This is a genomic window from Gardnerella sp. DNF00109 (assembly GCF_049262845.1).
Lineage (GTDB): Bacteria > Actinomycetota > Actinomycetes > Actinomycetales > Bifidobacteriaceae > Bifidobacterium > Bifidobacterium vaginale.
Genome location: NZ_CP058406.1, coordinates 57,672 through 288,357 on the forward strand (window position 1 = coordinate 57,672; position 230,686 = coordinate 288,357).

Consider the following 230,686-nt stretch of genomic DNA (forward strand, 5'->3'; position numbering starts at 1 on the left):
AATGGTGTTTGTAAGCCACGATTTGGCTCTTGTTGCTAAGGTTGCACACTCGATTACCGTAATGTACGCAGGCCAGGTTGTTGAGCAAGGCTCCACTAAGGAAATCCTCACTGATCCGCATCATGAGTACACGCGTGGCTTGCTTGGCTCCGTAACTTCCATTGAGGCTGGTGCTCCAAGATTGCATCAGGTTCCAGGAACTGTTCCAAGCCCATCCGACTTCCCTAAGGGAGATCGATTCGCACCACGTTCTTCTCATCCAGATCAAGGACTTGACGTGCGCCCAGTAATGAAGCGCATTCCAGGAACGTGGCACTTCTACGCTGCGCCTCCAGAGCCAGAATCGGATGTGCCTTCCGCAATTTTGACCAACTCCGATAAAGGAGATGTGCGATGAACATGAATGTTAACGAAACAAACAAAACTCAAAGCGAAAATGGCGATGTTCCAATCATCGAGTTGCGCGACGCCGAAGTGGTGTTCACTACTCGAGCAGGATCTGGCTTATTCCACAAGAACAAGATTACAGCCGTAAACAAGGTGAATCTTAAGCTTATGCCAGGCAAGACGATTGGTATTGTTGGCGAATCTGGTTGCGGAAAGTCTACTACTGCAAACATTATGTGCGGTCTTCAGCAAGTAACAAGCGGCAAGGTTTTGTTCAAAGGTCAAGACGTTACGCATAGAACTGCAAAAGAGCGCATGGATATTGGACGTGTGGTTTCCGTTGTGTTCCAGGATCCAGCAATGGCTTTGAATGCGCGCATGAGTGTGATTGACCAGTTGATTGACCCGCTTGTTGTGCACAAGATTGGAAGCAAAGCTGAGCGCGATGCTAGAGCCAAGGAGCTAATCCGAATGGTTGGTTTGCCTCACTCTGTTCTTGGCGCTTTGCCAGGTCAGCTTTCTGGCGGCCAGCGTCAGCGCGTGGCAATCGCTCGTGCGCTTTCGCTTAACCCAGATGCAATAATCGCAGATGAGCCAACTTCCGCTTTGGATGTTTCTGTGCGTGCTCAGATTTTGAATCTTCTTTCCGACTTAAAGAAGAAGCTGAATCTTTCCATGGTGTTTATTAGCCACGATATTCAAACAATTAGATACATATCCGACGAGGTTGTTGTTATGAATCATGGAACGATTGTTGAGCGTGGCGAAACTCACCAGGTGATTAACAATCCGCAAGATGAGTACACAAAGATTTTGATGGGCGCGGCGCCTTCGCTGTTGCACCCAACGGAAGAAGAGTGCAAGTAGTGCAAGCAGTGCGAGCAAGCGCTAGTCGTTAGTCGCTAGCTTGAATGCGAGGGCGGTCTGTTAAGACCTTGCAGTAAATCCATGCAGGCCGCCCATTAATTCCAAAATCTAAAGTCATAAATCAATAAGTCATAAATAATAAAAAATACGAAAGAAGTTTAATCATGGCAGAAAAATTCCACGGCGTTATCCCACCAGTAGTTACGCCATTAACGGCAGACGGCGAAGTAGACGTTGTTAGCTTTGAGCGTTCGCTTAACCGAATGATTGAAGCAGGCGTAGACGGCCTGTTTACGCTTGGATCTTCTGGCGAAGTTGCGTTTAGCACAGATAAGCGCCGTCGTGAAATCATTGAAACCGTAATGCGCATTGTTGACGGCCGCGTGCCAGTGTTGGTTGGGTGCATCGATACGGAAACAAACCGTGTTATTGAGCATGCAAAGGAAGCTAAGGAGCTTGGAGCGGCTGCAATCGTTGCAACAGCGCCATTCTACGCACTCGGCGGCATGGCAGAAGTTGAGCGCCACTTCCGTCTTATTCACGAAGCTGTTCCAGATTTGCCACTGTTCGCTTACGATATTCCAGTTTGCGTACACACAAAGCTACCAGGCGCTTTGCTTGTAAAGCTTGGTAAAGATGGCGTACTTGCAGGCGTTAAGGATTCTTCCAACGATGACGTGTCGTTCAGGTTCCTTGTAGACGACAACAATAAGGCTGGCCACCCATTGACTTTGCTTACGGGTCAAGAGGTTGTTGTTGACGGCGCATACATGGCTGGCGCAGACGGTTCTGTTCCAGGACTTGCAAACGTTGAGGCCACTGGATACGTGCGCATGTGGAAGGCTGCTCAGGCTGGCGATTGGGCAACGGTTAAGAAGGAGCAGGATTGGCTTGCTGCTTTGATGCGAATCGTTACTGTTCCTAGCGGAGTGGCAGGCTTCGGCGCTGGCGTTGGAGCATTTAAGACCGCAATGGCGTTGCTTGGCGTGTTTGACACAAATCAGATGCCAGACCCAGTTTGCCCACTTAAGGGAGAAAATGTTGAAGCCGTGGCTCGCGTTCTTAAGGAAGTTGGCTTGACTTTGGCAAAGACCCCAGAAGAAGTAAGCGATTCTACTAAGTGAGTATTTTTATCAGATAATTTAAGCAAATAATTTAAGCAAATAATTTAAACAAAATCGTTTATTCATGGTGCATAGTAAATAAATGGTATTGCGGCGTACGCTTAAACGTATGCCGCAATGCTAATATTTGCTTGGAGTATTTGCAGAATCAAAAATCACCAAAGCTTTAAAGGAGAAGCTAAAGATGGCTGAAGTTATTATTGTAAAAGATCAGGATGAGGCAGGCGAGCTATACGCCGAATCTGTTGTAGATTTGATTAGTCGCAAGCCAGATGCAGTACTAGGGTTGGCAACAGGATCAAGCCCATTAAAAGCCTACGAGCATCTTGCAAAGCTTGTAAAAGACAAGAATGTTGACGTGAGCCGCGTACGTGGATTTGCGCTTGACGAATACATTGGATTGCCATTAGAGCACGAACAATCTTACCACAGCACAATCCGCAGAACTGTAACAGATCTAATAGGCCTAAACCCAGATTTAGTTCATGTTCCAGGAGATGTTCTTAATGGAGCGCCATTAAGCGAAGGTGATAAGATTGCGCACGCTGGAGCAGACTACGACGCTGCTATTGCTGCCGCTGGCGGAATCGACGTGCAAATCTTGGGAATCGGCTCCGACGGTCACGTTGGATTCAACGAGCCAGGATCTTCTCTTGCATCTGGTACTCGCGTTAAAACACTAACCGAGCAGACTCGCGTAGACAACCGCAGATTCTTTGACGGTGATATTAACCAAGTTCCAACTCACTGCATAACACAAGGAATTGGAACGATTTTGCGCGCTCGTCATCTCGTGCTTCTTGCGTTTGGTGAAAATAAGGCAGATGCGGTAGCTGCAACAGTAGAAGGTGGAGTAAGCTCGCTATGCCCGGCTTCTGCGCTTCAAATGCATCCTCATGCAACAGTGATTATAGATGAGGCTGCTGCAAGCAAACTTAAGCTTGCTGACTACTATCGTTGGGTGTATGCAAATAAGCCATCTTGGCAGGGGATCTGATACACAAGTCTGAAATTTAAGATAATAAATTTAAGATAATAAGATATCAAATAAGCACAAGCATAGGTGAATGAAATGTCAAAAGATGTGTATTTAGATGCCGTAAAGAAGATTGATGATTCACTAAAATCAAACGAAGAGCGCAATTTTGTAGTGCGCAACGTGAACGTTGTAGACGCTCGAGGAATTGTACCCAATTCGTGGATTTTGGTTAGTGACGGCGTAATTCTAGAGACTGGCATTTTAGACGAAGACCTTGCTTTAGCTATTAGCACTCGCGGCTTAAGCGCATCTGATTTAAGTGTTGTGGATGGGTGTGGCTGTTTTGCTACGCCAGGGTATATTGATCTGCACGCTCATGGAGCCTGGGAGCATTCGTTTGACGATGGTGCCGAAGGTATTGCTATAGCGCGCGCGTATCACATGCTTCATGGAACAACTAGGCAAGTTCTTAGCTTGATTACAAACCCTCTTGACGTAATGCAAGAGAATTTGCGTACTGTTAAGCGTGTTATGCAAACGCGTCCAGATGTGCTTGGGTCGCATTTAGAGGGTCCGTTCTTGGCGTTGTCTAGAAAAGGCGCGCACGACCCTAATTGCCTAGTGGACCCGACTCCAGAGCGCGTTGAGGCGTTGCTTGAGGCGGCAGATGGAACTTTGCGCCAAATTACTTTGGCTCCAGAGCGCGAGCATGGCATGGAAGCGGTTAAGCGTTTTGTAGAAGCTGGCGTGATCCCAGCAGTGGGGCATTGTGATGCAGATTATAAAACCGCGCGCGCGGCTTTTAATGCTGGCTCTACGCTTATGACTCACATGTTTAACGCCATGAACGGCATTCATCACCGTAAGCCAGGTCCAATCCCTGCAGCCTTGGAGGATTCACGCGTAACTATTGAGCTTATTAACGATGGTTTCCACGTTGAAAATCCAGTTTTGAGAATGGCTTTTGATGCTGCTCCTAATCGCATTGCGTTTGTAACAGATGCTATGGCGGCAACAGGTTGTGCGGATGGCGCTTATAAGCTTGGCGCTCTAGACGTTACGGTTACGGGCGGCCATGCAAGGCTTGTTTCTAATGGTGCTATTGCGGGATCTACCCTGATCTTGGAAGTGGCAGTTGAGCGCGCTGTTAAGGAACTTGGCATTGGTTTGCCGGCAGCTATTGCGGCTGCAACTCTTATTCCTGCCCGCGCACTTGGAGTAGATAAGCCGAATGCTATAACTAGCGCTCCTTTGGGCTTAGTTGAAAAGGGGTACGCAGCCGATTTGCTTTTGCTTAATCCAGGAACTTTGGCAGTTGAGCACATTTGGTGCGACGGTCATAAAATTTCGTAACGTAAATCGTATCGTTGCGATTAATCGTGATGCTGTAGTACTCAGGCATCACCATTGAAGATGAAAGAACCGCTCCCTAAACTAGAGCGGTTCTTTCATCTTATGCACACCAAGCTAGGTAGAGATTCGAGATTTTTCGCAGCGAATGAAGCGAACCTCAGCATCTTTGATGGTGATTCGCTGAAGTAGCAAGAAAAATCGAGAATCTCAGCGATTAAGCAATACGCAATTGTTCAAGAATGTAAGAGGGCTGGGTGATTCTTGGTCGAACAGTATAAGAGCGGCAGCCGATACCAAATAATCCAAATGATCAACCACTACAAATAAACTTCAACCCAAAAAACGAAATCAAAGCCAAATCGGAACAACCGCAACTCTAGACTACACGTAATAGGCAGAGCGTTGTGAGACAAGAAACACCCAGCCCTCGCGCAACGCTAAATAGGAAAATCGCGCAACACCAAGCTAAGTCACAGCGCTCATGCAAGTCGATTCGTAAGAAAATTATGCGATTTAGTGCTTATGCAGTCTATTAAGCAAAATCGACTGAATTGGCTCGTAATGGTCGTTTACCGCCTGTCTATATCCATCTGCGTCTCCCGCAATAGCCGTTTTTAGCATAAGCTCGTGCGCTCTAGCGGTTTTTTCAAGCTCGTCCGAAACTTCCAACCCCAATTGTGGCAAAACCGCCATATGCACAAGCCACAAGCATCGCACGAATTGCTCTGCAATCGTATTGTTTACCGCGCGCAAAATACCAGTGTGGAAAGCAATGTCTTGTTCCAAGAACGTTTTTCCAGCATGTGCTTCTTTGGTCATTATTTCAGAAAGCGCCTCCAATTCTGGCTGCTGTGTTCCTTTAAGTGACTCAACCACCTTATCCGCGCATCCAAGGTCTAGGAATTTTCGCATTTCTACAACATCGCTTAAATCTTCAAAATTCTTATTTATTGAGATTAAGGAGCGAAAAGCGAGTGTTTCCACCATTGGGTCAAGCGATAATGAGCCAACAAACATGCCTTTCCCTTGCTTAACTTCCACAATATTAAGCGCTTCCAGCTTGCGAATCGCCTCGCGCACAGATGACCTTGATGCACCAATCAAGTTGCAAAGCATTGGTTCTGTTGGCAGCATATCTTTTGGCTGCAAGCGTTCTCTTAAGATAAGCGACCTGATTGCATCCATTGTTTCATCGCAGCGTTTTCTGGCTGTGATTGGAGCGGAGTTTGAGTTTGAGCTTGCCTGTAAGAAAGATAAACGATCTAGTGTTGTCATCTCGTCGTCTTCATGGCTGCTAAATGTCTCTTCCATGTTGGCTCCTTTCAGTTCGCGTAAGGCTTCCTTCTTCTAAATCTTTCATTTTTTCACTTGTGTTTATTTTATTTTTTATACAATCTAAGTCTGTATTGTTTAAACTTTTTGCATTGCTTTTAAAATCTATTTGTAAATTATCCTGCTTCCAAAGATTGGAATCTATTGCCGTTATATAAATTCCAGTAGTCTCTCTTTCCCACAGTAGTTGCAAAGTTCGTTTATTGCTAGAGCTAAGGCATTGATAAACGTGGTGGAATGGGTTTATGCACACGTTTTTTGCCCATGTTTTTCCGCCGTCGTAGCTAAATCTCACAACTCCGCGACCGCGATAAGGCATCATTTGGCTTGCGTTTGCAAACGCTATACAGTCTGCGTTTTCTGCATTTTCGCTGTTAAAACAGGTTGCGCTCGGCTGGCTGAATATCTCTGGCAAACTTGTGTCAAAAATTAGCTCGCTCCAAGTTTCTCCGCAATCATGACTAATGGCTTTGCCTACACATCCCGAGCGATTTTGATTTCGGAAGAAAGCCAGAATATCGCCATTTTTGCGTTCAACAAACACAGTTTCGGAGCTTGTGGCATCGTCGTCTTGCATTGTTATAGGATCTACGATTTTTCCGTTGATTAATCGCCCTTCGTTAATCATTTTGCCTCGGCTCCATGTTTTGCCGTCGTCGTCCGAAATAAGCGCTCCCGAAGAATAGTGCGATTTGCTTTGGCCGCTGCAATAGAATGGCACAAGTATTCTGCCGTAATGTTTCTCGCTTTGTCTAATAACTATTCCGTTCCCTGGGCATACTCCAGCGAAGCTCATCCATGGCTCCTTAACCATGTGGTCGATTAAGCGTGGCGCGCTCCATGTTTTTCCGTCATCGTCCGAGTAGATTTGAGCTATATAACACGTTTTTTCGGCAAATAATGGCTGACTTTCGCTTGCAATTTCTTGCGATTTCCATATGTTCCACGTGGAACTGTCGCAAGTTTGATTACTGTGCGAGTTATTGCGTAAGTCATTGTGCGAATCGCAATTTTTTATACTTCCGTCTGGGAAAACTAGCCACTTTGTTGCGCATTCTTTTTCGCTAGAATCGCATGGCAATTTTACGGCTGCGCTTCCGTCCATTTCCGCCGCGTAGTTGCCGCCTAAGCGGTCTATAAGCTTGATTCTTCCGCACGCGTCTACGCCTACAGCAGTTTTGCAATTTGTTAGCCCAATTCCGCTAGGATTAAGGTCTATTAATACGTTAATTCTTTCGCTTTTTCCCGCTGGATCTAAAATGGGGCAGGAGTCGATTGCGCTCGCGCCCAGTTTTCCAAGGTTTTTGCCAGGCATGTTGATTACGGTTTGCAAAGGCTTCCACGTTTTTCCGCCATCTGTGGATCTGCGAATCACAAAGTTTATGTGGTTTGGAGCGTCGTTTGAAACGCTTGTTCGCTGGTCTGCTCCTGCGATTAGCGTTCCCATGCGCGTTTTTACAAGAGACGGTATTCTGTAGCTGCGAGAGCCCGCATATCCCGTATCGAATAATGCGGTTGTTACAAGCGGCTTTACTCTTGATATTCTTTGGATTTGTCCTTCGGTTAGTGCGCTAAAGTAGATTCCGCCTGTTCTAGCTTCGCCCATTAGTCGCACTCCGCGCAAGTCTTCGCCAATGCTTACGGCGTTTAATTCTGGTATGTTTGCAAACCAGAATTGTCCTATGTTGTGCGACTGGCTGTATCCGTCTACGTAAATGTCAATTGCTCCGCGATTTGCGCGAATAATCAAGTCGTGCCATTCGCCGTCGTCAACGCTTGCGGCTGTTTCGATTACGCTTTTTACGCACGTTTCGCTGTCGATTAGCGTGATTTTTATGCCTTCTGGTCCTGCGTACACGCTTATTTTTTCGCTAGATTCTAGATTAGTGTTTGCTCCAACAGTTCCAGCAGCAAAAAGCACTCCATGTTGGCCAGGGCCTCGCAATCTAAATTGAATGTGCAAAGTTCCGCTTGACTTGCAAGATACGCGTTTTATGTCTCTTGCGCAAATCGTAGGTCCTGCAAACCATATGTCTGGCTGTGCTTGAGTGGACGAATTTGCGATTTCTTCTGGATTTGGCAAGTGGTTTGAGTAGTAAAAGTCGTAGATTTGCGAAGATTCTGCCTGCGCTGCACACACTTCGGCCGCTTTTTCGCTCACTCTTTGCGGCCCAAGATTCGTTGCGCTCGCAAAGCATTGGTATCCGTCTAAATAGAATCGGCTTCCAAAACTTCCGTACGTTATTGCAAAATCGTGTTCGCGCCCGTCGCATGCGCCTGGCGCATCTTCCATTTGTAGTGCAATTTCTTTCGCACCGTTTGCGTCGGCGCTATCTTCTAAAAGATTTTGTGCACTAAGCAGGGGAGCGTCTTCTTTAATACTTATTTTTATTATTGGAGTTGTGTGCTCTTGTTGTGCAGAAGCTTCCGACTTTTGCGCGGGCTTAATATCTAATAAATCACAATCCGAATTTGCTACAAATTTAAACCTTATTATTCCTTCGTTCTGATTTATTTCCTCGTTTTTATCTTTGCGATTGATTCCCGATTCGTTTTCGCTATATTTTTTGATTTCACTAGATGGTGTAATTTTTATTGTGGCATGGTTGAATCGCGTGTGCTCCGAACCTTTGATATCCGCGATATCTTCAATAAGGCTCGTCGTCTTCGTTGAACGACGTTCCATTTTAGTCCTCCATGACCAGAAAAATTAAAACCACTATGTTTTAACACGTCTGACGTCTTACGACATCTACTTATTTAGTCTATCACATATTTTTAAGCAAACGCGCAACTGTTGTAAGATGATGTCGCAAAATAAAAAAGAACGTTGAAAAATCAACGTTCTTAAAGAGTGCGAACGGCGGGACTTGAACCCGCACGAGTATACACTCACTGCCACCTGAAGACAGCGCGTCTACCATTCCGCCACGTTCGCATACAGACCACAAAGCTACCATATTTGCAGCCGTTTAGCAAATATTGACACTTGTGTGTTTATGCAAAACTCGTCAACTTTTCCGCTTTTTGTTGCTCTAATTGCTGTTTTGAGCTACAAAGTGCGTAATCATGTAGTGCGTTTGTATCAAAAAACGTCGAAATTCAGTACAATCGCACTACATGATTACGCAAAGCAAGGTAGAGATTCGAGATTTTTCGCAGCGTATGAAGCGTTTCGTTCGCGCGGTCTAAGCGCGCGAACGTCTTCGCCGCGCAGAAGCAATGCTTCTGCTCTAAGCGGCTCAGCGAATCGAAGTGCATTCGCGCGCTACGCTTTAAGCGCTCATGCAAGTCGATTCGCAGTCCTCCGATGGTGATTCGCTGAAGCAGCAAGAAAAATCGAGAATCTCGGTGATTAAGCTATACGCAATTGCTCAAGCATGTAAGAGGGCTGGGTGATTCTTGGTCGAACAGTATAAGAGCGGCAGCCGATACCAAATAATCCAATGATCAACCACTACAAATAAACTTCAACCAAAAAACAAAATCAAAGCCAAAACGGAACAACCGCAACTCTAGACTACACGTAATAGGCGGAGCGTTGTGAGACAAGAATTACCCAGCCCTTGTGCAACGTTAAGTAGGAAATTGCACAACAACAAGCAAGGATCGCGCAACGTCAGACAAATTATCCGCGCGAGCCATTTTCGTAGTAGTGCGCAAGCGATTCATCGCGGAACTCTTCAAAATATCCGCCGTCAATCGACGCGCGAATGTCGTCTAGAAGCTTAACAAAGAATCGCTCGTTGTGAATCGTAGCAAGCGTGTATCCGTTCATCTCTTTAGCGCGCAGTAAATGGCTAACATACATGCGCGAATAATGCGTGCAAGTGTAGCAATCGCATCCAGCTTCAAGCGGTCCCTGATCGTGCTTAAATTCGGCGCGCTTTACGTTGTATCGTCCGTGGCGAGTAAAAATCGCGCCGTTTCGGCCGCATCGCGCAGGCGCCACGCAATCAAACGTATCTCCGCCGTTTTCTACGCAAGCAAAAATGTCGTCAACTGCAGCAATTCCAAGCACGTGGCGAGGGCGATTTTCTGGCATAGCATCGCAGATCCAAGCGCAAGTGTCTCCAATAATGCGCTTTTCAATTGCTCCACCAATTCCGACGCCATCAAAGTCGAGCGAAGCAATCTGCTCTGCCGCATGTCTACGCAAATCCTCGTAATTCGCTCCTTGAACAACGCCATACAACGCCTGATACGGCTTTCCTAATCGCGCCTCGGTTAATCGCTTGTGTTCGGCAACACAACGCTTAGCCCAGCGGAAAGTGCGCTCAACGGACTCTTCTTGATATCGACGAGTATTCATCAAAGTTGTAAGCTCATCGAAAGCAAACATAATATCTGCGCCAAGCTTGTGTTGAATACCCATTGAGATTTCTGCGCTAAATCGGTGAATTGAGCCGTTTAGAGGGGACTTAAACGTTACGCCATCCTCGTCAACGAATGCCATACGCTCTTTACCTTCTGCAATAACATCGTCGGACTTCATGCCTGTAACGTCCATTGCAAGAGTTTTCTTAAAACCAGCGCCAAGCGAAAGCACTTGGAATCCGCCAGAATCCGTAAAAGTTGGGCCATCCCAGTTCATAAACTTTGCAAGACCGCCAGCTTCGTCTAAAATGTCTTCGCCAGGGCGCTCATATAAGTGGAATGCGTTAGAAAGCATGCATTGGCCGCCCAAGTCTTTTATTGACTCTGGCAGCACGGCCTTCATTGCGGCTTGAGTTGCAACAGGCACAAAAGCAGGCGTGTGAATATCTCCGTGAGGCGTGCGAATCACGCCAGTTCGCCCGTATCTTGCGCCGTCACGCCCCTTGCCGTCCGCCGTATTTTCCAAACGCGTTTTTGTTGTAAACGAGAATTCGCTGCGATCTCCAGGCTTACCAGGCTCTGCTCCGCGTGGGTGTTCAATAAGATTAGTCATACCTTTTACTCTATTAGAAGGCATGACGATATGCGCATAAGTTGTGGCATTGTACGCGGAAAAGTCGTCAGCAACCGTTCGTTAAATTTTACGTGTTTATGTATTTTCTATAAAAACCGCTAGCTAATTTTACGGTATTCATACGGTAACTATATGGTATTTATACGGCATTATATGGCTAAATATTCAGGTAATTTTAAGAGCAAAACGTTTAACTCATATTGTAAGAAAATTAAATCTTAGATTTTAACTTACGCTTTATTTGCGTGTAGAAAGATTAAAGCGCGTAAAAATCTCATATTAACTTGTATGAATGCGTGTAATCAGATTAGAGTATGTTGTGTTAAAAGATTTAAGGAGGATTAATGGCTGACGATATTTATGATTCTAAGGCCTATGATTCTAGTGAAGTGCAATCTGAGCAGTCTTCACAAGGACAGTCGCAGACGGAGAATGCTAAGCAGACTGGTCAGGGTGAACCTCAGATTTATCGTCCTGCTCCGGAATATGGTGCATATGGTCCTGTTAATACTGGCGACGGAAGTGATGAAAATAATTCTGCAAACTCTTCGGTTGCTGGCGACTCTTCTGCTAATGATGGTGAAGAATCGTCAAGAAACACAGTTAACGGAGATTATGCGCGTTCGGATGACAATTTGGATAATCCATTCTTGCCTTATGGTGATCCCTATAGCGGCAATATTAAAAATTCTAGATTTGGGAATCCTTATGATTTGAGTGATGATGCTGCTGATGGCGATGCTGGCGATAATCAGGATGATGCAGTTCATGGCGAAGTACAGGTCGTAAATCAGGGTTCAAATCAGAATCCAAATCAGGGTCCACATGTAGTGTACAAAAAGCGTGGCGCTAGAAAAGAGTCCAGAGAAAACTCAAATATAACAGTGGCGATTGTATCGTCAATTATTTCTGCAGTGGTATGCGTTGTTGTAATGTCATTCGCTATTACTCAAGGACTAATTTCTATTCCAGGTTCGGGAACGCTTGCAGATGTAGGCACACAATCATCTTCAAAAGGAACAGCAGTAGTAAAAGGTGGTCAATCTCCAGATTGGCGTTCGGTTGCTAAAAACGTTTCTGGCGGCGTTGTGTCTATTCAGGCGCGCAATGACAAGAATATGAGCAAAGGCTCTGGGGCAATAATCGACAAGCAAGGTCATGTTGTTACAAACAATCACGTTATTGCTGGAATGCAACAGTTGCAAGTAACGCTATCTAATGGCCAGATTTACAAGGCAAAGCTTGTTGGAACCGATAAAACTACCGATTTGGCTGTGCTTAAAGTAGACGGTTTACCAAGTAACGTAAAGCCAGTTGAGTTTGCTGATTCTGATGCTCTTGCTGTTGGAGAACCTGTGATGGCAATTGGAAATCCTCTTGGTTACGACGATACTGCTACAACAGGCATTGTTTCCGCGCTTAATCGCCCAGTTTCCGTTATGGATGATCAGAGTCGTTCGGAAATCGTAACAAATGCTGTGCAAATTGACGCTGCAATCAATCCTGGTAATTCTGGCGGACCAACTTTTGATGCTGCTGGAAAAGTAATCGGTATTAATTCTTCTATTGCCGCAACTTCTGCTAGAGGTGGCACAGCAGGGTCTATTGGAATTGGATTTGCTATTCCGTCTAATCTTGTTAAGCGCGTAGTAAACGAGATTATTAAGAATGGTTCTGTAAAACACGTTGCTCTTGGAATTATGGTTAAAAGCGTGAACGTAACGCAAAATAACATTACGCGCGGCGGCGCTCAAGTGGCGTCTGTAACTCCTGGCGCTCCTGCAGCAAAAGGCGGAATGCGTGCTGGAGATACAATCGTGGCGTTTAATGGAAAGCCTGTGACAAGCAATTATTCGCTTTTGGGATTTGTGCGCGCTACCGCTTTGGGAGATAAGGCAACAATAACAGTTGTTCGTGGTAACGGAACTGTCAATCTAACAGTCAAGTTTAACCAAGAAGAAGCTGCTGTTAATGGCGCAACTCGTCAAGACCCTCGATCCTTGAGGAAGCGCGGAAGTAAAAAGCCTGATTCTTCCGATAAGAAGAGCCAGAACAACAATGGAGGCGATTCTTCAGATGGAGATGATGATCCTTTGGATCAACTCCCTCGAGGCGGAGACGACGATTCTGACGATGGTGGCATTTTTGACCCATTCGGTTTCTGGTAAACTGATAGCATGACTTACAAAGATTTTGGCCAACTTGCATCGGAGCGGTTTTCTGCACGCGACTTTTTAAACAAGCCGATTGAGCAAAACGTTTTAGAGTCAATATTGCACACCGCTTCTCTTGCGCCAAGCTGGAGCAACACAAGAGCTTATGCGCTTGCGATTGCACAAGGTGGCAAAAAAGATCGCATTGTGAAAGCTTATTTAGATAAGTGCAATGCAATGCTTAAAGCCAAAGATAAGAGTTTGAGCGAATCTGAGCGCGCTCAGTTTGCTCAAGAGTCAGCGCCTAATGGCGACGTTCCTGTTGCAAAGCCGTACCCCGACGATTTAAAGCAGCGAAGCGCTAAACTCGGTCTAGCGTTATATTCGCATTTAGGAATCGAAAGGCACGATTTTGCAGCCAGGAACGCCCATACGCGCAGAAATTTCGAAGCTTTTGGAGCACCCGTTATTGGCTTTGTTTTAGCTAGACGCGATTTTATGCCATTTGCTGCAATGGATGCAGGTCTTATGCTACAAACGCTGTTTCTTGCTGCTAAAGATTTAGGCGTTGACTCTTGTCCGCTTGGAGTTTTGGCGACCTGGCGAGATCCGCTAGACGCGGAGTTTGATGTTCCAGAAAACATGGAGCTTTTAACTGGATTTGCGCTTGGGTATGCTAGCGATTCGCACACAAACGAGTTTAGAGCCGAGCATCCAAAGATTGAGCTGCTTTAGCGATTGCGAAACAATCGTTTTTGCCTATTTTATGTGTGCTTTGCGCTCGTAAATAGTGGCAGTGCTTTCCCAAACAAGAGCCTTCCAAGACGTTTTAACGTTGGAAACAGCGTGCGCATTGTAATGCGAAATGTTGTAGTTTAAAGCCAAGAAGTAGTACCACGGCTGGCTGGATTCGCTAACAAAAAATTCTGGCTCGCCCTTTGCAGCGCAATCCGTCAACTCTTGTGCTTGCTGGCTTGCAGTAGGGCTTTCATTCGTTATAAAAGTCTTGTTTTTGTAAGCGCAATCTATAAGATTTTTAGAAAAATAAGGGTTTGCGCCTATTAAAAGCCACGAATATTGGTGAGTGTCGTTTTCTTCGTGAGAAATAACTTTTCCACTTTCGTCAACCTGCTCGTCGTTATGAAGCCAAGATGCTACAAAACGCTTATTTTGCAAGTGATTACTAGATATGTATTGTGCTACAGCTCTAGAAGGCGAATAGTCAAACAGAATGTCGTTTACGCAAGCAAACGCGTTCCAAATTAGGCTTGGTGCAAGGATTATTGATATTAGTAGGTTGATTTTAAAAGCTTTGTTTTTTATAAATCTGAATTTAGTAGGGGCGACTTTAACAAAAATCGCAGGAATATCTTTTGTACTAAGCGGCTCTTTGATGTGACTAATCCAAAGCACACTAAGCAAAAACACAAATATTAGACCTGCGTGGTGAAGTGTAAAATAGCGAACGGCTACGATTGTAAGGACAAGATAAGGGATTACAAGAGCTGTAAGGAGTTTTCTGCGCTTGGCGATTCTAATGGCAAACGCCCAAATCGCAAGGCTAAACAGTGTGCATATTGTAATCGGCAAAAAGTCAAAAGGCATTCTTCGCATTGAAATATCGCCATAAAAGCTTGTAAACATGCTTTCGGAAGGCATTACGAATATAAAAGCGAAGCATTTTGCAATTGTTGAATTGCCATCAATCGTTGCGCGAGTGGCGAATGCGTTTTTTGCTGGCCATGCAAGAGCAAGGTTTGCAATGCCAAAAATGGCGATTAATCCCCAAGATATAAGTCGCGCCCAATTTGATGCGATTGTTGCTTTAATCGCGTGAAGAATGGAGCTAAAATTAAGAGTTTTGCTAATATTCTTGCTAAAAACTCGCCAAATCCAAGCAATTGTAAAGCCTGCAGCAAATGCAATCCCGTACACGCTAAGCAAGCACATAAACATAAGACTAATCGCAAGTTTCCAAGCGCTAGAAGTCTTAGAATCCGCACTATTCCAGTAATGTGCCGCTACTAGCAAGCTTAAGCAAAGCAAAGCGTATGGTCGCGATGTAACACCGTACTGGAAGCAAGCAAAATAAGTAAACGGAATAAGAAAAGTTGCAAGGCTGCTTGCGTGTTTAAAAGGCGACTTAAAAATAAGCCACGCACCCAGTAGGCTTGCGCAAACCAGTTGAATACCCTTAATTCCAAACTCGTATGGAACGCTATTTTTAGCTGCAATCGCAAGTAAAAGATTCCAAAAAGGAGGGTGACCCTCGTAATGGGGTCTAACGCTAATAATGTCTGCAAGCGACGAGTCGCGCGCAATCAGCCAGCTTTGAGCCTCGTCAAACCAAGGTTCGTGGAAACACATTACGATTGCAATAATCGCAATGTATAAAACAAAAGCTAATAATAAAGCCAATGTGCGCGCGTTATGTGAATCTTGTAAATTGCGTGGCTTAAAAATCCGCATGAGTGTTAATTCTTAATTCGCAATGCTAATTACTAATTTTGACTCAAGGCGGCAAGCCTGCGAGCGTTAGCAACAGCATACAAGCTGATTCCAGCTGCAACGGATGCGTTAAGCGATTCGACAGCGCTAGAAATTGGGATTCCAGCAATAGCATCGCAAGCTTCACGCGTTAGGCGACTCATGCCCTTGCCCTCGCTTCCAAGAACTACGACAAGCGGATCGGTTTCAAAACCAGTTTCGCCAACAAGCTTGTCGCCGCCACCGTCAAGACCAATCGCATACCATCCGCGCTCGCGCAAACCTTGAATCGCCTTGTTTAAATTCACAACTCTAGCAACAGGCAAATGTGCTGCTGCGCCTGCAGAAACCTTCCAAGCGGCAGCTGTAACAGATGCGCTTCTGCGCTCAGGCAAGATTACGCCATTTGCGCCAAAAGCGGCTGCGGATCGAATAACAGCACCAAGATTTTGTGGATCGGTAACTCCATCTAGTGCTATAAACAATGGGCGTGCGTTAATGCGAGCGGCTGCAGAATCCGCCGCCTCCATAGCGCGAGACTTCTTTTCTGCGCGGTCAACAAGCTCTTGCAGCGAATAATATTGATAAGGCTGCACTTTTAATATAATGCCTTGATGATTGGTGCTGTGAGCAATGCGATCCATTTCCAAGCGATCCGCTTCCAAAAGTCGCAAGCCTTGCATGCCAGCAAGCTTAACGATTTCGCGCGTGCGATCGTCATGCTCAATGCGATTTGCAACATAAAGCTGCGTGCTAGGAACGCCTACGCGCAAAGCTTCAAGAGCTGCATTTCGCCCAATTACCAACTCGTCGCTATCTGTGCCCAACTTATCTACTCTGCGTCTAGCTGCCAAACGCGGATCTGCAAACGTGCGCTTAATCGCAGCTTTTTTGGCGAAATAAGCTTTATGATACACGCGGTCTTCTGCTTTAGGAGTAGGTCCCTTGCCGCGCAATGCATTACGATGTTTTCCACCCGACCCCTTGGTCGGTCCTTTTTTCATAGCCATATTCTTATTTTCACATGCCCCCGAGGCATTGACGATGCTTTGGTGCTGCATTAGCGAGGCATTAGTATTTGGCGCTTTATGTGGCATAATAGAACGGTACTTAATTATTGTTATTGCAATAATCCACAACCGCGCAATAATCAAGATTTTGAGTCAACTTTGCGTAAAAATTTTGATTATTGACTACTCCGCGGCGCTCCCAAGGGGGGAAATATGGTTGATCAAAGCGATCAATCCAAAGATCCGTCATTGCAAGACGTGCAAAATGTTGCAAATTCGCTTAATGTAAACGTTTCTACTGGTTTAAGTAGTGATGAGGCGGCTAAAAGGCTCGCGCAATTTGGCTCGAACGTTTTAGCTAGCGCTCCTAAAACACCAGCGTGGAAGAGGTTCCTCGAACAGTTTAAAGATCCGCTTGTTTACTTGCTTATAGCGGCTACTATTATTTCCGCAATCGCATGGTTTGTTGAGCGCGCACAACATGGTGGTGAAAGTGGCGGCGAAGTTTTGCCGTTTGACTCAATAGTTATAATCGTGATTCTTATAGCAAACGCAGTTTTGGGCTATATTCAAGAGTCGCGCGCGCAAGAAGCGGTTGAGGCGTTGGCAAAAATGAGCGCTCCGCAAACGTCCGTTCTTAGAGATGGGCGAGTTATGCGCATAGATACGGCGGATGTTGTGCCTGGAGATATTTTGGTTCTTGGCGAAGGTGATGCCGTTTCTGCGGATGCAAGGCTTATTGCAGCCGCTTCTTTGCGCGTTGCGGAAGCAAGCCTTACGGGAGAATCTGTTGCTGTTAGCAAGCGCCCAGAAACTCTAGCTTCGCCAAAATCTTTGGCAGACCGCACAAATATGGTGTTTAATGGCACTGCCGTAACGCAGGGCACTGGTCGCGCAATAGTCACGTCTACTGGCATGAAAACTCAGGTTGGAAAAATCGCAGATATGCTTTCTAGTGCGCAAGAAGAAGCTACTCCTCTCGAGAAGGAGATGGTTCGCGTATCTAAGGTTCTTGGAATCGCAGTGTGTATTATTGCAGCCGTTGTGCTTGCGTCTATGTGGGCGCTTGAAGGATTCCGCACTATTGAAGATGTTATAGATTCTTTGCTTCTTTCGGTATCTCTTGCTGTTGCTGCTGTTCCAGAAGGCTTAGCGGCGATTTTGACAGTAGTTCTTGCGCTTGGCGTGCAGCGCATGGTAAAGCATCATGCTGTTGTAAAAAAGCTTTCGTCTGTAGAAACGCTTGGCTCCGCATCTGTTATTTGCTCCGACAAAACGGGTACTTTAACTCGAAACGAGATGACTGTTGAGCGTGTTATAACGCCTAGTGGCCAGGTGCAGCTTACAGGTAGCGGATATAAGCCAGAGGGACGAATGGTTTTGCTTGATTCTTTAGATGCTGATTTGGCGGTTCCTCCAGCTCTAGCAACAGAGGTGATTGGCGCGCTCGGATCAGGGTATTTAGCAAACGATGGAGATTTGCACCATAATGAATCATCTGGCGCATGGCAGCCAGTTGGCGATCCTACCGAGGTTTCGCTTATTGTTGCAGCGCGCAAAACCAAGGCGGACAAGCGTTACGCGCATCTTAGTCGCGTTGCGGAAGTGCCGTTTACTTCTGAGCGCAAACGCATGTCTGTTGTTGTTAAAGACGATTCGGATTCTGGAAATCTTATTGTTTGCGCTAAAGGCGCTCCAGATGTTTTGCTTTCTTATTGCACGCGAATCGCAGTTGCTGGCGCTGTTCGTCATCTTACAGACGGAGATCGCGAAGAGATTCTTGCAAACGTGGAAAAGCTCTCTGGCGAAGCGTATCGCACTCTTGCAATGGCGTATAGGCCGCTTGGCGTAGATAGTTTAGCTAAAGTTGACGGCATGGTTTCTAACGCTGCCGGCCAAATCGCAGACGTTGCTGAACAAAGTGATGTTTTGGAGTCTGATTTGATTTGGAACGGCATGGTCGCGATTATTGATCCTCCTAGAATCGAAGTTCGAGATAGCGTTGCTCAAGCGCATCGTGCTGGAATCAGAACTGTTATGATTACTGGCGATCATCCACTTACTGCCGCTCGAATCGCTCGTGACCTTGGCATTATTGGAAAAGATGAGCATGCGCTTACAGGCGATGAGCTTGACGAGTTGCTTTCTAGGGATGACGACAACATTGCTTTCGACGATGCGATTAGCAAAGTGAGCGTGTACGCGCGCGTTGCTCCAGAACACAAGCTTGCTATTGTTTCCTCGCTACAAAGGCAAGGCAATATTGTTGCTATGACTGGCGACGGCGTAAACGATGCTCCTGCCGTAAAGTCGGCAGATATTGGCGTTGCAATGGGCATTACGGGTACGGAAGTCACTAAAGAATCTGCCAAGATGATTTTGGCAGACGATAACTTCTCTACAATCGTTGCAGCAGTGCGCGAAGGTCGCGGAATTTTCGACAATATTCGTAAATTCTTGAGATATTTGCTTAGTTCCAATGTTGGCGAAGTGTTCACTGTTTTTGGTGGCGTAGTGTTTGCTGGCGCTTTGGGAATTACGCAGCCAAACTCTGTTGGCGTGACTTTACCTCTTCTTGCAACGCAGCTTTTGTGGATTAATTTGCTTACGGACGCTGCTCCTGCGCTCGCAATGGGTGTTGATCCGCAAACGGATGATGTTATGAATAGGCGTCCGCGAAGGCTTACGGATAGCGTTATTGATAAGCCAATGTGGGGAGACATTGTGTTTATTGGTGTGATTATGGCAGCTATAACGCTGATTGGCATGGACATGCATTTGGCTGGCGGATTGTTTACAGACCGCTCCACAACTGTTTTAACTCATGCTTCTCAAATGACTCACGCGCGCACAATGGGCTTCACTATTCTTGTGTTTGCTCAAATGCTTAATGCTCTTGCATCTCGCTCGCATTTGCAAAGCGTGTTTGTTGGCTTGTTCGCAAATCGTTGGCTTTGGGGTGCAATCGCAGTTTCCGTAGTGTTGCAGCTTGCTGTAATTTATATACCATTCCTTAATGGCCCGTTTGGCACAGTTCCGCTCGACTTTATGGAGTGGGTGGAGTGCCTTGGGCTTTCAATGGTTGTGCTTATTGCTTCGGAGCTAAGAAAGTGCGTTTTGCGCTTTATGGCTCACAAGAAGTCTGCAGCTGCTGTTGCGATTTCTGCCTAATATTTTCGACCGCGGCACGCGCTACACTTGGCATATTAGTGTATTTAAGTGTTTGTTTTATGAAGTTTTATCGCAAGGAGATTTGACGTTATGCTGTTGTCTGATCGCGACATCCTCAAAGCTCATGACGAGGGTCATATTGATTTGACCCCATGGACCCCAGAAATGGTACAGCCTGCGTCGATTGATGTGCGGCTCGACCGATTCTTCCGATTGTTTAATAATCACGCTTACACCTACGTGGATCCTGCAGAAAATCAGGGGGAGTTGACTGAGCAGTTTGCGGTTGCCCCTGATGAACCTTGGATTTTGCATCCTGGCGAGTTTGCTCTTGGTTCCACTTGGGAGTATGTGAAGTTGGATTCTACGATTGCGGCGCGCTTAGAAGGTAAAAGCTCTCTTGGTCGTCTTGGAATTTTAACTCATTCTACGGCTGGCTTTATTGATCCAGGTTTTGAAGGTCATATCACCTTGGAGCTTTCAAATGTTAGTACTTTGCCGGTTAAATTGTGGCCAGGTATGAAGATTGGTCAAATGTGCTTCTTCAAGCTGAGTTCTCCTTGCGAAAATCCTTACGGATCTTCTGTTAACGGATCTCACTATCAAGGTCAGCGTGGTCCAACACCGTCTAGGTCTTATGAGAACTTCTATCGCGCAAATTTGGAAGATTAGTCTTGATTAAGATTTGATTAGTCTTGATTTTTAAGAAAAATCAGGGGAAAAGTAGTAAACTTTCAGGAACTTATCAGCTAACGTACTAGCAGCACTAAGGATTATGTGTTTTCATAATATTAGTGAAAAACTTAAAAAGTAATTCACGAAAGCTTATTCATATTTTTTCCTTTAATTTAAACCCCGACTTAAACGGTCGGGGTTAAATTTTTATGTAGCGTTTAGGCGTTTAGCGCAGTGTTCGGATTACAAGGGTTATAAATGCCAAAGCTGTGCCGTATGCTGTAGATATGACTAATCATAACGGTGTGATCTCAGATGAGTTCGACAACGGCGAGTTTGACAATAACGACAATAATGGCGATTTTGGCAGTGAGGATTCTGCTGCAAGCGCTTCAAATGGTCTACATGCTGGTCGCGAATCTAGTGTTGTTCCAGGCAGATTCGGCGAAGATTTACATGTAAACGCTGCTAAGTATTCTCGCGGAGAAGCGTCGGCTTACGCTACAAGACCTCTTCTTTTGCTTCTGCACGGGTGGGGTTCCAATGAGGATGATTTGCTTGATTTGCTGCGAGTTGTTGCCCCCTATAATGATGCGATTTCTTTGCGTGCTCCGCTTCGATTAGATCAAGGCGCTTACAGCTGGTTCCATGATGCTGTTCCTCAGGGAGATGACTTAGATCGAGATATGTATGCTGCAGCTGCTGCAATTGACGAGTGGGTTGCAGCGAACGTTCCCGAAGATCGCGCTGTTGTGCCATTTGGTTTTTCGCAGGGTGCGGCGCTTGCTGTTCATATTCTCAGGCTTAACCCTGAACGTTATCGTGCAGCCGTTGCGCTTTCTGGCTTTGTAGCTCCTAATATTGCCAAGGATATTTCTCTTAATGATGATGTTCTTGCAGATCTTAATACGCCTGTTTTCTTTGGTTATGGTTTGGATGATGCTGTTATTCCTCCTTACGAGTTTTCGGCGGCTGCAGCCTGGCTTGAGGAACATACGTGGTTGGAAGAGAAGCGTTACCGCGGACTTGACCATGCCGTTCATATGGAAGAACTTGGCGATATTCGCTCTTGGTTTGCTTTGCACAATATTTCTTCGGGGTTAATGTGACTTTGTGCGCGCGCGAATATGTTCCGCTAATGCAAGAGGCATTGCGACTTGCGCAAGTTGCTTCCGATTGTGGAGAGGTTCCAGTTGGCGCTGTTGTTGTAGATGGTTCTGGTGTGATTATTGGCCGCGGCTCTAATCTTCGTGAGCGAGACTCTGACCCTCTTTCTCACGCAGAAGTTCTTGCGATTAAGCAAGCAGCAGAGGGTAAAAAGTCTTGGAATCTTAGTGATTGCACGCTTGTTGTTACTTTAGAACCTTGTCCTATGTGCGCTGGTGCGATTTTACAAACACATATAAAGCGTGTTGTTTTTGGCGCATGGGATTCAAAACTTGGCGCATGTGGATCTGTTTGGGATATTCTGCGAGATCCTCATGTTGGCTCGCATCCGCAAGTTTTTGGTTCTGTTTGTGAATCGGAGTGTGTTCAGATTCTAAGCGATTTTTTTAAGAATTGCAGGTAGGTTTGATTTACTCAAGTCTTTTCTAGCTTTGTTTAGCCTTGTTCAATATAGTCTAGTTTTGTCTTCTTTTATTGTGTCTTATTTAATCTTATCTACTCGTATTTTTAAATTATTTTATTTTACTAATAATTATTTTAATAATATAAATTTCTTAATATTTTTATCTTGCAATTGCGCTTTTTAAATGTTATAGTTGCGGTAACGTTACCGCACAAGGTTTGCTACGGAAGCGAGAAGAGTGTGAAAACGTTATCTCATAGGTGACTTTGGTCAGCGCTGATGAAGCTACTTAGTGAGATTGAGGTTAGTAAAAACATCATATGCATAGATGCATAGTGTGATTCTCTCAAAAGAGAGGAGTATATGAAAAAACGTAATTTAGAATATAGAATACAAGAGAAAATCAGAGCATATAAATTGCAATGTAAATAATCTTAAATGCTGTACTTGTATAGTTTTGTATAGTGTTACCGATGGGAGGTGCTATGACGTATATTACGATTCGCGATGTTGCACAACATGCTGGAATATCAGTGTCAACTGTGTCTCGTGCATTAAACAACACGGGTCGTATATCGGCAAACACCAAGGCAAAAGTTGAGCGTGCGGTTGCTCAATTAGGTTATATCCCAGATTCGCGCGCGCAAGCAATGCGATCGTTACGCACAAAAACAGTAGGACTGCTTGTGCCAGACATTCGTAACGCATATTTTGCCGAACTCGCTTACACTGTTCAAGACTCATTGTTTGAGGCAGGCTATTGTGCATTTATAGGAACATCATCTGAAAGTGCATCTCGTCAAGATTCATTTATAACCAGTATTCTTTCGCAACGTATTGATGGGGCGATTATAGTTCCTCAAGGTGAAGTTACTGAAGCTATGAGAAAGCTGATTGAGCAGCGACTCCCTATGCTGTTTATGGATCGCCACGTAGAACCGCAAGCTGGCGGCTTAGAACACGTACCAGTAGTTGATTCAGACCCAACAAAGGGCATTCGTGATGCGCTGTTAGATGTTCTGCAACATGGTTTTCACTCAGTTGGCTATATTTCTGGCCCAATTATTGCTTCGCCCTCGTTGCAAGAACGTGAGCAAGCATTTAGAACCGTGGCTTCAGAGATATTTGGCGAAGAGCATGTATTCGTAGAATCAACAGGATTTGACCAGTCGTCGTGTGCAAGCGTAATGCATCGCATGATTAATGTTGGAGTGAAAGCTCTTATTATTGGCTATTCGCCAGATGCGTTGCGAGTAATGCAAGTGATGGCTCAAGAAGGATTAGTAATAGGCAAAGATATATCATTGATTTCTTTCGATGATGTAGAAGTGTTTCGCCTAGCAACTCCACGTATTTCTGTGATTTCACAGCAAGTTCAACGTATTGGCCACATAAGTGCTGCACTGTTTTTAGATATGCTTGAGAATAATGGTGACGTTAAATCGCAGCGTGTAGAAACTGTGTATATCCCTCGCGAATCGCTAGGGCGAGCATAGATTCGTAAAAAGCTGCAAAATATCGTCATTCTTTAATGGTTTATCTATCAGTATTTCAACTGATTATTGCACTGTAACTTTGTTGTACGTGTATTAATTGTTTGAGTGAACATTGTTCGTACTCTGTACTTTGCACATTGTACTTAATGTTTTATTCGCAATTCGCAAGTCAATATAAACGTAACTAAACAAACAATAACTTGACGTAATCAATGGTAATTTCGCGAGCGCATTGATGCTATAGCGAAGGAAGAGGCTAAACATGACGGAGCTGTCATTAGTAGGAGTATCGAAAATATTCGGTAATTCTACTGTAGTTGACAATGTGTCAGTAAAAGTAAAGCCAGGTGAAGTTCATGTTCTACTTGGTGAAAATGGTGCTGGCAAGTCAACTGTTATTAAAATGATGAGTGGCATTTATCAGCCAGATAAAGGTCATATTGAGATTAACGGTAAAACGGTGCGTATTCCTAATGTAGATGCTGCGCGCAAATTAGGTATTGCTGTAATACACCAAGAGTTAAATTTAGTGCCTGAACTTTCCATTATGGAAAATCTGTTTCTTGGCATGCTACCGACCAAAGCTGGTTTTGTTGATCGCGCAACTATGCGATCTAAAGCAAAAGAGGCATTGCAAGTTATTGGCTTAGAAGAAGATGTAGATAAGCCAATGGGAGAGCTTGGAGTGGCTCGTCAGCAAATGGTAGAAATTGCTAAAGCGCTTATGCAACATGCATCTATTCTTATTCTTGACGAACCAACGGCAGCACTTACAAAGCGTGAGTGTGAACAATTATTCAGCATTATTGCAGATCTGAAATCTAAAAATGTTGGAATGGTATTTATTTCTCACCATTTGGACGAGATTGCGCGAGTTGGAGATGTAGTAACCGTACTTCGAGATGGAAAATACGTTGACACTGTTAGTGCAGATGTTCCAGAAAAAGAACTTGTAAGGTTAATGGTTGGACGCGATATAACTAATCAGTTCCCGCATGGGAATAGGCATCAAGGCAAGGAACTGCTAAAAGTAGAAGGATTAACGCGAAAAGGTGCTATTGAGGATGTGTCTTTTAGCGTTCATGCTGGAGAAGTCGTTGGACTTGCAGGCTTGGTTGGTGCTGGTAGGACTGAGGTTCTTCGTGCAATATTTGGAGCGGATACTTACGATTCGGGATCTGTTTCAGTAGACGGAAAAGCGATTCCTAAAGCAAATATTGCTGGCAGCATTGCTGCAGGTCTTGGATTAGTGCCAGAAGATCGTCGCGTGCAAGGTCTTATTTTGGAGGCATCTGTTGCAGATAATCTTGGAATCTCTACGTTAATTCCTACATCTCATGCTGGTTTTGCAGATTTGAAAGGTCAGCGTGCGCATGAAGAAGAAACTGCAGAGAAATTGCGTATTCGCATGGCAAATATTGATCAGCTTGCTGGTTCGCTTTCTGGTGGAAATCAACAGAAAATCGTATTTGGCAAGTGGTCTATGGCAAACGTAAAAGTGCTGCTTTTGGATGAGCCTACTCGTGGCGTTGATGTTGGCGCTCGCGTTGAAATCTATGAGCTTATTAACAATATCGTTGAAAACGGTGGAGCAGTACTTATGGCTTCGTCAGATTTACCTGAAGTTCTAGGAATGTCTGATCGTATTCTCGTAATGTCAAACGGCAAGATCAGTGGAGAACTTGCTGCTAGCGAGGCTACGCAGGAAAAGGTTATGGAACTTGCTGTAACGCATCTTAGTGAATCAGATAAATAGGAATAAATAGCAATAAATAACGATAAACAACAATAAACAACATGGCGTGAAGTCATATTGAAAAATTAAAAATTGAAAGATTACTTGTAAAACGTAAAACTTGCGTTCTGCAGTTTGTAAAGCGCAAATAGGTGCTGTGAACTGTTGGAAACTCGTTAAAGGAGTATTTGTTATGGGTGCTACAAAGAGCGAAAAATCTCACCGTTTAGGGTATGGTGCAGACGACAAAGGCTTTTTGCCAACGTTAAAAAAGTTTGCATCTCGTAATGGTGCACTTATTGGTTTGATTATTTTGTGTGCAGCGCTTTCTTGTGCTACGCCTGCATTTTTAACAAGTGTAAATATTCTCAACGTTGGAATTCAAGCAGCTACGGTAGCAATTTTGGCATTTGGTCAAACTTTCGTAATCGTTTCAGCTGGAATTGATTTGTCGGTTGGTGCAGTTGCTGCAATTTCTAGCATGCTTGTTGCTTACACCGGCGCTTCTATGGGCTTGCCTCCAATATTGACTATTATTATTGGCATTGCTACAGGCGCAGTTTTTGGCTTAATTTCTGGCGTTGCTAATGCTTTTCTTAAGCTGCCGTCGTTTATTGCCACGTTGGCAATGATGTCTGTGGCTCGTGGACTTACGCTGGTTGTTTCGGATGGTCGTCCTATTTCCACTTCGGGCATGGTGAATTTCTTCGGAGCAACAATATGCGGAATCCCTATGCCAATAGTGATGATGATTATTATGGGCGTTATTTCCGCAATAATCTTGAACTTCACCACTACAGGTCGTTCAATGTATGCTGTTGGCGGAAATATGGAAGCATCTCGTCTTTCTGGCATAAACATTCATAAAACTCAAATTATGGTGTTTATTCTTTCTGGCGTTTTTGCTGCTGTAGCTGGTTTAGTGATTGCAGGGCGTTTGCATTCTGCTCAGCCTCAAGCAGCTACCGGTTACGAGATGGATGCTATAGCGTCTGTGGTTATTGGTGGCGCATCGCTTTCTGGAGGCAAAGGTAAGATTTCAGGCACATTCGTAGGCGCAATACTTTTGGCTGTTATTCGTAATGGCTTGAACATTTTGAACGTTTCTTCCTTCTGGCAGCAAGTTGTTATTGGCTTGGTGATTGCGTTTGCTGTAAGCCTCGATACTTTGCGACGCAAGGAAGATACTCACTGAAATAAAGCATATTAAGCATATTAATAGACATATTAATAATCCGTAGAAACTTGATCTCCTTGCTTAGAAGGGGGGTGTTTATAAAGGTATTGACTTAATGGTGGCAAGCATCAATGCCTAAATGCAGCAAAATATAATAAGAAATCTAACAAAAATCTAATAAAAATAATTTAAATTATAACTGAAAACAATTTAACAATATGGTAAATAAATGGCAAAAACATCAGCCTTATTTATGCAAATAATGTTTTAAATATTGTGATTTGCGATTAATAAGGCAATAGTCAAAGGAGATATGATGAATTATCTAGTTATGCGCCGTGGTATGAAGCTCGCTTGTGCTGTTGCAGCAGCATCGGCTCTTGTTTTCAGCATGAGTGCGTGTGGAAATGCAAGCTCTAGCGACAAGGTTGCGCTGTTAGTGTCTACGCTAAATAATCCATTCTTTGTGGATTTGCGTGATGGTGCGCAAGCGGAAGCCAAGAAGCTGGGAGTTGATTTACAGGTTTCAGATGCTCAGAACGATTCTTCTAAGCAGCAAGATCAGGCTCAAAACGCGCAATCTCAAGGTGCTAAAGCAGTAATTATAAATCCTGTGGATTCCGATGCTGCTGGCCCAGCCGTTGCGCCACTTCTTAGTTCTGGTATGCCTGTGATTTCTGTGGATCGTTCCGTAACTGGCGAAAAAGTTACTTCTCACATTGCCTCCGATAACGTTGCAGGAGGTGCTCAAGCTGCCGATGCGCTCGCTAAGAGCATGGGAGAAAAGGGCGAAGTTCTAATTTTGCAAGGCATCCCAGGTGCTGCTTCTACGCGAGATCGTGGCAAAGGTTTTAAGGATCGCATTAAGAAGTATCCAAATATTAAGGTTGTTGCGGAGCAGACTGCTAACTTTGATCGTGCTGAGGCGTTGAACGTTGCAACCAACTTGTTGCAATCTCATCCGAACGCAGCTGGCATTTACGCCGAGAATGACGAGATGGCATTAGGTGCAATCCAATCATTAGGTGCTAAAGCTGGTAAAGACGTTAAAGTAGTTGGCTTCGATGGTACTGCCGATGGCATGAAGGCTATTAAGGCTGGAACAATGGCTGGCACTATTGCTCAGCAACCAAAGGAGCTTGGGCGTTCTGCCGTTGCTGCAGCTGTAAAGGCTATTAAGAAGCAAACTGTTCCAAAGACTGAGCCAATTACTGTGAAAACAGTTACATCAAAGAATGTAGCTGATTTCGAGTAATAGTAAATCAAGTAGTACAAAAAAGTAGTAAACCAAATAGTGTGAAAAGTGTACAAAAAGTAGTACAACGTTTATATGGCGTTGAAATCGTTGACTTGTATGCTAAGCGTAACAATTAATACGATTTTATTGCATATGCAACGTGTATGTTGTCATCGTTTTCAACGCCGCACTATTTGTTGTTTTTAATATCACATTATTTTTGATGCATTATTTGTAAATATATAAAAGTAAATATTTAAAATAAAGTAAATACAAATAAGTAGATATTTAGTCTTACATCAATCATTACAGCAAGCATTTAAGCTTGATGAGCATTTGCTATTATGCGATTATCACTGTTGATAGTCACTAACGCAAAGTAAAAATTTAATATCATAAGGAGAAAAAATGTTAACTCATGGCATCTTGAACTCGCAATTAGCGGCTGCTCTTGCAAAGCTTAGGCATAAGGATCAATTTGTTATTTCTGATTGCGGATTACCGGTTCCTCAAGGCGTAGAAGTAATAGATTTAGCTTTAGTGTTTGGGATTCCGCGATTTAGCGATGTGCTGGATGCAATCAAAGCTGATTTGGTACTTGAATCAGGCATAATGGCTAAAGAAGCATGCAATAAAAAGCCAGAAGAGTGGGTAAAAGAATCCTTAGGCGTGCCGCTAACATACGTTCCACACGATGGCGATGAAGGTTTTAAAGCTTTAGTTTCACAAGCAAAATTTGTGATTCGTACAGGCGAAACTACGCCATATTCCAACGTTTTATTGCGCTGTGGCGTTCCTTTCTAAATTTCTAAATTGTGGTGTTCTTTTATAAATTTTTAATATTAAAGATTAGTTGCTGATTTAGGAGAAAAATGCATTGTTATAGTAAGCTTGATTCGTTAAGTGGATTAGAAAATATTGCGTCGCTCCGCTTAAACGATTTAAAAGTTACGCAAGAGAATATGCAAGAATCACATAAAGCGGATTCAAACTCTATTGCAATAGTCGGCTCTATGAATGCGGATTACACTATTGTGGCAGATCGTCTTCCTAACCCAGGAGAAACCATTAATGGAAACGAGATTCGCGTGTTGCCAGGTGGAAAATCTGGTAATCAAGCTGTATCGGCTGCAAAACTCGGTGCACACGTTAAAATGTTTGGTGCAGTTGGCAATGATTCCAATGCTGATTTTCTCCTAAATTCTTTGCAATCTTCCGGAGTTGATACAACTTGTGTTCGTCGCGTAGAAAATAAAAAGAGTGGCGCAACTGTGATTACTGTAGATGCGCATAGTGGGGAAAATACTATTGTGTATGCTCCAGGATCTAATTCTTTAGTAGATTGTGAGTATATTCAATCGCCGTTAGTAAAATCCGCTCTTACTAGCGCAAAAGTTCTTGGTCTTTGTTTAGAAAGTCCTTTAGAAACTGTAACTATGTGCGCACAACTAGCGCATGAAAATGGCGTAAAAGTGCTTCTTAACGATTCGCCATTTTTAAACAAGTTGCCTAAAGATTTGATTGATTCTGCGGATATTTTGCTTGTTAACGAGCATGAGATGGCGCAACTTTTGAATATTGAAGAGCCAGATGATGGAGATTGGTATTCTTTTGATTGGAATCGTGTAGCTCACGCTATGCATGATTTTGGCTTTGATGAAGCTGTAGTTACTCTTGGCTCTAAAGGCTCTGTAGTGTTGGATTATTCAAAAGAGGATTGCGTATGCATGATTTCCCCTCAGAGCGTTAAAGCTGTTGATACAACTGGCTGCGGTGATGCTTTTATGGGCACAATATTAGCTTGTTTGTCTGTAGATATGCGTTTAGACGAAGCTGCCGCGTTAGCGTCTTATGTTTCTGCGTATGCAGCTACTGGTTTTGGCGCTCAAGCTTCTTATGGCACAGTTGAACAAATTCGTCAATTTTTTAATGTTTAAGTGACTGAGTTGTAGGTGATTGCGATATACGCATATTTGTGAGCATTATTAGTTGGTAATTGCATTTTAAATAATACAAAATTTTGACATTCTCAAAAAACTGTGTAATATGCTATAAAAACCAAAAAGCAGTTGGCTGATTTTAGTCACTACAATCAGCTTTACTGCTTTTTACTATATTCATAGTCGCTTCGACGAATTTCCATGTATGTACGAATTTCGCCTAAGCACATTTTTACCTAAAAGGAGGTGTCACTATGAGTGGCATGAAATATGCAATGATCGGTTCTGGAGCTATGGGGTATCGCTATGGCGTTTTGTTGCAGGAAACGGCTGGCATTCATGTTGATTTCATTGATGCCTGGGATGAAAATGTGAATAAAGTTCGCGAGCAAGGCGGCGTAATGGTGAGCCGAGATCATGAAAATCGTCATCTTGTGCCAATCAATATGTATACCCCTGAGGATTATGACGGCGATCCAGATGTGTGGATTGTGTTTATGAAGCAGATGCAACTTGCTCAAATGTTGGAGCGATGCAAGCATTTGTTTAAGGATCATCAGGTTGTGTTCGCGGCAATGAATGGTTGGGGTCATTTTGAGAAGCTTCAGCAATATTTCTCGGATGATCGTATTTATGGCGGCACTGCAATGATTGCAACCGTGCTGAATGGCCCGGGCGACGTTGATTTTATTGGTAAAGTCGGCGTTGGTACGATGAATATGTGCGCGTTGAACGAGCAGGTGAGTGATGTTGAGCTTGCTATGCGAGATGATTTTAAAGCTGCTGGCTTGAATCCTACTATTACGGAAGATTTCAAGGGTACTTGCATGGCGAAGGTAGTTTTTAATTCCGTAGTTAACACTTTGTGCACAATGTATCAGATTCAGATGGGTCAGTTTATTTCGTACCAAGGGGCTATGGATATGGCTCGCCAACTTATTGACGAGGCATACGATGTGTGCGATCGTGCAGGAATTCGTATGGTTAATACGCGTCAGCAGGAGTTGGAGGCTATTGATTACGTGAGCCGAGTGGCAAATCCTTTGCACTATCCTTCTATGTATCAAGATATGAGTCGTGGACGAAAAACAGAGGTTGATTATATCAACGGTTATATTGCGAAGCTTGGTCGCGAAAATGATTATGTATGCCGCACTCACGAGTTCTTAACGCACGGAGTGCATTTGGCGGAGCTTGCATTCAAATTGCATAATCAGCAGTGATTTGGAGAGCATTCTACAATTCGTACAATGAATGAGAAGGAGACACGGCTCGTGGTTTTTACTACGGGCCGCTTTTTATTATCCGCGCGTAACATCTAATATGCTGATAAAATTTAGAGTCTAAAATCATAAATACTATTAAATAAATAAAATTATTTGTAATAAATAAAACTGTAATAAAAATACTTATTGACGTAAATTAATGGGGAATGTATGACTACTTTTGACAGAGCGAATTTGCCAGAATCCGTGCGCACAAACGGTGCTACGCCAAACCCTTGGTGGGCGAATGCAGTTGTGTATCAGATTTATCCGCGAAGCTTCCAAGATACTAACGGCGACGGAATCGGTGATTTGAAGGGCATTACTTCGCGTCTTGATTATTTGGCTGATTTAGGTGTTGACGTGCTTTGGCTTAGCCCTGTTTACAAGTCTCCGCAAGACGATAACGGCTACGATATTTCCGATTATCAAGATATTGATCCGCTTTTTGGCACTCTAGAAGATATGGATGAGCTTTTGGCACAAGCGCATAAACGCGGTCTTAAAGTTGTGATGGATTTGGTAGTAAATCACACTTCCGACGAGCATGCTTGGTTCCAGGCTTCAAGAGATGCTTCTAGCGATTACGCAGACTGGTATTGGTGGAGGCCAGCGCGCAAAGGTTGCGTTCCTGGGGCTCCGGGTGCTGAGCCAAATAAGTGGGGTTCGTATTTCGGCGGTTCCGCGTGGACTTACGATCCAAAGCGCGGCGAATATTACTTCCACCAGTATTCGCCAAAGCAGCCAGATTTGAATTGGGAAAATCCTGCGGTTCGCGCTGCCGTGTACAAGATGATGAATTGGTGGATGGATCGCGGAATTGACGGCTTCCGCATGGATGTGATTACGCAAATTTCTAAGCGCGTAGATAGCGAAGGGCGTTTACCTGGAGAATACGGTTCGCAGATTGAAGATGCGCCAGCAGGCGATGACGGCTACTCTTCTCCGTATTTCTTCTGCTCCGACGGCCCTCGTTTAGACGAGTTTTTGCGCGAGATGCGCGAAGCGGTTTTCAAGGGTCGCGAAGGTTTCTTAACCGTTGGCGAGGCTCCTGGAATTTCCGCGCATCGAAACACTTATATTACAAATCCTGCTAATGGTGAGCTAGACATGCTCTTCTTGTTCGATCAAGTTAATGTTGATTGCGCAAATGGCACTAAGTGGAATCCTATTCCTCTTAAGTTGACGGCATTAAAGCGCGCAATGGCAGATCAGCAGCAGGCAGTTAGCGAGGCTGGTTGGGCGAGCCTGTTCTTTAATAATCACGATCAGCCGCGTGCGCTTTCTCGCTGGGGTAGTGAGGCTAGCGATGAGATGCGCGTGCTTTCCGCTAAGTCTATTGCAATGCTCTTGCACATGCACCGCGGCACTCCGTACGTGTATCAGGGTGAAGAAATTGGCATGACAAACGCGCACTTTACGAGTCTCGAGCAGTATCGCGATTTGGAAGCGTTAAATATGTTTAAGCAGCGCGTAGAAGAAGCGCATATTCAGTCGGCTGAGTCGATGATGGATGCGCTCGCAAAGCGCGGTCGCGATAATTCTCGAACGCCTATGCAATGGAATGCGTCTCAATATGCGGGATTCATGCCTTTTAATGTTCCGTCGCAAAATAATGCACAGCCGTGGATTAGCGTGAATCCTAATTATGTAGATATTAACGCTGCTGAGCAAATGGAAGATTCGGATTCTGTTTATTCGTTCTACAAGCGTTTGATTGAGTTGCGTCATTTGCAGCCTGCTGTTTCGGCTGGTTCTTGGAATTTGATTGATGCGGATGATGAGTGTGTTTACGCGTTTATTAGGAAGGTTGAGCAGACTTGTGAGAATGCTAAGGCGAATGAGGCAGGTCTTGAGAATGGTGTGCGTTCTTCAAGCGCGGTTGCTGGCGATTCTTCCTCTGTTTCGATAAAGAAGCTGCTCGTAATGGTAAATATGACGGATTCGTCTGTGGCAATACCTGCTCAAAGTGCCGAATTGTTGCGTAATGTCGTCTCTAATGGCGTATCGTATGATGATGTGATGATTTCTACCTACAGAGCGGATCATGCTCTTAAATCACTTAAAAATGGCACGCTTGCGCCTTGGGAGGGAATCGCTGTTAGCTTGCAATAATTATTTTGAAATAGTCACTTTGTAATATTCACTTTGCAATAGTTTCGTCTACTAACTTTGGCAGAGCTTTCGCAATATCTTCGCGTATTATGCGCTCTGCCAAATAATCGTATTGCGTAGCGCCCAGGTTCATTATTGTAATCGGCACTCCTGCGCGAGCGGCTAGCGGCACAAGGCTTGCAGCTGGAAACACTTCTAGCGTGGAGCCAATAACCCACAACTCGCTTGCGTGCATAATCGCCTGCGCGCTGCGTTCCATTGCGCCTTCGGGAAGTGCTTCTGCAAAATATACAACGTCTGTTTTTATAAGACCGTTGCAAGGCATGTTTCCGCGGTATGGCAGCGCGCGCCTGCAATGTGGGTCTGGGTGTGCGTCTAAGTTGCGCATAATGTCGGCTGTATTGTAGCTAGCGTGGCAGCTCATGCAATGCGATGTTCCAATGCTTCCGTGCAAGTTCACTACAATATCTGGGCTGTTTCCAGCTTTTTCGTGAAGCGCATCAAAGTTTTGAGTGGCGATTAAGTCCAGCATCCCAGCTTTCTCAAGTTTTACTAGCGATTTGTGTGCTGTTCCTGGCTGAGCGTTCCAAACTGGCGACTCTTTTTGCCAGCGCCAAGAGTAAATGCGTTCCTCTTCACTGCTTAAAAACGCGTCTATATCGTAAACACTCATTTGCTCTGGGTGTTTAGTCCAAACTCCATCTGGACCTCGAAAGTCTGGAATGCCAGCGCTTGTAGATATTCCGGCGCCTGTTAGAGCCACAATGTGATTGTGTGAGTTGTTCTTGCTGTTTTTCTCGCTATTTCTCATATACCTATATATAGCACGCGAACGCATAGCACGTACACATGTTGTATGCATATATTTTGTTTACGTTGTTTGCGTTGTGTATTTTGATTATTTTGCTCGATTGCTTTGCGCGACACTCCCGGGTTTTGTGTTTTTTATGGTTTTTTGTTTGTTTTTTTGTTTGTTTTTTGGGTTGTTTTTGGTTTTGTGTTGGTGGTTGTGGTGGTTTGTTGTGGTTTTTTGCGTGTTTTCGACACGCCGATGTTTTGGCTTGTTTTCAATGGTTTTGTGGTGTTTGTTTGGTGTTGGTTTGCGTTTTGGTGGGGTTTGGTGTAAGTTTATCTCTTGCTGCTCAGCGCGGCTGGTTCTCCTCGGTTGAGGTTGATGAGCCGGCTGGTGTGGTGGTGGTTTGAGAACTCAAGAGCGTGTCTGTACTACTTATTTAGTTAATTATTGCCAGTTCATTGTCAGCCTCACGGATTGTGGGGTGCCTGAGAGATGGTTAAATGATGGTGAGGTTTTTTGTTGGGATGTTCTTTCCTTAAAGAATGTCTCGTCTTTTTCTTTTATATTGGAGCCTTTTGTTGGCTCTTCATTGAAGTTTTTCGTGGAGGGTTCGATTCTGGCTCAGGATGAACGCTGGCGGCGTGCTTAACACATGCAAGTCGAACGGGATCTGACCAGCTTGCTGGTTGGTGAGAGTGGCGAACGGGTGAGTAATGCGTGACCAACCTGCCCCATGCTCCAGAATAGCTCTTGGAAACGGGTGGTAATGCTGGATGCTCCAACTTGACGCATGTCTTGTTGGGAAAGTGTTTAGTGGCATGGGATGGGGTCGCGTCCTATCAGCTTGTAGGCGGGGTAATGGCCCACCTAGGCTTCGACGGGTAGCCGGCCTGAGAGGGCGGACGGCCACATTGGGACTGAGATACGGCCCAGACTCCTACGGGAGGCAGCAGTGGGGAATATTGCGCAATGGGGGGAACCCTGACGCAGCGACGCCGCGTGCGGGATGAAGGCCTTCGGGTTGTAAACCGCTTTTGATTGGGAGCAAGCCTTTTGGGTGAGTGTACCTTTCGAATAAGCGCCGGCTAACTACGTGCCAGCAGCCGCGGTAATACGTAGGGCGCAAGCGTTATCCGGAATTATTGGGCGTAAAGAGCTTGTAGGCGGTTCGTCGCGTCTGGTGTGAAAGCCCATCGCTTAACGGTGGGTTTGCGCCGGGTACGGGCGGGCTAGAGTGCAGTAGGGGAGACTGGAATTCTCGGTGTAACGGTGGAATGTGTAGATATCGGGAAGAACACCAATGGCGAAGGCAGGTCTCTGGGCTGTTACTGACGCTGAGAAGCGAAAGCGTGGGGAGCGAACAGGATTAGATACCCTGGTAGTCCACGCCGTAAACGGTGGACGCTGGATGTGGGGCCCATTCCACGGGTTCTGTGTCGGAGCTAACGCGTTAAGCGTCCCGCCTGGGGAGTACGGCCGCAAGGCTAAAACTCAAAGAAATTGACGGGGGCCCGCACAAGCGGCGGAGCATGCGGATTAATTCGATGCAACGCGAAGAACCTTACCTGGGCTTGACATGTGCCTGACGACTGCAGAGATGTGGTTTCCTTTCGGGGCAGGTTCACAGGTGGTGCATGGTCGTCGTCAGCTCGTGTCGTGAGATGTTGGGTTAAGTCCCGCAACGAGCGCAACCCTCGCCCTGTGTTGCCAGCGGGTTATGCCGGGAACTCACGGGGGACCGCCGGGGTTAACTCGGAGGAAGGTGGGGATGACGTCAGATCATCATGCCCCTTACGTCCAGGGCTTCACGCATGCTACAATGGCCAGTACAACGGGTTGCTTCATGGTGACATGGTGCTAATCCCTTAAAACTGGTCTCAGTTCGGATCGTAGTCTGCAACTCGACTACGTGAAGGCGGAGTCGCTAGTAATCGCGAATCAGCAACGTCGCGGTGAATGCGTTCCCGGGCCTTGTACACACCGCCCGTCAAGTCATGAAAGTGGGCAGCACCCGAAGCCGGTGGCCTAACCCTTTTGGGATGGAGCCGTCTAAGGTGAGGCTCGTGATTGGGACTAAGTCGTAACAAGGTAGCCGTACCGGAAGGTGCGGCTGGATCACCTCCTTTCTACGGAGTTTTTGTGCACGCTCGGTTGAGTGTGGTTACTGGTGTGGAAAACAATAGTTAATGTTTTTAGATGAGTTTGTTGGGCATGCTTTTGGGTTCCCGGATTGCCACCCCCCCTTGTTTTGGGGTTGCGGTCCTGGCCCTTGGATTACAGGTTGAGGCTTTTTGGTTTTTGGCTTGTGTTCTTGGTGTTTGGTGGTTTGAGAACTGGATAGTGGACGCGAGTAAGAATAGTGAGACTGTTTTTTGGTTTTGCTTGTTTTTACTTTTATCAATTTCAACCGGCTCCATTTTGGTGGAGTCGCTTGATCGTTTTGTGATCGTTTAGTGTGATGATTTATTGTCTAGAGAGTTAAGCGATAGGCTTTTTACTGGTGTATCACTGGTAAGGGCGTATGGTGGATGCCTTGGTAGACAGGACCGATGAAGGACGTGACGGGCTGCGATATGCCTCGGGGAGCTGCCGAGTGGGCTTTGATCCGAGGATTTCCGAATGGGGAGACCCGGCCACTGTTATGGGTGGTCACCACAGTTTTTGTGGGGGGTACGCAGGGAAGTGAAACATCTCAGTACCTGCAGGAAAGGATACTCCGTGAGTAGTGGCGAGCGAAAGCGGATCAGGCTAAACCGAGTACGTGTGATAATCGTCAGGTGTTGCGTATTCGGGGTCGTGGGATTGACTGTTCAGCCTCTGACGGGGTTGAGAAGAGTGATAAAATGTCGTGTTATGTGAATGGGATTGAATTCCCAGCCGTAGAGGGTGATGGCCCCGTAGCAGGTTGCGCGATGTCTTTTTATGTTTATTCCCAAGTAGCGCGGGCCTCGTGGAATCCCGCGTGAATCTGCCCAGACCGTTGGGTAAGCCTAAGTATTCCTGTCTGACCGATAGTGTACTAGTACCGTGAGGGAAAGGTGAAAAGCACCCCGGGAGGGGAGTGAAATAGTTCCTGAAACCGTGCGCTTACAATCCGTCGGAGCCTTCTTTGTGGGGTGACGGCGTGCCTATCGAAAAATGAGTCTGCGAGTCAGTGGTATGTGGCGAGGCTAACCCGGGTGGGGGAGCCGTAGCGAAAGCGAGTTTTAAAAGGCGTTTTAGTCGCATGTCCTGGACCCGAAGCGGGATGATCTAGCCCTGAGCAGGTTGAAGCGCGGGTAAGACCGTGTGGAGGACCGAACCCACCTAGGTTGAAAACTGGGGGGATGACTTGGGGTTAGGGGTGAAAGGCCAATCAAATTCCGTGATAGCTGGTTCTCTCCGAAATGCATTTAGGTGCAGCGTCATGTTATTGCTTGCAGGGGGTAGAGCTACTGGATGCTTGCGGGCCCATACCGGGTACTAATAGCAGCCAAACTCCGAATACCTGTTAGGTTTATCATGGCAGTGAGTCGGCGGGGGATAAGCTCCGTCGTCAAAAGGGAAACAGCCCTGATCGTCGTCTAAGGTCCCGAAGCGCGTGCTAAGTGGGAAAGGATGTGGAGTCGCATAGACAGCCAGGAGGTTGGCTCAGAAGCAGCCATCCTTGAAAGAGTGCGTAACAGCTCACTGGTCTAGTGGTTCCGCGCCGACAATGTAGCGGGGCTTAAGCACGCCACCGAAGACGCGACTGCATGATTTAGTTCATGTGGGGTAGGAGAGCGTCCTGTATGGGGTGAAGCGGCAGTGTGAACTTGTCGTGGACTATACGGGAGTGAGAATGCAGACATGAGTAGCGAGAGACAGGTGTGAATCCTGTCCGCTGAATGACTAAGGGTTCCGGGGCCACGTTCGTCGTCCCCGGGTGAGTCGAGTCCTAAGGCGAGGCCGACAGGCGTAGTCGAATGGATGAACGGGTTGATATTCCCGTACCGGTGTTACACCGTTCGAACTGAATCTGAGAGTACTAACCTTCGTTATTCTGGTTGATTATCTTTCGGGGTTTTCTTCTGGTTTAGTGTTGGGAGCGTATCGGTAGTAGGTTAGCGTGGGAGTGACGCGGGTAGGTAGCCGGCTGCGGAGGTGGTTTTCCGTGGCTAAGCGTGTGGGCTGTCCTCTAGGTAAATCCGGGGGATGTTAAGCTGAGGCGTGATGGGTAGGCTGTAAGGCTGATTCCGGTGATCCTGCTTGCCGAGAAAAGCTTCAACGTGAGGTGTGATTCCGCTCGTACCCTAAACCGACACTGGTGGTCTGGTAGAGTATACCAAAGCGATCGGGCGAATCCTGGCCAAGGAACTCGGCAAATCACTCCCGTGCCTTCGGCATAAGGGAGACCCCTGATGGTGATGTTTTTTACAAGCGGAGCTGTTGGGGGTGGCACAAGCTAGGGGGTAGCGACTGTTTACCAAAAACACAGGAGCGTGCGAAGGCGTAAGCCGCTGTATACGCTCTGACGCCTGCCCGGTGCCGGAAGGTTAAGAGGATCCGTTAGCTTCGGTGAAGCGGTGAATTTAAGCCCCGGTAAACGGCGGTGGTAACTATAACCATCCTAAGGTAGCGAAATTCCTTGTCGGGTAAGTTCCGACCTGCACGAATGGCGTAACGACTTCCCCACTGTCTCGGCCAGGAGCCCGGCGAAATTGCAGTACGAGTAAAGATGCTCGTTAAGCGCAGAAGGACGAAAAGACCCCGGGACCTTTACTATACCTTGGTATTGTCGTTAGGTGTGGATCGTGTAGCATAGGCGGGAGGCTGTGAAGCGTGGGCGCTAGCTTGCGTGGAGTCGATCAGTGAAATACCGCTCTTTCCATATCTGGCGTCTAACCTCGACACGTTATCCGTGTTAGGGACAGTGCCTGGCGGGTAGTTTAACTGGGGCGGTTGCCTCCTAAAGAGTAACGGAGGCGCTCAATGGTCCGCTCAGCCCGGTTGGCAATCGGGTGTTGAGTGTAATCGCACAAGCGGGCTTGACTGTGAGACTGACGGGTCGAGCAGGGACGAAAGTCGGAGATAGTGATCCGGTGCCGGCGTACGGACGTGGCATCGCTCAACGGATAAAAGGTACCCCGGGGATAACAGGCTGATCATTCCCAAGAGTCCATATCGACGGGATGGTTTGGCACCTCGATGTCGGCTCGTCGCATCCTGGGGCTGGAGCAGGTCCCAAGGGTTCGGCTGTTCGCCGATTAAAGCGGCACGCGAGCTGGGTTCAGAACGTCGTGAGACAGTTTGGTCTCTATCCTCTGCGCTCGTTGGAATGTTGAGGAGACCTGCCCATAGTACGAGAGGACCTGGGTGGACGAACCTCTGGTATGCCGGTCGTCACGCCAGTGGCGCTGCCGGTTAGCTACGTTTGGAAGGGATAACCGCTGAAAGCATCTAAGCGGGAAGCCTGCTCCAAGATTAGCATTCCTTGCACTTTGTGTGTGAGCCCCCATGTAGAACACGTGGTTGATAGGCTGGATGTGGAAGCCCTGTAAGGGGTGGAGCTGACCAGTACTAATGGGCGATTGTGATACTACTTGTATTGCTTATCGTTTAATTCTCTTAACTTTGAGGAGTGTTAGACGGTCATTTTATGGTTAAGTTGTTGATTTTGATGATTGTTTTTCTGTTGCTCGCGTTCATGTCCGGTTCCCAAACCGCCAATTTGCCGCTCGTTTAAAGCGAGTGTATAATCTAGTTTTGCGGTGGTCATGGCTCAGGTGAGACGCCCGGTCCCATTCCGAACCCGGAAGCTAAGGCCTGACACGGTGAGGGTACTGCACTCGATAGGGTGTGGGAGACTAGCACGCTGCCGCATTATTCTTTGATAAGCGGGGAACTTGATTGTTCCCCGCTTTTTTATTATTTAAAACAGGTCGTCGCGCAAAGTCGGAAAGCTTGCCATAAGAACGCTGTTAGCGCGAATAACGTCATAACGAACATATATAGTCAAACATAGGTTCGGGGTGCGCATAAGCGCTGAGATTATACCCGTTGAACCTGATCTAGTTAGTACTAGCGAAGGGAAAATCATGACTACTGTGTCGTGTTCTAAAAATAATGAATTCTCAACTAATGCTCGTTGCAAGCAATTCATGCAAGATGTGCGAGAATGCATTGAAACTTTACGCGCAAAAAATCCGTTAACACATTGCGTAACGAATAATGTTGTTCAAGAAATAACAGCAAACGTTCTGCTGGCTGCTGGAGCATCGCCAGCAATGGTCGTAGATGCAGAAGAAGCTGAAGTATTTGCTCAAATCGCATCTGGTGTATTAGTAAACATTGGAACGTACAGGCCAGTAGACAAAGAATCTATGGATGCTGCGATTCGCGGAGCTGTAAAAGCACACACTCCATGGGTTCTTGACCCAGTTGCAGTTGGCGGTTTAGCTCCACGCACGCAATACGCGCGCGAAATTGTTAAAAGTCATCCTGCTGTAATTCGTGCCAACGCTTCCGAAATCTTAGGCTTAGCTGGAGAAGAAAGCGGCGGTAAAGGCGTAGACGCTGGAGATTCCGTTGATTCGGCAGTTGCAGCAGCTAAGAAGCTAGTTAAACGCTACGGCTCGGTAGTGGCTATTTCTGGCGAAAAAGACGCTATTTATGGTCATGGATGCTCGGCACGAGTTTCTGGCGGCCACGAAATAATGACGAAAGTAGTCGGCACGGGCTGCTCTCTTGGCGCGTTGGTGGCAGCATACGTTGGAGCAAATCGAAATCGACCTTTTGCAGCAACAGTTGCCGCGCACGTACACGCTGCTGCAGCAGGAACTTGGGCAGCGCAACGCTCAACATTGCCAGGGTCATTTAGAAAATTATGGATGGATGCGCTTATGGATTTGAGCGCAGACGAGATGCTGAAATTAGCGAATATTGAATTTGAACTCGATCCTGTTGATTGGTCTTTATACTTTATAACAGACCCAAAGATGAGTGATCGAGCCGAAGAAGATATTGCAGTTGATTGCGTTAAAGGCGGAGCAAGCGTAGTCCAATTGCGCGATAAGTACGCAAATAGCGAAACTTTTAACAATAAAGCTCAAAGCCTGCGAGACAAAATGCTTGCTAATGGTTGCGGAGACGTGCCGATTTTTGTTGACGATCGTATAGATTGCGCTAAAAGCTTAGGGTTCAACTTGCATGTTGGTCAAACAGACACGCCTTATATTGAAGCGCGTAAGTCTATTCCTGCAGAGTGGATGGTTGGACTTTCTATAGAAAAGTTAGAACAGTTAGATTACGTTTATAACGAATGTGCTAAAGAAAATGTGGCATTGCCTGATGTTATTGGAATAGGCCCAATTTGGCCTACTGCCACTAAGCCAGACGCTGCTCCTGCTTTAGGAGTTGAAGGAGTAGAAAAGATTGCTAAACGCGCTAAAGAACTCGGCATTAGCACTCTAGGAATCGGCGGAGTTAATGAAAATACCGTGTTTCCTATTAAAAGCACTTCAATAGATGGTTTATGCGTAGTATCTGCTCTAATGCTTGCGCAAAATCCTTGCGAAGAAGCACACAAATTACGCGATGCCATTACAAAGGAATAAAAATAATGAATAATCAATTTTCGCAAACTCAAGCACCTTTGCAATCAATTTCTAAATTATATGATTCAAGTCTAAGGCCATCTTCCCTACCTTCTTTAGAAGAGCCAATTATTCCGCGAGTGCTAAGCATTGCTGGAACTGATCCAACAGGCGGAGCTGGAATTCAAGCTGATTTAAAATCAATCACAGCATCTCATGGATTTGCAATGTGTGTAACAACTAATTTGGTTGCTCAAAACACTTGCGGTGTGCGCGAAGTTTATACTCCTCCAACCGACTTTTTGCAAGCGCAACTAGAAGCAGTATTTGATGACGTAACTATTGATGCTGTAAAAATCGGCATGCTTGGAGACAAATCATATATTAGCCTAGTTCAAGATTGGCTTAAGAATCATCCTGTTCCTGTTGTTGTGTTAGACCCAGTGATGGTAGCAACTTCGGGAGATAGGTTGCTTGAAAAGTCTGCAGAAGATGCAATGCGTGAGTTTGCACCTCTTGCGGATGTGATTACGCCAAACATACCTGAACTCGCAGTATTATGCGATAAACAGCCTGCATCTAATTTTGAAGAAGCTTATGCTCAAGCAAGCGAGTGGTGTGCAAAAAACAATACTATTGTTATTGTTAAAGGCGGCCACTTAACAAGCGAAGATGCTGGTAATACTGTTGTGTTCCCAGATGGCCACAGAGTGCACGTTCCTTGCCCTAGGGTTGATACAACAACAACGCATGGCACAGGCTGCTCGCTATCTTCCTCGCTTGCTACGCGCATAGGATTAGCGTTGCGAGAAGGCAAGAAGCTAAGCGATTACAGTACAGTAGCGGATGCTCTAGCATGGTCGTCAAGATGGCTTAACGAAGCTATTGCTTGCGGTAAAGATTTGCATGTTGGCAAAGGTCATGGGCCTGTGAACCATGCTGCTCGTAATTATCGTTTGGAATTAGATTCTTCGTCAACTCCTTGGGAACATATGCAAACTAGTGGCTTAGACGGATTAACTGCGCAAAGCGTAGTCGTAAAAGCTCATAGCAAGGCTAGAAAGCCAAATGTGGAGCCTTGTGGCCCTTGGACTCAAGCTTTATGGGATGCTAGTGCAGATGTCGATAACAACATTATGAAAATGCCATTTATTAAGGCTTTAGGTAATGGAACGCTTGACTCCGACTTGTTTGCTTTCTACATAAGTCAAGATTCTGAATACTTGAAGCGTTACTCGCGCGCGCTAGCTGCTGTTGGAGCTAAAACGCCAGATAATGAAGCTAGAGTGCATTGGGCTACGGGCGCAGCTATGTGCATAGAAGCGGAATCGCAGTTGCACAGAGATTGGCTTGGAAGCAGAAATATAAGCATTGATGCGTCTTGCTCGCCAGTAACGTTAGCTTACGTAAATCACTTACTTGCTTCTACAATGGCAGAAGATTACGTGATTGGAGCTGCATCCATATTGCCATGCTATTGGCTTTATGAAGAAGTGGGACAAATTTTAGTCAAAAATAATACTCCTGAAAACCCATATCATGATTGGATTTCAATGTATTCTTCTAATGATTTTGAGTCAGGAGTAAGAATGGCAGTTAAATTTGTTGAGAGAGCTTTTGAAGAAGCTGGCCCACAGGCTCGAATTCTTGCTGCTCAAGCATATATGACTTCATGCATTTACGAGTATGAGTTCTTTAATCAAGCTCATAGAGCATTGAGGTAGATGGTTTGATAGCTTGATAGCGCTGATGCATTGACTTCGTCTTTATTAACAAAATCTAGAAGATTTGAAGATGAGTAAAAGCGTCAGCGCATTTTTATAATACGCATGTCTCTTATTTATTGTTGATTTTCTGAGCAGCGCAGATGCACAAGTGACTTGCTTAAGACCTTGCTTAAGACTTAAATCGTGAGTAGTAAAAGTTACCTAAATTCGCTAGTCAATTTTCCTATCTGCATATTTTCCCATTTTCATATCTCCCTATCTTCCTATCTTGCAAAACTCAAAGTACTTTGGAAAATATCAAATAGAATTGCATTCAATGACGGTTATGCATTTGCGATGATTTTGTATGCAATGCCTATTTACTGAATTGATAAATAGGCATATACTTATATGTGTGAAGCGAAAAGAGTTGGAGAAAAAACTCAATCAGCTTGCAAGAAGTACTAATAGACAAATAACTTGGTCTGAGGGTGGTAATCATAGCAAAGTTTGCATTGGCGAATTGGCTACTACTGTTCCGAGGCATAATGAAATAAATGAGCTTACTGCTAGAAGCATTATTAGATATTTTGAAAGGAACCTGCAGGCATGATAGGAGCAATGAGTGTTACTGAGCATGATAATGCAACAAATTGTTTGCAAAAGGTGACTGCTATAGCTCGCAGATGCGATGACTGGTGGGCTATAGAAGTGCCAGAAATACCAGGATTATTTACTCAAGTACGTAGGCTTGATAAGGTTGCAGCAATGGTAAAAGATGCTGCTGCAACTTTAAATGTTAAAGTCAATTGCGTGGAAGTAACTCCGAAACTTAGTGAGCAAGATGAGCTTATGCTTCAGCGCATGTTAGATGCAAAATCTGCAGCTATAAAAACTCAAGAAGAAGCGTCTATACTTATGCGTGAAACAGTTCGTATACTAAGGAATCAGGGATTGACGGTTCGTGATGTTGCAGAGCTTACGGGGGTTACTCCGCAGCGAATAAGCTCGCTTAAATCTTAGTGATTTAATGCAATGCGGTTGGGGCTATGCACAAGCAAGTTGCTCAGTAGTGTATAAACTCTATGCAAAACAAATCAATAGCGGATAAATAAGTAAAGGTCAAGTCGTAGGATGTGTGGCTACAACTTGACCTTTGAAAATTGCGATATGTTTTTAAGTTAAAATCGCAGTCTAATGCTTTTATTTATTCTTGGCAATTCCAAGAGCTTTTGAACTTTCATCCTTGTCAAGGCCTATAAATAAAAGCACGATTATGCCAATAATCAGCGGAACATAACCGTATCCAGATCCGTGGATTATGCCGAATATTTCCATAAGTCCATTTGCTATTACGGCTAGTGAAGATACTATAAAATATAGTTGAGCGCACCACGGTTTTTTAATGAGAAACATGGTTGCAAGACCAAATAATCCAGCGATAATTTGAGGCACTCCCCATAGATAATCATTACGCATTACAATCAGCGCAATTCCGCTAGCAAGAAATACACCATTGGCTATTGTCCAAAATACGGATGGAATTTGTGCTTTTGTATCTTCTAAATTACTCATATTCTTCTCCTTCTAATACAAGAAAATAATTGTGTATATCAAACCTTTACAACTTATAAATTAATGGCGTGCTAAAAGGTAAACAATATCTTGTCTAGGAAAACCTTTACAAATAATTACTATCTAAAACTGCTTAAGATTCATTAATCTTTTAAACTGAATCAGTAAGCCATACTATCTATACAGTTATGTTCATTTTTGAAAGGAATAACTGCATTACATTCCCAATACTTACCAAAGGCTCGAAAATAGAGTGAACCGCCTAAATGCTTTATGGTATCGCGATGAAGCAAAAGTCCTTTTTGAGATACTGAGCGAATTGCATCTTTACTTTTCCCGCCCAAAAATCGAACATTGAACTGTTTTATAACAATTTGTTTTTCGCGTATCGAAATTCTGATGTAATAAACTAAAGAAGCATATTTTCGCATGTTCAAATATAGTTCTTCGATTAATTCAATAACTTCACAGATGATTTCATTGCTAATGTCTTCAGGAATATCGTTACTAGATATGTTGCATATTGATCTTCCTTTTAATCCACAAGATGTATTGATTGAGTCGTTCATTTGTAGTGTATCTTCAATGTGCTGAATGAACTCGCTTCGAGCATCTTGCTTAGCAGTATTTCCACGTAGAATGTCGATAATATTATGTCCTTCTTCAAAAGCCTGATCTGCCAAATCATTTATTGCCTCAATAGCACTTCGCTGTTTTTTAGAAATAGACTTGTCAAGTAATGCTATTTTACTTTGTAGTGCAATATCTGCAATCTTATTAGTTAATCTATCGTGCATTCGCACAGCCAGATGAAGATTATTAATTGTTTGCTTATCTTTTTCATAAAGAACCATTTTTTGGTGAGAAATGCGCAAAATAATACCAGTGCAAACGCAAAATATATTTATTAAAAGGTAAGCAATAAGATACTTGAAAGACAAAGTTGATAGGTATCGGTATGCAACGTAGTGTAATGCATCTATTACTAAGAATAAAGGTAGTGTAAATTGAATCGGATATAAATACGAAATAAAAACAAATGATATGATGAGCCCGAAAGTTACTGGTGGAAGATTCAGACTAGGAATAACAAGAATGCTGAGATGTACAAAAATATAGCACATGCTCATAAAATGCGGGAGCAAGCAAAGAAACAGATTTATAGCAGCAAGAATCATGTAAACTATGACAAGTTGTATTGTGCTATTGTCGCTATTTGAGTAAATATATGCATCCATTGCGCTCGACAAACATCCCAATAGTAAAAATGTTTTATTGTCAATAAGCTTTTCTCGTAAACGACGCATTAAGAAAATAATCATTGTGTATCATTTCCTAAATATTCATCATGCAGCCATGTAGTAATAAGTTGTGAACGATTTGTCACATTCAATTTTTTGAACACGCGACGAAGGATAGTTTCCACAGTACAAGTTTCAACAAATAAACGTTTGGCGATTTGCGCATTAGTCATGCCTTTACTGCACAACTTTATAATTTCAGTCTCATGATTCGTTAAAGCAAGGCGTCCATTTTTTGGCTTATTTTGCAAACGCTGAAATGCTGTCGTCGTGTCGTCAAAATGAAGATCTCCTATTATTTGTGGCTTGAACGTGCCATTGGCAATACTGCTAAGCATGGCGCAAATAGTTTCTGGGTGGTTCTTTCCAACAATGCCTTGCGCGCCTGCTGTTGATGCTTTTAAAGCATAATCGTTTATAGGGAATGAAGTTATAGCAATTATTATTGGGAGTGAGTATCTTCTTCGCAATTCGTATAATATTTTAATTCCCGAAACCCCAGACATATACATGTCAATTAGCAGCACGTCTGGGCATTGATTTTGACAAAATTGAATTGCTTGATCGGCGTACGCGGATAACCAGCAAATACTGCAGGACGGAACAACCTGTTCAATATATGTTTTTAGGCCGTGTAGACAAAAACAATCATCATCAACAATGCCAACAGTAATATGCTTTGCTATCATATTGCTCCTTCAGAAAAGCATTATTTAAGTAATAATAGTACTTGAATTTGTATGATGAATATCTTGTCTAGGAAAACCTTTACAAAGGTAATCTTATAAAGGTAGGCACTGAGAGCTTACGGGGGTTACTCCGCAGCGAATAAGTTCGCTTAAAGTTTAGTGATTCAATCACAATGTGGTTGAGGTTATAAGCAAATAAATTGTTCAGTAACATATAAACTCTATGCAAAACAAATCATTCTCTGGTATTACGCAAGCTCCAAAAATCATAAATAAAATCATCATTTAGTGTGATGCAAACTCTTTACGGCGATTATAGGCTATTAAGCAAAAGCTGAAATCCTCAATAAAGTGTCAATCATAAAAGCATTAATTGTAGCATTATCAAGCACTTTATTTATTTTGGATCAGTTTGAGAGGCTTGTTTCGACGCATACTATGTGTCTACGAGTTTGGCGAGTAAGGAGATTTGTGTTATGAGTAAGTTTACGAAAGTACTCTTGCTTTCTGCTATGCCAGTGTGTTTGCTTACTGCATGCTCTGGTAGCGCAGTTGATAATAGTCAACAGCAAGCACAACATGATTCAGTTCCACTTGTTTCAGTCAAAAAACAGCCTTTAACACAAATTGTGTCGGGTAAAGCAGCAATAGAACAATCATCTACCTTTGTTATCACTGCTGTAAGTAGAGGGAATTTTTCTCCATCGGTAAAAGCAGGAAGTGCTGTAAAAGCTGGAAGTATTTTAGGCTACAATGCTGGTAACAAAGTTATTGCTCCAGTAAACGCTAAAGTTGTGTCAGTGGCTGAATCATCTGCGGACGTGCCTAAATCTTTCCCGCTATTTACTCTTAAATATGAAGGTTTTTCAATAAGCCTTAACGCAAAAGCTTTACTTCGTTCTGCGGATATTGCAGATGTTAAAGGTCGCTTCCAAGTTGAAGACGGTGTTGGACCAACAAATTGTTTGCAAATAGTACAAAGCGGTGGAACTTCTACCGATGTTGCAGCCTCGGGTAGTAGCAAGAATGATAATGCTGATTCAACTCAAACAGATGAGTCGAGTGCGCAAAGTAAACCCAGTGTATCGTCAAAAGTTTTAACGTGTTTAATAGATAAAAGCACAGAAGTAGAATCAGGTCAAAATGCGACGCTTGTTTTTAATGGCAAGCATAAACAATCGGTTCTAACTCTGCCTGTTAGTGCGGTTGCTGGAAGAGTCCAAAAAGGCTTAGTATCATACAAGAAAGGCGATAATTGGGAGCGTAAAGAAGTTGGTCTTGGAATCAGTGACGGCGCTAATATTGAAATTACGTCTGGTTTGCATGAGGGTGATGTTGTAGCAGGTGTTTCTCCTAATCTCATTCCAGGAGTGCAATGATTATGGAGAACAATACTGTTCCGCTGGTTGAACTACAAGACGTGTCAGCGCGTGTAAAACTAGGCAATGGCGAATGGCTTACCACTGTCAACTCTGCTTCTATGTTACTTAATCAAGGTGAAACATACGCGGTAGTTGGCAGGTCTGGCTCCGGCAAAACAAGTCTTATTTCTATTATTGGATTTTTGAATAAAAATTTTACTGGAAAATACTATTATTTTGGCAAATCAATCCAAAAGTGTAGTGATGCTACAGTATCGCATATGCGCGCTCGAAATATTGGTTTTGTTTTTCAAAACTATTCGCTTATTAAGCATTTAAGCATTAGAGAAAATGTTGAGTTGCCGCTTTTATACGCAGGACTACAACAAAGCAAGCAGAAAAGAAGAAAAACTATAGAAGAAGCATTATGTGATGTTGGATTGCAAGATAAACTAAACGAATACCCTGGAAGGCTATCAGGCGGTGAACAGCAGAGAGTCGCGATAGCGCGTGCTCTCGTCACTAATCCCGAATTACTTATTTGCGATGAGCCAACTGGTGCGCTCGATAGTAGTACGGGAGAAAAAGTGCTTCAAGTGTTGCATGATCGTGTTCAAGAATCTGGAACAACATTACTATTAGTCACTCATGATATGAAAGTGGCTCGTTCTTGCTCTCACATTTTTACTATGGAAGGCGGTGTTCTTTATGATCATGCTGCTTAAAGATTTGCGCCTGTCTCCTATGAGATCCTTCCTCACAGGTTTTTCAATGTTTATCGGCATCATTGCCGTTATTGCGTCAGTGCTTATCGGCACGGTTGGTAAGGACTATCTTATTGCAACTAACGAACAGCTAAACGGTCGTAGACCAACATACGAGATTACTTTTTCAGCACAAAATTTTGACGAATATTCAGTATTTAACAAATTCTTAAATCGCATTGAATCCGCAAACCGTAACGCTAACGTTATGCTACAAACAAACACTGGACTACTGTTTAGCGCTTCTATGCCAGCCTCGAAGAGTGTAAAAATAAGCAAAGAATATAAGACTGGCAATCTTCAATATGCTGACGCTGTTTACACTACGGCAGGATACAACAAAGTTTATAACTTACCTATTGTAAGTGGAAGATGGTTTAGTAATAGCGCTAAAAGCAACGCATTAGAAATGGTAGTAAACCAATCTGCTAGCAAAAGATACAAGATTGGTGAAGTAGCATTTATTACTTCTCGCAAAACAACACAAATGAGTCCTATAAGGATTGTTGGAGTTGTGAACGATGGCGTAGACTCAGCAAAAGTATACGTGAATATTCTAGGATTATTACGTTATGCTCCAACTCTTTGGGAATATTCTGGAAAAGAAGCTCAAGGCTCAATCTACTGGTTGAATAAAGAAAATCGTTCTCAAAAATCAATTAAATCTTATGTTTCAGATGCTCTTTACGACTGTTGTGGTGGACAAGTAAACGAAATTAGAAGACATGATAATAGTGATGATTACGAGAATGTTATAACAGTATTGCAATTAAGTTTTGCTATCGTAGCAGCATTATTGCTTTTTGTTTCCGCGCTAGGTTTAATCAATATTGGTTTAGCATCGTTGGAGCAGCGCACACATGAACTGCTTATACGCAGAGCCTTGGGTGCTACTAGATGGTCTATTGCTTCACTCGTGTTAGGAAGTGCGATTATTTTAGCGCTGATAGTTTCGATTGCTGCTGTCGCTGTTTCTTTTGGACTTGTGTCTATAGCATCAAGTTTTTGGGATGCAGCAAGCCCAGTTAGTCCGCCAGTTTACCCATATGAAGCCGCTATTGGAGCTGTTATTGCGGCTTTTATTACAGCGCTTGCTGGAAGTGTGGTGCCGGCAATAAAAGCATCACGTTTACAACCAGCATTAGCATTGCGTTAATTTTCAAAAAATAAGAAAGAAGGAATAATGAATAATCATACTATTGGTAAAGCAACTCTTATTGTTGGTGTGCTTAGTGCGCTTCTTATGTTTAATGCGTGTGGAGGAATAGGCAACAATAATGCGAGTGGTATGGGTGGCGCGCGCTCGCAAAATAGTTCGCCGAGAGAGATTGTTGATTTTGCTCATATAGAGAAGGAATATCAGGAATCTGTGGCAAAGCTTAGTTGGCCTGAAAAATATAAAGCTCCTGCAAACTTGGTTGGAGAAGAAAAAGACGCTCAGTTCCAGAGTGGATATGGTGATACGCAAGCATCTAATTATTATCAGTGTGCTTGGGAACGGCAATGGTTAGACACGTATGCTAGTGATGAACAAGCGGCAAGTAAAGCTTTGCATGAGCTTGAAAAAGTGCCTAGCATGCCGTTTATGGGTCCAGATCGTTGTGATGATGCAACGCGAAACTTTTTCAAAGAGCACATGCGTAAAGCAAAACTAGGAGATCCGTCAGGATTCCAACAGGATGTGCAAACTAATTGTCCTGTGATGTAATTGCATTTGTATAGCTTTATTGTGCTTACGCGCTAAATAGCTTGTTATATGCTTCTTTTTACCCATGTTGATGGTGTCCAATAATCTTTGGTAAGCATTGATGGGTATGTTTGTTTACGAGCTTGAATAATCCATAAGGCTATACCTGTTGAAACAAGTATTACGCCAGCTGCAATCATTATGAATAATGATGAATTTAGATTTCCCCATGCTAGTACGCTTGCATACCCTACGATAATGCCGCATTGCTCCATAATAGAAGTAAAAGTAGTAGTCGCGCCGAGAATGTGTGTCGGTATGCCATCGAGAAGAGCTGTTTGCCCATAGACAATAGTTGCGTCAAAAATAATACCTGCAATGAAAGCAGAGCAAAGAAAAAGAGCAATCCAATTATTAAGTGCGAAAATAAGTAAAGGAATAGAAAGGAATCCAGGTAATAAAATAGAGTATAAAATCTCATAATGCAGCACAATATATTTGCATAATAGCGAACCTACAATCATGCCAATGTTAAATATGCTGACTATTGATCCCCACGTGGATGCCGAATGAAAAAGCGTGAGACAATGGTGTGCTCCCATTAGTCTGAATGCAGCAAGCCATGAGCCTGATTGTAATGCTGATACTACTCCTAAGACTATTAACCATGGTGTAGATTTCATATAGTGTAAAGAAGCTGCAAAACCAGCAGTTTTATTGCTTCCTGTCTTCGTATTGTTTGAGCTATTTTGTGCTTGCTGGTTTAGATTAACTAACAGTAGAGGTAACGCCGCTAATATCATCACAATAGCAATGCTCGTAAAGAAAATGAGCGGATTACATATATCAACAAATATGCCAGTAATCGCTGGTGCAGCAAGCCTGCTGAGATTAATCAACATACGCATGCTTGCTAAAAATTTGGTTTTTTCGCCAGTTGGCGCGCTATATGCCATTAATACTTTTTGATTAGGCGAAGAAAATGCAGTAAAGAATCCGAATATTATGCCGAGTAGTGTAACCGTAATAGCAATAAGATTATGCTGTGCTACTAAAGCGAAACCGTATCCAGTACACAACAAGGCAAAACAAAACGTTAGCGCTATAAACAATCTAGTTGGTGGATATTTATCTGCGATAATGCCGCCAAGCGGTGCTGCTATGCAGGTCATAAGTGCTACGGACACCGCGTTAAGTGCTGCGTGAGATAAGTCGACATGTATTAAAAGATATAGGCTTACGCCAAATCTACAGCTCGTTAAAAGAAAAGCATTAAGCGATAAAACGGCAATAATAAGAGTCGTGCGAATCCGTGCCGCAGCGTTCATTTCCTTCTCTTTTTTCTTTCTTTCATGTTATGAATGTCTTTCATATTCTGAATGATATATGCCTCTTGATATACACCTTTTTCTGGACTGTGAGTGAAATGAGTGTTTTATTGCAGTGTTTTACTCTTAACTACTCTTAACTGTGCTGAGCCCTACTCTCGTATGGCTTTGTTGGGTTTTCTTTGTGTTTATTGTGGTGTTTTACTCCGAAATGCTCCGAAATGTATTTACTTTTGCGCTTTGTTGTTTGTGTCGTGATTCGAATTGCTGCAGTTTGCAAACAAGATATATAACTACTGGCGATGGTAGGAGAGGAAGCTGGAGAGTTTGCTCATTGCGTCGCGAAGCGTTTGCAAGCGCGGCAAGTAGATAACGTGTAATTATTTTAAGGGATTGACGTTTGTTTAACAATGTAGTAAATTGATTTACAAGAGTTTAGCATTGCAGTTCAAAGGAGACTGAAATGGAAAGAATACCTAAAGGTAAAAAGTTCCAATTTAAGGCATTGCTTGATGACAAACAGTGGGTATCTAAAGATAATGTCTTCGGAGTTGGAGGGGAGGAGGTAGAAACAAGCGTGCATTTTTGATTTGGTGTCTGTGTGAACATGACATGTAGATTTATATGAGCCAGTGTTTGCGGCAATTAAAAAACTGTTTGCTTGTTATGTAGTCATACAACAAAGAATAAAAAAATTACTAGTTTGTTTTCTGATGCTTTAGAGAATAGTTCGTCACCCATTTTCTAAATGCAAAATGAGTGCAAGTTAACATATGCAGATAAAAAGAAGGTTACAATGAAGAAACTTACAAAAATATGTGCATTAATCGGTGCTGCTGCAATGATTATTAGCGCAGGTGCGTGTGGTAGTGCAAAATCATCCGACGCTAATGGCTCAACACAGCTTACCATTTGGCATTATTGGGATGGCGCTAATGCCGATACCTTTGATGCAATGGTGAAGGATTTTAATGCTTCGCATAAAAATATTAAGATTAAGACTGCGAGCGTCCCGAACTCTGATTTTATGACGAAGCTTCGTGCATCGGCTTCGTCGAAGAGCTTGCCAGATATTTCTATAAGTGATTTGGTATGGGTGCCACAGATTGCAAAAATGGGCAATTTGACTGATCTTTCTAAGGTTATTAGCTCGAAAACGCTCGATGATGTGACTCCTGCATTGATTGACTATGGTCATATTGACGGCAAACAAGTTTCTGTGCCAGTTACTGCCAATAATCTTGCGTACATGTACAACAAGGACGTTTATAAAGCAGCTGGGTTAGATCCTAACAAACCACCACAAACATGGGATGAGTTGAAGAAAGTTGCAAAGACGATCAAGGAAAAGACAGGCAAGCCAGGGTATGATTTGCTTACTCAAGCAGGAGATAACGGCGAAGGTTTAACTTGGAACTTCCAGGTCAACTTGTGGCAAGCTGGCGGCGAATTCTTGACAAAGGATAATTCTAAGGCTGCATTCAATACGCCAGAAGGCAAGAAGGCTATGAACTTCTGGGTGGATCTTATCAAGAGCGGCGTGAGCCCATATGCTAAGTGGGGCGAATTTGAAAAGGGCAAGGGTGGTTCTGCTCAGGAAGGTAGCTGGATGGTTGGCATCTGGGCGCCAGATCCACCATTTGATTTCGGTGTAGCAAAAGCCCCTCATCCAAAGGATGGCAAGGAAGCAACTAATCTCGGTGGTGAACAAGCAATCGTCTTCCATAATTCTGACGCTCGTGCTAAAGCTGCTGGCGAATTCTTGAACTGGTTCTTGCAGCCAGAACAGGTGATCAAGTGGTCGCAAAAGACTGGCATGCTTCCTGTAACGAAGAGTGTTGCAAAGTCTGATAAGTATTTGGATTGGGTTAAGAAGGAACAGCCTCGTTTAATTCCGTTTGTGGAACAAATGGAGATTGCTCATACACGTCCAAATACGCCATTGTATCCAAAAATTTCCTTTGAATTTGCAAAGGCTGTGGAGAAGGCTTTCGCTGGAGAGCAGAGTGTTGACGAAGCGCTTGCGAATGCTGAAAAGGCAGTTAACGACGTGATTGCCAAAGGCTGATTGCATAAATACTGCGCCGATAGCTGGGTCAAAGGAAATGAAGTTGACTCAGCTATCGGGGTTCTTTGCATCAAGGAGTATGTAATGAAAAAACGTCATTTTCTCAAGTCTGCGCACAGGCACTACCAGAAAGATCAAGTAATATGTGCTGCGGTATTCTTGTTGCCAGCAGTGCTTATTATTGGTGGTTTCGTGCTGTACCCTGTGTTGTCTGCTGTATATATTTCACTAACATCGTGGGATGGATTCTCTCCAGAAAAGAAATTTATTGGCTTGGGAAACTATGTTCGTCTTTTCCAAGATCCTGAGTTTTTCAATAGCTTAATGGTAACGGTTATTTATGCTGCTGGTGTATGTGTATTAAGTGTGCTGACTGGATTGTTGCTCGCGCTTTTGCTTGATGCGCCTATACGAGGTAGGAGTATTTATCGTAGTATTTACTTCCTTCCAGTGGTTACATCTTCTGTGGCTGCAGCCATTGTGTGGAAATATATGCTCGATCCTTCTGGATTCGTGAACAGTGTGTTGATGAAATTCAATATACACGGACCAGATTGGTTACAAAATCGTTGGCTTGCGCTTATTGCATTAATTCTTTTGACCGTGTGGAAAAATATTGGTTTTAACGCTATTTTGTATTTAACTGCGTTACAAGCATTGCCAAAAAGCGTGTATGAAGCAGCTGCATTAGATGGAGCTACTGGGTGGCAAAAATTATGGAAGATTACTTTCCCATTGCTATCTCCAATGACGTTTTTTGTAGTAGTTCAGGCATTAGTAACGAGCTTCCAATCCTTCGACCTTGCATACATGCTCACTGGTGGCGGTCCTCGCGGAGGCACGGAAGTGCTTGGCATGATGATGTATCGTGATGCGTTCAAGCTCGGTGATTTTGGCTATGGAACAGCAATAGCGTTCATTACGCTTGCGCTAGTGCTAGGCGTGACGATGATTCAATGGAAAGTTTCTGGAGCACAAGGAGAAGAATAATGAAGTCATCATTATGGTCGCGTTTGGCGCGTCATGCGATTCTGATTTTAGGTTCAGCAACAGTAATCATTCCATTTTTGTGGATGTTCACTACTTCTTTGCAAATGCGTGCTGAAACATACACGAATACTTCAATTTTTCCTACATCATGGCATTGGGAAAACTATATTCACGCTTGGCAAGCGGCGCCGTTTGCGCAATATTATTGGAATACGCTATTGATGACGGTAGGAATTGTTGTAGGACATTTAATATTTGATGCCTTTGCCGCCTACGCTTTTGCGCGATTAGAATTTCCTTTGAAGAAAACAATATTCATTCTGCTGCTTTCTGCATTGATGATTCCTAATTTTGTGATTGTTATTCCGTCTTATGAGATAGTCGCTAATTTGGGATGGGTTGATACGCTGTATGCTTTGATTGTTCCTAGACTTGCAGATGTGTTTGGCATTATTTTACTTCGCCAATATTTTGCAACAATTCCTCGAGAGCTTGATGAGGCAGCGCGCATTGACGGTTGTGGCAGGTTTGGAATATTCTTCAAAGTAATCGTTCCATTGTCGTCCCCAGCGTTTGCGACGCTTGGTATTTTTAGTTTTCTCTTTGCGTGGAATGATTTCCTTTGGCCGTTATTGGTTACGAATACGGATGAAACTCGTACAATTCAGATTGGTTTAGCATCCTTCGTAGGGCGTTACGGAACCTCTTGGAATTATTTGATGGCAGGAACTTTGACTGCAACAATACCAAGTATTATTGTGTTCCTTTTCTTCCAACGTGCGCTTGTTAGAGGAATTGCCAATACTGGTATGAAAGATTAGAAATTGTAGAAAAATTAAGGATGGGGTTTATTATGTCTATACCACAGTGGTTGCCTGATGCAAGATTTTATCAGATTTTTCCTGATCGTTTCTATCGTTGTGAAGGCTACGGTATGCTAACTGAAGGTCATGTGCCGCTTGATCCATGGGATGCTGAGCCTACGCGTGAGAATTTCTTAGGTGGTAATATTGCTGGAATTACAGAAAAACTTGATTATATTCATGATTTAGGTTGCAATGCGCTCTATTTGAATCCAATTTTTTCTGCTGCAACAAATCATCGTTATGACGCAAACGATTATTTTAAAATCGATCCACTTTTAGGAACTCTTGAAGATTTCCATACATTGGTAGATGAAGCGCATAAGCGGAATATACGTATAGTACTTGATGCAGTTTTAAATCATTGTGGTAAAACTCATTGGATGTTTCAAGATGTTGTTAAAAATGAAGAGAATTCAGAATATGTTAATTATTTTTCAGTGAAAAACTTTCCAGTTAAGTCATTGCCTGTGCCTAATTATAAAACCTGTTCTGGTTGTGAATATCTACCGAAGTGGAATGTGTTTAATCCAAAGGTGCGTGAGCATCATTTTAATGTTGCGAGATATTGGATTGATCAAGGTATCGACGGTTATCGTCTTGATGTTCCATATTTTATTTATCCAGAATTTTGGCAGGATTTTAGGCAAGTTGTTAAATCAAAAAATTCAGAATTATGTTTGATAGCTGAAGAATGGAGAGACCCTGCTCAATGGTTGCAAGGAGACACTACCGATAGCACAATGAATTATACTCTGCGTGATTTAGTTTTAGGTTTTACTGCAACAAAGCGATTCAATGCATACGATTTTGTTAACGGTATTAACCGTCTGCAGGAGCGCATACCGTATGGATATCACCATGGGATGATGAATTTGTTGGGTAGTCACGATACTGAGCGTGTTTTAACTGCGCATCAAAATAATACTGAGGATTGCATAACTGCCTACTGTTGCATGTTTGCCTGCGAAGGTGCTCCGATGATTTATTACGGTGATGAACTTGGTATGGTTGGCGATAATGATCCAGGGTGCCGTTCTGGCATGCAGTGGGATAGTCTTGATACAAATGCTGAAATATTCCGTACAATTGTTCAATTAAATGCATTGCGACGTGATCATATTGCGTTGCGAAGGGGTACGCAAAGTTGTTACGCTGTTGATGGAGATACTGTCATTATTTCGCGAGAGCATAAGGAAGAATCTCTTTTGATGATTATTTCACGTAGTAGTTTATTAGAGTATAATTCATCGAAGCTACCTCAACAATTGCAAAATCATAATTGGCGAATTATAAATGGTGTAACTGTTGGAGATAGTTGGCGCCCTAATAAAGATAATTCTATGATCGTATTGCAGGCTCAACAGTAAAAATAATGTAGAAGTAAGAAGTGTGAAGCATGGGAAAGAAAATTACAATGCAGGATATTGCTGATGCAGCGCGTGTCTCTAAATCTGCTGTCTCCTTTGCGTATAATACTCCTGATCGCTTATCGTCAGAAACTGTAGAACACATATTTTCAGTTGCAAAGGAACTAGGATATGTGCGTAATCCTGTTGCTTATATGCTGCGAACTCAAAAGACAAATAGTTTGGGATTGTTACTACCACAGCAATTAGGGCGAGTGCTAGAAAACCCATACTATTCGGAATTTATTCAGGGTATTGGGCAAATCTGTGAGCGAGAGGGATTGACGCTTCTTTTAGTGCCTCCACTTCGTAATTCTATGTTAAAAGCAATTCCTTATGCTGCCGTTGACGGTTTTATAGTAACTGGTTTAGAAGAAGATCGTGGTGAAGTTGAAGCGCTTATGCAGCAAGGAAAGCCATTTGTGATTGTTGACAGTGAAGTACATAGCCAGGCTCCGAGTATCAATATTGATGAGACGCGCGCTATGAAAGAATTAACTGAGCATCTTATTTCATTAGGTCATCGCAATTTTGTGGTGATTTCTCCAGAATCAGGCAATGATGATGGGTATCTTTCTTGGCATGGAACAATTCGTCGCCGTATTGATGGTGTGGTTTCTGCTTTAGAAGAGAATGGAATAGCTCCACTGGTCGATAAGAAAAATGTTATTGAAGTGCCATGTACTCGTACTGGAGGAGAAGAAGCTTTTGCACAAATAAAACAAAATAATTCTGTATTACCAACTGCATTCATCTGTTTTAGTGATGTTATTGCGTTTGGAGTAATGGACGCTGCTAGACAGTCTGGTTTACAAATTCCACGCGATATTTCTGTTACAGGATTTGATGATATAGATGAGTCTGCATGTAGTAACCCACCGTTGACAACAGTTAAACAGCCTGTCACAACTAAAGGACGTTTAGCTGCTGAATATATAGTAGAGACTTTGAATGCTGGGTATGAACGAGCATCATCCCGTCACGTATGCCTACCTATTACTGTGCTGCTGCGTGAGTCAATTGGCCCAGCAGCATCTATACGAGAATAGGCTGTGTAGTAAATACTTTGATTCCTTCCTCCTATGAAAAATATAGTGCCACGTTAAGTTTTTTTTAGCGTGGCACTATATGCATAATTTCTTGAATAGGGTCAGAATTAATCGTAATTTTTTGTTTATGCAAAAATTATGATTTCTACTGGCGATAGTAGGAGAGGAAGCTGGAGAGTTTGCCCATTGCATCGCGAAGCGTTTGCAAGCGCGGCAAGTAGACTACGCGGAAGTAGCCTGGAGTCTGCCAATTAAAGCCTTTGCCGTGCACAATCAGCAACTTTTGGTCGCGCAGCAAATCAAGCGCAAACTGTTCGTCGTCGTGAATGTTGTAGCGAGCAGAATCGAGTTTTACAAACATGTAGAAAGCAGCATCTGGTCGCTCGACGCTTACGCCATCCATCTCCTGAAGTGCGTTATAGCAATACTCGCGCTGCTCATACACGCGTCCGCCCGGCTCCAAATACTTCTCAACGCTTTGGTATCCGCCTAAAGCAGTCTGAATAATAGATTGCGCAGGAACGTTCGAGCACAAGCGCATATTAGACAGCATGTTAAGCCCCATAATGTAGTCGCGAGCTTTGGATTTATCTCCCGAAAGGCTCATCCAACCAATACGGAAGCCAGCAATCATATGCGACTTAGAAAGTCCGCTAAAAGTTACGCAGAACACGTCTGGAGCAAGAGAAGCAATCGAAACATGTTTTTTGCCGTCCATAACAAGACGATCGTAAATCTCGTCCGCAAAAATAATCAGATTAAACTCGCGCGCAATCTTAACAATCTCTTCCAAAACTTCGCGACTATACAGCACGCCTGTAGGATTATTCGGGTTAATAATCACGATTGCTTTAGTACGAGGTGTGATTTTAGAGCGAATATCGGCAATATCTGGGTACCAATGCGACTTTTCGTCACACATGTAGTGCACAGGAGTGCCGCCAGCCAAGCTCGCGCACGCAGTCCACAACGGGTAGTCTGGGCTTGGTATAAGAATCTCGTCGCCGCAATCAAGCAACGCTTGCATAGAAAGATTAATCAGCTCGGAAACGCCGTTTCCAGTGTAAATATCTTCCATTTGCACGCCTGGAATGCCCTTAAGTTGATCGTATTGCATAATCGCCTTGCGTGCGGAGAAAAGTCCACGACTATCCGAGTAGCCTTCGCAGTCAATAAGCTGCTGTTGCATGTCGTAAATCACTTCGTCTGGAGCGCGGAATCCAAAAGGCGCAGGATTTCCAATGTTGAGCTTTAAAATATGCGTTCCGTTTGCTTCCATGCGGTTTGCTTCTTCTACAACAGGGCCGCGAACGTCGTAGAGCACGTGCTCAAGTTTGGTGGATTTGTTGAAGTTTCTATGTTTGAGTGTTTCGGAAAGCTCATCTTCTGTTAATGGGTGATTTTCCTCGTGCTGCTCGCTGCAGTCTGCTTGCGCCTTTTGCGCGGTTTTTGCGCAAGAATGCCCACCTTTGATTCCGTAGTCGCTAATTTCAAGAATTTGTGCAAGCATATCTCGCACGTCTTTGCGTGGCTCAGTTTTACCGCTTAAATACTGGCTTAACTGGCTTTTGCCAAGCTTATGGCCGCTTTTTGCTGCAAGATCGATTACATCAATCTGCTTATATCCTTTGATTTTCATGGCCTTTTTAAGGTCGTTTGCAAAATTCTGTGCCATAATCCGTCTTTCTTATAGAAGCTTATAAAATCAGCATTCTTAAATTGAACAAACTTACAACAAAGTTCAAAATAGAAGCTATAAATTGAACTTTGAGGCGATTAAAAGACAATTTTACGCATAAAAAAGCATTTTGCAAGCCTAGAATTGAATTTATTTTGAATTTTGACAGAACCGTGCGAACAATTATGAACTTTTTGAATCTATGTTGAACTTTTGAATAAATAGACAATTTTTTAGATTTATTTTAGATTACTTTGAATTACTCAAATTGTTTTACCATTTTCTTATATTTCGCGCGGTTGCCATGTTTCGATAAGCTGGAAAAATATGGCAAATAAGCAAGGGGAGTTATAGCAGTATGCCAATTTTTGAGCTAATTCTGTACATAATGGCAGTTGTGGTTCTGTCATCATTCTTGGAGCGTTTTATACCAAGAGTTTCAGTGCCGCTCGTACAGATAGCTATGGGTATTATTGCTGCAGAATTGCCATTTTTTCCAAACGCATCTTTAGATCCAAATATGTTTATGGTCGTTATAGTTGCGCCACTTATATACTTTGAGTCTAGAGAAATCAATAAGCTAGCTCTGCTGTCTTCCTTCAAATATTCAGCCACGCTAGCTATTGGATTAGTTTTAGCCACAATGATTGTTGTTGGCATTCTATTGCCTGCAATATGGCCGTTTGTGCCAATTACGGCAGCTCTTGTGTTGGGTGCTGCATTAGGTCCAACGGATGCCGTGGCAGTAAGCGCTTTAAGTCACGAAGTGTCGCTTACGCGCAAACAATTTAGCGTTCTTCAAGGCGAATCATTATTTAATGACGCATCTGGAATAGTAGGATTCCAATTTGCAGTGTTGGTAGCATCCTCAGGAGTTTTCGACATTGTTCCAGCATTAAGCAGTTTTACAACAAAATTCTTTGGTGGAATAGCAGTAGGCGCGTTAGTAGGTTTTGCTGCAAACTGGCTTTTTGAAAAAATCAGGTCACTAGGTTGGGAAACTACGAAAACTAGAATATTAATGGAATTATTCCTACCATTTTTGCTATACATGGGTGCAGAAGACCTTGAAACTTCGGGAATGCTTGCGCTAGTTACTGCAGGATTGCTTACAAAATTCGATCGTTCTGGAGTAGGTCCTAATGTTTCGCGAACGAATATAGTGGCAAACAGTGTTTGGAGCGTTCTATCTTTTGGGCTTAATGGTGCTGTTTTTGTACTTTTGGGAATCGCGCTTCCAAAAGTAGTAAGTTCAAGTTGGAATGATCGTGGAATTAACAATCTTATTCTAGTGGCGATTATTTGCGTAACTTTAGTTGCCATTATAGGCGTTCGATTCTTGTGGATGGTTATTATGATTCGCCTTGCAAGGCGATCTAAAGCAAATAGGCAAGATGTAGATTGGCTAAAGTCAGCCATAATAATGACATTAGGTGGAGCAAAAGGAACTTTAACATTAGCGCTGATGTTTACGCTTCCAATTAGCTTCTCGCTTAGAAATGAATTGATTTTTATTGCTGGAGTGGTGATAGTAGTAACGCTTTTGCTAGCTAACTTTATTCTTCCCTTAATATCTCCTAAAGATAACAATCATGAGCTAGAAGCGGTTACGCCAATAATCATAGAAGTTTTGCGGAGAACCGTTGAAGAGCTTACGCTTAACGTTACGCAGGACAGCACTAAAAGTGATGATTATGAAGCGCGAGGCGCTGTGTTATCTGTGATTGATTCCTACACGGAACGAATCAATAGGCTAAAACAAAATGTAAATAAGAGTGATTCAAAAGACTACTTGTTATTACGTGTAGATGCTCTAAATTGGGAAAAGGACTATATAAAACAAAGGCTTAAAGAACTTAAACAAGATAGTATAAATAAATCTCATAATTTAGAGACAGAAGCATGCGAGAGGCTTTTGGATCAGATAATGAATTCTTTAAGACATATTCACACAGGGGAACAATCACAATCTATAATGTGGCATTTGCGTGGACGATTTAGGGCTGCTCAGCGAAGAGTAGTAACAGTTGTAAGACGAACAAGTAATATGATTCGCCGAACGACTCCGCTTCTTAGAGAAGACATGATTTTTGTGCGCGTTCGGCAGATTCATATTGACGTTATACATAGCGTTGTTAAACGCTTGTATCAGGAAATGCATAAGGAAACATATAATACGGAGCATTGTTCAACGCTTTTGCGTGAATATAGGGCTAATGAGGCGCTTCTTAGATCTAGGCCAAATGTTGCTATGAGCGTAAAAATGATTGAGAGAATTGATGATGTTAAGCGTGAAAGCTATGCGATTGAGCTTAGGATTATTCACGAGATGTATGAGGCGGGTGACATTACGCGTGCACAAGAGCGGCAGTTGCGAAACAACGTTTATGTTATGAATGTTGATGCTAATGCAGATGTGTAAGTTTTGTGTTAAATGCAGCTTTGTATTGCGTTTGTATTAACTTTACGGCGTGCTGTGTCGTTCGCGCGGTCTAAGCGCGCGAACGACTTCGCCGCGCAGAAGCAGTGCTTCTGCTTTGAGCGGCTCAGCGAATCGAGGTGATTTCTCGCGCATTATGCAGCTCGAAATCGTCGATTCGCACGCGGTCTAAGCGCGCTATTCCTCGCGGCTATTAGTAGCCGCTCGGCTGATTTGGCACATAAAGTCCACCGGACTTTATGTTTGAGCCAAATCACGCTTTGAAGGAGCTTGAAATGCGTTATGCAATTTCAAGCTCAGTCAAAGCGCAATCGAACTACATAAAGTTGCGAATCAACGCAGTTTGTTGCGGTGATACTATGGGTTACATGTATTTCTTTACTCCGCGCAGATGTGAATCTACCCAAAAAATAATGTATGCCAATAAAGGGCAGGCTCTTATGGCAGCGGATAAAAGCCTTAGAGAGCGCGGAGCAAGATTATGGGTTTATAAATGCGATTATTGCGGAAGTTGGCATTTAACGCATTCAAATCCTGCAATTCGTAAGTATTGCGATATGCGCTCGCGATTTGAAACAACCAAACCTAAGTCTAGAAAACGCGGATATAAGCCGCGTTTTCGTTAAATAATTAATGCTAAATAATTAACACTAAAAATCAGCAAATCAATAAATCAATACTTAAAAGTAAATCCTTGCGCATTAAGCTGCGATTCGCAACTATGGTTTTTGGCGCCAGAATCTACAGCAAGCTTTGCGATTTGTGCGCTGAACGCGTCTACTGGTTTGCTAGCATTTCGCAAATCGTAGTATTTATGCACTCTTTCATCGAATTCTGCAAGTTTTTCAAGCAAAACATCATCGCTGATAGGGTATTCATTTTCAAAGAATTGCATGCTCGAGTCCATGCGCGGCTTTAGCTCTGGGCTTTGGTCTGGCTCGCCAATCGCAAGCCCAAGTACTGGATACGTGTATTTTGGCAACTTCAAAAGTTCAATTAAATCGGGAATGTTGTTCAAAATTGAACCAAGGATTACGTATCCGAGCCCAAGTGATTCTGCAGCTGTTTCCATAGCGTGCAGTGCAAGAATTGCATCGTTCTGCGACTGTGAGAACCTGTATCCTGTTTTAAGCGTAAAATCGTTTCCGTCTGCATCAATGCCATTTTTGCGCGCTATAGCAGCATTTCTGTGCTGATCAATAATAAAAACATACAAAAGTGGCGCTGTGGCTATATAAGTTTGATTTCCAAGTTCGGAAAGCTTTTTCTTAAGGCTTACGCTTGTGATTTTAATCGCGGACCAGTCGTTTAAAAACTGACTACAAGCTGCGCGCTGTGCTGCTGCTTCCAACGTTTTTACAATATTTTCGCTAATCGGCTCGTTTTTAAAAGCGCGTATAGATCTGCGATTTAGAAGTGTCTGAATTGTTTTATTTTCTTCAATCTGTTTATTGTTGTTTTGATCGTTATTTTGTTGCAACTCTGTCATTTTATTTCCTTAAAATTATGCTATTTAAAAATATTTATGCTATTTGGGCTACTTAAAATACTTGTTTTTCTTGTTATTTTCTGCGACTTTGCCTTTTCTTAATTGCAGATAGTACCGCGCGATTTGTGTATCTACCTGCAACTGTTGTTAAGATTGCGCTAAAAATCGCAAGCCCGATGTTCATGAGCAAAGAATCTTCTTGTTTATTTTGCGCGATTTTGTGCATTTTATTGTTTTTTACGTAATGCTTCCATACGATTTCTGCGACTTTACCTACGACCATTGTAACGATTGCAGGGATTGCAGATTTTGCAATCATATCTAACAAAGTGTCAGGATTTTTAAGTCTTTTTTGTCTTAATGCAATAGCTTTATCGTTAACCTTGTTTAAACGCTTAATTGTAAGATTTGAAGCGCTGCGGGTTGCGCTGCGAGACGCATTATGAGTCGCACTATAATCTGCATGCGCGTTGGAAGATTCGGTATAAAATTGACCAGAAGAGTCTTGTCGTGAATCGTGCTGCGAATCATATCGTGAATCATATCGTGAATCATTTTGGGTTAACGTCATATTTTTATGTTAATGGTAGCGAAATACCAATTAGTAATTGACATGTAAAAGTGTTATAAAAGTGTTATAAAAGCGAGCGAACATGGCAGTGGAGCCAGTTTGTATGTAATGGGTTTAGATTTGCGCTAAGGCACCAAGCGCAGATTTTCGACTTGTTGGCGGTGCTTAAGGCGGAGTGGATTTATGCTGAACAGTATTGACGTTGACGTTAATGGTGGTTCATTTAGCGGAGATTCGTATGAGATTCAAGATGTTCCAGCAACTTGTGGCGGAGCTCCAGAGGGAAGACTTGTTCTTTTGCGTCACGGACAAACTGTTTGGAGCGAATCAGGTCAGCATACAGGTAGAACGGATATACCGCTTACTCAAATTGGTTGTTCGCAAGCAGTTTATGCTGGTGAGCGCATTCGACAAGCATTTCCTAAGGGTTTTGATGCAGACTGCCAGTTTGTAAGCCCTCTTGTTCGCGCTCGGCAAACAGCTCAACTAGCAGGTTTTACACATTGCACGCCGCTAGAATACGCAGCTGAATGGGATTATGGGTGTGCAGAAGGGCGAACTAGAAAAGATGTCTCCGCGTTAAGCGGAGTAGAATCATGGGATGTTTGGCGAGATGGTCCTAAGGCTCTTCCAGAGTTTATGTCGGATTCTTGTGAAGAGTCTCTTCCGAGTGGTGAAACGGTGAAAGTAGTACGCTGCAATGGGGAAAGTCTGCAGGATGTTTCTGATAGAACGCAAAAAATAATCGACTCTGTTTTGCCAAAGCTTAAAAGCGGCAAGGATGTGATTATTGTTGCGCACGCGCATGTTCTTAGAATTTTAGCTATGAGATGGTTAGGCGTTGATGCGTCTCAAGCGCGGTTGCTGCGACTAGACACCGCCCACTACAGCGCTCTTGGAACTTATAAGGGAGATCGTGTAATCGTTCGCTGGAATTGTTGATTTGTGATTGTTGCAGATTGTGCGACACGCCATCATATCAACACTGCTATCGTTTGCAATATCTTTGCATTTGAGGCATAATAAAAATTGTCGAAAAGGGCACCTAGGGGTGCGGCGGCTCATAGTAGGGTCGACGGCATAGGAGAAAGGTTCGATGATGAATCGTACAATTAAGTCAACAATTGCACTTGTAGCTTGCTCCGCGATGGCATTCGGTGCGCTCGCTGCATGTGGTTCCAGCTCTTCGGATTCTTCCGATAAGGGTAAGGTTTACTTCCTTAACTTCAAGCCAGAATCTGCTGATCAGTGGAAGGAAGTTGCTAAGGAATATACCAAGAAGACTGGTATTCCTGTAAAGGTCCAGAACGCTGCTTCTGGCACATATGAGCAGTCTCTTAAGAGTGAAATCAGCAAGGGTGATGAAGCCCCTACACTCTTCCAGGTGAATGGTCCTGTTGGATATGCATCTTGGAAGGATTACACTGCAGATCTTAAGGATACGGAGCTTTACAAGCAGCTTCAGAACAAGGATATTGCTCTTAAGGACGGAGATAAGGTTGTTGGTGTTCCATACGCAATGGAAACTTACGGCTTGATTTACAACAAGTCTTTGTTAAAGAAGTACACTGAGCTTAAGGATGCAAAGGTAAAGTCTGCTGAAGAGATTAATTCCTTCGATAAGCTTAAGGCTGTTGCTGACGACATTCAGGCTCGTAAGAGTGAACTTGGTGTTGATGGTGCTTTCACTTCTGCTGGTTTCGATTCCAGCTCTGATTGGCGCTTTAAGACTCACCTTGCAAACATTCCTCTGTACTATGAGTTCAAGGCAGACAAGGTAACTAAGCAGCCAGCAAAGATCAAGGGCACGTTCCTTGACGGATACAAGAAGATCTTTGATCTTTACATTACTGATTCCACCACTCCTGCAACTCAGCTCAGCTCTAAGACTGGTGAGGATGCAAACTCTGAGTTCTCGCTTGGCAAGGCTGTGTTCTATCAGAATGGTACTTGGGCTTGGACCGACCTGCAGAAGGCTGGCATGAAGGCTGAAGACCTTGGCATGCTCCCAATCTACATTGGTGCTAAGGGCGAAGAAAAGCAGGGCTTGGCTACTGGCTCCGAGAACTACTGGTGCATTAACGATAAGACTTCGGATGCAAACAAGAAGGCAACTAAGGACTTCTTGAAGTGGGTTCTTACCTCTGATTATGGCAAGGAAGCTATGTCTAAGAAGATGGGCTTCACCACTCCATTCAAGAGCTTTGCTGATATGAAGTCTGAGAATCCTTTGACTGCTGCTGCTGTTGAAGATGCTCAGTCTGGTAAGACTCCTGTAAGCTGGAACTTCACTATGATGCCATCTGACAACTGGAAGAACGATCTTGGCTCCGCTTTGCTTGAGTATGCTCAGGGCACTGGCAAGTGGGATAAGGTTAAGAGCGCCTTCGTTGACAATTGGGCTAAGGAAGTTGCTCAGACTCACGAAGATCAGGATTAATCTGAATATTGATTATTTGGCTTAAACTTGATTACAAATTAAAGTCATAATTTAAGGACATAATTTAAAACGATAATTTAAGATTGGGCTGTTGATGTAATTGCATTAGCACAGTGCATTAATAGCCTACTAAAAGAGCTTCAAGCCTTATCGGTTTGAAGCTCTTTTGTTTGAATTTAGGCTGAATTTTGTTTGAATCTATTCTGATATTTAAATAGTATTTTAAGATTGTATTTAAGATGGTACTTGAACTAAGCTACGTCAAGTTGAGATGTACTAGAGCGCACAATTAACTGTGCTGGAATCGTAATGTATCGGCGACTTTCATCTAAATAATCTCCATTAATTAAAGATAAAGTCATTTTTGCAGCATCCACTGCCATGCTTACAGGGTCTTGTCTGATAGTTGTAAGTCCTGTTTCTCTAGCGTAGAAGCTGTCGTCAAAACCGATAATTGAAAGATTACCTGGTGTGCTGTATCCGCTTCTAGAAAGCTGGAACATTAAAGGTATTGCTATTCCGTCTTCTTGGCATGCGATTGCGGTAGGCATACTACTGTTGCTTAAAAGCGATGAAACTATTGAACTTATGCGGTCTAAACCTTCTGGAGCTACGATTTCTGTAGGAGTAATATTGTTAATCTTGCATTCGTCAATAAACGAATGATAACGTTGTAAAACGCTGAAATGAAGGGAAACATCGCGATTTGTGCGAATATAAGCTATGTTTTTATGACCTAATCCAATAAGGTGGCGAGCCATAAGCCTCGCGCCCTGATCGTCATCAATATTAATTGTTGCGTCAAAATCGCAATCCATAGGATATAAGCAGTTTATGCCTAAAACTGGTACGCCAGTTGCCTTTAATGAAGCAACTTCCGACTTATTTACGTCAAATGAGCAAACTATTACAGCATCCGCATTTCTTCGAGTTGGTAGCATATCAAAGAATTCTGCGCGCTCTTGGCTGCTTGATATTTGGAAAATTGATAGATCGTAGCCTGCTGGGTGAAGAACCTGATTCAATCCTTGCATTATGGATGCGCTAAACCACAGGCGAATGCTGTCGCTCATTAGTAGTGCGACTCTTAGAGTTCTGCCAGATTTTAAAGCGGCTGCAGAACGAGATATTGAGAAGTTTAGTTTTTCTGCAATAGCCAACACTTTGTCGCGAGTTATTGCGGAAACTAAGTTTGGTCGTGTAAATGAGCGTGAAACAGTAGATACTGATACGTGAGCTTCGTTGGCAACATCTTGAATATTAGCCGGCATGTGAACTCCTTTATTCGCACAACATCAATATCTTCATCAATATTTTTATTAATGTCTTCATTAATATCATTCAATCATCTTCAACGATAGTATATGAGCAGCGCATACATCAATGTTCATTGCGCCTCTTATACACAAACGTTTGCAATAAAAATAATAATAGCAGATTTTGCTGCAAAATCGCCAAAAATAGGGATTTTCTTCACATTTAATTTTGATTTCATCGCGTAACGACATGCAAAAAATGACAACGTTTGACATTGCTGTTGCATGTAGTAATATAAAAGTATTGGTTCGGGCGTCGACGCTCGTACAAGCGTTGTACTCAAGGAGGAGAAAGTGACGAGTCATGATTAATATGAGTGGAAAAGCAATACGCAAATGGTGGGCGTTATTCGCTTTGCCAACGTTTGCTGCTTTTGTAATCGGCTTTTTAGTGCCATTCGTAATGGGTGTGTATCTTAGCTTTACTAAGTTCCATACTGTTACGGATGGAAAGTTTGTGGGTATTCGCAATTATCGCAAGGCTTTGCGTGATCCTCATTTTATTCATTCGTTGATTTTCACAACTGCTTTTACTGTTGTAACAACAGTTGTTATTAACGTTATTGCTTTTGCAATTGCGTATATGCTTACAAAGAAGTTCAAAGGTTCAAACTTATTCCGTACAGTGTTCTTTATGCCAAATCTTATTGGTGGCATTGTTTTGGGCTATGTTTGGCAAGTAGTGCTTAATGGTATTTTAGGCTACTTTGGTCGTGCTATTACGTATTCTGCGACGTACGGATTCTGGGGCATGGTTCTTTTGATATGCTGGCAGCAAATCGGTTATATGATGATTATTTACATTGCTGGTTTGCAGGCGCTTCCAGGAGATGTTATTGAGGCGGCAGCTGTTGATGGCGCAAGCCCAACGCAAACGCTGTTTAAGATTACGATTCCTCTTATGATGCCGTCTATTACAGTGTGCACATTCTTGACTGTTACAAACGGATTCAAGCTGTTCGATCAGAACTTGGCGTTGACTAATGGTGCTCCTTCCAGAAAGTCGGAGATGTTGGCATTGAACATTTTCAACACGTTCTACGGAAGAATCAATGGTGAAGGCGTCGGTCAGGCAAAGGCAGTCATATTCTTCATCATTGTGGCTGTAATTGCTTTGATTCAGAACAGGTTGACAACGTCTAAGGAGGTGGCAGCATGAACGAGAAGACTAAGCATCCTGTGCTTTGGACCACGCTTTTTGCTGTAGTGAGTTTGTTGTGGATTTTCCCAATTGCGTTAGTGTTTATGAACTCCTTTAAGTCAAAGGTGTATATTGCTAGCGAACCATTTTCACTTACTCCAAAGTCGTTTATTGGTTTTGACAACTACGTTCTTGGCATTAATCGCACCAACTTGCTTATGAGCTTCTGGTGGACAATTGTTGTAACAGTTGGCTCCGTAATTTTGATTCTGCTTTGCACTTCTATGTGTGCTTGGTGGATTGTGCGAGTAAACAATTGGGCTGCAAAGTCGCTTTACGTGTTGTTCTTGTTCAACATGATTGTGCCATTCCAGATGGTTATGTTCACTCTTTCCAACATCACTACAAAGCTTGGATTGAACACCCCTTGGGGATTGTGGATTATCTACCTTGGTTTCGGCGCAGGTTTGGCTGTGTTTATTTTCACGGGCGTTGTGAAGGGTATTCCTCAGGAATTGGAAGAGTCCGCAATGATTGATGGTGCTTCAGTGCCTCGCATATTCTTCCAGATTATTGTTCCAATTATGAGACCTGCAATTATATCAGTTTCTATCTTGCAAACAATGTGGATTTGGAATGACTTCCTTCTTCCTTACCTCACTTTGGATTTGAACAAGTATAAGACTGTTTCGATTGCAGTTCAATATTTGAAGGGTGGTTATGGTTCCGTTGAAATGGGTGCCATGATGGGCTGCTTGGTTCTTGCCATTCTTCCAATTATTATCTTCTACCTCATCTGCCAGAAGTATATTATCAAAGGCGTTATGGCTGGTGCGGTAAAAGGCTGAGGTCCTTTCTCCTTCGGACCTCGGTTGCATGATGATGGTGGTTGCAAAACTTTGCTTCCACCATCATTTGTGTTTAAGTGTATTTTTTAGTGTATTGTTATTTTAGATTTGTTTTAGATTGCGTTTAACTATGCGGGAGTGGTTGTAATGATTTCTTTTGGCAGCCCCGATTCAAAGTTTGCTCAAGGAATGGAATCATTTGCAGATGCAGTATGGCTTACCATTTTAATGATTATTACGAGTATTCCGATTATAACGATTGGCGCCTCTATTACAGCTGCTCATGAAACTGCTAGAAGGATTGAACGCGGAGAAGCGCACACAACTTCAATCTATTTTAAGTCTTTTAAAAATAATTTTGTTAAATCTACTATTATTTGGATAATTTTGCTTCCGATTCTTGTGGCAATTGTAGGGTCTTGGATTTTTCTGCAACTTACGCCACTTTTAATAATAAAGTTTGCGATCAGTATTTTATGGGTTTTGGTTGCTCAATGGGTGTTTGCTCTTCAAGCAAGATTTGAAAATTCTGTTGGTAGAACCTTGATTAATTCGTTGATTTTTAGCGTATCTTACATTGCAACTACTTTTATGATGGTTTTGCTTGACTTTGTATTTTTTGCGCTTGTCTATTTATCTTTAAAGTATTTTTTGCAGGGATTGCCATTGTTGATTTTGTTAGGATGGGGGTCTTTGATTATGCTCCACACTCCGCTGCTTGAACGCGTGTTTGCAAAATACGTTAAAACAAGTGGTAAGTGATTTGTGAATTGACATTAGTAACCCGAGAATTAGATGTAACCAAGTAATCGGGTATTCGGATAACTGGGTAATCAGGGGTAACTAGGTATCCGTGTATTCTGCAAAATAATTAATGAGGCGAACACCATCACGGATGCTCGCCTCATTTGGGACATCATTACAAGGTGCTTTAAATGTGCAACTATGCGCAAATCCTAACACCATGTCGGGGAGGGAAACAAGTTACTCTTAACAGATAACCATGCCCTTTCATTATACTCTAAATAGCTTTATTTATAAAGGTTTTCACCCTTTCTTTTTTGTTGTTTTTATTATTGTTTTTATTGTTATTTTGGCTTAAATTCTAATTATTTTTTGCCGTTCATAACAGCTGCCATAGAAAGCACTCTAGGTGACTTAAACACTTCGTCGGTATGAACAACATTGCCATCTTTGTCAGCCAAAGGAATGCGCCAATTTGGATATTCTGTACTGGTTCCAGGCTGATTCTGCGAACGCTTTTCTCCAACTGCGTCAACGAGCGCCACTTGCAAAAGCAAAGATGGGGAAGTGCGCATAATCGCATGCATAGCCTCCACAATCTCTTGCACATGGTCTTCTACATGTTCGGCAGCATCCTTGCTAATCCATCCGCCTTCCAAAAGCATCTTCATCATGGCGTCTCGCTCGGCGCTAGCAGCCTTCTGGAAGCTTTCTACAGAATCGGTAAGCAAATGAAGCTCCTCGCGAAGCTTAACATGCTCAAAAGCAAGGTATCCAGCTGTAGGCGGCATGTCGTGAGTTGTAACAGATGCCAAAGCGTATTCGCGGTATGTAGAAGGGTTTGCAAATATAATCTGCTTTTTACCAGCCTTCTTAGCGGCTTTTTCTGCATCGTCGTTGTGAGTGAACCATTCAACAACAGTTCCAAGAATTCCGTGCGAGGCAAGAACCTTAGAAACATATGCTGGAACAGTGCCCAAATCTTCGCCAATCACCAATCCGCCTGCGCGAGTTGCCTCAATACTAAGAACAGCAAGCATAGCATCCACGTTGTAGTACACGTAAGCACCGTTTTTAGCTCCTTGACCTTGCGGAATCCACCATAAGCGGAAAAGACCGAGCACGTGGTCAATGCGAACCGCGCCAGCATGCAAGAACACGTTGTGAACCATGTCTCGGTATGCAATGTATCCAGTTTCGTCTAGATAATTAGGGTCAAATGGAGGCTGACCCCAATCTTGACCTTGCTGGTTGTAGAAGTCTGGAGGTGCACCAACGCTAACGCCGTTAGCAAATCGTTCTGGGCTCCACCACACATCTGCACCATAACCGTGAACACCAACAGCCATGTCTTGCATAAGACCAATCGCCATTCCAGCGGCTTTAGCTTCGGCATGGGCAGCTGCAACCTGCTCGTCTGCAATCCACTGCAGCCAGCGGTGGAACTCCAACAAGTCGGCGTGCTCGCGCTTAAGCGCGTCAATCTGAGGAGTGCCCTTGCCAGTGGTATCAAACCAAAGGTTATCTCCCCAAGGAGCGCCCCAAACTTCAAAGGCTACGCACCAAGTCGCAAAAGCGTCTAAGTCTTCTCCAGAACGCGCCTTAAAGTCTGCGAAATCCTGCTCGCGTTCTGCGCTTCTAGGCTGCTCAAAAATCATCTTTAATGCTGGTAGTTTTGCACTCCAAGCAGCGTTAATATCCATAGGATTTGGATCGTTGTTTTGCGCTTCAACCGACTCGTGCAGAGCTTCCACTTGTTCTCTCTGGCTATCGCTTAATTGCGCGTATTCTGGAATATCCTGTGGGCGAATATAAGTTACGTTTAAGAATCTGCGCGACTCAGGCAAATAAGGCGAAGGCTCTAGAGGCGCTACTGGTGCGCAAGCGTGAATTGGGTTTATAAGCATGAAGTCGGCTTTGCCAATGCTACCCGCGTCTTTAAGCAGCCTACGCAAGTCGCCATAATCGCCAACTCCCCAAGATTCCTTTGATCGCACGGAGTAGAGCTGAGTCATGTAGCCCCAGCGATGGCGTTCCTGAACGCTTTGTGGAAGAGGGATTCTTGCTGGAGCAGAAATCAGTGTAACCTGAGCATGCAAGGCACATTCGTCATCTACAGTTGCTTTCAGAGTGTGGTAGCCCATTGGCAAATCTTCTGGAAGCTCCAGCAACAAATCGCCATCTTTGCTTGTCTTAAAGTTATTAAGAGGCTTATCAGGCGTATCCTCGTATTCTGTTCCGTCTTCTAAAGTCAGCGTTACATGAATCTTGCTTGGGTCGATTGCACTGCCGCCAGTGTGCACAGGCACTATTGTTTTTGTGCCATTAAAGCATACAACGGTTGGTGGCAGAAGTTCGTTATCTCGCTTTTCTTGCACTAGTTTTAGTGAGTTTGCAATATTTTCCTCTGTATCTGCTTGCCAACCTAGTGCATCTAGCACGCCAACAAGAGCTTCATCGGTAATTTCCGTATAGTCGCCTAGTTGGTCGATGTAGAAAGTTGCAACTCCGCAGGCTTTTGCTAGCTGAATTAGTGGACGATTGAGTCGTTCTGCGCTTTCTTCTACGGGCACAGGCGTGGCAGCCTTTGTTTTGGCGTTGTCTGTTGTGCTCATGATGCTCCTTTGTTAATCAGTGGCACATGTAATCTCGTCGCATCGATGTTTGTTTGCAAACGATGTCGAAGAGTGCGATTTCTCAACACATCACTGGATTGAGGCACGCTCTAGCTAACCATTATATTAAGTATTGATATCGTTTGCAATATTGGCGATTTTAGTGGGATTTAACAAAAACCGCATTAACAAAAACCGCAGAAAGCTAAATGCCAACTGCGGTTTTGTTATTTGTTATTTGCGATTATTTGCGCATGTTCACTACTTGCGACTACTTGCGACGGATGCGCATAAAGTGCCATCCTGCTCCGATTGCTGCGATTCCAGCAGTTATGCTGCCAGCAACAGCTGCGATTAGCGTTGTGTTGTTGCCAGCGGCGTGCTCACCGTTGTTTGCGCCAGATGCCTGAGCGCTCTTATCGCTGCTATTGTCTTCGCTCTTTGAGTCTTCGTTCTTGGAGTCTTCGTTCTTGGAGTCTTCGGATTCCTTCTGATTTTCATCTTTTGCGGAATCTTTAGATGTGTTCTTGGACTCTTCGCTCTTTGTTGTGCTTGCGGAGTTTGCTGTAGGAGCAGCAGGAGCAGCAGATGCAGGAGCTGCAGCAGATGCTGCAGCACGAGGCGTGCGTGCAGGAGTCTCTGCGGTTGCTTGCGACTTATCGGTAGCATTTTCTACGAGCTCTTCTGCAGCTTTTGCTGTATGCGCAGGCTCCGTTTGGTTCGCTGGAACAGCACTGTGCTTAGGGGCAGCCTGTGGTGCAGACTGTGGAGCAGAAGGAGCCGAAGCCTGTGGAGTGCTTGGTGCAGCGTTGTTCTGTGGCGCATTCTGTGGAGTGCTTGGAGCTGGAGCAGGAGCTGGTGTAGAAGGAGCTGGCTTCTGAACCTGTGGATTCAAAGATTCCTCAGCCTGCTGCTTTGCTGCAGTGAGACTCTTTTCCACATTGTTCAACGTTTGTGTTGATTTATCAAGTTCTTTAGATCGATTAGCAACCTCTTTTATCATTAAATCAAAAGCGAATTCGATGGTTTGGGAGCTTGCAGCATACTTTGAAATAAGTGTACGCTTGGTCTCTTCAATTGAAGCTTTTAGCTCTAAGATCTTTGCTTTAGTTGCTTCAACATTAGTTTTCGCTTCATTTAGTTTTTGCTTTGCTGTTTCAGCAAGTTGTTTAGTCGCCTCGACATTAGTTTTAGCTTCGGATATTTCTTTATCGATTCGCTTCAAGTCTTCTTTCAGTTGATTAAGATTCTTTTCGGCGGTATCCTTATCCATTTTAGCGTTTTCAAAATTAGCTTTTTCATCTTGAACTTTTTTCTCTGCTTTTTGTGCTTCTTCTGTTATTGCCAGTAAGTTTTGAGCAGCATTTTCTGCCGCCTCTTTAGCTTTTTCTGCATCTCTGCTAGCGACGTTTAGATCTTTTTCAGCATCTTGTTTAGATTCTTTTAGCTCTTTTATAGTATTCTCAAGCTCAGCTAGTTCGGATTCTTTATCTGAAACTTTTTTAGCTAAAGAATTAGATTCAGACTTCTTCTCATTGGCAGCTTTTCGAGCATCTTTTGCATTATCAGAAATTCTTGTTAAAGAATTTATCTCAGAAGTCAATTCAGAAATTGTATCTAATAGATCTCTTATTTGACTACTTTTATCTGCTTCGGCAAGTTCTTTTTGAGCGGTTTCAGCCTCTTTTCTTAGTTTTTCACTTCTTCGATTAGCTTCTTCAACTATTGGCTTAAGATTTTCAACTTCGTCTCTGGCAGATTCATATTCTGTTTTAGCTTTGTGCAGTTTATCAACATATCCAGGAGTACTATATTTTGAAGTATCTTTTTCTAAAGATGTATATTCTTTAGATGCGCGTTTATATTCAGCGTCTTTTCCTTCATATTCTTTTTGTTTTTGGGCAGCAGTTTTTTCTGCTTCTTCAGCTTGTTTTTTAGTCGAAGCAACTTTTTCTTTTAACTGATTAATTTTGTTTTGATCATTGTCAGCATCAAGAGTTTTTAGATTTTCTTCTGCAGTTTTAATTTGCTTAGTAATGTTCTCAATCTTATTATCGACGCCTTCAGCAGCTGCTTCCTTTTGCTGTGCTTCTTTTTCAATCTTTTCAGCTTCTGCCTTAGCAGATTCAGACTTTTGCTTGGCTTCAGCTAACTCTGCTTCAAGCTTAGATTTAGCCTTTTCTTCATTTGCTAAATCTTCTGTAGTTTCTTCGTTGTCATCTTTTGCGTCCTCAGCAAGTTCATCTTTTGCAGCTTTTTCTTCAGACCTAATTTTGTTCACTTGATCAGCATTTTGTCTAGCCTCGTCAGTCACTTTCTTGGCTTTTTCTGCCTCTTCTACGGCTTTATTCTTCTCTTCAATGCGCTGCTTGGCATTTGCTATATTCTGAGTCTCTGTTTCTATTTTCTTATTGGTCTCAGCAATGCTATTTTCTGCATTATTTTTCTTTTCTACAGCTTCATTAATTTTTCTTGCAGTATCTTCAGCTTCTTGTTTTGCTTCTTCTACAGCTTTATTTGCTTCATCATGCTTATTCTTAGCTTCTATTTGTAACTTCTTTGATTCTTCGACTTTTTGGAGTATTTCTGCATTTGCTGGAGTGTTATTCTTAGGTGTGCCTGAACCTTGAACCGTTCCAGGATTTTCTTTCTCTTGCTTGCCGGCAGCAGCGTCGCCAGTAACAGGCGAGTTAACGGTTTGTGGTTTAAAATCTTCTGGACCATAAGAAACAACATTGCTAACAGCATCAAAACCAGTGTCGGATATGGTCTTAACCTGTGCTGCTGGATGATTGGACGTATCTGTTGTAGTCGCGTCTGCTGCGTTGGCAGCGTTTGCAATGCTTATGCTTCCAATAAGAGCCAAAGAGCTTGCGCCCAAAGAGATAGCGGCTGCAATCTTAGCGTTCATATTTACCTCATTCTTCAAATCATTTAGGTTTGGGTGTGGGGGTATTTGTTTAATTATCAAGTTGTAAGATCAAAGCGCTGGCATACAATCCGTGTCTGTATTGCGTCTCTGTCTTGTTTCTAGACTTTCTACTCTTCTCTACTCTGCATATTTCTCCACTTTGCATATACACAATAGGGGTATAAAGTATAAAAGTTATTCTAACAGAATCACAGGAATAATTCGCTCACTTTGGCAAGTTATAAGGAACAATTAAGGAAATTACAAGGATTCGCCTTGAAATATTAGTATCCGACTCAGTATTCGAAAATATTGGGTTATTCCCCAAAATATTAATATTCAATCATAAGCCAAAAAATAATCCCGACTTTGTTCCCAAATCACAGGAATAAGAGAACAAAATCGGGATAAATTGCGAGCCGAGCGCGCTCAAGAACTCAAGCAATCAAGCGCGCTTGCGACTCAACACAACGAATGTACGCGGCGGCACATGAACCGCACGCTGAGAGCCATTATCATCGCACAGCATAGAAACGCAGCTGCCAGAGTCGTGCCCCGTCCACTTAGCAAAATACTCAGTGGAATCCAACACGCAGCGCCACAGGCTTGCAGATTTAGCAGGCAAATCAATCGTTGCAGACGCATCATTCATAGGGTTCACACACACAATCAAGTCGCTTCCAATCTGCTCCGCAAGAACAGTATTATCAGACGCAGTAAGGTGAGTGCGCTTAGCATCATAAAACTCAGCATTCTTAGCGCGAAGTTTTATAAGCGCACTATACCATTCTACAAGCGGTTGGAATCGCTCAGCTCTAGACCAATCAAGCTGGTTCATAAGAACGCCGCGATTATAAGAATTATCGCAACCATGCTTAGTGCGACCAAACTCCTCGCCTCCAAGCATAAACGGCATACCAGCAGAACACAAAATCAATCCAGCACTGAGAATATTAGCGCTAAAAATGTCTGCAACGCTGTTTGGATCGCTTGCGTCAAAATCGCAGCTAGACGCGTTATCGCGCATAGAAATACACAGCTTATCCCACAAAGTCAAATCGTCGTGAGCAGAAACATACTGCACAATTTGACCAACACTTTTACCAGCACAAGGCATACCACGCCAGCCATTAAACGCGTTTCGCACAGGATCCGCCGTCCAAAACTCATTGCCATTTACATATCCGCGGTCATGATGATCCATAACATTGCCCTTAAGCGTGTCACGAGACTCATCGCTAAACCACCCGATTCTAGAATCAAGGAATCCTCGCCCATCTTTATCTCCCATAGGGCAATCATCAGGTACAGCTGCAGCATCCGCGCCCCACGGCTCGCCATACATAAGAATATCTTTGCCGCCATCAAGCTTATCTAATTCTGCGCGAATCATGTTCAACGTTTCCGCATCCGTTAATCCCATAAGGTCAAATCTAAAACCATCCACATGGTAGCAGCGCGCCCAATGCAAAATAGACTCAATCATAAAACGCCTAAACATTGGGTGATCGGAAGCCATTTCGTTACCGCAGCCAGAACCGTTTGCAAAAGACCCATCAGACTTACGTCTGCAGAAATAGCCTGGGGCGACACTTTCAAACACATTTGACGCAGCCTCAAACATGTGGTTATAAACAACATCCATAACTACGCGCATGCCATTCTTGTGCAAAGCGCCAATCATCGCCTTGCACTCGCGTATTCTTGCCGTACCGTCGTATGGATTGCTAGAGTAAGCACCCTCCGGCACATTGTACGCATGTGGATCGTAGCCCCAATTGTAAAGCGAATCCACGCTATCACCGTTTTTGCGAGCAGACGAAATCGCAACCTCATCCACAGTCGCAAAATCGTAGATTGGCATTAGTTGAACGTGAGTTACGCCAAGTTTTTTAAGATAGTCGATTCCAGTAGGGAAGTTGTTATCTGAATCTAAAGTCGTATGCGAATCTGTAAAAGCAAGATACTGACCACTATGTTCTGGCTTAAATCCGCCATTAGGATTGCTGCTAAAGTCTTCAACATGCGTTTCCCAAACAACCGTCGCATGGCGTACAAACTCTGGCGACTTATCTTTGTGCCAGTCAGCTGGGCTAACGCGTTCCTCACTTACAACCATGCTGCGCTCGCCATTTACGCCACTAGCAACACCCCAAGGGTCACTTGTACGATTCACTTTTCCATCAGCAAAAGTCACCAGAAAATCGTAATAAACGCCATCTAGCCTTTGCAATATTGAAGTTCTCCATGCGCCGTCGCGCAATGGCTTTAAATTACGTGTTTTGAAAGGTTCGCTGTTGTTTCCTGTTTCAAAAAGTCTTAGCGTCACGCATGATGCGGTTGGCGCCCAAACTGTGAATGTTGTTGATTTTTCATTAAGCGAGCATCCAAGCTGACCCGAGTACACTGGCCATTGTGTTGAAGACGTGAACGTCATGTAATATATCCTTCTTTTAATTATTCAGAAGAAAATGAAGGTCGAAACGCTTTAAAACGCTCGACCCCCATTTTCAATTAAACCCCACAATTGATGTAGAGGTTACTATCCCTTAACAGAGCCAGACATCGACTCTTCATAGAATCGCTGCATGACAATAAACAGGATTGCAATCGGAATGGAAACGCACACAGCTCCAGCGGAGAATCGTGCGAACCAGTGATTGATGTATTCTCTCTGCAACATCTGGTACAAGCCCAAAGCCACAGTGTAATTATCTTGAGTACGGGCAATAGTCTTAACCAAAACGAAGTCAAGCCATGGACCCAAGAAGCTAACAATAGCCTGGAACACAATCATAGGCTTGCAGATTGGAAGAATAATTTTCCAGAATACTTGCCAAGTTGTGCATCCATCCAAATAAGCGGCTTCATCCAAAGACTTTGGAATCGTGTCCATATAGCCCTTCATAACGTAGAAGCCCATGCCGCTACCAGCAGAGTAAACGATTATAAGGGAAATAAGAACAACAGAACCATTCGTCAAGCCAAAAGCCTTCAAAATGAAGTAGATAGCAATAACTGCCATGATGCCTGGGAACATACCAAGAATCAAAGCAATGTTCATAAATGTCTTACGACCGCGGAAACGCAAACGAGACATGCAGAACGCTACTACAAGCACGAAGAACAGAGAGATAATGCACACGAAAATAGACACAATCAAGGTGTTTAAGAACATTCGTGGGAAGTCAAGAACTTCTCGCTCAGTAAACAGCTGAATGTAATTATTAAACGTGTACTTAGTTGGGAAGAACGTTGTCTGATATGGTGCAGTGTTCTGGTTAAAGCTTTCCAAGAACACCCAAACGATTGGCGCAAGCCAAATCACAGCCATAACAATCAGGAACAGATGAGCTACAATGTCTCCGAATATGCGGCGTATACGCTGATCGCGCCAGAACGGGACGCTACGTACACTATGCACAGTCTGTTCGCCTTGCATAAGATCCTTCTTATTACTCACCGGAATCCCTCCTCATTCTTGTAGGAGCCAGAGTTGCGGTATGTTATCAAAGCAACAATCGCAAGCACAATGAATGTCATAATGCCGATTACCGCGCCCATGCTGTAGTTATCTTTATCAACCGTAAGCTTGTACAGCCAGGTGATGAGCAAATCAGTCTTACCTGCAGAAGAACCAATTGGTGTTGGCTCGCCGCCAGACAACAGGTAAATAACGTTGAAGTTATTAACGTTTCCAGTGAAGGTGGTGATCAGGTATGGAGTCATAACAAAGAAGATGTATGGCATAGTGACGTTCATGAAACGCTGCCACCAGCTTGCACCGTCAAGCTCTGCGGCTTCGTAAAGTTCAGCTGGAACGTTCTGCAAAATACCAGTGATCTGCATGATGGTGTAAGGAATACCAACCCAAAGGTTGATGAGAATAACCGTAACCCTTGCCCAAGTAGCATCCTGGAAGAACGGTAGTGGAGAATGGATCCAGCCAGAAGATATAAGAAGACGGTTAATAGCGCCATCTCTTTGCAACATGCTGTGCATAACAAGCAAGGACACAAACTGTGGGACAGCAATGGTCAAAGAGAAGCAGATACGCCACAAGCTCTTAAGACGAGTGGTGCGCCTGTTAATAATCATTGCCATAAACATGCCGAAGAAGAAGTTCAAGAATGTAGCGAAGAAAGCCCAAACAAGGGTCCAAATCAAAACATCAAAGAAGATTCCAGCATTAATGGTTCCAGTTGTATTTCCAAGAATCTTAAAGAAGTTGTTTAAACCAACCCAATGGAACAGCAATGTGTGGTCACGATCATAGTTTGTGAATGCCATCGAAATCATGAACACCAATGGCAAAACCGTGAACAAAACAATTCCAGCGGTTGGAAGAGTCATAAAACCAACGTGCGCATGGCGGTCGAGCAAAGACTCAACATCTTTAACAAAAGTAATAGGCTTTTCTCCGCGTGCTGCAAAAGCCTGAGCTTTGTATGCGCTACGCAAAGACAAAGTAGCTAAATAAATTAAAACAACAATTGCTGCAATGCTCATAACGCCATACAGCAAAATTTCAACAGAATTATCTCCAGCCACATAGTGCCAGAAGCCGTTAATCTTTACTCTACCCTGCTTCTTAGTACCAAGAGTACCGAATTTTGGTAGATATTCAGCGCCAGTTGTGGCCAAGAAGGCAAGAACTCCAGCCTCGCATAGAATGAATACGAGACCTTTCACGTACTGTTTGCGAACGAAGTTACCAAAACCGAAGATAATTATCGAAACCCAAGACAGTACGTCTGCGTGCTTTGCAGCCTCCTGTAATGAGTATTGCGAAGGGGCAATGTATTCATCGGCAGCAGGTGCCTTCTTACGCTTCCCTCGCTTGGTGGATGTCGTGCCAGTCATGACATGCCTTTCGTAAAATTGTGGGGCTTTTTACAAGCAAAAGACGCCCCGCCCCGATTTTAAAATCCTTAGGGGAGCGGGGCGTCCTTGCCGTGTGTTCTCTAAATATTATTTTCTTTTAAAAGAATTTAATATTTAGAGAACAGTCGTAAGTCAATACTTACTTCTTGAGAGCTTCCTCGAAGCCCTTCTGGAAGTCTGCAATCTTTGCAGCAGCGTTACCATCATTGACTTCCTTATTTGCCAATGCAGTACCGAAGGTCTTCATTGGATCCCAGAAGGCACCCATTTCTGGAACGGTTGGCTGCAAGACAGAAGTCTTAGCAATGGTGTTCATCTGAGCCACAGCGGCTGGGTTGTCCTTAACGAGATCAGCCAAAGACTTAGCAACTGGGATATCGCCGTGAAGCTTGTACATCTGCTCCTGGGATTCCTTAGAACCGAGGAATGCAGCGAACTTAGCGGCCATCTCTGGAGCCTTGGAGTTAGGGTTGTAAGCAATAGCCTTAGAGCCAGCGAAGGACTTCATCTGATGTTCGCCATCTTCAGACTTGAACTTTGGAAGCTGAGCAGCAGCGTAGTTGTCGCCCAAAGCCTTCTTTACATCGCCAGCATCCCAAGAGCCAGAGAAGTAAGCGTCAACGGTGTGGTTCTTAATGCCAGCTAAGCCAGCGCCATCGCCATCCATTACGAAGTTCTTGTTCTGAATGAACTTTGCAACATACTTGGTGATTTCGGCAGCCTTATCACCAATCTTGATGCCAGCCTTGCCATCGTTGCTCTTCTCGCCGAAGAGGGTCATGTTGCCATCGAGGTAGAAGCCTGGAAGGTACCAAGCGTTGCTGATATCGAAAGCAACCTTGCCCTTTTCGAGCATCTTATCGAGGGACTTAACGTCTTCGTCGGAGAACTTGGACTTATCGTAGTACATGAACCAAGTGTTGCCCATGTATGGAACGCCATAAAGCTTGCCATCCTGAGCGGTTACAGACTGGATGATGGTATCATCGTTGTCTTCCTTAACCTGCTTGGCAGCGTCGTCGCTCAACTCGCCAATTGCATTTGCCTTTACCAAGTCGCCGAGCTGATCGTTAGGGAACAGGTAAACGTCGGCAGCAGCCTTAGCGTCCTGCTTAACGGTCTTAGCAGCATCTGGTGGAGCAACAACAGCGTTCTTAAAAGTAACCTCTGGGTGATCCTTCTTGAAGGCTTTCTCCATAGCCTGAATCCAGCCGCCAGCCTTCTGATCTTCGGAAGAAGACCACACGGTGAGCTTTACTGGGTTTGCCTTGTTGCTGGAGCCAGCGTTGGTGCTAGAACCGCATGCAGCAAATCCAAACATTGTAGCGATTGCGAGGCCTGCGCCCAGCACTTTCTTCATATTCGTCATCCTTGACCTCCTATATCATGCCAGCTTGGCATGTTCTTTGGTGGCATAGTAACAGATTCCATGCGACGCAACATCGCATTTTGCTGCGTTGAGCAGTGTCGCATTTTTATTGAAATCCGTATATAAGCAATGTGTAGTATACACGGATATAAAAGTGTTAGCAAATCATGTCGCAAGTGATTAGAAAAATTGTTTGTAAAGTGACTTTTTAGCTTTAGAAAATCGTATTTTATTCCATAACTCAGTAAATTTAACGGAATTTTATTTTGATTGCGCTCCAACCTGTCTTCGCGCTTGTAGCGTAGCGCGAAGACAATTTGGAGCGCTGAGCTTGCTCAAAGTTGAAAGCACAGTGTGCTTTCAACGCAAGCGAAGACGTTCGCGCGCTTAGACCGCGCGAACGATGTGACGCATTTTGTAGCTCAAAACGGCGCGTCGAGCAACAAAAAGCGGAAAAGTAAGAAAGTGAATAGTAAAATAAAGTCGGACAAGTCAAAAGTTAATATACGCAAAAGTTAATATACGCCAACAAAACGGGGGAAATATGCAAAACGAACATGCACAATGGCTGCGCGACGCCGTGTTCTACGAAATCTATCCACAAAGCTTCTACGATTCAAACGGCGACGGAATCGGCGATATTCCAGGCATAATCGAAAAACTCGACTACGTAAAATCGCTTGGATGCAATGCGATCTGGCTAAATCCTTGCTACGATTCGCCATTTAAAGACGCGGGTTACGATGTGCGCGACTACAAAAAAGTGGCAGCGCGCTACGGCACGAATGAGGATTTGCAACGTCTTTTTAGCGAAGCACACAATCGCGGAATGCACATTTTGCTAGACCTTGTTCCAGGGCACACAAGCGAAGAGCACGAGTGGTTTAAGCAAAGCTCGCGCGCGCAAGAAAACGAGTTTAGCAAGCGATATATATGGACCGACAGCGCGTTTAGCGGCTATTCCATGCCGTTTATTGGCGGCGAAAGCGAGCGAGATGCCACGTATATTCTGAACTTCTTTAAATGCCAGCCAGCGCTAAATTACGGCTTTGCGCATAGGGATCGCGCGTGGCAATCCGCGCCAGATTCTAATGAGGCTGCGCAAACGCGTGCCGCGATGGTTGATGTTATGCGATTCTGGCTTGCGCTCGGTGCGGACGGATTCCGCGTAGACATGGCGGATTCGCTTGTAAAAAACGACGACAACAATGGCGAGGGAAGCCTTGGCAAAGACAACACGATTCGCGCATGGCAAGAGATGCTGGGTGCTGTAAAGGCCGAGTATCCGCAGGCTGCTTTCGTTTCGGAGTGGGGCAGGCCTCGTCAGGCGCTGGCTGCTGGATTCGACATGGACTTCTATTTGAATTGGTGCTGGGATGGGAATCCGAACGGTTACGCGCGCTTGGCTCGCGATGTGGATAATGCGCTAGACAGCAATCCCGAGCACGACCACAGCTACTTTAATGCGCGCGGCGGCGGCAGCATTTGCCCATTTTTAGACGATTATTGCCCACAGTATGAGGCCACTTGCAACGAGGGTTATTTTAGCTTTATAACGTGCAATCATGATACTCCACGCCTGGCTCCGCGATTAAGCGAGCGCGAAAGGCGGATTGCGTTTGGCATGATTCTTACAATGCCAGGTGTGCCGTTTGTGTATTACGGCGACGAAATCGGCATGAAATATCGCGATATTCCTACAAAAGAGGGCGGTTATGCGCGCACGGGCACGCGTACGCCAATGCAGTGGGATGATTCTAAGAATTTTGGATTCTCCACGGCTGCAAAGTCGAAGTTGTACTTGCCTGTTGAGGCGCGCGCGGATGGAAGGACTTGCGCAAACTCGCGTAAGCAGGCCGTGCAAAGTGGCGAGATTCCAACGGTTTTGGGTCAGGAGCAGGATGGCGATTCGCTGCTTAACTGGGTGCGCGCGCTGATTGCTTTGCGTCACGAGTGCGCGGCATTGCACGCGGATGCCACTTGGCGAGTGTTGCACGCTCCTGTGGATGGTCGCAGTTTTGCGTACGAGCGATGTGCGGCTGAGTCGAATGGTGAATGCTCTACAAATCGATGCGTTGTGGTTATGAATCCTGGATTAAACGAGGAGACGATTTCGCTTAGTGCGCTTGCAGGGCTTACAACAGAGGCGATTTTGCAGCCGCGGATTTCGGTTGGAGCGGTTGCTTGCGATTCTTCCGCGCTTAAACTCGGCGCGCAGTCCTTCGCAGCGTTTGCTTTGTAATCCGTTTTATTATTTGGTATTGCGCGCCTTCCTTGCTTGGTATTGCGCGGGCGAATCGAGGTGACTTCTCGCGCATTCTTGCGCGAGGGCTGGGTGTTTCTTGTCTCACAACGCTCCGCCTATTACGTGTAGTCTGTCGTTGCGGTTGTTCCGATTTGGCTTTGATTTTGTTTTTAGGTTGAAGTTTGTTTGTAGGGTGATTCATTGGATTATTGGGTATCGGCTGCCGCTCTTATACTGTTCGACCAAGAATCACCCAGCCCTCTTACGTGCTTGAGCAATTGCGTATAGCTTAAACACTGAGATTCTCGATTTTTCTTGCTCTCTCGTCGAGTCACCATCGTAGGACTGCGAATCGACTTGCATGAGCGCTTAAAGCGTAGCGCGCGAATGCACTTCGATTCGCTGAGCTTGCTCAAAGTTGAAAGCACAGTGTGCTTTCAATGCAAGCGAAGACGTGAGCGCGGCTAATCCGCGCGAGCGATACGCCTCTTTCGCTGCGAAAAATCTCGAATCTCTACCCAGCTTGGCGTAGTATACGTATTTATATACGCACTTAACGCCACGCGTGCGAGCAAGAGGTGAATTATGGACGCGCTAAAACTCAAAATCCGCGCAGACAAGAACATAAAAATGGGGATTACTCTCAAAAAGTTCAAGCTGCTCGGCGCTGTAATGATGATGCTCAGCGCGTTCGGCACAACCGTGATTCCGCACCTTTTTGGCGGCCTTTCCAGCACTAATATGTGGAGCCTCACCGCTGCCGTAGTGTGCGAAGTTGTAAGCTGGTCGGCCCTGCCATGGTATGCGTGGCTGCTCGTTCGCGGATATCAAAACACGCATAACCTCAACCTTTACACGCTTCGTCTGCTTGTGCTGGCTCTTATTTGCGAGGTTCCATACGACTTTACAACCTTTGGCTGCGCTTTCGATATGCGCTCGCAAAATCCAGTGTTTGGGCTTGTTATTGCGCTGTTTGTGCTTTCGGGAATCGACATGGTTCGCGCGCGTTTTAGTGGCGCGCAAAAAGTGGCGTCAATCGCAGTGATTTTGGTTGCAGGAATATTGTGGAATCTTTTCGGAAGAGTCGGCTTTAGGCAGAATATTTTTTGGGGCGGAGCTTTACTTTTAGGATTTGTTCTTATCTTTAGATTCCTAGAAAACCACGAGATTCGCATGGAGCTGATTGCTGGCGCTTTCGGCGCTATGTCGCTTTTGGCGCCTGGCGTTGGCGTGGCTGTGTTGCATTACCGCAGTCCGTATGGCGACGGCCCTAAGCAAACTAAGCAATTCCGCTGGCTTATGTATGCGTGGTATCCGCTTATGCTTGTAATCGCAAGCGTGTTCACGATTCTGCTTTAGGCGCTATCTTAAGCCTTTATCTTTAGCCTTTATATATACGTTGTAATTTTTTATTTAGTCTTGAGAAGAGTGGCGTAATTTTTACGGCTCGGTTGCTGGCGACTTTTCCGCGGCGCGTATCGTTTTGTAAATGCAAACGTTTGCTGTATGATTTTGGAAGATGCAACGCAGCAACATAATTAATGCAGCACAAGCAAAAGCAATGCAGCACAAGCAAAAGCAAAAAGCAAAGAAACAAAGCAAAGAGGCGTAAAATGACTTTGAATCCGCAAGAATCGCAAAATATTCAAGACGCGCAAAATATTCAAGACGCGCACATTTTTTACGATTACGCTAAAAATCCGCTAGCTAAGGCAAAAGAATCGCAGGTTATAAGCGGCAAAAATTGGCGAATTACGTTAATCACGGATTCGCTTGTGCGCCTTGAGTGGAGCGAAAATGGCGGATTTGTAGACGCGCCTACGCAAACAGTTGTAAGGCGAAACTTTGAGGGCAACGCGCAGTTTGCCGCGGAAAAATCGCCAGCAACCGAAGATGAAGCATCGCGCGCTTTTAATCCAAAATCTGTTAATCCAAAATATAGTGTAAAAAACTTGGAAAATGGCTGGATAGAAGTCGAAACCGAAAAACTGCTGATCACGTACAACCAGCAGCCGTTTAGCAAAGAGGGCTTGAGCATTGTTGTGCGCGGAGTGCCAGGCTCGCAATTCAACACGTGGCATTACGGCGACGAGTGCCACGGCAATTTGCTTGGCACAGCGCGAACAGTGGACGAGGCGGATGGAGCCGTAAAGCTTGGAACGGGCGTAATATCTCGCGACGGGTGGGCCGTGTTAGACGATTCGCGCTCGGCAAAAATCTCGTATGCGGCTGCTGTTGATGGAAAAGAAAACCCATACGGGGCATGGGTGGAGCCGCGCGCAAAGGCGGATGGCAGTGTGCCTGGCGAATCCTCTAAAGACTTATACTTCTTTGGCTACGGTCACAACTATATAGGCGCAATTCGCGACTTTTACAAGCTTACGGGCGCGCAGCCGCTTCTTCCGCGATTCGCGCTAAGCAACTGGTGGAGCAGGTACTACAGGTACAGTCAAGACGAATATTTGCAGCTGATGAGCCGATTTAAGCGCGAAGGCATACCGTTCTCCACGGCAGTAATCGACATGGATTGGCACGTAACGGATGTTGACCCAAAGTATGGTTCGGGATGGACGGGCTACACGTGGAACCGCGATCTATTCCCAAATCACCGCGCGTTTTTGCGCAGCCTTGCCAGCGAAGGGCTTTCTGCAACGCTTAATTTGCACCCGAGAGACGGCGTGCGCGCGTTTGAAGAAGACTATGCGCAAGTTGCGCGCGATATGGGGATTGACCCACAAAGCGGCAAGGCAGTTGAGTTTGACCTTACAAATCCGCGCTTTTTGAACGCGTACCTAAACTTGCATCGGCGCATGGAGAGCGAGGGCGTTAGGTTCTGGTGGATTGACTGGCAGCAGGGCGGAGTTACAAAGCAGGCTGGGCTTGATCCGCTTTGGATGCTTAACCACGTGCATTACCAGGATTCGGGGCGCGGCGGCGCGTGGCCGCTAACATTCTCGCGCTACGCGGGGCCTGGTTCGCACCGCTACCCAGTGGGATTCTCGGGAGATAGCGTAACAACGTGGGATTCGCTGGCTTTCCAAACCTACTTTACGGCCACAGCTTCCAACATTGGATACGGTTGGTGGAGTCACGATATTGGCGGTCACATGCTTGGCGTGCGATGCGATGAGTTGGAGGCGCGCTGGTACGCTTTCGGCGCGTTTAGCCCGATTAATCGCCTTCACTCCAGCTGCTCGCCGTTTGCTGGCAAAGAGCCGTGGAACTTCCCTGCCGAGACGCGAAATGCGATGGTTAAAATGCTGCGACTTCGCGCGCAATTGATGCCTTATTTGTATACGATGAATTATCGCGCGGCGGTTTGCGGCAGGCCGATCGTAGAGCCAATGTATTGGCAATCGCCAGAAACACCTGCAGCATACGAGATGCCGAACGAGTACCGTTTTGGCAGCCAGCTTGTTGTTGCGCCAATCGTTAGCAAGGGGTGCGCGCAAGTTGAGCGCGGGTGCACTGCCGTTTGGCTTCCAGAAGGCGATTGGTACGATTTCTTTGATGGAAGGCGCTATGTTTCGCGCGGCGGTGCTGGGCGCAGATTTGAGGTTTGGCGAGGAATCGACCGCGTGCCGGCGTTTGCGCGCGCTGGTGCCATTATTCCAATGCAAGTTTTGCCAAGTGAGGCGTCTTGTGCAAGTAGCGAGCAGGCGGCGGCTGCGGTTAATAGCATTGAAAATCCGCGATCTTTGCGCGTTCTCGCATTCCCGGGGGATTGCGGCGAGTTTGTGATGCGCGAAGATAACGGACGATTTGAAGACGCGTGCGCTGGGAAAACTGCCGATACACGCATGGAGTTGATTTGGCGCGACTCCTGCGATGGTGACAGCAACGCGTCTACACAATTTGTGATCAACTCTGCAAAGGGTTGCGATAATGCTGTTGCTTCGCTGCCTTCTGAGCGCGATTGGAGCGTGGTGTTTAGAGGCGTGGCTCGCCCGGACTTTTCGCGCGTTCGCGTTTTTGTTGGGGAAAATCAGCTTGAATCTAAGGCTGTAGAAGTTTCATATGAAGGCGAAGAGGGCGACTTAAGCCTTACTGTTTCCGTGCGCAACGTGCCTGTTGGCGATTGCGTGCGCATAATTGTTGACGGCGGTTTGCAAATTACGCAAGACCCTAAGGTTGGCGATTGCTACAGACTGCTTCTTAAAGCGCAAGTGCCATACCGCGGCAAGGAGATTGCTTTTGACGCGATTCGCCAAGCTGGTGGCAGTGCGAGTGCTATAAGTGAGCTTTGCGCGCTTGAGTACACTAGTGAGAGCGAGTTTGAGCGCCATCAGCAAAGCGTTGACTTGACTAACGCACATGCTCCGCAGCACCCAGAGGTTGCTAAGTGGGCACAATGGAAGTGCACGTTGCCTGATTCGGTTAAGCGCGCACTTGAGGAGATTTTACTTCGTAGCGCTGAGCTTGCTTAAGGTTGAAAGCACAGTGTGCTTTCAACGCAAGCGAAGACGTGAGCGCAGCTAATCTGCGCGAACGATATTTCCTACTTAACGTTGCTGAGGGCTGGGTGCTTCTACGTTCGCGCGGATTAGCTGCGCTCACGCCTTCGCCGCATGTAAAGTCCACTGGACTTTACATTTAAGCGGCTCAGCGAATCGAGGTGACTTCTCGCGCGCTATGCAGCTCGAAGTCGTCGATTCGCACAACGCTCCGCCTCTTACGTGTTTTCTGGTGTTGCGGTTGTTCCGATTTGGCTTTGATTTTGTTTTTGGGTTGAAGTTTGTTTGTAGTGGTTGATCATTGGATTATTTTGTATCGGCTGCCGCTCTTATACTGTTCGACCAAGAATCACCCAGCCCTCTTACGTACTAAAACAATTGCGTAGCGTTTATCACCGAGATTCTCGATTTTTCTTGCTCTCTCGGCGAGTCACCATCTAGCGACGCTGAGGCTCGCTTCGATAGCTGCGAAAAATCTCGAATCTCTACCGCGCTGCAGAGGGTCTAAAAATGTGATTTGTATCATATACAAATGTTTAGATGAGTGAGCTAAAAATGGCGGTTGACTTGCCAGAACTGCAAGAATTTTTGAAAAAATTATTTCGCAAAAACCCTTGAAATAAAAGGCTTGGGGGGGGGGGGGTATGTATCCCCCAAAGCTATAAACATTTGTTAGTTATCTTCAAAATTTTTTCTAAAATGTTATAATGACTTCTCAAAGGATGGTTACATCATTATAGATGTACGCTATAAGACTTTGTAAAACTATTGTTAAAAACTATAGGGCTTTGAGAGTCACGGTCGGTGCGCAAAGCAATATCAAGTAAATTTAATTAATCTCACGGAAAGAGGAGAACATGACTACAAAATCTGCTAAACACGCCAACAAGACATTTGGTTCTGCAAAAGATGAGTCTGCAAAGGCTGTTGATATGCGCAAAGTGGCTGCTCTTTCGGCTGGAGCTGCTAGCGTAATTGCCGGCGCGGCGATTGCTTTTGGCGCAACTCCTGCAATGGCGGCGGAGACTCCTGCTTCTGCGCCTGTTAATACGAATGATCCTGCAAAAGAACAGAGTGTAATTGCTAATAAGAATAAGACTGAGGGTGAGGATTCTAAGAAGACTGCGACCGAGACTAATAAGAAGGAAGAATCTAAGAAGGAGCAGCCTGAGCAGACTAAACCAACTGAGCAGACTGTAGTAAAAACCGAAGGTAAGGCTGACGCTACTAAGACTGAGTCTGGGTCGAAGGTTGAGAGCGCTACGGCTGTAGATAATAAGGTTACGAATAGCACTTCTGCTACTGATAAGACTAATGCAGACAGTAGCACCACTGAGGAAACTAGCACTCCTGCGGAAAATGTCGTAAAGAAGCGTACAAGGCGTGCGGCGGTTGAGAATAAGCAACCTGAGGCTACTAATTATGCTAAGGATGAAAATCAGAAGCAGGGCGAACCTGTTGTTGGTGCAGATCGCGAAGCTAATCCTGCACCTGCTCCACAAGTTAATAGTGAGATAACACTTTCAAAAGAAACAAAAGACACACTCCCTAACATGTATGCGTGGGGATCTTCTGACAATACGTATATTGAAAAAGGCCAAAACCAATCCGTTACCTTTAAATTTGCTGCACCAACTGACGGAAGTACCATTACCAAAGTAGCTATTTTCCCATCTGATGGTAATACTGTTGATAATGCTAAAAGTAGAAAGTTCCTTGAATATTATTCCGATGCTGCTGCTGTAAACGAGCATCAGCCATATTCAGGTACATACGAATTTAAAGTAGACAATGATGGTACAGCTACGCTTACCATGACCAAGCTTTATAGAAATGGCAATCTTAAGAGTGGAGAAAGCTACTCTGCAAACCGTTGCATTTATGTGTACGGTACAGATAAAAACGGTAAAACAGTAGTGCTGTACAAGACGAATATTGTGCGTGCGGCAACACTTATTCCGCCTAAAACAGCTGGCTCAATTGTGCTGAAATATAACGAAGCGCTTACTGAAAAACAAATTCAAGATAAGCTAAAGGCTGCTTTGGATGCTCCTACCGAAGCCACTGGTAAAAAATCAATTCGCGCACAAATTGATGCTGCAAGTAGATCTAACGGCGTTGGTGGACGCACTGGAGTAAACGGCGCATTTGTTCAGACGCCAGATGACCCTGAGAAAAAGGTGGTTATTACTGACAAGCAGGCGTATGACCCTTCCCAGGTTACTAGAATCAACACGGTTACGTCAAAGAAAGACCAGCCAACAACATATGTTGCTGGCGCTCAAACGCTCAAAACCTACCTGGTCTCCGACCTTGGCTACAAGTCTGAGGCGCTCGCTCTTACTGTTGCGCGCTACGATACGCGTATTGATAAGCCGATTGTGGACGACCTGTCCAAGGTTTCCGATGATGTAAAAACCGAAATTAAACGCAAGCTTGCGCATCTTAATCACGTAAGCCAAGATCAGGTGACCATTAACGACCAGGGTGAAGTCACTATCAACTTTGCTGGCGTGGATGAAAACGACGCTCCTAAGATTGCACTCAGCGACCTTGTGTTGAAGAAGATTGCAGAGAAGGATGTCGTCGTTCCAGCTGGCGAGAAAGCAGTCTTTGTTGCTAACCCACTGGGTTACTCCAATGCCGAACTTGACCGAATTAAAACAGCTATTTTCGAAGCTAACAAAGACAACGAAGAGCTTGGCCTTACCAGCAAAGATCAAATTTCACTCTCGTACCTTACAGGTGACCTTACTGGCGCAGGCGATGCTAATAAAGGTCGTTCAAACGGCTTACAAGAAAATAATATTAGTGTAACCATTAAGACTGATAAAGCACTTGCAGAGTTTACATCAGACATAACCAAAGATAAACTCACGCGTCTCCCAGATATTCGTAAGGATTATAACGTTGAACTGGTAAAGAATAAGCTTGATGGTCGCGATAGCGATGAGGGCTTCTCGTGGAGTGACGATAAACACACTACACTCATCTATCGTTATGACCCAACCAAAGCTCAAGCGTTTACCGCTCCTGAGATTGTGAAACTTATCAAAGCCACGCCTAAGGATCAGAATACAGGTTTGCGTCCGCTTACGGGTGGTGAAGTGCTCGATCACGAAGGTGCGAACGGCAAGCCGACCAAATCTCATATGCATTATTCAATTGATAAAAATGGTGAACCTACTACCGAGCTGACCCTTGGTATGATGAATGGCGCATATTGGATAGGCGATCCACAAGTTGCTAACTCAGATGCGAATATGGGTGATGAAGAGTCGAAGGTGGGTCAGTATACCTGGGATGAAGAGGCTGGTCCTGTAACTGTTGCTGCTAAGCAGAACAAAGTTTTTAAGACACGTCTTTTTGTTGCGCCGTATGCTTTGACATATTATCGCGGTGTATACACAGATCCGTATAAAAAGAATCCAAACAACACGCCTAAGGCAATTAACGTTATCTTTGTGCCGCAGACGAATCATAAGAAGAGTGATTTGAAGAAGTCGGTTGAGGATCACAAGACTGTTGCTGTTGAAGGCAAAGACGTTCCAACGCAGCCAGCATATTACAACGCGTCTGACAAAGTGAAGAAAGACTACGAAGATGCATTGAAGGTTGCTAAGCAAACGCTTGAAAAAGTTGGAACTACACCAGATGATCAGTTAACTGAACAGCTTAAAGCTGAGGTTGATAATGCAACCATTAAGCTGGATAAAGCTCGCAAAGCTCTTGATGGTGCTAAGACCGACAAGGAGAAGCTAAAGTCCTCGATTGAAGAGAACGGCAAGGCTCAAGAAGGTCAAACCGCAGCAACTGGCACGCAAGCAACGAACCAGTTCAAGAACGTGAGCGACCCTGACTTTAAGACAGCTGATGGCAAAGCTGATGACGCTAAGAATAAGGCTGCTAAAGAAGCAAAGAAGGCTTATGATGAAGCACTTCAAGCTGCTGAGTCTGCAAGGGACGACGCTAACGCTACGCAAAAGGCTGTTGATGATGCCAAGGCTAAGCTTGACGCAGCGCGCGAAAAGCTTAACGAATTTACCACTAACAAAGATAAGCTTAACGCCGCTATTGCTGAGCATGGTAAGGTGAAGACTGGCGACGCTGATAAGCAAGGCGACGCAAAACTTAAGACCGCTGACCCAGCTTATCAAAACGCAACTAAAGAAGAGCGTAAAGCCTACGATGATGCTGTAAAGAAGGCAAACGAACTTTCAGCAGATCCAAACGCTTCTCAAAAGGACGTTAACGCAGCTATTGACGCGCTTCAAAAAGCTAAGAAGGATCTTGATGCTAAAGCAACAGATAAGTCAAAGCTTATAACTGCTGAAAAGCTCACCTTTGATAATCCTGATAAGGATGATGCAAACAAGCAAAGCACCTTCTACAAGAATGCGCTTAATAAGCAGACTAACGGTGCAAGCGAGCAAGAAAAACAAGCTGCTAAAACTGCTGTTGAAAACTATGACAATGCGTTAGCTAAGGCACGTGAGGTTCTTAAGAACGATAAGGCAACTCAAAAAGAAGTGGATGCTGCTAAAGATGCATTAACTAAGGCTGAAGATGCACTTCATAAAGATTATGCAACTGACGCTAATGAACTTACGAAAGTTCTTGCAGATAACTTTAGCGGTTACCTGATGCCTGCATACTTTAACGCTTTCGATAAGGCGCAAGCTGGCGATGCTGACGCCAAGAAAGCATTTAAAGATTACAACGATGCTTATCAAAAAGCTAAGGCGCTTAAGGAAGATCTAGAAAAGGCTAAAAATGGTGGAACTGCTCCAGGTCAAAAACAGATTGATGAAGCCAAGAAAGCTCTTGAAGAAGCACGTAAAGTTATCGACAAGTATGCAACTAATACCAGCAGGCTTTCTGCGGCTGTGTTTAATGATATTGCCATACAACACAGCCCAGCGTATGCGAATGTATCCGCAGATGATGCAAGTGCAGAGGCAAAGGCTGCTAAGACTAAGTATGAAAAAGCTGTAAAGAAGCTAAACCAGGCGCTTAATAAACAGATGCCTAAGGATAAAGCAAATGGTAAGGAGATTCCTGATACAAATACTCCTGATAAGGACGGCAACCCTGAAGATAGTACGTACTTGGATAATATTCAGGCACATGCACAAGGCGAGCCTCTGGATAGGGATATTACCTCAATCCTTAAGGAAATGAACGATGCTATTGCAGATTTGAACAAGTTTGCAACCAAGACCGACGATTTGCTTAAGTCTGTTAACGAGCATGACAATACTCAGAAGACGCCTGCGTATAAGAATGCTTCGCATCCTGATTTCAAGAATGATGATGGAACAACTGCTGATAAGACTAAGAATGATGCAGCCCAGAAGGCTGTAGATGAGTATGGCGAAGCTCTTAACGTGGCAAAGGAATTGCTCAAGAATCCTGCTGCAACGCAGAAGCAAGTAAATGACGCTAAGGATAAGCTTGACAAAGCTCGCAAAGAGCTTGAAAAGTACAACACCGACACCACCAAGCTGGAAAAGAGTGTTGGCGAACACGGTAAAGAGAAGCAGGGTGACACAGCTGCTACCGAAGGTACTGTTACATCTGATGCGTATCGCAATGCGTCTGATCCTCACTTCATGAAAGAAGAGGGCGGCAAGCTTGTTCCCGATACGGATAAGAACAACCAGGCAGCCGCAGACAAAAAGGCGTATGATGAAGCTTTGACAAAAGCTCAGGAGCTTTTGAAGAAGCATAATGATAAAGATACGCCGCAAGACGCAAAGCCAACACAAACAGACATCAACAAGGCACTTAAGGCTCTTGACGATGCTCGTACCGAGGTTGAGAAGTATAAGACTGACATCACTGCTTTGAACACAGAAGCTGAGAAGTCTCAGTCTGATGCTGAAGGCTCAGTTGCAACTGGCAAGTTCGAGGACACTCCAGAGTTCAAGAACGCTAAAGCTAAGACAAGCGATGGTAATGAAAATGCAGACATTACTGCTTACAAGACAGCCCTTGCAAATGCTCGTAAGTTAGTAAGTGACGCAAACGATGCAAGCAAGAAGAACAGTGAGCGTCCAACGCAGCAGCAGGTTGACGAGGCGCTTGAGGCTTTGAAGAACGCCAAGAAGCAAATCACCGACAATTACAAGACCAATGCAGCTGCGCTTAAGGCTGCAAAAGACTTTGCAGCTGGCGACTTTAAGAAGACGCCTGAGTATGAGAATGCTGTGGCGATTAAGGATGACACTTCTGCAACCGCGGATCCAACTAAGAAGAACGCGGCTAAGGATGCTGTTGATGCTCTTGATAAGAACACTAACGGCGGCGCTCTGAATAACGCCATCGGTATTCTTCAGGCATTCGACGATGACGGCAAGCCAAAGCAGGGGGGAACAACGGGAGCCAGAATCCCAACTCAGGCGGAGGTCGATGCAGCGCTTAAGACTTTGCAAGAAGCCATGAAGACTGTTACCGATGGCTACAAGACTAACGCCGACAAGCTTAAGAACGAAGTTGGTGATAAGGATCAAGACGGCAAGCCTGTAACTCCTCCGTTTGAAGCGTCTGTGCCATACAAGAACGCGCTTGCGAAGCAAAATTCAGGTGACGCTGACGCAACTACAAAGCTCAATGCCTACAACGAAAAGCTCAAGGCTGCTCAGGAACTCATCAACAAGGTGAATAATCCTGATCTGAACGCAAAGCACGAAGAGCGTCCATCTCAAGATGACGTTGACAAGGCTCTTGAAGCTTTGAAGAAAGCAAAGAAAGACATCGATGATGCCTTTGCAACTAAGGCTACGGATTTGAAGGATGAGTCTGCGAAGTCTACTGCTGACGGTGCAACTGCTGTTGGTGAAAATGACTTTGAGAACACTACCGAGTTCAAAAATGCGGATGCTAAGAAGGGTGATGATGGCAAGTCGGATAATGCTGATGTCACTGCTTATAGGGATTCGTTGAAGAAAGCTAGAACTTTGCTTAAAAAGTTCGGTGATGACGGTAAACCAAAGTCTGGTGAAAAGGATATCCCAACTCAGCAAGAAGTTGACGAGGCTCTTAATAATCTGAAAGAAATTAAGGATAAGATTCTTGCTAACTACAAGACCAATCCGCATGACTTGCAAGAAGAATTCGACAAGTCTAAGGACGGCGACGACGACACCAGAACCGACGTGTTCGAGAACACTCCAGAGTTCAAGAACGCTACTGATAAGGGTGATGACGCTGCTAAGAAGGCACTAGATGCCTACACAGAAAAGCTCAAGGCTGCCAAGAAGCTCCTCGATGCCTTTGACCGCACTACTGGCAAGCCAAAGACCAAGCTTCCAGAAGGCATGGATAAGGCTCCAACTCAGCAGGAACTTGACGCTGCTTTGAAGGATCTTCAGGATGCCAAGAACAAGATCACTAACGGCTACAAGACTAATAAGTCTGATTTGAACACTGAAGCTGGTAAGGATTCTGACTTTACTAAGACACCTGAGTATCAAAATGCTCAAGCTAAGGGTGATGACGCGTCTAAGCAAGCTCTTGAGGACTACAAGAAGGCTCTTGAGGATGCGAATAAGGTTCTTGGTGATAAGGATGCAACTCAGGTTCAGGTTGACGAGGCTTTGAAGAAGCTTCAGGATGCTAAGAAGAAGCTTTCGGACGGCTACAAGACTAATAAGTCTGATTTGCGCCAAGAGGCTGGTAAGGATTCTGACTTCACTAAGTCTCCTGAGTATCAAAATGCTGCAGGAAGCCCAGAGGCAGACGATTACAAGCGTGCATTGGATGAAGCTAATGCAGTTCTTAAGAACCCTAATGCAACTCAGGCTGAGGTTGACGAGGCTTTGAAGAAGCTCCAGGATGCTAAGCAGAAGCTTACTGATTCACACAAGACCGATAAGTCTGATTTGAACACTGAAGCTGGTAAGGATCCTGACTTCCGTAAGTCGATTCCGTTCATTATTGGTAAGGCTGCTGATTTGGCGGAGTATCAGCAGGCGTTGAATGATGCTGATAGTGTGCTTAAGGATCTTAATGCTACTCAGGATCAGGTTGATCAGGCTCTTCGTAGGCTTCGTGATGCTAAGCAAAAGTTGATTGATTCTTATAACAGACTTATTAATAGTGGCAGTGGTGTTGGTGACAATACTGGTGTTGGTGTTAATGATTCGAATACTACTAGTGTTAATAATGTTGTTGATAAGGGTGCTTTGCAGGCTGAGGTTGATCAAGCTCTTGGTGATGTTTCGGCTAATGCTAATGGCGTGGTGGCTGATTCTAACTTGGTGAGTGAGTTTAATGCGGCTTTGAATTATGCTCGTTTAGTGTTAGCGGACGCGAATGCTACTCAGGGGCAGGTTGATTCGGCTTTGGCTCGTTTGCGTGCTGCGCGTGCAGCTTTGCGTGCGGGAATGCTCGCGGCGCGTGATTCTGCTGGAGTGAATCTTAAGCGTGGTGACGTGAGTGGTGTTAATACTGGCGCTAGTTCCTCGGTGTTTGCTGCTTTGGCTGCGGTGTTTGCTGGGCTTGGAGTGGTTGGTGCTGCGTCTAAGCGTAGGAAGCATTCGGCTCGTTAGTTTAATCTGTAGTAGTGTGTGATGCTGCTACGATTGGAGTAATGTGAATTAATGGCTTGGAGATAATCTCTTCAAGCCATTAATTGTTTTCTTCTTTTCCACATTTTGTTTGCTCATGTACAGAAGAAGACGCGGAAGAAGACGCGGAAGAATTCGCAGAAGGAATCTCCGAATAACATAGCAAAGAAAACGACAAATAACATTTTGGAGAATATTGCGAAGAACATACCAGTGAATTTAGTAATTTTTCACAAAAGTGTTAAAATCCATAACTGTGACTTATGCAAAGCAAAATTGCAAATCACCCGTATGGGGACGTTTGCAGGATTGCACTATCGCGAATAATCGCCAGTAGTTGTGATTGCAAAAGCCAAAAAGAGAAAATAGTCTAAAAAATAATCTAAAAACAGTCTAAAAGGTCTGAAATTAACCAAAATAGACGAAACACGGGAGCTTGTTCTATACAGGCTGAGAGGGCGAAAGCCGACCGTAAACCTGATGCGGGTAATGCCGCCGTAGGGAAGGAGTATTATGCGAAATATTCGTATTATTGGTGCAGGTATCATTGGTTTAGCAACAGCATGGAGACTTACGGAAGCTGGCGTAAAAGTTAGCATAATTGATCCAGATCCAGTCTCTGGCGCTTCTCATCATGCTGCCGGCATGTTAGCTCCTACCGCAGAAATGCAATATCAGCAGGATGCTTTGTATCCACTCATGTTTGAGTCTGCAACTATGTATAAGGAATTGGTTGATTCGGTTGCAAAATACACCGATAAGCCAACTGGCTACTTAGAGTGCGGATCTTACGTAATTGGCGGTGACGCTGCAGATAACGAGCACGTAAACGAGTTGCTAAACTTGCAGCACCGTTACGGACGTAGAGCTGAGCATATTTCTGTGAGTAAGCTTCGTGAAATTGAGCCTGCGCTTTCGCCGACGATTGCAGGCGCTGTAAGCGTTCCGGATGATCATCAGATTAATCCTCGTCAGTTTACTGCAGCAATGATTGATGCACTTGAAAAGCGTGGTGTTGTTATTGAGCGTCGCGCAAGCACTCCAGACGATTTGGGTCCAGACACGGTTTTGGCATCTGGTTTGGGTGCTAAGGAAATGCTTCCTCAGCTTAAACTTCGCGCTGTGTGGGGCGACATGATTCGTATGACTATTCCAGAGCCTTTGCGTCCAATTTTGAGCTCTGTGGTTCGTGGATTTGTGCATGACCGCCCAGTGTATTTGGTGCCTCGCGCTAAGGAAACAGGCGAGCTTGTGCTCGGCGCTACTTCTCGTGAAGACGACCGCGATATTCCAAAGGTTGGCGGTGTGCTCGACTTGCTTCGTGATGCTGCAAGCGTACTTCCCGGCATTCAGGAATGCTCGATTACTGAGGTTACCGCTGGTGGTCGCCCAGGAACTCCAGACGATTTACCATTCATTGGTATTGATCCTAAGACGCACACCACAATTTCTACTGGTTACTTCCGTCACGGCATTTTGCTCACAGCTTTGGGTTCTTCTTTGACTACAAAGCTTGTGCTTGAGCAAGAGTTGACTGAGAAGGAAAAGGGCTTCTTGGAAAGCTGCAATCCTGCTCGTTTCTAGTTACTAAAGTTTTTAGTGATGAAAGTTCCTAGTGACACTCGTTTCTAGTGACGCAAGTTTTAATAGACGCTAATAAAGGTTGAATTATGCAAATCGTCGTCAATGGTGAAACCACTCAAGTGAAGGATAACTTGACTATTGCCCAACTTGTTGCACAACTCTACGGATCTGACTCTGGTTTTGGCATTGCGGTCGCCATTGGCGACGATGTGCTTAAGCGCGCCCAATGGGAATCAACCATCATCTGCGATGGGGATAAGATCGAAATTCTCAGCGCGGTTCAGGGCGGATGACCCTCAATAGGCGACTGATCCACAATAGCGGTTGATTTCAAATAATTTGAGTATAGTTTCAAAAAATTTATATAAAAGGCTTAAAATGACAGAAAATATAGAAAATAATGAAGAAAATGTCGATACTTGGCAGCTTTGCGGTAAGACCTTGCACTCAAGGCTTTTGCTTGGCACGGGTGGAATGACAAGCATTGACATTATGGAAAAGTCACTTGTTGCTTCAGGCGCGGAAGTAGCAACTGTTGCTTTGCGTCGTCACGCAAAAACTGGAGTTGATATTTACGGTATGTTGCAGCGCCATAACATTAACGTTTTGCCAAATACTGCTGGTTGCAAAACTGCTCATGATGCTGTTCTTACAGCAAAAATGGCTCGTGAATCACTTGGAACTGATTGGATTAAGCTCGAAGTGATTGCAGACGACGATACTTTGCTCCCAGACACTCGCGAAGTTTTGCTTGCTGCAGAAAAGCTAGTTGAAGAAGGATTTAGCGTGCTCTGCTACACTAATGACGATCCGATTGTGGCTCGTCGCCTTGTGTCGCTTGGTGTGAAGGCTGTTATGCCAGGGGGTGCTCCAATTGGAACTGGACTTGGTATTTTGAATCCTCGAAACATTGAGCTGATTGTTCAAGAAAGCAAAGAATCTGGCGTTCCTGTGATTTTGGATGCTGGCGTTGGCACCGCTTCAGATGTTGTTAAAGCTTTCGAAATCGGTTGCTCGGGCGTGCTTCTTGCAAGCGCTGTAACTCGCTGCCCAGATCCTGTAAAGATGGGTCGTGCAATGGCTGCTGCTGTAACTGCTGGTAAGCTTGCTCACGATGCTGGCCGTATTCCTAAGCGTGAGCATGCGCTCGCGTCTTCGCCTGTTGAAGGTCGCGCTTGGGCTGACGCGGTACTGTAAATTCTGTAAATTTTGTACTGTAATTGATTCAGCATATTCAGTATGACGATTAATAAGATTTATGATAACCTGCAGGAGCTTGAGGCGGAACGCACTTGCCGCCACTTGCTCCTGCCAGGCTTTACGCATGAACATCAGCAGTTACTTCGCGATGCGAAAATCTGCATGGTTGGGGCAGGTGGACTTGGCTCGCCGTGCTTGCTTTCGCTTGCTGCTGCAGGAGTTGGTGAAATCACTATTTGCGACGACGATGTTGTAGAGCTTTCTAATTTGCAAAGGCAGACTTTATACACTGTGGATCAGTGTGGCAAGTCGAAAGCTCAACTTGCAGCTAAGCGCTTGCAGGCATTATCTCCAGGTTTAAAAATCAACCTTGTAAATAGATTTAATGAAGACAACGCAAAACAACTTGTAGAAAATCACGACTTAATAATTGATGGTTGTGATAATTTTGCTACGCGTTTTTTGATTGCGGATGCTGCTTGGAATGCTGGCACGCCAGAAGTTTATGGCTCAGTTCTTTATTATGAAGGTCAAGTAAGCGTTTTTGTGCCAGGAAAAGGACCTACTTTGCGTGACTTGTATGCTTGCCCTCCGCCTAAAGAAAAAGTACCAAAATCGGCTGTATTAGGCGCAACTGCAGCTATTGTTGGCGCAATGATGGCAACTGAAGCAATCAAGATTATAACTGGTATAGGAAAGCCGCTTATTGGGGTTTTGGCTCGATATAACGCCATTGATAACTCGCTTCGACATTTTAGATTTGCGTGAACTTTGCGTAATGCAAAAGTTGAGTGTGGGAGTATTAAGTTTTTGCGAATCGCGTGCGAAAATGCTTGACTTTAATAACTTGAGTGTGTTAGACTCAAGTTTTGTAAAAAGAAAAAGCGGTTAGTCGCAAGGCTGGCTGCCAAGAATTTGAGTACATAGATTAAAAGGTACATAGATAAGATAGCTAGGAGATATTATGGGACGCGCAGTAGGTATTGATTTAGGAACAACGAACTCCTGCATTGCAACGCTTGAAGGCGGCAGCCCAACAGTTATTGTTAACGCAGAAGGTGCGCGTACAACACCATCCGTGGTGGCATTCAGCAAGTCGGGAGAAATCTTGGTTGGCGAAGTCGCTAAGCGTCAGGCAGTTACAAACGTTGATCGCACGATTAGCTCTGTAAAGCGCCATATGGGTACGGATTGGTCTGTTGAGATTGATGGCAAGAAGTGGACTCCGCAAGAGATTTCCGCACAGGTTTTAATGAAGTTGAAGCGCGATGCTGAAGCCTACCTTGGTGAGCCAGTAACCGATGCCGTTATTACATGCCCAGCTTACTTCAACGATGCACAGCGTCAGGCAACTAAGGATGCAGGTAAGATTGCAGGCTTGAACGTGCTGCGTATTATTAACGAACCAACTGCTGCAGCTTTGGCTTACGGCCTCGAAAAAGGCAAGGAAGACGAGCGCATTTTGGTATTCGATTTGGGTGGCGGTACTTTCGATGTGTCGCTTCTTGAGATTGGTAAGGATGACGACGGCTTCTCTACAATCCAGGTGCAGGCAACTAATGGCGATAACCACTTGGGTGGCGATGACTGGGATCAGAAGATTATCGACTGGCTTGTTGGCGAAGTTAAGAACAAGTACGGCGTTGATTTGAGCAAGGATAAGATTGCTTTGCAGCGTTTGAAGGAAGCTGCTGAGCAGGCAAAGAAGGAGCTTAGCTCTTCTACTTCTGCTTCAATTTCTATGCAGTACTTGGCAATGACTCAAGACGGAACTCCAGTGCATTTGGATGAGACTTTGACTCGCGCTCACTTTGAGGAGATGACTTCCGACTTGCTCGGTCGCTGCCGTACGCCATTTAACAACGTGCTTTCCGATGCTGGCATCTCCGTAAGCCAGATTGATCACGTGGTGCTTGTTGGTGGTTCAACTCGTATGCCAGCCGTCAAGGAGCTTGTAAAGGAGCTTACGGGCGGTAAGGAAGCGAATCAGTCCGTGAACCCAGATGAGGTTGTGGCTGTTGGTGCAGCCGTGCAATCGGGCGTTATTAAGGGAGACCGAAAAGACGTTCTGCTTATTGATGTAACTCCACTTTCCTTGGGCATTGAAACCAAGGGTGGAATTATGACGAAGCTTATTGAGCGTAATACCGCAATCCCAACTAAGCGATCTGAAGTGTTCTCTACTGCAGAAGACAATCAGCCATCCGTGTTGATTCAGGTTTACCAAGGTGAACGTGAGTTTGCTCGCGATAACAAGCCTCTTGGCACCTTTGAGTTGACTGGTATTGCTCCAGCCCCTCGTGGCGTTCCTCAGATTGAAGTTACTTTCGATATTGATGCTAACGGCATTGTGCACGTTTCCGCTAAGGATAAGGGCACTGGCAAGGAACAGTCCATGACGATTACGGGCGGTTCTGGCTTGCCAAAGGACGAGATTGACCGCATGGTTAAGGAAGCTGAAGCTCACGAAGCTGAAGATAAGAAGCGCAAGGAAGAAGCTGATACTCGCAACCAGGCAGAATCCTTCGCTTACCAGACTGAAAAGCTAGTAAACGATAATAAGGATAAGCTTTCTGACGAAATCTCCAAGGAAGTTACCGAAAAGGTTAATGCTTTGAAGGAAGCTTTGAAGGGCGATGATATTGAGAAGATTAAGTCTGCTCAGAGCGAGCTTATGACTTCTGCTCAAAAGATTGGTCAGCAGCTTTACGCTCAGCAGGGTGCGGCTGGTGCACAGGCTGGCGCTGCTGGTGCTGCATCTGATGCAAATGCTGGCGCTGGATCTTCTGCAAAGGATGACGACGTGGTTGACGCCGAAGTGGTGGACGACGACAAGGACGATAAGGACAACAAGTAATGTCCGAGTTTAACGCCAACGACTACTTGAGCGGATTGGAAGATGTGCCTTCGGATGCTGGCGATTTGGAAGAATCGTCAAATCCAGCTGATTCTGCTAGTGCAGCCTCGTCTAGTGAGCATGTGGATGCATCACAAAACGAAGCACAAGACGCAGCTGCTCATGAGGCAAAGCATGCGGCGACGCAAGATACGTCAACACAAGATGTGGATGCTAATGCAAGTGCCGATGCGGAAAAGTCGCCAGCAACCGACGATAAAGCCAACGCTAGTAAGTCTCAAGAAAATAATGATTCTTCAGACACGCAAAGCAACGAAGAAGAAGATTCTTTAACACCGCTTGGCAAAGCCAAAAAAGAGGCGGCGGAGTATTTGGAAGCGTTGCAACGCGAGCGAGCAGAGTTCATAAACTTCCGCAACCGTGCTTCTAAAGAGCAAGATCGATTCCGTCAACATGGAATTATCGATGTTTTAACAGCTTTGCTACCTGCTTTAGATGATATTGATCGTATTCGTGAACATAGCGATATGGACGATTCATTTAAAGCCGTTGCTGCAAAGTTAGACAAAGCATTTGAGAAATTCGGCGTTGAAAAGTTCGGCGAAAAGGGCGAAGAATTTGACCCGACTAAGCACGATGCGATTCTGCATAAGCCAGATCCAGATGCTACAAAAGACACAGTAGATGTTGTTGTAGAAGCAGGATACAGGATCGGAGATCGAGTGATTCGCGCAGCTAGAGTGGTTGTTGCGTCGCCAGCAAGCTCGTGAAACACGCTGTGAAACATTCGTATGGTTTGTATGTAACGCAATAAAACGCAGTTACCGACTTGCGAAGAATCCCATAAAAACTTACTCGTGCTGGTTTAAAACGTTTAAAACACTGTTTAAAAACGCAAAACCAACACGAGTAGGTTTGTATTTAAGGTTTATATATAAATGTTATGCCAATGTGCTCGAAACATAAGAAGGAGGCACAAATGGCTGAAAATGAATGGTTAGCCAAAGATTTCTACAAAGTGCTCGGTGTCTCCAAAGATGCCGACGAAGACACAATCACAAAAGCATACAGAAAACTAGCTAGAAAATATCATCCTGATTTAAACAAAACAAAAGAAGCGGAAGAAAAATTCAAAGACGTGTCCGAAGCGTATGACGTTTTGAAAGATAAGCAAACACGTCAGCGTTACGATGCGATACGCCAATTTGGAGCGGGCGGAGCAAGATTCGCTGGAGGCTCTGGAGCAGGCGGATTCGACGCAAGTGGATTCAGCGATATATTCTCATCGATGTTCGGAGGCTCAAATGGGTCTCGCGTGCGATTCTCCACAAGCGGAGCTGGACCAGACATGGGAAACATATTCTCCATGTTCACGGGAGGTGCAGGAGCGCAATCTTCGCAAGGATTTGGAGGAAGTGGCTTTAATGGCGGTGCAGAATATGGTCAATATGGTCAGTATGGTCAATCTGCTCCACAAAATTCGCCTGAACGCGGTGAAGACATTACAACTTCAATCAAACTAACATTTAAACAAGCGTTCAAAGGTGCTACGGTTTCGCTTCGATCGGGCGGAGAGTCGTTCAAAACTCATATTCCAGCAGGAGTAAAAGATGGGCAAAAAATCCGCTTAAAGTCCAAGGGCAAGCCAGGGAAGTTTGGTGGAGAAGCTGGAGATATGTACTTACAGGTTCAGGTAGAAAAAACTGATAATTTTTCTCTACGCGGCTGTGATTTAGTGGCAAATCTTCCGCTTACACTAGATGAGGCTGTTCGCGGAGCAAAAGTCACGCTTAAAAACCTAGATGGTAAGCCAGTAGTGTTTAAAGTGCCAGCTGGAACATCTAGCGGTAGCGAAGTACGTGTAGAAGGCGAAGGCGTGCCAGGTAAAAATGGAGCCTTTGTAGGAATCGTACAAATACAAATACCAAAGCGATCTGGCGTGATGATAAAGCGTGCTGCAAAAGAATTCAACAAGGCATGCGGAGAATCATATGAGCAAGAAGTGCACGATTTGCGCGCATAGCAACAAATCGCTTAGTGTGTGCGTGTAGAAAGGAAAAGTCATGGTTAGGTTGGAGCGCCAAACTAAAGCATTGTACGAAATGTGTGCAGTGGCGTTAGTGCGTGGAAGCGCAACTCTTGACGGCGCAGATGAAGTCGGCTTTAAAATCGACATGCCGATTTTTACAGTAAGCCACGTAGCCAACCTAACCGACACTCATCCACAAACACTAAGACAGTACGACAGGCTGCGCTTGATTATGCCACAGCGTACAGAAGGTGGAGCTAGAAGATACTCTCTTAGAGACATAGATAGGCTTGTGCAAACACAAAAACTAAGCCAAGAGGATGGAGTAAATCTTGCTGGAATAATGCGTATTTTGGCTTTGCAAGAAGAAAATCGCCAGCTTAAAAGACAAGTAAGACATTTGATTGAAGAAGCCAATTGCGCTGAACGAAATATTTTTACTGCGACTGTAGATGGGAATATTGTAGAAGTTCAAAGGTCACAAAGCGCAAAGGATTGGCGACGCGACATTCGTGTTCAGCAGCGAGCATTGCCATCATCGTATAATAAACATTCTCACTCGCAAAACGATGCTCAATACAACAATTGTGATTATGATGATTTAAACGACGATAAGTCTGTTGTTTTGTGGCGAGCATTCAGAATATAGCAATGTAGCAGTCTAACATTAGTTTAGATATTATTAAATACTAATCAAATGTTTAAATATAAAATGTAAATATAAAATATAAATATTGATAAATATCGCATACGTAAAGCGACAAAACAAAGGGTATTGATGGCAATAAACACAACAGCAGCGCAAAACACCACAAATCACAAGCTTTCCGCAGTCTTTTGGGATATGGACGGCACGTTAATTGATTCGGAACCGTATTGGCATGATGCTGAAATCCAAATCGCAAAAGAACATGGTGGCGAATGGAACGAAGAATTAGCTTGGCAGTATTCTGGTGGATCTTTAAAAGATGTTGCTGAAGCCATGATTGCTCGCGGAACAAAAATGGGCGTTGAAGAAATCGGCAACGCGATGGTGGACTATGTAGCGCAAAAAGAGCAGATAGAGGTTCCATGGGTACCAGACGTTCTGAATCTTTTGCAAAAATTAGCGGATGCAGGAATCCCTTCGATTCTAGTGAGCAATTCACCAAGGCGACTTGTTGAAAACATTGTGAACCATGCGCCAAAAGGTGCGTTTGCAGGATACATTTGCGGAGACGATGGATATGCTACAAAGCCAAGCTCCGAGCCATATTTAGCAGCAGGGAAACTGCTTGGTATTAGTGCGCAAAACATGAAGTATTGCATCGCTATTGAGGATTCGTTTGCAGGGTTAAAGTCGGCTGCAGCTTCGGGGGCGACGACTCTTGCACAAACAGCGTACTCGAATCTAGACGTAAGTAACGGACCGCAATTCGCTGATATACATGGATACGAAGATGTTACGCCTCAAACGCTTGAGCGCTACATTATTGCGCGAATTGCGCAGTAACATACAATCGCACTACATGGCAGGTCGTCGTTCGCGCGTTACAGCGCGCTCACGTCTTCGCTTGCGTTGAAAGCACACTGTGCTTTCAACTTTGAGCAAGCTCAGCGCTCCGAATTGCATTCGCGCGCTACGCTTTAAGCGCTCATGCAAGTCGATTCGCAGTCCTCCGATGGTGACTCGCCGAGAGAGCAAGAAAAATCGAGAATCTCGGTGATGAAGCAATACGCAATTGTTCAAGCACGTAAGAGGGCTGGGTGATTCTTGGTCGAACAGTATAAGAGCGGCAGCCGATACTAAATAATCCAATGAATCATCCTACAAACAAACTTCAACCAAAAAACAAAATCAAAGCCAAATCGGAACAACCGCAACAACAGACTACACGTAAGAGGCGGAGCGTTGTGAGACAAGAAACACCCAGCCCTCGCGCAACGATAAATAGGAAAATCACTCGCGCGTCCTAAGCGTACAAGCGCACTACATGATTACAGAATCACGTAGATTAATCGCCGCCAGCAGCGCCTTCTTGAGTATCTGATCCAGTGTATCCATATTGCGACCCTGCAGAACCAGATACTCCAGACGAATTGCGTTCAGACTGACCAGATTGACCAGACTCTCCCGAACCAAGCCCAGATCCATAAGATCCTTCGGACGCACGAGAAGAGTCGCCAGCAGCCGCGCCTGCAGAATCTGAAGGCTTATTTTCTGTCCTATCTACTTTATCCTTATTTTCCTTATAAGGCTCTTTATCGTCAGAAGCTCTATCCGAGTAGTCGTATTCCGAAGTACGCCTATTGCCTCCAAGTCCCCACTTGCCATCTTCACCACCAATTTTGCCGTTATCCTTAGCTTCTGGGAACTTCTCGGTAGGCATTCCAGTAAGCGCGTGACGCATATACTTTGTAAACAAATGTGCAGAATACCCAACACCGCCTGGATAACCGCGGAAAGACGGAACAGGCTGAGGATTTCCCTGCGCATTCGGATACCATATAGCAAACACGGTTACAACACTAGGAGTAAAACCAACAAAGCTGCATGCAGTCTCATCGTTTGCGGTACCAGACTTTCCAGCTATAGGTTTGCCAACACCCCTAGCTTCCGTAGAAGTACCATATTGCACAACGCCTTGCAGAGCTTTAGTGGTAAGAGCCATGTCTGCTGGAGAAAACACTTGTCGTCCAGATGTTGGAGCTCTATAAAATTCTTTACCATCTGGATTCTTAACGCTAGCAACAATATGAATATCTGGCCTGCGCCCCTGACTTGCTATCGTAGAATAGGCTCGCGCAATTTCGCTAACATGCACAGGGTCGTTACCCAACACTGTGAACGGATTTTCGCCATTAATCCTCTTAGGATCCAAGCCAGCCGTAACAGCAGTATGAGCCACAGCCCTACGCCCAAGCTTTTGCTGCAAAGACATAAACGGCGTGTTCACGGAGTTTGCTGTTGCTTTATAAAGGTTGATTGTTCCCCAATTAGTGTTTGCATAGTTGTTAACAGGCTTATCTATGCCTTCAAACTTTAGGTTAGAATTTCCATTAAACAGAGTATTAAGACTTGTTCCAGCCTGAATAGCACCGATTAAAGCGAATGGCTTCATGGTACTTCCAGGCTCATAAAGGGCTTGAGTAGCATTATTAAGCGGTTTAGAAAGATAGTCATCTCCAGCATAAACAGATATGATTGATCCGTCTTTAGGATTTACACTCATTCCACCTACTTGCAACCCAGCTGGAGCGATTCCGCGACCACCCATAGCAGGGCTTGCCACACTAAACATTAAATCCTGCTTAGCTTTGTCGATTGTTGTAACAATACGATATCCGCCAGTATCAAGGTCTTCCTTCGTAAAAGCTCCGCTTTGAGTAAGCTCGCTGCGAACCATGTGAAGCAAATAACCTTGAGGTCCTGAATAAACGTTTTGCTTAGTCTGATTAATGGTTTGTGGCATTTTAGCGCTTTTATATTCTGCGTCAGTAATGTACTTGTCTTCACGCATAATCCTAAGAACGCGCTTGAATCGCATATTCGCTTCTTTAGGCATGATTGCAGGATCCCAGCTGCTTGGTGCAGGGATTATTCCAGCCAGCATTGCTGCTTGAGATAGTGTAAGATCTTTTGCTTCTACACCAAAGTACGCTTTTGCTGCCGCTTGTATTCCATACGCTCCGCGACCAAGATAAATAGTGTTCATATAGTTACATAGCACAGTGTTTTTATCTTGTGTTTGCGCGATTTTTAGAGCTAGAATCGCCTCGTGAAGCTTGCCTAAATACGTTTTTGTTTCACCAAGATAGTAGCGTTCTGCATACTGTTGTGTGATTGTGGACCCGCCCCAGCGTCCTTTAGAAGTTATGTTGTGAATTATTGCGCGTCCAATTCCTTTAAAATCAATTCCACCGTCTTTGTAGAACGATCTGTTTTCGCTTGCGACTATCGCGTTGCCAACATATGGTTTTAGCGCAGAGCAACTTATGATTTCTCGATTTTGTTCCGCAAAACTACCGATTTCTGTTTTTCCATCTGCGTAGTACACCTTGGTTTTGTCTGCCATCGCAATCTTATCTGGCTGCGGAATGTCGGTGTTCACATACATAACCGCAAATACGAGTGTGCCAAGGATTATTGGCGTAAAAATTATGATTAATGCCCAAAATAGGATTGGATGTTTTGTTCGCCACGTGTCGCGGATTCTTTTGTGTTTTCTTCTTTGACGCCTCTGCCTTGTTGCGCTTGGTCTGGCTGTTCCAGTTCTGGCGTTTGCGCGTCGTTTTTCCTCTGCAGAAGTCGCGCTTCTTACAGTGCGTCCTGTATTAGAAGAGTGCGAATTTTGTCCATTACTATTTGCAACCATATAATCCAAGTTAGCGCTTGGCGAGGAATTTTAATCATATGTAATATCATGTGTAATATTTGTAAAAGCTAGTATTATAAAAGTGTGTTAGTGCAGCATGATTATATGCTGCTGTTTTTGGGCAAGGAGTTTATATGAGTATCCGCGTTGCCATTGCCGGTGTTGGCAATTGTGCTTCGTCGTTGGTTCAAGGCGTTGAATACTACAAAAATGCCAATGATGGCGATAAAATTCCAGGATTAATGCATGCTGTTTTTGGGCAATATCGCGTGCGAGATATTGAGTTTGTAGCAGCTTTTGACGTTGACGCTTTAAAAGTGGGTCATGATTTAAGCGAGGCGATTTATGCTTCGCAAAACAACACGATTCGCTTTGCAGACGTGCCTAATCTTGGCGTTAAAGTGCAGCGTGGACCTACTTACGATGGTTTGGGCGACTATTATAAGCAGATGATTGACGAATCCGAAGAAGAACCTGTGGATGTTGCCGCGGTTTTGCGCGATTTGCATGTAGACGTGCTTGTGTCTTACTTGCCAGTAGGCTCCGAGCAGGCAGACAAGGCTTATGCGACTGCGGCTATGGAAGCTGGATGCGCGTTTGTGAATTGCCTTCCTGTTTTTATTGCTTCCGACCCAGTTTGGGCGCAAAAGTTCCGTGACGCAGGCGTTCCGATTATTGGCGACGATATTAAAAGCCAGGTTGGAGCTACGATTACGCATCGCGTTATGGCGCGACTTTTTGAAGATAGAGGAGTGCGTTTGGATCGCACTTACCAGCTGAATGTTGGCGGAAACATGGACTTTATGAACATGTTGCAGCGCTCTAGGCTTGAGTCGAAGAAGATTTCTAAGACGCGCGCGGTTACTTCGATTGTTCCGCACGATATGGATGATCACAACGTGCACATCGGTCCTTCGGATTATGTTGCTTGGCTTGACGACCGCAAGTTTGCGTTTGTGCGCTTAGAGGGCACCACTTTTGGAGATGTTCCGCTTAGCTTAGAGTACAAGCTCGAAGTGTGGGATTCGCCTAATTCTGCAGGCATTGTTATAGACGCTGTGCGCGCAGCGAAGATTGCGTTGGATCGCAAGCTTTCGGGTCCGATTTTGGCTCCTAGCTCCTACTTTATGAAGTCGCCAGCTGTTCAGCATGAAGATAGCGAGGCGCGCGAACTCGTTGAGCGCTATATTGCTGGAGATGTTGAGGCAGATGAGTCGCAGCTTAATGCAGATGTTGAGGCTGCAAAAGAACATGGTAAAAGCGTGTGGCGCGCCTAGCAATGCGCCTAATGGTGCGGAAGCTTGCGACTTGCGCTCGACTTGTAGCCAAAATCGTGTAATATAGGTAGAGCCTCCGCGTGGCACTACGTCACCCAATCCCCCCAGGGCAGGAATGCAGCAAGGGTAAGTGGCCTCTGGTGGGTGCGCGGGGGTTTCTTATATTTTTGTAGCGCAAGTGCTCTGTAGTGCAGAGTGTTGTTTGATAAAATGCTTGGTATGAGTCTATTTGAAGGCAGCAAGATTAGCGATGGCAGCGACGACAGTGATAATAGTCAAATTAGCGGCATTGGTGAAAATATCAAAAATAGTCAAAATTCTCAAAGCAGCGAGGCTAATCAAGATATTTCTAAGCTCGATCCGCTGATGAATCGTCCTAGAATATCAACAATAGCTTTGTGTGCGCTGTGTGCTGTTCTTTTTGCATCTTTTGCATCAATCATGTGGATTCTAGCCGTTAGAACCGCAATAGGTCAGTCGTATGAAGAAATGGTGATTAGTACTTTTGGATATAGTGCCATTCCGTCGTGGCTATCTGTTGTACTAACTCCGCTTAGAAGTTCCATACTCGTTATAGTCTTATCTGCCTTGATTTGCGCTGCGGCAGCAATAATATCAATCATAAGAAAACGCTGGTGGCTTATTGCGCAATGCGCTGTAATACTAGTTTTATCTCTAGCTGCAGAGCCTCTAAAACGTGTGCTTCCGCGTCCGATCCTAGTAAATGTAGCAACGCTTGCAAAAAATTCCGCTCCGTCTGGTCACATGCTACTAATGGCAGCTGCGTGCGCGCTGCTTGTTTGCGCTGTAAGTCGCGCTTTTAGAGCATGGGTTGCGCTTGGATCAGCAATAATCACATTTCTGCTTGCCATAGCTCTTTTGGGAGGCAGATGGCACAGGCCGGCAGACGTTATGATATCCGTACTCATAGTTGGTGCTGTAACGTCAACAGTGTTGATTTTTACAAGATCATCCGCAATGGACGTGCCAGGTTCAAGAAGATCATCTATAAGCGTGCAAATCGTTGGAAGCGCAATGATCACAATGGGAATAATCTGCCTAACTTACTGTTCGTACATGATTTACCAGATTATGCCAGGAATAGATTTAGGTGCAAAATGGGCTATAGGGGTATCGCACTCTTGTGCATATTGGGCTGTAGCAGGAGTGTGTAGCTTGACTTTCGGCGTTTTGATGGTTCTTAGACAATCCAGTGCAGCTCCTTTAAGTAGGCTAGGATTAGTTGGTGCTCCGCCTACTCCTCCTTCAAAAAGCGAAGTTCCAAAACGTCAAGATGAGGACGATTTATTGTTAAGATTATCGTCTAATTGAATAAAAAATAAGTAAAGTGGTATATATAGGAGTATATGCTGATATTTCGCAAAGTTTGATTTTGTTGATTTTGTTGAATATGAAACGCGTATTGCGTTAGAGTTTGCGTGGATTGAGTAGTAAAAGCGCGGAATATGCATACAAAATGCATCTGTACGAAAGGAGAGCGTATGACAGAGCAGAACAAGCTTGTCATTGTGGAGTCTCCCACTAAAGCGCGTAAAATAGGCGGATATCTTGGAAGCGGATACACTGTTATGGCATCCGTGGGTCATATTCGTGATTTAGCACAGCCAAGTCAGGTGCCAGCTGCTAAAAAGGCAGAATTTGGCAAGTTTGGCGTAGATGTAAACAATGGTTTTGAGCCATACTATGTTGTTGGCGCGGATAAAAAGAAAACAGTTTCGGATTTAAAGGCTGCGCTCACAAAGTCGGGCGAATTGTTCCTCGCAACTGATGAGGACCGCGAAGGAGAAGCGATTGCGTGGCATCTTGTGCAAGCACTTAAGCCAAAAGTGCCAGTAAAGCGCATGGTGTTTCACGAGATTACAAAAGATGCGATTCAAGCTTCGCTTGCTAACACTCGAAACGTTGATGACCATATGGTTGATGCGCAAGAGACTCGCCGCGTGTTGGATAGATTGTACGGATACGAACTTTCGCCAGTTTTGTGGCGCAAAGTGGGACCAGGTCTTTCGGCTGGTCGAGTGCAATCTGTTGCAACGCGTTTGATTGTTGAGCGCGAGCGCGAGCGAATGGCGTTTAAAAAGGCGAGCTATTGGGATGTTTGCGCGGATCTGAGCGCAAATGGCGTTGATTTCCAAGCGCGAATGACGGCTCTAAATGGCAATCGTTTGGCTGCTTCTAAAGATTTTAATTCGCTTGGAGAGCTTCAAAAAGCCAAGGGCGAATCTGCTTTAGCGCACTATTTGAACGAGGCGGATGCTTGTGCGATTGCGCAGAGTCTTGGTACAGCTGATTTTGTTGTTAGCTCAATGGACACTAAGCCGTATCGTCGCCGACCATTGCCTCCGTTTACAACTTCTACTCTTCAACAGACTGCTGGAAACCGCTTGTCTATGAGCTCTCGCCAAACTATGCGCGCGGCTCAATCTTTGTACGAAAACGGTTACATAACCTACATGCGTACGGATTCTGTAACGCTTTCTAAAGAGGCGATTTTTGCGGCTCGAGATTGCGTTAAGTCTAATTTTGGAGACGAGTATTTAGCGGATTCTCCAAAACAGTATGCTACGACTTCTGCAGGCGCTCAGGAAGCGCACGAATGTATTCGTCCTGCTGGATCTACTTTTAGGAATCCTGCGGATTTGGCTGACGCTCTCCCTTCTGATCAGCTTAAGCTTTATACGCTTATTTGGCAGCGAACTCTTGCTTCTCAAATGGCGGATGCTACTGGTTTTACAGCTACAGTTAAGCTAGACGCTTCGGCTGGCAGCTTTGGAACGGCTAATTTCCAAGCTTCTGGAACCGTGATTGAGTTTGCTGGATTTATGAAGGTGTTTGGCGGATTTAGCGAAGACGAGCAGTCTAAGGCTTTGCCGCCTATGGCTAATGGCGATGTTCTTAAAGCTTTGCGAGTTAGCGCGGATGGTCATGAAACTCAGCCGCCAGCTCGCTACACGGAAGCGTCTTTAGTTAAAACGCTTGAAGCTAAGGAGATTGGTAGGCCGTCTACTTACGCTAGCATTATTTCCACGATTATCGACCGCGGATACGTGTATGAGCGTGGGCGCGCGTTGATTCCAAGCTGGCTTGCTTTTGCGGTTATTAAGCTTTTGGAATCTAATTTCCCAACTTACGTTGACTATGCGTTTACGGCGGACATGGAAAATGGTTTGGACCGCATCGCACATGGCGAGGAAGCTGGTAAAGATTGGCTTTACAAGTTTTACTTTGGAGATAACGGGGCGGTTGCTGGCGACTTTGCAATGCATGAAGGTTTGCAAAAACAAGTTGATCAGCTTGGCGAGATTGACGCTCGAGAAATCAACACGATTGATATTGGCGGCGGATTGCACGTGCGCGTAGGCAGATACGGCCCGTATTTGGAAGATACGAAGAATCTAGACGAAGATGGCAATGCGCGCAGAGCTTCGATTCCAAGTACTTTGGCTCCAGACGAGTTGACTGAGCAAGTTGCACGAGATTTGATTGAGAACAACTCCGACGGTCCGCGCGTTTTGGGTACGGATCCGCAAACTGGAGGCAGTGTAGAAGTTAGGAACGGGCGTTTTGGAGCGTACGTTGCTCTTGTTGAAGCCTCGGATGAGGATGGGTCGCAAGCATCCGACGATTCTGCTAAAACTGGCGCAAAGTCTTCTGCAAAATCTAAAAAGTCTGCTAAAGCTAAGCCAAAAATGGCGTCTTTGTTTAAAACAATGGACCCTGCAACAATAACTTTGCAAGATGCTTTGCGACTTTTGAATTTGCCTCGATTGGTTGGCGTTGTGGAAGAAGTTGATGAGCAAGGCGAAGTGAAGCGCGCGAAGATTGAGGCGAATAATGGTCGATACGGACCTTATTTGACTAAGACTTACGAGCGCGCGGATGCTGGCGATTCGGTTGTGGATGCCAAGCCAGACAATCGTTCGCTTGCAAGCGAAGACGCGATTTTTAGTGTGACTTTAGACGAGGCCAAGGAGCTTTTTGCTCAACCGAAGTATGCAAAGCGCACTCGTGGAGCCGCAAAACCGCCGCTTAGGGAGCTTGGAGAAGATCCAGAAAGCGGCAAGCCAGTGGTAATTAAAGACGGCTTCTATGGAGCTTATATTACAGACGGCGTTACGAATCGCACGCTTCCAAAGCAGTACACGCCTGAGTCGATTGAGCCACAGGTTGCGTTTGAGCTTTTGGCGCAAAAGCGCGCGGCAGGGCCTGTAAAGCGCAAGAGAACTGCTGCAAAGAAGACGGCAACAAAGAAGACGGCCGCTAAAAAGCCTGCTGCAAAAAAGAGCACAGCAAAAAAGTCCACATCTAAAGGCGAGTAAACCTGGTAGAGGTATGCAAAAATGGCTATAGGTCTTAAAAACAGCGGGCTTAGCGGTTTAAACAAAGGTCTTTTTATATCTTTTGAAGGTATAGACGGCGTTGGGAAAACCACGCAAGTTGAGGCTTTGCGTGATTTTTTGCAAGCACGCGGACTTGAGGTTGTTGTAACGAGAGAGCCTGGCGGAACACCGTTGGGCGAACAGTTGCGCAACATTCTTCTACACGGCGGAGCGATTTCTGCGCGCACCGAGGCGCTTCTGTTTGCTGCAGATCGCGCTCAACATGCTGCGCAAATCATCATCCCAGCCTTGCGGCGCGGTGCTGTGGTTATAACGGACCGTTACATTGACTCATCGCTAGCGTATCAGTCTGGGGGGCGTGAGCTCACTATGCAAGACGTGCGTGATTTAAGCGAGTGGGCGTCTAATTGCCTTTGGCCAAATCGCACGTATTTGCTAGATATGAGCGAGAAAGATGCTGCTGTGCGATTGCATGGGCAGGCGGATCGCATGGAAAGTGCAGGGCTTGATTTTGCACGCCGAACGCGTGAAGCGTTTTTGGATCTTTCTAAACAAAACGCGCAAAGATTTTGCGTTTTAGACGCCACTTTGCCAGCTTGCGACTTATCGAAGTTGATTGCTAAAGACGTGTGCAAGTTGATGGATAATGCTGGAATAGGTGGCGAAAAATCGCCAGAATCGCCAGAAAATCAAGGATTTTAGGATTTTAGGACTATAGGATTTTAGCAATGGACGTTTGGGAATCGGTAGTTGGTCAAGCGCAAGTTGTTGAACGCCTTAAAAAAGTAGCGCAAGGCGATTCAAGCAAAATCGCGCAATCATGGCTTATTTGCGGATCTACTGGATTCGGGTGTGCAAAAGTGGCAAGAGCGTTTGCAGCGGCATTGCAATCGAGTGGAAAAATCGCAAGCAACCGCGCCGCCGAAAACTCCGCCACTCAAATAAACACTCAAATAAACACAGATAAAATCGCAAGTGAAGTATTAGCTGGAACAAGCCCAGACGTAAACATTTTAAGCACGGACAAAGTTACAGTAAGCATTGACGAAGTGCGCGAACTCGTATCAATATCCGAGCAAATGCCAAGTGTTGCACCGTGGCGAATCATAATAATCGAAGACGTTGGGCGCATGCTTGAGCGCACAACAAACGTTTTGCTAAAAGAAATCGAAGAGCCAGCACCTCGCACAATATGGATTCTTTGCGCGGCAAGCGCGGCAGATGTTTTGCCAACAATTCGTTCTAGGTCTCAAATAGTGAATTTGGCTCAACCAAGCGACCAAGATGTGCAAGAATACGTGCAACAAAGCGCACACATTGATGCAAAAACGGCGGCAAACGTGGCTCGCATAGCTCAAGGAAACGTTGATTTAGCAATGCTTTACGCTACAAGCGAGAGTGCTAGAAGCAGAAGAGAAGAGCTTGTTGCAGGCGTTTTGCGTCTTAGCAGCGCAATAGATGCTATTATGCTTGCGCAAACGCTAATCGAAGATGCTAAAAGTCAGGCAGAAGACGAAGTGCAAAAGTCTGTTGAAGCTGAGCAAAGCGAGTTTTTGCGCATAAATGGCATTAAGCCAACAGATAAAATCCCACCTAAAATTCGTAGCGCATACAATGCGATTGGCAAAAAAGACGATGTTAAGCGCAAAGTCACTCGCGTAAGCAGAGACGTTTTAAACCGCGCAATAGATGCGATTTGCAGCGTGTACAGAGATGTGCTTGTTGTGCTAAACAATGCGCAATCGCAAACACCACTTGTGAATCAAGAATTTAAAGCAGAAATTATGCAGCTTTCTAAAAAAAATACAGCAGAGCGCGCGCTTAAATGCCTGGACGCGCTTGCGGTTGCTAAAAAGCGGCTTGCTGGCAATGGAAACGCAACGCTTGTTTTTGAAGCACTTTTATGTGCGCTTTCTTAACGCATAGTCACATTTTTATAGTCTTATTTTTATAGTCACAGCGGTAGTAGATACTTAAATTATGAATATTTCTACAGATTTCACCACTATTCCAGACAACTTTGCAAAAGCTGCGCCGGAAGAAAACAAGATTAACGGCGTTCCAGTCGTGTCTTTTCCATTTTATGTAGACAAGTTGCCGGATTTTGTGCACTACTTGCATTGGCGATTTGTAGACGATGACGCTATACCAGTGTGCGGATTCCAGTGGATTCATTGGGTTGTGGCAAATGTTCCGGTGGAAGCGCTTATGTTTGACTTTAATGACTCGCGCGCTTTGCAAATTCCGCAAGACTTTTCGCGCACAATGCCAACTATGATTCCAGAAGTTGTACAAGGGCGAAACTCGCAAGCTAGCCGATTTGTGGGTTGCACAGACCCTGCAATTACAATGCGCTACAATGGCCCGCAGCCGCCAGACAAGGATCACGACTACATGCTAGAAGTGTTCGGCACGCAAAAGCCTCTTCCAAATCTTAAAGAAGGCTTCTATCTTAACGAAATGATGAATGAAATCAGGCATTACGATTCGTATGTAGACGTTAACGGATTATATTTGCGAGGAAAAGCTTAGAATTTAGGATTTAGGCTTTATATGACTTCGTGCGGATTAGTCGCAAGCAGCTTACGACTATATATGCCTGCGTAAAATAGTCAAAAATAAGCAAAACCAATCAAACTAATCTAAACAAACAAAATAATCAAAAATAATCAAATAACCAAAATAATCAAAAATTAGAAAAATGAGGATGCAAATATGGCATGCACAACAATTTTAGTAGGACGCAAAGCGAGCTACGACGGATCCACGCTTATCGCGCGTAACGAAGACTCAGCAAATGGCGAGTTTAATCCAAAGCGTTTAGTAGTAGTAAAGCCGCAAGACCAGCCTCGCGTTTATAAGTCTGTGCTTAGCCACGTAACAGTAGAGCTTCCAGATAATCCAATGCAATACACAAGCGTTCCAAACGCAGACTTGCGCGAAGGAATTTGGGGAGAAGCTGGCGTTAACGAAGCAAACGTGGCAATGAGCGCAACCGAAACGCTTACATCCAACGAGCGCGTGCTGGGTGCTGACCCAATGGTGGAGCTTAAAAAAGCGCAAGGTAAGGAAGGCGACGCTGACTACAAGCCAGAAGTGCCAGGCGGAATTGGCGAAGAAGACTTCTTAACGCTTGTTTTGCCTTATATTCGTAGCGCTCGCGAAGGCGTGGAGCGTTTGGGCGCGTTGCTAGAAAAGTACGGAACTTACGAGATGAACGGCGTTGCGTTCTCGGATGTAAACGAGATTTGGTGGATGGAAACTGTTGGCGGACACCACTGGATTGCTAAGCGCGTGCCAGACGAGGCGTATGTTGTTATGCCAAACCAGCTTGGAATCGACGAGTTCGATTTGGAAGACGCTTTGGGAGACCAAGAAGAGCACATGTGCTCTGCTGATTTGCTTGAGTTTATTGAAGAAAATCACTTAGATTTGTCGGTAGAAAACGCTTCGCCGTTCAACCCTCGCGATGCTTTCGGTTCTCATTCGGATGCCGACCACGTGTACAACACTCCTCGCGCATGGTTTATGGAGCGTTTCTTGAATCCTTATGACGAAGTGTGGGATGGCAAAGACGCAGATCACAAGCCAGATAGCAACGATATTCCGTGGGCGCGTCAGCCTGAACGCAAAGTGACGATTGAGGATATTAAGTACGTTTTAAGCTCTCACTATCAGGGCACTGAATATGATCCTTACGGCAAGCTTGGCGATGAGCATACTCGTCATCTTTTCCGTCCAATCGGCATCAATCGTCAAAGTCAGCTGGCTGTTATGCAAATCCGCCCTTACGTGCCAGAAGCGTTCCGCACAATTCAGTGGATGGCGTACGGCTCTAACCCATTTAATGCGCTTGTGCCGTTCTATCCAAATGTAAACGAAACTCCAAAGTATTTGGAAGATACGACTACTCGCGTAACAAGCGAAAACTTCTATTGGGAGAATCGCATTATTGCAGCTCTTGCGGATGCTGCATTTAACGACACTGCAAACGCGATTGAGCGTTACCAGGAAGTTGTCGGTTCCCTTGGTCACGCAATGGTTAAGTCTACGGATGCTGCCGTGGCAAAGATTCTTGGCGTTTCTTTGAGAGGTTACGAGCCAGAACGTGAAGGTGATGAAGGCGAAGATTACGATGATTTAGTTCGCGATCCTGAAGCAATTATTGCAGAGCTTCGTAACGACAAAGTGCGTGAAGCTTTGGCTGAAGCGAACGACGATATGGCAGCAAAGTTGAAGAAAGAAACAGATTCTTTGCTTGACACAGTGCTGTACATAACTAGCATGCGTATGAAGAATGGTTTTAATCGTTCCGATCACTGATCGCAAGCTGTTATAGACATTAGTGATAACGCGCATAGTTTTAATGTAATATTGCTATACCACGCCCATGCAATCGTATAGTATAAAAATTGTTCATTTACATTAGCTATGCGCGTTTACTATTGAGCGTTTATTGGGCATCTGTTATTGAACGTTTGTTATTGAACACTATTGGGCATCTACTAGGCTTTTTGCTTATGAAAGTGGGGAATATGAGCATTCTTGATTCGTTTACTACGCAATTTGGATTAGTTAAAAAAATAGACGCCTTCGGATTTATGGATTATTTAAAGAAGAATCCAAGTGAGCAAAAAAAGCACGGTAAAGTGCTACTCGTTACAGCTGATACTCCTCTTAAGGCTTCTAGAGGAGAAGGCAAAACAACTACCACTATTGCGCTGGTAGACGCGTTGCGCGAACGCGGGGTAGATGCGGCGGCTGTTTTGCGCCAGCCAAGCATGGGCATTACTGCAGCGGGTTCAAAAGGCGGCGCTAGCGGTGGCGGAAAGTCCTCACTTTCGCACCCTGAGCTAATCGATTGGGGATTGTGCGGAGAAATGGCTGCCATTGAATGTGCGCAGAATTTGCTTGTTTCTTTTGCAGAAAAAGCGATTGACGAGGGTATTTTAGACACGATTTTAGTGCCGCGCGTAAGTGAAGTGCCTTCAAGATCTTTGCGTAGTATTGCTGTTGACTTTGGCAAGGGCACGGTTGCTGAGCGCGTTGTGTTAACGCCAACTTGTGAGCTTATGCAAATTGTAGTGCTTTCGAGAAGCATGGAAGAGATTGCAAATCGCGTTGCTGCCATGATTGCTGGCACAAAGGACGGAAATCCTGTTAAATTTGGCGATTTTGTTGACTTGTGGCGAATCACAAATATTCTTGCCGATGCTGTAAAGCCTGCAAAAACTGAGACGATTAATGGTTCTCCGATTTATGTTCATTGTGGTCCGTTTGCCAACGTTTCGCTTGGTATTCCAAGCCTTGTGAGTGTTGAAATGGCTTGTGCACTACACGATGTTGTTGTTGTGGAGGCAGGCTATGGCACGGACGCTGGTGCGCAAAAGTGGCTAGATATTGCTGCTCGCGAGTTTGGCGCAAAGTGGCCTGCTGCTGCGGTTGTTGTTACTCGAGCCACTACTTGGCGAGATGACGAAACGCTTGCGTGGCGATACCCATTCCACGTTTCGCGCCTTGAGTCGCTTAATATTCCTACGTTCCCTCTTATCAATTTGTGGGAAGGTGAAGATGGGCAGGTTCCAGATTTGCTTGAGCAAGCTAAGACTTTGGGATTCCGTAAGCCGATTGTTGGCAATTTGTTCCGAGATGGCGGAGATGGATTGGCAGATCAGCTAGACGATTTTGTGTCTGTGATTACCGCTGATGCTGAAACGAAAGTTCCGCAAAGCCGCCGAGGAAAGTCGCTTCGCGAGCGCATTAATTTGCTTTGCGCCGAGGCATATGGAGTTCCTGAAAGTCGAGTGATTGAAAAGGATGGTTTTGCTGATTCGTTGCAGGAAGCGCAGGATTTGTGCAATAAGGCTGGTGTTGATTTTGATAGCTTGGCTCTTGTTGCTGTAAAGTCGCCAGCAACCATGACTGATGACGATCACGCGCCTGAAGATTCTCGCACTGTAACTTTAAAGAAAGTAGAAGTTCACGCTGGAGCTGGGGTTGTTCAAGTCAACCTTACATCTTCACTAACAACGCCAATGCCAAAAATCGTGTGATTGCTTTTAAATATTACTTATTAATAACAAATAACAAATAACAAAACGTCGTCAACACATCAATCACGGTGTGAGGACGACGTTTCTGTTTTATAAACGTTGTTTATAAACGTCTTTTAATCTTTTACATAGGATCCATGTTGTATTTGTCGTAAAGATATTTGTGTATTGAACTTGTAGAATATTGTGTAATGTGAAAAACCTCACATATATCATTTAATCATCATATTGTTATAACAACAGAACATATTACGATTTAGCTTTATTATAAGAGAGTTAACATGTATATTTTTCGTATTTTATCTTAATTAATTTAAATTTTTCTTCAGACTCGCCGAAGGTGTTTTTTTTTTATTCGGCGATTCCATAAATATAAAAAGGGTTTTAGTTGTCGGAAAATTTACGACAATTTTCAGTTTGAAAAATAAATTTTTTAGTGTTTTACTCGTGGATTGTCTCATAACTATTTTCATGAGCGAAGGGAGAAAATACTTAATGAAAATGAAAATAGTGACAGCTAGCTTATTAACAGCCACGTTATTAACAGCAAGTTTATCTTCTTCGGCGTTAGCTCAGTCTAGCAATGATAACGCTTTTACTAATCGTGAGAACATTCCAACGAATAAATCCAGTATTAACAACATTGATTTAATTCCTGCTCCTACCCAGCATTTCGGCAAGCCAGATGGGAAACTTCCAGAAATAAGAACTTCAATCAGCTATGTTGATGGAGATTCTACTGACAATCATGCGAATACGAATAAAACTAATAAAATTCTGCGTCCAGGTAGCAAGCTTACGCTCCGGGCTACAGCCAAATTTATTGTTCCTGAAGCTGGCGATGTTTTTAGACCATATCTTCGACTAGCCATTCCGAAAATTCTTACAGTAAACGCAAATGATTTTGTTGTTGATGCTGGCAGTGTTGCAAATAAAGTAGTACAGATTTCAGATTCTAAGTCGTTTGGTAACCACAATCTCGGTAACTACAATCTTTTTGACGTCTACTTTAACTACAACGAGTGGTCCTCTGATTTTGCAAACGAAATGCCATACCTTGCTGCCATAAAAGGCGTGAACCACTCTGGCAATGTATTATCCAATGATGATGTAATAAAAAATAATCAAACAGTTTCCATTGAAATCCATACAGTAATCGACAGTAATGCAAAAACTTCTGATCTAGTTGATTTGCAAAATTACAAAAAAGGTGTGAAACCGTTAATCCAAGGCAGAGTTTCGTATATGCCTTTCCCAACACCTATGGAATATACGTCTACAATCGGCGGATTAAGAGATTTTCCAAACGATAGGATACTGCAAAAAAATCCATGCCTAGTGCGTTCTGATTTGGTAACTGGATGGGACGGCAGAGATAATTATGGATTCTGGTTCACTGGGTTATCTATGGAAACAAGCGGCGTCGATTATGACAGTAGAAGCACTATGGTTGAGTCGCAGAATGGTGTTTGGTTACCACAATTAATACCTGCAAATATTGAGCATAACCAATTCGTAACTATTTATCGCAATGGGAACGACAATAATCCGATTAAGTTGAGATTTAAAATTCCATTTGGTTCTAAGAACTATGCTTTAAATGGAACTAAGCAAGCTCTTAAAAATCATCATTTAACAGTTTTCCGTTCGCCTAACAACAATGCTGAAGCTCGTAAAATTATGGGCAATATCGGAATAGAAAAAGTTGCTTATGAGAATACTGAAGTTTTCGGCGATATTTTGGATTCTAAATATTTCGATGGTTGGGGAACTGTTCCAGAACAAAGCAGACCTTCTGAATTGCTAATATCTGGAGAATTTAACCCAGATTCAACTGTGTTTGGTCCTGATAATATTAGCAACGGTATTTGGATGAGTGGAAAAGCAAGCGCATCTATAAAATCGTATTATCGTGCGTTAGATTGTAATGATAATTATCCAGATAGTACTTTGAAATATCCGCCAATTATTAACAAGATTCAGGAGACTGTTGCAACGTATGCGCGCAGCAATCGCAGCAAAGTTAGCACAGTTCCTATTGAAATCGTTATTCCTGCATCTTTGAGTGGACGCGTGTGGTTTGATGCTAACCATAATGGTATTCAAGATAAGGGGGAGTCGAGCATAATTGGTGCAAAAGTACAGCTTGTTAAACAGTATGGAGATAGTACAGTAATCGACATAAATGGCAATGAAGTTAAGCCTATTACCACTACTTCGCCTGATGGATACTACGAATTTACTAATTTGCTGCCAGGAAGCTATGTTGTTAAATTCACACTTCCAGAAGGTAGTGAATATTTTGGTTTTACATATACGCATAAAGGGTCAGATTCCTCTGTAGATTCTGACGCGATTCCTGGAGAGCCTGTAACGGATAGGTCTGTTACAGAAAAAGGATCTGCAGAAACCGATAATTCGGCTTCAAAAAACTCATATGTTGGCAATATAAGTCTTTCTGCTGGCGAAGATAAAAAGCATATTGATGCTGGAGCTTTTAAGAAGGATGAGCCTAAGAAGGATGAGCCTAAGAAGGATGAACCGAAGGATCCTAAGCCAAATCCTGATCCTAATCCTGATCCTAAGAAGAATGATCCGAAGGATCCTGATCATAAGCCGAAGCCTAAGAATCCTCAGCCTAAACCTGAAAATCCCAAGGATCCTAAGCCTAAGGACCCTAAGCCGAAAGATCCGCAGACTAAGCCAAAGACTGATCCTAAGAATGACAATCCTGTAAAGCCTGATACTCCTAAGTCTTCTGATCCTAAGAAGGATGAGCCTAAGCAAAATCCTAAGCAAAATCCTAAGGATAAGCCTAATAATCCAAATTGTCAGGATAGGGATGTACCTGATCCTAAATCTGAGGATCATAAGAAGCCTGATAATCCTACGAAACCTAAGGATGATAAGCCTGATAATCCTAAGGAACCTGAGTCGAAGGAGCCTAAGCAAGATCCTGATCCTAAGAAGGATGATCCTGAAGATCCTGATCCAAAGGATACTAATCCTAAGTCTGATACTCCGAAGGATCCTGATACTGATGACACAGAGTCTAATGATTCCCCTCAGTATGAGGATCCCCAGCCTAAGGAGGATTCTTCAGAACCTAATCACTCTGAGATTCGTGAATTAGATAATCCGATACCAAACATTAATAATGATTTAGATAGCAATAATAGTCAGCCTAATGAAAGTTCGTTTGACAATAATAATGCTGATTCTAAGCAAGAGCATGTAAGGGATAAGCTTGTAAACACTGGCGTAAGCACAGTTTTCACAGCTGTTGCGTCTGTTGCTATGCTCGCTCTGGGGGCTACGAATAAAATAAAGCGTTATTTCTGCAAGGGTAAGCACAGACAATAATTGTAGAAAATTCAGGTGAATAATATAAAACGTCGACTTGCAATTTTGTGTAGTGCGTTTGCGCGACGACCTGCCTGAGCGCACTACATGGCAGGTCATCGTTCGCGCAGATTAGCTGCGCTCACGTCTTCGCCGCCGTAGAAGCACACCGTGCTTCTACGCTAAGCGGCTCAGCGCTCCGAATTGCCTTTCGCGCTACGCTTTAAGCGAAAAGGCAGGTCGGAGCGCAAGTGAGGTAGAGATTCGAGATTTTTCGCAGCGAAAGAGGTGTATCGCTCGCGCGTTACAGCGCGCTCACGTCTTCGCTTGCGTTGAAAGCACACTGTGCTTTCAACTTTGAGCAAGCTCAGCGAATCGAAGTGCATTCGCGCGCTACGCTTTAAGCGCTCATGCAGATCGATTCGCAGCATGAAATGGTGATTCGCTGAAGCAGCAAGAAAAATCAAGAATCTCGGTGATAAAAGATACGCAAAAGTGTTAGATATTCAGAAGGTTTGATGTATTTCTATACGAGCAATAAAAGAGGAGCGCAGCGACGGGACTTGCGAGGAGAGAAATACTCAAACCTCGCGCAATACCAAGCAATGGAACCGCGCTACGCTCTAAGCTCGAAGGCAGGTCGATTAGCACGCAAAAATGCGATTCAGCCAATCGCAAGCAAGGTCAATCCACTGCTGAACCTCTGGCTGTACAAACTCAGGAATCACTGCGCCATTCTCATCGCGCTTAGCAGTTTCTTTAACAGCCAAAGCCAAGCCGTGCGGACCCTTAGGGAACAAATGTGCTTCCACGCTTACGCCAGCTTTAACACAAGCATTAATAAACATAATAGAGTTTTGAACTGGAACCGTTTGGTCTGTAATCGTTTGCCAAACGAACACAGGTGGAGTCTTAGAATCCACGTGGTTTTCCAACGAAAGCTGTTCAACGAGTTGCGCGCGAGTACTAGAATCTACGTCTCCAAAAAGACGGTCGAAAGTTGGCTTATGCGCGTATTCGCCAGCGGAAATCACTGGGTAAGCAAGCATAAGAGCGTTTGGTCGAACGCCATTTGCGTTGTATCCATTTGCTTCTTCAACATCGTCGCTAACGCTAGTCGCAAGATTTGCGGCTACATGACCTCCTGCAGAGAATCCAATAATCGCCACTTTTTGCGCATCTACATGCCATTCTTTTGCATTATTGCGAATCAATTGCATAGCTTGTGCTGCTTCCAAAAGCTGAGTCGGGTGTGCACTAGGCACAAGAGAATAGCGCAGAACAAATGCGTGGAATCCAGCAGCAGCAAACTTCATAGCAACAGGTTCTGCTTCGCGATTAGAAACGCGCAAGAATCCGCCGCCTGGCAAAATCAGCACTGCTGGGCGTGTTTGATCCCCTTCGCTATCTAAGTTGTCATCTAAAACATATCCAGTAAGAAGCGCGTTGCTACCGTCAATGCCTTTAATTTGGCGTTCTATAATCTTCATGGTATCTCTTTTCGTTTTGCTTATTTGCAATTTATGTTAAGCATAATTACTAAGCATAATTACTAAGCGCAATTACTAAGCATAATTCTAATCAAATATCTTATTTTTTAAGTGCGTTATTTTATAAATTCGTGTAGAGTCTTAAGAAGTTTCATAAGGAGATTTAAGATGCGTAATGAAGAAGATAATTTAGGTAAAGTTGTTCTTGCAGCCACTCCTATTGGCAATATGGGAGATGCTTCATCGCGCTTGATTAATCTTCTAGCAACCGCGGATATTGTTGCAGCGGAAGACACGCGCAGGCTTTACGATCTTGCAAATCGCCTTGGCGTGCATGTTTCTGGGCAAGTTATTGCATATCATGATCACAATGAGCACAACAAGGCAGATGGCTTGCTGGATAAGGTTGAGCAAGGCAATACCGTTCTTGTTGTTTCCGACGCTGGTATGCCTACGATTAACGACCCAGGGCTTGCGATCGTTCGCCGTGCAATAGAGCGCGATTTGCCTGTTACTTGCGCTCCTGGACCGAGTGCCGTACTAGATGCTCTAGCGCTTTCTGGCTTGCCAACAGACCGCTTCTGTTATGAGGGTTTTTTGCCGCGTAAATCTGGAGACAGGCAGCAGCATTTGCGCTCGCTTCTTTCAGAGCGGCGAACAATCGTTTTTTATGAGGCGCCGCACAGAATTGCGGAGTCAATGGAAGATCTTCTTGCAGTTTTTGGCGCAGATCGCAAAATGGCGTTATGTCGCGAGCTTACAAAGGATTTTGAGGAAATAAGGCGAGGAACAATCTCTCAAATATGCAAAAGCGTAGAAAACGACCCTCCGCGCGGAGAAATTGTTCTTGTGATTGCGGGAGCTAGCGATGAAGAAATCAAGCAGCGAAACATTGATTTGAGCGTTGAACAGCTTGCGCAAATGTCTTACGATCTTTCGCAAAATGAGGGTTTGCGTATTAAAGATGCTATAACGCGTATTGTTTCACAAAATCCTCTTTCAGACGGTTCTTTTGCGAATCGTAAAGAAGTTTATGCTGCTTGTTTAAACATCAAGTCATGAAATCTGTTTCGCGTAATCATAGCTTTCTAAAAGTACGTCTAAGCTATGCTTAACATCTGGACCTCCTTTCTGTGAAATATACTCCAGTATTTTTGCGTCAGCGTCTGGGTTTGCTATAACCCATTTTCGTAAGTGCGGAATGTTTCTCGCTATGTGCCAAAGTATTTCTTTGTCTGTATTTTCACAGCATGCTACTTGTTCTGTGAGAATAATTGGCGGTTTTGGTGGTAGATCTTTTGTTTGTGTTTTATGGAAATTTTCTGTATTTTCTTGTACTTGATTTAAATGTTCAATATTAATATTCATAAAAAATATCTTCCTGTTCTATAACGTTTTTTAGCCAATCTTTTGCTTTTTGCGCTCCTGGAAAATGTGGGTTGCTATTTATGATTTTTTCGCATTCTTTAAAGCTTGTGCCATATTCTTGAATCAGATTGAAAATTGTGTCTTTTTTGCGTATCTCGTCGTAAATATTTTTAGATGGTGTTAATGCTATGTCGCAGATTGTTCGAGCAGGAGATGTTATGCGCAAATCTTTAATCACCTTTTGTTCTCTCTTCAACAATTTTCGTCTGAATACTCGTAATGGATGATCATGTGGTACTACGCGATAATGGCTGCCAGAGATAACGTCTAATATGTTTGGAATTGTTCCTCCAAGCCAAATCCATGATGCTGTAAACATGCATGCTGCAGAGTCTCGTGGTATTAGTTTTTTGAGTATTTTGCACCGCCCCTCAATGGACTTTGCAGTGGAATGTGCAAATCCGCTTCTTATTGACAATCGTTCAAAAGCTCCGAATTTAGATAATTTCTTCATGCACAATGGTCCTGGCAGATGCGTTGTGTCTAGTAAGGTTGGAAGATTTTTACTAATGTCAATGTGTTGATTTTTATTGTCGTAATTTTCAAGAATTATTTTTGTTTCTTGAGCTATATCTTTAGTCGTACTGTATTTATTCGCATCATAGTTTCTGCTTTTTGAAGTCTGTCTTGAAGTCTTTTTTAAATTTTTAGCGATTGGCTTGATTGTGGGTTTATCTGTTCTTTTATTTGTTCGCTTATCGGTTGTTTTGCATGTGTATTTACTTGTAGTATTAGTCGAATTGTTAATAGTTTTGTTTGCAATAATTTCTGCTTCGTTATTCATAATCCCTCCTTTCTTGTTAGACATAATGATTGGGAATAATTTTTTAGACATATGGTTTTAGACAGAATAGATACGTTTGTTCATGTTGTCCATAAGATTTTTGCGAAATGTGTAAAAGTGGATTTTTAAGCATTTTTACATTAAAAAATGTGCATATGTGTATATGTTTTTTATTAAGGTGTCCTCGCTGAACAAGATAATATTTGGCTATGAGTCATATTTTGGTGAATGTTGCATGGCCTTACGCAAATGGCCCTCGTCATATTGGTCACGTTGCAGGATTTGGTGTTCCTTCAGACGTGTATGCGCGTTATGAGCGTATGAAGGGCAATGACGTGCTTATGGTTTCTGGTACAGACGAACATGGCACGCCGATTTTAGTTGAGGCAGATAAAGAAGGCGTTAGTGCTCAGGAGCTTGCTAACCGCTATAATCGCGTGATTACTAAAGATTTGTGCGATTTGGGTTTAAGCTACGATTTGTTTACGCGCACGACTACAGCAAATCATGAGCACGTTGTTCAAGAGATGTTCCGTCAGTGCTTAAAGAACGGCTACATTTATAAGGGTACTCAAAAGGTTGCGATTTCGCCTTCTACAGGTCGTACTCTTCCAGATCGCTACATTGAGGGCACATGCCCACTTTGCGGCGCGGATGGAGCTAGAGGCGACCAGTGCGATGCTTGCGGTAATGAGCTTGATCCAGATGAGCTTATTAATCCTGTATCCAAGATTAACGGCGAAACTCCGCGATTTGAAGAAACAGAGCATTACTTCCTCGATTTGCCTGCTTTAGCTGATGCTAATTTAAGCTGGCTTAATTCAAGGGATGGTTGGCGTACAAATGTTATTAACTTCTCGATTGGATTATTTAAGGAAGTTAAGCCTCGAGCTATAACTCGTGATATTGACTGGGGTATTCCTGTTCCTGTAGAAGGATGGGTTGATAACCCGAATAAGCGCCTGTACGTGTGGTTTGACGCTGTTATTGGCTACTTGTCTGCATCTATTGAATGGGCACGCCGTCAAGGTAAGCCGGATGCTTGGCGCGATTGGTGGTGTGACCCTAAGTCTCCTGGCTATTACTTTATGGGCAAAGATAACATCACCTTCCATTCTCAGATTTGGCCTTCAGAAATGCTTGCATATAATGGCGCTGGCTCTAAGGGTGGCGAGGCTGGAGTTTATGGCCCGTTGAATATGCCTGAGCAAGTTGTTGCTTCTGAGTTTATGACTATGGAAGGCAAGAAGTTCAGTTCTTCGCGTGGAATTGTGATTTACGTGAAGGATATTTTGGCGCGTTATCCTGTGGATGCTGTGCGTTACTACATTTCTATTGCTGGTCCTGAAAATTCTGATGCCGACTTTACTTGGGCAGAATTTGTTCGTCATAATAACGAAGAGCTTGCTGCCAGCTGGGGTAATTTGGTAAATCGTGTCGCTAATTTGATTCATAAGAATTTCGGAGAGATTCCTGCTCTGGATGAAAATTCAATGACAGATATGGATCGCGCTTTGCTCGATCAAACCTCTAATGCTTTTGAGATTGTTGGTGGTTTGATTGAACGTCATCATCAGAAGAATGCGCTTAACGAGGCAATGCGTGTTGTGTCGGATATCAACAAGTACATTTCTGCAACTGAGCCTTGGAAGATTAAAGATGATGAAGCACGTCTTGGTACTGTTTTGCACGTTGCAGCTCAAGCTGTCTCTGATGCTAATCATTTACTTGCTCCATTCTTGCCACATTCTGCGCAAAAAGTGTGGGAAGCTCTTGGTGGTACGGGTGTGTTCTCTCCTCTGCCAAGAATTGAAGAGGTGACTGACTTAGATAATCCAGATTTTAAGTATCCGATTATTACTGGCGACTATCGTCTTGGAGAAACTGTTCACCCGTGGGAGAGTGAGGAATTAGTGACTGGTACGCCTGTCGCTAAGCCAACTCCGATTTTTGCCAAAATTCCTAAAGAGGCTATTGATGAGGAGCTTGAGCGTTTTGAATCTGCGCTTGCCGCTCGTCGTAAAGCTGACGAAGAAAGATTGGCTGCAGCTAAAAAATCACTAGAATCTAAGTGATTAAACGAAAAATTTTAAGTTATAGTGATGCATGTAACAAAAAATAGGTTGACTATCAGGATTTAAAAAATTTTTTAAGGAAATTTTTAGGTTATATGCGTGTTTTGCGAGAAAAGTGTGGTTATAATGAGTATTGCTGATGGTTATCCATCAGTGAGGTTCGTTCGCGAACCCCATAACTGAAACCTTCTTCTCTCTTTCTCTCTGCCCCGGTGGGTCTTCTCTTTCCCACCGGGCTTCTTTTTATCTTTTTTAACTGTTCGCCGCTTACCCTACCATTTGTTCCTTTATTTCTGCCAAGTGTGGTGGAGATTCGAGATTTTTCGCAGCGAAAGAGGCGAGCCTCAGCGCCGAAGGTGGTGACTCGCCGAGAGAGTAAGAAAAATCGAGAATCTCAGCGATGAAAACCACGTAAAAGTTCCAGATATTCAGAAGGTTTGATGTATTTCTATACGAGCAATAAAAGAGGAGCGTAGCGACGGGACTTGCGAGGAGAGAAATACATCAAACCTCGCGCAATACCAAGTAAGGAGCGCGCAACCCCAAATAGGAAAGCGCAATAAAATAAAAAACGCAGATTGCATTTGTAATTTGCGTTTGCAATCTGCGTTTATAAATCAGTTACACTCTATATCAAGTTTAGCGGCAGCGCTTTGTAAGTGGAATCCACGGATCAAGCATTACAGGCTCCTGATCCAATATTGCTCGCGTTGCTTCATCAAGATACTTCTTGTTAATAATGATTTCTGTAACGTAGCGGTCAAACCACTGCGCGGATCCAACGTAGTATCCGTCTTCGCCGTTATCTTTACCCCAGCTGTTTTCAATCTTCCAGCGGTCTGGCTCGCCATCTTTGTTAAGGTTTACGCCAGTAAAGGTCATTGCGTGGTTGCCTGGGCAATCCATATATTCCAAACCTTTAGCTTTGTCGAATGTAAACTCTACATCGAATAGCTCGTCTACGCGCACAACTGCTGGGTCAAAGAACCCATCTTGCCTTAGCGAGAATTGCGTGCAATCGCAAGCAAACCAAATTGGGTGTCCGTCTTTTAGCTGATCGACAGCTGCTTTTCGGAATACTTCTAGCGCAACGTTTGCAAACTCCATTTCCTTCGTCTCAGCAACGTTTGTGGTGTATTTAAGCTGGTAGAGCTTGTTGAACGGAGTGTGTTCCATTGGGGAGTTGCACAAGCTCACAAAGTCGTTTACGTCAATTGGAACGTATTTCTTTGCGAATTCTAGTGGTGTTATTCCATATTCGCGAATCATTGGACGATCGTCTTTGCCAGTCTTTGGCTTATCGTCCTTCTTATCGTCTTCTTTGGCTTCGTTCTTTTTGTCGTCCTTTTCGTCTTTCTTATCGTCGTCATCTTTAGTACGTGCAATGAAGTCGAAACGCTCTGGTGGCTCGCCAAGTGCGATAGCTGTCATACGGTATACGGTTTCAAGGTCGCGGATTTTCATTTCGCGCAACTCTTCTATGGAAGTACCGTTCTTGTGTGCTTCGCGCAATTCAGCCGCGAATTCACGCAACTTGGTATTTATGTATTGTACGAATGCATCTGAGTCAATAGCATTCTGTGAATCTGGGTATGCGCTTTTTGGTACGAGTCCGTACTTGTTTACCAAGTTAACGAACATTTGCCACCATCCGCCGTCGTCGATCGGACCGTAGTTAATGTTTTCAAAGACTCGACTATCTAGGGTTTCGTCTAATGTTGCCAACACGTTTTCCAAGTACGCATTTGCCTTTTCAATCTTGTCCCAGAAGAACAGGTAGCTTTCGGAAAACTCGAAGTCGTCTAAATTCCACTTGTGCATTAATTCGTAACGCAAAGTGTTAAGGGAAGCGAACATCCAGCAACGTCCAGAGTGCTGTTGGTTTGTTATTGATCCTTGTTTTAATTCTATGGAGAAGTTGCGTGGTAAAGCGCGTTGTCCTTGATAGCTTGTTGCAGCTTTAAGAACGCCGCTTGCTACAGAAGCGTTTGCGGCTACTCGATTTGCTCGCTGTTCGTTAAAATGCTTGGAATATTCGCGCACGTTGTCTATGGTAACGGCTTTTACGTTTTCAGACATATATCTCCTTTTGTTGTTAGGTTGAAAATAGGCGAATAAGCGTTATTGTAGCGTGTTCAATGCACGAGTAGCGTTTTGCGTGATTTGTGCTTTTTAGTAGGATGCTAGTAAAACTAATTGCAATGTGTTTTGTTAGTACGAAATGTTATTGTATTTACACTTTTATTACGATTTACGAAACTAATTTTCGTAAAATTTAAATAATTCCGTTAAATATTCTGATGTTTTGTTGATTTTGTGTATTAATTTTTGTGATAATTGATATTTATTCCGTATTATTGCATGTTTATTTTAAGCAATGTACATAGGTTAGCTAAAAATATACTAATTACATGTCCCATTTATGAGGGCTTACTTAAGTGTGCCTTGAGTATGCTTTTGATTTGCTTTTGCAACTGGGTATAGCAAACGATGGCAGTGTGCAAGCTTTAGGCTTGCAGTTACCAGATGGAGGTAACAATGGTTAGACGTAGAAAAGAGTCACAATGATACGATACATCGTTAAACGATGCCTGAATTATGTTGTGATGCTGTTTGTCTCCGTATCCATGACGTATTTCTTGGCAAGTGCTTTTATGGATCCGCGATCGAATTATATGTCTAGGCATCCGCATCCACCAATTCCTTCGATTAACCGTTCTTTGGATTTGGCGAACATTAACGACCAAACTCCAGTTATTACGAGATATTTGCGTTGGATTACTGGCGTTCTTACTCGTTGGGATTGGGGATTAAGCCCAGAGCAGGCTCCTGTTGGTCCTGCGATTGCGGCTCGTATTGGTGCGTCTGTCCAATTAGTTACTTGCGCAACTGTTCTTGGTATTGTTTTCGGTGTTAGTGTTGGCGTTTATACTGCTATTCGTCAGTACAAGTGGCAGGATCGAGTTCTTAACTCTATTGCTACGTTCTTGCTTGTTGTTCCAGCTGCTGTGTTTGGATTGCTTATTGTGTTAGCTGCAATTAGCGTTAACAATGCTGCTGGCTCTCGTTTATTCTTTGTTACGGGATTGCATTCTTATCAAGGTTCTAACCCTATTGCTTTTGTTCTTGACTTCTTACAGCATTTGATTTTGCCGACAATTGTTATGACTGTTCCTGGCATGGTTGGATACCATCTTACGCAGCGCACTTATTTGCTTGACACTATGAATGCTGATTATGTTCGCACTGCTCGTGCTAAGGGCTTGCCTTTGAACATTGCTATTCGCCGCCACGCTTTGCGTACTTCGTTGATTCCTACAGCCGTAGATGTTGCCTTCTCAATTGCAGGTGTGTTTACGGGCGCCGTTATTACTGAAACCGTGTTTGCAATTAACGGTTTGGGTAGCTATTTTGTGCAGACGATTTCTAATAACGACATTAATGGTTCTGTTGCTATTGCTGCATTCGGAGCTGTGTGTACTTTGGCTGGAGCTTTGCTGGCAGATATCTTCTCTGCTTGGCTTGATCCACGTATTCGCTTGAACTAATTGCAGAACAGTGTAGGTGTTATTGATATGAGTAAAAAAGATGTATCTTCAAACCTTCAAGAGTCTGCTGCAGACAAGAAGGCGACTGCTAATTCTTGGGGTAATTTTAAGCGCACTGGCAAGATTACGCTTTATACGCGTCGTTTCTTTAGGCGACCATCTGCCGTCGTTGGCTTGGTTTTGCTTGTGTTCTTGATTCTTCTTGCGTTGTTTGGATCTAAGATTAGTAAGTGGGGCTACGATGAGCCTGATTTTACGGCTCTTGCAACTCCTCCTAGCGCAGAGCATTGGCTTGGCACAACTCCTGGCGGATCAGACATGTATGCAATGGTTGTTCGCGGACTTGGTCGCTCACTTTCTATTGGCATTGTAAGCTCCATTTCTATTACAATTATTGCTGCTTTGGTTGGTACTGCTATTTCTTACTTTGAGGGTTGGTTTGAGCAAGTTGGCATGTGGGTTTTGGACATGCTTTTGATTGTTCCATCCTTCTTGCTTATTGCTTTGATTGTTAGCTCCGCGACCGGTGGCAATGATTGGCTTTGGCTTGCGTTTGGTATGACTTCCTTTGGTTGGATTGGTTATGCTCGTACGCTTCGCACTTTGACTTTGAGTTTGCGTGAGCGTGAATATGTGCGCGCAGCCAAGTTTGAAGGTGTTTCTTCATTCCGCATTATTGTTCGCCACCTTGTTCCAAATCTTGGTTCTGTGCTGATTATTAACACGGTTCTCGGTGTTATTGGCGCAATCAACGGCGAAACCGCATTGAGCTTCTTGGGTCTTGGTATTAAGGCTCCAGATACTTCTTTGGGTACTCTTCTTAATGTTGGTCAAAGTAGCGTTATGACCTCTCCTTGGGTTCTTTTGGTTCCTTCTGCGGTTTTGGTTATTTTGACTTTCTCTGTTCAGCTTATTGGCGATGGTCTTCGCGATGCGATTGATCCATATTCTAGGTCTGTTGGTAAGGCCGAGTAAGGCTCGTTGGAGGTTTAAACATGACTGATATGGTGAATGACGCAATTAAGGAAGATTCTGTGATGGAAAATCAGAACAACGAACCACTTCTTTCTGTACGCAACTTGCAAATTAGCTTTGCTTCGGAAGCTGGTACGGTTCATGCAGTACGCAATATGAATTTTGATTTGTACCGCGGAAAAACCATTGGTATTGTAGGTGAATCTGGATCTGGTAAGTCTGTTACTTCTCTTGCTGTTATGGGCTTGCTGGATAAGAACGCGTCTGTTAAGGGTTCTGTTGTTTATAAGGGCGAAGAGCTGTTAACGAAGTCTGATGCAGAGATGAGTAAGATTCGTGGCAAGAATATTGCTATGGTGTTCCAGGATCCTCTTTCTGCTTTAACTCCAGTGTTTTCTATTGGAGATCAGCTTAAGGAAGCTTTGGTTATTCATAATCCAGATATGACCGAAGATCAGATTCGTGAGCGCTCTATTGAATTGCTTAACTTGGTTGGTATCACTAAGCCAGCTGAGCGTTTAAAGTCTTTCCCTCACGAGTTTTCTGGCGGTATGCGTCAGCGCGTTATGATTGCTATGGCAATCGCGAATAACCCAGATATTATTATTGCTGATGAGCCAACCACAGCTTTGGATGTTACTATTCAGGCTCAGGTTTTGGATGTTTTGAAGAAGGCTCAGCGTGAAACTGGCGCAGCAATGATCTTCATTACTCACGATTTGGGTGTTATTGCTGGCGTTGCAGACGAAGTTATTGTTATGTATGCGGGTCATTTGGTTGAGCATAATAGCGTTGAGGAGATTTTTGCTAACCCAACTCAGCCATACACAATCGGCTTGCTTGGCGCTGTTCCGCGCGTTGACCAAAAGCGTACTCGCCGCTTAACTCCAATCTCTAAGCCAACAATGGATATGTTGATGGCAGAAGAAAAGAGTGGAGATACTAGCGATATGATGGGTCTTGAGGCAGAAAGCGAAACCGTTCGCGCGCTGCTTCATGCAGAAACCGAAAAAACTATTAAGCCAATGTTTGAGGGCATTCCTCGCGAGGATCGCAAGGTTGTTTTGGATGTTAAGGGCTTAGTTAAGACATTCCCAATTACTGGTGGCGGTTTCTTGCGACGCAAGGTTGGCGAAGTTCGCGCTGTTGATGGCATTGACCTTGAGATTCGCGAAGGCGAAACTGTGGCACTTGTTGGCGAATCTGGTTCTGGTAAGTCAACTACTTTGATGGAAATCATGAGTTTAAAGAAGCCAGAAGCTGGCTCTATTACAGTTTTTGGCACCGATCTTAACGATAAGTTGACTAAAGAGCAGCGTCGCGAGCTTCGTTCTAAGATCCAATACGTGTTCCAGGATCCTATGAGCTCTCTTGATCCTCGTATGCTTGTTTACGATATTTTGGCAGAGCCTCTTCATGTTCAAAAGAAGTCTAAAGAAGAGATTCGTCAGCGTATTGCGGAGCTTATGCAGCTTGTTGAGCTGAATCCAGATCAGGTTGATCGATTCCCAACTCAGTTCTCTGGTGGTCAGCGTCAGCGTATTGCTATTGCTCGTGCTTTGGCTGTGAATCCTAAGCTTTTGCTTCTTGATGAGCCTGTTTCTGCTTTGGATGTTTCTATTCAGGCTGGCATTATCAACTTGCTTGAAGACTTGCAGGATAAGTTGGGAGTTGCATACTTGTTCGTGGCTCACAATATGGCAGTTGTTCGTCACATTTCTAGCAGAATTGCTGTTATGTACCATGGACGCATTGTTGAATCTGGAGAAACGGATGAGGTGTTTGATAATCCTAAGCATCCGTACACTAAGGCTTTGATTAGTGCTGTGCCAATTCCAGATCCTACGATTGAGAAGAATCGTAAGCGTATTATTCTCAACGAAGAAGATTCGTTTGATGACGTTGCAAGCGTCTGATTCTAATCTTTTGTGAATACGCCTAAACTTTTTGTTTAGGGCAATTTTGATCGCGTGTGTTATGCAAGACACACGCGATTTTTTGTTACAGGCATATAAATTCTAAAAAAAGTAATATATTTTGTTTTTTAATTAAAATAAACTAAAAAATTTTCTGTTTGACTGTTTTATGTATTTAATTTTCTTTTTTATGGATTAAATCTTAAGTAACAAAAGCTTAAATTCAGTATTTGTTAAAAAAGTCGTAACACAAAATGTCAAAAGATTAGATATACTCTACACACATACCAGAAAGCGGACATCATTTCTGGGGAATGAGAGGAATCATGAAAAAAACTAATGCAGGCAAATTAACTGTATTCGCCGCAGCTGCACTTTCTGTTGCAATGCTGCTCGGCGCTTGCGGTGGCACAACTGCTACTACAGCAGATAAGGCCAAGGGCGGTATGACCGAAGAGCCAGCCGCAGGTGTGGATACTTCCTACGCTGGCGCTCTTCCAATGCCTAAGGTTGACAAGCGTTATGACAATCCACAGCCTCGTGACAATGTTAAGGATGGCGGTACTTACACGTTCTCGCTTTCTGACATGGGTCCAAACTGGAACTACGCTTCTAACGACGGTAACACCGCGTATATGAGCACTTTGTGGGGCTTCTACCAGCCATCGCTTCCTTATTACGATACCGTTAAGGGCGAGAAGGTTAAGTACAACCCTGATTACATTACTTCTGTTAAGAAGGTTAGCGACAAGCCACTCGTAGTTCAGTACGATTTGAACCCAAAGGCTAAGTGGAACGATGGTACAGACATCGATTACACTGCTTTCAAGGCTACTTGGGAAGTTATGAATGGCCAGAACGAAGCCTACTCTGTACCATCTCACGAGGGCTATGACTGCATTGAGTCCGTTGAGCAGGGCGCAAATCCTAAGCAAGTAATCGTTAAGTACAATAAGCCATGCGCAACTTGGGAATTGCTTTTCGCTCCATTGGTTCATCCAAAGGCAACCGATCCAACCGTATTCAACCAGGGTTGGGTAAATAATCCTCACAACGAGTGGGGTGCAGGTCCATTCGAGATTCAGTCCGCAACCGAAGATCAGGTTGTTTTCGTGCGCAATCCAAAGTGGTGGGGCAAGAAGGCAAAGCTTGACAAGGTTGTTGTAAAGCGTATGGAAGATACCGCTGCAATGAACGCCTTCCAGAACGGCGAAATCGATTCCGTGGATTCCATCTCCACCAAGGATAAGGTTAAGGCTGCTCGTAGCGTTAAGGGCGCTCAGCTCCGTTACGGCTACAGCACCAAGATTCGTGTTATTAACTTAAACGCAAAGGCTGGCGCATTCAAAGACAAGGCCGTGCGTAAGGCCGTTGTCCAGGCATTCGACGTTGCCACCTACAACAAGATTCAGTTCCAGGGTATGAGCTGGAAGAGCGAGCAGCCAGGTTCGGAGCTTCTCTCCATGTTCCAGGCTGGCTACAAGAACAACCTCCCAGCTGATGGTAAGTTCAACGTAGAAAACGCTAAGAAGACTCTTGAGGCCGCTGGCTACAAGATGGGCAAAGACGGTTACTACGCTAAGAATGGTAAGACCGTTCAGTTCACATTTACCTTCTTCGGCGATGACTCTACTCAGGCAGCTCTTGCTAACGCATTCCAGGCCATGATGAAGAAGGCTGGCATGAAGTGCAAGACTGTAAACAAGCCTGCTTCTAAGTTCTCTAAGACTGTAAGCTCCTTCGACTTCCAGGTGCTTCCAATGGCTTGGGTTTCCCAATCCCCATTGAGCTTCGTGGGATCCGCTTCCCAGGTCTACGGTTCTAAGAGCGATTCCAACTTTACTGGCACTGGCAACAAGAAGATTGATGCCCTGCTCGCCAAGGTTGGTAAGACTTACGATTACAAGGAACAGACTGCATTGGCCAACAAGGCTGAGTCCATGGCTTTCGCCGAGTATGGTACGCTTCCAGTTTCTGCTCCTCCAACCTATCAGGCATACAAGAAGGGCTTCGCTAACGGCGGTCCTGCTGGATATGCTAACGTTTTTGTTGAAAACATTGGTTGGCAGAAGTGAGTAAATTTGTAGCGATAACTCGCGCAAGTTTACTAAGCTGATTGCTTAACTTATAGCATGTGGCGTGTGGTCTTTGGCTGCACGCCACATGCTTTTGCTGTAATCGCGTGCGTAGTTACGCAGAAAATAATCGCGTAAAAAATAGTCGCGCAAAAATAAACTCAGAAAAATAGTATAAACTTAATAAAACTTAATAAAAAATAAATCGCGAAGTCAAAAATAAGGGAGAATCTAGCGCATGTATGTAAATCCAAGTAAACGCAAAGACGCAAGCAATGTGCGCTGGGTTTTGCAATATTGTAAGCCAGATATGTGGAGAGTAGGCGTATCGCTAGTTCTTTTTACTATAAACGACACAATGGCAATGACAATGCCGCTGCTTTCGGGCTTTATTGTAGACAAAATAATTATTGGCAAACAGCATGATTTACTTCTTGGCGTATGCGTGCTAATGGTTGCAATGATGATTATTCGCGTAGGCTCAAGATATATCTACCAGCTTCAAATGGAAAGATTTGGCCAAAACGCCGTGTATCGCCTTGTAAGCGACGAGTACGAGAAGCTGCATTCGCTTGATTTTACATACTTTAATCACACGCGCACAGGCGACATTATGAGCCGCATGACTTCGGATACGGACGCGATTCGCCACATTTTAAGCTGGGTGTCTTATATGGCGCTGGATTGCTTAGTAATGTTTGTGTTTGCGCTAGTTATAATGTTTTCAATCCAATGGCAGCTAGCTCTAGCGCTTATGGCAATTACACCATTTTTGTTCTGGCTTGCAAAGCTTATGGGCAAGAATGCTAGGCCAAAGTTCCTTGCGATTCGCGAATCGTTTGCACGCATGAATTCAATGGTAGAAGAAAACATTGAAGGCAATCGCGTTGTAAAAGCTTTTGTTCGCGAGCCTTTTGAAACTCAGAAATTCGATAAATGCAATGAAGATTACTTTAATCGCAATATTACGCTTGCAAAAAACACGCAAAAATACATGCCATGGCTTGACGGTATGGGCTTTGCGTTGGAGCTTGTAACAGTAGGATTTGGCGGATGGCTTGTGCTTAATGGAAGCATGACTTTGGGCGCGTTTGTAACGTTTAACAGTTTTCTTTGGATGCTCCACATGCCAGTAAGAATGGTTGGGTGGCTTATTAACGATTGGCAGCGATTCAACGCAGGATGCGTGAATATTCGTAAGCTGCTTACGCAAGAATCGCATATTGATTTGCCAAGCGCTGCCAAGAAAAACGTTAAAGTTAAGGGCCGCGTAACTTTTGAACACGTTGATTTTGCATTCCCAGACGATCTTGATTCGCCAATTTTAAGCGATATTGATTTAGATGTTCCAGCAGGCACAAAGCTTGGAATCTTAGGCGAAACGGGATCTGGAAAATCAACTCTTGTAAGTCTTATAGCGCGTTTTTATGATCCTACTCGTGGTCGCGTTTTGATTGATGGAAAAGACGTTCGCGAATGGCCTCTAGAAACTGTTAGAAATCAAGTTAGCATAGTCGCGCAAGAAACATTCCTGTTCTCCGATACGATTGCAGGAAATATTAGCTTTGGATTGCCTCAAAACGAGGAAAATTGCAAAGAATTAGATAACACGATTAGGCGTATGGCAAGAATCGCAGATGCAGACGATTTTATTATGAGCATGCCAGAAGGCTACGAAACCGTTGTAGGAGAACGAGGAGTTGGCCTTTCGGGCGGTCAAAAGCAGCGCTTAAGTCTTGCTCGCGCGCTAGCTAATAATCCTGCAATCTTGATTATGGACGATACAACTTCTGCAGTAGACATGGAAACTGAGGAGCATATCCAAAAAGAGCTAAAAAAGTTAGATGGTTCTCGCACAGTAATCACAATTGCTCACAGAATCTCGTCTGTTAAAGACGCAGACATGATTATTGTGCTAGATCACGGCAAAATCGTAGAACGCGGAACGCATGAGCATCTTGTGGCGTCGCATGGAAGATATTGGGAAATCTACAAAAAGCAGCTTGGTATGCAAATGGGCAAAGCTTTGGGATTTGAAGATTTAGACAAGGCTAAAGGTGAGTAGAATGGCGCAACGCAACACTTATAAAGAAGATGAAAGCCAAGAAGAGCACGTAAATTTACACGAGTTGATGCGCGTTCGCAAATACATAAAGCCGTACGCATGGCAACTAGTCAAAATAGTTTTAGTTGTTATTAGCGGAAGTTGCATTATGACAGTAACTCCAATGATTACAAAAACACTTATAGATGTAGTTTTGCCTAATAAAAACGTTTCTTATTTGTACGTGCTTATTGCATTGTTTGGCGTGCTTATTGTGCTGTATGAGCTTGGGTTAGCCTACAGAACGCTTGCAATTACGCGACTCGGCCAAATGATAATTAAAGATATGCGACGAGATATTTTTACGCACGTGCAATCGTTATCGTTTGATTACTTCGATTCGCGCCCACACGGCAAGATTTTGATTCGCATAGTAAACTACATAAACACGCTTTCCGACACGCTTTCTTCTGGTTTAATCAACGTGTTTTCCGATGTTTTTGTGCTAATCATTACGCTGATCGCAATGTTTGCTATAGATTGGCGAATGGCATTGTGGAGCCTTGTATTATTCCCGGTTTTTATAATCTGGACTCGCACTTTGCAAATTTTGCAACGAAAAGCGTCTAAAAAATTGTCGAATAAACAAAGCAATCTTAACGCATATTTGCACGAATCAATCGCAGGCGTAAAAACCACTCAAACTTTTGCGCGCGAATCAGAACAATACGCTACATTCCAAGATCAGCAGTCGGGAGTCAGAAAAGCGTGGATGCGAAACGTTAGAGTGCAAATGCTACTTTGGCCAGGAGCTTCGATTATTGAAAGCGCAGCAATTTCGCTGCTTTACTACGTTGGCATAATGAATGCAAGTAGTATGAACATAAGCACGGGTACGCTTATAGCATTTGTGTGGTATTCGAGTACTTTTTGGGAGCCAGTTGTAAACATTGGTAACTTCTACACGCAACTCGTAACATGCTCAGTGTATTTGGAGCGTATTTTTGAAACGCTAAGCATTAAGCCAAATATTGTAGATAAGTCAGATGCAAAAGAATTGCCGCAAATTAAAGGCAGGGTTGACGTAAACGACGTTGTGTTCCGCTACGAAGAGAACGGAAAGCCGATTTTGAATTTAGTTGACTTGCACATTGAGCCTGGAACAACGGTTGCGCTTGTAGGTCCTACTGGAGCGGGTAAAACAACGCTTGTAAGCCTGCTTTCTAGATTCTACGACGTTTCCGAAGGCTCAATCACAATTGACGGCTACGATGTGCGCTCAATAACGTTAGCATCTTTGCGAAAGCAAATGGGCGTTATGCTTCAAGACAGCTTTATATTTAGCGGAACTGTTAAAGAAAACATTCGCTACGGCAAGCTTGACGCAACAGACGAGGAGATTGAGTCGGCGGCTCGCGTAGTTCACGCGCACGAGTTTATTGAAGAATTGCCTAATGGCTACGATACGGAAATTGAGGAGCGAGGAGCCACTCTTTCTGCAGGACAAAGGCAGCTTATATCGTTTGCCAGAGTATTACTTGCGAATCCGCGAATTCTAATTTTAGACGAAGCAACAAGCAATATAGATACGCGTACAGAAGAGGCGTTGCAAGCAGGATTAGCTCAATTGCTTAAAAATCGCACTTCTTTTGTAATTGCACACAGGCTTTCTACAATAGAGAATGCGGATTTGATTTGCGTGATTGACCATGGGCAAATCGTGGAGCGCGGAAGCCATGAGCAGCTTATGGCGCAAAAAGGTGCGTATTACAGGCTTGTGGAATCGCAATACGCTGCGATTAGTGCTGCGATCCAGTAAGCGCAAAAGTTGCGTTTTAAGTCACGTTTTAAGCCACGTTAAATATGCGACTACACTTGTAAATCATGAGTAAGCATCATCGCGAACACAATTGGGCGCCTTCTTTAACAGAGCAGTCTGAAATATGGCAGAATCTAATTAAAGAAGGCATAACAATCGCAGACGACCACACGCACATGTTAAGCGTAGTGGATTTTGCAAAAAATCTTAATCAAGAATTATCGCAAAAAGGGCGAGAACCAATTGCGGAACCAAGTGCAGATGACTTAGTAAATAGTGCAAAAGCATCAGGCGTTTCTAAAATGATTGAGGTTGGATGCGAATATCCAAATTGGCAGCCAACAATAGATTTTGCGGCAGCTCACGCGGATTGCGTGCGTGCTGCAATAGCGATTCACCCCAACGAAGCGCCTCTACACGGTCATAGGGGAGCAGAAGGACCAGACGGCTTACCGGTGGTTTATAAGCCGTATCATGATATTTCATTTGACGAAGCAATGCAACACTTGCGCTCGCTAGTCGTAGGTAACGCAGAAGAAGTAGTGGCAATAGGTGAAACGGGATTAGACTATTTTCGCACAGGCGAGTCTGCAAGGATTTACCAACGCGAATCATTCCGCGCGCATATAGCACTTGCAAAAGAGCTTAATTTGCCGCTCCAAATTCACGATAGAGATGCTCATAGTGATGTTGTAGAAATTTTGCTAAAAGACGGAGCGCCAGAGCGCACAGTGTTTCACAGCTATTCTGGCGGGAAAGACTTAGCTCAAGTGCTAAAAGAAAACGGATGGTACGCAAGTTTTTCTGGAACGATTAGCTATAAAGGTAACGAAGATTTACAAGAATCTGCGCGAATCATTGGCAAAGATCACATAACTGTTGAAACAGATGCGCCGTACCTTACACCAATGCCTTATCGAGGTCGTCCGAACGCGCCTTATATGGTTCCTTATACACTTGAATCGTTAGCAACCGCGCTTGACTGTTCTTTGCTAGAAGTGGCAAAGTCAACTTTAAAAACAACGAAAGAAATCTACGATTTTTAAAATTTATGCGTTAAATCTTACTTTAATTAGCCCTTATTTTTCAAGGATTCTGTGGCAATTTTGCGCTATATATCTGTTATTGTATACAATATTTAGGTACAAATAAATAAAACTGTAAGCAGTAAGACCATATGCGACTTCTTATTATGGCAGATTATTGCAAAGAAGAGGTCTTACTTTTTGGAGGAAAAATCAAGCATGACTAAGTCACGCGTTTCAGCGCTATCTAACGATGACGCTAAGGATCTTCGCAACGGGGCGAAGGAGTCTGAGAAGGCTGCTAAGGGAGTAACGAACCCTAAAGAGGCGATTCTAAAAGCCGCTTCTTTTACAAAAGCGCCAAAAGTTTCTCAGAAAACCACCACTCGCGAAGAACGAGAGGCGTTGGCGTATCAGCAGGCTAAAGAAGTTAAAGAGGCTGAAAAGCTTGCGGATAGTGCGGTTAGAGGTCCACTTGGCAGATGGTGGGCAAAGATCCAAACCAGCTCAGATAAATTTACTTTAGGTATGTCGATAGTGGCATTGGGCGTTGTTTATGGAGATATTGGAACTTCTCCTTTGTACACTGCTCAAACATTCTTAGCTGGTCAAGGCGGATTGCAAAACATTAGTCGCGAAGCCGTTTACGGAATGTTATCCCTAGTGTTTTGGTCAATCACGCTGATCACAACCGTAAAATACGTGTTTGTAGCTATGCGCACAGACAACAAAGGCGAAGGTGGAATTTTTGCACTCTACTCGCTTATTAGACGAAAAGGCGCATGGCTTGCGATTCCAGCAATGATTGGCGGTGCTGCGTTCCTTGCGGATTCTGTTCTAACTCCAGCAGTTTCAATATCTTCTGCAGTAGAAGGTTTGCGAACTATATCTGCGTTTAGGCCTATTTTCTTAGAAAACGACAATCTATCTTTAATGATCACCGTGGTTATTATTGTGATTCTGTTTTCGGTTCAACAGCGAGGAACTGAAAGAATAGGCAAAGTTTTCGGCATAGTAGTTATGATATGGTTCGGATTCCTAGCGCTTGTTGGAATCATGAATATTGGAGAAGATTGGGCAATTTTTGAAGCTTTGAACCCAATTTACGGCTTGAAGTTTTTGTTTAGTTCGCACAATGTGCAAGGAATGGCGTTAATGGGCATCATATTCCTTTCCACAACAGGTGCGGAAGCCTTGTATTCTGATATGGGTCATGTTGGGCGTGGAAACGTTTACGTTACGTGGCCATTTATTAAAGTTGCTCTTGTTCTAAACTACTTTGGTCAAGGCAGCTGGATGCTACAACATCAAAACAATAAAGCATTATGGTCTATAGAAGGCTTAAATCCTTTCTTCCAGATGCTCAGCCCGAATTTACGTTATGTAGCCGTTGTGCTTTCTGTAACAGCAGGCATTATTGCATCACAGGCTTTGATTACTGGTGCATTCACTATGGTTTCAGAAGCTACCAGCCTTAACTGGATGCCTCATCTTCAGGTGCGTTACCCTGCGCGTACTCGTGGTCAGCTTTATATTCCTGTTGTTAATTTTGTGCTTTGTCTTGCAACTCTTACGGTTTTAGCTGTGTTTAAAGATTCAGAGCATATATCTGGAGCATATGGTCTTGCGCTTACGCTTACCATGATTGCTACAACAACACTTCTTACTGTTCACATGTGGTATCAAAAGAAGAAGATTGCTGCTTTAATTTTTGCCACTGTGTTCTTGATTATCGAGATTTTGTTCTTTATAGCATCTATGGCAAAATTCATGCATGGTGGTTGGTTTACCATGATTCTTGGGGCTACGATTCTTATCGTTATGCTCACTTGGAAGGATGGCACTAAGATTGAGCGTTCTCAGCGCTTGCACATGAAGCCTAAGGATTTTCTGCCTGTGCTAGATAAGCTTCATCGTGATTTCCGTATTCCTTATTTTGCGGATAACATTGTTTATTTGACTTCCGATAAGGAAATGAAGCGTTTGGATACTGGAATCTTCTTCTCTATTTTTGCGGATCATCCTAAGCGTGCGCGCGCGTGGTGGGCTGTGTCAGTGGAAACGGATGATGCTCCGTTTACTCGCGAATATTGTGTGGAGAATTTTGGTACGGACTATTTGTTCCGCGTTAAGATCAAACTTGGGTTTAAGGTTTCTCCTTCGATTCCTGCGTATTTGCATCAGATTATGCACGATTTGTCGCATACTGGCGAGCTTCCGCAACAGCAATCTGTGTACCCTAAGGTTGATGCAGATCCAGATATTGGTCCAATTCGTTACGTGCTTTTGCATAAGGCTTTGATGCCTGAGTCGAATATTTCTTTGCGTGGTGCGTTATCGCTAAAAATGAAGTATGCGATTCGTCATATTGCTGGAACGCCAGTTAAGTGGTTTGGTTTAGCTCCGTACAATCCGATTGTAGAAGTTCAGCCGTTGTTTGTTTCCACTCGTAGACCTCCTCGTTTAAAGAGAGAAGAAGTTGCTTCTTCTAGAGCAGTTCAGTCTTTGCAAGGTTCAGGAGTTGTGTCTGATGTTGCGTCGGATGCTGAACAAACAACTATTATGAACGCTAGAGATATTGTTAATGCAAATGTTTCTAGCGATGGCAAGTCTGAGAAGTCTGAAAAGTCTGCAAATAAGGAGACTAAGGAATCTAAAATATCTAACACTGGCAAAATCGCTAGAATAGATACTGGCCAGATTAAAGCAGTTAAAAAGTGAAGTGATTTAAGCAACTAAGCAACAAGTGCTTTGCTTGTGTTGCTTTGTTGTGTTGCTTTGTTTTAAGGAGCGCGGTGTAATTATGCTTGCAGATTTGCCTGATTTTAATAGGATCGAAAAGTTGCATCGCGCTACTGCGCCAAGTGAAGCTGCGTACAATTTGATTCACTGCCATTGTGTTGTTATTGCTACGATTTCTTGGATGATTGCAAGACGTCAAAATCAGTTGTTGGCTTTTAAGCAGCTTGGTAGTATTGAGGATTTTGCGGATAAGTCGCCAGCATCCGTTGAACAGATTATGCTATGTCAAATATCTAAAATCAATAAAGACTTAAAAAGTAGATGTGATTTAGCAAAGTCGTGTCTTGAAAAATTAATAAATTTAGATCCGTTATCTCTTCCTAAAATAGATGGAGGTGCGGTTCCAAGTGATTATGTAGACGAATATGCTGCATTTGCTGGAGGATTGTTGCACGATATCGGAACTTATTTTGTTTTAGATAAAGACGGTTCGCGCGAAGAGAACGGTAAGCTGGAGTTTGACGGTCCTCATTATATTTTGCACGGCTTGCGCGGCTACAACTATTTGATTGATAACGGTTTTAGCGAAGATACTGCGCAATTTGCGCGTAATCATACTGGTGTAGGGCTGACTCGCGAGCAAGTTGTTTCGCAGAATTTACCGCTTCCAGCTGGCGACTATATTCCGCAAACTATTGAACAAGAAATTGTGATGGTTGCAGATAAATACAACAGTAAGTCGATTCCGCCGCGATTTTTAACAGTTGATACATATAGACGTAAAGCTGAACGATTTGGCGAAGAAAACTCAAAGCGATGGATGTTCTTGGTTAATAAGTATGGAAGAGTGAGTGTTTGCAAGCTTGCAGATTTCTTTGGGCTTAAGGTTGATTAGGCAAGGTTGATTAAGCAAAGTTGATTAAGCTTTGCTTTTATGGCTATAAAGCCGCTAATCCAAGTGCAGTGTTTACTTCGGCTACAATATCGTGCATAGCAGCGCTTGCTGCAGCTGCGTCACCTTCCATAATTGCCTGCGTTACCTTTTTATGGTTTAATATCGCTTCTTTATTTGGTTTTTGCGGATAAAGATTTAGCTCAACTCTGCCGCGTAATACGCTTTCGACTATTGAACTAAGTTTTGCAAAAATCGGGTTACCGCTATTTGCAAGCAAAAGAGTATGGAACTGGATATCTAATTCATGAAAATCTGTCAGTCTATTTTCTTCTACCGCTTTTACCATATCGTGACCAATTACGCCCAATTTATAGCGTATTTCTACATCTCCGCGTAATGCACATCCAGCTGCTGCGGCAGGTTCTACAACAAGACGAAGTTCTGTTAATGCTCGTAGTTCATTTTCTCTGTATGGTGAATGTAGTTTCCATGTGATTACTCGTGTATTTAAATCGTCCCAATTTTCTGGATTGCAAGCTATTACGCCTGTTCCGCGTTGAAATTGTACGCAACCCAAAGATGCTAATAGTCTTGTTGCTTCTCGAGCTACTGTTCTAGATATTCCATATTGTTTTTGAATATCTTCTAGTTTTCGATTAGTTTTTGGTTCCCATTTGTTATTTACTATTTCGTCTGCGAGAGAATCTGCTATAGATAGATGTAAAGGAGCGTTTTCGGTCACTAAGTCACTAGAAATTTGACTTTGTGTGGTATTAGACACCATATTTGCCTCGCAGTTTTATGTATATTTATGGTTTCATCCTAGCAAATAGAAAATGAAAATATAGTTATGCTCAAAAAATAATACATTAAAGACTCTTAATTCTTTGACAAAGAGTCTTTGTGTGGTATTCTTATAGTGTTGTCAATAACAAAGGAGCTATTATGGCGATTCACATTGTAGTGATGGGCGTTGCTGGTTGCGGCAAGTCTACTGTTTCTGAGGCAATTCGTGATCAACTTGGTTACACTCTGGCAGAAGGTGATGATTTTCATCCAAAAGCTAATATAGATAAAATGTCCGCAGGAATTGCGCTAACAGATGAAGATCGTTGGCCTTGGTTGGATCTTATTAACAAATGGATGGTTGCGCGTGAAAGTCTTGGAGAAAACACAGTTGTTTCAAGCTCTGCATTAAAACGGTCATATCGCGAAGTTCTTTCTAAAAATCTAAACGTGTACTTCTTGCATTTAAACGGAAGCCATGAGTTAATAGCGCAGAGGCTAAAAGATCGTAAAGGACACTTTATGCCACCATCTTTATTGCCAAGTCAGTTCGCAATTTTGGAGCCTCTAGGTAAAGAAGAAAACGGTACCGTTATCTCGATTGAAGGTTCTGTTGAAGATATGGTTCATAGAGCTATCAAAGCAGTGAAAACATATGAACAATCGCAGCTGCAAAAACAATCATAAATGCAAAACAATAGCAATTGTAAAGTGGCGCAATTGTAAAGCAGCACAAAAATATACATTCAAAAATTACTAACGCAAATAACAAAGTTGTTAGCGCATTGATCGTAAACAAAAGATCACAAGGAATTATAAATAAAGCATCACAATAATTAAAACAATTCACAAAATCATGGAGGATTTATGAGTGGGTTAATTCTTGCGGCAATATTAGGTATAGCGCTTATTGTCGTACTTATTGCAGTGGTCAAAGTACATCCCTTCCTATCGTTAATGATTGGTTCGATTGCAACTGCAATCATTGCAGGAGTTCCATATGATAAAAGTCTTACAAGCTTTACTAATGGAGTTGGTTCCACAGCATCAGGAGTTGGATTACTCATTGCTTTAGGCGGAATTATTGGAATTCTTCTTACGCGTTCTGGTGGAGCAGACGTGATTTGTGACACCATACTTAAGAAAGCTCCAGAACATAAGCTTCCATGGGCTATGGCGCTGAGCGCATTTATTGTTGGAATTCCACTATTCTTTGAAGTTGGTGTAGTGATACTTATACCAATTATTCTTCTTGTTGCTCGTCGTACAAAAATGCCAGTAATTGCTTTAGGAATACCGGCGCTCGCAGGCTTATCGGCTTTGCATGCTTTTGTACCGCCACATCCTGGACCACTTGTTGCTATTGATGCTTTGCATGCAAACCTTGGATTGACTTTGGCTTTTGGTTTGATTATCGCCATACCAACTGTAGCAATCGCAGGACCTCTAATGGTTCATTGGATGGTAAAAATGGTTCCTATTCAAGCTAAGCAAGAAGAAGACAATAAGAAGGAAGATAAGCCACAAAATCGCCCTACATTCGCGGAAGCATCTAGCGTAATTTTACTTCCAGTAATTCTTATGCTTGCAGCCAGTGTTGTTGATATTACGGGGCAATCAAAATCTACATTTGGTAGTGTAATCGCATGGATTGGAACACCGCTTGAAGCTCTTACAATCACTACTATTTTTGCGATGATATTATTTGCTATTCGCGCAAAGTGGAGTAGGGATACATTAAATTCTCTGGTAGGCCTTTCGTTCTCCTCAATTGCAAGTATCTTGTTGATAGTTGCTGCTGGAGGTGGATTCAAGCAAACTCTTGTAGATTCTGGAATTGGTAAAGTTATTGCTACGGGCATTGTTCAGGCAAATCTTAATCCTCTTCTTGCTGGATGGATTGTTGCTGTACTAATTAGGCTGGCGACTGGATCTGCAACCGTTGCAACCGTAACGGCATCTGGAATTGTTGCACCTTTGGCTGCAAATCTAAATCAAGTACAATTAGCGTTACTCGTACTAGCTATTGGTGCTGGATCAATCTTCTTATCTCATGTAAATGATGCTGGATTCTGGTTGGTTAAAGAATATTTCGGTATGAGCGTAGGACAAACATTTAAAACATGGTCATTAATGGAAACAGTATTGTCTGTTGTTGGACTTGCAATTATTATGCTAGTTTCCGCTGTTGTTCCTGTGTTCATATGAAATTAAAAAGATTATCTGAATAAGTTTCGTGTAGGAACAGACGGTTTGTACAAATATTTTTTGCAGATATTTGTAGCAGATATCTTTGAAAATTCTTTATAAGAACCATTAGATACAAAAGATACAGACGTCAGAATTATTTTATAAAAATTTTATAAGACAGTTTTGCAAAAGTTATTAAAAGTTATCAAAAAATTTGAAAGAAGGAATTTATTATGCAATTAGGTGTTATCGGTTTAGGACGCATGGGTGGAAACATGGTTAAGCGCTTGCGCGAAGGAGGTCATGAAGTTGTTGGATACGATGTTAGTGCCGAATCAAATCGAGATGTTGACTCTTTAGAAAAATTGGTACAAAGACTTTCGAGTCCGCGTATTGTATGGGTTATGGTTCCAGCTGGTTCTCCTACAGACACAACTATCGAAAAATTAAGCAATCTTCTCGAAGATAATGACCTAGTAATTGATGGAGGCAATACTAGGTATGTTGATGATCAGCGTCATTCTGCTGAATTAAAAGCAAAGGGAATCCATTTTATGGATGTTGGAGTTTCAGGAGGAGTTTGGGGCTCGACTCGTGGTTACGCATTGATGGCTGGCGGCTCCGATGAAGATTATCAGAGAATGCTACCAATTTTCGAGACTTTGAAGCCTGAAGGCCCTGACGGACTCGTTCACGCTGGTGCTGTTGGCGGTGGTCATTTTGCCAAGATGGTTCACAATGGAATTGAATATGGCATGATGCAGGCTTTTGGTGAAGGCTTTGCAACAATGATGCGTTCAGAATTAATAGATGATCCAGCTAAGGTTATGTCTTCATGGCGCCAAGGTTCTGTTGTTCAGTCTTGGCTTCTTGACTTATTCGCGCGCGCTGCAAAAGACGATCCTACATTAGAATCTATGCCTCCTGTTGCTAATGAATCTGGTGAAGCAAAGTGGATGGTTGAAGCTGCACTTGAACTTGGTGTTCCAACCCCAGTTACCGCATGCTCATTGTGGGCTCGCCAAGTATCTCGCGGAGGTGGAGATGACACTTTGCGAGTAGTTTCATCGTTGCGTGCGCAGTTTGGTGGCCATGTCACTAAAAAATAGTCAAAGTAAGTAGAAAATATCTAAGGTAAAAATAGATAAAAAATAGATAAAGATTGTATAGATGGGCAGTTATGTGTTAATTGCCCATCTATTTTTGTTTGCGACACTCCCGGGTTTTGTGTTTTTTATGGTTTTTTGTTTGTTTTTTGGGTTGTTTTTGGTTTTGTGTTGGTGGTTGTGGTGGTTTGTTGTGGTTTTTTGCGTGTTTTCGACACGCCGATGTTTTGGCTTGTTTTCAATGGTTTTGTGGTGTTTGTTTGGTGTTGGTTTGCGTTTTGGTGGGGTTTGGTGTAAGTTTATCTCTTGCTGCTCAGCGCGGCTGGTTCTCCTCGGTTGAGGTTGATGGGCCGGCTGGTGTGGTGGTGGTTTGAGAACTCAAGAGCGTGTCTGTACTACTTATTAGTTAATTATTGCCAGTTCATTGTCAGCCTCACGGATTGTGGGGTGCCTGAGAGATGGTTAAATGATGGTGAGGTTTTTTGTTGGGATGTTCTTTCCTTAAAGAATGTCTCGTCTTTTTCTTTTATATTGGAGCCTTTTGTTGGCTCTTCATTGAAGTTTTTCGTGGAGGGTTCGATTCTGGCTCAGGATGAACGCTGGCGGCGTGCTTAACACATGCAAGTCGAACGGGATCTGACCAGCTTGCTGGTTGGTGAGAGTGGCGAACGGGTGAGTAATGCGTGACCAACCTGCCCCATGCTCCAGAATAGCTCTTGGAAACGGGTGGTAATGCTGGATGCTCCAACTTGACGCATGTCTTGTTGGGAAAGTGTTTAGTGGCATGGGATGGGGTCGCGTCCTATCAGCTTGTAGGCGGGGTAATGGCCCACCTAGGCTTCGACGGGTAGCCGGCCTGAGAGGGCGGACGGCCACATTGGGACTGAGATACGGCCCAGACTCCTACGGGAGGCAGCAGTGGGGAATATTGCGCAATGGGGGGAACCCTGACGCAGCGACGCCGCGTGCGGGATGAAGGCCTTCGGGTTGTAAACCGCTTTTGATTGGGAGCAAGCCTTTTGGGTGAGTGTACCTTTCGAATAAGCGCCGGCTAACTACGTGCCAGCAGCCGCGGTAATACGTAGGGCGCAAGCGTTATCCGGAATTATTGGGCGTAAAGAGCTTGTAGGCGGTTCGTCGCGTCTGGTGTGAAAGCCCATCGCTTAACGGTGGGTTTGCGCCGGGTACGGGCGGGCTAGAGTGCAGTAGGGGAGACTGGAATTCTCGGTGTAACGGTGGAATGTGTAGATATCGGGAAGAACACCAATGGCGAAGGCAGGTCTCTGGGCTGTTACTGACGCTGAGAAGCGAAAGCGTGGGGAGCGAACAGGATTAGATACCCTGGTAGTCCACGCCGTAAACGGTGGACGCTGGATGTGGGGCCCATTCCACGGGTTCTGTGTCGGAGCTAACGCGTTAAGCGTCCCGCCTGGGGAGTACGGCCGCAAGGCTAAAACTCAAAGAAATTGACGGGGGCCCGCACAAGCGGCGGAGCATGCGGATTAATTCGATGCAACGCGAAGAACCTTACCTGGGCTTGACATGTGCCTGACGACTGCAGAGATGTGGTTTCCTTTCGGGGCAGGTTCACAGGTGGTGCATGGTCGTCGTCAGCTCGTGTCGTGAGATGTTGGGTTAAGTCCCGCAACGAGCGCAACCCTCGCCCTGTGTTGCCAGCGGGTTATGCCGGGAACTCACGGGGGACCGCCGGGGTTAACTCGGAGGAAGGTGGGGATGACGTCAGATCATCATGCCCCTTACGTCCAGGGCTTCACGCATGCTACAATGGCCAGTACAACGGGTTGCTTCATGGTGACATGGTGCTAATCCCTTAAAACTGGTCTCAGTTCGGATCGTAGTCTGCAACTCGACTACGTGAAGGCGGAGTCGCTAGTAATCGCGAATCAGCAACGTCGCGGTGAATGCGTTCCCGGGCCTTGTACACACCGCCCGTCAAGTCATGAAAGTGGGCAGCACCCGAAGCCGGTGGCCTAACCCTTTTGGGATGGAGCCGTCTAAGGTGAGGCTCGTGATTGGGACTAAGTCGTAACAAGGTAGCCGTACCGGAAGGTGCGGCTGGATCACCTCCTTTCTACGGAGTTTTTGTGCACGCTCGGTTGAGTGTGGTTACTGGTGTGGAAAACAATAGTTAATGTTTTTAGATGAGTTTGTTGGGCATGCTTTTGGGTTCCCGGATTGCCACCCCCCCTTGTTTTGGGGTTGCGGTCCTGGCCCTTGGATTACAGGTTGAGGCTTTTTGGTTTTTGGCTTGTGTTCTTGGTGTTTGGTGGTTTGAGAACTGGATAGTGGACGCGAGTAAGAATAGTGAGACTGTTTTTTGGTTTTGCTTGTTTTTACTTTTATCAATTTCAACCGGCTCCATTTTGGTGGAGTCGCTTGATCGTTTTGTGATCGTTTAGTGTGATGATTTATTGTCTAGAGAGTTAAGCGATAGGCTTTTTACTGGTGTATCACTGGTAAGGGCGTATGGTGGATGCCTTGGTAGACAGGACCGATGAAGGACGTGACGGGCTGCGATATGCCTCGGGGAGCTGCCGAGTGGGCTTTGATCCGAGGATTTCCGAATGGGGAGACCCGGCCACTGTTATGGGTGGTCACCACAGTTTTTGTGGGGGGTACGCAGGGAAGTGAAACATCTCAGTACCTGCAGGAAAGGATACTCCGTGAGTAGTGGCGAGCGAAAGCGGATCAGGCTAAACCGAGTACGTGTGATAATCGTCAGGTGTTGCGTATTCGGGGTCGTGGGATTGACTGTTCAGCCTCTGACGGGGTTGAGAAGAGTGATAAAATGTCGTGTTATGTGAATGGGATTGAATTCCCAGCCGTAGAGGGTGATGGCCCCGTAGCAGGTTGCGCGATGTCTTTTTATGTTTATTCCCAAGTAGCGCGGGCCTCGTGGAATCCCGCGTGAATCTGCCCAGACCGTTGGGTAAGCCTAAGTATTCCTGTCTGACCGATAGTGTACTAGTACCGTGAGGGAAAGGTGAAAAGCACCCCGGGAGGGGAGTGAAATAGTTCCTGAAACCGTGCGCTTACAATCCGTCGGAGCCTTCTTTGTGGGGTGACGGCGTGCCTATCGAAAAATGAGTCTGCGAGTCAGTGGTATGTGGCGAGGCTAACCCGGGTGGGGGAGCCGTAGCGAAAGCGAGTTTTAAAAGGCGTTTTAGTCGCATGTCCTGGACCCGAAGCGGGATGATCTAGCCCTGAGCAGGTTGAAGCGCGGGTAAGACCGTGTGGAGGACCGAACCCACCTAGGTTGAAAACTGGGGGGATGACTTGGGGTTAGGGGTGAAAGGCCAATCAAATTCCGTGATAGCTGGTTCTCTCCGAAATGCATTTAGGTGCAGCGTCATGTTATTGCTTGCAGGGGGTAGAGCTACTGGATGCTTGCGGGCCCATACCGGGTACTAATAGCAGCCAAACTCCGAATACCTGTTAGGTTTATCATGGCAGTGAGTCGGCGGGGGATAAGCTCCGTCGTCAAAAGGGAAACAGCCCTGATCGTCGTCTAAGGTCCCGAAGCGCGTGCTAAGTGGGAAAGGATGTGGAGTCGCATAGACAGCCAGGAGGTTGGCTCAGAAGCAGCCATCCTTGAAAGAGTGCGTAACAGCTCACTGGTCTAGTGGTTCCGCGCCGACAATGTAGCGGGGCTTAAGCACGCCACCGAAGACGCGACTGCATGATTTAGTTCATGTGGGGTAGGAGAGCGTCCTGTATGGGGTGAAGCGGCAGTGTGAACTTGTCGTGGACTATACGGGAGTGAGAATGCAGACATGAGTAGCGAGAGACAGGTGTGAATCCTGTCCGCTGAATGACTAAGGGTTCCGGGGCCACGTTCGTCGTCCCCGGGTGAGTCGAGTCCTAAGGCGAGGCCGACAGGCGTAGTCGAATGGATGAACGGGTTGATATTCCCGTACCGGTGTTACACCGTTCGAACTGAATCTGAGAGTACTAACCTTCGTTATTCTGGTTGATTATCTTTCGGGGTTTTCTTCTGGTTTAGTGTTGGGAGCGTATCGGTAGTAGGTTAGCGTGGGAGTGACGCGGGTAGGTAGCCGGCTGCGGAGGTGGTTTTCCGTGGCTAAGCGTGTGGGCTGTCCTCTAGGTAAATCCGGGGGATGTTAAGCTGAGGCGTGATGGGTAGGCTGTAAGGCTGATTCCGGTGATCCTGCTTGCCGAGAAAAGCTTCAACGTGAGGTGTGATTCCGCTCGTACCCTAAACCGACACTGGTGGTCTGGTAGAGTATACCAAAGCGATCGGGCGAATCCTGGCCAAGGAACTCGGCAAATCACTCCCGTGCCTTCGGCATAAGGGAGACCCCTGATGGTGATGTTTTTTACAAGCGGAGCTGTTGGGGGTGGCACAAGCTAGGGGGTAGCGACTGTTTACCAAAAACACAGGAGCGTGCGAAGGCGTAAGCCGCTGTATACGCTCTGACGCCTGCCCGGTGCCGGAAGGTTAAGAGGATCCGTTAGCTTCGGTGAAGCGGTGAATTTAAGCCCCGGTAAACGGCGGTGGTAACTATAACCATCCTAAGGTAGCGAAATTCCTTGTCGGGTAAGTTCCGACCTGCACGAATGGCGTAACGACTTCCCCACTGTCTCGGCCAGGAGCCCGGCGAAATTGCAGTACGAGTAAAGATGCTCGTTAAGCGCAGAAGGACGAAAAGACCCCGGGACCTTTACTATACCTTGGTATTGTCGTTAGGTGTGGATCGTGTAGCATAGGCGGGAGGCTGTGAAGCGTGGGCGCTAGCTTGCGTGGAGTCGATCAGTGAAATACCGCTCTTTCCATATCTGGCGTCTAACCTCGACACGTTATCCGTGTTAGGGACAGTGCCTGGCGGGTAGTTTAACTGGGGCGGTTGCCTCCTAAAGAGTAACGGAGGCGCTCAATGGTCCGCTCAGCCCGGTTGGCAATCGGGTGTTGAGTGTAATCGCACAAGCGGGCTTGACTGTGAGACTGACGGGTCGAGCAGGGACGAAAGTCGGAGATAGTGATCCGGTGCCGGCGTACGGACGTGGCATCGCTCAACGGATAAAAGGTACCCCGGGGATAACAGGCTGATCATTCCCAAGAGTCCATATCGACGGGATGGTTTGGCACCTCGATGTCGGCTCGTCGCATCCTGGGGCTGGAGCAGGTCCCAAGGGTTCGGCTGTTCGCCGATTAAAGCGGCACGCGAGCTGGGTTCAGAACGTCGTGAGACAGTTTGGTCTCTATCCTCTGCGCTCGTTGGAATGTTGAGGAGACCTGCCCATAGTACGAGAGGACCTGGGTGGACGAACCTCTGGTATGCCGGTCGTCACGCCAGTGGCGCTGCCGGTTAGCTACGTTTGGAAGGGATAACCGCTGAAAGCATCTAAGCGGGAAGCCTGCTCCAAGATTAGCATTCCTTGCACTTTGTGTGTGAGCCCCCATGTAGAACACGTGGTTGATAGGCTGGATGTGGAAGCCCTGTAAGGGGTGGAGCTGACCAGTACTAATGGGCGATTGTGATACTACTTGTATTGCTTATCGTTTAATTCTCTTAACTTTGAGGAGTGTTAGACGGTCATGATTATGGTTAAGTTGTTGATTTTGATGATTGTTTTTCTGTTGCTCGCGTTCATGTCCGGTTCCCAAACCGCCAATTTGCCGCTCGTTTAAAGCGAGTGTATAATCTAGTTTTGCGGTGGTCATGGCTCAGGTGAGACGCCCGGTCCCATTCCGAACCCGGAAGCTAAGGCCTGACACGGTGAGGGTACTGCACTCGATAGGGTGTGGGAGACTAGCACGCTGCCGCATTATTCTTTGATAAGCGGGGAACTTGATTGTTCCCCGCTTTTTTATTATTTAAGTTTAGGTTATCGTTCGCATTGCCGTAAGAACTTGTTAGCGTAAAGAGTAGTGTGTAAGTGTAGCTTTAACACAATTAAACTGATTAAACGGAAGTATGTATGAAAAAGGCTCTTATTAACATTGATTATACGAATGATTTCGTTGCAAGTGATGGCTCGCTTACAGTAGGAGAGCCTGCACAAAAGCTCGAGAAGCGAATTACAGAGATATCGCAAGAATTTCTAGACGCTGGAGAATTCGTTGTTTTTGCAATCGATACGCATCATCTAAACGATCCGTATCATCCTGAAACTAAGCTTTTCCCACCTCACAATATTGCTGGAACACACGGTCAGAAACTGTATGGCATGCTTGGCAATTTTTATGAGGCAAATAAAGATAAAAGCAACGTTTATTACATTCATAAGACGCGCTACTCGTCGTTCAATGGCACTGATTTGCTGATTAAGCTTCGCGAACGTCATATTGAGGAGCTGCATTTGGTAGGCGTTTGCACAGATATTTGCGTGCTTCACACGGCTGTCGATGCGTATAATCTTGGATTCAAGATTGTGGTTCACAAAGATGCAGTCGCAAGCTTTGATCCTCAAGGTCACGAGTGGGCTTTGCGCCACTTTAAGACTTGTCTTAATGCAGATATTGTAGAAGGCTAAGATCTTTAGCTAAAAATATAAATAATTATTAAATAATCAATTATTAAATAATCGACGCTGGTTGCTTTGAGCTGCCAGCGTTTTTGTTTAATCGGAGTGTCGACTTGACTATTAATGAGAATCATTATTATTATTGATAGACGTTGTAAAGATGTCTTCGAGTAGTTATGTGTAAAAGAAGAGTACACATTGCGAAATAGAGAAGATGAAGTGTAGAGAGCGAAATAGTAATTATGACTCAGGTCATTAAGAATATGGTAAAACGCGCGTTTGCAATGTGTGGCGTTGCGGTGCTTGCGTTTGCGGTGCTGGTATCGGGGTTCAGTGCTGCAAATCCTGCGTATGCGGATGAAGAACAAACTATCTATAAGTATGATGCAAGTGCAAAAGATGTGCTGGCAAACGGTCATATGGACATCTTCTATCCATTTATGCATAATGGCAAGCTCATAATGGGTTTTGAAGCCAACTCTATGCTATACAAGCCTGAAAATGTAACAATGAAGGTTGGTCAATCATCATACAGTACGCAAGATTTTGATAATTACAAAAACAAGTTACCATTCGATGCTTCACAAGGTTATTGGCTTTTAGACGAATCTGGTAATAAACAAGATAAAGAGCTATTCCCAGGGTGGGATACTTCCATTACTTCTAAAGCAGTTGGATCGGAAAATCCAGATGGCGCATCAGCAGATATTGTTATACAAAAAGTAACAGCTCCTAAAGGTGCAAAAGTATTAATATGGCAGTCTGCAAAAAATAAGGATAAAGAATCCATAGCAAAATCATTTGAATATCAAGATAAAGATGATGAAAAAGAGGAAGGCAGCCGATTCGAGCTTCCAGGAGTGATTCATCAATCTCAAGTTACACATCAACATACAAACTGGGTATTCACTCAGCCTGGAACTTATACATTAGAAGCGTACGCTGTTATTAAAAATAAGACGACGAAAGAAACTAAAACCACTAATACTGCCAAATATACTTTTATTGTTGAAGCAAGCCATAATCATACCGTGTCATCTGAGTCTGTTGTTAAAGAACGCGGAAAAGCGGAAATTCCAGTTTTGGATGCAAACACTAAAGACGATAATCCTTCTGAAAACTCTGACTGTGCTGATGGCAATCTGTGCATACTAGGGATTCGCAATACAGGTAGCCACCCACATTATCATTCCTATGAGCCAGGCGGTGGATTGAATCTTTACACGTATCGTGAAGGATTCAAAAAAGATATTGAAAACGGAACAATAAAAAAACCATCATACGAATGGTGTATAAACAGGGCTGACGAACAAGAAAACACGTTTGCATCATGCTTCTTAGGTGAAAGGCTAAAGCTGCCAGCCGAACCTGCGATGAACGGAATGAAAGTTCGCGTGATTCTAACAGGTGAAGGAATCGGAGCTTTCGATAGAGATAGAGCTTTCGGAACAATAGTCGTAGAAGATCATGGCGCTGACGGACGCCCAGTAGTACAAGCATACGGAAAGTCCAAAGTCAATTTAGGAGAAAAAGTTCATCTAAAAGCTAAACTGTTCTCCCCACGAGTTCCTACTGTAAAAGGTGAAGCGTCTGATCCAGAAGAGCCAGCGACATCCATAGTAAAAAAATACAAGTGGATGATTAAAAAAGATGGCGAAAAAGAGTTTAAAAATATTGAAGGTTCTGCCGATGGAAGCACATGCGAATTAACAATTGATGAAAGCATGCAGGATGCTGTCGTTCGCGCTTATCTTGTGCTAGACGACGGAACGTTATATAGGAACGCAGGTTTCGATGATTTTTGCGATTGGAATGTCAATATAAAGAATTTAGACAAAAAAGATCATGCGCAACCTGAAAACTCAAAAGATTCTAATAATAAGAAGAACAACAAGAACAACAAGAACAACAAGAACAATAAAACAAAAAACAAGAAGAATAAGAAAAATAAGAAGAATCGTAAAAAGAATAAGAACCATAAGTCTAATGGAAACGATGAATCTGATAGTCAGAATGAGATAGAAGACGGCAATCAGAACGAAGAATCCAATAACACAGGTGAATCAAAGGAAAAGAATAACAACAAGGAATCAGAGTCAGATAATAAAGATTCTAAGAAGAACAAAAAGAAAAACGATAAGGATAAAGATAAAAAGAAGAATAAGAATAAGTCAGATGAAAGCGAAGATGATTCCAATTCGTCTGAGTCTTCCAATTCGCATAACTCTTCCGAATCGTCAGACTCTGACAATAACAGTTTTAAGCAATCCGCAACCACTCCGTTAGTTGCAAGAGCTAATACTAATAATGTATTTACAAATGCTAGTGGAAGCTTCACAAAATCTTCTTCTAAAGGATTAGGCGGATTGTCAAATGGTATTTCTTCCTCAAAACATTCTAAGAAGATGAAAAAAGTGAAACTGCTTAGTAAAAAAAGCAAAAAGTCAAATAAGACTAAAGCTGCTTCATACAATTCTGATGATGAAAACATTGAGGATTCAGAAGTACTAGAAGATTCAGAAGAAGAACAAGAAGCAAAAAGTCACAAAACAAAATGGGTAGCTGCTGCTGTAGGAACTGCAAGCGTGAGCTTATGTGCTGTAACAGGAGCTGGGGCTTTCTTGATGAGACCACGTATGAAGTTGTTGTAGAAGGAGAAGAAAAATGACTAAAAACAAGCACTATATAGCAACGGCAATAATAGCATCAATATGCACAGCAATTATGCTACTAGCTACGGCTCTACTCCCATCTCCATTTATGGGGTCCGCCAAAGCTGCAACAAGCAACCAGCCAGTTATGATTCAGGCAGGTCACGCAGATTTTGGACCAACACTTTCTGGCGGAAATTGGAAAATACAAATTCGCGATGATACTGGCGACGAACCAGTATGGAGAGACCCAGAAAACGTAGTATTCAAACTTGGCAACAGCTCAATAGTTCCTATGCCAAACGATGCAACGTACAACTTTATCGGCGAAAAACCAGGAACAAAGCTTTATGTGATTCCACAAACACAAAACTCTAATGTGGTATGGCTCGGATGGAACACGCAGGAAGGTGGAGTGCTTAACGAGCTAGATCGCGGAGCAAACCTTTCGCTTGATGGCGTTAGCGGACCTGGAAAACTGCACGTTTACCTTGAAAATGGCAATAATGCTCCACAGCAATTATGGGATAGTACTAAAGGATATCCACAAAACAGTTGGATTGAAGCGAACGCGCACACTCACGTAAATTGGGTATTCTCGAAGCCTGGAATTTACCATGTAAAGCTCACTTTTTCTGGAAAACTAAAGAATGGTCGCGCTGTAAGTGACACTCGTGTGCTTAATTTTGCAGTGGGAGAAAAAACAGATCCACAAGCTGCGTTATCTGGAGCAGCAGGAGCAGCATCTTCAGGCGCGCACTCTCAGTCTGGCTCATCGAATGCAAACGAAGGAAACGACGGAGAAAATAACGAAGAGTCTGACGCAGACAACAATGATGAGAATGCGGAAGGAAGCGAATCGAGCAATGCTTCCGCCAGAAAGCATAAGAAAGCTAGTAGCGCTGACGATACAGTAGCGATAGCGCAAATTGTGATGATTGTATTTGTAATTCTAACAATCGTAATTATTGCGTTTATTGTATTTGCTGTAATTAAAAGCAAGAAGGCAAAGCAGCAGGCGATTAGCCAACATGGCGCGAATCAGCAAGTTTCGCCAATGGCTCCTATGCAGCAACCAACGCAACCGCAAATGGTGGCTCCAGTGCAGCAAATGCAACCGCAGTACGTACAACAGCCTGTACAACAACAGCAGTATGGAGTTCCGCAGCAACCAGTGTATGCTCAGTCTAATGTGCCAGTGCAGCCAGTTGCTCCAGCACAGACTTATGCTCAGCCATATTCGCAGCAGTACGTTCAGCCTCAAGCGAATCAGACTTATGCGAATCCAAATCCTCAGTATGTTGAAAATCAAAGTTCACTAAGTGACTTAGTGAATCCTACAGAAGAAACAACGATCTTACCGAACACAGATTTTAATAATTTAGGACAAAACAATGCGTAATAAATCAACCTTAATCTGCTTTAGACTACTAAGCGCGATTTTAAGCGCAATAATATCTTTTGGATTCTTGGCATCGATGTGCTGCTGCAATTGCGGCAGTGCGTATGCGAGTGAAGCGCAAAAAAATGGGCTTTCTGCTACAGAAAGTGATAATAGTAGCGACGAGGATAAAGATCCTGACGAGAATGTATATTCGGATGATTCAAGTAGTTATGATTCTTCCAATATGCCTAAAACTGATCAGAATCCTGCAAAAGATCCAAAAAAGAGCGATAATCCTAATAAAACCAGTAATGAAGAAGCTTGCAAGGCCGCTGTTGTAGCTAAAGATTCCAGTAAGCCAAAGGATTCAGACACACGATACGAAAAGTGTAAGGTGTACAAGGGTCATACTGATGGCATTGCTGTGTATATGGATAAAAGCAGGCATCTTGTGTTGGGAACGCAAGGAGATTATTTCCCAGGCGTACCCCAAAACGGTGTTAGGTACAATTCTGATCGCATAGAATTTATGCTTGGAAGCAACACAAAATTAAGAAAATCTGATTTTGCTAAAGAATTAAGTTTTCTTTCTAAAGATAATAGTAGCGAGTATGTTTGGGCTTTGCCTCAAGGACAGGAAGATAACAAGTTGTGGTTGGGTTTTACAACACAAACATTGCCTCGTAAAACTGTTTCCGCTGTAAAGTTTCACTTAAAGTCTGCGACTATTCCAGAAGGCGGAGCAGTGTATGTTTATGAGAATGATTCTCACGGTAAGGTAATACCTGTTTTAGGATCGCCTAATACTGATTTTCCTCATAAGTTTTATAGAAACGACAATACGCATTTGCATGTTAATTGGGTGTTTACCAAACCAGGTGAATATGGTCTGTGCATAGAAGTAACAGTTAAAACAAAAGACGGGAAAATCCTTAAAGATTCGCAAGGATACACGTTTAATGTGGATATGCAAGGTGATGCTACTGGTGAATATTTTCGTATAGAAGATAAAGATCCTGATAACGATAGCGAATTAAATAAACACGAAAATCAGAATACAAACGAAAGTGACGAAGACGGTAACGATAGTGATAATGAAGATGAAGAATCTGAAGACAACGAAGATGAAGATGGTGAAGATTCTTCCACTTCGATTGTCATAAACGGAAACAACAACAGAGTTTACGTAACCCCATGGCCTGGTGCCAAGCCAAATGGCGGACTAGCTAACCAAAGTTCTGACGAAGAAGATGGCAATGGGAAAAGTGAAGGCGGTAACGGATCTGAAACCGAATCTAAAAGCAAAGACAAAAAGCAAAAAACCGTCAAAAAATGCTCAAAATTTAAGGATTTACAAGGTGATAAGCTAGTAATAAAGCATGGTCACGTTGATTTAGCAACCTATTCAACTGGTAACGGAATAGAATTTGCAGTGCAAGAAGACGTGACTGGAAGCCACGTAAAGCGTGACCCGAGCAAAGTTGTGTTTTATGCTGGAAAATCAGCTAAAGATAAAGGTGTGTGGCGACTTCCACAAACGCAAAAAAATAGCGTACCGTGGGTTGGCTGGAGTAACCAGAATTTAAGCCCACACAAGCCAAGCAAGATCAGCCTTAAATCTGTAAAAGGGCCAGGTAGCGTGCGAATTTGGTTGCAAGGCGGACTTGGTGTAAAAGCTAAAACACTCATGTCTAGTAGTGGAAACAGTACGTATACAATCCCAGCAAACACGCATATGCATTTAAACTGGGACTTCTCAAAGTCTGGATATTATACGATTACTTTTGCTGTAAGCGCAAACGGAAAAACAGTTACAAAAGACTTCCACTTTGCAATTGGTGTAGACCCAATGGAAAAGCCAATGAGCTGCTCTATGACAAAAGTCGATGGCGAAAACGGAGATTCAGATGATAATTCAAATGAAACTGATGAAACTGATGATGACTCTGAGAACAGTTCCGACGACAAAGTCAACAATAACGACAATTCTGGAAATAATGGAAATTCTGGCAATAATAGTGGCACGACGCCATTAGCAGCTGCAGCTAGAGGAAACTCCGGTTCGGGATCATCATTCTTTGGTGGCGGATTTGGAGCATCGAAAAGCGCTAATCGAGGCAAAACTGGAAGATCTGTAAGCATATCTGGCGGAATTGGAAATCATGCAAACAAAGGCATCCAATCAAAATACAATTCCAAACGAGTTAAAGGTCTAAGAAAAAGTTTGCAAAGCGGCGTTAAAAGCGAAGAGCCTAGAGGAATAGTAGGATTGTTCAAACGCAAGCCAGTAGTTGCATACACGGCTTTAAGTCTTGGTATTACAGCAATTTCTGGAACTTGCGCAGCTGGATTGTTCGTTCTACGCAAACGCGGATTAATACCTGCAGGAGGCTTATTTAGAGCACTTATGAATTTGAAATAAAGCGTAGAAAACGTTGGTAAAATTAATGAAATTCGTTGATTTACTAGGTAAAAAAAGTGTGAAGCGCGCGGTTTCTGCTGCTCTAGCAGTTTTAACCGCGCTGCCGCTGTCTGCTTGTGGTAGTGCTAATGGGAATCGTGCAGTACATCGCGATGGTCGCATTAACGTAGTGACAACTACGGGCGTTCTACGAGACATGGTGGCGAATGTGGCAGGGGAAGCAGCCAACGTTAGCGCCATTGTGCCAGACAACGCGGATCCACATTCGTATGAGCCGCGTTTGCGCTCAATTCGAGATGTTGTGTACGCTGATGTGGCTTTTAGCAACTACATGATGCTTGAAGAACACGGCGTTATTACAGCTTTGGACGCGAATTTGCGAAAAGGTGTGCCAAATGTGCAACTTGCGGAAGAAAGTGTGAAGCACGCGGCAGATATTATTCCAATGGTAGAAGACGTGTCTTTGGATACAATTTGGCTGGGGCTTGCTACAGAACGCATGGCTGCGCAGCCAAGCGAAGAAGCGAATAATGCGCAAGGCTCCACAAGTGCAAATACGCAAAAGCGTGCGGAAGAATCGCCCTCGGCGGCTGCTGGTGGACTCGCATCGCTAAACAATCTCAATAAAACAAAAACAAATTCAAAACAAGCCAGCCAACTAGAAAAGTCAGGTCAATCTTTGCAATCAAACGCGCCATCTACGGCAACAAAAGAAGGTCGCGCAACCGTAATAAAACCTAACGCATACAACATGAAAAGGTCTGACAGAATACGCTTAACAGCCACAAAAGTAAAAGGGCCTGGCGCGCTATTCGCATATTTGACTGGCACTTTTGGAAGCGTAGAAACATACTTTAACAGCGCAAACGGAATAAGCGCAAACGACCACGTAGACTTGCCAGCAGACGCACACACGCATTTAAGCTGGGCATTTAGCAAGCCAGGCGAATACACGCTTGACTTGCACGCCGATATGTTAAACGCACAAAACGAGGTAGTGTCTAGCCTTGGAAACACCAAAATGCGATTTGCTGTAGGCGTAAACGCGCAAAAAATAGCCAAAAAACGTGGAGCGAGCGTAGTGCTGAACAAGGGTCATGCAGATTTAGCTTACGACTTGGCAAAACGCGGATTTGTGTACCGCGTAGATACTTTGCAAGAAAAGCGCTCCACTACACCAAAACGCGTGTATTACAAGCCTCGCGATGTGGTTGTAGAAGTTCCAACTAACGCTTTGAAAGAGATTCCGGCAGAACAAGGATACAGATTTTTGGGAGCTGCAAGGCAGAAGATTTATCAGCTGCCACAAGCAGTTTTAGGAAAGCACGTTCACGGCGACATTGACCCGCATTTGTGGCAATCCGTAAAAAATGGCATAGCATACGTGCGCACAATCGCAGATCGCCTTTGCGAAGTGGATGCGAAAAATGCTCGTAAATATCGCGCGAATGCGGACCGATACATTAACAAGCTTCTAGATGTAGACGCGTATATGAGGCGAAAAGTAGCATCAATACCAAAAGAGAAGCGCAATTTGGTTACAACGCACGACGCTTTTGCGTACTTGGGTAAAACTTACGGCGTGAATATTGCAGGATTTGTAACGATTAATCCTTCGAGCGAACCGAGCGTGCAAGATAGGCGTAGATTGCAGCAGATTTTGCGCGATTTAGAGATTCCAGCTGTGTTTTTGGAGCCAAATTTGATCTCACGTTCGTCTGTACTTAAAGAGCTTGCGGCGCAGGCGCACGTAAAAGTGTGCCCGATTTATGGAGATGCTTTCGACTCTAAAGTGCGAACTTACGCGGATATGATGCGAGCGAACGCGGATTCTTTGGCAAAGTGCTTGAAGTGAGATTGATGGTGGATTGATGTTGGATTTAAGTTGGATTTAAATGATGAGGATTGATGAGGGAAATATGTACACAATTATGGACGCGAATACTGTTATAAGCGCGCAAAACTTAATCGTAAGTTACGGCAGTCGCACGATTGTAAAAGACGTTTCGTTTACGATTAAAAGCGGCGAATTTGTGGGACTTCTTGGTGCAAATGGAGCTGGAAAAACAACGCTTTTCCGCGCGATTATGGGGCTAATACCGCATTCTGGAAAGCTTGAAGTACACGCTAGCAAAAGCGGTGAATCTTTGATTAATTCGCGAGTAAACAACGTTGGATACGTGCCACAACGTCACGATATTGCGTGGGATTTTCCACTTTCCGTACTAGACGTGGTAATGATGGGCCGCATTCGTCACATTGGCTACGTTCGTCGCGCAAAAAAAGAAGACTACGAGATAGCGCTCGCTTCTCTTGAGCGCACAGGAATGGCTGATTTTAGAGATCGCACAATCGGAGAGCTTTCAGGAGGACAAAGGCAGCGCGTACTCGTTGCGCGCGCTCTCGCAGGGCAGCCGCGATTGATGCTTTTAGACGAGCCATTTACAGGCTTAGATATGCCTACTCAAGAGCTGCTCACGAGTCTTTTTTTGGATTTAGCAAAGTCGGGAGAAGCGATTTTGATGAGCTCGCACGACATAATCGGATCCATAAACTCGTGTTCTAGAATCATGCTTTTCGACGGAAGCATAGTGGGCGACGGCGTTCCAGAATCGTTAAACGCAAATCAATGGGTGCAAACATTCCATGTGGATGCGCAAAATCCACTAATCAAAGCAGTAGAGCGCGTTATGGCGCATGAAAGTGTGGTAGAAAAATAATGCTATCTCCAATCGACTTTATACAAGACCTTACAAACCCAGACCTTTGGTTCTTGCTCAAAGCGCTTATCGTGGCGTGCCTTTCTAGCGTAATATGCGGAGTTGTAGGATGCTACGTAGTGCTGCGCGGAATGGCGTTTATTGGAGACGCAGTAGCTCACTCCGTTTTTCCAGGACTCGCAATCGCATTTGTGTTGCAAGGAAACTTGCTATTTGGTGGAGCGCTAGCAGGAGTTGCAACAGCGCTAATCGTATCAATATTTAGCCAAAATCGAAGACTTCGCGAAGACTCGTTTATCGGCGTATTTTTTGTGTCCGCATTTGCGCTCGGAATCGTAGTAATATCAAAAGCTTCAGGCTATGCAGGATCCCTGGAATCGTTCCTATTCGGCTCCATTACAGGAATCCCAGACTCCGACATTGCTGTAGTAGCAATAACAGGGCTAATAATCGTAACGCTTCTAATGATGTTCCACAAAGAGCTAGTATGCGTTTCAATGGATCGAGAAACAAGCCGAGCAATGGGGTTGCCAGTAGCGTGGTTGGATGGAATGCTATACGTTTTAGTTGCGATTGCTGTAGTAGTATCTGTGCAAATAATCGGAAACGTGCTTGTTTTAGCGCTTTTGATCACGCCTGCAGCGACTGCGCGATTGCTTACCGACAGACTTGGGAAAATGATGATTTTGGCGCCTGCTATTGGGTGCGCTTCTTCGATTCTTGGAATGTACTTGTCTTGGAGTTTAGACACTGCTACTGGCGGAACAATCGTTTTGGTTGCCACTTTTATGTTTGTTCTAGCATGGGTGTGCTCGCCTAAACACGGGTTGGTAGCGAGAATTGTGCCGAAACTACGATCAGTCGTTGCGTGAGCGCTTAGACCGCGCTAACGATTTTCCTATTTAACGTTGCGCGAGGTTTGAGTATTTCTCTCCTCGCAACTCCCGTCGCTACGCTCCTCTTTTATTGCTCGTATAGAAATACATCAAACCTTCTGAATATCTTTAACAATTGCGTACCACTTAATCACCGAGATTCTCGATTTTTCTTGCTACTTCAGCGAATCACCATTTCATGCTGAGGTTCGCTTCATCCGCTGCGAAAAATCTCGAATCTCTACCCAGTTTGGTGGAATTTATGTGAGTGATTGTGGAATATTTTGCGGTTTATAGTTTGCGGCACAATAGACGTATGGTATCTAAAGGAAAGCCTTCGCCTAGAAGCGCAGTTAAGCCGCTCAGCGATGAGCAAGTAGAACGCTTAGCGCGAGCACACAAGTTAGTTGATCCTACTTATTACTACCCAACGGGCGCGCGGACGCCAAATACGGCAGAAATCAACGCGCAAAATCCAAAGGCAACTGAGCGACTTCTCGAAGGAACGTCTCGCGTGCTTAGATCTCGTTGTAAAGTGCGCGCTTGGGGATTAGAAAATGTGCCAGAAGAAGGCGTGTTTATAACCGCTTGCACGCACGTTACAATGTTCGACGTTTTTGTGCCAATGACGTCCCTATTCCACCAAGGCCGTCGTCCGCGATACATGGCAAAAGCAGAACTCGCGCATTGGCCAATCATGGGAAAATGGTTCCAGCTTGTTGGAATGCAACCAGTACCTCGTAGAAGCGGAAAGGCGCGTGAAATAGAGGAAGAATCGATTAAAATCCTAACAAATGGTAGACCTCTTAGCGTATGGCCAGAAGGAACGGTTACGCGAGACCCACAAAAATGGCCTATGAGCATGAAGCCAGGAGTGGGCGTAATTGCACTAGAAGCATCGCGTAGGCTGGGGCATCAAATTCCGCTATTTTGCGCCGTTGTCTGGGGTGCTGCAAGCATCAATCATTGGTGGCCATGGCCAAAGAAGAATGTTGTAATGTGCTACGATGCGCGTCTTGATTATTCGGATCTTCTTAAAGATATGGAAAATTGGGGTGATTTGCCGCCTATGGAATCTGCTGCCGAATTAGCTCGTCGTATTCGCGTGCGAATGACGGAAATTATGGAAGAGATTCGCGGCGAAAAAGCACCAGAAGGATACTTTGACTATAGACTTATGAAGAGAGTCAAAGAATAGAGTCAAAGAATAGTGGCTGTAAATTTGCGGTTCATTAAGCCGTAAAACTTTTGTGAATCATCCGTAAAGCGCACTGTGTAGAATTGTGTAATAGTGTGATTAAAAGTTGACTAAGTTGACTATAACTTGACTAGTTGTAAATCGCTACAAATGGCTTACGACCAAAGTAATTTACAAACTCATAAATCGAAAGGCAAGGCGTAAACATGAATGTTACGGTGTTGGGTGCTGGAGCTTGGGGTACTGCGTTTGGGCAAGTGCTTGCAGACGCAGGAAATCAAGTGACAATGTGGGCAATAGAGCCACAGATTGTTGAAGGCATTCGAGATAATCACCGCAACGAAGTGAGGCTGCCAATCGTAGAGCGATTGCCAGAAAACATGACAGCTACTGGGGATCGCGAAGAAGCTGTAGCAAACGCGGATATTGTAGTCGTGGCAATTGCAGCACAGTTTGCGCGCGTTGCGCTCGAAGAATTTGCTGGCAAAATTCCGCAAAATGCGATTGTTGTTTCGCTTATGAAAGGCATTGAGCGTACAACAGGAAAGCGTATGGACGAAGTTGTGTGCGAAGCTTTAAGCTTGCCTCGAAGCCGCTTCGCAGCACTATCGGGTCCAAACTTAAGCAAAGAAGTGGCATTAAGGCAGCACGCAGCGGCTGTTGTTGCGTGTGAAAATCGCGCAAATGCCGAAGTCGTTGCAAAAGCATGCTCAAATAGTTACTTTAAAGCATTCGTATCAACCGACGTAATCGGCGTAGAAATGTGCGGATCGCTTAAAAACGTGGTTGCGCTCGCAGTTGGCATGGCTCGAGGCGCAGGATACGGCGAAAACACGGCTGCTATGATTGAAACGCGCGGTCTTGCAGAGTTGACGGCATTGGGCGTTGCGGAAGGCGCAGATTCTCGCACTTTTGCAGGTCTTGCAGGCTTTGGCGATTTAGTGGCAACTTGCGGGTCTCCTCTAAGCCGCAATTACACTTTTGGATCAAATCTTGGAAAAGGCATGAGCGTTGAGGAAGCAACTGCCGTAAGCAATGGTGTGGCTGAAGGTGTGCCAACAACTGGCGCGGTTGTAGCGATGGGCAAGCGTTTAGGCGTTGAAACTCCGCTTGCAAGCGCAATGGCTCGAGTGCTTGAAGAAGGAATCTCTTGCCAAGAAATGCTTGCAATGCTTTTTAAGGAAGATGTTTGCGAAGAATAGTGAAGCGCCTGATAAGCAGTGCGCGTAGATAATTCAAAATAACTAAAATAACTAAATAACTAAGATAATTAAAATAATTTTCAAAGGAAAAAAATGACTAAAAAGCGTGTAGTGTTCTTGTATGGCGGTAAAGCAGACGAACATTCGATTTCTTGCATATCTGCTGCTGGAGTACTCAGTGCTGTAGACGAAAGTCGATTTGAAATCGTGCGCATTGCAATCACAAAGCAAGGCGAGTGGATTGTTGGCGGCGAAGATCCGCGAAACTTCCGTATGGAAGAAGGAGAGCTTCCGGTAATAACAAAAACCGCGGAAACGCGCGATGTTGTGCTAGATCCTGCAAAGGGAGCAGATGGATTTTTGGTGCGAGAGGCGGATGGCACGCTTACAAGCTTAGGTCATATTGACGCAGTTTTCCCAGTTCTTCACGGTCCAAACGGCGAAGATGGCACTTTGCAAGGCTTGCTAGAAATGATGCAAGTTCCATACGTTGGTTGCGGAGTTTTGGCATCCGCCGCGTGCATGGATAAGTATTACGCTAAGCAACTTTTTAAGGCAGCAGGAATTGATGTTGCTCCAGGAATCGCACTGGATGTGCGAAAGTTTGCTAGCGACGCGGCAAATCACTTCGACTCATATGCAAACGAAATTCTTGAGCAAGTTGAAGAAGCAAAACTCGAGTATCCGCTTTTTGTAAAGCCAAGCAGAGCAGGATCTAGTTTTGGAGTTACAAAAGTTGAATCGCGCGATGCTAAGGCTTTAGCAGATGCCGTTTATGAGGCTTCAAAGCACGATTGGCGAGTATTGGTAGAGCAGGGAATTGATGCGCGCGAAATCGAGTGCGCTGTTCTTGCGGCGCGCGACGGCGACGAGCCTCAGGCAAGCTGGCCTGGAGAAGTTGTGCTTGACAAGCGCGAGGCTGGAGAAGACCAGTTCTATGATTTTGACAGCAAATACATGGATTCCGCAGCTTCACACGTGGAAGTGCCAGCAAATCTGCCAGAAGAAACTTTGGAACTTGTGCGCAAAACAGCGCTTGCAGCGTTCAAAGCGGCAGATGGCAGAGGACTTAGTCGCGTGGATTCCTTCGTTACTCCAGAAGGGCATGTAATGATTAACGAAATCAACACAATGCCTGGATTTACGCCAATCTCCATGTATCCAAAAGCTTGGGAAGCAACCGGAATAAGCTACAGTGATTTAATCACAAAGCTTATTGAAGGCGTGATTTTAGACTGAAACAATCTTAAAAATCATAGTTTTTGAGGATTAGTCGCCAGCAACCGAAGAATTTGTGCAAATTCGCGCAAATATCAAATCTTAAAGTCTGTATAAAATCAGATTTAAAAGAAAAATTAAAACACAAACGAAGAGGTAAAAATGCGGAAAACTCAGCATAACGACATGTACCATCTAGCGCGAAAACGTCAAGGAGATGTTGGCATATCGCTATGCTTATTCCTATTTGTTTGGATTCTTGCAACTATTTTAATAGGTGAACTTATAGGCTTGTTCGTTCCAAAAGGTGTTCTAAGTCCTTCGCTAAGCTCCTTCGTTTCGTCAGACATTGCGCAATACTTAATAGCGTTGCCGATAGCGATGCTTGTTTTAAGACGAGTGCCAGCGGTAGAAACACGCAAATTCACAATGACGTTCAGACAGTTTGGTGGATTTTTCGCAGTGAGCGTACCGATAATGTACGCAGGAAGCTACCTAGGTTTGGCGATTTCTGCGCTTATATCTGGCGGCAAAGCTGAAAACAGGATTGCAGACATAGTGGCAGGCGGAAACGTATGGGAAACCATAATTTTCGTTGTTTTCCTTGCTCCAGTTGTGGAGGAATGGCTGTTTAGAAAGCAGATTATAGACAGGCTGCGAGTGTATGGCGAAAAGCGCGCGATTGTGTTCTCGGCTCTGGCGTTTGCGCTGTTCCATATGAACATGTTCCAGTTCTTCTATGCTTTTGGGCTGGGGCTTGTGTTCGGCTACATGTATGCGCGTACATCACAGCTTAGATACAGTGTATTTTTGCACATGATTGTAAACTTCCAAGGAAGCGTTATAGCGATGTGGATTTCCGACAATATGATGGATTCAAACGGGAACTTAATTAAAGTTGAGAATCTTACAACGCAAGAAATCGCGGATTTGGCTCCTGGATTCATGTTCATAGGTCTTTACGCGATGTTCATGATTGTTATGTTTGTGTTTGGAATTGTGCTGTTAGCGAGGAGTAAAAAATATCTCGAATTCTACGATTCGCCGCTTGAAATTCGCGGGAGCGCTGGAACAAAGGCGCTCTACGGAACAGTCGGCATTATGGGTTTCCTTGTGGTTTCAGTGCTTATGAATATGATAATGCTTTTTGTGTGAGCGAGAACGCGTTTAGTGTGATTTAGATTACGGGTCTATTAGGGATTGATTCTGGATTTATTCCAGATTAATTTGGGATTATTTGGGATATTGGAGGCGATTTTATGGTTACGGTAAATGCAGAAAATAGTGATGGATCGGTTGCTGGCGACTTTTCTGCTGAGCCAATCCGCGTGGGGCTTTTAGGCGCCGGAACAGTAGGATCGCAAACAGCGCGTCTAATAGTGGAAGAAAACTCTGACTTATCGGCGCGAATCGGCGCCCCGCTAGAGCTTGCGGCAGTTGCGTGCTTACATCCAGAAGATGTGGACGCTCCATGGATTGCCAAAAATCTTCTAAGCGCAGACGCGGAAGAGATTTGTAAACGAGAAGATATAGACATAATTGTTGAGCTAATTGGCGGATTGGAGCCAGCACACACATTTGTAAAAACCGCGCTAGAATGCGGAAAGTCGGTTGTAACAGCGAACAAAGCGTTACTTGCAAAGTTTGGTCCAGAACTTTACGAGTGTGCGCAAAAAAACGGAGTGGATTTAAGTTTCGAGGCGTCTGTTGCAGGTGCAATCCCAATTTTGCGTCCGCTTAGAGAGTCGCTTGTAGGCGACAAAATCACGCAAATTTTTGGAATCGTAAACGGAACTACAAACTATATTCTTGACGAGATGACGGTTCGCGGGCTTGATTTTGATTCGGCTTTACGCGCGGCTCAAGAAAAGGGATACGCGGAGGCGGATTCTACAGGCGACGTTGAAGGATTTGATGCGGCGAACAAGGCTGCTATTCTTGCAACGCTTGCATTCCAGATGCCAATAAGCATTGATGACGTTAGCGTTGAAGGAATTAGCGCGATTACGGCCGCAGATATTGCTGCGGCAAGTGCAGAAAATCGCGTGATTAAGCTGCTTGCAGCGGTTGCTTGCGATTCGAGTGGCTGTGTGAGCGCAAGCGTTTACCCAGCGTTGGTTAGCAAAGAGCATCCGCTGGCTTCCGTTCATGGCAGCTTTAACGCCGTTTTTGTTAAAGCGCAAGCGGCGGATGATCTTATGTTTTACGGCCGCGGCGCTGGTGGTGCGCCAACAGCCAGCGCGGTTGTTGGAGATATTGTTGGAGCTGCTAGAAACATAGCGCGCGGTTGCAGCGATGCCAGCGTGCCAATGTATAACGCAAAATCTTTGGCTTCCACGCGCTCGATTCGTGCGGATTTTGTTGTGCGATGCAGCATGGAGGATACTTCACTTGCTCTTTGCAGCGAAGTGATGGATGTGTTTGATGCGCATGGAGTTAACGCGGAACGATTGCCTATGCTTTGCCAAACTCAATATGAGGGCGAGGGCGATTGCCCAGCTTGCGGAATCGGCGGTCCTGACGCTTTGCGTGTGCTTGTAAAAGATTGTACAGAGGCGGATTTGCGCGCAATTCTTGCTGATTTGCAAAAAGTGGATGTTGTGTGTGCAAAGCCTCTTGCTTTGCGAATTATTGAGTAATTGAGTAATCGCGTAATTGAGTAATTATTGAGTAATTAAGTAATTAAGTAGGCTGCTCGAACGGAAAAGGTGCGAAATGAAACCAGTATGCGACAGTGTGTCAGTTTGCGTGCCAGCAACCAGCGCAAATCTTGGGTCGGGATTTGACGTTGCAGGAATTGCGCTTGATTATGCGGATTCGCTAGTTTTTACGCTTAATGATACGCTTGACGATTCACAAGATGTTCGCGTGATTATTCATGGCGAAGGCGAAGATACGTTGCCAAAAGACGAGACGCATCTTGTTGTTCGCGCGTTTCGCAAAGCGTGCGAAGCGTTTGGCTTGCCGCGTTTGCGATTTACTCTAGAAGCGCATAATCGCATTCCTCAAGCGCGCGGAATGGGGTCTTCCGCCAGTGCGATTGTTTCGGGCGTAGCTGCAGCTTGGGCTTTTGCGCATAATGGAAATCTTAATAAGCAGGCGATTTTTGAGCTTGCAGCTGCGATTGAAGGTCACCCAGATAATGTTGCTCCAGCGGTTTTTGGCGGATTGACAACCAGTTGGAAGAATGGCGATGAGTTCCACACTGTTCGATACGGCGTTTCTAAGCAAATTCGTGCAACGATTTTTGTGCCAAACTTTACTCTTTCAACTCAAATGGCTCGCCAAGCGCTTCCAGAAAAAGTGCCATATGTAGATGCCGTATTTAACGTTTCGCGCGCTTGCTTATTGCCGATTGCGTTTGGTGATTTTGGTGATTTTGGTGATTCTCGCGATTCTGCCAACTCTTGCGATTCTTGCGTAAAATCCACTCTTTCTAGAAACGATTTGCTTTTTACAGCTACTCAAGACGCTATTCACCAGCAATACCGAGCAAGTCTTATGCAACCAACTTGGGATTTAGTAAAAGCTTTGCGAGACAAGGGGTTTGCGGCTGCAATCTCGGGAGCTGGATCTTGCGCGGCGGTGTTCTATGAGGAAAAGTCGCCAGCAACCGTAGATGAAAATAACGCTACTAATATAAGCGAAAAAATAGAAAAAATTGCAGAACCGCTTTTAAGCGGCTGCGATTGGAAAGTTTTGCACGTGCATGTTGATTCTATTGGCGTTGCAATAACTCGCGAATAATTTGTGTGAAGTTGTAAAAAGGAAGAGTAAGGTATGACAGTTTCGTTGATTTTAGCTTCTCAATCGCCAGCGCGTAGATCTGTGTTGACTGCTGCAGGCGTGATTCCTGTGATTCACGTGAGCGAGGTAGATGAGCCAGCGGCGTTGCGTAATGCTGCAAATGCGCAAGGTGTTAGCGTGGAGCAGATGAGCGCCGAGGAGCGCGTTTCGATTTTGGCGCAAGCAAAGGCTTTTGCGGCGTATGAGTCGTGGAAGCTTGTTGCAAATGCGGCGGCTTCGGCTAGTGGCGATTTGGTTGTGGGGTATCCTCTGGAGGCTGAGGCTGAGTCTGCAGAATCTGAATCTTCTGAAACTGCTAGTAGCGCTTTGACAAACGATTCGCAATCGCATATAACGCATAACGTAGATACCGCGCAAACTCGCGATTTTTCGGGCGTAAAAGTTCCTACTAAGACTTTTGATATTCACGATTTTGCGCACGTGAACAAGTCTTCCGCTGATTCCAATAGTGTGCTTATTGTTGGCTGCGACTCCATGTTTTTGCTAGACGGCGAATGCTACGGCAAGCCGCATACTCCTGAAGTGGCATTTGAGCGGATTAAGCGAATGAGCGGAAAAACTGGAGAATTGTTTACTGGCCATTGCTTAATCGACACGAAAAGTGGCAAAACAGTGTGCAAAGTGAGTCGCGCAAGCGTGACTTTTGCACATATGAGCGATGAGGAGATACGCGCGTACGTAGAAACTGGCGAGCCGCTGGAAGTGGCAGGATCCTTTACGCTAGAAGGCTTTGGCGGGGCATTTATTGAGGGAATTCAGGGCGATCCGCATGGAGTTCTTGGAATCAGCTTGCCTCTGCTAAGGCAGATGGTTTGCGATCTTGGGTACGCTTGGCAAGATTTGTGGAATAGTCGCAAGTTAGAAAGCGAGGCGATTAAGGACGATCCTGCTTCCGCGCAAGTGCCTAAAGAAAACGTGCATCAGCCAGGAGACGGATGGGTTATGTGCGATTGCGGGCGCAAGCATTGGGGCCATAATGGCGCTGCTGGCGTGTTGCTTGCTAGGCGAGGCGATGCCACTGGGCGCGTGACTCACGTTGTTATGCAACATCGCGCGCTTTGGAGCGCGGAAGGTGGCACGTGGGGGATTCCTGGCGGCGCAATATCTGATGGTGAAACTGCGATTGAGGGCGCGTTGCGCGAGTCGTTTGAAGAAGCGAACATAACGTCTCAAGACATTGATGTTGTTGGAGCGTATTGCGAAAATCACGGGAATTGGCGTTATACAACGGTTTTTGCGTTTGAAAAGCCGGGGCATAGTGTGAATCCGTGCGCGCACGACGACGAGAGTATGGAAATCAAGTGGGTGCCGATTGATGATGTTCCGAAGCTAAAGCTGCTTACGGCAATGCGTACGGATTGGCCGTCTTTCCGCGCGCGCCTTGATTCTCTTGCTGTGCGAAGACCTGCCTGAGTGCTTTGGCTGCGCGAGCGGTATTTCCGCGTCGGTTGCTTCCGCTTTTTGCGCGACGACCTGCCTTTCCTCTTAGAGCGTGCGAGCGTATTTCCTATTTTGTGTTGCGCGCTCCTTACTTGGTATTGCGCGAGGTTTGATGTATTTCTCTCCTCGCAACTCCCGTCGCTACGCTCCTCTTTTATTGCTCGTATAGAAATACATCAAACCTTCTGAATATCTAAAACTTTTTCGTATCTTTCATCACCGAGATTCTCGATTTTTCTTGCTGCTTCAGCGAATCACCATTTCATGCTGAGGTTCGCTTCATCCGCTGCGAAAAATCTCGAATCTCTACCTCACTTGGTGTAACCTATGCAACCTTGTAGTGTGTTTGTATCATAATCCGAGTTTGTTGATTCTTATCTGTGAAATCTTATAGAATTATGTTTATGCGCTGATGCATGCTAGTTTTCTGCTAGTTGTTAGATGTTTTGTGACTTGTGCTTGATTCTGTAATTTTGCTTGTGATTCATGGGTTTTGTGTTAAGTGCATAGAAATAAAGTAAACAAATCAAATAAAGCAACTATTTGCGTAGATTTGCGTAAAAATTAGGGGGAAATTATGTCTAATGCGTCAAATATTAAAAAAGATATTATTAAGGCAAAAGGCTTTACAATTCAGGTTTATACGGAAGATTTTATGAATGATTACGTTAGTTTAACCGATATTGCGAGATATAAAAACAAAGAAGAGCCTAAAGATGTTGTGAAAAACTGGCTGAGAGTGAAGAATACTATTGAATTCTTGGGATTGTGGGAGAGTATTAACAACCCGAATTTTAAAGGGGTCGAATTCGACTCCTTTAAGAATGAGGCTGGTTCTAATGCTTTTACTTTATCTCCTAAAAGATGGGTAGAATCAACAAATGCTATTGGCATAGTTTCCAAATCTGGTAAGTATGGTGGAACTTAGAAATTTGGCGCGAACGCAGATTTTATCTCTTGAGAATTTGAATAATTCTGGAATGAAGAGTTTGGATTCTGTGCTAAAAAATTGAGTTTGCTCAGGCTGAAAGCACGGTGTGCTTTCAGCACAAGCGAAGACATTAGCGCAGCTTACCTGATAGTTTAACTTAGAAGTAGACTTCCAGCTTTTGCTAGTTTTCGTTAAATGTAAAATCGCGCGATACCCTTGATTTCGTGAAGATTTAGAGAAATAGTACATCGATTTTCGTGAAAAATCGGCATATTTTTACCCTTGATTTGGTGAAAAATCAGCATATATTGACATTGGTTTTCGTGAAATATATACTATGAAACATAGTGTTTTCAACGGTTTTGTGTTAATTAAAAGTGGTATTAAAAGTGGTGTTATATGTTAAGGCGAAAATTCTATCAAAAAATGCTCGATTGGAAGAATGCTGATCGCGGTTCAACAGCACTTTTGGTAACGGGTGCTCGAAGAGTTGGGAAAAGCACTATAGTTGAAGAGTTTGCAAGAAATGAGTACAAATCTTATATTCTTATTGATTTTTCGCAAGCTTCAAAAGATGCGCTTCGGTTATTTGAAGATTATCGTTCAGACTTAAGCACTTTCTTTACGTACATATCTGCACTGTATGGTGTGAAACTTTATAATCGCGAATCGGTAATGGTTTTTGATGAAGTGCAATTTTTCCCACAGGCTAGAGAATTTATAAAACAACTAGTTGCAGATGGTAGATACGACTATATAGAGACTGGCTCGTTACTTTCGATTAAACATAATGTTGAAACAATAGTGATTCCGTCTGAAGAACAAGAAGAACGCATGTATCCTCTTGATTTTGAAGAATTTCTGTGGGCTTGTGGAGAAGAAAATCTATCGACTGTTATTAAGAGTTCATTTGATGAGTTAAATCCTTTGCCAGATGCTTTACATAAAAAAGCGATGCGACTTTTTAGAGAATATATGCTAGTTGGTGGCATGCCGCAGTCTGTAAATGAATATGTTGCTTCGCGGGATTTTGCTCGAGTAGATAGGGTTAAGCGTCGTATTCTCTCACTCTATAGGCAGGATGCTGCAAAGTTTGCAAAAGGGTATGAAATGAAAGTTATGGCTGTGTTTGATGGAATACCAGCACAGCTTTCTAGGCATGAAAAAAGGTATAGGATTACGTCTTTGGGTAAGAATGCTCGTATGCGCGATTATAAGGATGCGTTTTTTTGGCTTTCGGATGCGAGTATTACAAATAATTGCTACAAATCTACAGATCCAAATGTAGGCTTGAATCTTAATGCGGATGATGCGTTAGTAAAATGCTATATGGCTGATACTGGGTTGTTGGCTTCTATGATACTTTCAGATAGTAGTATTGCGTCTAATGATCTTTATAAAGAAATTTTATTTGGAAAAATCTCAATTAATGAAGGAATGCTAGTTGAAAACGTTGTTGCTCAACAGCTAATAGCATCTGGGCATCGCCTATTTTTCTATTCAAATAGAGATAAAGAAAATTCGGAAAATACTATGGAAATAGATTTTTTGATTTCTAAAGCTTTTCTGGATTCTGCTGGCAAAATGCGTATATCTGCGATTGAAGTTAAATCTGGAAATGTGTTCAAAACGGTTTCTCTTGATAAATTTAAGGCGAAGTTTTCAAAAAGAATTGGAACGAGTTATGTGTTTGCTCCTAAACAGCTTAGCGTTAGAAAAGATTTGAATTGCATAATATTACCACTTTATATGTGTGGATTGGTGTAGCGCTCCGAATTGTCTTTTCGCGCTACGCTCTAAGCGAAAAGGCAGGTCGGAGCGAACGGCTATTAGTAGCCGTTCGGCTGATTTGCGCAAATTTTGTGTAAAAAATGACGCGTGTTTTTGTGTGAAAATATTGATTTAGGGCTACGGGGGGGGGGGTATTCTAAGTGCTGATAGTCCATGTTTTTATGGATGAGATTTCGAGAATATTCAGTTGTATTCTTGCGATTGCTCTCTTCGCACGCTTATACGTGAGAAGGAAGAAGAAAGGAAGATCATGTTGAATAAGAAAGCGATTGCTGGTATAGCTGCCGCATCAATCGTGGTATCTTGCGGATTCGTCGGTAGCTTCGCCTTTGCTGACGAGGTTCCAGCTAATAATCCTGTAACAACCCCAGCTGGATACCCTGACGAAGTTCCTAACAACCCTCCAAAGCCAGCCCCAGTAACTACTCCAACCGTTAAGCCAGAAGATGATATTTATGGCTCTGGTTCGGAATGGGACCAGCTCCAGAACACTGAAAATGAGTATGAGAATTATTACGACCAAATGTATAATACTCATAAGAATTATAATGGTAGTGATAAGCCATTGCCAAAGTTCGACCCTCACATGTTTGATGAGGACCATGACCCGAACGGCAATGATACTAAGCCAGAGATTCCAGTCAACCCAGACGAACATAAGACTGACCCTCAGACTCCTCCAGCACCAGAACCAAAGGTTGACACTACTAAAGAAGATGCCGAGTTTAAGGCGGCTCAAGATTTAGCCAACCAGAAGGCTCAGAACGCGTTACTTTTGAAGCAGATGGCAGAAGGTAGTGTTAAGGCTTTGCAAGCTAAGGTTGCTAAGGCTACTGGTGCTGAAAAGACGAAGCTTCAAGAACAGTTAGAAAACGCTCAAAAGATTGCCAGTTCTTTCAGCGAATTGAACGATAAGGCTACGAGCATGGTTAAGGCCTACACTCAGGCTGCAACCATTCGTAACGATGTTAAGACTCTTGAAGGTCAGGTTGCGACCGCTCAAGCAAAGTTTGACGCGTTGGCAAAGGAACAGACTGGCCCAGCAGGCTCATCAGAGTATAATAAGGCTGCTGAGGAGCTTGGAAAGTTGCAAAAGCAGCTCCAGAGCAAGAAAAACCTTCTCAAGGCTGCTAATAAGGGCGTAACTAAGGCTGAGGAATTGCTTGTAAAGCAAGAAACTAAGGTTCAAGAAGTTCAGAATCCTAAGAAGGAAGAACCTCAAGCACCAAAGTTTAACGTTCATGATGCTCTAGCACAGGTTGACGGCGATAAGGTTGCTGACTATAAGCTTGCTCCAGCTGATGTGAGTGAGCTTGTTGGTGGTAAGAAGAATACAGATCCAGTTGTTCCAAAGCCTGTGAATCCAGTGAATCCAGATCATACGACTCCGTCTAATCCTGTGACTCCAACTCCTTCGAAGCCGTCGGATGAGACGCCATCTTTTGATGATGACAGCACTCCATCCTCGTCTTCGACTCAATCTGTAACAACTCCATCCGCATCGACTCCTGCTGCAGCTTCATCGTCTCCATCCGCTGCTTCTGCATCTGCGTCCGCTCAAACTCCTGCTTCTGCACCTGCTTCAGCACCTGTGTCTGCTCCTGTGTCTGCGCATGCTGGTGTTCCTGTTGCTCCAGCTTCTGTTGCTGACTTGTTGCCAGAATTGAAGGGCATGATTACGGTTGGCACTAATAATGTTGCTGGTGCTGGCGCTGTTAATAGAGTGACTTTGAGCATTTCTAACCAGGCGTTCCTTGATCGTTTGAATCGTGATGGTTCCGCAAAAGCTTATGCGTTCATTTACTCTAGTCCTCGTCTTCTTAAGGGTGCTGAGGGTACGGATTATGTGACTGTTCGCTTGGTTAATGGTAAGCCTCAGTTTGATGCCATGTTCCCTGCTGGTTATTCTGGCAAGCATACGGTTGTTCTTGTTGATGAGCAGGGCAATCAGCTTGGTTGGACTGATATTACTGTGAAGAATGGTACTGCTACTCAGGGTGAAGGATTGCCTAATTCTGGTGTTGGCATTGCTTTTATTGCTTTGACTGCTAGCGTTTTGGCTGGTGCTGGTGCAACCTTCCGTAAGATTCGTCGCTAAGCTACCGCTTGTGTTTAGTGCTGAATGGTGCTGAATACAGTAGGACTAATATAAAAAGGTCTTTGTGCGTAATGTGTGCAAAGACCTTTTTGTATGTATTGCGCCATTTTGCGTTATTTTGTGTTAAATATAAAATCGAGCGGTACCATTGATTTCGTGAAGATTTAGAGAAATCATACCTTGATTTTCGTGAAAATCCAGCATATTTTTACCACTGATTTTGTGAAATGTTTATGGCAAAACAGTAGTGTTTTCAACGGTTTTGTGTTAATTAATAAATGCTTTTAATATGTCGCCTGTTTTCGCCTATTTTTATCCCGTGTTTGTTTCCAAAATCTCCAAATACGTAAACAATCTCGGGAAAATCGCTCGCGCGTTACAGCGCGCTCACGTCTTCGCCTCGCGTAAAGTCCACTGGACTTTACGTTTGAGCGGCTCAGCGCTCCGAATTGCCTTCGCGCGCTACGCTTTGAGCGCGAAGGCAGTTCTCGCGCCCGTGTTTGTTTCTATATTTGCTAAAAAGGGGAACAAATGCGGGAGAAGAGATAGGCAGAGTGAAGAGTGGTGGGATGTCGGCGTGTTGCGTGTGTGATGTGTGTGGAATGTTGATTTTTCAATGGTTTTATAGTGTTAGTGTTCTTGTCTGAGTAGTTTCCTGAGAAAAGTCTGGGAAAATTCTTTAAAAACCTTGAAATAATGTATTTTTACGGTTTTATTAGTGTTAATCCGCAAATATTATGGTGAAAATAGTTTTTATTGTGGATTAGTTTGTGTGTAACATTATTTTTTTCTGTTTATTTTGTGTGATTGGGACTTGACTTTTTTAAACGGGGGGGGGGGTATGTTAATAACAGCTGCTAGCTAGGTGCTCTAGATGGTGGTTATCCACAATGTTTTGAATGTTGTTGGATGTTTAAGATTTTTCTTCGTGTACCTGCACGGAGGAGAAGAAGAAAGGAAATTAAAATGATGAATAAGAAGGCTATCGCTGCTTTCGCTGCTGGCGCTACTTTGCTTGCCGGCTTCGCAATGGCAACCCCAGCAATGGCTGCAAAAGTTCCTGCTACTGATACTGAGCGTACTCAGTTAGCTCAAGAGGCAGAACAGCGTGGACTTGGTTTTGTAGCAAATAATATTCGCACCTCTAAAACAAGCTCTTACCAAGAGCTTAAAGCCATGTTGCAAAAAGCTGAGGATGAACAAGACGCTGCAGAATCTCACCGTCTTCTTGATTATCCAAACGATACATTGAATAATTCTTCTGCTGAGGGCGTTGCTGCTGAAGCTCGTAAGCGTGGTATTGCGAATCCTACAGTAGATGAGTTCCAGCCTGATTTGCTTGCTCAGTATGCTGGTACTCGTGCTGAGAAGCTTGGTAAGGCATACAATGATTTGCTTGATGGCAAGATTACTGAGGCTCAGTATCAGGCTGTGAAGAAGGCTGTGTTTGGTAGCAGCGAGTACACTGAGGATTCATTGGATTCAAAGCAGGACGACAAGCAGGCTCCTAAGAAGGATGACAAGAAGGATGATACTACCACTCCTGATCAGAAGATCAAGGATCTTGGTAAGTTGAACTTGTCTGATGCTGCTAAGAAGAAGCTTGCTGTTCATTACGTGTATAAGGCTAAGCTTGCTTTGGATGAGGCTGATAATAATCTTGCTGAGAAGAAGGCTGATTATGCTGCTAAGAGGAAGACTCTTCTTGAGACTATGACTGAGCTTGCTGCTCGTAAGGCTGCTGCTGAGAAGGCTAACCAGGATTTGACTGATTTCTTGGCTTCTGGTGAGAATAATTCTGCTAAGGAAACTGCTCTTCGTGATGCTTTGAACCGTGCTCATGCTCATGAGCAGCGTGCTTTTGATGCTGAGCAGAAGGCTGAAGCTGAGTTTAATGCTGCTCGTGATGCTGCTTTCGCTGCTGTTGCTGCTTATAATAAGGCTTTGGCTGAGTATAAGGATGCTTATAATGATGCGGTTCGTTTGGGTGTGAATCCTGCTGCTCTTCCTCCTGTTGTGACTTCTGATCCTTTGGCTGCTGATTTCCCAGCTGTTCCTGGTACGAAGCAGATTTATGCTGATGCTTTGAATGGTAAGTTTGGTCCTGCTGCTCAGGCTTCTGCTAAGAAGACTGAGGCTGCTAAGGCTCAGGCTACTGCTCCAGCCGCTGCTGGTAAGGCTGCTGCTAAGGGTGAGCTTGCTGCTAAGGGTGCTAAGGGTCATGGTAAGTCTGGCGAGAAGCTTGGTAATGCTGGTGTTGGTGTTGCTTTGACTGCTTTGGCTGCTTCTATGCTTGCTGGTATGGGTGCTGCTGTTCGCAAGATGCGTCACTAAGCATTATTTACCACCTTATTTAGGGTTTGCGCTCAACGACTGGTGTGGTGTTTTGTAGGGAAGCATCACACTGGTTTATTCCCGATTCTCTTTGGTTTTATTGTTTTAACATTGGTTTGCTATTGTTTTTCTTTTCTTCCCAGTGTTGATTCGTTTAGCTTGTTGGGTTTTGGGTGTTGAGTGTTGTTGCTTTCGGTTTTGTTTGCTACTAGGGGCTTTCAAAACCGGAAGCATTTTTTTGTGTTTGTTTATTTTTGCCAGTGTTTGTAGTTATATTTGCTTAAATAGGGAACAAATGCGGGAGGATTAGTCACCCTAAAACTGCTGCGATTAACGCAATACAAATCGGACTCGTAACCGTAGAAAACAGGATTCCATCGCGCGCAAAACTCAAGCCAACATTGTATCTTGCAGCGTAATTGTACACGTTTTGACCAGTCGGCAGCGCCGCCAGCACAACACACGCGTAAAGAGTGGCACCTCGGAAACCCATAACAAAATAAGCCAATAAAAACGCAACAATTGGCATAATCAAGTTTTTTAAAATCGCAACTGTAGCAATAGCAGCGCGATTAGAATCCTTTTGTAGCGGCTTGCTGCCGTAAAGTGACATTCCAAAAGCCATTAAAATCATAGGAACCGCGGAATCGCCAATCATCTTAATCGGGTCATAAAGAAAATTCGGAACAGGAAAATAGCCAACTTTTGCGGAAATTGCCGAAATAATAATTCCTCCAAGTGAACCAATTAAAAGTGGTTGTTTAAGCGGCTGTTGAGCAATGCGTTTAAGCGAGCACTTTCCAGTAGTTGTAACGTCTAAAACCGTTAGTCCAACAGGCGTAAAAACAGCTTGCTGCATAACTAAAATCGGTGCAACAAGTGCAGGGTTTCCAAGAATATAAGTTGCAACAGGCAAGCCAATGTTGTTTGAGTTTAAGTAAAGCGAGTTAAGCGCGCCAATTGTGCAATCTGCCGCAGGAAGACGGAAAAACAGGCGATTAAGCAGAATAAATGCAACGCCAACAATCATTGCGGAGAAAAACGCAACAAAAATTGACGAGTGGAAAATCTCAAAAATTGGCTCTTTTGCAAGTATTGCAAACATTAAACAAGGACTTGAAACAAAAAAGCTTACGCGATTAAGCACCATTTGTGCTTGCGATCCGCCGATGCGAAGACGCGCGGTTACGTACCCTGCGGCAATGACGATGCCAATTACGCAAAAGCCTTGCATAGCACTGATTAAACCCATGAAAACGATTTTAGCGCTGATTTTTGGATTGTGGGTAATGCGCAATCGACTTTTATTGGCGTATGTTACTTTTATTGGCGCATGTTATTTGACGTTGCAATATGGCATACTAGAAAACGGTGGCGCTGCAAGCCGCCAGAGCATTCGACGGCGTCGATCCCCTCACGTGATTTTCACGCATGATTTTGGGCGAGGCTGGTGTCCGCTGTCGTGCAGCTAGACTTTATTGATAGCCTTAGGGGTGGCTCGCATAAGCGTGTGCATTCTTCAGGCTAAGAGCGCGAAACTATTGCAGAGTTTCGCTAGGAGCATAGTGCCCAGAGTAACACGAGAAGGCTTCACCGTGCCCGAAGCCAATAATGATAAAAATGAAGATAAAAATCTTTCATTCGTAGCAGCAAATTCAAGCGCGAACGAATCTACTAACGCAGCTGACGATCAAAGATCAGCAGCTGCTTCAACTGTTACATCACCCGTTACAGCAGGTGTTGTCAATGTGGTTTCAGGTTCGCAAGACGCAGCGTCAAGCACAAGACGCAGGCGTGCTGGAAGACGCGTTGTAAGAGTTGCAGGAGCAGCTGGCGAATCGATGAAACTACACGTACAAGGCGGAAACGATTACGATACACGCTCTGAGGAAACTGAATCTGAAAGTGTTGTTGAGCACCAAACTCCTGTAAGGCCGATAACATCGCTACTTTTTCAGGAGCCTGTTTTACCTCATCGTTTGCCTGAAAACAATAGTCGTATGCGCGATTTAGATTACGACGATGATGCAAATGAAAGCGATAGAGAAAACAGTCGAGATGATTTAGACAAAGACAATAGTCGCAGTTCACGAAAGTTGCGTAAAACGCGTTCTGGCAGGAATGACAGGAAGAATCGCAATGAAGACGAGGATTTAAGTAGAGTACGTAGTCGCAAAAATCGCAATAATCGTAACAATTTTGACGATAACTATGATTCTGAATCTGACGATGATACACGTGTTATTCGTGTGCGTTCCAGAGTAAATCGTGCAGATCGTACAGATCGATCTAATCGTGCAAATTCTGAAGATTTAAACGAAATTGATAATAGAAGCGATAGCAGAATAAGTAGAAATAGTAGAGATTATCTGGATAAGGATAGCTTGGATAAGTCTAATTTTGATAAAGCTAACCTTGACAAAGATAATGGTGACAAATATAGCGATAATAACAATAATGGTCGTAAGAATCGTGATAATCAGGATAATTACGATGATCAAAATCATAGAAAGTCACGCAAGAATCGCAGACTAAACGCTGCCGAAAGACGCGCCGCCGCAGAAGTCGAGCAAATAGAAGAAGACCTTGAATACGACGACATAGTTTATTCTCCAATCGATGATGTAATTGACGAAAGAATTGAAAATAGTGTTGAGTCAGATAATGATGTAGATTCTGAATCAACCCGCAAGTATACAAAAACTTCTGATTTAGAAAATAATGATGATGAAGACGGAGAAATGATAACCCGTCGTCGCCGTCGTCGCAGACCGTCTCGCGCAGATAAGGAAGATAGGACAGATAGGGCAGATAAGTCTGATAGATCAAGCCGTAGAACAACATCCGACCTATCTTCGGATGATTCTTCATACGCTGACGATTATGACATAAACGAAATAGAAGTTTCTCAAGAAGACCGCGATTTAATTCCAGATCCAGACGAGTTGCGATCTCAAGATGACGAGGAAGTGTACACTCGTCGTCGCCGTCGTCGCAGGTCGAAATCTTCTGACGATTCGTCTCAAAGTTCCTCAAGTTCGCAAAGCTCGCAAAATTCACAAAGCACACAATCGCGTTTTGTGTCAATAGACTCCGATTCGTCTAGTCGAAGATCTAGAAAACAGCAGTATATTGATGAGATTACGGATATTGAAGGTTCTACGCGACTTGAAGCCAAAAAGCAGCGTCGTCGTGACAATCGCAGGGAGCGTAATCGCCAAAACTTGCTTATGGAGCAAGACTTTTTGGCAAGGCGTGAAAACGTTGACCGACTTATGGTTGTGCGTGAACGCGATCGTCACACGCAAATTTCTGTAATCGAAGACAATATTCTTGTAGAACACTATGTTTCTGATATTCAAGAAGTTGCAACAGTAGGAAATATTTACCTTGGTCGTGTACAAAATGTGCTGCCAAGCATGGAGGCTGCATTCGTAGACATTGGTCAAGCCCGAAACGGCGTGCTTTACGCTGGCGAAGTCAACTGGGATACAACACGATTAGAAGGACAGCCGCGAAGAATGGAGCTTGCGTTTAAGGCAGGAGACCCTGTTTTAGTGCAGGTTACTAAGGACCCTATAGGCCATAAGGGTGCGCGACTAACATCTCAAGTAACGCTTGCTGGTAGGTTCCTTGTGCTTGTTCCGTCTGGAGCTATGACGGGCGTAAGTCGCAAGCTATCCGACCGTGAACGCAGCCGACTTCGCGCAATCGTAAGCAAAATCGCGCCTAAAGACATGGGCATAATCATTAGAACCGCCGCAGATGGTGCTAGTGAAGATGCGATTGAAAAAGACCTTGAATCGCTTGTAAAACAGTGGGAACGAATCGAAGCGAAGCGAGAAGAGTTCTTGCATGGCAAGCGGCCAAAGCTTTTGCAAGGCGAGCCAGATGTGGCAATTCGTGTTGTTCGAGACATATTTAACGATGACTTCCAAAAGATGATTGTGGAAGGCAAGGGCGCGTATGACCGCATTTGTGAATACTTGGAGATGATGGCTCCTGATTTGCGCAGCAAGATTGAGTATTGGGATCCTGCTGAGCATGAAGGCAAAGACGTGTTCGACAAGTGGCAAATCGACAGCCAGCTTAGAAAGGGCATGGAGCGCCAGGTTTATCTTCCTGCAGGCGGTTCGATTGTTATTGACCGAACGGAGGCAATGACAACGATTGACGTAAATACGGGTCGTTTTATTGGTCGCGGTAAGTCTTTGGAAGAAACTGTGACTCGCTGCAATTTGGAAGCTTCCGAGGAGATTGCGCGTCAGCTGCGACTTCGCGATATTGGCGGCATGGTTATGATCGATTACGTTGACATGGTTATGCCAGCGAACCGCGATCTTGTTTTGCGCCGTCTTGTTGAGTGTCTTGCGCGCGACCGCACAAAGCATCAGGTTGCGGAGGTTACATCTCTTGGTCTCGTCCAAATGACTCGTAAGCGCGTTGGACAGGGTTTGGTCGAGGCGTTTTCGGAGGAGTGCCCGACTTGCAAGGGTCGTGGGTTTATTCTTCACGACGAGCCGACTGTGTCTTCGGAGTATGCGGATCCTTACGCGCTTAAGGGCGGTGATCCGTTTATTAAAACCAATAAGCATGGTCATGGAAGTATTGCGGACCCTATGCCTGTGGTTAAGCAGGAGTCCAGTGCGGATGTTCGCGCCAAATTAGCGCGTATTGCTGCCGCTGCAGCGTCGTCGGCTTTCTTGGAGGAGTCTTTGCGCAAAAGTGACGAAAAAGACTATAACGATAATAAAGACGATAACAATAATGATGTGAATGCTGTAGCTGCATATGACGTTGCTAATGGTGACGATGCAGGCGATAGTGTTGTTGACGGTGTTGACGGTGTTGACAGTGTTGATGAATCTTCGGTTGCTGGCGACTTTTCTGCAGTAGATGCGAGTAATGAATCTGCAGAAAGCAGTGAAGAATCGCAGGTAGTCGGGAAAATTGAGGAATCTGATGATTCGCAAGAATCTCAAGAATCCACAGAAAGCTCTCAAGAATCTAGTGAAAACTAAAAAATAGACGCAAAGTATACGGCTCGAGTACAATAATGTCTATTGCTTATTTCGACTTTATGAATTAAGACTTGACGTTAGTACAGGGGTCGGTGTAATTTTGATAGTCGGTGTCTTGCCGCAGGTTCAACGCTGCGCGTGAGGCAATAGTAAAGCTTTCAATTTAGCTAAGGAACGAATTATGTACGCGATTGTGAAGGCCGGTGGCCATCAAGAGAAGGTTGAGGTTGGAGACGCCATCCTCGTAAACCGTCTCGATGCAAAGAAGGGCGATACCGTGGAATTCCCGGTCGCGCTCGTTGTTGACGGTGCTAAGGTGACCTTAAGCGCTAAGGATCTTGCAAAGATCACAGTTAAGGCAGAAGTTCTTAACGACGAAGCTAAGGGTCCAAAGATTAGCATTATGAAGTATAAGAACAAGACTGGCGTGGCTCGCCGCAAGGGTCATCGTCAGAAGTTGACTCTCGTCAAGATCACGGCCATCGCCTGATTGACGGTGTTATAAACCTGAAAGGACAGCAAGATGGCACATAAGAAGGGTGCGTCTAGCTCGCGCAACGGTCGCGACTCACAGGCGCAATATCTTGGCGTTAAGAAGTTCGGTGGAGAAGCTGTTGTGGCTGGAAACATTATTGTTCGCCAGCGCGGCACCAAGTTCCATGCAGGACAGAACGTTGCTTTGGGTAAGGATCACACGCTGTACGCTTTGGTGGACGGCAATGTGAAGTTCGGCATTCGTCGCGATCGCAAGGTTGTAGACGTAGTTACCGCCTGAGTAACTCATTAATCTTCTAGCCGCACCCCGTTCGGTGCGGCTTTTTTGTTTTTGCAAATCTGGCGAGTATTGAGCATCAAGTAAGGTAAAAGTTATGAGCGATTTTGTAGATCGAGTAACGGTACACGTTAAAGGCGGCGACGGCGGCAACGGATCCGCAGGCGTGCGCAGAGAAAAATACAAGCCACTTGCAGGTCCAAATGGCGGAAATGGCGGAAATGGCGGAAGCGTTATATTCGTAGCCGATCGCAACGCTAACAGCCTACTCGACTACCGATTCATGCCACATCGCGTAGCGCAGAGTGGCACAATGGGTTTAGGTGATACAAAGGACGGCTCCAAAGGAGAAGACCTTATGTTGCCAGTGCCAGTCGGAACCGTAATTTTTGAGGCGAAGGGTGCATCGGGCGCGCAAAAAAAGCCAGGCAACGTTTTGGCTGATTTGCAACATGTAGGCGACACATTCGTAGTCGCAGCAGGAGGTGCTGGAGGCCTTGGAAACGCCGCTCTTGCCAATAAAACTCGCCGCGCTCCAGGTTTTTCACTACTAGGCGAACCTGGCGAAGAACGAGACGTAATCCTAGAACTAAAGTCGATAGCAGACGTCGCGCTAGTGGGCTTCCCGTCTGCAGGAAAGTCAAGTCTTGTAGCTTCAATCAGCGCTGCAAAACCAAAAATCGCAGATTATCCGTTTACAACGCTTGTTCCAAACCTTGGTGTGGTCAGCTTTGGTGAATACCGCTACACAATCGCAGACGTGCCAGGATTGATCCCAGGAGCTTCCGAAGGAAAAGGGCTTGGGCTAGAATTTTTGCGCCACATTGAGCGCACGGAAATAATCGCCCACGTAATCGACTGCGCAACGCTTGAACCCAATCGCGATCCAATCAGCGATTATAAGGCTTTGGAACACGAGCTTTCGCAATACGCAAACAAGTTGGATTTGCCGCTTGGAGCGATTCCGATTCCAGAGCGTCCGCGAATTATTGTGCTAAACAAGATTGATGTGCCAGAGGCAAAAGAGTTGGCAGAATTTGTGCGAAGCGACTTTGAAAAAATGGGCTTTCCAGTTTTTGAGATTTCTACTGCGTCTCACGAAGGCTTGAAAGAGCTTGGTTTTGCGCTTGGAAAGATGGTGGCTAGTATGCGCGAAAAGCTTGCTGAGCAAGAGGCAGCGCGAGAAGAAGAGCGAGTTGTTATTCAGCCGCTTGAACAGCCAGCATTGAGACGACGCAGAGATGATGGCCGCGGAAGTGCTAGCGACTTTACAATCGAGCGCGAAGAAGACAAAAATGGCGACTTCTGGTTTACTGTTACGGGCGCTAAGCCAGAGCGTTGGGTTGTGCAAACAAACTTCGACAACGACGAGGCAGTTGGCTATTTGGCGGATCGCTTAGCAAAACTTGGTGTAGAAGACGAGTTGCGCAAGAAGGGTGCACGTCCAGGAGACGAGATTAGGATTGGTCGCGGAAACCGCATGGTTTGCTTCGACTGGGATCCAAGCATTGCAGCAGGTGCGGAAGGTTTGGACGGCGCTAGCTTGGGCGCGCGTGGAAAAGACTTGCGACTTGAAGCAAATGACCCTAGAGGTGCAAGACGCACGAATGCGGAGCGCAGACGCGATTATCACATGATGATGGATGCAAAGAGCGCTGTGAGAGATGCGATGATGGCGGAGAGAAAGCAAGGTCATTGGGCAGATCCATCGGTAGATGACGACAAACACGATGAGCAGAGTTTATTTGGACGTGGTGAGTAAATGATTAATAAGGCAGTTGAGCCTACCGAAGATGAGATTCGGCGTTCAATTAGCAATGCGAACACAATAGTCGTAAAAGTTGGCTCTAGCTCGCTTACAGACTTATCTGGTCATTTAGACGTGCAAAAATTACGTGCTCTTGTTACGGCTATTAGCCGTGCTCAAATGTCTGGAGCTAATGTAGTTTTAGTATCTTCTGGTGCTATCGCAGCGGGATTTGGACTACTTGGTTTTAATGAACGTCCTAAAGATGTGCCGACTCAGCAAGCAACAGCATCAGTTGGACAAGGCTTGCTCATGTACCAATATGAGTCAGCATTTGCTGAATTCGGCATAAGAGTAGGGCAAATGCTACTAACGGCAGACGTTACTATAAGCCCTTCGCGTTATCGTAATGCCCAACGCACAATGCTTAGGCTGCTAGAATTGGGCGTTGTGCCAATCGTAAACGAAAACGACGCTCTGTCTAGCAACGAAATACGTTTTGGTGATAACGATAGGCTTGCGGCGCTTGTGGCGAACATTGTGCGAGCAGATGCGCTGGTTCTTTTAACAGATGTTGACGCGCTTTACACGGCTCCGCCTAGCGAACCAGATGCTAAGCGGATTGGTTTTGTTCCTGATGTTACGCGCGCGTTAGATGATGTTAAAGTTGGCTCCAGCATTTCGGGTGTAGGCACAGGCGGAATGATAACCAAGATGGATGCAGCGCACGTTGCTGCTGTTTCTGGAATCCCAACGCTTTTGACATGTGCTAGTAACGCGGAGGGCGCACTATCGGGGAAAGCAGTTGGAACCGTGTTTGCGCCACTAAATTCGCGCGCGTCTTCCAGAAGACTTTGGATTGGTTTTGCGTCTAATCCGCATGGCTCGATTATTGTAGATTCTGGTGCAGCTGCAGCTGTTCGAGGAGGGAAAGCAAGCCTGCTGGCTGCTGGAATCGTAGGGGTTGCTGGTGACTTTTCTGCAAGTGATCCAGTGTGGATTGATGACGAGCATGGCAATCATTTAGCCAAAGGGCTAGTTGCATTTGATTCAGATGAGATACCGCAGGTAATGGGGCTTACAACAGACGATTTAGAGGCGACTTTGGGGCGGCAATACGCGCATCCTGTGGTGCATCGCGACAATCTTGTGCTTTTATAATCTTCTACTTGCTAATCGATTTGCATGTGCGCTTAAAGCTTCGCCAAGTGAGGTGGAGATTCGAGATTTTTCGCCCTGAATGAGATGAACCTCAGCATCTTTGATGGTGATTCATCGAATGAAGAAGAAAAATCGAGAATCTCGGTGATTAAGTGGTACGCAATTGTTAAGACTTGTAAGAGGGATGGGTGATTCTTGGTCGAACAATATAAGAGCGGCAGCCGATACCAAATAATCCAATGAGTCACCACTACAAACAAACTTCAACCCAAAAACAAAATTAAAGACAAAACGGAACAACCGCAACAACAAGCAACGCGTAAGAGGCAGAGCGTTGTGAGACAAGAATTAGCCAGCCCTCGCGCAACACCAAACAAGGAAATGCCTCGATTCGCCCGCGTTTGTTTCCCAAATTGCAAAATATGGGAACAAAATCGGGAAATAACGTGTAATGGTTACACTGTAGAGTATGGCAGAAAATATCGCAGCGAATACGGCAGCAAACGCATCAAACTCTCAATGGCGCTCTATGAGCAATCGCATTAACAAAGTGGCACCGAGTGCAACGCTTGCTGTAGATGGCAAAGCAAAAGCAATGAAAGCCGCAGGAATCGACGTTATTAGCTTCGGCGCAGGCGAACCTGATTTTCCAACGCCGCTCTACATTGTTGAAGCCGCAGCCGCCGCATGCAAAGACCCAAAAAACTACAAGTACACGGCTACAGCTGGTCTTCCAGAGCTTCGCGAGGCGATTGCGCGCAAAGTCAAGCGCGATTCTGGCTACGATGTTTCCCCAAATCAAGTTGTTGTAACGAATGGCGGCAAACAAGCTGTTTACGAAGCATGCCAGATTTTGTTAAACGATGGCGATGAAGTTATAATCCCAGCGCCATATTGGACAAGCTACCCAGAGGCAGTAAAACTTGCAGGTGGCGTGCCTGTGCCTGTTATGTCTGGCGCGGATCGCGGTTTTGAGCCAGATATTGAGGCGATTGAGGCGGCTCGTACCCCACGCACGCGTGCGATTATTGTAACTTCGCCTTCTAATCCAACAGGCGCTATTTGGAGCGCACAAACGATTCGCGCGATTGGCGAATGGGCTATAAAACACCATATTTGGGTGCTTTCCGACGAGATTTACGAGCACTTGCATTACGACGGCGTAAAAACGTCGTATATTGGCGTAGAAGTGCCAGAAGTGCGCGACCAGCTGCTTGTTTTGAACGGTGTTGCTAAAACGTACGCAATGCCAGGTTGGCGTGTTGGCTGGATGGTTGCGCCGCTTGATGTCGCAAAAGCTGCGATTAAGCTTCAAAGCCACATGACGTCTAACGTTTCCAATATTTCACAGCGAGCAGCTCTTGCAGCGGTTGGTGGGACCTTAGATGAAGTTGCAAAAATGCGTGATTCCTTCGATGCTCGTCGCAAGGCTATTGTGCAGGCGTTAAACGATATTGATGGCGTGACTTGCCCTCTTTCGCACGGAGCTTTCTACGCGTTTGCAAACGTTGAGGCACTACTTGATCGCCCGATGGGCAAGGATTCTAAGATTCCAGGCACGTCGTCTGTGCTTGCGCAAATGCTTCTTGATGAAGCGCATGTTGCCGCTGTTCCTGGAGAGGCTTTTGGTGCGCCTGGCCACTTGCGATTCTCGTGTGCTTTAGCAGACAGTCAGCTTGCCGAAGGTATGAGGCGTATGAAGCAGTGGATTGAAGGCGGCAGCGCGTTTTAAAGGCGCCAGCGCGTTGTTTACGCGCGCAAAAGTCGCCAGCAACCGCGCGTTTAGCGACACTCGCTAATCATAATAAAACCCTTAAATCTTGCCCTTCCGCTAACATATCTATTTGGCGGTTTTGCCAAGTCAATCTTTTTAAGGTATGATTAGCAAGTTCACCTAGGGATGTGGCGCAATTGGTAGCGCAACGGTCTCCAAAACCGTAGGTTGTGGGTTCGAGTCCCGCCGTCCCTGCCAGTTTTATTGTTAACAATTTTCAAACGAAGGATTCAAGCATGGCCAAGGCAAAAGAGAAGAAGCCGAATTTGTTCATGCGTATTGGCATGTTCATTAAGCAAACTATTGATGAGACTCGCAAAGTCGTTGCTCCTCACGGCAAGGAATTGTTTGCTTGGTCAGCTTCCGTGTTTATTTTTGTTATTTTCTTGATGGTTTTCGTCACTGTTATGGACTTCGGTTTGGGTAAGTCTGTTATGTGGCTGTTTGGCTGATTTCAACGAATTTTGAGGGTGTGCGAATATGACTGACGAGTTGAATCTCGAAAATGTTGATTCTGTGAATGATCTTGCGGATTTTGACGCAGCTGATATTTCGGTTGATGCTGCAAATGTTGAGAACGCAGATGCTGCAGATACTGTTGTCGTAGAAGATGCTTCTGAAAATAGTGAAAACGTAGCTGGTGATACCGAGTCTCCTGCTGAGCCTGCTGAAACGGTTGCTGGCGATTCTTGCGCAGCGGAAGAAGTTGATCCTACAGATGCTGGTGCTGCCGCTGTTGCGGAATTCTCTAAGACTTTGCGCACTCTTGAAGGCAAGTGGTACGTTCTCCACACCTATTCTGGCTACGAGAAGCGCGTTAAAACTAACGTTGAATCTCGTGTACAAAGCTTTGGTTTGGAAGATAAGATTTTCCAGATTGAAGTGCCAATGGAAGAGGTTGAAAAGCACACCGACAAGGGTAAGAAGGTTATTACCCGCGTTCGCGTTCCAGGTTATGTGCTTATTCGTATGTGGCCAGATGAGAATGCTCGTCGTATTGTGCGCGAAACTGAAGGCGTTACTGGTTTTGTTGGCCCATCTAAGGAGCCTGCTCCTCTTAGCCGTAAGGAAGTTATCGATATGATGGCTCCTATGATTGCGTCTGAGGCTTTGAAGAAGGCTGGAGATAAGCCTGCTGCGGCTCGTAAGCGTACCGTTGAGGTGGCTTACAAGGTTGGCGATCAGGTTACAGTTACCGATGGCCCATTTGCGACTATGGCTGCCGTGGTATCGGATGTGGATCCTACAACGCAGAAGCTTACGGTTCTTGTTTCTATCTTTGGTCGCGAAACTCCTGTGGAGCTTGGATTTAACCAGGTAGAGCCTATTGTTTGATTTTTAATGCGCGTTTTGTGATTGTTGCGCGTATCTGATTTTATCAGTGCATAAGTCGGGGTGTGGTGTTTGCTGCATCCCGACTTTTGTTTTGTTTTTTTTTGGGGGGGGGGAGAATAATCCGTAATTTTGTAATGTAATTTTTTATAATGTAATCAAAAACCCCGGGTTAGTAACCCGGGGTTATGAAAGAGAAGAGAAGAAGAGAGGTTCAGTTATTGGTTCTTGCAAATCATTCGTTATGTTGATTTGCTTTTTCCTTGATGTCTCTATAATAGGCATCCTTTACTTAAGACAAAGATGTTATTGCCTGTGAATTACCTGAAAATCTTGTAAAAAATCCCTACGTTTCGCCATTTTTGTGTATATTTCTTTATTTTTCTGTAGTTCGAGTGCAGTCTTAATAATTTAGCGTTAAATTCTTTGAATTTTGTTAAATCTTTTGTTGATACTGTTCTCTGATGTGCCGTATGCTTGAATCATGTCAGAAATTGCAGAATCTACGAATAGCGATGAGTCTAAAGTTTTACCCACTTCTGAATCGGCTAATTCTTCTGAATCAGCTAATTTGCCGATGTCTATTTCTGCACGATTAGGTAAATTGCAATTCCATCTTTCTGGCAAATTTCGTGTTTTGCAGTTTGCAGATGTTCAGGATGCTCCAAAAATTAGCAAAGATACAATTAGGCTTATAGAGTCCGCTTGTGATGCTGTTAAGCCAGATATTGTGATTTTTACGGGTAATCAAATTGCTGGATATGTTAAAGATTTTGCGGATACATTTGTACGCAGACGCTGGTCTTCGGAGGCTTTCGACTCTTCCTCAGGACGATTTTCTGATAATTACTCACCTAAGGATGAGTCGTATGCAGAAAAACTAGATGCAACGCGAAAAAAAGTTATTGAGCACATTAAGCGTATGGTGCAGCCTTTGGAAGATCGTTCAATTCCATGGGCGCTGACTTACGGAAACCATGATTTTCAATGTGGGTTAAGCAATGAAGAATTGGATTCTTTGTATCAAGAGTTTAAGGGTTGCATGAACCGTTCTTCGCAAAACAAGTCGAATAATTATGATTCTTCTAGTTGCAATGTTGCAGCTTTGCAATCCACTAAATGCATATTGCCAAATCAAATTATTTTTCCTTGTGAAGCTGGTACGTTTGCGCTTCCAGTTATGGATGTGAATCAGGAAAATGTTATATTTTCATTAGTTTTGGTTAATTCTGGAGACTATGAGAAGAGTGGAGGTTATGGGAAACCTTCGGATAAGGCACTTGATTTTTTGAGAAATTTGCCAAAGTTATCGCCTCCAAAATTCTGTGTTTTCCAGCATTTTCCTCTTCCTCAATACTATGGTTTAATGCGTGAAGTTTCTAAAGATTATGCGTCTCAGGAACATGCGATCGAGGGGTACAGGCGTTTTGCTGGGAGATATTACGCGTTAGACGATAATCGCATTTTGCCAGATGGTTATCTTGGAGAAGGTGTGAGTTGCCCAGATAAAGACAGTGGGGAATATGATATTTTGCAAAAGATTGGCACTTTCGCTTTCTGCGCAGGGCATGATCACAGAAACGCGTTTGCTGGACGTTGTAAAGATTCGGATATGCTACTTATGTCTACTGCAACGTGTGGTTTTGGATCTTATGGGCCAGCTGCATCTAAATGTGGTGCAAGACTTATCGAATTTGACATACGTCACCCATATGAGCCTAGAACGCAAATGCTTGAATTTGGTGATTTAGTTGGAAAACCTTCATCTAAAAAGGCGTATACTTATGGTCTAAACGCGGATTGCGATCACGATTTGCCAGAAGTAGATTTATTGCAAAAACCTTCGCTTTTTGCAAGGCTATTGAGAAGATGGCGGTCTCGCGCAGCAAAGTAGCTTGGTTAATGCTCGAATTGGTATGTGTTATTGGCACGCATGTCGGTATTATAGTGATTAGTTTTAGTTGCAAACGAAAGAGGTAAATGTGTCTGCGCATAATACGGCTGAACAGAACGAAAGTGGCATTGACGCTGCAGACGTTTTGCATGTAGAAGGTGGCAAGCCGCTTAACGGAGCTATTAAAGTTCGTGGTGCAAAAAACTTTGTTAGTAAAGCAATGGTTGCAGCTTTGCTTGCTCCTGGGAAATCCGTGTTAAAGAATGTTCCAGAAATCAGAGATGTTCACGTTGTTTCTGATTTGCTGCGTTTGCATGGAGTAAACGTAGATGTTGATGGCGCTGCAGGCGTTGTTAGTATTGACGCAAGCAACGTTCAGCTTGCTGATGTTGCAGACGTAGATACATTATCAGGATCTTCGAGAATACCTATTCTCTTCTCTGGTCCGCTTCTTCACAGACTTGGTGAGGCTTTTATCCCAGCTTTAGGTGGGTGCAATATTGGAGGGCGTCCAATAGATTTCCATCTTGAAACTTTGCGTAAACTTGGTGCGAATGTAGATAAAGATCATGAGGATGGTATTCATATTACTGCTCCTAACGGCTTGCATGGCACTAAAATTCATCTACCTTATCCATCGGTTGGTGCCACTGAGCAAACTCTTCTTGCAGCCGTGCTTGCAGAAGGTAAAACAGAGCTTTCGGGTGCTGCAATTGAGCCAGAAATTATGGATTTGGTGGCTGTTTTGCAAAAAATGGGCGCTATTATTTCTGTAGACGTTGATCGAACATTTAGGATTGAGGGCGTTGATAAGCTTCAAGGCTACAATCATACGGCTTTAACAGATAGGATTGAGGCAGCATCTTGGGCTTCTGCTGCGCTCGCAACTCATGGTGACGTGTTTATTAAAGGGGCTACTCAGCCAGAGATGATGACCTTCTTAAACGTGTTTCGTAAAGTTGGTGGTCAGTTTGACGTTACTGATAACGGTATTCGATTCTGGCATCCGGGTGGTGATTTGCATCCTGTTGCTATTGAAACCGATGTTCATCCTGGTTTTATGACTGATTGGCAGCAGCCTCTTGTTGTTGCTTTAACGCAGGCTAAAGGTTTGAGTATTGTTCACGAAACTGTTTATGAAAATCGTTTTGGCTTTACAAAACCGCTTGTTCAAATGGGCGCTATGATTCAGTTGTATCGCGAGTGCTTAGGTTCTCTTCCTTGCCGATTCCAGCAGCGAAATTACAAGCATTCTGCTGTGATTTTTGGTCCGACGCCTCTTACTGGTCAAGATATTGATGTTCCTGATTTGCGAGGCGGTTTTAGTCATCTTATTGCGGCTCTTGCAGCTAAGGGTCCATCTAACGTTAAGGGTATTTCGCTTATTGACCGCGGTTATGCAGATTTCCGCGGTAAGTTGACTGCTCTTGGCGCGGATATTGATTGAGCAATGTGAGCAATGTGGATAACTTTTCCCTTATTTTTCTAGGGTTTTGATGGCTTTGGTACACATTGTTCTATAAGTATTTTCAATACGCAAATTAGTCTATAAAGTTTGCAGCACAGGATTATTGTCATTTTGATTTTATGAAAGTGCGGCAAATATGGTTTGTGTGGGCGGAAGATATCAGATTCTCGGAAAACTTGGAGCTGGAGGAACATCTACTGTTTATCTTGCGGTAGATAATGTTCTTCATAAGCAGTGGGCTATAAAAGAAACTGCTACTGATTTTGATGACGATAAAAAAGCCTTGATTTTGCAGTCTTTGCGCGCAGAAGTTGAGGTTTTAAATCATTGCAATCATCCTTCTATACCTAGAATTGTTGATTTTTTTGAGGAGAATGGCAGAGCATACGCTGTTCGCGACTATGTTGACGGATTTTCTTTAAAATCAATGATTTTACAAGAAGGTGTTATGAGTCCTGCCGAAGTGTGTAATTTAGGTATACGATTGTGTGGCTTATTGCAATATCTTCATTCACTTAATCCTTCTATTGTTTATTGTGATTTAAAACCATCTAACATTATGCTTGGTGCGGATTCAAAAGTTTATTTAATTGACTTTGGATCTGCATTAGAAATTAAAAATAAAGATGGTGTGTTGGTGCAACCAAGCAGATTTAAACAAGATGCGCGTTTTGCTACTCGTGGATTTGCTGCTCCAGAACTTTTTAAGCCTGAATCCAAAATAGGCGTTTTTACTGATGTGTATTCTCTTGGTGCTACATTGTGGTTTGCTCTTACGGGTAAATGTTTTTCTGATAATAAGACTATAGACTCAGAAAACTCAGAGCATTATGATGCTACAAAGCACTTTACTAACTTCGACTTAGCTGATGGTGGTTTTGCTAACGATCTTCAAGCTGTTTTAATGCGCGCCATGTTAGAAAATCCTTTGGAGCGTTATGCGGATTGTAAAGAATTTGCTCAGTCGTTAGAGGATTGCTTAGAAAATTATTTAGGAGACAATTTAGATTCTGGCGTAGAGGGTATAGAAAATATCAGGTCGCGTGTAAATCATTATAAGAATAATCGTCGTGATAAACGTAAGAGTAGTCGTAGGAGTATGCGTAAAAATACTCATAAAAAGAGTGGTAGGAATAGTTATCGAAATATTGTAATCAAAATTATTTGCTGCATAATGATGGTTGTTGTTGGCTGCTTTTTGATAGGAACATCATTGCATTCTTTAACATCAAATAGTCAAATAAGTAGTCGAAAAAATGATTATGTGCAACTGACTCGTAACAATGATGAAAAAAGAAACAAGAATGCTATAGAGAAAATAAGTGATGTTGAAAAATATAAAAACTATATGAGAACAGCGGCAAAATCAGTGGATTCTAAGCAGGTGATTCAAAATGTTAATCAAGCCATGCGATTGCAAATAAAACTTTTTAATGCAAATATTCAGCCGCTTTCCATTCAACCAATACTCAGACTTTTAGTGCATCAAATTGAAGATTTTCGGTGGACTCTTGATGAAAGAGAAGATTTTACAGCGTTGATTAATGAGTATAAAAACACGCTTAAAAAATCTGAAGATTGGTATGAACTGTGCTTATCTGTGGGTAAAGCATATTGGTATTATAGCGTTGAAAATGGGGAAGAAGTTAGTGATTCAAATAGAAAAACTCGCATAACAGCAGCATCTGAATGGTTTAAAGAAGCGTTAAAAGGTGTTAAATCAAGAGACTATGAGTTGGCATCAATGTATTATTCGATTGGAAGTGAGTATTTAGGCTTTGCATCTTATGCGGAAGGAAAATACAAGCCGCAAAATGTTGATTATATTACGAAATTGCATAATTTTATTGAAAATGCTAAGAAAAATCAGAACGAGATTGTAAAAATAGATGCGTGTGAACTTGTTTTTAATTCGCTAAAATCGTGGATTAGTTTATTTAAGTCTTATGCTGTTAGTCAAGATAGTATTGAAAATATTTTTGACGACGCGTTAGATTTAGCGCGATCTATAAAGTCGCAAAATAAAAACGTTGACAATAGAGTTAAACAGATAATGAGCCAAGCGGATCCGTTAATTGATTCAATTGAAAATATATTTGACAATGGCGATATTTGATGTTTAAGGATTCACTAGGTGCGGTGGAGATTCGAGATTTTTTGCAGCGGATGAAGCGAACCTCAGCATGAAATGGTGATTCGCTGAAGAAGCAAGAAAAATCGAGAATCTCGGTGATGAAAGATACGCAAAAGTTTTAGATATTCAGAAGGTTTGATGTATTTCTATACGAGCAATAAAAGAGGAGCGTAGCGACGGGACTTGCGAGGAGAGAAATACTCAAACTTCGCGCAACAGCAAACAAGGAATCGCGCAATAGTAAGTAAGAAAAGAAAAAGCCCACTGCGGTGGAATGAATGCAGTGGGCTTCGTGGAGCTAATGGTAATCGAAACCACGACCTCTTCGATGCGAACGAAGCGCTCTACCAACTGAGCTATAGCCCCATTGTTCTACAACAACTCTGCACACTGTACTACAAGGTGCGTAAAAGTACAATGCTAAACCGGTATGGAGTGTTGCAAAAAACGTTTAAATATCAATAATAATGCGCCTAATACTTATTTGTATTTTCATATAGTGCACACATTTAGTATGCATATGTGGAAGCTACATTGCTGTCATAAATCCGCCAAAAATCACCACAAGAATCGCTAAGACTTCAATAGTATAGAACATTATAAATGATGCCCAGCTGCGAGTCAGCACATTTAAGCGTGATGTTTTAGGCACTATTACAAGTAGTCCTACGAATAAAACAGCGTATACAGCAACGCCAAATCCTGCAGATATTATTCCAAGGTTTGCTGCATTAGCTAGTCCAGCTGCAGACCCATAAACGACGTATGTTGAGTACCAAAAGCTTAGTCTTAGCAAGCATAAGCCGCTTATAAATTGTTCAATCGTTAGAAAAATAACGAATAAAAATCTCCACAGCCATTTTTTAGACTCTATTAATGCCATTGCTAGTGTTGTAGCTGTTGCAACGGTTGTAACCCATGCTATAAACACAACGCCTTGTGGTGTTAAACCAGAATAATGTTGAACAACCCATGAAGTGTGTTGTACTGCTAATGTTCTACCTATCCAATATGGAATGACTATTGCTGCTAGAAGCACTGCAAAGTAGAGTATCCAGCGTTTAGGATTAGAGTGACGTTTGGAAATATCTGCTATCGATAGCTCAGATTCCAATTCGTTAGGTGATTCAAGTGTTTTATCTGCGTTAGCATCAGTGTTTGCTTTACGCTGATCCATCTTTTGCCACTCTCCTTTAAACGCGTTAAACACTTTAAAGCTAGATCAAATTTGTAATATCAAATTCTCAATGACTACATTACCAGCAAAATAAAATATACGCGAAAAACGCCTGATTGTCTGTAAAAAATCTCGAATCGTTAGCTTGTTAATCATCTTGTTAATCAGCATGTTTAATCGTTAGTCTGTGTTGCGTGTGCACGGTAAGTGCGCTAGCGTTCTTGGTTTTGTAGTCAAATATCGGTTTTAAGGAAACAAATTCAGGATTCAAATCATAATCTCATAATCTAAAGCGTGCAATATAATTGTTAATCCGCGCAAAATGCGTGCATAAAAAGTGCAACACGGCACTACAAAACAGGATTTTAGGTATTCTTATGGGATTTATTCATTTTATTCTTAATCTTCTTAAAGACCCGCGTTCAGCTATAGCTGGTTGGATTGCTATAGGTACAGCTCCTGCTTTGGGATTGATATTCTTAATCGTTTTTATTGAAACAGGCGTTGTGTTTTTCCCATTTTTGCCTGGAGATTCTTTGCTTTTTGCAGCAGGATTCTTTGCTGCTCCAGATTCGCAAACTGGTAAAAGTTCTCTTCCGCTTATGCTTTTGCTCGCGGTTGTGTGGATAGCACCTATTGTTGGCGACCAGTGCAATTATTTCATCGGACACTTTTTCGGCAGAAGAATTGTTGAATCTGGTAAAGTTAAGGCATTGACTCCAGAACGCGTTGCTAAAACAGAGAAGATGATTGATAAATGGGGTCCTCTTGCTGTGTTTTTAGGTAGGTTTTTCCCGTTTATACGAACTTTTATGCCTTTTATTTCGGGTATTTCTGGAATGCGTTGGACTCGTTTTACTCCTTTCTCGATTCTTGGTGGAGTGGTATGGTCGTCGCTTTTTACAATGCTCGGATATTTCTTCGGCAATATTCCTTTTGTTCAGAAGAATTTTGAGCTTGTTATAGTGGCGATTCTGCTGATTTCTCTTGTACCAACGTTTATTGGACTTTATAAAGCTCATGCTGCTAACAAAGCTAAGAAATGTTTGGAGAAGTAGGGTATTAGTAGAATTACGAGTATTCAATCGAATTAATCTTGTTAACACGTTGTTGTAGAATCAACACTTGGCGTGTAACGCCCGCGGATTGAGAGCGCTGCATCATAAGGTTGCAGCACCGCGCAGTGATATTAAGGAGGACGCCGTGGCATTGACGGCTGAAGATAAGAAGAGCATCATCAACGAATACGCGACACATGAGGGTGACACGGGTTCCCCAGAGGTCCAGGTTGCTTTGTTGAGCAAGCGTATTGCTGACCTTACTGATCACTTGAAGGAGCATAAGCATGATCACCACTCTCGTCGTGGTATGATGCTCATGATTGGTGATCGTCGTCGTCTTCTTGATTATTTGAAGCGTGTAGACATCAACCGTTATCGTTCTTTGATCGATCGACTCGGATTGCGTCGATAAGTCTTTTTTGCCCGGGCATAAGCTCGGGCTTTTATATTTTCATGATGAATATTTTCATTATGTATTTATCGGGTTTATCGGTTTTAGTGGGTTTGAAGTAGAATAGAAAAGCTTGAATTAAATCTATTAGTTTTAAACAGACTTATAGTGTCTAATTTGTAGAGTTATGGAAAAACTATAGAAAATATTGTAGAGACTTATATTTTTGGATTTTAGAATTTAGGATTCATAAGATTTATAACTGAAGATTTAGAAGCATAATTGAATATGGATGATTGAAGTAGCCGAAACAAAAAACACTACGAAAAGAAACATTGGCATATGCAAATTTGCAAATTCGCGTGGATGTTAGAGGTAAACAAATAACAAAAGCGAAGTTGTCAATGTTATTACGCATGTTGGTTGATTAGGTAAGTTAAGAAAAGGAGGAACCCGTGGAGGGTCCCGAAATTAAGGCTGTAGAAGCCGTTATTGATAATGGTTCATTTGGAAAGCGTACGCTACGCTTTGAAACTGGTCGCCTTGCTCAGCAAGCAGACGGTGCTGTTGCCGCATATTTGGATGATGATTCCATGATTTTGTCGACGACGACTGCAGGATCTAGCCCAAAGGAAAATTACGATTTCTTCCCATTAACTGTTGATGTGGAAGAAAAAATGTATGCTGCTGGAAAGATTCCAGGATCTTTCTTCCGTCGTGAAGGCCGTCCTTCTAACGAAGCAACATTAGCGTGCCGTATTATTGACCGCCCATTACGCCCATTGTTCCCACACACTTTGCGTAACGAAGTGCAAGTTGTGGAAACGATTTTGGCAATTAATCCAGATGATGCATACGATGTTATTGCTTTGAATGCTGCATCTGCATCTACTATGATTTCTGGATTGCCGTTTGAAGGCCCAGTTTCTGGTGTGCGTTTGGCTTTGATTGATGGTCAGTGGGTTGCTTTCCCACGTTGGAGTGAGCGCGAGCGTGCAGTATTTGAGATTGTTGTTGCTGGTCGTGTTATTGAAAATGGCGATGTTGCTATTGCAATGATCGAAGCTGGCGCTGGCAAGAACGCTTGGAATTTGATCTATAACGAGGGTCAAATCAAGCCAGATGAGGAAGTTGTAGCTGGTGGTTTGGAAGCTGCAAAGCCTTTTATTAAGGTTATTTGCGACGCTCAGAATGAGTTGAAGCGTATTGCAGCTAAAGAAACCAAGGAATTCCAGCTGTTCCCAGAATACACTGACGAACTTTATGCAAGAATCGATGAGATTGCTCATGCTGATTTGAACGAGGCTCTTTCTATTGCTGAAAAGCTCCCACGCCAAGATCGCATTGCTGAAATTAAGGAAGGCGTGCGTGCTGCAATCGCAGAAGAGTTTACTGATATGGACGATGAGGAGAAGGAAAAGGAGCTTGGTAACGCCTTCAAGGAGTTGCAGCGCCAGATTGTTCGTCGTCGTATTTTGACGGAAGATTACAGAATTGATGGTCGCGGTTTGCGCGATATTCGTACGCTTAGTGCAGAAGTTGATATTGTTCCTCGCGTTCACGGTTCTGCGCTATTCCAGCGTGGTGAAACCCAGATTTTGGGCGTAACTACTTTGAATATGCTTAAGATGGAGCAGCAAGTGGATGCGCTTTCTGGTCCGCAGACTAAGCGCTATATGCACAATTACGAAATGCCTCCATATTCCACTGGTGAAACTGGTCGCGTTGGATCTCCAAAGCGTCGCGAGATTGGTCATGGTGCTTTGGCGGAGAAGGCTTTGGTGCCAGTTTTGCCAAGTCGTGAAGAGTTCCCATACGCTATTCGTCAGGTGTCTGAAGCTATTGGTTCTAACGGTTCCACTTCTATGGGATCTGTTTGTGCTTCTACGCTTTCTTTGCTCGCCGCTGGTGTGCCTTTGAAGGCTCCAGTTGCTGGTATTGCTATGGGCTTGGTTTCGGGAGATGTTGATGGAAAGCATATCTTCAAGACTTTGACCGATATTCTCGGTGCAGAAGATGCTTTCGGAGATATGGACTTTAAGGTTGCTGGTACTTCCGAGTTCATCACTGCTTTGCAGCTTGACACTAAGCTTGATGGCATTCCAGCTGATATTTTGGCTGCCGCTTTGCAGCAGGCTCACGAAGCTCGTGCAACGATTCTTGAAGTTATCAACGAGTGCATTGATTGCCCAGCTGAGATGAGCCCATTTGCTCCACGCATTATCACAACTACGATTCCTGTAGATAAGATTGGTGAAGTAATCGGACCTAAGGGCAAGATGATTAACCAGATTCAAGAAGAAACTGGTGCCGAGATTGCCATTGAAGATGATGGTACTGTTTATATTTCTTCTGAAGGCGGCGAAGCTGCTCAGAAGGCGAAGGAAATCATCGACTCTATTGCAAATCCTCGTATTCCAAAAGCTGGTGAAACTTTTACTGGCAAGGTTGTTAAGACAACGAGCTTTGGTGCTTTCGTAAACTTGACTCCTGGAAGTGACGGATTGCTGCATATTTCTCAGATTCGTAACCTTGCTAATGGCGAGCGCATTGATACTGTTGAAGATGTGCTTAAGGAAGGCGATAACGTAGAAGTAATCGTACAAAGCGTGGATGAGCGCGGTAAGATTTCTTTGGCCATTCCAGGTTTTGAGAATCAGGAATCTTCTGCTCCAGCGCCTCGCGAAAACCGTGGTCGCGCTCCTCGCGAAGATCGTGATGATAGGGATGATCGCAGAAGCGATCGCCGACGCGCTCCACGTGACGATAGGGATGATAGGGGCGATAGGGATGAGCGCCCTCGCCGCCGTAATGTTCGTGATGATCATGATTCGCGTTATGACGATAGGAATGATCGAAACGATAGAAGCGATCGTTCTGACCGTTATGAGGATCGTTCTTCCAGAAGGGATGATCGCAGGGATAATCGTTACGATAACAACGATTTTGAAGATCGTCCTCGCCGACGCGCTCCACGTGAAGATCGTTATGATGATAGGGATGATCGCAGGGATAATCGCGATGATCGCCATGAAGATAGGTCTGCTCATCGCAATGCCGATCGTCGTGGAAACGACCGTAATCCACGTTACGCAGCTGATGACGATCACTATGATGAGTATCGCGCGTCTCGCGAAGAGCGTTCTGAGCGCCCTCGTCGTAGGATCCGTCGCGATTTTGACCCATTTGACGAGGATTAATCTTAAGTCAAATAGATGAACGCACAAAAGCGTAGTCGCATAAAATAAAAATAATTCTAAATGCCTTCAAGTAGCTTTTGCACTTGGGGGCATTTTAAAACGGCTTAAAATAAGGGAAATACTATTATGGATCGCATTTTAGGGTCATTTAAAACCACTTCTATTGGTTTTGGTGAAATGCCATTGACGATTGAAAACAATCTTGGACACGATATTGGTATCGAAACTATTCATGCAGCTCTTGATGCAGGCTGCACTCATATCGATACAGCATGGGCATACTATTGTTCTGGCGGCGAGGAACAAACTGGAGAAAAGCTTGTTCGCGAAGCTTTAGAAAGTTGGAATGGCGACAAGTCCTCTATTTTAGTTGCAACAAAAGTCGGACACTTCCGCAACTTTACTGACGGACGACCAACATGGGGTAAAGATGGTAAGCCAGAGCATTTGATTGCGCACGCTAAAGAGTCAGCAATGGCTCTTGGCGTAGATACGATTGATTTGCTTTACTTCCACAGGCCAGATCCAGAAGTTCCATACAATGAGTCGATTGAAGCAATGCAACAGCTGCTCGATGAAGGAGTTGCGCGCGAAATTGGCATTTCTAACGCATCTGTTGAGCAGATTGACATTGCGCGCGGAATTCTTGGAGAAAAGCTTGTGGCTGTGCAAAACCAGTATTCTCCAGTGCATTTAGAGAATGAAGACACGTTGCAATATTGCAAGCAGCTTGGAATTGCGTTTGTTTGCTGGAGTCCTCTTGGAGGGTTCCGTCACCCATATGACGAGCATCTTTTTGACCCATTCCGCAAAGTGGCAGATGCTCATAAAGTTAGCTATCAGCAGGTTGTTTTGGCTTGGGAGCTTGCTAAGGGAAATAACGTTTTTGTTATTCCAGGCGCTCATAGACCAGCTACAATATTGGATAGTCTAAAAGCTGCGGATTTGCAGTTAAGCGATGAAGAATTAGCTTATTTGGGCTAACTTTTACGGCAAATAACTTGTTACAGCAAATAAAACAAAACGAAAGCGAATAATATGCAGGAAACTAGCGTAGCAGGAATGCCACTTGCTCATGAAGACGAGCATGGGTTGCCAATTCCAGTGACAATTCCAGTGCCATTGGGATCGCACGCTCACGCCGTTTTTACAACACGATTAGGTGGCATTTCCGAAGGTGATTTTGCGTCGCTTAACCTAGGTGGCAAAGCTGGCGACGATGCTAAAGCTGTGTTTAGCAACCGTTGTGCTTTGCAAAATACTCTTAAAGCCGACTTGTGTCTTGTTAGCCAAGTGCATGGAAATAGCGTATTTGATGCAGATTCAATAGTTGATTCGTGGAACACTCAGTACGGTTTCGATGCAACAGGTTTTGCAGATTCAAAAGTGCGAATTGAGGCTGATGCGCAAGTTTCAACAGCATGCTCACTCGCTTTAGGAATGTTTGCTGCAGATTGCCTACCAGTTTTACTTGCCGATAGTGAATCTGGAGTAATAGCTGCAGCGCATTGCGGACGAAAAGGCTTAATGGCTGGAGTACTTGATTCTACTATTGAAGCAATGTGTGAAAAAGGAGCCGAACGCTCGAATATAACAGCCGTTCTTGGACCCTGCATTTGTGGCGATTGCTACGAAGTTGGCGAAGAAATAGCTAGCGACTTTGAACGCAGATATCCACAGACTGCAACGCAAACGCGTTTTGGTGGAGTGGGAATTGATATTGCTGAAGCTGCCCGCATTGATTTAGCGCTGGCAGGAGTTGCAAACGTTGTTGACGCTTTACCGCGAGTTACAGCTGCAACTCAATATTTGGCAGAAGACGAAGAATTGAGTACAGTTTGCGATGTTGATTGCGAAGGTGGAACGCTGAAAAGTCGCCTTCAGGCGTTGCAAAACCCAATGTGCACGTTGGAAAATCCACTCTGGTATTCTCATAGACGCGCAGGTCTTGCTGGAAAATCACATGAAGGACGATTGCTTGCGCTTATAGTCAAAGATAAGTAAAAAGCAAAGCTATTCGTAGAAAGCTATTGTTATGAAGCAAATTAACGTAGTTATTTCAGGATTTGGACCATATGTTGATCTTAGCGTAAACCCGTCTTACGAAGTGCCATTGGCTTTAGAACAATATTCAAGTCAGGAGCTTGATCTTCCAGAAGATGTTAGAGTAAATATCAAGTCTGTAATGCTGCCGATTAGCTTTGCAAACGCATGGCCTCAGCTTTTAGAAATGATTAATGCGCAAGATGCGGATATTGTAATAGCAACAGGGGTAAAACATACTGCTCGCGGAGTGCAATTAGAACGGTGCGCCACAAATATTATGGACGCAACTAAACCAGACGTAGATAACCACACTCCACAAAGTGTACAAATTGTTGAAAATGGACCATCTGCATATTGGACTAGGTTGCCATTGCGAATGATTCTGAACGATTTTGCTCACGATGCAATAGCGTCAACACTAAGCTCGGATGCAGGAACATACGTTTGCAACTCACTGTTTTATAGGCTATTAAATTGGGCGTCCAATAATTCTAAAAAGCAGATAATCGCAGGATTTGTAAGTTTTCCTCCAGTAGTTGCAACTCATGACGCTAGGCATGGGCTGCCGTTAGATTCGCAAATAAAAGCTGGTCAAAACATAATTCGTGAAGCCGTAAAATACTATATGAAACCTTCATCTTTAAGCATATTGCTCGAGTAGTTCGCTCGACACGCCCGAGTGTTTTTGCGTCTAAAGTGATAGCGTTATTGCTGATGGAGTGTGCACGATAAGTTAGTGAATCGTGCGGGGGTTTGTGAAAGGAAAAACTATGGTGCCAGATCGTTTCCCAACTGCTTTGCGCGGATACGACAAAGATAAAGTCAACGAAGCCTTTTCTAACTACGAGCGCACAATATCGCGTCTGCGTGAACAAGTGCGATCTAGTGACGAATCTATTCTTCAATTGCAAGCACAATTGCAAGAAGAAAAAAATAATGTTAAACGTGCAAAAAGCGGGAATACTTTTGCATCTTTGGGCGCAAATGCGCAACAATTACTTGCGTCGGCAGAACAGACGAGTTCGCAGCTAATTGAACGCGCAAAGCAAGACGCTGCGTCGATTAAAAAAACTGCTCAGGCGCAGGCGGGAACCTTGCTAAACAATGCAAAATTAGACGCAGAGCATTTGCTGCAAGAGGCTCAAACAAAAGCGGATACGCTGCTTTCTACAGCAAGCAACAAGGCAAGCCAGATGACGAGTGCGGCAAAAGAAGACTCGCAGCGTTTGCGTGAAACAACAAACAAAGATGTTACTGCACAAAGAGATGCTGCAACGCTGGAAATAAACAACGCTAGAGAAGAACACACGAAGCGAATGGCATCCGAAAAATCCGAGCAGGAGCGTGCAATTGCACAGCTAAAAGCGGATGCAGCGCAGAAAATCGCGGAACAGAGGTCTGCGGCAAACGCGGAAATTGCTCATGCTAAAGCAGAGACAAATGATCAGATTGAGTCGGCTTTGGCAGAAGCAAACAAGAAACTTGCAGACATGCAGGAGCGAGCAACAAAGATGATGGCGGATGCGCAGCGCAAGGCTGGAGAAATTACAGATGCTGCTGCTGCGAAAGCCCAGGAGATTGCAGACGAAGCGCAAGTTGAGCGCACGCGCACGCTAAGCCAGGTTAGTGCAGAAGTTGAGCAAATTAGAAACGATATTGCAGCTCAGCAAGAAGAAGCAACAAAAAAGGTGAACGAACTTATATCTGGATTGAAAGAGCGAGAACACGCTGCTCAAGAAGAGGCTGATGCGCTTGTTGCTAGGGCAAAAACTATTCATCAGGATGCGGATAATTATGCTGCACAGGCGCATAAGGATGCGGATGCTCAGGCTGCACAAATCGTTCGTAAAGCTATGCAAGATGCTACGGCTCAAGTGGAAGAGCGTAGGGCAGCAGCTCAGCAGGAGCTGGATGGTATGACGGCGCGCCTAACACAGCTGCAGCATAGGGAAGCGCAAATTACGCAACGTGTTACCGAGCTTAGGTCTTTGTTTGCAAACGCTTTTTCTGGATTTGATTTTGGTGATGCTGTTTCTGGACAGGGGCATTCTGGCGATTCTGCAGATGCGGATGCTTCGGATAATAGCGATGCTGATGCTCAAAAACAGGCGAGGAAAGACGCACAAGCCCAAGTTGAAGAAGCTATCGCTCAGGAATCCTGAGTGGCGAGTTGTGAGTAGCGAATTGTGCTGTGTGGTGGATTTATAGAAAACTCATAAAGAAAAGTAGTAAATAGATTCCACGGAAAAGTCACAAGCATCCGAAGATTTGCGTAAAAAGCTAAAATAAACTATAAAAAATAAAGATAAAATAAGGAAAAACAAGAAAGGTTAGACAGTGACTGAGATCTCTGAATTAAGTGCCGAGGCTTTGCAAGGTTTGCGTGACGATTTTGACGCAAATCCATTGAATCGTTTAGCAATGAACGGTGTTACTGCCGCTGGAATCGACAAGGTAGCGCGCAACTATGACCGCGCGCGTTTATTGCAGCGCCGATTCTCAACGGTTGTGGATAATGGTGACGCAAGGCATCAGGATCATTCTGGTCGCTGCTGGCTATTTAGCTCTTTGAACGTTGCGCGATTTGTGGCTAAAAAAACGCTTAAAGTTAAGGATTTTGAGTTTTCGCAAAATTACGCAATGTATTTCGATAAACTTGAGCGAATCAACTATTTCTTAAAGGATGTTGCTGCTCTTGTTCGCTCTGGGGAACCAGCTGATTCTAGACTAGTACAGCATTTGTTGCACGACGTTATGGGTGACGGCGGTCAGTGGACAATGGCTATGAACGTCTATAAGAAGTATGGTGCCGTGCCTAAAGACTTGTATCCAGAAACGGAGTCGTCTAAAGATACGGACGCTATGAACACTCAGCTTCGCCGTTTGTTGCGAACGGCTGTTGCACACATGTACGCTAATGCTGCAGATATTGACGACATAATTGCGGAAACTACTGCTGCAGGTCATAGGATTCTTACAATCCACTTGGGTGAGCCGCCAAAGAGCTTCGACTGGGAATGGACGGATGAGGACGGAAAGTTCCATCGCGATGGCGAGATTACGCCAGTTGAGTTTTGGAAGAAGTATGTTACGGCTGGGCTGGAAGATTACGTTTGCTTAGTAGACGATCCGCGTGCGGAGCATCCAAAGGGCAAGAAGATTGCGATTGAGCACTTGGGTAACGTTGCTGGTGGAGACGCTACGGAATATTTGAACGTACCAAATCAGTTTATGAAGGATTGTGTGCGTAAGATCCTCGTTGAGCAGGGCATTCCAGTTTGGTTTGGTGCGGATTGCCATCCTATGATGGATCGTGTAAACGGTGCTTGGGCTACGGATTTGTTTGAGTATGATCGCGTTTATGGCGTTGATTTTGATTTAAACAAGGAGCAGCGTGTGCGTTTTGCTGATTCGGCGATGAACCATGCGATGGCGTTTGCTGGAGTTGATGTTGCGGAAGATGGCACGACTACTCGCCGCTGGCGAGTTGAGAACTCTTGGGGCGCGGATATTGCCGACAAGGGTTACTTTACTATGAGTGACGATTGGTTTACTGAGTACGTGTATGAGGTTGCTGTGCCTAAGGCGCTTTTGCCAGAGGAGTATCGTAAGGCGCTTGAAGAGCCAGCAATTGTTTTACCGGCGTGGGACCCAATGGGCGCTTTGGCTTAACGCGAAGCTGCATAATGCGCTTCGCGTTACTCCAAAGCGCCCGAGCTGCTTAGGGCAGAAGCATTGCTTCTGCTGCAGCGAGGACATTCGCGCGCTTAGACCGCGCGAATGTTGTAGCTTAGGTTAATTTCACTAGGAAATTAGCCTACTCGAGTGCGCCCGAGCTTGCTCGAAGTTGCTAGGTTAGTGCGTTTATTGTTCAAAGATTGCAGAATCGTCAGTTGGATATCCGTTTGAATACGCGCTTATTATGTGTGAAACTACGATATCTGCAAGTACACCTATAAAATCTTGATTTTCGATACTTACAATCGCATCATTATTTATTTTTCCGTCTTTGTTTATGGGGAAAATCGTTTGATTTAACGCGGCTAGTTCTTCTCTTGCACAATCCATATAGGCTATTGCAACAATAGGTAGTTCTTTTCCTGTGGCGTTGTCTTTAGCGATTACTGATTCCAGGTTTTGCTTAGGTATCTCATAGACTTTTTGACGCAAGTCACTTCCGTTTGAAGCAAAGTGCATAAGTGTGTTTGAAATTGTAGCCGTCATGTCGCTTTGTCGAAGTGAAACGTTTTTTGCATCTCTAGCAGCTAGTGTTTGCAATAGAAATGCGAGTTTGTCTTGTGCTACAGCTGCTTTTGCTAGCGGATCATGATTCCAGTATAGGTTTTTGTTATTGTCTGCAAAGTCTTGGATTTTTTTGTAAGAGTTTAATTCTAGTTGCTCAGCTAGCTTAATTGTTTCAGCATTTCCAGTTTGATTTAAATTGGCTAATTTCCAAATGTTTTGGGCACTGAACACAACGCCTTGAGCGAATCTACTGTTACATTGAACTGCGACTTTTTTCCATGTGTCAGAAGCATTCTTTAAGTCTTTAGATGTTAAGTTATTTATTTTTTTATCCACTTTTTCTTGGCTTGATTTTGCTTTTTGCATAATTTTGTAGCAAGGTTCGTGGTTTTGCAAAGAATGCAGATTGTTGTTTTTTAATTCTTTTGTATTAGAACATGCACTGAAAAGCATCGTTATTGCCATTAATGCTGCAACTATTAAAAGATGATTTTGCGTATGCTTTTGATTGCGCTTTTGATTGTGTTTTGTGCGCTCTAATAGGCTTCTTAACAAAACAAACTGTGTCTGCATAATCTACTAAAATAGTCCGTGACTGTGACCAATGTTTGCTTGTTTTGCGTTTGGCATTGTATGCTTAACATTTTCAATTGCAGTCATAAGATTTTGTGCTTTACAACCGTTGTTAGATTTAGATTTTAACGCGTTTGTTGTGTGCTAATCGCGATAAAAAATAAGTTAATTTTATAAGTGAATTTATAAATGAATTTTCAACAGGAGGACATGCACGATGGAATTGGATTTGGCGGGAATGCATCAGCTTGCGGCGCAGCAGGGGATTAATGCCGAGGAGCTGGACGAGGCACTCGCCGAGGCCTTGCGTCTTGCATACATGAAGACTTCTCACCCAGCTAGGCATGCTCGCGTTGAATTAGATGAGCGTGCTGGCAGCTTTACAGTGTGGGCAAAAGACGAGATTCCTGGAGTTCCTACGGAAGATAATCCTCATCCAGCACCAACTCTTGGCGAAGAATACGATGATACACCTCGTGATTTTGGACGTCTTGCTGCTGCTACGGCACGTCAGGTTATTACTCAACTTTTCCGTAAAGTAGAAGATGACCGTGTATTTGGTGCTTTTTCTGGACAAAAAGGAAAGTTGATTAACGGCGTTGTGCAGCAGGATTCTAAAGATCCTTCTAATATTCATGTTGCTGTTGGAGATGTTGAGGCGATTTTACCGCGTCGTGAGCAGGTTCCAGGCGAAAGATATCGTCATGGTGAGCGTATTCGTGTTTACGTTGTGAACGTTGCTCGTGGTTTGCGTGGTCCAGAAATCGTTGTTTCTAGGTCTCATCCTGATCTTGTTCGTAGACTTTTTGAGCGCGAGGTTCCAGAACTTGTTTCTGGAGCAGTTTCGATTATGGCTATTGCTCGCGAAGCTGGCGCTCGCACTAAGATTGCTGTTCGTGCCAACACGGAAGGTGTTAATCCAAAGGGTGCTTTGATCGGTCCTGGTGGTTCTCGTGTTCGTGCTGTTATGGAGAATCTTGGTCCAGAAAAAATAGATATTGTTGATTGGTCGGAAGATCCAGCGAAGTTTGTTGCCGCTGCTCTTTCTCCAGCAACAGCAACACAGGTTCATGTTGTTAGTGAAAAGAGCCAGACGGCTGTAGCGTTTATTCATGATTCTCAGCTTTCTCTTGCTATCGGTAAGGAAGGTCAAAACGCAAGGCTTGCAGCAAAACTTACTGGTTGGAAGATTGGTATTGAGTCTGCGGAAGAACATGCTAAGAAGCAGGAAGAAATGAATGCTGATTCTAAGGTTTCAGCAGAGTAACATCCCGTGGATTAGCATTAGCGACACTCCCGAGAATCCAACGTTTCGAGTATGCTGAAAGCTGCAATTTGGGCTTATGCGCAGCTTTCTGCCTAGTGGGAACGAGGTACGGAAAATCATGGTTGAAATCATGGTCGCACGATGAGATATCGCATTGTGAGGTATCTCACTAAAGAGCATAAGAATAAGAATCTTATAAAAATATAAAGTGGCTGCGTTCGTTTTGCGCTGCCACAGACTGAGGAGAACACTGAGTGGTAAAAAAGCGCGTATACGAACTAGCTAAAGAGTTTGGTGTAGACAGCAAAACCGTGTTGGAGCGGTTGAAGAGCATGGGCGAATTTGTTAAGTCCGCGTCTTCAACAGTAGAGGCTCCTGTTGCACGTAGATTAAAAACAGAGTTTGCGTCCGCTGGATCATCTTCTGGATCGTCTGCTGCAAAGAATGATGCGAAACCTGCTGCAAATAAGAATGCTGATAATTCTTCGAATAAGACTAATCATTCTTCTAATAAATCGGAGTCGTTGGCTCAGAATAATGCTGAAAAACGAAATTTGGATAAGTCTTCAGAAAAAGCTTCGGAAAAACAGCATTCTTCGCAAAAGTCACATGATAATCATGATAATAGTGACAATAAAGAAAATCATTCATCTTCCACTCCAAATGGTGTAATTCCTAAGCCTTCTGCTGGTCACGTAAAGCCACATGCTATCGCTAACGCTGATTCTAAGCGTGGAGGCGATAAGCGTGGCGAAAATCGTAACGATGCACGAGGCGATAAGCGCGGGGAAAATCGTTCTTCTAAGTCAGATCGTTCTTCTCAGATGCCTCCACGCCCTCGTCCGCATCAGGGTGCTGGCTCTGGTTCTGCTCCTCGTCCAGGTAATAATCCGTTCAGCCGAAAGCAAGGTATGCGCGCTCCTACACCTGGTGATATTCCTCGTCCTCACCCAATGTCACGTCCAGGCGCTGCTGCAGAAAATTCTCGTGGAGCAAAGCCTGGTCAGGGCGGCGGTAATGGCAACGGCGGTGGTCGCGGTCGCGGTGGTCGCGGAGGCGCTCATCAGGGCGGCGGTAATGGTTCGAACCGCTCTTCGCAGTGGTCTGGTTCACATCGTCAGGGTGGCGGTAGTGGCGCAAGCTCTCGTCCGTCTGCAGAATCGCGCTTTAATGCAAATCAGGCTGCAAGCTTCCAAGCTGCGGCTGCAGGCGCTCCAAATGCTGGTCCATCTCGTGGCAGTGGTCGCGGTCGCGCAGGTGCTGCAGGCGCATTTGGTCGTCAGGGTGGAAAGTCCTCTAAGGCTCGCAAGAATCGTCTTGCAAAGCGCAGAGAATACGAAGAGCTTAAAGCACCAGTGATTGGCGGCGTGCGTATTCCTTCTGGAAATGGCGCTACGATTCGACTTCGTCAAGGCGCAACGCTTTCTGATTTGGCAGAAAAGATTGATGTAAATCCAGCTGCTTTGGTAACTGTTTTGTTCCATCTTGGAGAAATGGCTACAGCTACTCAGTCGTTGGATGAAACAACATTCCAGATTCTTGGCGAAGAAATCGGTTGGAATATTAATCTCGTTTCTGCAGAAGAAGAAGATAAAGAGCTTCTTCAACAGTTCGACATTGATTTGGATGAAGAGGAACTTCAAGAAGACGATAATCTTGTAACTCGTCCTCCAGTTGTTACTGTTATGGGTCACGTTGACCATGGTAAAACTCGTTTGCTTGATACTATTCGTAAGTCGAATGTTGTAGCTCGAGAAGCTGGTGGAATTACTCAGCGTATTGGCGCTTATCAGGTTACGGTTACTTTAGATGGAGACAAGCGCAAGATTACGTTCTTGGATACCCCAGGCCACGAAGCGTTTACTGCTATGCGTGCTCGTGGTGCAGAGCTTACAGACGTTGCAATTCTTGTTGTTGCAGCAGACGACGGCGTTATGCCTCAAACTGTTGAGGCAATCAACCACGCTCAGGCTGCTCACGTGCCTATTGTTGTTGCTGTAAACAAGATTGATGTTGCTGGAGCAAACCCAGATAAGGTGCGCGGTCAGCTTACAGAGTACGGTCTTGTGCCAGAAGAATACGGCGGCGACACCATGTTTGTGGATATTTCCGCAAAGCAGGGAACTAACGTAGATAAGCTTCTTGAGGCTGTTCTTTTGACAACTGACGCTGAGCTTGATCCTAAGGCAAATCCAAACATGGATGCTCGTGGTGCAACCGTTGAAGCTCGACTTGATAAGGGTCGTGGCGCTGTTGCTACTGTTCTTGTTCAGCAAGGCACTCTTAAAGTCGGAGATTCTATTGTTGCAGGTACGTCTTATGGTCGTGTTCGCGCAATGCTCGACGAAAATGGCAACCACTTGCAAGAGGCAGGTCCTTCTACGCCAGTTCAGGTGCTTGGTTTGACTTCTGTTCCAACTGCAGGAGACTTGTTCTTAGTCACATCCGACGATCGTTCCGCTCGTCAGATTGCCGAAAAGCGCCAAGCTACAGAGCGTGCAGCTCAGCTTGCTAAGCGTCGCAAGGTTGTGTCTCTTGAAAGCCTTAAGGAACAGTTCGCTAAGTCCGAAGTGGATATGCTCAACATTGTTATTAAGGGCGATTCTTCTGGTTCTGTTGAGGCTTTGGAAGATTCCTTGATGAAGATTGAGGTTTCCGACGAAGTTGGAATTCAGGTTATTCACCGCGGTGTTGGTGCAATTACTCAGAATGATGTGAACTTGGCAACAGTTGATAAGGCTGTGATTATTGGCTTCAACGTGCGTCCAAACCGTCAGGTTGCCGATTTGGCAGACCGCGAGGGCGTGGAAGTCAAGTACTACTCGGTTATTTACAAGGCTATCGAAGATATTGAAGCTGCTTTGAAGGGTATGCTTAAGCCAGAGTTTGAAGAGGTTGTTACTTCTCACTCTGAGATTCGTGAAATCTTCCGTTCTTCCAAGTTTGGCAATATTGCTGGTGTTATGGTTCAAGACGGCGAAGTTAAGCGCGGTACAAAGTGCCGTATTTTGCGTAACGGTGTTGCTACTGTTAACGATCTTGAAATCTCCAGCTTGCGTAGATTCAAGGATGATGTTCAATCCGTTAGCGAAGGCTACGAGGCAGGCATTAACCTTGGCAGCTTTAACGACATTGAGCTTGGCGATATAATCGAAACCTTTGAAATGAAGCAGATTGAGCGCAAGTAATTATGGCAGGAACAAACCCTAGAGCCGCGCGAATTGCGGCTCTGATTCACAGAGTGATTGCGTCCAACATGGAGGCTCATTTACACGATAAGCGACTTGCTAATGTGACTATTACAGAAGTGAGAGTTACTAACGACTTGCAGATCGCTAAAGTGTATTGGACACAGCTTGGCACTGTTGGTAAAGAGCAGGGTGAGCGTCAGCGTGCAGCCCAAGCTTTGCAACAGGCTAAGGGGCGTTTGCGCACTCTAGTTGGAGCTAAGGCTGGATTGCGTTTAACTCCTCAAATCCAATTTGTTTACGATGAGGTTCCTAGTGAAGCTCATGAGATTGAAGACATTTTGGTCGCCGCGCGTAAGCGTGATGAGGAGCTAGCTAAAGCGCGAGAAAATGCTCGGTACGCTGGTGAAGAGGATCCGTATAAAAAGCCTCGTGAAGATGAGGATTTTGACGATTCCGATGATTCTGATGATTTTGATGACTCCGACGAGTATGAGGATTATGAGAACAGCGAAAACGATTTTGTAGAAGATAAGTCGCCAGCAACCGACGATTTAGATGATTCTGCTCATTTGGAATTATAGTTTTAAATCAAATAATTAATCAAATAAAATTTAGTAATGAGTAGTTCTCAAACATCATCTTCAGGCATTTTATTAGTAGATAAGCCGAAAGGCGTTACCAGCCATGACGTTGTGTCTTGTGCAAGAGGATTGTTGCACACTAAACGCGTAGGTCATGCGGGAACGCTTGACCCAATGGCTACAGGATTGCTGATTCTTGGTTTTGGTAACGCCACTCGCTTGCTTAACTATTTGCTTGGTCACGATAAGACTTATGAGGCTGTGATTCGTCTTGGCGAATCAACCAATACGGATGATGCAGACGGTGATGTCGTTTCAAGTGTTGATGATGAAAATAGCATTCTAAACTCTGCAAATACTGATGAGATTCTTAAAGAATTGCGTTGCGTAATCGCTAAGAATTTTACTGGGCACATTATGCAAACTCCAACGGCTTTTTCGGCTATTAAAATAAACGGTGTGCGTGCTTATGACTTAGCGCGTGAAGGTAAAGATGTTCATTTAGAGCCGAGAGAAGTTGTTATTCATGACTTTTCGCTTCTGGATGCGCGTTTTAATGTGGGTGTAAGCGGTGCAAAAGTTGTTGATGTGCGTGCGAGTATTTCTTGTTCTAGCGGCACGTATATTCGCGCACTTGCTCGCGACTTAGGGCGTGTTCTTGGTGTAGGAGGACATTTAGTAAGTCTTAGGAGAACTCGAATTGGCGAATTTTCGGTAGAAGATGATAGGGTTCTTAAACTTGAAACTAGGATTCGTACATTTACGGACAAGAATGGCGTGACTCAGACTCGCGCAAAGGCTGTTGTAGCTGACAGACACGATAGTGTTTCTGACTATTTTTCTGACAGTGTTTCTAACAGTTCGGTTGCTGGCGACTTATCTGGAGATGCTTCTTGCAGAAAATCTGCACAAAAAAACTATGATTTACAAAATCGTGTTCTAAGTATGTTTGAATCCGCAAAATTAACCATGCAAACAGTTGAAATCAGCGAAAATCAGGCTAAAGACTTGCGTTTTGGTAGAAAAATAGTGATTCCTGCGATTAGTGAAAAAAATATTATTGCATACGTAAAAGCCGAAAAAGATGAGCAAAACGATGTTGTTGCAGTTCTGGAAACCGCTGAAAAGTCGCCAGCAACCGCAGGGGGAAGCAGAGCGTTCTCCAAGTTACAAGAAAAAAATGAAAAAAACACAAATCAAATAGAAGCTAAACCTATTGTGGTATTTGTACAAAGCTAGTTTGCTGGTAAAATAGATAATAGTGTGAAAATAAGGGTTCGCGGCAGGAATGCTGCTTATTTCGAATAGTTGCGAATAGTAAGGATATGATGAAGGTCATCAACATTCGACCAGATGCCAACGGCATGATTAATTGGCCAACATTAAGTGCTCAGCGTAAGGCGATTGTTACGATAGGTGTGTTTGACGGCATGCACCTAGGGCATAGAAAAGTTATTGAACGCACCGTTGATCTTGCTCGCAAAAACAATGCGTTTTCTGTGGTTATAATGTTTGATCCGCGACCAAGCGTGGTTCATGAAAACCCAGATTTATTCGACGATTTTGGAGATAACGCGCAGATTCCAGTGGATTCGCAGGCGTTAACAAGTGTTCGTCAGCGTCTTAGGGTTTTGCAGCAGCTAGACGTGGATCATGTGATTATTGTTCGATATAGCTTAGCTTTTGCTGCAAAATCATACAGATTCTTCCTAGGGCAGCTTGTTGGAAAACTTGGTATGCGTGCACTTGTACTCGGGTCGGATGCAGCCCTTGGAGCGCGTAGAGCTGGGAATGTTCATGCGATTAAGGAGCTTGCGCAAGCTACCGGCGTTTTTGATCTAGTTGTGGTAGACGATTTTGGTCCAGGGGATGTTCGTGTTCCAGACCCAATTGTGCCAGAAGTTCCGTCTGAAGATGGAGAGCCAAAAGACCCTGCAGATGGTATGAACAAGGCGGAATATCGCGCTTGGAGTAAAGGTATGCAGAATAAGAAGGTTCGTGCCTGGAGCTCTACGAATGTGCGATGGATGCTCGCGAATGGTAGGGTTCGCGATGCTAGGGATGTTCTTGGTCAGCCGCATAGAGTTGAGGGTATTGTGGTTCATGGTGCCGAGCGCGGTCGCGAAATCGGTTTCCCAACAGTGAATTTGGGTGAGCGTATTGATGGGTATGTGCCTGTTGATGGAGTTTACGCTGGTTGGATTGTTGATTTAGATGCGGACGAGGCTAGTGCTGATAATTTGCATTCTTCTAGTATTCCGAGTGTTGGCGTTTTGCGTAAGGATGAGTTGCATCTTGGAGTTCATTCGCCATGGCGTTGGGCTGCTGCGATTTCAATTGGAACTAAGCCAACTTTTGCTGAGTCGAATGAGAGTGCTTCTGCTAACGGTGTAGTTTCTGGTGATTTTATCTCTGATTTTGGCGCAGATTCTTCTACGTATCCTAATGATAGTGAAAATCGTGTGGTTGAAGCTTATGCTTTAACGGATAAGTGGCAGGATTTGTATGGTCATCGCATTTGCATTGAATTTGCGCAATTCTTACGTCCTCAACATGCTTTCGATTCTGTTGAGACTCTTAAGGATGCCGTTAGACACGATGTTGAGAAAGTGCGAGAAATAACTGATGCTGAAAACCGATAAGCTGGTTTAGATTAGTTTAGGATGATTTTTCTTGATCTAGCTTGATTGGAATCTGATTTAATCAGATTATTGGCTACAGCTGTGGTGTTTTGTGCTTAAGATTGGCGGTGATTATGGAGTTGGATATTAATAGCAGCGATATTAGCGGCATCGAACCTAGTACAAGTGATCTTAATTGTAAATCGTTTAACGGCAATGCTTTAAATCACTCGGATGCTCGTGCTGTTAAAAAAGCTGTTGAAGAAGGGAAAAATCCACTCGATTCATCCAAATTCGAGCGCTGGGAAGACCAGGTTGGAGTAGATCGTATAATCAACCGTCGCGTGTTGGAGTTGGAGCCGCTTCCCACTCCTGCGCAAGTTCTTGGTGAGTTGCCACTTTCTCCGTATGCGCAAGATATTGTTGCCGAGTCACGCGATGAAATCCGCAGATGCCTTAATGGAGACGACGACCGCTTGCTTGTAATCGTTGGACCTTGTTCGGTTCACGACCCTGCTGCGGCTCTTGACTACGCGTCTCGCTTGGCAGATTTGCGCGCAAAGCTCGAAGGCGAGCTTTTGATTGTTATGCGCGTTTACTTTGAAAAACCGCGCACAACAGTTGGTTGGAAAGGTTTGATAAACGACCCAGATATTGACGGTACGCACGATATTCACAAGGGTTTGCTTTTAGCGCGTCGCACACTTCTCGGCGTACTAGACGCTGGTTTGGCTGCAGCAACCGAGTTTTTGGAGCCGACTAGCCCGCAGTTTATTGCGGATGCGGTTAGCTGGGGGGCGATTGGCGCGCGAAACACGGAATCGCAAATTCATCGCCAGCTTGCTAGCGGTCTTTCTATGCCAGTCGGATTTAAAAACGCAACGGATGGCTCTGTTACGGCCGCCGTCAATGGATGTTTGGCTGCTAGCCAGCATCACACTTTCTTTGGAATCGACCATCTTGGACGCGCTTGCGCTGTACAAACACTTGGAAACCCTGATTGTCATGTTGTTTTGCGTGGCTCTAGCAAGGGTCCAAACTACGATGCGGCTTCTGTTGCTGCTGCTGTTGCATCGGTTCGTCTGAGGCTCGGCGCGGATTGCGTGGCGTCTAATGGCGTTGTAATCGATTGCTCGCACGGAAATTCGGGCAAAGATGAGAATCGCCAGATTCAAGTTGTGCGAGATATTGCGGATCGTTTTGCGCACGGGGAAAAAGGCATTAAAGGCGTTATGATGGAAAGCTTCTTGCAAGGCGGAAACCAAGATCCTGCGCCTTTGAGTGAGCTTGAGTACGGAAAGTCGATTACGGATCGATGCATTTCTTGGGGAGATACCGAGCGATTGCTTAACACGCTTGCGCAGTCTGTTTCTTCTCGCCGAATTAAGTCTTGATTCGTCGCGCGCGACGACCTGCCTTTTCACTTAAAGCGTAGCGCGAAAAGGCAATTCGGAGCGCTGAGCTTGCTTAAGGTTGAAAGCACAGTGTGCTTTCAACGCAAGCGAAGACGTTCGCGCGCTTAGACCGCGCGAACGATTTCCCTTGCTTGGTGTTGTAGGAGGGCTGGCTAATTCTGCGCTCGCGCGGATTAGCCGCGCTTACGTCTTCGCCACATGTAAAGTCCACTGGACTTTACATTTAAGCGGCTCAGCGAATCGAGGTGACTTCTCGCGCGCTATGCAGCTCGAAGTCGTCGATTCGCACAACGCTCCGCCTCTTGCGTGTTGGTTGTTGTTGCGGTTGTTCCGATTTGGTTTTGATTTTGTTTTTAGGTTGAAGTTTGTTTGTAGTGGTGACTCATTGGATTATTTGGTATCGGCTGCCGCTCTTATACTGTTCGACCAAGAATCACCCAGCCCTCTTACGTACTAAAACAATTGCGTATTGCTTAATCACCGAGATTCTCGATTTTTCTTGCTACTTCAGCGAATCACCATTTCATGCTGCGAATCGACCTGCATGAGCGCTTAAAGCGTAGCGCGCGAATGCACTTCGATTCGCTGAGCTTGCTCAAAGTTGAAAGCACAGTGTGCTTTCAACGCAAGCGAAGACGTGAGCGCGCTGTAACGCGCGAGCGATACGTTTCATCCGCTGCGAAAAATCTCGAATCTCTACCCAGCTTGCGCGAACGACACGACACGCCGTGTTTTTTTTTTAGTTACAAACTATTACAATAAATCCTCAAATATGCAGCATTTTTGAACAAAGGAGTGCAAAATGTGCGAATCGCCAGCCATAGATCGTAACAATCTTCCCCAAGATAAAAACGTTTTAAGCCGCGCCCTAACGATCGCGCGATACGCGATTTTTGCGCTTCTGCTTGCTGGCGCATTTCTTCTGGCGTTTGCGTGGTATCGTGGAACTCACAGCAAAGGCTACACTGTTGTTACCTGTTCTGCACTATGGTTTAGCGTTATTGTTCCGTTTATTACGTTGATTGTGCTTTGCGTTTTTGTGCGCGGATGGCGTCTTGTTGTTGGCTCTATAATTTGCGTTTTGCTAATAGCATCTTTCTTCGGGTTTATGGCGCTTCAAGATCAAATCATGGAGTTTTTGAATGTTCCTGTTACAAATCCTTGGTTTGAATTCACGTGCAGCTCTTTGCTAAAAATCGCAACCGCGTCTTTTGTTATTATGTGTTATGTAAGCGTATTTTTGATTAAACGCAATGCAACACACAAGATTAAAGGATGATTTGACGAATGCCTAAATTTACAAAAATTGCCATTATTGGCGCTATGGAAGAAGAAGTTGCGCACATTGCCGCTTCTCTTAGCAATGTTAAGCACGATAAGGCGGCTAGCCTTGACGTATCTTGCGGTGTGCTTGAATGCGAAGATGGTGGAAAAATCGAAGTTGCTGCAACAGTTGGCGGAATGGGACTTGTAAATGCCGCTGCAACAACGCAGTATTTAATTGATGCGTATAAGCCGCAGGCTGTAATCTTTTCTGGAATTGCAGGAAATCTCAATAAAAATTTGCATACGAATGATGTTGTTCTTGGAAAAACATTAAGATATTTAGACACCGACATGCGCATGATTAGTCAGTGGAAACCGTTTACAAACGAGTATCATTCAGACGATTATCTTCTTAAAACAGCAGACAATGTTTTAACAAAGATGGGCATTAATCACATTTTAGGAACAATTGCCTCTGGTGGATATTTTGTAGACACGCCCGAAAAAGTGGCGGAAGTAATTGAGGCGACTCAAGCGGATGCTGTAGAAATGGAAGGTGCTGCGATTCTTCACGTTGCTGCAAGAAACGACATTCCAGCGTTAGTTGTGCGCGCAATGAGCGACAATGCAGACACAAAATACGAAGAGTTTCACACTTTCGACATATCCGAATACGCGGATACAGCCGCAAAAATGACGGTAAATATTGCTAGAAATTTGTAGAATGCAACACGCCGATGTGGTCGCCGACGCGTTGCATTGTCAATCAAAAGGCGAGTAGCGCTAAATGCCGCCATTTTTTAGGTGTAACTAGATTTTGGCGGCAAGGTTTTTACCCCCCTCTTAATATTGGCATCGTTAATAGAAGAAAAAGGTAATAAGAAATAAAAGATGCCAGTTTTGAACATTAGTTTAATTAATTTAAGAGGAAAGATTTGCGGTAGGTTATACGAGAAACGCGAATCGACTGGCATAATGGCAATTCTTCTTGAAAGGAATGAAGAATATGCGTAAAAATGCAGTAAAAAATGCAGTAAAAAATCAATCAATAAAATCTAACACAAAGTGGAATATGCGCGCGGTTGCAGCAGGATTGTTAGCGTCCGCAACTTTAGTGAGCTTTGCAGCTTGCGGAGATAATATTCCTGCAAGTAGTTCACAATCCTCCACAAATTCTTCTGCAAAAATCGTAGGAAACTTCCAAGGATCTGGTGCATCTTCCCAGCAGGTTGCTGTAGAAGCGTGGATTGCAGGATTCCAATCTAAGAATCCTGGCGCCAAAATCGCTTATAATCCAACTGGCTCAGGCGCAGGAGTAACAACATTTATGACGGGAGCCACAGCATGGGCTGGATCCGATAAATCGCTAAGCGATGATGAGCTAGAAAAATCAAAGTCGGTTTGCGCTAATGGCACTACAGCTTTCGACGTTCCAGTATACGTTTCTCCAATCGCAGTAATCTTTAATCTAAAAGGCGTTTCGGATGCTGGAAAACACATAAATATGGACGCTTCTACAATCGCAAAAATCTTCGACGGCAAGATTACGCGTTGGAATGATGATGCGATTAAATCGCAAAATCCAAAGCTAAAGCTTCCAGATAAGCCGATTACAGTTGTTCACAGGTCCGATAAGTCTGGTACAACGCAGAACTTCTTAAGCTACATAAAAGACGTTGCTCCAAGCGATTGGTCCTACAATCTTAGCGAAAATTGGCCAAATAGCGTGGGTCAGGGCGCAAAAGGCACGTCTGGCGTTGTTTCCACAATACGCATGGCAGACGGAGCGATTGGATACGCGGACTTCTCGCAAGTTGGAAAGCTTGGAACTGTGGCAGTAAAAGTGGGAGATTCTTACAACGAGATTAGCCCAGAAGGTGGCTCTATAACCGTTAATGATTCAAAGGTTGACGAAGATGCTGCAGCAAAATCAAAGCACCGCGTTGTTGTTAAAATAAACCACAAAACGGAAGAAAAAGGCGCTTACCCAATTGTGCTAGTTTCTTACGATATTGTGTGCGGTGCTTACAAAGACGCTGCAACAGCACGATTTGCAAAGTCTTGGCTTAGCTACGTTACCAGCAAAGATGGTCAGGCTGCGGCTCAAGGCGCTGCTGGAACTGCGCCTTTGCCAGAAAAGCTTATGGGCAGGATTAACAAGTCGATTCAGTCTATAGGCAAGTAAAAATAGTAATTTGCCAAGATTTTAGAGTAGTTAATAGAGTAGTCAATATATTGCTGCTGATAGCATTTATATAATGACTACAAAAGGAGCATGAGTGAGTTCTAAACAAAGAACTGAAATCAGTAAAGATGTGCGCAAAAGTGGCCATTTTGCCGACCGCTTGTTCAAAAGCGTAGCTATTGCTTGCGGATTGCTGATTTTAATGGTGCTTACAGCTGTGGCGTTGTTCTTGCTGTTTCAAGCGTTGCCGATTGTAGGCGCAAACAAAAGCCAAGTAAGTCAAGTATTTTTAGACTTTACGGGAGGCAAAGCGCACGATTTCCTAAGCTACGTAGCGCCAATGGTTTTTGGAACTGTTCTTATGTCTGCGCTCGCTCTGCTCCTTGCATTCTTTGTTTCGATTGGAATCGCGCTGTTTATAAGCCACTATGCTCCGCCAAAAATGGTGCCGCTTTTAAGTGGTGTAGTCGACTTGCTTGCTGCGATTCCGTCCGTAATCTACGGTCTTTGGGGCGGATTGGTGCTAGTTCCATCCATATACCCATTCTGGAAGTTTATCTCGCACATTTTTGGCTGGATTCCGCTTTTTGCAGGTCCTGCGGCAAGTCCTTCGCGTAGTGCTGCAACCGTTAGTGTTGTTCTTGCTGTTATGATTTTGCCGATTATAACTTCTATGGCGCGAGACATTTTCCAGCAAGCTCCACGATTGCAGCAAGAAGGTGCGCTCGCTCTTGGTGCCACAAAGTGGGAGATGATAAAGCTAGCGGTTTTGCCGTTTGCAAAGTCGGGAATTGTTTCCGCGTCTATGCTTGGTCTTGGTCGCGCGCTTGGCGAGACAATGGCAGTTCTTATGATTTTGTCTCCAGGATTCACCTTTAAATTCAACATTTTGCAAGCTTCACAAAACCAGACGATTGCAGCAAACATAGCAGCGCAATACCCAGAAGCCAACGGATTGGGTGTTAGTGCGCTTATTGCTACAGGTTTGGTGCTGTTTGTTATTTCATTCGCTGTAAACCTTATTGCTCGCAAAATCACGGGAAAGGCGAGTGCATGATGCAAAATTCAGAATCGTTACAAGCTGGCTCTGTTAGCGCAAGCAGCGAATCTCCAAAAATCGACTTTAACAAGTTCCGTCCAACGCGTTCTAGAATCGCAAGTCGTAAGCGAAAAGACGCGTTTATGCGCGTGCTAATCTTCCTGTCTTTTGTAGTTGCTCTAATTCCGCTTCTTTCTTTGCTTTTTACGACTATTGTAAACGGCATTAAGCGACTAAACCTTGACTTTTTAACGCATAATATGACGTATGTGGTTGGTGGCGCTGCTACTGGCACAGGTGGTTACGGCGGTATTTTGCACGCCATTATTGGAACTTTGGAGATTACTTTTGGCGCAATGCTGATTTCGATTCCGATTGGAATTATGTGCTCCGTGTATTTGATTGAGTATGCGCGAGGAAGTCGCTTAGCTACGTTGATTAATCTTGTTGTAGACGTTATGAGCGGAATACCTTCGATTGTGGCTGGCTTGTTTGCGTTTTCTAGCTTTACGATTTTTGTGGGTCCTGGAACAATCAACGGTTTTGAAGGGTCTGTTGCGCTTTCGCTGCTTATGCTTCCGACTGTTGTTAAGTCGTGTCAAGAAATGCTAAAAATTGTGCCGAACGATTTAAGAGAAGCGGCGCTGGCTCTAGGCGTTACAAAGCAGCGCATGATTACAAAAATTGTGTTGCGAACCGCCTTGCCTGGCATTGTTTCTGGCTGCATTCTTGCGGTTGCACGCGTGGTTGGAGAGACGGCTCCGCTTTTAATGGCAGCTGGGTTTATTGCATCCACGAATTTCAATCTTTTTGACGGGCAAATGACCACTTTGCCAGTGTACGTTTACCAAGAGTATTCAAAGCTTTCGGCGAATTGCCCAGCTAACGCGCCATCTTCGTGCGTTACTACGATTCCAATGGAGCGAGCATGGGCAGCGGCCCTTGCCTTGATTGTGATTGTTTTGCTGCTGAATATTGTTGGGCGAGTTGTGGCGCGCGTGTTTTCAGTAAAAGCAAAGTAAGACGAAGGATTTTAGAAAGTGAGGCGCAAATGGGTCAGCGCATTGATGTTAAGCATTTGAACATTTACTATGGCGATTTTCTAGCAGTAGAAGACGTTAACATAAGCATTGAGCCAAACAAGGTTACTGCTTTTATAGGGCCTTCGGGGTGTGGAAAATCAACGGTTTTGCGCACTTTAGACCGCATGCACGAGATTACTCCAGGCGCTCGCGTGGAAGGTCAGGTGTTGCTTGAAGGCCGTGATTTGTATGGCAAAGATGTGGATCCTGTGGCAGTTCGCCGAGATGTTGGAATGGTGTTTCAGCGTCCAAATCCTTTCCCAACAATGTCTATTCGAGAAAACGTTCTTGCAGGAGTTCGCTTAAATAATCGCCATATTTCAAAGCAAGATGCCGACGACCTAGTTGAGTGGGCTTTGCGCGGCGCGAATTTGTGGAACGAAGTTAAAGATAGACTAGATAAGCCAGGAATCGGGCTTTCTGGCGGCCAGCAGCAACGACTTTGTATTGCGCGAGCAGTGGCTGTGCATCCGCAAGTGCTTCTTATGGACGAGCCTTGCTCTGCTCTTGACCCGATTTCTACTCTTGCTGTAGAAGATTTGATTAACGAGCTTAAGCGCGATTACACGATTGTGATTGTAACGCACAACATGCAGCAGGCAGCGCGCGTTGCCGACTACACTGCGTTCTTTAACCTTAAGGCGGTTGGAAAACCAGGGCATCTTGAGTATTTTGCAGATACAACCACTATGTTCAACAATCCGCGCAACACGGAGGCGGAGCGCTACATTTCTGGCCGCTTTGGGTGATTTTTGCATTCGTGCGATCCGCTACACGTTTTCTTTGCATGGTTCTTTACATGATTTTCTTTGGTCAGCACGTGCGCGTAAGGTCGAACCTGTTCGGTTGTTCAAAGTTCTATAAGTCGTTTCAAATTTCGTGAGTTTTCTAGCGTGTTTATTCGGCTTTTGCTTTGTGCGTCGAGCGAGTCGCAGTAACCTCTGCGTGAATGCCCAAATGTAATTGCGTCCGCGATTGCTCAAGTGCTATCGCCACGCTTTTTATGGTCTTTTGCGCTGTAAACCAAGGAACAGAGAGTTTATGGAAAAGTTCTTCCATCTCAAAGAAAACGGCACGAATGTATCAACGGAGATCACTGCAGGTCTCACTACATTCTTTGCAATGTCGTATATTATCGTCGTAAACCCAATGATTTTAAGCCAAACTGGCATGCCTAAGGGTGGCGTTTTCCTCGCTACAATCATCGCAGCAATTATTGGCACGCTTGTTATGGGCTTGTTCGCTAATGTGCCTTACGCTCAAGCTGCTGGCATGGGTCTTAACGCATTCTTCACATACACAGTTTGCTTTGGCTTGCATTTTACGTGGCAAGAAGCCATGTGCATGGTGTTCTTGTGCGGTTTAATTAACATTATTATTACCGTTACCAAGATTCGTAAGATGATTATTCGTGCCATCCCAACTTCGTTGCAACATGCGATTGGTGGTGGCATTGGTTTATTCGTTGCATACGTTGGAATTATGAGCGTTGGCTTAATCACCTTTACTTCCAAGGATCCTGCTGCCGCTGCTAAGAGTAAGCCAACCGCTGCTATTCCAGGTCTTGCAGTTATTAATAATCCTGTTTTGTGGCTATTCCTTATTGGACTTGTTTTGGCTATTGTTCTTAC

At 44.3% G+C, this 230,686-nt stretch carries 155 protein-coding genes, 3 tRNA genes, 6 rRNA genes, 1 other RNA gene, 1 pseudogene and 1 riboswitch (2 of these 167 only partly in view); of the genes and pseudogenes, 134 read left to right on the top strand and 32 right to left on the bottom strand.

What is annotated here, in order from left to right; translation table 11 throughout:
- The 5 genes from HXT20_RS00240 to nagA all read left to right on the top strand — a co-directional run.
- Positions 1-397 carry the 3' end of a dipeptide/oligopeptide/nickel ABC transporter permease/ATP-binding protein gene (locus tag HXT20_RS00240; RefSeq protein WP_004116521.1) on the top strand. The gene continues 1,628 nt to the left of window position 1, outside the view, so only the last 397 of its 2,025 coding nucleotides appear in the window; its start codon lies off the left edge, out of view; the stop codon is at positions 395-397.
- Positions 394-1,254, top strand: a complete 861-nt coding sequence (locus HXT20_RS00245; RefSeq protein ID WP_004116524.1) for an ABC transporter ATP-binding protein — start codon at positions 394-396, stop codon at positions 1,252-1,254. The genes HXT20_RS00240 and HXT20_RS00245 overlap by 4 nt, the downstream gene beginning before the upstream one ends.
- A gap of 164 nt (positions 1,255-1,418) precedes the next feature.
- On the top strand, positions 1,419-2,378 hold the full coding sequence (locus tag HXT20_RS00250; protein ID WP_004113922.1) for a dihydrodipicolinate synthase family protein: 960 nt from the start codon (positions 1,419-1,421) through the stop codon (positions 2,376-2,378).
- A 184-nt stretch (positions 2,379-2,562) separates the two neighbouring features.
- Positions 2,563-3,375, top strand: a complete 813-nt coding sequence (gene nagB, locus HXT20_RS00255) for a glucosamine-6-phosphate deaminase (protein ID WP_004116530.1) — start codon at positions 2,563-2,565, stop codon at positions 3,373-3,375.
- Positions 3,376-3,450: 75 nt separating this feature from the next.
- Positions 3,451-4,710, top strand: coding sequence for an N-acetylglucosamine-6-phosphate deacetylase (gene nagA, locus HXT20_RS00260; RefSeq protein WP_422114343.1), 1,260 nt, complete (start codon positions 3,451-3,453; stop codon positions 4,708-4,710).
- 513 nt (positions 4,711-5,223) lie between these two features.
- Here nagA and HXT20_RS00265 read toward each other — a convergent pair.
- From HXT20_RS00265 to tgt, 4 genes are all read right to left on the bottom strand, one after another.
- Entirely contained in the window at positions 5,224-6,021 is a 798-nt protein-coding gene (locus tag HXT20_RS00265; protein WP_004137759.1) for a FadR/GntR family transcriptional regulator, read from the bottom strand.
- On the bottom strand, positions 6,005-8,728 hold the full coding sequence (locus HXT20_RS00270; RefSeq protein ID WP_422114344.1) for an exo-alpha-sialidase: 2,724 nt from the start codon (positions 8,726-8,728) through the stop codon (positions 6,005-6,007). Before HXT20_RS00270 ends, HXT20_RS00265 begins: the two co-directional genes overlap by 17 nt.
- Positions 8,729-8,897: 169 nt before the next feature.
- Positions 8,898-8,980, bottom strand: a tRNA-Leu gene (locus tag HXT20_RS00275).
- A 690-nt stretch (positions 8,981-9,670) separates the two neighbouring features.
- Positions 9,671-10,996 carry a tRNA guanosine(34) transglycosylase Tgt gene (tgt, locus tag HXT20_RS00280; RefSeq protein ID WP_415698825.1) on the bottom strand — a complete coding sequence of 442 codons (1,326 nt, stop codon included), beginning with the start codon at positions 10,994-10,996 and terminating at the stop codon, positions 9,671-9,673.
- A gap of 341 nt (positions 10,997-11,337) precedes the next feature.
- On the opposite strand from tgt, the gene HXT20_RS00285 reads away from it, so the two are divergent.
- Entirely contained in the window at positions 11,338-13,161 is a 1,824-nt protein-coding gene (locus HXT20_RS00285; RefSeq protein WP_422114345.1) for a S1C family serine protease, read from the top strand.
- A gap of 9 nt (positions 13,162-13,170) precedes the next feature.
- Positions 13,171-13,881, top strand: a complete 711-nt coding sequence (locus HXT20_RS00290; protein ID WP_004123922.1) for a nitroreductase family protein — start codon at positions 13,171-13,173, stop codon at positions 13,879-13,881.
- Between the two features lie 24 nt (positions 13,882-13,905).
- On the opposite strand, the gene HXT20_RS00295 is transcribed toward HXT20_RS00290, so the two are convergent.
- Together HXT20_RS00295 and rlmB are read right to left on the bottom strand one after the other, a co-directional pair.
- Positions 13,906-15,615, bottom strand: coding sequence for an ABC transporter ATP-binding protein (locus HXT20_RS00295; protein WP_422114346.1), 1,710 nt, complete (start codon positions 15,613-15,615; stop codon positions 13,906-13,908).
- 32 nt (positions 15,616-15,647) lie between these two features.
- The gene (gene rlmB / locus HXT20_RS00300; protein ID WP_019261477.1) at positions 15,648-16,643 is read right to left on the bottom strand and encodes a 23S rRNA (guanosine(2251)-2'-O)-methyltransferase RlmB; all 996 of its coding nucleotides are present in this window, start codon (positions 16,641-16,643) and stop codon (positions 15,648-15,650) included.
- A 213-nt stretch (positions 16,644-16,856) separates the two neighbouring features.
- On the opposite strand from rlmB, the gene HXT20_RS00305 reads away from it, so the two are divergent.
- The 12 genes from HXT20_RS00305 to HXT20_RS00360 all read left to right on the top strand — a co-directional run bounded on the left by HXT20_RS00305 (position 16,857) and on the right by HXT20_RS00360 (position 33,024).
- Positions 16,857-19,814: a cation-translocating P-type ATPase gene (locus tag HXT20_RS00305; RefSeq protein ID WP_422114347.1), complete on the top strand. Its 2,958-nt coding sequence runs from the start codon at positions 16,857-16,859 to the stop codon at positions 19,812-19,814.
- Positions 19,815-19,904: 90 nt separating this feature from the next.
- Positions 19,905-20,486: a dCTP deaminase gene (gene dcd, locus HXT20_RS00310; RefSeq protein WP_004113895.1), complete on the top strand. Its 582-nt coding sequence runs from the start codon at positions 19,905-19,907 to the stop codon at positions 20,484-20,486.
- Between the two features lie 290 nt (positions 20,487-20,776).
- Positions 20,777-21,598 (top strand): alpha/beta hydrolase, encoded by an 822-nt coding sequence (locus HXT20_RS00315; RefSeq protein ID WP_020759756.1) that lies wholly within the window; start codon positions 20,777-20,779, stop codon positions 21,596-21,598.
- The gene (locus HXT20_RS00320; RefSeq protein ID WP_422114348.1) at positions 21,595-22,059 is read left to right on the top strand and encodes a nucleoside deaminase; all 465 of its coding nucleotides are present in this window, start codon (positions 21,595-21,597) and stop codon (positions 22,057-22,059) included. The genes HXT20_RS00315 and HXT20_RS00320 overlap by 4 nt, the downstream gene beginning before the upstream one ends.
- A 485-nt stretch (positions 22,060-22,544) precedes the next feature.
- Positions 22,545-23,555, top strand: coding sequence for a substrate-binding domain-containing protein (locus HXT20_RS00325; protein ID WP_004113891.1), 1,011 nt, complete (start codon positions 22,545-22,547; stop codon positions 23,553-23,555).
- Positions 23,556-23,817: 262 nt separating this feature from the next.
- Complete coding sequence (locus HXT20_RS00330; RefSeq protein ID WP_004137724.1) at positions 23,818-25,311, top strand: sugar ABC transporter ATP-binding protein; 1,494 nt, start codon at positions 23,818-23,820, stop codon at positions 25,309-25,311.
- Positions 25,312-25,483: 172 nt separating this feature from the next.
- On the top strand, positions 25,484-26,485 hold the full coding sequence (locus HXT20_RS00335) for an ABC transporter permease (RefSeq protein WP_004123899.1): 1,002 nt from the start codon (positions 25,484-25,486) through the stop codon (positions 26,483-26,485).
- A 298-nt stretch (positions 26,486-26,783) separates the two neighbouring features.
- Positions 26,784-27,722, top strand: coding sequence for a D-ribose ABC transporter substrate-binding protein (locus HXT20_RS00340; protein ID WP_004137758.1), 939 nt, complete (start codon positions 26,784-26,786; stop codon positions 27,720-27,722).
- 390 nt (positions 27,723-28,112) lie between these two features.
- Positions 28,113-28,508, top strand: coding sequence for a D-ribose pyranase (gene rbsD / locus HXT20_RS00345; protein WP_119676023.1), 396 nt, complete (start codon positions 28,113-28,115; stop codon positions 28,506-28,508).
- A gap of 68 nt (positions 28,509-28,576) precedes the next feature.
- The gene (locus tag HXT20_RS00350; RefSeq protein WP_119676024.1) at positions 28,577-29,641 is read left to right on the top strand and encodes a ribokinase; all 1,065 of its coding nucleotides are present in this window, start codon (positions 28,577-28,579) and stop codon (positions 29,639-29,641) included.
- Positions 29,642-29,898: 257 nt separating this feature from the next.
- Positions 29,899-30,867, top strand: coding sequence for a ketopantoate reductase family protein (locus HXT20_RS00355; RefSeq protein ID WP_285067690.1), 969 nt, complete (start codon positions 29,899-29,901; stop codon positions 30,865-30,867).
- Positions 30,868-31,080: 213 nt separating this feature from the next.
- Positions 31,081-33,024 (top strand): alpha-glucosidase, encoded by a 1,944-nt coding sequence (locus HXT20_RS00360; RefSeq protein WP_422114349.1) that lies wholly within the window; start codon positions 31,081-31,083, stop codon positions 33,022-33,024.
- A gap of 28 nt (positions 33,025-33,052) precedes the next feature.
- Here the strand turns inward: HXT20_RS00360 and HXT20_RS00365 are convergent, their stop codons facing one another.
- A complete protein-coding gene (locus tag HXT20_RS00365) occupies positions 33,053-33,835 on the bottom strand; it encodes an SIR2 family NAD-dependent protein deacylase (protein WP_422114350.1) in 783 nt (260 codons plus the stop codon).
- 38 nt (positions 33,836-33,873) lie between these two features.
- Here HXT20_RS00365 and HXT20_RS00370 point away from each other — a divergent pair, with 38 nt between their 5' ends.
- The 7 genes from HXT20_RS00370 (at position 33,874) to HXT20_RS00400 (ending at position 44,102) form a co-directional block, all read left to right on the top strand.
- Entirely contained in the window at positions 33,874-34,227 is a 354-nt protein-coding gene (locus HXT20_RS00370) for a hypothetical protein (RefSeq protein ID WP_421780338.1), read from the top strand.
- A gap of 191 nt (positions 34,228-34,418) precedes the next feature.
- Positions 34,419-35,946: ribosomal RNA gene (locus tag HXT20_RS00375) — 16S ribosomal RNA — on the top strand.
- A gap of 375 nt (positions 35,947-36,321) precedes the next feature.
- A 23S ribosomal RNA gene (locus HXT20_RS00380) occupies positions 36,322-39,381 on the top strand.
- Positions 39,382-39,545: 164 nt separating this feature from the next.
- Positions 39,546-39,662 (top strand): 5S ribosomal RNA (gene rrf, locus HXT20_RS00385).
- The 16S, 23S and 5S rRNA genes sit together here, the layout of an rRNA operon.
- 134 nt (positions 39,663-39,796) lie before the next feature.
- Positions 39,797-39,889, top strand: a riboswitch (TPP riboswitch).
- Positions 39,877-41,394: a hydroxyethylthiazole kinase gene (gene thiM / locus HXT20_RS00390; RefSeq protein WP_422114351.1), complete on the top strand. Its 1,518-nt coding sequence runs from the start codon at positions 39,877-39,879 to the stop codon at positions 41,392-41,394. (Overlaps the previous riboswitch by 13 nt.)
- 5 nt (positions 41,395-41,399) lie before the next feature.
- Positions 41,400-43,097: a bifunctional hydroxymethylpyrimidine kinase/phosphomethylpyrimidine kinase gene (locus tag HXT20_RS00395; protein ID WP_013399395.1), complete on the top strand. Its 1,698-nt coding sequence runs from the start codon at positions 41,400-41,402 to the stop codon at positions 43,095-43,097.
- 591 nt (positions 43,098-43,688) lie between these two features.
- Entirely contained in the window at positions 43,689-44,102 is a 414-nt protein-coding gene (locus tag HXT20_RS00400; protein WP_004113737.1) for a transcriptional regulator, read from the top strand.
- A 180-nt stretch (positions 44,103-44,282) separates the two neighbouring features.
- Here the strand turns inward: HXT20_RS00400 and HXT20_RS00405 are convergent, their stop codons facing one another.
- The 3 genes from HXT20_RS00405 to HXT20_RS00415 form a co-directional block, all read right to left on the bottom strand.
- Complete coding sequence (locus tag HXT20_RS00405; protein WP_004112863.1) at positions 44,283-44,654, bottom strand: hypothetical protein; 372 nt, start codon at positions 44,652-44,654, stop codon at positions 44,283-44,285.
- A gap of 161 nt (positions 44,655-44,815) precedes the next feature.
- Positions 44,816-45,976, bottom strand: a complete 1,161-nt coding sequence (locus HXT20_RS00410) for a hypothetical protein (protein ID WP_004113739.1) — start codon at positions 45,974-45,976, stop codon at positions 44,816-44,818.
- Positions 45,973-46,644, bottom strand: a complete 672-nt coding sequence (locus HXT20_RS00415) for a response regulator transcription factor (protein ID WP_004113741.1) — start codon at positions 46,642-46,644, stop codon at positions 45,973-45,975. Before HXT20_RS00415 ends, HXT20_RS00410 begins: the two co-directional genes overlap by 4 nt.
- A gap of 476 nt (positions 46,645-47,120) precedes the next feature.
- Here HXT20_RS00415 and HXT20_RS00420 point away from each other — a divergent pair, with 476 nt between their 5' ends.
- Genes HXT20_RS00420 through HXT20_RS00435 form a run of 4 tightly spaced genes read left to right on the top strand, consistent with a single transcriptional unit; the run spans position 47,121 to position 50,477 of the window.
- Positions 47,121-48,023, top strand: coding sequence for an efflux RND transporter periplasmic adaptor subunit (locus HXT20_RS00420; protein ID WP_415686773.1), 903 nt, complete (start codon positions 47,121-47,123; stop codon positions 48,021-48,023).
- Positions 48,020-48,730: an ABC transporter ATP-binding protein gene (locus HXT20_RS00425; protein WP_004113744.1), complete on the top strand. Its 711-nt coding sequence runs from the start codon at positions 48,020-48,022 to the stop codon at positions 48,728-48,730. The genes HXT20_RS00420 and HXT20_RS00425 overlap by 4 nt, the downstream gene beginning before the upstream one ends.
- Positions 48,714-49,925 carry an ABC transporter permease gene (locus tag HXT20_RS00430; protein WP_004118109.1) on the top strand — a complete coding sequence of 404 codons (1,212 nt, stop codon included), beginning with the start codon at positions 48,714-48,716 and terminating at the stop codon, positions 49,923-49,925. Before HXT20_RS00425 ends, HXT20_RS00430 begins: the two co-directional genes overlap by 17 nt.
- Positions 49,926-49,952: 27 nt before the next feature.
- Positions 49,953-50,477 carry a hypothetical protein gene (locus HXT20_RS00435; protein WP_004113747.1) on the top strand — a complete coding sequence of 175 codons (525 nt, stop codon included), beginning with the start codon at positions 49,953-49,955 and terminating at the stop codon, positions 50,475-50,477.
- A 44-nt stretch (positions 50,478-50,521) separates the two neighbouring features.
- On the opposite strand, the gene HXT20_RS00440 is transcribed toward HXT20_RS00435, so the two are convergent.
- Positions 50,522-51,784 carry an MFS transporter gene (locus HXT20_RS00440; RefSeq protein ID WP_422114352.1) on the bottom strand — a complete coding sequence of 421 codons (1,263 nt, stop codon included), beginning with the start codon at positions 51,782-51,784 and terminating at the stop codon, positions 50,522-50,524.
- A 463-nt stretch (positions 51,785-52,247) separates the two neighbouring features.
- Between HXT20_RS00440 and HXT20_RS00445 the strand changes: the two genes are divergently transcribed.
- From HXT20_RS00445 to HXT20_RS00470, 6 genes are all read left to right on the top strand, one after another.
- Entirely contained in the window at positions 52,248-52,373 is a 126-nt protein-coding gene (locus tag HXT20_RS00445; protein WP_004112878.1) for a hypothetical protein, read from the top strand.
- Positions 52,374-52,580: 207 nt separating this feature from the next.
- Complete coding sequence (locus tag HXT20_RS00450; RefSeq protein ID WP_004113753.1) at positions 52,581-53,852, top strand: ABC transporter substrate-binding protein; 1,272 nt, start codon at positions 52,581-52,583, stop codon at positions 53,850-53,852.
- Positions 53,853-53,936: 84 nt separating this feature from the next.
- Positions 53,937-54,842, top strand: a complete 906-nt coding sequence (locus HXT20_RS00455) for a carbohydrate ABC transporter permease (RefSeq protein ID WP_004118115.1) — start codon at positions 53,937-53,939, stop codon at positions 54,840-54,842.
- Positions 54,842-55,663 (top strand): carbohydrate ABC transporter permease, encoded by an 822-nt coding sequence (locus HXT20_RS00460; protein ID WP_004112888.1) that lies wholly within the window; start codon positions 54,842-54,844, stop codon positions 55,661-55,663. The genes HXT20_RS00455 and HXT20_RS00460 overlap by 1 nt, the downstream gene beginning before the upstream one ends.
- A 32-nt stretch (positions 55,664-55,695) precedes the next feature.
- On the top strand, positions 55,696-57,075 hold the full coding sequence (locus HXT20_RS00465) for a glycoside hydrolase family 13 protein (RefSeq protein ID WP_180965005.1): 1,380 nt from the start codon (positions 55,696-55,698) through the stop codon (positions 57,073-57,075).
- Positions 57,076-57,104: 29 nt separating this feature from the next.
- The gene (locus HXT20_RS00470; RefSeq protein WP_004113759.1) at positions 57,105-58,163 is read left to right on the top strand and encodes a LacI family DNA-binding transcriptional regulator; all 1,059 of its coding nucleotides are present in this window, start codon (positions 57,105-57,107) and stop codon (positions 58,161-58,163) included.
- A gap of 145 nt (positions 58,164-58,308) precedes the next feature.
- Here the strand turns inward: HXT20_RS00470 and HXT20_RS00475 are convergent, their stop codons facing one another.
- Positions 58,309-59,838 carry an aminotransferase class I/II-fold pyridoxal phosphate-dependent enzyme gene (locus HXT20_RS00475; RefSeq protein WP_081264633.1) on the bottom strand — a complete coding sequence of 510 codons (1,530 nt, stop codon included), beginning with the start codon at positions 59,836-59,838 and terminating at the stop codon, positions 58,309-58,311.
- Between the two features lie 361 nt (positions 59,839-60,199).
- Between HXT20_RS00475 and HXT20_RS00480 the strand changes: the two genes are divergently transcribed.
- Complete coding sequence (locus tag HXT20_RS00480; protein WP_415706748.1) at positions 60,200-62,263, top strand: cation:proton antiporter; 2,064 nt, start codon at positions 60,200-60,202, stop codon at positions 62,261-62,263.
- A 377-nt stretch (positions 62,264-62,640) separates the two neighbouring features.
- Positions 62,641-62,907, top strand: a complete 267-nt coding sequence (locus HXT20_RS00485) for a hypothetical protein (protein ID WP_081264679.1) — start codon at positions 62,641-62,643, stop codon at positions 62,905-62,907.
- 47 nt (positions 62,908-62,954) lie between these two features.
- Here the strand turns inward: HXT20_RS00485 and HXT20_RS00490 are convergent, their stop codons facing one another.
- Both HXT20_RS00490 and HXT20_RS00495 read right to left on the bottom strand, forming a co-directional pair.
- A complete protein-coding gene (locus tag HXT20_RS00490) occupies positions 62,955-63,770 on the bottom strand; it encodes a nitroreductase family protein (RefSeq protein WP_422114353.1) in 816 nt (271 codons plus the stop codon).
- A 73-nt stretch (positions 63,771-63,843) separates the two neighbouring features.
- A complete protein-coding gene (locus HXT20_RS00495) occupies positions 63,844-64,341 on the bottom strand; it encodes a hypothetical protein (protein WP_415706749.1) in 498 nt (165 codons plus the stop codon).
- 183 nt (positions 64,342-64,524) lie between these two features.
- On the opposite strand from HXT20_RS00495, the gene HXT20_RS00500 reads away from it, so the two are divergent.
- Entirely contained in the window at positions 64,525-65,283 is a 759-nt protein-coding gene (locus tag HXT20_RS00500; RefSeq protein ID WP_004113771.1) for a histidine phosphatase family protein, read from the top strand.
- 154 nt (positions 65,284-65,437) lie between these two features.
- The gene (locus tag HXT20_RS00505) at positions 65,438-66,781 is read left to right on the top strand and encodes an ABC transporter substrate-binding protein (RefSeq protein ID WP_013399402.1); all 1,344 of its coding nucleotides are present in this window, start codon (positions 65,438-65,440) and stop codon (positions 66,779-66,781) included.
- A 251-nt stretch (positions 66,782-67,032) separates the two neighbouring features.
- On the opposite strand, the gene HXT20_RS00510 is transcribed toward HXT20_RS00505, so the two are convergent.
- A complete protein-coding gene (locus HXT20_RS00510) occupies positions 67,033-68,052 on the bottom strand; it encodes a LacI family DNA-binding transcriptional regulator (RefSeq protein ID WP_415706750.1) in 1,020 nt (339 codons plus the stop codon).
- Positions 68,053-68,401: 349 nt separating this feature from the next.
- Here HXT20_RS00510 and HXT20_RS00515 point away from each other — a divergent pair, with 349 nt between their 5' ends.
- From HXT20_RS00515 to HXT20_RS00525, 3 genes are all read left to right on the top strand, one after another.
- On the top strand, positions 68,402-69,256 hold the full coding sequence (locus HXT20_RS00515; RefSeq protein ID WP_014554297.1) for a carbohydrate ABC transporter permease: 855 nt from the start codon (positions 68,402-68,404) through the stop codon (positions 69,254-69,256).
- On the top strand, positions 69,253-70,086 hold the full coding sequence (locus HXT20_RS00520; protein WP_415681543.1) for a carbohydrate ABC transporter permease: 834 nt from the start codon (positions 69,253-69,255) through the stop codon (positions 70,084-70,086). Before HXT20_RS00515 ends, HXT20_RS00520 begins: the two co-directional genes overlap by 4 nt.
- 147 nt (positions 70,087-70,233) lie before the next feature.
- The gene (locus tag HXT20_RS00525) at positions 70,234-70,848 is read left to right on the top strand and encodes a DUF624 domain-containing protein (protein WP_004113779.1); all 615 of its coding nucleotides are present in this window, start codon (positions 70,234-70,236) and stop codon (positions 70,846-70,848) included.
- Between the two features lie 347 nt (positions 70,849-71,195).
- On the opposite strand, the gene malQ is transcribed toward HXT20_RS00525, so the two are convergent.
- From malQ to HXT20_RS00555, 6 genes are all read right to left on the bottom strand, one after another.
- On the bottom strand, positions 71,196-73,445 hold the full coding sequence (gene malQ, locus HXT20_RS00530; protein WP_422114354.1) for a 4-alpha-glucanotransferase: 2,250 nt from the start codon (positions 73,443-73,445) through the stop codon (positions 71,196-71,198).
- Positions 73,446-73,716: 271 nt separating this feature from the next.
- Positions 73,717-76,356 (bottom strand): hypothetical protein, encoded by a 2,640-nt coding sequence (locus HXT20_RS00535; RefSeq protein ID WP_422114355.1) that lies wholly within the window; start codon positions 76,354-76,356, stop codon positions 73,717-73,719.
- A 445-nt stretch (positions 76,357-76,801) separates the two neighbouring features.
- Positions 76,802-78,793 (bottom strand): type I pullulanase, encoded by a 1,992-nt coding sequence (gene pulA, locus HXT20_RS00540; protein ID WP_422114356.1) that lies wholly within the window; start codon positions 78,791-78,793, stop codon positions 76,802-76,804.
- A 105-nt stretch (positions 78,794-78,898) separates the two neighbouring features.
- Positions 78,899-79,819 (bottom strand): sugar ABC transporter permease, encoded by a 921-nt coding sequence (locus tag HXT20_RS00545; protein WP_004113786.1) that lies wholly within the window; start codon positions 79,817-79,819, stop codon positions 78,899-78,901.
- Positions 79,816-81,219, bottom strand: a complete 1,404-nt coding sequence (locus HXT20_RS00550) for a carbohydrate ABC transporter permease (RefSeq protein ID WP_004118135.1) — start codon at positions 81,217-81,219, stop codon at positions 79,816-79,818. Before HXT20_RS00550 ends, HXT20_RS00545 begins: the two co-directional genes overlap by 4 nt.
- Before the next feature lie 160 nt (positions 81,220-81,379).
- Positions 81,380-82,609 carry an extracellular solute-binding protein gene (locus HXT20_RS00555; RefSeq protein ID WP_174191162.1) on the bottom strand — a complete coding sequence of 410 codons (1,230 nt, stop codon included), beginning with the start codon at positions 82,607-82,609 and terminating at the stop codon, positions 81,380-81,382.
- A 544-nt stretch (positions 82,610-83,153) separates the two neighbouring features.
- Here HXT20_RS00555 and HXT20_RS00560 point away from each other — a divergent pair.
- From HXT20_RS00560 to HXT20_RS00570, 3 genes are all read left to right on the top strand, one after another.
- Positions 83,154-84,851 carry an alpha-amylase family glycosyl hydrolase gene (locus HXT20_RS00560; protein ID WP_422114357.1) on the top strand — a complete coding sequence of 566 codons (1,698 nt, stop codon included), beginning with the start codon at positions 83,154-83,156 and terminating at the stop codon, positions 84,849-84,851.
- A gap of 588 nt (positions 84,852-85,439) precedes the next feature.
- Entirely contained in the window at positions 85,440-86,213 is a 774-nt protein-coding gene (locus HXT20_RS00565) for a TraX family protein (RefSeq protein WP_422114358.1), read from the top strand.
- A 254-nt stretch (positions 86,214-86,467) separates the two neighbouring features.
- Positions 86,468-89,281, top strand: a complete 2,814-nt coding sequence (locus tag HXT20_RS00570; RefSeq protein WP_422114359.1) for a TIM-barrel domain-containing protein — start codon at positions 86,468-86,470, stop codon at positions 89,279-89,281.
- On the opposite strand, the gene HXT20_RS00575 is transcribed toward HXT20_RS00570, so the two are convergent.
- On the bottom strand, positions 89,232-89,411 hold the full coding sequence (locus tag HXT20_RS00575) for a hypothetical protein (protein WP_422114455.1): 180 nt from the start codon (positions 89,409-89,411) through the stop codon (positions 89,232-89,234). The genes HXT20_RS00570 and HXT20_RS00575 overlap by 50 nt on opposite strands.
- Before the next feature lie 754 nt (positions 89,412-90,165).
- Here HXT20_RS00575 and HXT20_RS00580 point away from each other — a divergent pair.
- From HXT20_RS00580 to HXT20_RS00625, 10 genes are all read left to right on the top strand, one after another.
- Positions 90,166-97,860, top strand: coding sequence for a peptidase (locus tag HXT20_RS00580; protein WP_422114360.1), 7,695 nt, complete (start codon positions 90,166-90,168; stop codon positions 97,858-97,860).
- A 531-nt stretch (positions 97,861-98,391) separates the two neighbouring features.
- The gene (gene thiO, locus HXT20_RS00585; RefSeq protein WP_004118154.1) at positions 98,392-99,462 is read left to right on the top strand and encodes a glycine oxidase ThiO; all 1,071 of its coding nucleotides are present in this window, start codon (positions 98,392-98,394) and stop codon (positions 99,460-99,462) included.
- Positions 99,463-99,548: 86 nt separating this feature from the next.
- The gene (gene thiS / locus HXT20_RS00590; protein WP_004118156.1) at positions 99,549-99,755 is read left to right on the top strand and encodes a sulfur carrier protein ThiS; all 207 of its coding nucleotides are present in this window, start codon (positions 99,549-99,551) and stop codon (positions 99,753-99,755) included.
- 85 nt (positions 99,756-99,840) lie between these two features.
- Complete coding sequence (locus HXT20_RS00595; protein ID WP_004112835.1) at positions 99,841-100,659, top strand: thiazole synthase; 819 nt, start codon at positions 99,841-99,843, stop codon at positions 100,657-100,659.
- Between the two features lie 42 nt (positions 100,660-100,701).
- Positions 100,702-101,430, top strand: coding sequence for a HesA/MoeB/ThiF family protein (locus HXT20_RS00600; RefSeq protein WP_004112833.1), 729 nt, complete (start codon positions 100,702-100,704; stop codon positions 101,428-101,430).
- Positions 101,431-101,626: 196 nt separating this feature from the next.
- Entirely contained in the window at positions 101,627-103,519 is a 1,893-nt protein-coding gene (gene dnaK / locus HXT20_RS00605) for a molecular chaperone DnaK (protein WP_004112831.1), read from the top strand.
- Positions 103,519-104,289 (top strand): nucleotide exchange factor GrpE, encoded by a 771-nt coding sequence (gene grpE / locus HXT20_RS00610; protein ID WP_004112830.1) that lies wholly within the window; start codon positions 103,519-103,521, stop codon positions 104,287-104,289. Before dnaK ends, grpE begins: the two co-directional genes overlap by 1 nt.
- Before the next feature lie 209 nt (positions 104,290-104,498).
- Positions 104,499-105,542, top strand: coding sequence for a DnaJ C-terminal domain-containing protein (locus HXT20_RS00615; protein WP_422114361.1), 1,044 nt, complete (start codon positions 104,499-104,501; stop codon positions 105,540-105,542).
- 40 nt (positions 105,543-105,582) lie between these two features.
- Positions 105,583-106,197, top strand: a complete 615-nt coding sequence (locus tag HXT20_RS00620) for a heat shock protein transcriptional repressor HspR (protein WP_004112824.1) — start codon at positions 105,583-105,585, stop codon at positions 106,195-106,197.
- Positions 106,198-106,326: 129 nt separating this feature from the next.
- Complete coding sequence (locus tag HXT20_RS00625) at positions 106,327-107,040, top strand: HAD family hydrolase (RefSeq protein WP_004112821.1); 714 nt, start codon at positions 106,327-106,329, stop codon at positions 107,038-107,040.
- Between the two features lie 502 nt (positions 107,041-107,542).
- Here the strand turns inward: HXT20_RS00625 and HXT20_RS00630 are convergent.
- The gene (locus HXT20_RS00630) at positions 107,543-109,903 is read right to left on the bottom strand and encodes a transglycosylase domain-containing protein (protein ID WP_421780373.1); all 2,361 of its coding nucleotides are present in this window, start codon (positions 109,901-109,903) and stop codon (positions 107,543-107,545) included.
- A gap of 134 nt (positions 109,904-110,037) precedes the next feature.
- On the opposite strand from HXT20_RS00630, the gene HXT20_RS00635 reads away from it, so the two are divergent.
- The 10 genes from HXT20_RS00635 (at position 110,038) to HXT20_RS00680 (ending at position 124,957) form a co-directional block, all read left to right on the top strand.
- On the top strand, positions 110,038-111,180 hold the full coding sequence (locus HXT20_RS00635) for an inositol-3-phosphate synthase (RefSeq protein ID WP_004124088.1): 1,143 nt from the start codon (positions 110,038-110,040) through the stop codon (positions 111,178-111,180).
- A gap of 67 nt (positions 111,181-111,247) precedes the next feature.
- Positions 111,248-111,344, top strand: an RNA gene (ffs, locus tag HXT20_RS00640) — signal recognition particle sRNA small type.
- Positions 111,345-111,390: 46 nt separating this feature from the next.
- Positions 111,391-112,512 carry a phosphoesterase gene (locus tag HXT20_RS00645; RefSeq protein WP_101890433.1) on the top strand — a complete coding sequence of 374 codons (1,122 nt, stop codon included), beginning with the start codon at positions 111,391-111,393 and terminating at the stop codon, positions 112,510-112,512.
- Positions 112,513-112,682: 170 nt separating this feature from the next.
- Positions 112,683-115,520, top strand: a complete 2,838-nt coding sequence (gene topA, locus HXT20_RS00650) for a type I DNA topoisomerase (RefSeq protein WP_422114362.1) — start codon at positions 112,683-112,685, stop codon at positions 115,518-115,520.
- 21 nt (positions 115,521-115,541) lie between these two features.
- A complete protein-coding gene (gene tmk, locus HXT20_RS00655; protein ID WP_102720954.1) occupies positions 115,542-116,243 on the top strand; it encodes a dTMP kinase in 702 nt (233 codons plus the stop codon).
- Between the two features lie 26 nt (positions 116,244-116,269).
- Positions 116,270-117,460, top strand: a complete 1,191-nt coding sequence (locus HXT20_RS00660) for a DNA polymerase III subunit delta' (protein ID WP_422114363.1) — start codon at positions 116,270-116,272, stop codon at positions 117,458-117,460.
- A 61-nt stretch (positions 117,461-117,521) separates the two neighbouring features.
- A complete protein-coding gene (locus HXT20_RS00665; protein ID WP_004113843.1) occupies positions 117,522-118,073 on the top strand; it encodes a YbhB/YbcL family Raf kinase inhibitor-like protein in 552 nt (183 codons plus the stop codon).
- Between the two features lie 183 nt (positions 118,074-118,256).
- Positions 118,257-119,864 carry a C69 family dipeptidase gene (locus HXT20_RS00670; RefSeq protein WP_422114364.1) on the top strand — a complete coding sequence of 536 codons (1,608 nt, stop codon included), beginning with the start codon at positions 118,257-118,259 and terminating at the stop codon, positions 119,862-119,864.
- Positions 119,865-120,076: 212 nt separating this feature from the next.
- Positions 120,077-121,594, top strand: coding sequence for a formate--tetrahydrofolate ligase (locus tag HXT20_RS00675; protein ID WP_422114365.1), 1,518 nt, complete (start codon positions 120,077-120,079; stop codon positions 121,592-121,594).
- A 495-nt stretch (positions 121,595-122,089) separates the two neighbouring features.
- Entirely contained in the window at positions 122,090-124,957 is a 2,868-nt protein-coding gene (locus HXT20_RS00680; RefSeq protein ID WP_422114366.1) for an SdrD B-like domain-containing protein, read from the top strand.
- 623 nt (positions 124,958-125,580) lie between these two features.
- Here the strand turns inward: HXT20_RS00680 and HXT20_RS00685 are convergent.
- The gene (locus tag HXT20_RS00685) at positions 125,581-126,426 is read right to left on the bottom strand and encodes an alpha/beta hydrolase (RefSeq protein WP_422114367.1); all 846 of its coding nucleotides are present in this window, start codon (positions 126,424-126,426) and stop codon (positions 125,581-125,583) included.
- 168 nt (positions 126,427-126,594) lie between these two features.
- Here HXT20_RS00685 and rsmI point away from each other — a divergent pair, with 168 nt between their 5' ends.
- Complete coding sequence (rsmI, locus tag HXT20_RS00690; RefSeq protein ID WP_422114368.1) at positions 126,595-127,488, top strand: 16S rRNA (cytidine(1402)-2'-O)-methyltransferase; 894 nt, start codon at positions 126,595-126,597, stop codon at positions 127,486-127,488.
- On the opposite strand, the gene HXT20_RS00695 is transcribed toward rsmI, so the two are convergent.
- Complete coding sequence (locus HXT20_RS00695; RefSeq protein WP_422114369.1) at positions 127,483-127,794, bottom strand: hypothetical protein; 312 nt, start codon at positions 127,792-127,794, stop codon at positions 127,483-127,485. The two genes, rsmI and HXT20_RS00695, sit on opposite strands and share 6 nt — an antisense overlap.
- Positions 127,784-128,638, bottom strand: a complete 855-nt coding sequence (locus HXT20_RS00700; protein WP_032833861.1) for a hypothetical protein — start codon at positions 128,636-128,638, stop codon at positions 127,784-127,786. The genes HXT20_RS00695 and HXT20_RS00700 overlap by 11 nt, the downstream gene beginning before the upstream one ends.
- Before the next feature lie 209 nt (positions 128,639-128,847).
- Here HXT20_RS00700 and metG point away from each other — a divergent pair, with 209 nt between their 5' ends.
- Entirely contained in the window at positions 128,848-130,713 is a 1,866-nt protein-coding gene (metG, locus tag HXT20_RS00705; protein WP_004112755.1) for a methionine--tRNA ligase, read from the top strand.
- A gap of 639 nt (positions 130,714-131,352) precedes the next feature.
- Here the strand turns inward: metG and HXT20_RS00710 are convergent.
- Positions 131,353-132,792 (bottom strand): aminopeptidase C, encoded by a 1,440-nt coding sequence (locus HXT20_RS00710; RefSeq protein ID WP_004112753.1) that lies wholly within the window; start codon positions 132,790-132,792, stop codon positions 131,353-131,355.
- A gap of 485 nt (positions 132,793-133,277) precedes the next feature.
- Between HXT20_RS00710 and HXT20_RS00715 the strand changes: the two genes are divergently transcribed.
- The 9 genes from HXT20_RS00715 (at position 133,278) to HXT20_RS00755 (ending at position 147,752) form a co-directional block, all read left to right on the top strand.
- Positions 133,278-134,261 carry an ABC transporter permease gene (locus HXT20_RS00715; protein WP_004138444.1) on the top strand — a complete coding sequence of 328 codons (984 nt, stop codon included), beginning with the start codon at positions 133,278-133,280 and terminating at the stop codon, positions 134,259-134,261.
- Positions 134,262-134,288: 27 nt separating this feature from the next.
- Positions 134,289-135,236 carry an ABC transporter permease gene (locus tag HXT20_RS00720; protein WP_004113854.1) on the top strand — a complete coding sequence of 316 codons (948 nt, stop codon included), beginning with the start codon at positions 134,289-134,291 and terminating at the stop codon, positions 135,234-135,236.
- Positions 135,237-135,256: 20 nt separating this feature from the next.
- Positions 135,257-137,152 (top strand): ABC transporter ATP-binding protein, encoded by a 1,896-nt coding sequence (locus tag HXT20_RS00725; RefSeq protein ID WP_004112745.1) that lies wholly within the window; start codon positions 135,257-135,259, stop codon positions 137,150-137,152.
- Between the two features lie 326 nt (positions 137,153-137,478).
- Positions 137,479-139,227, top strand: coding sequence for an ABC transporter family substrate-binding protein (locus tag HXT20_RS00730; protein ID WP_004118189.1), 1,749 nt, complete (start codon positions 137,479-137,481; stop codon positions 139,225-139,227).
- Between the two features lie 238 nt (positions 139,228-139,465).
- Positions 139,466-141,292 (top strand): ABC transporter ATP-binding protein, encoded by a 1,827-nt coding sequence (locus HXT20_RS00735; protein ID WP_422114370.1) that lies wholly within the window; start codon positions 139,466-139,468, stop codon positions 141,290-141,292.
- 1 nt (position 141,293) lies between these two features.
- Positions 141,294-143,090 (top strand): ABC transporter ATP-binding protein, encoded by a 1,797-nt coding sequence (locus HXT20_RS00740; protein ID WP_422114371.1) that lies wholly within the window; start codon positions 141,294-141,296, stop codon positions 143,088-143,090.
- A 65-nt stretch (positions 143,091-143,155) separates the two neighbouring features.
- Positions 143,156-144,136 (top strand): TatD family hydrolase, encoded by a 981-nt coding sequence (locus HXT20_RS00745; protein WP_422114372.1) that lies wholly within the window; start codon positions 143,156-143,158, stop codon positions 144,134-144,136.
- A gap of 198 nt (positions 144,137-144,334) precedes the next feature.
- Complete coding sequence (locus HXT20_RS00750) at positions 144,335-146,836, top strand: KUP/HAK/KT family potassium transporter (RefSeq protein WP_422114373.1); 2,502 nt, start codon at positions 144,335-144,337, stop codon at positions 146,834-146,836.
- 82 nt (positions 146,837-146,918) lie between these two features.
- Positions 146,919-147,752 carry an HD domain-containing protein gene (locus tag HXT20_RS00755; RefSeq protein ID WP_422114374.1) on the top strand — a complete coding sequence of 278 codons (834 nt, stop codon included), beginning with the start codon at positions 146,919-146,921 and terminating at the stop codon, positions 147,750-147,752.
- Between the two features lie 43 nt (positions 147,753-147,795).
- Here the strand turns inward: HXT20_RS00755 and HXT20_RS00760 are convergent, their stop codons facing one another.
- Positions 147,796-148,536 carry a FadR/GntR family transcriptional regulator gene (locus HXT20_RS00760; protein WP_422114375.1) on the bottom strand — a complete coding sequence of 247 codons (741 nt, stop codon included), beginning with the start codon at positions 148,534-148,536 and terminating at the stop codon, positions 147,796-147,798.
- Positions 148,537-148,697: 161 nt separating this feature from the next.
- On the opposite strand from HXT20_RS00760, the gene HXT20_RS00765 reads away from it, so the two are divergent.
- The 24 genes and pseudogenes from HXT20_RS00765 (at position 148,698) to HXT20_RS00880 (ending at position 184,412) form a co-directional block, all read left to right on the top strand.
- Complete coding sequence (locus HXT20_RS00765; RefSeq protein ID WP_004112729.1) at positions 148,698-149,225, top strand: gluconokinase; 528 nt, start codon at positions 148,698-148,700, stop codon at positions 149,223-149,225.
- Between the two features lie 180 nt (positions 149,226-149,405).
- Complete coding sequence (locus tag HXT20_RS00770) at positions 149,406-150,746, top strand: GntP family permease (RefSeq protein WP_004112718.1); 1,341 nt, start codon at positions 149,406-149,408, stop codon at positions 150,744-150,746.
- A gap of 215 nt (positions 150,747-150,961) precedes the next feature.
- A complete protein-coding gene (gnd, locus tag HXT20_RS00775; RefSeq protein WP_004138455.1) occupies positions 150,962-151,837 on the top strand; it encodes a phosphogluconate dehydrogenase (NAD(+)-dependent, decarboxylating) in 876 nt (291 codons plus the stop codon).
- A gap of 561 nt (positions 151,838-152,398) precedes the next feature.
- A 16S ribosomal RNA gene (locus HXT20_RS00780) occupies positions 152,399-153,926 on the top strand.
- Positions 153,927-154,301: 375 nt separating this feature from the next.
- Positions 154,302-157,361, top strand: a 23S ribosomal RNA gene (locus HXT20_RS00785).
- A gap of 165 nt (positions 157,362-157,526) precedes the next feature.
- A 5S ribosomal RNA gene (gene rrf, locus HXT20_RS00790) occupies positions 157,527-157,643 on the top strand.
- 152 nt (positions 157,644-157,795) lie between these two features.
- Positions 157,796-158,350, top strand: coding sequence for a cysteine hydrolase family protein (locus HXT20_RS00795; RefSeq protein ID WP_014554803.1), 555 nt, complete (start codon positions 157,796-157,798; stop codon positions 158,348-158,350).
- 233 nt (positions 158,351-158,583) lie between these two features.
- A complete protein-coding gene (locus HXT20_RS00800) occupies positions 158,584-160,992 on the top strand; it encodes a choice-of-anchor M domain-containing protein (protein ID WP_174190977.1) in 2,409 nt (802 codons plus the stop codon).
- 13 nt (positions 160,993-161,005) lie between these two features.
- Positions 161,006-162,394, top strand: coding sequence for a choice-of-anchor M domain-containing protein (locus tag HXT20_RS00805; protein WP_004113720.1), 1,389 nt, complete (start codon positions 161,006-161,008; stop codon positions 162,392-162,394).
- The gene (locus HXT20_RS00810) at positions 162,387-164,798 is read left to right on the top strand and encodes a choice-of-anchor M domain-containing protein (RefSeq protein ID WP_422114376.1); all 2,412 of its coding nucleotides are present in this window, start codon (positions 162,387-162,389) and stop codon (positions 164,796-164,798) included. The genes HXT20_RS00805 and HXT20_RS00810 overlap by 8 nt, the downstream gene beginning before the upstream one ends.
- A gap of 25 nt (positions 164,799-164,823) precedes the next feature.
- Entirely contained in the window at positions 164,824-166,653 is a 1,830-nt protein-coding gene (locus HXT20_RS00815; RefSeq protein WP_422114377.1) for an anchored repeat ABC transporter, substrate-binding protein, read from the top strand.
- 43 nt (positions 166,654-166,696) lie between these two features.
- Positions 166,697-167,518 carry an anchored repeat-type ABC transporter ATP-binding subunit gene (locus tag HXT20_RS00820; protein ID WP_422114456.1) on the top strand — a complete coding sequence of 274 codons (822 nt, stop codon included), beginning with the start codon at positions 166,697-166,699 and terminating at the stop codon, positions 167,516-167,518.
- Complete coding sequence (locus HXT20_RS00825; RefSeq protein ID WP_004115980.1) at positions 167,518-168,390, top strand: anchored repeat-type ABC transporter permease subunit; 873 nt, start codon at positions 167,518-167,520, stop codon at positions 168,388-168,390. Before HXT20_RS00820 ends, HXT20_RS00825 begins: the two co-directional genes overlap by 1 nt.
- 319 nt (positions 168,391-168,709) lie before the next feature.
- Entirely contained in the window at positions 168,710-169,591 is an 882-nt protein-coding gene (locus tag HXT20_RS00830; RefSeq protein ID WP_415691064.1) for a lysophospholipid acyltransferase family protein, read from the top strand.
- A gap of 206 nt (positions 169,592-169,797) precedes the next feature.
- Complete coding sequence (locus HXT20_RS00835; protein ID WP_009993976.1) at positions 169,798-170,793, top strand: NAD(P)H-dependent glycerol-3-phosphate dehydrogenase; 996 nt, start codon at positions 169,798-169,800, stop codon at positions 170,791-170,793.
- Between the two features lie 93 nt (positions 170,794-170,886).
- Positions 170,887-172,032, top strand: a complete 1,146-nt coding sequence (locus HXT20_RS00840) for a D-alanine--D-alanine ligase family protein (protein ID WP_422114378.1) — start codon at positions 170,887-170,889, stop codon at positions 172,030-172,032.
- Positions 172,033-172,173: 141 nt separating this feature from the next.
- A complete protein-coding gene (locus HXT20_RS00845; protein ID WP_422114379.1) occupies positions 172,174-173,166 on the top strand; it encodes a CPBP family intramembrane glutamic endopeptidase in 993 nt (330 codons plus the stop codon).
- A 104-nt stretch (positions 173,167-173,270) separates the two neighbouring features.
- Positions 173,271-174,650, top strand: coding sequence for a homoserine dehydrogenase (locus tag HXT20_RS00850; protein ID WP_422114380.1), 1,380 nt, complete (start codon positions 173,271-173,273; stop codon positions 174,648-174,650).
- A 76-nt stretch (positions 174,651-174,726) separates the two neighbouring features.
- Positions 174,727-175,758, top strand: coding sequence for a homoserine kinase (gene thrB, locus HXT20_RS00855; RefSeq protein WP_422114381.1), 1,032 nt, complete (start codon positions 174,727-174,729; stop codon positions 175,756-175,758).
- A gap of 33 nt (positions 175,759-175,791) precedes the next feature.
- Positions 175,792-177,231 carry a Maf family nucleotide pyrophosphatase gene (locus HXT20_RS00860; RefSeq protein ID WP_422114382.1) on the top strand — a complete coding sequence of 480 codons (1,440 nt, stop codon included), beginning with the start codon at positions 175,792-175,794 and terminating at the stop codon, positions 177,229-177,231.
- Positions 177,232-177,835: 604 nt separating this feature from the next.
- A pseudogene (locus HXT20_RS00865) lies at positions 177,836-178,183 on the top strand (KilA-N domain-containing protein); the annotation flags it as partial.
- Between the two features lie 405 nt (positions 178,184-178,588).
- Entirely contained in the window at positions 178,589-179,956 is a 1,368-nt protein-coding gene (locus HXT20_RS00870) for an ATP-binding protein (RefSeq protein WP_032842031.1), read from the top strand.
- 274 nt (positions 179,957-180,230) lie between these two features.
- Positions 180,231-182,078: a hypothetical protein gene (locus HXT20_RS00875; protein ID WP_004115964.1), complete on the top strand. Its 1,848-nt coding sequence runs from the start codon at positions 180,231-180,233 to the stop codon at positions 182,076-182,078.
- A 966-nt stretch (positions 182,079-183,044) separates the two neighbouring features.
- Positions 183,045-184,412, top strand: coding sequence for a hypothetical protein (locus HXT20_RS00880; protein WP_422114383.1), 1,368 nt, complete (start codon positions 183,045-183,047; stop codon positions 184,410-184,412).
- A 310-nt stretch (positions 184,413-184,722) separates the two neighbouring features.
- Here HXT20_RS00880 and HXT20_RS00885 read toward each other — a convergent pair whose 3' ends face one another.
- Positions 184,723-185,664: an AEC family transporter gene (locus tag HXT20_RS00885; protein WP_004124231.1), complete on the bottom strand. Its 942-nt coding sequence runs from the start codon at positions 185,662-185,664 to the stop codon at positions 184,723-184,725.
- Between the two features lie 343 nt (positions 185,665-186,007).
- Between HXT20_RS00885 and HXT20_RS00890 the strand changes: the two genes are divergently transcribed.
- The 12 genes from HXT20_RS00890 (at position 186,008) to HXT20_RS00945 (ending at position 201,697) form a co-directional block, all read left to right on the top strand.
- Positions 186,008-189,433, top strand: coding sequence for an Rne/Rng family ribonuclease (locus HXT20_RS00890; RefSeq protein WP_422114384.1), 3,426 nt, complete (start codon positions 186,008-186,010; stop codon positions 189,431-189,433).
- A gap of 181 nt (positions 189,434-189,614) precedes the next feature.
- A complete protein-coding gene (rplU, locus tag HXT20_RS00895) occupies positions 189,615-189,923 on the top strand; it encodes a 50S ribosomal protein L21 (RefSeq protein WP_004111933.1) in 309 nt (102 codons plus the stop codon).
- Between the two features lie 33 nt (positions 189,924-189,956).
- Positions 189,957-190,208 (top strand): 50S ribosomal protein L27, encoded by a 252-nt coding sequence (gene rpmA, locus HXT20_RS00900; RefSeq protein WP_004106248.1) that lies wholly within the window; start codon positions 189,957-189,959, stop codon positions 190,206-190,208.
- Between the two features lie 94 nt (positions 190,209-190,302).
- Complete coding sequence (obgE, locus tag HXT20_RS00905; protein WP_422114385.1) at positions 190,303-191,967, top strand: GTPase ObgE; 1,665 nt, start codon at positions 190,303-190,305, stop codon at positions 191,965-191,967.
- The gene (gene proB, locus HXT20_RS00910; protein ID WP_014554788.1) at positions 191,968-193,113 is read left to right on the top strand and encodes a glutamate 5-kinase; all 1,146 of its coding nucleotides are present in this window, start codon (positions 191,968-191,970) and stop codon (positions 193,111-193,113) included. It abuts the gene before it with no gap.
- A 469-nt stretch (positions 193,114-193,582) separates the two neighbouring features.
- Complete coding sequence (locus HXT20_RS00915) at positions 193,583-194,845, top strand: pyridoxal phosphate-dependent aminotransferase (RefSeq protein ID WP_119675567.1); 1,263 nt, start codon at positions 193,583-193,585, stop codon at positions 194,843-194,845.
- A 164-nt stretch (positions 194,846-195,009) separates the two neighbouring features.
- Positions 195,010-195,085: transfer RNA gene (locus HXT20_RS00920), tRNA-Trp, on the top strand.
- A 38-nt stretch (positions 195,086-195,123) separates the two neighbouring features.
- Complete coding sequence (gene secE, locus HXT20_RS00925) at positions 195,124-195,339, top strand: preprotein translocase subunit SecE (protein WP_004111941.1); 216 nt, start codon at positions 195,124-195,126, stop codon at positions 195,337-195,339.
- A gap of 28 nt (positions 195,340-195,367) precedes the next feature.
- Entirely contained in the window at positions 195,368-196,222 is an 855-nt protein-coding gene (gene nusG / locus HXT20_RS00930; RefSeq protein ID WP_422114386.1) for a transcription termination/antitermination protein NusG, read from the top strand.
- 481 nt (positions 196,223-196,703) lie between these two features.
- Positions 196,704-198,113, top strand: a complete 1,410-nt coding sequence (locus HXT20_RS00935) for a metallophosphoesterase (RefSeq protein ID WP_415682236.1) — start codon at positions 196,704-196,706, stop codon at positions 198,111-198,113.
- A gap of 88 nt (positions 198,114-198,201) precedes the next feature.
- A complete protein-coding gene (gene murA / locus HXT20_RS00940) occupies positions 198,202-199,560 on the top strand; it encodes a UDP-N-acetylglucosamine 1-carboxyvinyltransferase (RefSeq protein ID WP_004111949.1) in 1,359 nt (452 codons plus the stop codon).
- 157 nt (positions 199,561-199,717) lie between these two features.
- The gene (locus HXT20_RS00945) at positions 199,718-201,697 is read left to right on the top strand and encodes a serine/threonine protein kinase (RefSeq protein ID WP_422114387.1); all 1,980 of its coding nucleotides are present in this window, start codon (positions 199,718-199,720) and stop codon (positions 201,695-201,697) included.
- A gap of 311 nt (positions 201,698-202,008) precedes the next feature.
- Here the strand turns inward: HXT20_RS00945 and HXT20_RS00950 are convergent.
- Positions 202,009-202,081 (bottom strand) — tRNA-Ala (locus tag HXT20_RS00950).
- A 163-nt stretch (positions 202,082-202,244) separates the two neighbouring features.
- Positions 202,245-202,892 carry a teichoic acid transporter gene (locus HXT20_RS00955; RefSeq protein ID WP_174143075.1) on the bottom strand — a complete coding sequence of 216 codons (648 nt, stop codon included), beginning with the start codon at positions 202,890-202,892 and terminating at the stop codon, positions 202,245-202,247.
- A 377-nt stretch (positions 202,893-203,269) separates the two neighbouring features.
- Between HXT20_RS00955 and HXT20_RS00960 the strand changes: the two genes are divergently transcribed.
- From HXT20_RS00960 to HXT20_RS00995, 8 genes are all read left to right on the top strand, one after another.
- Entirely contained in the window at positions 203,270-203,950 is a 681-nt protein-coding gene (locus tag HXT20_RS00960; protein WP_009994439.1) for a DedA family protein, read from the top strand.
- A 145-nt stretch (positions 203,951-204,095) separates the two neighbouring features.
- Positions 204,096-204,365: a 30S ribosomal protein S15 gene (rpsO, locus tag HXT20_RS00965; protein ID WP_004111957.1), complete on the top strand. Its 270-nt coding sequence runs from the start codon at positions 204,096-204,098 to the stop codon at positions 204,363-204,365.
- Positions 204,366-204,799: 434 nt separating this feature from the next.
- The gene (locus tag HXT20_RS00970) at positions 204,800-207,544 is read left to right on the top strand and encodes a polyribonucleotide nucleotidyltransferase (RefSeq protein ID WP_004118352.1); all 2,745 of its coding nucleotides are present in this window, start codon (positions 204,800-204,802) and stop codon (positions 207,542-207,544) included.
- Positions 207,545-207,670: 126 nt separating this feature from the next.
- Positions 207,671-208,528 carry an aldo/keto reductase gene (locus HXT20_RS00975; RefSeq protein ID WP_102720910.1) on the top strand — a complete coding sequence of 286 codons (858 nt, stop codon included), beginning with the start codon at positions 207,671-207,673 and terminating at the stop codon, positions 208,526-208,528.
- 54 nt (positions 208,529-208,582) lie between these two features.
- Positions 208,583-209,548 carry a polyphenol oxidase family protein gene (locus HXT20_RS00980; RefSeq protein WP_004115943.1) on the top strand — a complete coding sequence of 322 codons (966 nt, stop codon included), beginning with the start codon at positions 208,583-208,585 and terminating at the stop codon, positions 209,546-209,548.
- A 31-nt stretch (positions 209,549-209,579) separates the two neighbouring features.
- Complete coding sequence (locus HXT20_RS00985) at positions 209,580-210,251, top strand: pyroglutamyl-peptidase I (RefSeq protein WP_004121367.1); 672 nt, start codon at positions 209,580-209,582, stop codon at positions 210,249-210,251.
- A 109-nt stretch (positions 210,252-210,360) separates the two neighbouring features.
- A complete protein-coding gene (locus HXT20_RS00990; protein WP_004111967.1) occupies positions 210,361-211,752 on the top strand; it encodes a cell division protein in 1,392 nt (463 codons plus the stop codon).
- Between the two features lie 175 nt (positions 211,753-211,927).
- Positions 211,928-213,262 (top strand): C1 family peptidase, encoded by a 1,335-nt coding sequence (locus tag HXT20_RS00995; RefSeq protein WP_004118354.1) that lies wholly within the window; start codon positions 211,928-211,930, stop codon positions 213,260-213,262.
- Between the two features lie 192 nt (positions 213,263-213,454).
- On the opposite strand, the gene HXT20_RS01000 is transcribed toward HXT20_RS00995, so the two are convergent.
- Positions 213,455-214,408: a hypothetical protein gene (locus HXT20_RS01000; protein ID WP_422114388.1), complete on the bottom strand. Its 954-nt coding sequence runs from the start codon at positions 214,406-214,408 to the stop codon at positions 213,455-213,457.
- A gap of 217 nt (positions 214,409-214,625) precedes the next feature.
- Here HXT20_RS01000 and nusA point away from each other — a divergent pair, with 217 nt between their 5' ends.
- The 13 genes from nusA to HXT20_RS01065 all read left to right on the top strand — a co-directional run.
- The gene (gene nusA, locus HXT20_RS01005) at positions 214,626-215,675 is read left to right on the top strand and encodes a transcription termination factor NusA (RefSeq protein ID WP_004111973.1); all 1,050 of its coding nucleotides are present in this window, start codon (positions 214,626-214,628) and stop codon (positions 215,673-215,675) included.
- A 254-nt stretch (positions 215,676-215,929) separates the two neighbouring features.
- On the top strand, positions 215,930-218,863 hold the full coding sequence (infB, locus tag HXT20_RS01010) for a translation initiation factor IF-2 (protein WP_422114389.1): 2,934 nt from the start codon (positions 215,930-215,932) through the stop codon (positions 218,861-218,863).
- Positions 218,864-218,865: 2 nt separating this feature from the next.
- Positions 218,866-219,447 carry a 30S ribosome-binding factor RbfA gene (gene rbfA, locus HXT20_RS01015; RefSeq protein ID WP_004111977.1) on the top strand — a complete coding sequence of 194 codons (582 nt, stop codon included), beginning with the start codon at positions 218,866-218,868 and terminating at the stop codon, positions 219,445-219,447.
- 36 nt (positions 219,448-219,483) lie between these two features.
- Positions 219,484-220,686 (top strand): tRNA pseudouridine(55) synthase TruB, encoded by a 1,203-nt coding sequence (truB, locus tag HXT20_RS01020; RefSeq protein ID WP_422114390.1) that lies wholly within the window; start codon positions 219,484-219,486, stop codon positions 220,684-220,686.
- Positions 220,687-220,775: 89 nt separating this feature from the next.
- Complete coding sequence (ribF, locus tag HXT20_RS01025; protein ID WP_415699083.1) at positions 220,776-222,089, top strand: bifunctional riboflavin kinase/FMN adenylyltransferase; 1,314 nt, start codon at positions 220,776-220,778, stop codon at positions 222,087-222,089.
- Positions 222,090-222,202: 113 nt separating this feature from the next.
- Positions 222,203-223,462 (top strand): 3-deoxy-7-phosphoheptulonate synthase, encoded by a 1,260-nt coding sequence (locus tag HXT20_RS01030; RefSeq protein WP_415698902.1) that lies wholly within the window; start codon positions 222,203-222,205, stop codon positions 223,460-223,462.
- A gap of 823 nt (positions 223,463-224,285) precedes the next feature.
- Positions 224,286-224,762 (top strand): hypothetical protein, encoded by a 477-nt coding sequence (locus HXT20_RS01035; RefSeq protein WP_422114391.1) that lies wholly within the window; start codon positions 224,286-224,288, stop codon positions 224,760-224,762.
- An 8-nt stretch (positions 224,763-224,770) separates the two neighbouring features.
- The gene (gene mtnN / locus HXT20_RS01040; protein WP_004121411.1) at positions 224,771-225,472 is read left to right on the top strand and encodes a 5'-methylthioadenosine/S-adenosylhomocysteine nucleosidase; all 702 of its coding nucleotides are present in this window, start codon (positions 224,771-224,773) and stop codon (positions 225,470-225,472) included.
- A gap of 283 nt (positions 225,473-225,755) precedes the next feature.
- Positions 225,756-226,934 carry a phosphate ABC transporter substrate-binding protein PstS gene (pstS, locus tag HXT20_RS01045; RefSeq protein ID WP_422114392.1) on the top strand — a complete coding sequence of 393 codons (1,179 nt, stop codon included), beginning with the start codon at positions 225,756-225,758 and terminating at the stop codon, positions 226,932-226,934.
- A 94-nt stretch (positions 226,935-227,028) separates the two neighbouring features.
- Positions 227,029-227,991, top strand: a complete 963-nt coding sequence (gene pstC, locus HXT20_RS01050) for a phosphate ABC transporter permease subunit PstC (RefSeq protein ID WP_014554777.1) — start codon at positions 227,029-227,031, stop codon at positions 227,989-227,991.
- On the top strand, positions 227,988-228,995 hold the full coding sequence (pstA, locus tag HXT20_RS01055; protein ID WP_004111993.1) for a phosphate ABC transporter permease PstA: 1,008 nt from the start codon (positions 227,988-227,990) through the stop codon (positions 228,993-228,995). Before pstC ends, pstA begins: the two co-directional genes overlap by 4 nt.
- Positions 228,996-229,024: 29 nt before the next feature.
- Positions 229,025-229,804, top strand: coding sequence for a phosphate ABC transporter ATP-binding protein PstB (pstB, locus tag HXT20_RS01060; RefSeq protein WP_004111995.1), 780 nt, complete (start codon positions 229,025-229,027; stop codon positions 229,802-229,804).
- A gap of 292 nt (positions 229,805-230,096) precedes the next feature.
- Positions 230,097-230,686, top strand: partial view of an NCS2 family permease gene (locus tag HXT20_RS01065; RefSeq protein WP_004118365.1) — the 5' portion only. The gene runs 805 nt beyond the window's last position; only the first 590 of its 1,395 coding nucleotides appear in the window; its start codon is at positions 230,097-230,099; its stop codon lies beyond the right edge, outside the window.

Coding starts and splice junctions, on each gene's coding strand:
- HXT20_RS00245 (WP_004116524.1), top strand. CDS start 394: ATGAACATGAATGTTAACGAAACAAACAAAACTCAAAGCGAAAATGGC.
- HXT20_RS00250 (WP_004113922.1), top strand. CDS start 1,419: ATGGCAGAAAAATTCCACGGCGTTATCCCACCAGTAGTTACGCCATTA.
- nagB (WP_004116530.1), top strand. CDS start 2,563: ATGGCTGAAGTTATTATTGTAAAAGATCAGGATGAGGCAGGCGAGCTA.
- nagA (WP_422114343.1), top strand. CDS start 3,451: ATGTCAAAAGATGTGTATTTAGATGCCGTAAAGAAGATTGATGATTCA.
- HXT20_RS00265 (WP_004137759.1), bottom strand. CDS start 6,021: ATGGAAGAGACATTTAGCAGCCATGAAGACGACGAGATGACAACACTA.
- HXT20_RS00270 (WP_422114344.1), bottom strand. CDS start 8,728: ATGGAACGTCGTTCAACGAAGACGACGAGCCTTATTGAAGATATCGCG.
- tgt (WP_415698825.1), bottom strand. CDS start 10,996: ATGCCTTCTAATAGAGTAAAAGGTATGACTAATCTTATTGAACACCCA.
- HXT20_RS00285 (WP_422114345.1), top strand. CDS start 11,338: ATGGCTGACGATATTTATGATTCTAAGGCCTATGATTCTAGTGAAGTG.
- HXT20_RS00290 (WP_004123922.1), top strand. CDS start 13,171: ATGACTTACAAAGATTTTGGCCAACTTGCATCGGAGCGGTTTTCTGCA.
- HXT20_RS00295 (WP_422114346.1), bottom strand. CDS start 15,615: ATGCGGATTTTTAAGCCACGCAATTTACAAGATTCACATAACGCGCGC.
- rlmB (WP_019261477.1), bottom strand. CDS start 16,643: ATGGCTATGAAAAAAGGACCGACCAAGGGGTCGGGTGGAAAACATCGT.
- HXT20_RS00305 (WP_422114347.1), top strand. CDS start 16,857: ATGGTTGATCAAAGCGATCAATCCAAAGATCCGTCATTGCAAGACGTG.
- dcd (WP_004113895.1), top strand. CDS start 19,905: ATGCTGTTGTCTGATCGCGACATCCTCAAAGCTCATGACGAGGGTCAT.
- HXT20_RS00315 (WP_020759756.1), top strand. CDS start 20,777: ATGACTAATCATAACGGTGTGATCTCAGATGAGTTCGACAACGGCGAG.
- HXT20_RS00325 (WP_004113891.1), top strand. CDS start 22,545: ATGACGTATATTACGATTCGCGATGTTGCACAACATGCTGGAATATCA.
- HXT20_RS00330 (WP_004137724.1), top strand. CDS start 23,818: ATGACGGAGCTGTCATTAGTAGGAGTATCGAAAATATTCGGTAATTCT.
- HXT20_RS00335 (WP_004123899.1), top strand. CDS start 25,484: ATGGGTGCTACAAAGAGCGAAAAATCTCACCGTTTAGGGTATGGTGCA.
- HXT20_RS00340 (WP_004137758.1), top strand. CDS start 26,784: ATGAATTATCTAGTTATGCGCCGTGGTATGAAGCTCGCTTGTGCTGTT.
- rbsD (WP_119676023.1), top strand. CDS start 28,113: ATGTTAACTCATGGCATCTTGAACTCGCAATTAGCGGCTGCTCTTGCA.
- HXT20_RS00350 (WP_119676024.1), top strand. CDS start 28,577: ATGCATTGTTATAGTAAGCTTGATTCGTTAAGTGGATTAGAAAATATT.
- HXT20_RS00355 (WP_285067690.1), top strand. CDS start 29,899: ATGAGTGGCATGAAATATGCAATGATCGGTTCTGGAGCTATGGGGTAT.
- HXT20_RS00360 (WP_422114349.1), top strand. CDS start 31,081: ATGACTACTTTTGACAGAGCGAATTTGCCAGAATCCGTGCGCACAAAC.
- HXT20_RS00365 (WP_422114350.1), bottom strand. CDS start 33,835: ATGAGAAATAGCGAGAAAAACAGCAAGAACAACTCACACAATCACATT.
- HXT20_RS00370 (WP_421780338.1), top strand. CDS start 33,874: ATGTTGTATGCATATATTTTGTTTACGTTGTTTGCGTTGTGTATTTTG.
- thiM (WP_422114351.1), top strand. CDS start 39,877: ATGACTACTGTGTCGTGTTCTAAAAATAATGAATTCTCAACTAATGCT.
- HXT20_RS00395 (WP_013399395.1), top strand. CDS start 41,400: ATGAATAATCAATTTTCGCAAACTCAAGCACCTTTGCAATCAATTTCT.
- HXT20_RS00400 (WP_004113737.1), top strand. CDS start 43,689: ATGATAGGAGCAATGAGTGTTACTGAGCATGATAATGCAACAAATTGT.
- HXT20_RS00405 (WP_004112863.1), bottom strand. CDS start 44,654: ATGAGTAATTTAGAAGATACAAAAGCACAAATTCCATCCGTATTTTGG.
- HXT20_RS00410 (WP_004113739.1), bottom strand. CDS start 45,976: ATGATTATTTTCTTAATGCGTCGTTTACGAGAAAAGCTTATTGACAAT.
- HXT20_RS00415 (WP_004113741.1), bottom strand. CDS start 46,644: ATGATAGCAAAGCATATTACTGTTGGCATTGTTGATGATGATTGTTTT.
- HXT20_RS00420 (WP_415686773.1), top strand. CDS start 47,121: ATGAGTAAGTTTACGAAAGTACTCTTGCTTTCTGCTATGCCAGTGTGT.
- HXT20_RS00425 (WP_004113744.1), top strand. CDS start 48,020: ATGATTATGGAGAACAATACTGTTCCGCTGGTTGAACTACAAGACGTG.
- HXT20_RS00430 (WP_004118109.1), top strand. CDS start 48,714: ATGATCATGCTGCTTAAAGATTTGCGCCTGTCTCCTATGAGATCCTTC.
- HXT20_RS00435 (WP_004113747.1), top strand. CDS start 49,953: ATGAATAATCATACTATTGGTAAAGCAACTCTTATTGTTGGTGTGCTT.
- HXT20_RS00440 (WP_422114352.1), bottom strand. CDS start 51,784: ATGAACGCTGCGGCACGGATTCGCACGACTCTTATTATTGCCGTTTTA.
- HXT20_RS00445 (WP_004112878.1), top strand. CDS start 52,248: ATGGAAAGAATACCTAAAGGTAAAAAGTTCCAATTTAAGGCATTGCTT.
- HXT20_RS00450 (WP_004113753.1), top strand. CDS start 52,581: ATGAAGAAACTTACAAAAATATGTGCATTAATCGGTGCTGCTGCAATG.
- HXT20_RS00455 (WP_004118115.1), top strand. CDS start 53,937: ATGAAAAAACGTCATTTTCTCAAGTCTGCGCACAGGCACTACCAGAAA.
- HXT20_RS00460 (WP_004112888.1), top strand. CDS start 54,842: ATGAAGTCATCATTATGGTCGCGTTTGGCGCGTCATGCGATTCTGATT.
- HXT20_RS00465 (WP_180965005.1), top strand. CDS start 55,696: ATGTCTATACCACAGTGGTTGCCTGATGCAAGATTTTATCAGATTTTT.
- HXT20_RS00470 (WP_004113759.1), top strand. CDS start 57,105: ATGGGAAAGAAAATTACAATGCAGGATATTGCTGATGCAGCGCGTGTC.
- HXT20_RS00475 (WP_081264633.1), bottom strand. CDS start 59,838: ATGGCACAGAATTTTGCAAACGACCTTAAAAAGGCCATGAAAATCAAA.
- HXT20_RS00480 (WP_415706748.1), top strand. CDS start 60,200: ATGCCAATTTTTGAGCTAATTCTGTACATAATGGCAGTTGTGGTTCTG.
- HXT20_RS00485 (WP_081264679.1), top strand. CDS start 62,641: ATGGGTTACATGTATTTCTTTACTCCGCGCAGATGTGAATCTACCCAA.
- HXT20_RS00490 (WP_422114353.1), bottom strand. CDS start 63,770: ATGACAGAGTTGCAACAAAATAACGATCAAAACAACAATAAACAGATT.
- HXT20_RS00495 (WP_415706749.1), bottom strand. CDS start 64,341: ATGACGTTAACCCAAAATGATTCACGATATGATTCACGATATGATTCG.
- HXT20_RS00500 (WP_004113771.1), top strand. CDS start 64,525: ATGCTGAACAGTATTGACGTTGACGTTAATGGTGGTTCATTTAGCGGA.
- HXT20_RS00505 (WP_013399402.1), top strand. CDS start 65,438: ATGATGAATCGTACAATTAAGTCAACAATTGCACTTGTAGCTTGCTCC.
- HXT20_RS00510 (WP_415706750.1), bottom strand. CDS start 68,052: ATGCCGGCTAATATTCAAGATGTTGCCAACGAAGCTCACGTATCAGTA.
- HXT20_RS00515 (WP_014554297.1), top strand. CDS start 68,402: ATGATTAATATGAGTGGAAAAGCAATACGCAAATGGTGGGCGTTATTC.
- HXT20_RS00520 (WP_415681543.1), top strand. CDS start 69,253: ATGAACGAGAAGACTAAGCATCCTGTGCTTTGGACCACGCTTTTTGCT.
- HXT20_RS00525 (WP_004113779.1), top strand. CDS start 70,234: ATGATTTCTTTTGGCAGCCCCGATTCAAAGTTTGCTCAAGGAATGGAA.
- malQ (WP_422114354.1), bottom strand. CDS start 73,445: ATGAGCACAACAGACAACGCCAAAACAAAGGCTGCCACGCCTGTGCCC.
- HXT20_RS00535 (WP_422114355.1), bottom strand. CDS start 76,356: ATGAACGCTAAGATTGCAGCCGCTATCTCTTTGGGCGCAAGCTCTTTG.
- pulA (WP_422114356.1), bottom strand. CDS start 78,793: ATGACGTTCACGTCTTCAACACAATGGCCAGTGTACTCGGGTCAGCTT.
- HXT20_RS00550 (WP_004118135.1), bottom strand. CDS start 81,219: ATGACTGGCACGACATCCACCAAGCGAGGGAAGCGTAAGAAGGCACCT.
- HXT20_RS00555 (WP_174191162.1), bottom strand. CDS start 82,609: ATGACGAATATGAAGAAAGTGCTGGGCGCAGGCCTCGCAATCGCTACA.
- HXT20_RS00560 (WP_422114357.1), top strand. CDS start 83,154: ATGCAAAACGAACATGCACAATGGCTGCGCGACGCCGTGTTCTACGAA.
- HXT20_RS00565 (WP_422114358.1), top strand. CDS start 85,440: ATGGACGCGCTAAAACTCAAAATCCGCGCAGACAAGAACATAAAAATG.
- HXT20_RS00570 (WP_422114359.1), top strand. CDS start 86,468: ATGACTTTGAATCCGCAAGAATCGCAAAATATTCAAGACGCGCAAAAT.
- HXT20_RS00580 (WP_422114360.1), top strand. CDS start 90,166: ATGACTACAAAATCTGCTAAACACGCCAACAAGACATTTGGTTCTGCA.
- thiO (WP_004118154.1), top strand. CDS start 98,392: ATGCGAAATATTCGTATTATTGGTGCAGGTATCATTGGTTTAGCAACA.
- thiS (WP_004118156.1), top strand. CDS start 99,549: ATGCAAATCGTCGTCAATGGTGAAACCACTCAAGTGAAGGATAACTTG.
- HXT20_RS00595 (WP_004112835.1), top strand. CDS start 99,841: ATGACAGAAAATATAGAAAATAATGAAGAAAATGTCGATACTTGGCAG.
- HXT20_RS00600 (WP_004112833.1), top strand. CDS start 100,702: ATGACGATTAATAAGATTTATGATAACCTGCAGGAGCTTGAGGCGGAA.
- dnaK (WP_004112831.1), top strand. CDS start 101,627: ATGGGACGCGCAGTAGGTATTGATTTAGGAACAACGAACTCCTGCATT.
- grpE (WP_004112830.1), top strand. CDS start 103,519: ATGTCCGAGTTTAACGCCAACGACTACTTGAGCGGATTGGAAGATGTG.
- HXT20_RS00615 (WP_422114361.1), top strand. CDS start 104,499: ATGGCTGAAAATGAATGGTTAGCCAAAGATTTCTACAAAGTGCTCGGT.
- HXT20_RS00620 (WP_004112824.1), top strand. CDS start 105,583: ATGGTTAGGTTGGAGCGCCAAACTAAAGCATTGTACGAAATGTGTGCA.
- HXT20_RS00625 (WP_004112821.1), top strand. CDS start 106,327: ATGGCAATAAACACAACAGCAGCGCAAAACACCACAAATCACAAGCTT.
- HXT20_RS00630 (WP_421780373.1), bottom strand. CDS start 109,903: ATGGTTGCAAATAGTAATGGACAAAATTCGCACTCTTCTAATACAGGA.
- HXT20_RS00635 (WP_004124088.1), top strand. CDS start 110,038: ATGAGTATCCGCGTTGCCATTGCCGGTGTTGGCAATTGTGCTTCGTCG.
- HXT20_RS00645 (WP_101890433.1), top strand. CDS start 111,391: ATGCTTGGTATGAGTCTATTTGAAGGCAGCAAGATTAGCGATGGCAGC.
- topA (WP_422114362.1), top strand. CDS start 112,683: ATGACAGAGCAGAACAAGCTTGTCATTGTGGAGTCTCCCACTAAAGCG.
- tmk (WP_102720954.1), top strand. CDS start 115,542: ATGGCTATAGGTCTTAAAAACAGCGGGCTTAGCGGTTTAAACAAAGGT.
- HXT20_RS00660 (WP_422114363.1), top strand. CDS start 116,270: ATGGACGTTTGGGAATCGGTAGTTGGTCAAGCGCAAGTTGTTGAACGC.
- HXT20_RS00665 (WP_004113843.1), top strand. CDS start 117,522: ATGAATATTTCTACAGATTTCACCACTATTCCAGACAACTTTGCAAAA.
- HXT20_RS00670 (WP_422114364.1), top strand. CDS start 118,257: ATGGCATGCACAACAATTTTAGTAGGACGCAAAGCGAGCTACGACGGA.
- HXT20_RS00675 (WP_422114365.1), top strand. CDS start 120,077: ATGAGCATTCTTGATTCGTTTACTACGCAATTTGGATTAGTTAAAAAA.
- HXT20_RS00680 (WP_422114366.1), top strand. CDS start 122,090: ATGAAAATGAAAATAGTGACAGCTAGCTTATTAACAGCCACGTTATTA.
- HXT20_RS00685 (WP_422114367.1), bottom strand. CDS start 126,426: ATGAAGATTATAGAACGCCAAATTAAAGGCATTGACGGTAGCAACGCG.
- rsmI (WP_422114368.1), top strand. CDS start 126,595: ATGCGTAATGAAGAAGATAATTTAGGTAAAGTTGTTCTTGCAGCCACT.
- HXT20_RS00695 (WP_422114369.1), bottom strand. CDS start 127,794: ATGAATATTAATATTGAACATTTAAATCAAGTACAAGAAAATACAGAA.
- HXT20_RS00700 (WP_032833861.1), bottom strand. CDS start 128,638: ATGAATAACGAAGCAGAAATTATTGCAAACAAAACTATTAACAATTCG.
- metG (WP_004112755.1), top strand. CDS start 128,848: ATGAGTCATATTTTGGTGAATGTTGCATGGCCTTACGCAAATGGCCCT.
- HXT20_RS00710 (WP_004112753.1), bottom strand. CDS start 132,792: ATGTCTGAAAACGTAAAAGCCGTTACCATAGACAACGTGCGCGAATAT.
- HXT20_RS00715 (WP_004138444.1), top strand. CDS start 133,278: ATGATACGATACATCGTTAAACGATGCCTGAATTATGTTGTGATGCTG.
- HXT20_RS00720 (WP_004113854.1), top strand. CDS start 134,289: ATGAGTAAAAAAGATGTATCTTCAAACCTTCAAGAGTCTGCTGCAGAC.
- HXT20_RS00725 (WP_004112745.1), top strand. CDS start 135,257: ATGACTGATATGGTGAATGACGCAATTAAGGAAGATTCTGTGATGGAA.
- HXT20_RS00730 (WP_004118189.1), top strand. CDS start 137,479: ATGAAAAAAACTAATGCAGGCAAATTAACTGTATTCGCCGCAGCTGCA.
- HXT20_RS00735 (WP_422114370.1), top strand. CDS start 139,466: ATGTATGTAAATCCAAGTAAACGCAAAGACGCAAGCAATGTGCGCTGG.
- HXT20_RS00740 (WP_422114371.1), top strand. CDS start 141,294: ATGGCGCAACGCAACACTTATAAAGAAGATGAAAGCCAAGAAGAGCAC.
- HXT20_RS00745 (WP_422114372.1), top strand. CDS start 143,156: ATGAGTAAGCATCATCGCGAACACAATTGGGCGCCTTCTTTAACAGAG.
- HXT20_RS00750 (WP_422114373.1), top strand. CDS start 144,335: ATGACTAAGTCACGCGTTTCAGCGCTATCTAACGATGACGCTAAGGAT.
- HXT20_RS00755 (WP_422114374.1), top strand. CDS start 146,919: ATGCTTGCAGATTTGCCTGATTTTAATAGGATCGAAAAGTTGCATCGC.
- HXT20_RS00760 (WP_422114375.1), bottom strand. CDS start 148,536: ATGGTGTCTAATACCACACAAAGTCAAATTTCTAGTGACTTAGTGACC.
- HXT20_RS00765 (WP_004112729.1), top strand. CDS start 148,698: ATGGCGATTCACATTGTAGTGATGGGCGTTGCTGGTTGCGGCAAGTCT.
- HXT20_RS00770 (WP_004112718.1), top strand. CDS start 149,406: ATGAGTGGGTTAATTCTTGCGGCAATATTAGGTATAGCGCTTATTGTC.
- gnd (WP_004138455.1), top strand. CDS start 150,962: ATGCAATTAGGTGTTATCGGTTTAGGACGCATGGGTGGAAACATGGTT.
- HXT20_RS00795 (WP_014554803.1), top strand. CDS start 157,796: ATGAAAAAGGCTCTTATTAACATTGATTATACGAATGATTTCGTTGCA.
- HXT20_RS00800 (WP_174190977.1), top strand. CDS start 158,584: ATGACTCAGGTCATTAAGAATATGGTAAAACGCGCGTTTGCAATGTGT.
- HXT20_RS00805 (WP_004113720.1), top strand. CDS start 161,006: ATGACTAAAAACAAGCACTATATAGCAACGGCAATAATAGCATCAATA.
- HXT20_RS00810 (WP_422114376.1), top strand. CDS start 162,387: ATGCGTAATAAATCAACCTTAATCTGCTTTAGACTACTAAGCGCGATT.
- HXT20_RS00815 (WP_422114377.1), top strand. CDS start 164,824: ATGAAATTCGTTGATTTACTAGGTAAAAAAAGTGTGAAGCGCGCGGTT.
- HXT20_RS00820 (WP_422114456.1), top strand. CDS start 166,697: ATGAGGATTGATGAGGGAAATATGTACACAATTATGGACGCGAATACT.
- HXT20_RS00825 (WP_004115980.1), top strand. CDS start 167,518: ATGCTATCTCCAATCGACTTTATACAAGACCTTACAAACCCAGACCTT.
- HXT20_RS00830 (WP_415691064.1), top strand. CDS start 168,710: ATGGTATCTAAAGGAAAGCCTTCGCCTAGAAGCGCAGTTAAGCCGCTC.
- HXT20_RS00835 (WP_009993976.1), top strand. CDS start 169,798: ATGAATGTTACGGTGTTGGGTGCTGGAGCTTGGGGTACTGCGTTTGGG.
- HXT20_RS00840 (WP_422114378.1), top strand. CDS start 170,887: ATGACTAAAAAGCGTGTAGTGTTCTTGTATGGCGGTAAAGCAGACGAA.
- HXT20_RS00845 (WP_422114379.1), top strand. CDS start 172,174: ATGCGGAAAACTCAGCATAACGACATGTACCATCTAGCGCGAAAACGT.
- HXT20_RS00850 (WP_422114380.1), top strand. CDS start 173,271: ATGGTTACGGTAAATGCAGAAAATAGTGATGGATCGGTTGCTGGCGAC.
- thrB (WP_422114381.1), top strand. CDS start 174,727: ATGAAACCAGTATGCGACAGTGTGTCAGTTTGCGTGCCAGCAACCAGC.
- HXT20_RS00860 (WP_422114382.1), top strand. CDS start 175,792: ATGACAGTTTCGTTGATTTTAGCTTCTCAATCGCCAGCGCGTAGATCT.
- HXT20_RS00870 (WP_032842031.1), top strand. CDS start 178,589: ATGTTAAGGCGAAAATTCTATCAAAAAATGCTCGATTGGAAGAATGCT.
- HXT20_RS00875 (WP_004115964.1), top strand. CDS start 180,231: ATGTTGAATAAGAAAGCGATTGCTGGTATAGCTGCCGCATCAATCGTG.
- HXT20_RS00880 (WP_422114383.1), top strand. CDS start 183,045: ATGATGAATAAGAAGGCTATCGCTGCTTTCGCTGCTGGCGCTACTTTG.
- HXT20_RS00885 (WP_004124231.1), bottom strand. CDS start 185,664: ATGGGTTTAATCAGTGCTATGCAAGGCTTTTGCGTAATTGGCATCGTC.
- rplU (WP_004111933.1), top strand. CDS start 189,615: ATGTACGCGATTGTGAAGGCCGGTGGCCATCAAGAGAAGGTTGAGGTT.
- rpmA (WP_004106248.1), top strand. CDS start 189,957: ATGGCACATAAGAAGGGTGCGTCTAGCTCGCGCAACGGTCGCGACTCA.
- obgE (WP_422114385.1), top strand. CDS start 190,303: ATGAGCGATTTTGTAGATCGAGTAACGGTACACGTTAAAGGCGGCGAC.
- proB (WP_014554788.1), top strand. CDS start 191,968: ATGATTAATAAGGCAGTTGAGCCTACCGAAGATGAGATTCGGCGTTCA.
- HXT20_RS00915 (WP_119675567.1), top strand. CDS start 193,583: ATGGCAGAAAATATCGCAGCGAATACGGCAGCAAACGCATCAAACTCT.
- secE (WP_004111941.1), top strand. CDS start 195,124: ATGGCCAAGGCAAAAGAGAAGAAGCCGAATTTGTTCATGCGTATTGGC.
- nusG (WP_422114386.1), top strand. CDS start 195,368: ATGACTGACGAGTTGAATCTCGAAAATGTTGATTCTGTGAATGATCTT.
- HXT20_RS00935 (WP_415682236.1), top strand. CDS start 196,704: ATGTCAGAAATTGCAGAATCTACGAATAGCGATGAGTCTAAAGTTTTA.
- HXT20_RS00945 (WP_422114387.1), top strand. CDS start 199,718: ATGGTTTGTGTGGGCGGAAGATATCAGATTCTCGGAAAACTTGGAGCT.
- HXT20_RS00955 (WP_174143075.1), bottom strand. CDS start 202,892: ATGGATCAGCGTAAAGCAAACACTGATGCTAACGCAGATAAAACACTT.
- HXT20_RS00960 (WP_009994439.1), top strand. CDS start 203,270: ATGGGATTTATTCATTTTATTCTTAATCTTCTTAAAGACCCGCGTTCA.
- HXT20_RS00975 (WP_102720910.1), top strand. CDS start 207,671: ATGGATCGCATTTTAGGGTCATTTAAAACCACTTCTATTGGTTTTGGT.
- HXT20_RS00980 (WP_004115943.1), top strand. CDS start 208,583: ATGCAGGAAACTAGCGTAGCAGGAATGCCACTTGCTCATGAAGACGAG.
- HXT20_RS00985 (WP_004121367.1), top strand. CDS start 209,580: ATGAAGCAAATTAACGTAGTTATTTCAGGATTTGGACCATATGTTGAT.
- HXT20_RS00990 (WP_004111967.1), top strand. CDS start 210,361: ATGGTGCCAGATCGTTTCCCAACTGCTTTGCGCGGATACGACAAAGAT.
- HXT20_RS01000 (WP_422114388.1), bottom strand. CDS start 214,408: ATGCAGACACAGTTTGTTTTGTTAAGAAGCCTATTAGAGCGCACAAAA.
- nusA (WP_004111973.1), top strand. CDS start 214,626: ATGGAATTGGATTTGGCGGGAATGCATCAGCTTGCGGCGCAGCAGGGG.
- rbfA (WP_004111977.1), top strand. CDS start 218,866: ATGGCAGGAACAAACCCTAGAGCCGCGCGAATTGCGGCTCTGATTCAC.
- truB (WP_422114390.1), top strand. CDS start 219,484: ATGAGTAGTTCTCAAACATCATCTTCAGGCATTTTATTAGTAGATAAG.
- ribF (WP_415699083.1), top strand. CDS start 220,776: ATGAAGGTCATCAACATTCGACCAGATGCCAACGGCATGATTAATTGG.
- HXT20_RS01030 (WP_415698902.1), top strand. CDS start 222,203: ATGGAGTTGGATATTAATAGCAGCGATATTAGCGGCATCGAACCTAGT.
- HXT20_RS01035 (WP_422114391.1), top strand. CDS start 224,286: ATGTGCGAATCGCCAGCCATAGATCGTAACAATCTTCCCCAAGATAAA.
- mtnN (WP_004121411.1), top strand. CDS start 224,771: ATGCCTAAATTTACAAAAATTGCCATTATTGGCGCTATGGAAGAAGAA.
- pstS (WP_422114392.1), top strand. CDS start 225,756: ATGCGTAAAAATGCAGTAAAAAATGCAGTAAAAAATCAATCAATAAAA.
- pstA (WP_004111993.1), top strand. CDS start 227,988: ATGATGCAAAATTCAGAATCGTTACAAGCTGGCTCTGTTAGCGCAAGC.
- pstB (WP_004111995.1), top strand. CDS start 229,025: ATGGGTCAGCGCATTGATGTTAAGCATTTGAACATTTACTATGGCGAT.